The sequence below is a fragment of the Cryptosporangium sp. NPDC048952 genome (genome assembly GCF_043197895.1).
Taxonomy (GTDB): Bacteria; Actinomycetota; Actinomycetes; order Mycobacteriales; family Cryptosporangiaceae; genus Cryptosporangium.
The window spans coordinates 141,629-303,183 of sequence record NZ_JBICTY010000003.1; the positions used below are offsets into that span (position 1 = coordinate 141,629).

Below are 161,555 nucleotides of genomic sequence, written 5' to 3' on the forward strand. Positions count from 1 at the left end.
CCCGGGGTGTTCATCCGGTCGATGGCGTCCCGCGGGCACCTGGGTGGCCTCGCCTGGGGCACGCCGCAGGCGATCCGTGTGCTCGACGGCGCCGGGTTCGACGTCGTGCTCGTCGAGACGGTGGGCGTCGGCCAGGCCGAGGTGGAGATCGCGTCCCTCGCCGACACCACGATCGTGCTGCTCGCTCCCGGCATGGGGGACGGCATCCAGGCTGCGAAGGCCGGCATCCTCGAGGTAGCGGACGTGTACGTCGTCAACAAAGCCGACCGCGAGGGGGCGGAAACGACGGTCCGCGACCTGCGCGGCGCGCTCGGCCTGGCCGGTACGTACGGACCGGACGACTGGCACCCCCCGATCGTGAAGACCGTGGCCGCACGCAACGAGGGCGTCGACGACGTCCTCGCGGCGATCGACGCCCACCGCGCGTGGCTGGAACGCACCGACGGCCTGCACGCCCGCCGCCGGGCCCGGGCCGCCCGCGAGATCGAAGCCATCGCGGTGGCCACCCTCCGCGAACGCATCGGCGCCGTCAGCGGCAGCACGGACCTCGCCGACCAGGTGGCCACCGGAAAGCTCGACCCGTTCTCGGCCGCCGATCAACTGATCGGAAGTGAGCGGCGCACGAGGGGCGGGAGGCCGTAGCGTACGGGCATGGCTCGGTCACCGGGCGCCGATCTCCCGGCGGACTTCCCCCTCCCGGTTTCCGCCGTCGCGCGCGAGCGACGGCGTGACCTCGTGCGCCGCTGGTGGCGCTCGCGGGGGCACCAGCGCAACCTGCGGTACTGGATCCTCTTCCGCGGGTTACCGGTGCTGGCGGGGCTGGTGGTGCTCTACGTCGTCACCGGTTTGGTCGTCGGCTGGCGGGACGCGTACGACGTGAGCCTCGGCATCGAATCCCCGGCCGAGACGAAAGCGCCGGTGCTCGCCTGGTTCCTGTCGGTGGCCGGCTGGCTGGTGATGCCGGGCGTCGCGGGTGCGGTCGCCGGTTACGTCGTGAGCGACTCGATCGCGTCGCGCCGCTCACGCCCGCTCGACGAGCAGTTCCCGCAGATCTCCAAGGACGAACTCCGCGACATCCTGCGGGAACTGGGCGATGAGTGAGCTGATCCCGCTCCTGGCGGAACTGTCCGGCGTCGAGGGAACGCGCCGCAGCTTCGTGCCGACCCCGAACGGCTGGCCCGGGGTGCCCACCGAATTCGTCCCGACGTTCGTCGGAATCCACGAGATCGGCTGGCGCACGGCCCAGGCGCACTGGGAGATCGTGGTCGCCCGGGTGCTCGACACCGACATCGTGAAGCCCAATGTGTCCGGAGAACTCGCGATACGTCGAGCGGTTCGCGCATCCGCGCTACTCTTGAACAAGATGGCGCGCCAGGGACGGTGTCCCATCTGCCCGCAGCCCGCGATGGTGAGCTCCCACTGAGGAGGCCCCATGACTGAGATTCCCCTGGGGGGCAATCCTCCGCGAGGGAGCTTCCGCGAGCTGAGCCGCGAGCTGTTCGACTCGGCGTTTCCCGAGGCCCGGCAGGGTTGGGTCGACCAACAGGTTGCCACGATGGTGGTCGAGGTGGGTACTGCCCTCGACGTCCGGCTCCTTCCGTCCGACGCCGATCTGCGTGCCGGTCGGCTCGAGGGGGTCGACCTGCGAGGGGCCGATCTGCGTGACGCCGAGCTCGAGAAGGCCGAGCTGACCGGCGTCGATCTGCGGAAAGCCTGTCTGGCGCGAGCTGATCTGCGCGGGGCCACGCTCCGGAGCGCGAACCTCCGGTCCGCCAATCTGCGGTCCGCCCGCCTCGCCGACGCCGATCTCGTCCGCGCCCAGCTGCGGCGCACCGATCTGGTGGCGGCCGACCTCGCCGGTGCGGATCTGCGTGAGGTCGATGCGGGCATGGCGCACCTCGTCGGTGCCGACGCCGACTCCGCGCGGTTCGACGGCGCGCAACTGCCGGGGATCGACGCCTCCACGGCGACGTTCCGCGGCGCCCAGTTCGTCGACGCGAATCTGCGCCGTGCCGTCCTCGACGACGCGGTGTTCGCGGGAGCGGTGCTGCGTGGCGCCGATCTCACCGGCGCGAACCTGGTGGGTGCGGTGCTCACCGGGGCCGATCTCACAAACGCCGACCTGTCCGCGGTCCTCTGGTCCGACGAGACCCAGTGGCCCGGCGCGCTCGCGGAGAGCATCAGGCAGCGCTCCGAGGAGATCGCGCCCGGCACGTATCGCGTGGGTCCGGTGCGTACCCAGCTGAGGACCGCCTAACCCACTCGTCTACACTTTGTAGTCGTGCTGACCAACACCACCACGTTTCGCTTCTTCCGCCTGGCGGCGTTCGCCGAAGCCGTTTCCTGGACCGGCCTGTTGATCGGCATGGTCTTCAAGTACCTGATCGTGGAGAACGAGATCGGCGTCAAGATCTTCGGCCCGATCCACGGCGCGCTGTTCATCCTCTACCTGGTGTCCGTGCTGCTCACACGCCCGGTGGCCGGCTGGAGTGCCCGCGCGACGCTCGTCGGGCTGCTCGCTTCGATCCCGCCGTTCGGCACCCTGTTCTTCGAGCGCTGGGCAGTGAAGAAGGCGACCGATCGCACGTTGGAGCCCGCAGGCGTCTGAGAACCGTCGCCGGGGTGGAAGACTAGAACTCATGCGACAGCCGAATCCCCGCATGACGGCAGCCTCGCTGGCAGGCGCCGTCGACCTCTCCGCATTGCGCTCCAGTTCGCCCGCGGCTGCGCCGGCCGGTGGCGAAGCGACGCCCGCGCCGACCACCGACTCGCCGTACGTCATCGACGTCGACGAGGCGACGTTCCAGAACGAGATCCTCCAGCGGTCCCTGCAGACGCCGGTGGTCATCGACTTCTGGGCCGAATGGTGTCAGCCCTGCAAGCAGCTCTCACCGGTGCTCGAGAAGCTCGCGGTCGAAGCCGAAGGCGCCTGGATCCTCGCCAAGATCGACATCGACGCCAACCCGCGTCTGGCGCAGGCGTTCCGCGTCCAGAGCATTCCGTTCGTGATGGCGATCGTGAACGGGCAGCCGGTCGACGCGTTCGCCGGCGTCCAGCCGGAGGCGACGCTCCGGCAGTGGCTCGCCGCGGTCGTGAAGGCCGCCGGGGGCGAAGTCGAGCTCCCCGCCGACCCACGCCTGAACGACGCCGACGACAAGCTCCAGGCGGGCGACCTCGACGGCGCCGAGGCGGCGTACAAGGCGATGCTGGCCGAGACGCCCAACGACCCGAATGCCACCAGCGGCCTCGCCCAGATCGCGCTGATGCGGCGCCTGGAGGGCGTCACCGACGGCCGCGAGGTGCTGACCAAAGCCGAGGCCGCGCCCACCGACATCGACGCCCAGACCCTGGCCGCCGACGTCGAGTTCGTGTCCGGCCTGGCCGAGCAGGCGTTCGCCCGGCTCGTGGCGCTGGTGAAACGGACATTCGGTGACGACCGGAACCGGGTCCGTACCCACCTGCTCGAGTTGTTCGCGATCGCGCCGCCGGACGACCCGGTGGTCAACAAAGCGCGCCGTGACCTGACGAACGCGCTGTTCTGAGAACCGAGGGGGCCAGAAATGGCCCCCTCGTCGTTTGTGACCACCCACCTGCGGACCCGAACGGGATGCCGCCACGGGTTAGGGTGGCCGCGGGCACCGCTGCGTAACCGGGCGTCACCGTTCCGCGTGCGCACGAGCGGTGGAACCGCAGTGTCGCGGCCAACCGGAGGAGCGTAAATGGAGCGGCGTGCGCTGTCCGCCCGGCAAACGGAGGACTCGGGCTTGGAGCCAATCGTCGACCCGCAGCTGGGCCTGACCGGAAGCATTCCGGCCGGCGACCTGTTGGCCTCGGTGGACGAGGTCGAGAACAACAAGGACGCGCTGATCGCGAAGGCGGGCGCAGGCATCGAGGACCCGTTCGTCGCGGCCGCGCTGCCGGTCTACTACCGGTACGTGCCGGCCGAGGAGCTGCTCAACCGGTCACCGGCCGACCTGGTGGGGGCCACGGCTTCGCACCGTGAATTGGCGGCCACGAGGAAGCCCGGCGAGCTGAACCTCCGCGTGCTCACGCCGAGCGGCCAGAGCGGCTGGTGCGGTGGCCACACCGTGATCGAGCTGGTCACCGACGACATGCCGTTCCTCGTCGACTCGGTCACCGCGGAGCTCGCCCGGCACGAGCTGGGCATCCACCTGCTCGTGCACCCGCAGATGGTCGTCGTCCGCGACGACGAGGGCACGCTGACCGACCTCCGCCCGTCCGGTGACCCCGACGCGCCAGTGGCCGGCGAGGTCGTCGAGTCGTGGATGCACATCGAGATCGACCGTCGCTCGCACCGCGGCGCCGAGGAGGCCCTGCGCACCGACCTCGCGCGGGTGCTCGCCGACGTCCGGGCCGCGGTCAGCGACTGGGACGAGATGCGCGCCCGCGCGCTCACGATCGCCGACGGGCTCACCCACAAGGCGCTCCCGGTGCCCGACAAGGACGTCACCGACGCCCGTGAGCTGCTGCGCTGGCTGGCCGACGAGAACTTCACGTTCCTCGGTTACCGCGAGTACCGCCTGGTGCCGGACGGCGCCGACGACGATCGCGCGCTGGCGGCGGTCGAGGGCACGGGCCTGGGCATCCTCCGGGACGCCGCGAACCGCGAGCGGCGGCTGGCCGACATGCCGGTCGAGGTGCGCGACAAGATCCTCGAGAAGCGCCTCCTGATCATCACGAAGGCGAACTCGCGCTCGACCGTGCACCGTCCGGCCTACCTCGACTACGTCGGCTTCAAGACGTTCGACGCCGACGGCAACGTCACCGGCGAACGCCGGTTCCTCGGCCTGTTCTCCTCGGCGGCCTACCTGGACAGCGTCCGTTCGCTGCCGGTGATCTCCCGCAAGGTCGACGAGGTGCTGGCCCGCTCCGGGCTCTCGCGCAGCAGCCACTCCGGTAAGGACCTGCTGCAGATCCTCGAGACCTACCCCCGCGACGAGCTGTTCCAGATCGCCACCAGCGAGCTGTTCAACACGGTCATGGCCGTGCTGCGGCTGGGCGGGCGGCGTCGGCTGCGGCTGTTCGTCCGGCGCGACGCGTACGGCCGGTTCATCTCGTGCGTGGTCTACCTGCCGCGTGACCGGTACACGACGCAGAACCGCCTGCGCATGCAGGACATCCTGATGGACGCCCTGCACGGTGTCGGCGTCGACTACACGACCCGCGTCACGGAGTCGGTGCTCGCCCGGGTGAAGTTCGTCGTCCGCACCGACCCGAACACGTCGGTCGGCTCGATCGACGTCGACCTGCTGCAGCAGCGGCTGGCCGACGCCACCCGCAGCTGGGACGACGAGTTCGCCACCGAGATCCGCCGGGAGATCGGCGAGGAGCAGGCCACCCGCCTGCTGCGCCGCTACGGCACCGCGTTCAACGCGGCCTACCAGGCCGAGCACACGCCCGCCGAGGCCGTCGAGGACCTGTCCCGCATCGAGGTGCTCGAGGAGGACGGCGACCTCGGCGTCAGCCTCTACCGCTCCGCCGACCGCGGCCTGCGGTTCACCGTGTACCGCCTGGGCGACGCGATGGCGCTCTCCGACGTGCTGCCGGTGCTGCACTCGCTCGGCGTCGAGGTGGTGGACGAGCGCCCGTACCGGGTGCAGCGCACCGACGACAAGCCCACCTGGGTGTACGACTTCGGGCTGCGGTTGCGCAGCGGCTCGGACGCGCCGCACATGATCGGGCGCGCGATCACCGAGTCCGGCCCGTTCTCGGCGCCCGGCCCCGTCGACATCCGCCGCGTGCACTCCGCGATGGAGAACGCGTTCGCGGCCTGCTGGCGCGGTGAGTGCGAGGTGGACGGGTTCAACGCGCTCGTCGTCTCGGCCGGCCTGGCCTGGGACGAGGTCGTCGTCCTGCGTGCGTACGCGAAGTACCTGCGGCAGGCGGGCAGCCGCTGGTCGCAGGAGTACGTCGAGCGGGTGCTCGCCGAGCACCCGACGGTCGCCCGCCAGCTCGTCGACCTCTTCACGGCCCGTTTCGACCCGAACTTCCGGGGCGACGCGGAGGCGCGCAGCGCGGCCGCGGACACGCTCACCACCACGCTCACCGAGGCACTCGACGCGGTGCAGAGCCTGGACGCCGACCGCATCCTGCGCAGCGTCCTGACGCTGATCACCGCGACGCTGCGCACGAACCACTTCCAGCGCGGCCGCACCGGTCGGCACAAGCCGTACCTGAGCTTCAAGATCGACCCGCGGGCCGTGCCCGACCTGCCGGCCCCGCGGCCGGCGTTCGAGATCTTCGTGTACTCGCCGCGCGTCGAGGGTGTGCACCTGCGGTTCGGCGCGGTCGCCCGCGGCGGACTGCGCTGGTCCGACCGTCGCGAGGACTTCCGCACCGAGATCCTCGGCCTGGTCAAGGCGCAGATGGTCAAGAACACCGTCATCGTGCCGGTGGGCTCCAAGGGCGGGTTCGTGGTGAAGAACCCGCCGCTGGGCGGGGACCGCGACGCCCTGATGGCCGAGGGCATCGAGTGCTACCGCACGTTCATCCGCGGCCTGCTCGACCTCACCGACAACCTGCGCGACGGCAGGACCGTGGTGCCGCCGCCGGACGTCGTCCGGCACGACGGTGACGACTCCTATCTGGTCGTCGCCGCCGACAAGGGCACCGCGACGTTCTCCGACATCGCCAACGAGGTGGCCGCCGAGTACGGCTTCTGGCTCGGTGACGCGTTCGCGTCCGGCGGATCGGTCGGCTACGACCACAAGGCGATGGGCATCACCGCCCGCGGCGCCTGGGAGTCGGTGAAGCGGCACTTCCGCGAGCTCGGCCTCGACACCCAGGCCGAAGAGTTCACGGTGGTGGGCGTCGGCGACATGTCCGGCGACGTGTTCGGCAACGGCATGCTGCTCTCCGAGCACATCCGGCTGGTGGCCGCGTTCGACCACCGCCACATCTTCATCGACCCGAACCCGGATGCCGCGGTCGGTTTCGCCGAGCGGCGGCGTCTGTTCGAACTGCCGCGCTCGAGCTGGGCCGACTACTCCGCCGAGCTGATCTCCGCCGGCGGCGGCGTGTTCCCGCGCACGGCCAAGTCGATCGACGTCACGCCGGAGATCCGTGCGGCGCTCGGCCTTCCCGCGACCGCGGAACGGCTCAGCCCGTCCGAGCTGATGAAGGCGATCCTGCTCGCGCCCGTCGATCTGCTCTGGAACGGCGGCATCGGGACGTACGTCAAGGCGTCGGACGAGACGCACGCCGACGCCGGGGACAAGTCGAACGACTCCCTGCGCGTCGACGGCAGGCAGCTGCGCGTGCGGGTCGTGGGGGAGGGCGGCAACCTCGGTCTCACCCAGCGCGGCCGGATCGAGTACGCGTTGAAGGGCGGCCGCGTCAACACCGACGCGATCGACAACTCGGCCGGCGTCGACACGTCCGACCATGAGGTCAACATCAAGATCCTGCTCGACCAGGCGGTGCACGCGGGCGATCTGAACACCGTAGACCGCAACGCGCTGCTGGCCGAGATGACCGACGAGGTCGCCCACCTCGTGCTCGACGACAACTACAGCCAGAACGAAGCCCTCTCCCTGGCCCGGCACCTCGCACCGCGCCTGTTCGGCGTTCACCGCCGACTCATGTCGGAGCTCGAGCGCAGCGGTCGGCTCGACCGGGCCCTGGAGTTCCTGCCCGACGACGAGACCGCTGCCACCCGGGAGTCGCTCTCGTCGCCGGAGCTGTCGGTGCTGCTGGCCTACGTGAAGATCACGCTGGCCGACGACATCCTCGCCAGCGGAGTGCCGGACGACCCGTGGTGCCGCCCGATCCTGCGCGACTACTTTCCGACCCCGCTGCGGGAGAAGTTCGCGCAGTACACCGAGAAGCACCCACTGCGCCGCGAGATCATCACGACCGCAGTGGTCAACGAGGTCGTCAACCACGGCGGTATCTCGTTCGTCTACCGCGCGATGGAGGAGACCGGCGCGAGCCAGGCCGACGTGGTCCGCGCGTACGCGGTGATCCGGGACGTGTTCGGCCTCGACAAGCTCTGGGACGCGGCGAACGACCTGGACGCGAGCGTGCCGGCCACCGCGCAGACCGCGGTGATGGTGCAGGCCCGGCGCGTGCTCGACCGCGGCGTCCGCTGGCTGCTGCAGAGCCGCAGCGGCGCGATCGACGTCGAGGCCGACATCGAGCGGCTGCGGCCGGGGATGGCCGAGCTGACCCAGGAGATGGGCGGGCTCATGCTCGGCCGGGAGGCGGAGCGGTATCACAGCTTTGCGTCCGAGCTGGAGGGCGAAGGTGTGCCGACCGGCCTGGCCGATCGGGTCACCGCGACGCTCTACGGGTTCGGCCTGCTCGACGTCGTCGAACTGGCGCGCCACACGGAGCTGTCCCGCCGCGAGGTCGCGACGCTGTACTACACGCTCTCCGAGCGGTTCCGGATCGACGAGATGCTCGACCGCATCTCGGCGCTGCCCCGGGCGGACCGCTGGCAGGCGCTGGCGCGGCTGGCGCTGCGCTACGACCTCTACAGCACGCTCGACAGCCTGACGCGTGAGGTGCTGCGCCGGGTGCCGGGCGACGTGCCGGCCGAGGAGCGGGTGAGCCGCTGGGCGAATGCGAACGCCGACAACATCAGCCGGGCGCTGACAACACTGGGTCTCCTCGCGGAGGACGCACCGTCGGACCTGGCGACGCTCACCGTGGTGCTGCGCCAGATCCGGACGGTCGTCCGCGCGTCCGCTGCGCACCAGGAATGAAGAAGCGCCTCGCCGTGGTCGCGGCGGTTCTGGCACTGACGGCGTGCGGGACGCCGGCCCCGGTCGTGGTCTCGGCCTCGACCGTCCGGGTCGGCTTCCTGCACTCGTTCACCGGATCGAACGCGGTCAGCGAGGCCGGGCTCATCAACGCCGAAAAGATGGCGATCGAGGAGATCAACGCCGCCGGTGGCGTCCGGGTGGACGGCCAGGAGAAGAAGATCGACTCGATCGTCAACGACAGTGGGTCGAATCCGGAGCGCTTCGTCAAGAAGGCCCGGGACCTGCTGAAATGGAACCACGTGCCGGTCGTCTTCGGCGGCTGGACCTCGGCGAACCGCAAGGCCGTCCTGCCGATGTTCGCGGAGCACGACGCGCTGCTGGTCTACCCCGCGCCGCACGAGGGGCTAGAGGACTCCCCGAACGTTCTCTACACCGGCGCGACGGCGAACCAGCAGGTCGTCCCGGCGCTGGACTACCTGAAGTCGCGGGGCGCGAAGCGGATCTATCTGATCGGCAGCGACGACGTCTTCCCGCGGACGGCGGGCAAGCAGATCAAGAGCTACGCCGCCGCGAACGGCCTGACGATCGTGGGCGAGCGGTACCGGGAGCTCGGCAGTACCGACTTCGCCACGATCGGGCAGATGATCACGGCCACCAGAGCGGACGCCGTCGTGAACACGCTGGTCGGTGACAGCAACGGGGCGTTCTTCGCCGCGCTCGACCGGGCCGGGGTCTCCGCCCGGCTACCGGTGCTCTCGCTCTCGGTCACCGAGGAGGAGGTGCGGACGATCGGTCCGGACCACCTCGCGGGCTCCCTGGTGGCCAGGACCTACCTCCAGACCACGGGCGGCGCCACGAACGAGAAGTTCGTCCAGGCCTACAAAGCCAAGTACGGCGACGACAAGGTGACGTCCGACGCGATGGAGGCCGCGTACGTCGGCGTCCACCTGTGGGCGAAGGCCGTCTCGAAGGCGGGCTCGACCGCCCCGGAGGACGTGGACGCGGCGCTCGACGGCCTGACGTTCGACGCACCGGAGGGGCGGGTGCGTGTCGACGGCGCGACCAACCACCTCTCCAAGACCGCGCGCATCGGCGTGATCTCGGCCGACGGCCTGATCGACGAGATCCGCAACTCGGGTCGGCCGATCGCCCCCGATCCGTTCCTGAAGTCGTACGACTGGTGGAAGGCCTAGGAAAGCTTCCAGAGCTTGACGGTCTTGTCCGCGCTGGCGGTGGCGAGCTGCGTGCCGTCGGGGCTGAACGCCATCGTGAAGATCGTGTCCTTGTGGTCGGTGGCGACCAGGCCGATCGGGGCGCCGGTGCGCGGGTCCCACAGCCCGAGTGCGACGTCACCGCCGGCCGAGACGAGCAGCGACCCGTCCGGGCTGAACGCCACCGAGGTCACCTTCGCGGTGTGACCGTTGATCGGACCGCCGATCGGACGGTGCGTCTCGACGTCCCACAGCCGCACCGTGGTGTCGCGCCCGCCGCTGGCGACCCGCCTGCCGTCCGGGCTGAACGCGACGGTCAGCACCTCGTCGGTGTGGCCCGACAGCGGCTTGCCGAGCTGAGCGCCGGTGGCGACGCTCCAGAGCCGGACCGTGCGGTCCTCGCCGGCGGTGGCCAGCGTCTTGCCGTCGGGGCTGAACGCCAGCCACACCACCGGTCCGGTGTGCCCGACGAGCGGCTTGCCGACCTGCTTGCGCGTCGCCGGGTCCCACAGGCGCACGGTGCGGTCCCCGCTCGCCGACGCCACCCGCCGGCCGTCGGGGGAGACCGCCACCGCGTTCACCTGGTCGGTGTGGCCGGTCAGTGGCTGGCCCGTGCGTCGGCCGGTGGCGGGGTCCCACAGCTGCACGGTGTGGTCACCGTTGCCGGACGCCAGCACCCGGCCGTCGGAACTGGCCGCAAGGCCCAGCACGGCGTCGTGCTGGCCCGGTCGGGCCGGGCCGGCGGCCTTGCCGGTGCGCAGGTCCCAGTACCGCACCGAGCGGTCGTTCCCGGCCGAGACCAGCCGGTCGTGGGTGGCGTCGTAGACCAGCCCGTACACCGAGTCGGTGTGCCCGGCGAACGTGCGGACCAGCGTGGCGTTCGTGGCGACGTCCGGCGACGGGCTCGGGGCCGTCGTCGGCGACTGCGCGACCTGGACGTCGTCGCGGTCGGAGATCAGCGCGCCGACGTAACCAGCGGTCAGCACCAGCGCGACGACGAGCGTCGCGACGGCAGCCACCTGCCAGATCCGGGTCCGCCGCTTCTTGCCGACGACGACGGTGGGCGGCTCCGGGGGAGATGCCGCGACGACCTCGGTGACCGGCTCCGGCGGCGTCGGTTCGTCGAGCAGCAGTGCCGGATCGATCCGCAGCGGCACCCCCGACGCGGCGATCCAGCCCGGACCGAAGTCTTCCCGGGCCGCCCGTGCCAGGTCGACGGCGAACTGGTGCGCGGACGCGTGGCGGTCGGCAGGGTCCTTGGCCAGCGCACGGAAGGCCACGGCCGCGATCCGCGGGGGAGTGTCGGCCAGCGGGGCCGGTGGGATCTCGAGCTGGTGCCGCACGATCTCGGCGAGCGACAGGTCGGGGCCGAACGGTGCCCGGCCCGACAGCGTCCGGTAGAACGTGGCGCCCAGCGAGTACACGTCGGTGCGCGGGCCCACCGGCGCGCCGCGGAACTGCTCCGGCGCCATGTAGAGCGGCGTGCCGAGCAGGCCGCTGGTGGGCATCGCGGTGCCCTCCATGACCTTCGCGATGCCGAAGTCGGCGAGCTTCGGGGCGCCGGCGGCGGTGAAGAGCACGTTGTCGGGCTTGATGTCCCGGTGGGCGACGCCACGGTCGTGCACGGCCTGCAGCCCGTCGGCGAGCGCCAGCGCCCAGGCGCAGGCCTCGCGGGGGTTCACGGTGGTGCGCAGACGCTGGGTGAGCGTGCCGCCGGACAGGTACTCCATGACGAGCAGGTGGAGCGAGCCGTCCTCGGCGTACTCGAACACCCGGACCAGGTGGGGATGGTCGAGCTCGGTCATCACCTGCGCCTCGGCGAGGAACCGGCGGCTCAGCTCGAGTTCGTCCGCCTCCGGGGTGACGATGACCTTCACGGCTCTGGTCGTGTCGAGGCGTCGGTGGCGGGCCGTGAACACCAGCCCGAAACCCCCGCGCCCGATCTGGCCGCCGATCTCGTATCCCGGTAAGACCCGCTGGATCTCCGTGCGGTCGATCAGCATGGGCGTCATTCTGCCGACCGCGTCTACACACGAGGATCAGACGGTGTGTAGACGCGGCCCTTACAGCAGCTCCTCGTCTTCCTCAGGGAAGTAGTAGTAGAGCGTGACGTGCGGACGGTTGGCTCCGGCCTCGAGGTCGTAGTGCAGCAACACGTCCATCACGCCGATTGGGCCATCGGTCTCCATCTCCTCGATGGTCGCCGCGGCCGCCCGTAGCAGGTCCGGTATCCGGTCCTGGCCCGGACCCTCGGGCAAGGCGATATTGACATGACGGCACTGGAAGCCGTGGTGGATCCGATCGTGTGGCATCGTCTGTGATCATGCCGTGTAGGTAGGGGATGCGTGCAACCGGCTCACCCGAACTAGTCTTCCTCGCCGACCGCTTCGCGGCCAGGGTTTCGGCCTGCCGCCGCGCCTGGTCCGCTCTCCGCAGCCGCGCCGGACACCGGCTCGGTGTGCACGCGCGTGTCGACCGGCGGGCTGACCAGTGCGTTCGTCTCCGGAACCGGCAGTGGCTCGGCGGCGGCGCCGGTGGGACGCAGCCAGATGACGCCCAGCGGCGGCAGCGTGACGGTCGCCGACGCCGGCTCGCCGTGCCACGGCGTGTCCGCCGCCTCGACGGAACCCAGGTTGCCGACGCCGGAACCGCCGTAGACGTCGCCGTCGGTGTTGATGACCTCTTCCCACGTGCCGGCCCGGGGTAGCCCGATCCGGTAGTCGTGGTGCGGGTGGCCCGCGAAGTTGGCGACGCAGGCCAGCGCCGAACCGTCCGCGCCGTAGCGCAGGAACGAGAAGACGTTGCCGGACGCGTCGTTCGCGTCGATCCAGGAGAACCCGGCCGGATCCACGTCCTGCGTGTACAGGGCGGGGGTGTCCTTGTAGACCCGGTTGAGGTCGCCCACGAGCTTCTGGACGCCCGCGTGGTCGCTGTTGTCGAGCAGCCACCAATCCAGCGACCGGTCCTGCGACCACTCCGACTCCTGGGCCAGCTCGCCGCCCATGAACAGCAGCTGCTTGCCGGGGTGCGCCCACATGTAGGCGTAGAGCGCCCGCAGCTGGGCGAGCTTGCGCCACCGGTCGCCGGGCATCTTGCCGTAGAGCGACCCCTTGCCGTGCACCACCTCGTCGTGCGAGAGCGGCAGCACGAAGTTCTCGCTCCACGCGTACACCAGCGAGAACGTCATCTGGTGGTGGTGGAAGCTGCGGTGCACCGGGTCACGGCTCAGGTACTCGAGCGTGTCGTGCATCCAGCCCATGTTCCACTTGAAGCCGAAGCCCAGTCCGCCGACGTGCGTCGGGCGGCTGACGCCGGGCCAGGACGTGGACTCCTCGGCCACCATCATCGTGCCGGGGTGGTACCGGTAGACGGTGGCGTTGAGCTCCTGCAGGAACTTCACCGAGTCGAGGTTCTCGCGGCCGCCGTACTGGTTCGGCAGCCACTCGCCTTCCTTGCGCGAGTAGTCCAGGTAGAGCATCGAGGCGACCGCGTCCACGCGCAGGCCGTCGACGTGGAACTCCTCGAGCCAGAACAGCGCGTTGGCCACGAGGAAGTTGCGCACCTCGTTGCGGCCGACGTCGAACACGTACGTGCCCCAGTCGGGGTGCTCGCCGCGGCGCGGGTCGGCCGGCTCGTAGAGCGGCGTCCCGTCGAAGCGGGCCAGCGCGAACGCGTCCTTCGGGAAGTGGGCGGGCACCCAGTCGACGAGGACGCCGATCCCGGCGGCGTGCAACCGGTCGACGAGGTAGCGGAAGTCGTCCGGGACGCCGAAGCGCGAGGTAGGCGCGTAGAACCCGGTGACCTGGTAGCCCCAGGAGCCGCCGAACGGGTGCTCGGCGACCGGCAGGAACTCGACGTGGGTGAAGCCGGTCGACGTCACGTACTCGACCAGCTCGTCGGCGAGCTGACGGTAGGACAGGCCCTGCTTCCACGAGCCGAGGTGCACCTCGTAGATGCTGACCGGCTTGGCGTGCCAGCCGCCCTTGTCGCGCTCGGCGACCCAGTCGGAGTCGCTCCACTCGAACGACGACTCGGTGACGACGCTCGCGGTGGCCGGCGGCACCTCGGTGGCGAATGCCAGCGGGTCGGCCTTCTCGCGCCAGTGCCCGTCGGGGCCGAGGATCTGGTACTTGTACCGCGCTCCGACGCCCACGTCGGGCACGAACAGCTCCCAGACGCCGCTGGAGCCCATCGAACGCATCGGCAGCGCCCGGCCGTCCCAGAACGTGAAGTCGCCGGTGACCCGGACGCCACGCGCATTGGGTGCCCAGACCGCGAAGCTCACGCCGATGACCGGGCCGCCGGGCGTCGCGTAGTGCTGCACGTGGGCGCCCAGGACGTCCCACAGGCGCTCGTGGCGGCCCTCACCGATCAGGTGCAGGTCGACCTCGCCGAGCGTCGGCAGCCAGCGGTAGGGGTCGTCGACGAGGTGCGCGCCGTGGCCGGGGCCGTGCTCGTATTTCACCTCGAGCCGGTAGTCGGTGGGCTGCTCCGCGAAGTCGATGGCGAACACTCCGCCGTCGTGGATGCGGGTCATCTCCCGGCGTTCGTCGCCGGAGACCAGCGTGACGACAGCGGCCTCCGGCCGCAGCGTCCGCACCACCCAGCGGCCGTCCTCCAGGCGGTGGACGCCGAGGATCCCGTGCGGGTTGTGGTGTTCGCCGCGGATCAGTTGATCCAGCTCGGTACGGCTCACGGACAGCTCGGGGTGGATGCTCATGGCCCCTTGGTTTCCCGGGTTGGTGGTCAGGTAGTCGCGAGCCGGGCGATCGAACGGAGGGGGATGTCGACCCAGCTCGGGCGGTTGTCGTACTCGTAGGCCACCTCGTAGACGGCCTTGTCCAGCTCCAGCGCGCGCAGCAGCACCGGGTTGGCCTCCGGGTCGGCGAGCGTGACGCCGTCCTTGGAGTAGCCCTCGATGAACGCGGCCCGGTTGCGGTCGGCCCACTCGACGACGCGGGCGTCGACGACCGGGGCGATCTCCTCGGCCTCGACGTGGCCGACCAGCAGGTGGTGGGCTGCGTAATCGAACGAGCGGAGCATGCCGGCGACGTCACGCAGCGGTGACATCCTGGCCACCCGCTCCGGCAGCGGCCGGGCCGGCTCACCTTCGAAGTCGATCAGCACCCAGCCGGTCAGCGTGCGCAGCACCTGGCCCAGGTGCAGGTCGCCGTGGATGCGCTGGACGATGACCGGTTCGCCGTGGCTGGCCACCTCCGCGAACACCCGGCGGATGCCGGGCTCGAACGGCGCCAGCCCGCTCACCCGGCGCAGCACGGCGTCGAGGCGGGCGTTCATCCCGGCGACGACGCTGTCGAGCCGGTCGACCGGCACGACCTCCGTGCCGAGCGCGTTGACGAGGTCGGCGTGCACGGCGGCGACGGCCTGGCCGAGCCGGCACGCCTCGGTGGAGAAGTCGCTGCCGAGCTCCTCCAGCGGGGTCTCGGGCTCGTTGATCAGGTCGCGTACGGACGCGGTGGCCATCGCCCAGCCGTCCGCGCAGTTCGCGAAGAACTTCTGCAGCAGCCCGTAGGTGACCGGAGCGTCCTGCAGGTCGCCCTCGATCGCGCCGTAGAGGTCGGCGATGTGCGCGCTGCCGACGCTGCGCAGTGCCCGGTGCAGCTCGAGGTCGGGGCTGACGCCCCGGTCGAGCTTCCGGAACAGCTTCATGATGTATTCGTCGCCGAAGACGACCGACGTGTTGCTCTGCTCGGCCGAGATCGGACGGCTGGCCAGGTCGGTGTCGATCGCGACGTCGGGCTCGTGGCGGAAGTGCACGCCTTCCCGGTCGGCGTCCGCGGCGATCAGGTCGCGGATCTGCCCGGTCAGCTCGGAGTCGTGCGCCGCGTCGTAGGCGGTGAGGCCGGGCTCGACGTCGCCGATGCGGGCGTGTTCGAGCCGCTCCGGCAGCTCGGCGCGGAGGCCGACGAGCAGCTGGTACCGCTCGACCCGCCCACCGGACGCCACGCCCACGACGACGTGCTCCAGACGCGCGGCGGTGCCCTCGTACCAGAGCGCCGCGGAAACCACGCGGACGTCGTCGATCTGGCTCTGCTTGTCACCGAACCACCGCTGTTTCGGCAGCCACGAAGAGAGCAGGCCGGTGAGCGCCTCCGCGTGCGTGACCATCGTTGTCATGCGACTCCTCCCGGTAAAGCAGCACGCGTGCGGCAGTGTTCGGCGTCGGGCCGGACCCCACCGACCCGACGCCGTCGTGCGCTAGTTAACTCAGCCGCGCTCTTCGTGCGGGGTGAGCTGGAACCAATAGAACCCATGGCCGGGCAGCGTGAGCAGATACGGCAACTCGCCGATCGGCGGGAAGTGCACCCGTCCGGTGAGCTCCACCGGCGTGCAGCCGCGGAACCGCCCGAGGTCGAGCTCGACCGGCTGGGGGAACCGCGACAGGTTGTTTACGCATATCACGATGTCGTGTTCCCCATCGGGGCCCACGTATTCACGAACATAAGCCAGCACCGTCGGGTTCGATCCGCCGAGGTCGGTGAACGATCCGAGCGGGAACGACTGGTGCTGCTGGCGGATCTCGATCATCCGCCGGGTCCAGTGCAGCAGCGACGCGCTGGCGCCCAACTGGGCCTCGACGTTGGTGACCTGGTAGCCGTAGATCGGGTCCATGATCACCGGCAGGTAGATCCGGCCCGGGTCGCAGACCGAGAAGCCCGCGTTGCGGTCCGGCGTCCACTGCATCGGCGTGCGGACGCCGTCGCGGTCACCGAGCCAGATGTTGTCGCCCATCCCGATCTCGTCGCCGTAGTACAGCACCGGCGAACCGGGCAGCGACAGCAGCATCGCGGTGAACAGCTCGATCTGGTTGCGGTCGTTGTCGAGCAGCGGGGCGAGCCGCCGCCGGATGCCGACGTTCGCCCGCATCCGCGGGTCCTTGGCGTACTCGGTGTACATGTAGTCGCGCTCTTCGTCGGTGACCATCTCGAGCGTCAGCTCGTCGTGGTTCCGCAGGAAGATGCCCCACTGCGCGCCCTCGGGGATGTCCGGCGTCTGGGCCAGGATCTCCGAGATCGGGAAGCGGGACTGGCGGCGCACCGCCATGAAGATGCGCGGCATCAGCGGGAAGTGGAACGCCATGTGGCACTCGTCGCCGCCGACGGACGGGTCACCGAAATACTCGACGACGTCGGCCGGCCACTGGTTGGCCTCGGCCAGCAGCACGCGCCCCGGGTACTCGTCCTCGACGGTCTTGCGGCACCGCTTGAGGAACTCGTGGGTGCGCGGCAGGTTCTCGCAGTTCGTGCCCTCCTCCTCGAAGAGGTAGGGCACGGCGTCCAGGCGGAAGCCGTCGATGCCGAGATCCAGCCAGAACCGCAGGACGTCGAGCATGGCCTCCTGGACGGCCTCGTTCTCGAAGTTCAGGTCGGGCTGGTGGCTGAAGAACCGGTGCCAGTAGAACTGCCCGCGCACCGGGTCGTACGTCCAGTTCGACGACTCGGTGTCGATGAAGATGATCCGCGCGTCGGCGTACTTGGAGTCGTCGTCGCTCCACACGTAGAAGTCGCCGTAGGGACCCTCGGGGTCCCGGCGCGACTCCTGGAACCACAGGTGCTGGTCGGACGTGTGGTTCATGACCAGGTCGGTGATCACCCGGATGCCGCGCTTGTGCGCCTCGTCGAGGAGCGTCACGAAGTTCTCGACGGTGCCGAACTCCGGCAGCACGGCCCGGAAGTCGCTGATGTCGTAACCACCGTCACGCAGCGGCGAGTCGTAGAACGGCGGCAGCCAGATGCAGTCGATGCCGAGCCAGGCCAGGTAGTCCAGCTTGGCCGTCAGACCGTCGAGGTCGCCGGTTCCGTCGCCGTCCGAGTCGGAGAACGCACGCACGAGCGCTTCGTAGAAGACGGCGCGCTTGTACCAGTCCGGGTCGAGCGGCAGTTGCCGCGCGTGCTTGAAGCTCTCGGACTGGGGTTCGACGAGGTGCCCGTCAGAAGTGTGCGGGTGCGCCGCAGCGGTCTCGACGGACCGGTCCGGCGTGTGGGCCCGCAGTCTGGGCGGGTGAGGCAGTGAGATGGTCATGTGCGCCCTCAGGACGTCTGGCGGTGGATCGAGAACACGTGCGCGACCTGCTGGTACGGGTCGAGGCGGACGGCGTTGTGCTGTCCCCAATCGAAACTTGCCCCGGTGAGCTCATCGACTACCCGGAATCGGTCATGCCAGTCGAGCCCGAGTTCCGGCATGTCGAGCGCTGTGTTGCCCCAGTGGGTGTTGTGCGGATCGAGCGTGCACACCACGAGGACGGTGTCGTCCCCATCCTGCTTGGAGAAGCAGATCAGCGACTCGTTGTCGATGTGGTGGAACCGGAGGTTCGTGAGGCGGTGCAGCGCGGGGTGGGCGCGGCGCAACTCGTTGAGCTTGCCCAGGAACGGCGCAAGCGTACGCCCCTCCGCTTCCGCCTGCTTCCAGTCCCGAGGACGGAGCTGGTACTTCTCCGAGTCCAGGTACTCCTCGGAACCAGGGCGCACCGCCACGTGCTCGTAGAGCTCGTAACCGGAGTAGACGCCCCAGGTCGGCGACATCATGCTCGCGAGTACGGCGCGGATCGCGAACATCGCCGGACCGCCGTACTGCAGTGACGCGTGCAGGATGTCGGGGGTGTTCACGAAGAAGTTCGGCCGCATGTAGTGGCCGGCCTCGACCAGCTCACGGCCGTACTGCTCGATCTCCCACTTCTCCGTACGCCAGGTGAAGTACGTGTACGACTGGGTGAAGCCGATCTTCGCCAGGTGGTGCATCATCGCCGGACGGGTGAACGCCTCGGCGAGGAACAGCACGTCCGGGTGGACCTTCTTGACCTCCCAGATCAGCCAGTGCCAGAAGTCGGTCGGCTTGGTGTGGGGGTTGTCGACCCGGAAGATCTTCACGCCGTGCGAGACCCAGAGCAGCACGACGCGGAGCATCTCCGCGTAGCTGCCGTTCCGGTCGTTGTCGAAGTTTAGCGGGTAGATGTCCTGGTACTTCTTCGGCGGGTTCTCCGCGTAGGCGATCGTCCCGTCGGGCAGCGTCGTGAACCACTCCGGGTGGGCGGTGACCCACGGGTGGTCCGGCGCGCACTGCAGCGCGAGGTCGAGCGCGATCTCCATGCCGAGCTCGCGGGTGCGGGCGACGAACGCGTCGAAGTCCTCGAACGTGCCCAGCTGCGGGTGGATCGCGTCGTGCCCGCCCTCGGCCGCACCGATGGCCCACGGTGAGCCGACGTCGTCCGGGCCGGGCGTCAGCGTGTTGTTCGGGCCCTTGCGGTTGACCCGGCCGATCGGGTGGATCGGCGGCAGGTAGACGACGTCGAAGTTCATGTCGGCGATCGCCGGCAGGCGGCGGGCCGCGGTGCGGAACGTGCCGTGCGTCGGCGGGCCGACGGCGTCGGACCCGGCCTCGGGGACGACAGCGCCCTCCGAGCGGGGGAAGAACTCGTACCAGGCGCCGTACAGCGCGCGCTCGCGGTCGACCCAGACGGAAAAGGCGGGGGAGCGGGTCACCAGGTCCCGGACCGGACGCTCCCGCATCACCTCCGCGAGCGACAGTCCGGGCTCGACCCGCTCGGCCAGCGGCTTGGTGGTGTCGCGCAGCGCCGCGGCGGCCTCGAACAGCTCGTCACGCCGCTGGCGCGGAGCGAACCGGCCGGCCTTCAGCAGCAACCGGGCACCGGTCTCCAGGTCGTTGGCGAGCTCCACCGCGGACTGCCCGGCGGCGATCTTCACCTCGACGGCGTGGTGCCACGTCTCGTAGGGGTCGCCCCAGGCCTCGACGACGAACGTCCAGCGGCCGGGACTGTCCGGAACCACCGACGCGTGCCACCGATCGTTCTCGCCCCTGACCATCGGGGTGAACGGTGTTCGCCGCCCGTCGGGGGCGGTCCACACCACGTTCGCCCCGACCGCGTCGTGGCCCTCGCGGAAGACCGTGGCGGAGACGGGCATGAGTTCACCCACGACGGCGCGGGCTGGATACAAACCAGCGGCGACGACGGGGGTGATGTCTTCGATCGCGAAGCGTCCGGTCATCAAGGCCTACCGTATCGAGTCAGAGGGACGGTCGCGGTTTCGGTGGGGCTACTTCCGGCGTGACCCGACCGAGGGTCCCCTGTGCACGATGCCCTGGAGTCCCGAAGGAGGTATAGCCGCCCCGAGAAGAAAATACTTGCGGGACACGGAGGCAATGTTCTCGCCCGTGACACGGGAACCGACCCCGGCGTCTGTAGGGTGCGGGCCGTGAGAGCCCTACGTCGTTTTACCGTGCGGGCAAAGCTGCCCGAACCACTGGCCCCGCTGGGCGAACTCGTGATGAACCTGCGGTGGTCGTGGAATCCGCCCACGGTCGACCTCTTCGCCTCCGTGGATCCGAAGCTCTGGGAGCAGGTCAGGCAGGATCCGGTGCGGCTGCTGGGTGAGGTCTCCGGCCAGCGCCTGGAGTCCCTGGCTGCCGACGGCGACTTCCTGGCGCGTCTCAACGACGCCCACGCCGACCTCCAGCGCTATCTGAACGAGCCCCGCTGGTACCAGGAGCGGGCGCGGGAGGGAGCCGACTCCGGCAACCCGTTGCCGACCTCGATCGCGTACTTCTCGCCCGAGTTCGGCATCACCGAAGTGCTGCCGCAGTACTCCGGCGGTCTCGGGATCCTGGCCGGTGACCACCTCAAAGCCGCGAGCGACCTCGGCGCGCCCATCGTCGGCGTCGGCCTACTGTATCGATCCGGATACTTCAGTCAGTCGCTCACCGCGGACGGCTGGCAGGCCGAGCACTACCCGCCGCTGGACCCGCACGGCCTGCCGCTGCAGCGGCTCGCCGACGCCGACCGGTTGCCGCTGCGCGTCTCGGTGAACCTGCCCGAGCACCGGGTGCTGCACGCCCACGTCTGGAAGGCCCAGGTCGGCCGCGTCCCGCTGCTGCTGCTGGACTCCGACATCGAGGACAACGGCCCGGCCGAGCGGCACGTCACCGACCGCCTCTACGGCGGCGGCGCCGACCACCGGCTGCTGCAGGAGATCCTGCTCGGCGTCGGCGGTGTCCGGGCGCTGCGCGCCTACGCCGCGCTGACCGGTGAGCCCGCTCCCGAGGTCTTCCACACCAACGAGGGCCACGCCGGCTTCCTCGGCGTGGAGCGCATCCGCGAGCTCGTCCAGAGCTCCGGGCTGACGTTCGACCAGGCGCTGCACGCCGTGCGCGCGGGCACCGTCTTCACCACCCACACCCCGGTTCCGGCGGGCATCGACCGTTTCTCCCGCGACCTGATCGCGCACGTGTTCGGCGCCGGCGTGCTCGCCGACGCGCCCGGCATCCCGATCGACCGGCTGCTCGCGCTCGGCGCCGAGGACGACCCGGGCGTGTTCAACATGGCCCACATGGGCCTGCGCCTGGGCCAGCGCGCGAACGGCGTCAGCAAGCTCCACGGCATCGTCAGCCGGGAGATGTTCAACAACCTGTGGTCCGGCTTCGAGTCGAACGAGGTGCCGATCACCTCGGTCACCAACGGGGTCCACGCCCCGACGTGGGTGGCGCGGGAGACCGCGGAGCTCGGCACCGGCCGGATCGACGACGACCTCTGGGCGTCGATCGGCCAGGCGCCGAGCAAGGACATCTGGAGCACCCGGCGGACGCTCCGCGCGAAGCTGGTCGGCGAGGTCCGCCGGCGGCTGCGCGAGTCGTCGCTGCGCCGAGGGCACACGGACGCCGAGCTCGGCTGGATCGAACAGGTCTTCGATCCGGACGTCCTGACGATCGGCTTCGCCCGCCGGGTGCCGTCGTACAAGCGGCTCACGCTGATGCTGCGTGACCCCGACCGGCTCCGCTCGCTGCTGCTGGACTCCGACCGCCCCGTGCAGTTCGTCATCGCCGGCAAGAGCCACCCGGCCGACGAGGGCGGCAAGATGCTCATCCAGCAGATGGTGCGGTTCACCGACGACCCGGCCGTCCGCAACCGGATCGTGTTCCTGCCCGACTACGACATCGGCATGGCCCGGTACCTGTACTGGGGCTGCGACGTCTGGCTGAACAACCCGCTGCGCCCGCTGGAGGCGTGCGGCACGTCCGGCATGAAGGCGTCGCTCAACGGCGGTCTCAACCTGTCCATCCGGGACGGCTGGTGGGACGAGATGTTCGACGGCGAGAACGGCTGGGCGATCCCCACCGCCGACGGCGTCATCGACCCCGACCGGCGCGACGACCTGGAGGCGGCGGCGTTCTACGACCTGCTGTCCACCCACGTCCGGACGCTGTTCTACGACCGCGGCGACGACGGCCTGCCGACACGCTGGCTGGAGATGGTGCGGCACACGCTCAGCTCGCTCGGCCCGAAGCTCACCGCCGAGCGGATGGTCGCCGAGTACGTCGAGCGTCTCTACGCGCCGGCGGCACGCAGCTCGGCCCGGGTGCTCGCGAACGACTTCGCGGGTGCGCGGGAGCTGGCCGAGTGGCGTGGGCGGATCGCCGACCACTGGAACGGCGTCAAGGTCGCGCACGTGGAGTCGTCGGGCATCGGCGACACGCCCGAGCTCGGCGCGTCGGTGAACATCCGGGCCGAGGTGAATCTCGGTGGGCTCTCGCCCGACGCGGTGTCGGTGCAGGCGTGCTACGGCACCGTCGATCTGGACGACGTGCTCCACGACGTCCACACCGTCGGCATGCGTGCGCTGGGCAATGGCGGTGACACCTACCGGTACGAGGCCGACATCCCGCTGGAGCAGGCGGGCCCGTTCGGCTACACCGTGCGGGTACTCCCGGCCCACGAGTTGCTGACGGATCCGGTGGAGCTGGGGCTAGTGACGACCGCCTAGTGCGTGCGTCGAAGGTTCAGACCGGCGGAGGCGGGATGCTGGCCTTCGATGTACGCACTACATCAGTTCTGGCTCATAATTCACGCATGGCGATAGCAGGCGGTACCGAGCGGTCTGCCGCGGGCTCCACCGAGTCCGCGGCAGACGGGCGGGGTCTGTCCGGCCTCGAGGACGAGCTGCGGGTCGTCCACACGCGAATCGACCAGGTCAAAGGGCGGATGCGCTCCGCGATCGACGTCTTCGGGCTGCTCGGCTTCGGACTCGCGTTCGTCGGCCTGATCGTCGTCGCCGGTCTCGCGGCGGTGTCGTTCTCGTCCGGCGACTCCGGGGTCGGCATGCTCTTCAGCGCGCTCACCGTCGTCGCGCTGCCCATCGTCGGGATCGCGGCCTGGCACGCGTTCAGCGCGCTGTGGGATCTCAACAGCGAGCTGACCGTGCTGCGCAAGCGCGAGGCGACGATCTTCGGCGAGCTGGAACACGTCAGCAGCCCGGCACCGGCCCGCGCGGCCGACGACACGCTCGTCGACGCCGGCCCGCCCAGCGGCCTCGGTGGCTTCGGCGGCGGCCTCGGCCGGGGTCCCCGCCGCGTCGGGCTGCGGGAACCTCCGGCGGGCAACACCTCCGACGGCTACCGCGAAATCACCACCGAGAACCGCGGCCTGTTCGGGCGTACCACAGCGCTGTGGTTACTCGTCGGGGGCGGAATCCTGTTCCTGATCTTCATCCTCGGCGTCGCGCTGGGCACCGCGTCGACCAGCTAGTCAAGCGCCCGGCGCACGGGTCCACCGAGTCCGCTCGGCGATGGTGCCGACTCGCGCGCCAGGGACTAGACGGCGCGCAGGAGCACCGTCGACCAGGCCGAGAGCGGGCGCGACGCGCCGCCGTCGAGTGTCTCGCCACCGTCCGGCAGGTCGGGCCGGGCCGTGTCGAACACGACCTGGTACCGCTCGGCCCACGGGCGGCCCGGTAGCCGCACTTCCAGATCGCCGTACGCGGCGTGGATCCACAGCAGGTACGAGTCGTCGACGATGCGCTCGCCGCGCATGGTCCGATTCCGGATCTGGTCGCCGTTGAGGAACATGCCGAGCGTCCGGGCGTCGTGACGGTTCCAGTCGTCCGGCCCCATCAGACCGCCGTCCGGCCGGAACCACGCCAGGTCGCTGACCGGGTTCTCGACGTCGTTCGGCGTGCCGACGAAGAACGAGCGCTGCCGGAACACCGGTGCTTTCGCCCGCAGCTCCAAGAGCCGCGAGGTGAACCCCAGTAGGCTCTCCGCCTCCGGATCGAGCTTCCAGTCCATCCAGGAAATCTCGTTGTCCTGGCAGTACGCGTTGTTGTTGCCGCCCTGCGTCCGGCGCAGCTCGTCGCCCGCCGTGAGCATCGGCACCCCTGCGGACAGCACCAGCGTGGCCAGCGCGTTGCGGATCTGCCGGTTGCGCAGCGCGACCACCGCGCCGTCGTCGGTCTCGCCCTCGACGCCGCAGTTCCAGGACCGGTTGTCGTCGGTGCCGTCCCGGTTCTGCTCTTTGTTCGCCTCGTTGTGCTTGTGGTTGTAGGTGAACAGGTCGCGCATCGTGAAGCCGTCGTGCGCGGTGATGAAGTTGATCGACGCGAACGGGCGGCGGCCGTCGTCCTGGTACAGGTCCGAGGAGCCGGAGAGCCGGTAGCCCAGCTCGCCGAGGCCACCGGCGCCGCGCCACAGGTCGCGGACGGCGTCGCGGTAGCGCCCGTTCCACTCCGTCCACAGCGGCGGGAAGTTGCCCACCTGGTAACCACCGGCGCCGATGTCCCACGGCTCGGCGATGAGCTTGAGCTGGTTGATCACCGGGTCCTGGTGGATCACCGACATGAACGACGACAGCTGATCGACGTCGTGCATGGACCGGGCCAGCGCCGACGCGAGGTCGAAGCGGAAACCGTCGACGCCCATGTCCAGCGCCCAGTAGCGCAGCGAGTCCATCAGCATCTGCAGCATCGCGGGCTGCCGGGCGTCGAGCGTGTTGCCGCAGCCGGTGTAGTCGACGTACCGGCTGCCGTCCTCCTGCGCGAGCCGGTAGTACCCCCGGTTGTCGATGCCGCGGAAGCTGAGCGTCGGGCCGTCCCCACCGCCCTCGGCGGTGTGGTTGTAGACGACGTCGAGGATGACCTCGATACCGGCGGCGTGCAGCGCGGCCACCATGTCGCGGAACTCCTCGACCTGGCCGCCGGCGTCACCGCGGGAGGAGAACCGGGAGTCCGGGGCGAAGTAGCCGAGGGTGTTGTAACCCCAGTAGTTCGGCAGGCCGCGGGCGGCGATCGTCGGCTCGGTGACCATGTGGTGCACCGGCAGCAGTTCGACGGACGTGACCCCGAGCTTCAGCAGGTGGTCGATGACCGCCGGATGGGCCAGGCCGGAGTACGTGCCGCGCAGGTGCTGGGGCACCTCGGGGTGGCGCATCGTGAAGCCGCGGACGTGCAGCTCGTAGATGACGGTGTCCTCCCAGGGCACCCGTGGCCGGGTGTGGGAGAGGCCGATCGTGCGGGCCAGCACCACCGAGCGCAGCGTGTGCGGCGCGGAGTCGCGCGGGTCGGGCCCGCCGCGGGAGGCGTCACCGACGTGGCCGTAGAGCGACTGGTCGTAGTCGACCTGGCCGGAGTAGGCCCGCGCGTACGGGTCCATCAGCAGCTTGGCCGGGTTGAACCGGTGACCGGCGAACGGGTTCCAGGGGCCATAGACGCGGAACCCGTAGCGCTGGCCGGGACCGACGCCGGGCACGTACCCGTGCCAGACGTGATAGGTGCTCTCCTCGAGCAGCAGCCGCCGCTCGTTTCCCGCCTCGTCGAACAGACACAGATCGACGCCGACCGCGTGCGGACTCCACAGCGAGAAGTTGACGCCGTCGCCGTCCCACGTCGCCCCCAGCGGGAACGGGTGACCTGGCCAGGGCCCGTCGGTATCGACGTTCATGTGCACAGGTTAGGGGTTGAGTAGGGAAAACCGTACCGAGACCTCCCGAGATGTGTCCCAGCGCCTGGTTCTGCTGGGTACCACGCGGCGCGTCGGGACGGGGGAGGACGTCCGAGGTTGGCCCGGGTGTTGTTGGATGGGCGTGTGTCTGACGCTTCCCGTCCCTCCGCTGTCGGCCGCGCGAGCGTGCCTTCCGTTTCGCCGGTGTTCTCCGTGACCCGAGGCGTCTCCGTGGTGCCGGAGTCGGCGCTGCCGTCACGCCCGCCGGCCGAGGCGGCCGCGAAGCCGGCCGCGCAGGCGCCGAAGCCGGCCGCGCCGGCGCCGCGTACCTATCCGGAGCTCGACCCCGACGCGGTGCTCGACCTCGCTGGAGTGACCGTCACGCGGTCCGGGAACGACCTGCTCCGCGAGATCACCTGGAAGGTCCGCGAAGACGAGCGCTGGGTGGTGCTCGGCCCGAACGGCGCCGGCAAGACCACGCTGCTCTCGGTCGCCGCCGCGCGCCTGCACCCGACCCGTGGCCGGGTCGGCATCCTCGGTGAGCAGCTCGGCAGGGTGGACGTCTTCGAGCTGCGCCCGCGGATCGGCCTCTCGTCCGCGTCGCTGGCCGAGCGCATCCCGTCCGAGGAGACGGTGGCCGACGTCGTCGTCACGGCCGCGTACGCGGTGGTCGGCCGCTTCACCGAGCAGTACGACGGTCTGGACGCCGCACGCGGCCGGGCGCTGCTCGCGCAGTTCGGCGTCGAGCACCTGGCACCCCGGCTCTACGGCACGCTGAGCGAGGGCGAGCGCAAGCGCGTCCAGATCGCGCGGGCGCTGATGACCGACCCCGAGGTGCTGATGCTCGACGAGCCGGCCGCGGGTCTCGACCTCGGTGGCCGCGAGGACCTCGTCCGGCGCCTGTCCATCCTGGCCAGTGACCCGGTCGCGCCGGCGCTGGTGCTGGTCACGCACCACGTCGAGGAGATCCCGCCGGGCATCACGCACGCGCTGCTGTTGCGCCAGGGCGAGGTGGTGGCGGCCGGGCCGCTCGACGAGGCCCTCACCGCGGAGACGCTGTCGAGCACGTTCGGGCTGGCCCTTCGTCTGGATCGGACGGCCGACCGGTACGCTGCTCGCGCTCTGTAATCGGGGTTGTCTCTGACCGGTATGTGACAGAACCTGCGGGCCGGTTCCTGCGTGACCCCCTTACAGTGGACACCGGGAGATCTTCGGGGAGCGAACACCCATGGGCCGGCACGACCAGATGGTCCTCGACATCGGCGAGGACGTCGACGGGTACCGCGTCGAGTCGTTCATCGCCCGTGGTGGGATGGCGGTCGTCTACAAGGCACGCGATCGACGCCTCGGGCGTCCCGTCGCGCTGAAGCTGATCGCGCCCGAGTTAGCGGCCGACACGACGTTCCGGGCGCGGTTCACCCGGGAAAGCGAGCTCGCGGCCTCGCTCGACCACCCGAACGTGCTGCCGATCTACCAGGCCGGTGAGCTCGACGGCATGCTGTGGACGGCGATGCGCTTCGTCGACGGCGAGGATCTGGACACCGCGTTGGGGCGGCGGGGGCGTCTGTCGCCGGACGAGACGATCACGATCTTCACGGCCGTGGGTGCGGCGCTGGACGCCGCCCACGCCCGCCAGCTGGTCCACCGTGACGTGAAGCCGGGCAACATCCTGCTGACCGGTCAGGACGGCGCCGACGGCGACATGAACCTGGCCGCGCGGCACATTTACCTCACCGACTTCGGGCTCACCAAGCGCAGCGCCGACGTCACCGGTCTCACCACCGCAGGGCAGTTCCTCGGCACGATCGCGTACGTCGCTCCCGAGCAGATCGCGAGTCAGGCGGTCGACCACCGGGCCGACGTGTACTCGCTGGGGTGCGTGCTCTACCACGTGCTGTCGGGGACGGCGCCGTTCGCGCGGGACGACTACGTGGCGATGCTGTGGGCGCACATCAGTTCGCCGCCGCCGGTGTTGTCGGAGGTGCTGGAGGACGTGCCGCCGGCGGTGGACGCGGTGATCCAGTCGGCGATGGCGAAGGAGCCGAGTGCGCGGCCGGAGAGCTGCGGCGCACTGGTCGGCCAGCTGCGGGACGCGTTCGGCCTGGCCGCCCAGATCCCGTTCCGGCTCGCGGAGCGCCCGGGCAAGGTGGCCGGGGTCCACGACCGCTTCGTGGCCGACCCCGCCGACGACACCCCCACCGTCGTCAAACCCACCTCCGACCCCGCCACCTCGCCTCCCGCGGCCCCGCCCGCGGCAGCGGACACCGGTGCACCCCGCTCCACAACGCCTCCGGCCGACTCCCCGGCGGCCCCGGCCGCCGACGCGGAGAAGGAGGGGGTGCCCAGCTTGGAGGAGGCGTTGGCGTTACGGCCGGTGTCGGCCGAGCCGGTGGCGGTGGGGCGGGCGGAGCCCACGGTGATCGAGGGGCCGTCCGGGGCGCGGGCGGAGGCGATCGCGCAGCGGGACTCGCCGCCGACGCTGGTGAGCCACCGCCGCGACCCCGAGCCGCCGGCCGCGCCGGACCGCCCCCGTCGGGTTGCGCTCGTCGCCGGCCTGGTGGCGCTCGTGGTGCTCGCCGTCGGTGCCGGCTTCTGGCTGTTCCGCCCGGACGCCGAGGAGCAGCCCGTCACCGCGACGGTCCCGAGCCAGGAGCCGTCCGCGCCCCCGGCCCCCAGCACGCCGGCGAGCGTCGGGCAGCCGAAGATCCTCGTCACCGTGAAGGTGGGCAACGGTCCCCAGGGCATCGCGTTCTCGCGCGACGGACGTCGCGTCTACATCGCGAACAGCAACGAACGCTCGGTGTCGGTCGTCGACAACGAGGACCACCGCGTGGTCAAGAAGATCCCGACGCCGAACCAACCGCAGTACGTCGCGGCGAGCCCCACCCGCGACCTGCTCTACGTCTCGACGCACAACGACAACGGCGGCGGCAACGCGATCGTGGTCCTCGATGCCGAGAAATCCACAGTGGTCACGAGCATCCCGGTCGAAGAGGCCGTCGACTCGCACCCGTACGCGCTCGCCGTGTCGCCGGACGGCAAGTGGATCTACGTCCCGGACCACGACCGCGAGGTCGTGCTCGTCATCGACGCCACGACGAACAAGCTGGCAACCAAACTGGCCGTGGCCCCCCGGCCGCACTCGGTGGCGTTCGCCGGGAGCACCGCGTACGTGGCCAACCACGAGTCGAACAAAGTGACTGTCGTCGACACCGGTAAAACCTCGGTGGCGGCCACGATTCCGGTCGGCGCGGCACCGCACAGCGTGGCGGCGAGCCCCGACCGCACCCGCGTCTACACCGCCAACTACGACGACGGCACGACGTCGGTGATCGACACGAAGTCGAAGAAGAAGATCGGCGCGGACGCCAAGGTCGGCACGAACCCGCGCTGCGTCGCGGTCTCCGCCGACGGCAAACACGCCTACTTCGCGGCGACCGGCGACGACACGCTCACCGTGCTCGACACGACGACGATGAAGCAGACGGCGTCGATCAAGCTCGGCGCCGATCCCTACGTCGTCGCGGTCTCGCCGGACGGACGCACCGGCTACGTGACCAACCGGGAGTCCGACACCGTGACCGTGCTCTCGCTCACGGCCTGAGCCCCGGGCGAACTACCCGCCGGTAGGCTGCGGCGAACGGCGTCGTCGAAGGGTGGTCGGAGCGGATGACCGGTGAGTTCGTGAACCTCGAGGTGGCGGAGGGCGTCGGCACGATCCTGCTCTCGCGTCCGAAGATGAACGCGCTCAACACCCAGGTGCAGGGGGAGCTGCGAGCGGCCGCGGAGGAGGCGACAGCCCGGGACGACGTCCGGGCGGTGGTGCTCTACGGCGGGGCGAAGGTGTTCGCGGCCGGGGCGGACATCAAGGAGTTCGCCGAGACCAGTTACACCCAGATGGTGTCGCGGGCCGAGGCGCTGACCGGGTCGCTGAACGCGGTCGCGCGGATCCCGAAGCCGGTCATCGCCGCCGTCACCGGCTTCGCGCTCGGCGGTGGGTGCGAGCTCGCGCTGACCGCGGACTTCCGGGTGGCCGGGGAGAACGCGAAGCTGGGCCAGCCGGAGATCCTGCTCGGGATCATTCCCGGTGCGGGCGGCACGCAGCGGTTGACGCGTCTGATCGGGCCGTCGAAGGCGAAGGACCTGATCTACTCCGGCCGGTTCGTGGACGCCGCGGAGGCGTTCGCGATCGGGCTCGTCGACAAGGTCGTCGCGCCCGAGGACGTGTACACGGCGTCGGTGGAGTGGGCGAAGACGTTCGCGAACGGACCGGCGTACGCGCTGCGGGCGGCGAAGGCCGCGATCGACGGTGGCCTCGACGTCGATCTGGAGACCGGGCTGCGGTTGGAGAGTCAGCTGTTCGCGGGTCTGTTCGCGACGGAGGACAAGCGGATCGGCATGGAGTCGTTCCTGGCCAATGGGCCCGGCAAGGCCGAGTTCACGGGGTCCTGAATCACCGTCGTTTTTCTGACCCCCGGCCCGCGGGTTCACCGGTGTCGCCTACCCTGGCGGCGCCGGGCGTGTACGCGCGGTACCGGTGGAGGAGAGCGGGATGACCTACCCTCAGGATCCGCAAGGGTGGCAGCAGCCAGGCGGCTACGACCCCAACGGCGGCTACGGCGACCCCTACGCGCCGCAGCCGACGAGCGGCAATCCGCCGCAGCCGACTCCGTTACCCCCGGGCCACCCGGGCACCCCCACCCCCGGCTACCCGGGCTCCCCAGCACCGGGCTACCCCGGTTCTCCGGGTTATCCGGGCGCTCCCACCTCGGGTTATCCGGGTGCTCCGACGTCGGGATACCCGGGCGCGCCGACTTCCGGGTACCCGGGTGCCCCGACTTCCGGGTATCCGGGTGCGCCTACCTCGGGGTATCCGCAGGGTGCGCCGACCTCGGGGTATCCGGCCGCGGGCTACCAGGCGCCGGGGTACGGCGGTTATCCGCCGGTGCCGCCGCCGAAGAAGAGCCGTACCGGCCTGATCCTCGGCATCGTGGCCGGTGTCGTCGTGCTGATGGTCATCGTCGGCTCGATCGGCGCGTGGGCGCTCTTCTCCGGCGACGACCCGGACCCGATCGCGTCCTCGTCCCCGTCGGCCCCGCCGTCCCCGACGGCATCCCCCTCGCCGACCGACCCGGCACAACTCGCCCAGTTCAAGGACCCCGACCTGCGTGAGTTCGCCCGCCGCGCCGCGGGTGAGGCCGACCGCTGCGAGGTGATCACCTCGACGATCCCGGCCGGCAACAACGCGGCCGAGGCGCTGAAGTGCATCTACGGAGCCAACTACCAGGTCTACTTCCTGCGCTACAAGACGCTCGCCGACCGCGACTCGTACGCCCAGTCCGCCCGCACCGGCTTCTCCGACGACTCGCTCGTCGTCGACGGCGACACGTTCTGGACCGACGACCAGCAGGTGCGCCAGGGCAACTTCATCACCGGTCACAACACCAGCGACAGCGGCCGATACGTCTTCTGGGACGTGCCGGGCAAGCCGGTGTCCGGCGAGGTCTACACCACCGGCACCGACGCGGCGGCGACCGAGAAGTTCTGGCGCACGATCCGCTGACGCCCGCTGTTACCGGCGAGTACGGTCCCCGTATGACTGAAACCGGTACGGAGTTGGAGGGCCACGGCGGCGACCTCGCCCTGGCGGCGTTGCGGGCCCGTGGCGTCAGCGCGATGTTCACGCTCTCCGGCGGCCACGTCTTCCCGCTCTACGACGCGGCGCACACCACCGGCTTCCCGCTGATCGACGTCCGGCACGAGCAGAGTGCGGTATTCGCGGCCGAGGCGACAGCGAAGCTCACCCGCCGCCCCGGCCTCGCGGTGCTGACCGCGGGCCCCGGCGTCACGAACGGCGTCTCGGGGGTCACGTCGGCGAAGTTCAACGGCTCGCCGGTCGTCGTCCTCGGGGGCCGCGCGCCGCAGATGCGCTGGGGCGCCGGCTCGCTGCAGGAATTCGACCACGTGCCGGTGCTGGCTCCGGTCACGAAGCACGCGGCGACGGTCACCGACATCAACGCGCTCGCCGCGGACGTCGGCGCGGCGGCCGACCTGGCGCTGACTCCGCACCGCGGTCCGGTGTTCCTCGACCTGCCGATGGACGTCGTCTTCGACCGGGCGACGTCCCGGATCGAGCCACCGGCGGTGCCCGCACTGCTCGAAGCCGATCCCGCCGAGGTCGCCCGCGCGGCGACGCTCATCGCGTCCGCCGAGCGGCCGGTGCTGGTCGCCGGCTCCGACGTCTACGCGGGCTCGGCCGAGCTCGCGCTGGTCGCGGCGGCCGAGGCACTGCGTGTCCCGGTGATCAGCAACGGTCAGGGGCGCGGCTGCATCCCGGCAGACCACCCGCTGGCGTTCGCCCGGGCCCGTGGCGCGGCGTTCACGTCCGCCGACGTCGTCGTCGTGGTCGGGACGCCGCTGGATTTCCGGCTCGGGTTCGGCACGTTCGGCGACGCGCAGGTCGTGCACGTCGTCGACTCGCCGACGCAGCGCGCCGGCCACGTCGCTACGGCCGCTGCCCCCGTCGGCGATCTCGCCGCGATTCTCACCGCGTTCGCGGACCACACCGGGCCGCGGACCGACCACGAGGACTGGATCACGTCGCTCCGCGACCTCGAGGACGCCGCGCGGCACCGGGACCTCGACGTGCTGACGGCCGAGACCGATCCGATCAAGCCCGCCCGCATTTACGGCGAGCTGCGGAACGTACTCGCGCGCGACGCTGTCGTGATCTGCGACGGTGGCGACTTCGTCTCGTACGGCGGTCGGTACCTCGACTCGTACACGCCGGGGTGCTGGCTCGACCCGGGGCCCTACGGGTGCCTCGGCACCGGCGCCGGGTACGCGATCGGGGCCCGGGTGGCGCGGCCGGACGCCCAGGTGTGCGTGCTGTTCGGCGACGGTGCGGCCGGATTCTCGCTGATGGACGTCGAGTCGCTGGTGCGGCAGAAGTTGCCGGTCGTGATGGTCGTCGGCAACAACGGGGTGTGGGGGTTGGAGAAGCACCCGATGCAGGCGGTGTACGGGTACGACGTGGCCGCCGATCTTCAGCCGGGGCTCCGGTACGACGACGTGGTACGCGCGCTCGGGGGCGCCGGTGAGACCGTCCAGAAGCCCGGTGACTTGGGCCCCGCCCTCCGGCGTGCCTTCGACGCCGGCGTCCCGTACCTGGTCAACGTCCTCACCGACCCGACGGATGCCTACCCGAGGTCGTCCAACCTCGCGTAGCGAAAAGTTTTTACGGCTCGGTGTCGTAGGGCGGCGGTGCGCTTCGTGGAGAGGGTGATGGCACCCTACGAACGGAGCGCACGGTGAAGCTCAGCGTCAATATGTTCATGACCCTCGACGGGGTCGTCCAGGGCCCCGGCGCGCCCGACGAGGACACGTCCGGGGGCTTCACGCGGGGCGGCTGGGTGGCGTCGCACTTCGACGACGCCCTCGGCCGGTTCGTCGACGGGTACTTCCAGCAGGCCGAGGCCCTGCTCTACGGCCGCCTGACCTACCAGATCATGGCCGCGTTCTGGCCCCAGGTCACCGACACCGACGACGGCGTCGCGGTGCCGCTCAACACCCTCCCGAAGTACGTCGTCTCGAACACGCTCACCGAAGCCACCTGGAACAACTCGTCGATCATCAGCGGCGACTTCCTGGCCGCGATCCGTGACCTGAAGAAGCAGCCGGGCAAGGAACTGCAGCTCCACGGCTGCGCCCAACTGGCTCGCACGCTGCACGACGCCGGCTTGATCGACGTCTACCGCATCATGGTCTTTCCGGTAGTCGTCGGTGACGGCAAGCGACTGTTCGCAGCCCAAGGGCCCGCGACCGGATTCCGCACGGTGAGCTCCGAAACCACGTCCACAGGGGTCACTGCGCTGACGCTGGAGCCGGTACCGTACGCCACCGCCGGGTTCACCGTGGTGGACGGCAAAGAACAGATCAAGGAGCAGTGAACACGATGTCGGAGTACATGCTTTCGGTCCATCACACCGGCGGATACCCCGAGGTGGACCCCGCGGAGATGCAGGCGCAGTTCGCCGCCGTCGACGCGTTCAACAAGGAGCTCACCGGCGCGGGGAACTGGGTGTTCGGCGGCGGCCTCATGCCGCGCGACACCGCGACGATGGTCGACGGCACCGGCGCGGAGACCGTGCTCGTCGACGGGCCCTACGCGGAGACCAAGGAGGTGCTCGGCGGGTTCTGGGTGATCACCGCCGAGAACCTCGACGAGGCCCTGAACTGGGCCTCGAAGGCCTCGAAGGCCTGTGCCGCCCCCGTCGAGGTCCGTCCGTTCCAGGGCGAATGACGGTCGCAGACGCAGACGTCGACCGGATCGTCCGGGAAGAGTACGGGCGCGTCGTCGCCACGCTCGTCCGGCGGTTCGGCGACGTCGATCTGGCCGAGGAAGCGACCGGCGAGGCGCTCCTGGTCGCCGTGCAGAACTGGCGCCGTGACGGGCTACCGCCGAATCCCGGCGGCTGGCTCGTCACGACGGCGGGCAACCGGGCGATCGACCGGATCCGGCGCGAGTCGGTCCGCGACGCCCGGCAGAAGGAGGCGCTCGTGCTGACGCCGGAATCCACCGATCCGCTCGGCGCCGTCGACGACGACCGGCTGCGCTTGATCTTCATGTGCTGCCATCCGGCGCTGGCCGTCGAGGCCCGGGTCGCGCTCACGCTCCGGCTGGTCGCCGGGCTCTCGATGGCCGAGATCGCCAGCGCGTTCGTCACTCCGGAGACGACGATGGCGCAGCGGCTCACCCGGGCGAAGCGCAAGATCAAGGCCGCGCGCATCCCGTTCGGCGTGCCGTTCGCGCACGACCTCCCGGCGCGCGTGAGCTCCGTGGCCGCCGTCATCTACCTGGTCTTCAACCAGGGCTACTTCGCCACCACCGGCGACGTCCCGCTGCGCGAGGAGCTCTGCGACGAGGCGATCCGGCTCGCCCGGCTGCTGCGGCGGCTGCTCCCGGACGAGCCGGAGGTCACGGGCCTGCTCGCGCTGCTCCTGCTCACCGACGCGCGGCGCCCGGCCCGGTTCGACGACGGGACGCTCGTTCCGCTCGCCGAGCAGGACCGCAGTCGGTGGTCACGGCCGCTGATCGCCGAGGGCCACGAGCTGGTCCGCGAGTGCCTGCGTCGGCAGCGGCCGGGTTACTACCAGATCCTGGCCGCGATCAACGCCGTGCACACCGACGGGGAGGCGACCGACTGGCGTCAGGTGCTCGCGCTCTACGACCAGCTGATGATCGTCGCGCCGTCGCCGGTCGTGGCCCTCAACCGGGCGGTCGCGCTCGCCGAGGTCGAGCACCCGGCGGCGGCACTGGCCGAGGTGGACGCGCTCGACCTGGTGCCGTACCACGCCTGGCACGCCACCCGGGCCGACCTGCTGCGACGCCTGGACCGGCCGGTCGAGGCCGCCGGTGCGTACGAGGCCGCGATCGCGCTGGCGGACAACCCCGCCGAGCGGGAGTTCCTGCGCGGGCGGATGGGAACGCTTGACTGACTCCGGATGCGGCCGATGGAGCTTCCGTGGAAGCTTTCAGCCCGGCCGTGGCCGGCTGAGCCGTGCAGTACGTCCGGAACGCGGCCGAGCAGATCGTCGTGCTGGCCGTGCTCGCGGTGCTGCGGTTCTTCGATCTGGCCGGGCCGGCGCCGTTCTGGGTCTTCGTGTTGCTGCTCGGCGCGGGCGGGGTGCTGCAGCAGCCCCCCGTCCAGCGCCGGTTGGCCGGTGACGCCCCCGGAGGCCGCCTCTGGTTCCGGGTCGCCTCGCGCATCGCGTTCAACACCACGCTGATCTACGCGATCGGCTGGGGCGCGATGCTGGCGGTCGCGCACCTGGGGCTGCTGTCGCGGTTCGTCCGGCAGGACGGAGCGCGGGCTTGGCGGCCGCTGGCGGTGTGCAGCGCGGTGTCGCTGCTGCTCGGGCAGGTCGCGATCGCGCTCGGCTTGTTCAGCTACCTGCCGCAGCCCGAGGTGCACGGCGTCGCGACGCTGATCGCGTTGGGCATCTTCAGCACCAGCGCGGTGCTCGGTGAGGCCGTGCAGCGCAGGGAGCAGGCCGAGTCGGCGCTCCGGCAGAGCGAGGAACTGTTCCGGACGATGGTGCAGGACGGCGCCGATGTCATCACGTTGACCGAGGCCGACGGCTCGGTTCGCTTCGTGAGCCCGAACGCCGAACGCATTCTCGGCCGGAGCGCGGAGAGCCTGCTCGGCGACGCGTACTGGAAAATCCTCCACCCCGACGACCTGGAGGCGTCTCGGGCCTTCGTCCAGGAACTGGTGGACACGCCCGGCGCCGAGCAGACGATCGAAGTGCGCATCCTGCGCGCCGACGGCGTCTGGCGTTGGCACGAGGTGGTGCTCCGCAACCTGTTCGAGCACCAGGGCGTCGGGGCGCTGCTGGGGCACCACCGGGACGTCCACGACCGCCGGACCACCCACGACCAGGTCGCGCACGCGGCCACCCACGACGCGCTGACCGGCGTGCTCAACAGCGCCGCGTTCCAGCTGTCCCTGGAACGTGCCCTGGCCGACGGGGCGACCGGCGGCTACCCCGTCGGTGTGCTCTTCCTCGACCTGGACGGTTTCAAGCAGGTCAACGACGCCCTCGGCCACGCCGCCGGGGACGAGACGCTGCGCCTGGTGGGCAGGGCCCTGACCGGGTGCTGCCGGGACCGCGACGTGGTGGGCCGCATCGGTGGCGACGAGTTCGCCGTCCTGCTCAACGGTGTCGCCGGAAGCGCGCAGGCCGAAGAACTCGCGGCGTCGGTCATCGCACGTGTCGACGACGAGCAGGCCGCCGACCGTCCGCGGGTGGGCTGCAGCGTCGGCATCGCGATCGCCGCGCCGGGAACGTCGGACGTCCAGGCGCTGCTGCGCCAGGCGGACGCGGCGATGTACGTGTCGAAGCGCCGCGGACGCAACGGGTACGAGGTCGCCGGCCTAGGAACCGGCAGCGCACCGGGCGGCGCGGCCCTGCATCGTTGAGCGCTCGGCGGAGTTCTGGGTCTTGGCCGCCGCCCGCAGGAAGTGCTCGCGCGCCTCCTCGTGCGCACCGGCCCGGCAGAGCAGGTCACCGGCCACGGCGTCGAGCAGGTAGTAGTCACGCATGCCCGGCACGTCGAAGAGCGGACGCACGATCTCCAGGCCGGCTTCCGGGCCGAACGCCTTCGCGGCGGCCACGCTGCGGTTGAGCTCGACGACCGGTGACGGGGTGATCCGGGCCAGGCCGTCGTAGAGCGCGGTGATCAGCTCCCAGTCGGTGTCCTCCGGCCGGGCGGCCCGGGCGTGACAAGCCGCGATCGCCGCCTGCAACGCGTAGGGGCCGACGGTGCCGCCCAGCCGCTCGATCCGGTCGAGGTTGCCCAGGCCGCGACGGATCAGCAGCCGGTCCCACCGGGTGCGGTCCTGGTCTTCGAGCAGGATCGGCTCGCCGGTCGGCGTCTCCCGCGCACGCAGCCGCGACGCCTGTAGCTCGATCAGCGCGAGCAGCCCCAGCGTCTCGGTGTCGCTCGGCGTCAGCGCGGCGAGCATCCGCCCCAGCCGCAGGGCCTCCGCGCACAGATCGCCGCGGATCCATCGGTTTCCGGACGTGGCCGTGTAGCCGGAGTTGAAGAGCAGATAAACGACCTCGCGTACCGCGTCGAGACGTGGCTTTCGGTCTTCGGGCAGTTCCAGCCGCACCTTCGCGGCGGCGAGCGTCTTTTTCGCCCGGACGATCCGCTGCGCGATCGTCGGGGCGGGCGTGAAGAAGGCGCGGGCGACGTCCTCGGTGCTCAGGCCGCAGACCAGTTTGAGCGTGAGGGCGGAGCGGGCGTCGGGGGAGAGGATGGGATGGCAGGCCATGAAGATCAGGCCGAGGAGGTCGTCGGCGAGGTCGCCGTCCTCGTTGATCTCCACGGTGCGGGGTTCGCTCGCGGCGACGAGCAGGTACTTCCCGCGCTGCGTGTCCCGTCGACGTATACGGTCCACTGCCAGGTACTTCGCCGTGGTGTGCAGCCAGGCCGCAGGATTGTCGGGGACGCCCTCGTCGCGCCACTTCTCGACCGCTGCGACGAACACGTCGGCGGCGAGTTCCTCCGCGGTGTCGAGGTCACCGACCAGGCGCATCAGCCGGGCGATCACCCGCGGCGACTCCATTTTCCAGAGCGCCGCGATCTGATCGCCCGGCTCCGCGTTCACTGCAGGTCTTCGTACTCGACGACCTTGCGGATGTCGATCCGCTCGACGCCGGCCAGCAGCGCGAACTTGCGGGAGTGCTCGATGGCCTCGGCGAGCGAGTCGACCTCGACGATCGCGAACCCGCCGATCAGCTCCTTGGCCTCGGCGAACGGGCCGTCGATGACCCGGACGTCACCGTCGTTGATCTCCAGACGGGCGCCGTTGCGGCTCGACGAGACTCCCTCGCCGGACAGCAGGACGCCGGACATGGCCATCTCCTGCATGTATTCGCCGATCGCGGCCTGCTCTTCGGGCGTCGGAGGAACTCCGTCCTCCATCGCCTGCGTCTGGTAGTGCATGAGCATGTAACGCACGGGTTGCTCCTAGGCGTTCGTGTAGACGAGGTGCACCACTCCGGTGCCGAACGTCGTCGACGACAGCAGCTTCAGCGGGACGCTATCGCCGTCGGCGAACAGCTTCTGTCCCTTTCCGACGACGATCGGGTGCACGAGCAGGTGGAGCTCGTCGACCAGCGAGTGCTGCAGCAGCCACTGCACGAGCCCCGCGCTGCCGGTGATGCCGAGGCGGTTGTCGGCCTTGAGCTTCGTCAGCTCGGCCGCGACAGCCTTCTCGTCACCGCTGACGATCGTCGAGTTCTCCCACGTGGCCTCGGTCAGCGTGTTCGAGACGACGTACTTGCGCGCGCTGTTCATCTGCGCGGTCATCGGGTCGTTCGCGTCGGCCTGGGGCCAGTACTCGGCGAAGCCGTCGTAGGTGCGGCGGCCGAGCAGCATCGCGTCGTTGTCCATCAAAGCGCCGACCGCGGCGCCCATCTCGTCGTCGAAGTACGGGAAGTGCCAGCTTTCGGGTGCCTCGATGACGCCGTCGAGGGAGATGAACTGGCCGGTCTTGATGTAACCCATGGGAAGCTCCTCGTTCGGGTTTTCGGTCTCTCACCCGGTACGCCGAACGACGGCAACGGATCTCGACACGTCCCCCGAACTTTTTCAGAGATTTTCTTTTTGCTGGTCAGGAGCCTTGCATGGCCGCGCAAGCCAGGCCGAGGGGAGGGGCGCCGAGCGCGAGCAGCCTCTCGTGGAAGTCGCGTCCCCGGCCGCCGAGACCTCGTAGGACGAGCTTTCCCCACGTGTAGCGGCCGTAGGTCGGGTCGTACGTTCCCCGGCGGGCCTCGGACACCGCGGCCGGACCGGCCAGGAACGCGTGCTCGGTGAAACGGTGGGTTGCCTCGTCGACGGTCATCGCGCCGCTGTGCAGACCGATCGCGCAGAGCAGGCGCACGACCCGCACGAGCGCCTCCAGCGCGACGCCGGCCTGGAACCGCGGATCGCCCTCGCGGAAACCCTCCTCGAGCGCGAGCTCCTCGACGTAGTGCGCCCAGCCCTCGACGAACGCGCTCGAGAGCAGCAGGCGGCGGACGTCGGAGTCGAGGCGGCGCAGCGCACGGCCGTGGGTGTAGTGGCCGGGAGCAACCTCGTGGACTGTGATCGCGGGCAGGCTCGACCGGTTGAAGACTTTCAGCCAGTCTTCCTGCTCCGGGGCCGGCCAGGTCGGGTCCGGGGGCGTCACGTGGTACCAGGACGGGGCGTCGCGTTCGTAGGGCGCGGCCCAGTCCATCATGGCCAGCGCCCACTGCCGGGACTCCGGCGCCGGCCCGACCAGGCACTCGCCGTCCGTGTCGGGCATCAACCCCGACGCGTTGCTCCAGGCGATCACCTCGTGCGTCAGCGCCTGGGCTTCGGCGAGGACGCCGGTGGCGTCGGGATGGTCCGCGAGCAGTTCCGCGACGGTGCCGGCCGTGGGTTGGCCCGGTGCGATGCGCGCGCAGGCGTCGTCGAGCAGCGCGCGCATGCGCGCCAGTTCCCGCTCGCCGTCGTCGGCGAGCGCGTTCAGGTCGACGTCGAGCGCCTCGGCGGTTCCGAGCAACGCCGCGAGCCCGCGGGATCCGAGCTCGACGGGGGCGTCGGTCTTCTTTCGTAGATGCTCGACGAACCGGGCGTGCGCTGCGAGGGGGACGGCGTGCTTCTCCGGGTCCAGGCCTGCGGCGAGGCCGATCGCGCCGCCGAGGCAGGCGTCGGCGACGTCCGGCGGCACGGCGTCGAGCGCGGCGATGCTGGCGTCGATCGCGTCGGGCCAGGCCGCGAGGTGCCGGGCCTTCGCGGCGGCCCGTTCGTCGGCCGGGGCGTAGTCGCGGTCGTAGCAGGCCAGGTCGAGGTTGCTGATGTGCAGCAGCGGGTTGCGGCGGTGCAGCGAGAGGTCCGCGTACGCAACCCGGGCACGGTTCTCGAACGCGACGACATGGGCCTCGTCGTGCGGGTCGTCGTAGGTGGGGCCGTTGCCGACCCGGCTCAGCGCTGCGGCGATCGCACCGGGGGAGAGGTCCTGGGCGATGCCGTCGTACTCGTGCCGTCCGGATCCCTCGCGGGTGCCGGCGACGTCCAGGTCCGCAAGGGCACGCAGCCGGGCGTCCATCTACTGGGCGATCGCGATGGCGAACAGGTCGAGGCTGGTGTCGACGTCGTCCTCGGTGAACGTGAAGTCCCGGTGGGTCACCCGGGCGATCTCGCGCCGTAGCGTCGGGTGCCAGGTGGCGGGCGGGGACGCGGCCTGCGCGGCGACGAGGTCGAGCCGGCGGAGCCGACGTCGGTGGCGGACGCCGTAGAGGCGGTCGATGCGGAAGTGGGGTTCGACGAGCTCGGTGAGTTCGCGGGCGCCGCCCGGACGGGTGGGCGTGCTCACGATCAGCGTGCCGGCGGGGCGGAGCACCCGCGCGCACTCGGCGACGTCGGGAAGGTTCTGCAGGCTGACGACCGCGTCGATGCCGTGGTCGGGCAGGTCCCGGTCGACGATCACCTCGCGCGCGACCCGGGCCAGGATGTCGGCGCCGTAGCCCTCGCCCGCGAGGTCGAGCACCGTGGCTCCCCGCACCCACGGGCGGGCCGCCAGATACGCGACTTCGTGCCGCCGAAACCAGTAGTTGTCCACAGCCCTGCCGGCCCTAGAAAGCGTCAACTCCACCGCGCGGACATTAGTGCACGGCCTGCGGCGCTCGGGAGTGAGCGGCGCCATGCTGACTGATGTCCTCAGTCGTGGTGATATGGCTAACAGGCTCCGTCGTGAACGGCGGATGCAGGGGATTCTACCGGTGGGTAACATCAAGAGTGACTGTTTTACCCGGCGTGCGCGCGGACGCACGAGTCTGAGGACGATCCGAGCAGGAGGTCTGAACAGACCCATGAACATCGTCGTACTGGTCAAGCAGGTTCCGGACTCCGGTACCGAACGGTCGCTGCGCGCAGACGACAAGACCGTGGAACGCGACTCCGCCAACCTCGTCATCAACGAGATGGACGAGTACGCGATCGAAGAGGCGCTCAAGGTCAAGGAAGCCGTCGGCGGCACGGTCACCATCCTGACGATGGGTCCGGACAAGGCCACCGAGTCGATCCGCAAGGCACTCTCGATGGGCCCCGACGGCGCGGTGCACGTCAACGACGCCGCGCTGCACGGATCGGACTCCCTCGCCACCTCCAAGGTGCTCGCGAAGGCTCTGTCCGGCCTGGAGTGGGACCTGGTCATCGCCGGTGCGGAGTCCACGGACGGCCGCGCCGCCGCGATGGCGTCGATGCTGTCCGAGCGTCTCGGCGTCGCCGGCCTCACCGGCGCCCGCAAGCTCACCGTCGACGGCACCACGCTCACGATCGAGCGTCAGCTGGAGGACGGTTACCAGGTCGTCGAGGCGCAGACCCCGGCGATCGTCAGCGTCTGGGACACGATCAACGAGCCGCGGTACCCGTCCTTCAAGGGCATCATGGCCGCGAAGAAGAAGCCGGTCGACACCAAGTCCCTCGCGGACCTGGGCGTGGACGCGTCCGAGGTCGGCCTCGGTGCCGCCACCTCCAAGGTCGTCGACGCCGCTCCCCGTCCGCCGCGTGCCGCCGGTGAGAAGGTCGCCGACGAGGGCGACGCCGGGCAGAAGCTCGTCGCGTACCTGGCCGCCGAGAAGATCGTCTGAGGAGGACCCAACTCATGGCAGAAGTTCTGGTTCTCGTCGAGCACGTCGACGGGGCGGTCAAGAAGATCTCGCTCGAGCTGCTCACCGCCGCCCGCCAGCTGGGCGAGCCGTCGGCGGTCGTGGTCGGTACGCCGGGCACCGCTGCCGGCTACGCGGACACGCTGAAGGAGTACGGCGCCGCGAAGATCTACGCGGCCGAGTCCGACGACGTGCTGACGTACCTGGTGGCGCCCAAGGCGTCGATCCTGGCATCGCTCGCGGCCTCGTCGTCCCCGGCGGCGATCCTGATCGCGGCCACCGCGGAGGGCAAGGAGATCGCCGGCCGGCTGGCCGTCAGGCTCGAGTCCGGGCTGCTGTACGACGTCGTGGACCTGGCTTCGGACGGTGTCGCGACGCAGGCGATCTTCGCCGGTCAGTGGATCGTGAAGTCGCAGGTCACGTCCGGGACGCCGATCCTCGTGCTCAAGGGTGGCGCGGTGGACGCGGCCGCTGCTCCGGCCGCCGGGGAATTGGTGTCGGTGGACGTCTCGCTGGACGAGGCCGCGACCAAGGCGAAGATTCTCGACCGGGTCGTGGAGTCGAGCGGCTCGCGCCCGGAGCTGACCGACGCGAACATCGTCGTGTCGGGTGGCCGGGGCGTCGGTTCGGCCGACAACTTCAAGGTCGTCGAGGACCTGGCCGACTCGCTGGGTGCCGCGGTCGGCGCCTCGCGTGCGGCGGTCGACTCCGGGTTCTACCCGCACCAGTTCCAGGTGGGGCAGACCGGCAAGACGGTGTCGCCGCAGCTGTACGTCGCGCTGGGTATCTCCGGTGCGATCCAGCACCGGGCCGGCATGCAGACCTCGAAGACGATCGTCGCGGTCAACAAGGACGCCGAGGCGCCGATCTTCGAGCTCGCCGACTTCGGCGTCGTCGGAGACCTGTTCTCGGTGGCCCCGCAGGCCGCCGAAGAGGTACGCAAGCGCAAGGGCTGAGAGCTTTTTCGAACGGCCGGGCACCCCTGGGTGCCCGGCCGTTCGCAGATCTCCGGGCAGGATTCGTCGCGGCGGCGGTCGGGCTCGCATTCGTCGTCTTCGAGGGCTTGTCGAGTGATCGTGCGAACAGTTCGGAAAACTCGTCGTTTCCACGCCGTAACGTTCACAGGGTGACCGACTCGATCTCCGACACTCGCACCGAGCCGGCCGCAGCCGAGGGTGTCTTCGGCAAGACCTACCGCGCGACGAGCGTCGGTCTCCTCCTGATCGTCTCGATCGTGGCTTTCGAGGCGATGTCGGTCGTCACGGCGATGCCGATCGTCGTGGAGTCGCTTGACGGCATGGCGTACTACGCGTGGCCGTTCTCCGCGTTCATGGTCGCGAACCTGCTCGGCATGGTGCTGGCCGGTGAGCTCTCCGACAAGCTCGGCCCGACCAAGCCGATGCTGGTCGGTCTGGTGGCGTTCGCGCTGGGCCTGCTCGTCGCCGGCACCGCGACGACGATGGCGCAGCTGGTCGTCGGCCGGGTGGTGCAGGGCCTCGGCGGCGGGATCCTGATCGTCGTCATGTACGTGCTGATCGGCGTCCGGTACCCGCCCTCGCTGCACCCGAGGGTGTTCGGGCTGACCGCGATCGGCTGGGTGATGCCGGGGCTGATCGGGCCGGTGGTCGCGGGCACGCTGGCCGAGCAGGCGCACTGGCGGCTGGTCTTCCTGGGTCTGTTACCGCTCGTGATCCTCGGCACGCTGCTGATCGTCCCGGGCCTGCGCGGTGTGTCGGCTCCGGCGCCGCAGGGGCCGGCGGCGGTTTCCAACACGTACCGCGGTGGCACGGCGGCCCGCTGGCCGTTCGCCCTCCTCGCCGGTATCGGCGTCGTGCTGCTGCAGTTGGCCGGCGAGCGCCTCGACGTCATCGCGATCCCCGTCGCGGTGGTCGGTCTGGTAGCAGTCGTCCTGGCCGTGCGCCGCCTCCTGCCGGTCGGCACGGCCTCCGCCGCTTCGGGGCTGCCGTCGGTGGTGCTGATGCGCGGCCTGGCCGCGGGCTCGTTCTTCGCGATCGACACCTTGGTGCCGCTGACGCTCAGCTCGGTGCACGGCTGGAGCGCGGTCGCCGCAGGCCTCCCGCTCACGTTCGGCGCGCTGGGCTGGTCCGGTGCGTCCTGGGCGCAGGGGCGCTACCCCGACCTGCCGCGGTCGGTGGCCGTCGGCGCCGGGATGGTGGCCGTCGGCATCGCGTGCGCGTCGATGGCGTTCGTGGCCTGGGTGCCGGGCAGCGCGTGGGTGGCGTTCCCGGCGTGGATCTTCGGCGGCGTCGGGATGGGCCTGGTCATGCCGTCGCTTGCGGTGCTCCTGCTGGAGAACTCCACCGACGCCGACCGTGGCCGCAACAGCGCGAGCCTACAGATTTCCGACGCCCTGACCAGTTCGCTGACGATCGGCTTCGGCGGGGTGCTGGTGGCCGCCGCGACCGCTGGCACGTTCGGCATGTCGACGGCGATCGGCGCGATCGACGTCGCGATGGTGGGCATCGCCGTCGTCGGCGTTTTGGTCGCACCCCGCCTCCGCCGCCGCGCCGCGCAGTGAGCGTCGCGCCCGATAGGCTGAACGCCGTCATGGTGTACCTCGATCACGCGGCGACAACGCCGATGCTGCCGGAGGCGGTTGCCGCGCTCACCGGTGCGCTGGGCGCTGTCGGCAACCCGTCCTCGCTGCACGCGGCGGGCCGTCGAGCCCGCCGTGCGGTCGAGGAGGCTCGGGAGCGGTTGGCGGCCGCCCTGGGTGCGCGCCCGTCCGAGGTGTTGTTCACCGGCGGCGGCACCGAGAGTGACAACCTGGCCGTCAAGGGCATCTTCTGGGCCCGCCGGGACGCGGATCCGCGCCGCACTGTCGTGCTCACGTCCGCGGTGGAGCACCACGCGGTGCTCGACGCCGTCGAGTGGCTGGCCCAGCGCGAGGGCGCCACCGTCGAACTGCTCGCGGTGGACGACGCCGGTTGCGTGGCGCCGTCCGTGCTGGCCGAGGCACTGGAGCGGCACGGCGACACCGTTGCGCTGGTCAGCGTCATGTGGGCGAACAACGAGGTCGGCACTGTACAGCCGATCACCGAGCTGGCCGCGCTGTGCCGGGCGGCGGGAGTGCCGTTCCACAGCGACGCGGTGCAGGCGGTCGGGCAGGTGCCGGTGGACTTCGCCGCCTCCGGCGTGGACGCGATGACGCTCACCGGGCACAAAGTCGGTGGGCCGCTCGGCGTCGGGGCACTGCTGCTCGGGCGGGACGTGCCGTGCGTGCCGCTGCTGCACGGCGGGGGCCAGGAGCGCGACGTGCGCTCCGGCACGCTCGATACGCCGGCGATCGTCGCATTCTCGGTGGCGGTGGAGACCGCGGTGAAGGCGCAGGAGTCGTACGCGACGCGGGTGGCGTCGCTGCGGAACGAGCTCGTGTCCCGGTTGCTCGAGGAAGTTCCGGATGCTGTGTTGAACGGACCGACGGCCGGGGCTTCGCGGTTGCCGGGTAACGCGCACTTCTCGTTCCCCGGCTGCGAGGGTGACGCGCTGCTGATGCTGCTGGACGCTCGTGGCATCGAGTGCTCGACCGGGTCGGCGTGCTCGGCCGGGGTGGCGCAGCCCAGTCACGTGCTCGTGGCAATGGGGTCCGGGGTGGAGCGGGCGCGTGGGTCGCTGCGGTTCTCGCTCGGTCACACGTCGACGACCGCGGACGTGGACGCGCTGGTGAGCGCGATCGGTGGCGTCGTGGAGCGAGCCCGTCGCGCCGGGGCGGTGCGCAAGGCGTGATCCTCCCGGAAGGGTTGTTCGCTTCCGGCTGAGTGCGTCTATCTCTTATTCGAGATACCGTTCTCGGTATGAGCGAGGAGTTGCCCCGGCTGCCGGGGTTCCGGGAAGCGGCGCTGCGGCGTCGGCGCGAGACCGTGGGGGCGCTCGCTGACCATCGGCGTGCCGCCGGGCTCTCGCAGACCGAGATCGCGGCGCGCATGGGTACCTCGCAGTCGACTGTCGCCCGTCTCGAAGCCGGTGACGTCGATCCGCGCATGTCGACGCTCGAGCGCTACGCCGAAGCCCTGGGCGGCCGCCTCGACGTCTCCCTCCACTTCGACCCGGCCCCCGCCATCCCCCCGGGCCTCCCACTCCTCCGCCCCGCCTACGCCCCGGGCAGCCCCCTGGCCCCGCCCGGCCCGGCAGCGCCCCTCGCGCCGGCGGCAGCGATGCCCGGCAGCCCGGTCGCGCCCCTCGCGCCGGCGGCAGCGATGCCCGGCGGCCCCGGCGCGCCGTTCTTGCCGGCTGCGCAGGTCTCGCCGGCCCACGGGCCTGGTGGTGCGGCGCCGGAGGGGGAGGACCCCGCGCCGGGTTCGCCTGCCTCAGAGCGTCCATATGCAGCACCGTTGCCCCCGCCAGGGGGCGACCGACCCGCACGTCCTACTCAACGACGGTGGTGATCCGTATGTCCTCCGCAACCTGGTTCCCTCCCGAACGCCCGGAGTGGCGTCCCCCGAACTGGCAGCCGCCGCAGCCGGTACAGCCGCCCCAGCCCGAGCAGCCGAGGCCCGTCTGGTCCCCGACGCCCCCGCCGCAGCCCCCCGCGGAGGACGTCCGCGAACTCTGGGAGGACCGGCTCCTCGACCAGCGCATCGTGCAGGTCAACGGCCGGCTCGACAACGACGCCGCGAACCGGGTCGCGAGCCGCCTCCTGCTGCTCGACTCCCGCAACCAGCACCCGATCAACCTCCGTCTGAACAGCGGAAACGCCGACCTCACAGCGGTCTGGACACTCGTGGACACGCTGGACGCGCTCGTCGTCCCGGTACACGCGCTCGTGGTCGGCGAACTCGGCGGCGGAAGCCTGGCGCTGCTCACCGCTGTCGCCGAGCGGTACGCCCACCCGCACGCCCGCTTCCGCCTCGCGGACCCGTCGCTACCGAGCATCACCGGCACGGCTGGGGAACTCGCCGGCGAGGCCGCGGCCAACACCAAGCTGGTCGAGTCGTTCCACGCCAGGCTCGCCGAACTCACCGGCAAGCCACTGGACGAGGTGACCGACGACTTCCGCCGGGGCCGGTTCCTCACCGCCGACGACGCCCTGGAGTACGGCCTGATCACCGACATCCGCCCCCGGACCGTACGGCCCGAATAGCGCCGTCGCGCCCCGGTAGGCTCGTACCGAGCAACCAACTCGGAGGAGCGGTACCGATGCGTGTCCTGGCGGCGATGTCGGGCGGAGTCGACTCCGCGGTGGCGGCTGCCCGCGCGGTGGAGGCCGGGCACGACGTCACCGGCGTCCACCTGGCCCTGTCGCAGTCCCCGCAGCAGCACCGCCTCGGGTCCCGGGGCTGCTGCACGGTCGAGGATTCCCGCGACGCCGCCCGGGCGGCCGACGTCATCGGCATCCCGTTCTACGTCTGGGCGATGGCCGACGAGTTCAGCCGTGACGTCGTCGACGACTTCGTAGCGGAGTACGCGGCCGGCCGCACGCCGAACCCCTGCCTGCGCTGCAACGAGAAGATCAAGTTCGAGGCCGTGCTCGACCGGGCGCTCGCGCTCGGCTTCGACGCGGTCGTCACCGGCCACCACGCACGGTTGACCGGTCTCGAGCTGCGCCGCTCGGTCGACATCGGCAAGGACCAGTCGTACGTCCTCGCGGTGCTGCGGCCCGACCAGCTCGCCCACGCGATGTTCCCGCTGGGCGACTCGACGAAGGCGGACGTCCGGCTCGAGGCCGCGCGCCGGGGGCTCGGTGTCGCGGAGAAGCCCGATTCGCACGACATCTGCTTCATTCCGGACGGTGACACCGCCGGTTTCCTGCGGAAGTCGCTCGGAGAGGCGCCCGGAGACATCGTCGACGCGGCCACCGGCGAGGTGCTGGGCAGCCATGACGGTGCGTACGCGTACACGATCGGCCAGCGGCGCGGTCTCAAGCTCGGGCGGCCCGCCGCCGACGGCAAGCCCCGGTACGTCCTCGACATCTCGCCGGTCGAGAACACGGTGCGGGTCGGTCCCGCGGAGGCGCTCGACGTCGACGAGGTCGTCGGGGTGCGCCCGGTCTGGACGAACGGCGTCCGCACGGAGGCGTTCGAGTGCGTCGCGCAACTGCGTGCACACGGCCAGGTGTTCCCGGCCACCGCGATCCCGGACGGGGAAAGCGACCGCTGGGTCGTTCGGCTCCACGTACCCGCGCGGGGCGTCGCGGCGGGCCAGGCAGTCGTGCTCTACGACGATGACGTCGTGATCGGTTCGGCCACGATCGACGTCGCCCGGAAGGCTGTCGCCACCCCGGCTTGACCGGTTCCGAAGCTCACAGGAATCACTCAGCGATTCCACGGGTGCGCATCAGGCGCGCCGTCGATCGTCGAGGCATCCCCTGATTCCTGCGCCTTTCGGAGATGCCATGACGGCCACGCTGTCCCGCCCGGACGTCGAATATCGTCCTGACCCCGTTCGGCCACCGGGCCGATTGCGTCGGTTAGTCCGTGGGTCGGAAACGGCGCCTGCTTGGCACCGGCCGTCGTTGTTCGCGCTGTTGCTGGGCACCGCGGTGCTCTATCTCTGGAACCTCTCGGCGTCCGGGTACGCGAACGATTTCTACGCCGCGGCGGTGCAGGCCGGCACGCAGAGCTGGAAAGCGCTGTTGTTCGGCTCGTTGGACAGCGCGAACTACATCACTGTCGACAAGCCGCCCGCCGCGCTGTGGGTGATGAGCCTCTCGGGGCGCCTGTTCGGCTTCAACAGCTGGAGCATGCTCGCGCCCCAAGCCCTGATGGGCGTCGCCGCCGTCGGGCTGCTGTTCGCCGCCGTGAAGCGGTGGTTCGGCCACGCGGCCGGGCTCTTCGCCGGTGCGGCGCTCGCGCTCACGCCGGTCGCCGTTCTCATGTTCCGCTTCAACAATCCCGACGCTCTGCTGACGCTGTTGTTGGTGGCTGGCGGGTATTTCGTGGTGAGGGCGGTGGAGTCCGGCCGGACGGGCTGGCTGGTGCTCGCCGGATCCGCGCTGGGTTTCGGCTTCCTCACGAAGATGCTCCAGGCGTTCCTGGTGTTGCCGGCGTTCGCGTTGGTGTACCTGGTGGCGGGGGCGCCGCGACTGCGCCGGCGGATCGGGCAGTTGCTGCTCGCGGGGGTGGCGCTGGTGGCGTCGGCGGGCTGGTGGATCGCGCTGGTCGAGCTGTGGCCGGCGTCGTCGCGTCCGTACATCGGTGGGTCGGATGGCAACAGCGCGCTCGAGTTGGCGCTCGGATACAACGGGCTGAGTCGATTGACCGGTGGCTCAGGTAATGGCGGCGCTGGTTTCAGTGGGACCGCTGGGGTGTTCCGGCTGTTCAACGAGAACATGGGTGGCCAGATTTCGTGGTTGCTGCCTGCTGCGCTGATCGCCCTGGTCGTGGGGTTGGTGTGGACGGCGCGGCGGCCGCGTACCGACCGCACCCGGGCCGGGTTGATCCTCTGGGGCGGCTGGATGGTCGTCACCGGGCTGGTGCTCTCGTTCATGGAGGGCACGGTGCACGAGTACTACACGGTCGCGTTGGCGCCGGGTGTGGTCGGGACGATTGCGATCACCGGACAGCTGCTGTGGCACGAGCGCCGGGCGATCGTGGCGCGGATCGCGCTCGCGGCGATGATCGCGGCGACCGGGGTGTGGAGCTATGTCCTGCTCGACCGGACGTCGGACTGGTACGCGCCGCTGCGGTACGTCGTGGTGATTGGTGCGGTGGTTGCGGCGATCGCGCTGGTAGTTGGTGGGCGCTGGAAGAAGCTCGCTACGGTCGCAGTGCTCGTGGGTGTGCTGACCGGGCTCGCCGGCAGCGGTGCCTACGCCGTGCAGACCGCGGCCACCGCCCACTCCGGCAGCACCCCCACCGCCGGTCCGGTCTCGACGGCGACGATGGGCGGCCCGGGTGGCGGCGGAGGCAACCGCGGCGGCACTCCGCCGTCGGGCACCCTGCCGTCCGGCGGCGCGGGTGGCCCCGGCTCGACGTCGTCTGGCAGTTCGACGTCGTCTGGCGGCTCGACGTCGTCTGGCGGCTCGACGTCGTCTGGCGGCTCGACGTCGACGGGCGGGTCGGCTTCGGGCGGGGCGTCGAGCGGTAGCTCGGCGGCGGGGAGCCGGGCTGGGGGTGGCAGCGGTGCTACGAGCGCGGAGTTGACCGCGTTGTTGGCGAAGTCGGACGCGACCTGGGCCGCGGCGGTCGGAACCTCGCAGTCCGCGGCCTCGCTGGAGCTGAGCACCGGCAAGGCGGTCATGTCGATCGGCGGCTGGAGCGGTAGCGACCAATCCACGACCCTCGCGCAGTTCCAGGCCCTGGTGAAGGCCGGCAAGATCGGCTACTACATCGCGACCGGCCAGGGCGGCGGCGGCATGGGCGGCGGAGGCACCGACTCCGTCCTGAGCCAGATCGCGACCTGGGTCGAAGCGAACTACACCGCCACGACGGTGGGCAGCACCACGGTGTACGACCTCACCACCTGATCACGACGCACCCGCTGATCACGACGTACCTGCTGGCCGCGGTTTCCACACCGCGGCCAGCAGGCCGTACCGCTCGGTGTCGTCCCCGGCGTCTTCGAGCCCATCGATCAGTTCCTCGATCGCAGCCGTGACCTCCCGAGCCTGCTCCGCTGTGAGCCGCACGGTCCGCAACCGCCCCCCGATCTCCTCCCCAGCGGCGAGATCGTCCGCCACCGCGCGCACCATGACCGGCGTTGCCTCCGGGTTGTTGAACGTCAACCGCCGCGCCGCCCGCTGGTAGTAGTGCTCGGTTCCGCCCCGAACCGTCCGACTCTCCGCGATCTCCACCAGATGCGCCGTGTACAGCACGTCCATGTGATGGGCGATGTTCCCCTTGCGCTGATCGAGCGCCCGCGCGAGCTGGCTGATCGTCGCCGGCTTCTGCCCGATCGCCATCAGGAGCCGATGCCGCAGCGGATGCCCCAGTGCCTTGTACTGGGCCGGGTCGGAAATCTCCATCCGCTCTTCCATGCCCCAAGAGTCAAGAACTCTTGACGCTTTGTCAAGTGCGCTGCTTCACTGTGGACATGCGACAGGACGAGATCTCCACCGTGGTCCAGCAGGTCGTCGACCTGACCATCGCTCACTACGTCTTCCCGGACGTCGGGCCGCAGGTCCGGGACGTGCTCACGGCGGCGCTGTCCGCCGGCCGGTACCCCGACGGCATCGAGGCGGCGGAGCTCGCGACGCTCGTCACCGAGGATCTGCAGACGATCAACGGCGACAAGCATTTACGCCTGCTCCACAGCGAGGAGCCGCTACCGGAGCGGCTCGAGGAGCCGGCCGTCCAGCTCGCGGCGATGGCGGGCTGGGCGCGCAGCGTCGGCGGCGGCATCGGGCGCGTCGAGCGGCTCGACGGCAACATCGGCTACATCGACGTGGCGCCGGTGCTGTTCCCTCCGACGTTGAGCGGCAACGCCATCGCCGCGGCAATGACGCTGGTCGAGGGGTCGTCGGCGCTGGTCGTCGACCTGAGGCGCTGCCGCGGCGGTGATCCGGAAGCGACCACGGTCTTCCTCAGCTACCTGTTCGATCCGGAACCGATCCACGTCAACGGCGTCTACTACCGGGCCGACGACACCGTGCAGCAGTACTGGACGCAGTCGTACACGGCCGGTCCGCGCTACGGCTCGGAGCGGCCGGTGGCCGTGCTGACCAGCGCCGGTACGTTCTCCGGCGGCGAGGAACTGGCCTTCGACCTCCAGGAGCTGAAGCGCGCGACGCTCTTCGGCGAGGTCACCCGGGGCGGGGCCAACCCCCGGAAGGGGTACACCGCGCACCCGCATCTGGAGGCGACGATTCCGGTCGGCCGGTCGGTGAGTCCGCGTACCGGCGAGAACTGGGAGGGCGTCGGCGTGCAGCCCGACGTCGAGGTGGCGGCGGAGGCGGCGCTGGGCCGCGCGCTGGAGCACCTGCGGGCCGCCTCGTGATGCGGCTGGCCGAGATCGACGCGATAGTGGCCCGGACCCTCGAGTCACTCGACCAGTACGTGTTCCCGGACGTGGGCGAACGGGCCGCCGAGGCCGTGCGGACGGCGCGGCACCGCTACGTCGACGGCCTCGAGCCGGAGGAACTGGCGAAGCTCGTCACCGAGGATCTGCAGTCGATCAACGGCGACAAGCACCTGCGCCTGCAGTTCACCGCGGACGAGTTGCCGCTGTCCACGGGGGAGAAGGCCACCGACGACGCGGCGGAGTACGCGGCTGAGGCGCTGGAGGCGGCGCGCGGAGCCGGTGGCGTTCCGAAGGTCGAGCGGCTCGACGGGAACCTGGCCTGCATCGAGATCGAGACGCTGTGGCCGCCGGTGATCGCCGGCCCGGCGATGGCCGCGGCGATGACGCTCGCCGACGGCGCGGACGGTCTCGTGCTGGATCTGCGCCGGTGCCGGGGCGGGTCGCCGTACATGGTCGCGTTCGTCTGCAGCTACCTCTTCGGGCCCGACCCGGTGCACCTCAACGACATCTACTTCCGGGAGTCCGACGAGACGAAACAGTTCTGGACGCAGTCGCACGTGCCGGGGCCGTGGCTGGGCACCGAACTCCCGGTAGCCGTCCTGATCAGCAGCTTCACGTTTTCCGGCGGCGAGGAGCTCGCCTGGGACCTCAAGGAGCTCGACCGCGCGACGCTGATCGGCGAGACCACGCGGGGCGGCGCGCATCCGGTCGACCGGATCCAGATCCATCCGCACCTGCGGGTGACGATCCCGGTGGCGCGGTCGGTCAGCCCGCGCACCGGCGGCAACTGGGAGGGCGTCGGCGTCGTGCCCCACATCGAGGTGCCGGCCGACCAGGCGCTCGCTCGCGCCGTGGAGCACCTGCTCGCATAAGGTTTCCACGTGGATTATCCGTGGTCTGAAGGCGCGGCGACCGGTGTCGGGTCGATGCCGGGCACCGACGTGATCGAAAGTGTCCGCACGGTGCTGGGCGAGCTGCCCGACCTGCCGCACCTACACGAGCTGCCGGGACGGGGTCCGGGCTCGGACCTGATCGGCCGCGGGGCGTCGTTCCTGGTGGAGTTGCCGGTCGATCTGCAGCCGTCCGGGTGGCGGCTCGTCGATCGGCCCGGCCGCGACCTGCGTCGCGCGCTCGACCTGTTGGAACGCGATCTCGACACGCTCACCGAGCACGCCGAGGGCTACTCCGGGCTGCTGAAGGTCCAGGCCGCGGGGGTGTGGACGCTGGCAGCGTCGCTCGAGCTGCACAACGGGGTGGCGGCGGTGTCCGATCCGGGGGCCGTGCGCGATCTGGCCGAGTCGCTGCTCGACGGGCTGCTCGCGCACCTGGCCGATGTCCGGCGGCGGGTGCCGGGGGCGTCGCTGCTGCTGCAGCTCGACGAGCCGACGTTGCCCGCGGTGCTGTCCGGGCGCATCAAGACCCCGAGCGGGTACGGGATGGTGCGGCGCCCGGAGGAATCGACAGTCGAGTCGATGCTGGCGACGCTGGTGGAGAAGGTCGGCGTGCCGGTGGTGTTCCACTGCTGTGCGTCGGACGTGCCGTGGGGTTTGTTCCGGCGGGCCGGAGCCGTGGCGGTCTCGGCGGATCTGACGCTGCTCGGGCCCGCAGACGGGTGGAACGCGCGGACCATCGACACGATCGGCGAGGAACTCGACGCCGGGCTCGGGTTGTTCGCAGGCGTGGTGCGCGCAGTGGCGGCGCCCGCCGGGTCGAGCGCGGGGAACACCGCTGATCAGCGCGTTGCCGCTCGCGCGCGAGCACGAGAATTGTCGGACCCGGCCGCTAGCGTGGTCGGAGTACGGACGTTGTGGCAGCGGCTCGGCTTCGATCCGGCGTCGCTGGCGAAGCAGGTGGTCGTGACGCCCACCTGCGGGCTGGCCGGTGCCACCGACGATCGTGCGCGAGCTGTGCTGACACAGGTCCGCGAAGCCGGTCGCAGCCTGGTCAGGGATCCGGAGGTATGAGCGTGGAAGAGACCGCCGCACCGTCCGCTGAGTTGGCTGATCCGGCTCCGCCAGAGACACGGAAGCAGCACGACGCGCTGGCCGAGGAGATCCTGGGCCACCAGTTCGCGTACTACGTTTCCGACGCGCCCACGGTCTCCGACGCCGACTACGACCGCATGATGCGTGAGCTCGAGGCCATCGAGGAGGCGCACCCCGGCCTGCGGACGCCGGAGTCGCCGACGCAGCGGGTCGGCGGCACGTTCTCCACCGACTTCACCGCTGTCGATCACCTCGAGCGGATGCTCAGCCTCGACAACGCGTTCAGCGCGGAGGAGCTCACCGAGTGGGCCGAGCGGGTCCACCGCGAGGTCGGCACCGAGATCCACTACCTCTGCGAGCTGAAGATCGACGGGCTCGCGATCAACCTTCTCTACGAGAACGGCCGCCTGACCCGGGCGCTGACCCGCGGCAACGGCGTCACCGGCGAGGACGTGACGCTCAACGTCCGCACGATCGCCGACGTACCCACAGTGCTCTCCGACGACGGCGGGCACGACGTCCCGGCGCTGGTCGAGGTCCGCGGCGAGATCTTCTTCCCGGTCGAGGCGTTCGGCGACCTGAACGCGAGCCTGGTCGAGGCCGGCAAGGCGCCGTTCGCCAACCCCCGCAACGCGGCTGCGGGCTCGCTGCGTCAGAAGGACCCGCGGGTCACCGCGTCCCGGCCCCTACGGATGCTCGTGCACGGCATCGGCGCCCGCGAAGGCTTCACGCTCACCCGGCAGTCACACGCCTACGACCGGCTCAAGGCCTGGGGCCTGCCGGTGTCTTCGCACTACAAGGTGCTCGACACGCTCGACGAGGTGCGCGCGTACATCGCGAACTTCGGCGAGAACCGGCACTCGGTCGAGCACGAGATCGACGGCGTCGTCGTCAAGGTCGACGAGGTCAACGCGCAGCGCCGCCTCGGGTCGACGTCCCGGGCACCGCGCTGGGCGATCGCGTTCAAGTACCCGCCGGAAGAGGTGAACACCAAGCTCCTCGACATCCGCGTCAACGTGGGTCGCACCGGCCGGGTCACCCCGTACGGCGTGATGGAGCCGGTGCTCGTGTCCGGGTCCACGGTCGAGATGGCGACGCTGCACAACGCGAACGAGGTCAAGCGCAAGGGCGTCCTGATCGGCGACACGGTCGTGCTGCGCAAAGCCGGTGACGTGATCCCGGAGATCGTCGGCCCGGTCGTCGACCTGCGCGACGGCACCGAGCGCGAGTTCGTCATGCCGACGCACTGCCCCGAGTGCGGCACCGAGCTGCGGCCGATGAAGGAAGCCGACGTCGACATCCGGTGCCCGAACTCGCGGTCCTGTCCCGCGCAGCTGCGGGAGCGGATCTTCTTCCTGGCCAGCCGGTCCGCGCTCGACATCGAGGCGCTCGGGTACGAGGCGGCCATCGCGCTGACCCACCCGGATGCGCCGGAGGCCCCGCCGATCGCCGACGAGGGCGACCTGTTCGCGCTCACGCCCGACGCCCTCGCGGACGTCGCGATCAAGCGCGTGAACAAGAAGACCGGTGACGAGGAGCTCGTCTCGTTCTTCTACACGAAGGGCACGCCGAAGGTGCCGTCGGTGCCCACCAAGAACACCGAGCGGTTGTTCGCCGAGATCGCGGCGGCGAAGGAGCGTCCGCTCTGGCGCGTACTGGTCGCGCTGTCGATCCGGCACGTGGGGCCCACCGCCGCGCAGGCGCTGGCCCGGTCGTTCCGCTCGATCGACCGCATCGCCGAGGCGAGCGCGGAGGAACTGGTCACCGCCGAGGGCGTCGGTCCGACGATCGCCACCGCGGTGCACGAGTGGTTCGCCGTCGAGTGGCACCGCGAGATCGTCGAGAAGTGGCGCGCGGCCGGTGTGCGGCTCGAGGAGGAGGCGGTCGAGGAGGGGCCCCGCCCGCTCGAGGGGGTCAGTGTGGTGGTCACCGGGTCGCTGGAGGACTTCAGCCGTGACTCGGCGAAGGAGGAGATCCAGAACCGCGGCGGCAAGGTGTCGGGCTCGGTGTCGAAGAAGACCGGGTTCGTGGTCGTGGGGGAGTCCCCGGGTTCCAAGCACGACAAGGCCGTCCAGCTCAAGGTGCCGGTACTCGACGAGGCCGGCTTCAAGATCCTGCTATCCGAAGGCCCCGAAGCCGCCCGGTCGGTAGCCACAATCGGCGACCCAACCGCCACCCCGGAGTCCGCGGAGGCCCCGGAGTCCGCGGCCGGGTCCGACGCCTAGGGCGCGATCGGGTGCCGAGGGGGTAGCGCTAGGTCTACCCCCGGCTCGGTACGGGGCTCCACTGTGTTCGCGGTGGCTACCCGGCAGAGTGGTGGCATGACGCGAAACGGGGAGCCGGGGCGATGGGGGCGGCCGCTGGCGGCTGCTTGCGCGGCGGCGGCGGTCCTGATCGGACTGGTGCTGGCGGCGTCCGCGGTGCTCGGTGGGGCCGGCGGTGTGCCGGTCGCATGGGTGCTGCTGTGCTGCGTGCCGGGCGCGGGGTTCGAGGGTGCGCTGCTCCGCACGACTCCGCGTCACCGTGCCGTGCTGGTCGTCACGGTGGTCGCGGCGCTGGTCGCGGGTGCGGTCGTGTGGTCGGGCGGTGCGGCGCTGCTCGCTGCGGTCACGGCGCTGACGTACGTTCCGGTCGTGATCGCGAACGTTCTGCCCAGCCGCGGGGTCCGCGCGCCCGCCGCCGTGTTCCGCGTGCTGGTCGCGGTCGGCCTCCTCGGCGTCATGCCGGCCACGGACACCGCAGCTCCCGCGTTCTGGAGCGTCGCAGCCGCCGCCACCGCGACCGCCCTCACGATCCACGCGCTACACCGCCAGTCGTCCCCCCGCCCCACCCCGCTCACCCTCCGCCCCTGACCCGCCCGAGCGGTCGCCTTCGGGCGGGCCAGGACGCGCCCGAACGGGACCGCTCGAGCGGCGCGCCCACATCCGACGCCCGCGCCGTAAGCGGTCGCGTTCCGGCCGGCCGGGGCACGCCCGAAGGGGACCGCTTCAGCGGGGTGGAACACGTGGCGGACGGGATCAGGCGGTTACGCCTCCGTCCAGGACCAGGTCGTGACCCACCGTGAAGCCGGCGTCGTCCGAGGCCAGGTACAGCACGGCCGCGGCGACCTCCGCCGGTGACCCGGCGCGTCGCAGCGGCACCACCCCGGCCAGGCGTGCGTCCCGGTCGGCGATCGTCTCGCCCGGCCCGAGCGACATCGGCGTATCGATCGGCCCGGGACTGACCGCGTTGACCCGGATGTTGTCGCCGACGTACTCCAGCGCCGCCGTACGCGTCAGCACGCTCACCCCGGCTTTCGCCGCCGCGTACGCCCCGAACCCCTCCCGGCGCGAGTGCGCACCGATGTTCGACGCGACGTTCACGATCGCGCCTCCACCGTGCGCCCGCATGTGCGTGACCTCGTGCTTCAACGCGAGCCACAACCCGGTGAGGTTGGTGGAGACCACCTCCGACCAGTCGTCCTCACTCAACTCGGCCAGCGGCGCGATCCGCCCCAGCAGCCCGGCGTTGTTCACCGCGACGTGCAAGCCACCGTGCCGCTCCACGGTGGCCGCGACCGCCGCGCGCACGTCGTCGCCCGAGGAAACATCAGCCACGACGGCGGAGGCCTTGCCGCCGGCTGCACTGACCTCCTCCACTGTCGCGTCGAGCGCCGCAGCCCGGCGTCCCGCCACGACGACCGTGGCCCCCTCGCGCCCGAACGCGATCGCCGTGGCGCGCCCGATGCCCGAGCTTCCGCCGGTGACCAACACGACCTTGTCGGTGAACCGCATCGTTTCCTCTTTCGACGGTGAGAGTGCGTGCGCGCTCATCATGCCGATTCTGTAACGAGCGGTCTAGAACCTTTCCCGAGATCACCGCCCAGCGTCACGACCCGGTCCGCCTCGGCCGCGAGCCGCAGATCGTGCGTGATCAGCACGGTCGTACGGCCGGCCATCAGCCGCCGCAACGGCCCGAGCAGCCGACGGACAGCAGCGGCGTCCAGGCCGGTCGTGGGTTCGTCCAGCACGAGCACCGGCGCATCCCGCACCAGCGCACGAGCGATCGCGACCCGCTGCCGCTGGCCACCGGACAGAAAGCGGCCACGGTCGCCGAGCACGGTGTCGTACCCGTCGGGCAGGCGCCGGACGAATGCGTCGGCGTCCGCGGCCACCGCGGCGGCCACGATCTCCGCGTCGGTCACGCCCGGGCGTCCGAACGCGATGTTCTCCCGCACGGTGCCGTGCAGGATCGTCGTCTCCTGGGGGAGCAGCGTGACGTTGTCCCGCAGCGCGTCGAGCGAGAGATCGCGCAGGTCGACGCCGTCGAGCAGCAGCCGACCCGACGCGGGGTCGGCGTAGCGCAGCAGCAGTTTCGTGAGCGTCGACTTGCCGGCGCCGCTCGGGCCGACCACGGCGACCGTGCGGCCCGCCGGGACGTGCAGCGACAGGCCCCGCAGAGCATCGCGCGTGGCACCCGGGTACCGGTAGCCGACGCTACAGAGCTCGAGGTCGCCGCGAACAGCGCCGAGACGCCGGGCACCATCGGTGACCTCCGGCGCGGTGTCGAGCAGCTCGGTGACGCGCTCGCCGGCCGCGCGGGCGGAGGCCAGGCTGAGCGCGAGATGCCCGAGGCTCTGCACCGGCGGATACAGGTAGCTGATGAGCCCGGCGAACGTCAGCAGGCCACCCAGCGTGAGCCGACCGGCGCCGATCTCCCAGGCGCCGACGCCGACGATCGCCAGCACGCACAACGTCTCGACGACGCTGACCAGCGGACCGTACGCACCGGACAGCCGGGCCTGCGCGATCCGGATCCGGGCCCAGCGACCGCCCGCGGACGCGACCCGGCCGGTGACCAGGTCCTCACGGTTGTACGCCTGCACCAGCGCGACAGCGGACACGCTCTCCTCGACGACGGCAGTGACCGCGCCGTTGGTGCGGCGCTCGTCGTCGGCGACGGCACCGATCCGTCGGGAGAAGCGGCGTGCCGCGAACCAGAGCACCGGCGCCGCTGCGAACGTCAGCAGCGCGAGTTCCCAGCGCAGGATCAGGGCGGCCACGCCGAACGACACGACGCCGAGCACTGACGAGACCGCTCGCACCGGCCCCGACCCGACGATCTCCTCGACTTCCTCGACGTCGTCGGTGAGGCGGGCGATCAGATCGCCGTGTTCCATCCGGTCGATCGTGCCGGGGGAGAGGCGGACGACGTGTCCGAACACGTGGTCGCGCAGCCGGGCGACGAACCCTTCCGCGGCCGACGCCGAGAGCCAACTCCCGACGAACTGGGCGGCGCCGCCGAGGATCGCGGCGCCGAGCCAGAACAGTGCGAGCGGAATCAGCGCCGCGAGTATTCCGGTCGTGAGTACGTCGTCGGTGATTCGACCGAAAACCCAGACGCCGGCGAGTTCGCAGCCGGTGGTCACCAGAGCCGATACGGTGACGCCGATCAATTTCCATTTGTCGACGCGCATGAGTGGCCAGTAGCGCCGGAACAATTTCATAAGCATTTTCGGTCCGAGGGTTGGGTGCCCCGCGCCGCCCGGGGTGGCGGCGCGGGGACGCTCAGGTCAGTCGCAGTCGCGCTGCGAGGAAGCCTGCTGCTCGGTGCGACGCTTCTTCTTGCGGTCGGCCTTCGGCGCGGGGGTGGTAACCGGCTTGGCGGTGGGGGTGGGGAGCGCACGGAAGCTCATGGGAAGAATTCCTTTCGGTTTCTCTTGTTCGTCGCTTTCTTGTGGCGACACGACGAACAATAGGGTTCCGAAATTCAGCGGAAGCTGTCCCTGATGTAAGAAATGGATCAGTCGTCGGTGTTGCGGCGCATTCGCTTGGTCTGCGAGCGCCGGGCCTTTTCGCTCAGGCGGCGCTCGACCGATCCGCGGCTCGGACGCGTGGGGCGGCGCGGCCGCGGCGGTGGCGCGATCGCCTCGGCCAGCAGCGCGGCGAGGCGCTCCTCCGCGGCGAGGCGGTTGCGGTACTGCGAGCGGTGCTCGGATGCGGCGACCGTGACGACCCCGTCGACGAGACGCCCGGCCAGCCGCTCGCGCGCACGGTCCTTGAGCACGGGGCTGAGCGCGGAGCTGTTCTCCAGGTCCCACGAGAGCTCGACGCGGGAGTCCGCGGTGTTGACCGACTGCCCACCGGGCCCGCTGGACCGGGAGAAACGCCAGTAGAGCTCGGCCTCCGGAACGACGACCGAGCCACGGATCTTCAACGGCCCCGGCACATCCACAGCCTCCCACGCCCCACCGACGCCTTTTCGTGGGCGGCCCGCCGCCCTCGACGGGCTCCAGGTTCGAGCACTCGCGCCTGGCGGCACTCGACAAGCTCATGGCGAGCTAGGTTGGGCGCATGCGCGTAGTCATCGCTGGTGGGCACGGGAAGATTGCTCTGCGGCTCGAGCGGCTGCTGAGTGCGGACGGTGACCAGCCGGTCGCGCTCATCAGGAACCCCGATCACGTGGCCGACGTCGAGGCGGCAGGCGCGGAAGCCGTCGTCCTCGACCTGGAGAAGGCCTCGGTGGACGAAGTGGCCGCCGTGGTGCGCGGCGCCGACGCTGTCGTGTTCGCCGCCGGCGCGGGCCCGGGAAGCGGCGCCGCGCGCAAGGACACCGTGGACCGTGGCGCCGCGGCCCTGCTCGCCGACGCCGCAGAGGCCGCTGGCGTCGACCGGTACCTGATGGTGTCGGCGATCGCCGTCGACAAGGAGCCGCCGCCCGGCACCGACGAGGTCTACGCCGCTTACTCGCGCGCGAAGAAGGCCGCCGACGACGACCTGCGTGCCCGCAAGCTGGCCTGGACGATCATCCGGCCCGGCGCCCTCACCGACGATCCCGGCACCGGCCGCGTGGCGCTCGACGTCGAGGTGGAGCGGGGTAGCGTCCCCCGCGACGACGTCGCCGAGGTGCTGCTGGCCGCGCTGCGCCGGCCGTTCACCGCCGGTCTCACGCTCGAACTGGTCGAGGGTACGGTCCCGATCGTTCCGGCCCTCACCGACGCGGCCGGTGACCGCGCCTGACGCGCCCGTAACGCGGTGTGAGCCGTACCGGCCCGCGCCGTAGGATGCACCGAAGCTCAATGCTCGACATACGAAAAGCTCGAAGTACGAAATGCTCGACATACGAGGGGAAGCATTCGCATGCCCGCCATCTCCCGCGAGGAGGTAGCGCACCTCGCCCGGCTCGCCCGGCTCGCGGTCAGCGACGACGAGTTGGACGTGTTCGCGGGTCAGCTCGACGTGATTCTCGGCGCGGTCGCCCGCGTCGGTGAGGTCGCCGCCGACGACATCCCGCCGACCAGCCACGCGGTGCCGCTCACGAACGTGCTCCGGCCCGACGAGGTCCGCCCGTCCATCGACCGGGAGATGGTGCTGCTCGCCGCCCCCGCGGCCGAGGACGGCCGGTTCCGCGTTCCGCGCATCCTGACCGAGGAGGAGTGAGGGTGCCCGACACGGATCTCACGCGTCTCACCGCCACCGACCTCGCCGCGAAGATCGCGGCCGGTGACCTCTCCGCGGTCGAGGTAGCCAACGCCCACCTCGACCGGATCCGCGCCGTCGACGGTGACGTCAACGCGTTCCTCACGATCGACGAGGACGGCGCGATCGCCTGCGCCGAGTCCGTCGACGACAAGCGCGCGAACGGCGAGCCGCTCAGCCCGCTCGCCGGCGTCCCGCTGGCGCTCAAGGACGTGGTCGTCACCCGCGGCCTGCAGACCACCTCCGGATCGAAGATCCTCGAGGGCTGGATCCCGCCCTACGACGCGACGATCACGCGCAAGATGCGCGAGGCCGGCATCGTCATCCTGGGCAAGGTCAACATGGACGAGTTCGCGATGGGATCGTCCACCGAGAACTCCGCGTTCGGCCCCACCTCCAACCCCTGGGACCTCACCCGCACGCCGGGCGGCTCGTCCGGTGGCTCCAGCGCCGCGGTCGCCGCGTTCGAGGCGCCGCTCGCGATCGGCACCGACACCGGTGGCTCGATCCGTCAGCCGGCCGCCGTCACCGGCATCGTCGGGCACAAGCCGACGTACGGCGGCGTCTCGCGGTACGGCCTGATCGCGTTCTCCTCGTCGCTCGACCAGGCCGGTCCGTTCGGCCGCACGGTGCTCGACACCGCGTTGCTGCACGAGGTCATCGCCGGGTACGACCCGTGCGACTCCACCAGCCTCGACGTCCCGGTCCCGCCGGTCGTCACCGCTGCCCGCGAAGGCGCGCACGGTGATCTGTCGGGGCTCACCGTCGGCGTGGTCAAGGAGCTCGGCGGCGAGGGCTACGAGCCCGGCGTGGAGGCCGCGGCCAAGAACGCCTACGCCAAGCTCGAGGAGATGGGCGCCAAGGTCGTCGAGGTCTCCTGCCCGAACTTCGGCTACGCGCTGGCGGCCTACTACCTGATCGCGCCCAGCGAGGCGTCGTCCAACCTGGCCCGCTTCGACGCGGTCCGCTACGGCCTGCGGGTCGGTGACGACGGCATCCACAGCCTCGAAGAGGTCATGTCGCTGACCCGGGAAGCCGGGTTCGGGCCCGAGGTCAAGCGTCGCATCATGATCGGTACGTACGCTCTGAGCTCGGGCTACTACGACGCCTACTACGGCCAGGCGCAGAAGGTCCGCACGCTGATCAGCCGCGACTTCGCCGCCGCGTTCGAGACCTGCGACGTGCTGGTCAGCCCGCCGACGCCGACGACGGCGTTCAAGCTGGGCGAGCGCGTCAACGACCCGATGGCCATGTACGCGGCCGACCTGTGCACGCTGCCCGCCTCGCTGGCCGGCATTCCGGCCATCTCCGTTCCCGCTGGTGTGGCGAAGGCCCCGGGAGCGGGCAACGACCTGCCGGTGGGCCTGCAGATCATGGCCCCGGCCCTGGCCGACGACCGCTGCTACCGGGTGGCCGCCGCGGTCGAGGCGTCGCTGGGTGTGCTCGCCGACCGCGCTCCCGCGCTGGAGGGATCCAAGTGACGGTAGACGTCCTCGAGCGCTACGAGCCGGTCATCGGGCTCGAGACGCACGTCGAGCTGGGCACGAAGACCAAGATGTGGTGCGGCTGCGCCACCGAGTTCGGCGCTGAGCCGAACACGCAGGTCTGCCCGGTGTGCCTGGGGCTGCCGGGCTCGCTGCCGGTCGTCAACGCGGCGGCGGTGGAGGCGACGATCCGCATCGGACTCGCGCTCAACTGCTCGATCGCGACGTGGTGCCGGTTCGCGCGGAAGAACTACTTCTACCCCGACATGCCGAAGAACTACCAGATCAGCCAGTACGACGAGCCGATCTGCGTGGACGGTTACCTCGACGTCGAGGTGGACGGCGAGATCATCCGGATCGAGATCGAGCGCGTCCACATGGAGGAGGACACCGGGAAGACGCTGCACGTCGGCGGCTCCACCGGTCGGATCCACGGGGCCACGCACTCGCTCGTCGACTACAACCGGGCGGGCATTCCGCTGGTCGAGATCGTCACGAAGCCGATCCCGGGCACCGGAGAGCGTGCTCCCGAGGTCGCGCGGGCGTACGTCACCGCGCTGCGTGACGTCATCCGCGGTCTCGACGTTTCCGACGTCCGGATGGAGCAGGGGTCGATGCGGTGCGACGTCAACACGTCGCTGAACCGGCACGGTCAGCCCTGGGGTACGCGGACCGAGACGAAGAACGTCAACTCGCTGCGCTCGGTGGAGCGGGCGGTGCGCTCGGAGATGATCCGCCAGGCCGCGGTGCTCGACGCCGGCGGCTCGATCAAGCAGGAGACGCGCCACTTCCACGAGGACACCGGGGAGACGACGTCCGGGCGGAGCAAGGAGGAGGCCACCGACTACCGGTACTTCCCCGAGCCCGACCTGGTGCCGATCGCGCCCGATCCGGCGTGGGTCGAGGAGCTGCGCAAGACGCTTCCCGAGCCGCCCGCCGAGCGTCGCAAGCGTATTCAGCAGGCGTGGGGGGTTTCCGACCACGACTGGGCGTCGGTGGTGAACGCCGGAGCGGTGGAGCTCATCGAGAGCACGATCGCGGCCGGTGCGTCCCCGGAGGCGGCCCGCAAGTGGTGGATGGGTGAGCTCGCCCGTCGGGCGAACGAGACCGGCACCGAGCTGGAAGCGTTGCCGATCACCCCGGAGCAGGTCGCGGGCGTTCAAGCTCTGGTCGACGCCGGGCGCATCAACGACAAGCTCGCGCGCCAGGTGCTCGACGGGGTGCTCGCGGGAGAGGGAACGCCGGAACAGGTCGTCGCGGAACGGGGCCTGGAGGTCGTGAGTGACACCGGGGCGCTCGGGACGGCGGTGGACGAGGCTATTGCCGCGAACCCTGACGTCGCGGAGAAGATTCGCAGCGGGAAGGTCGCGGCTGCGGGCGCGCTCGTCGGTGCGGTCATGAAGGCCACCAAGGGCCAGGCCGATGCAAAAACCGTCCGCGAGCTGATCCTGGAGCGCCTCGGCGCCTCCTAGCTCGGTGAGCCGTGCACACTTTGGGGCCCTATAGGGCCCCAAAGTGTGCAGCGCTCAGCCGGCTAGGGCGTTCAGGGCTCGGTCTACGTCGGACTGCTGGGTGTAGAGGTGGCAACTGAAGCGGACTGCGCCGGCTCGGATGGCGGTGCGGATGCCGGCGGCGCGGAGGCGCTCCTGGCCGTCGGTGTCCATGGGCACCGACACGATCGCCGAGTCGCCGGGCGGCAACCCGAGCCCGGCGCGCAGCGAGTTCGCCAGCCCGACGTCGTGCGCGTGCACCTCGTGCATGTCCAGGTCGGCCAGGAGCCCCAGCGACGTGGCCGTCCCCACCCACGAGAACCACGCCGGCGACGTGTCGAACCGCCGAGCGTCGGACGCCAACCGCAGCGGCAGCCCGTAGATCGACGCCCAGATGTCGGCCCCGGCGTACCAGTTCGCCGCGTGGGGCGTCAGCGACTCCAACCGGTCGGGCCGCACGACCATGAAGGCGCTGCCCCGCGGTGACAACAGCCACTTGTACGCGCCACACACTGCGTAATCCACCCATGAGAGATCCAGCGGCAGCCACCCCGTGGCCTGGGTGGTGTCCAGCAGCACCGGTGCACCGGTAGCGCGCAACGCGTCCAGGTCCACCAGCGCACCATCCGCCGACTGCACCATCGACACCGCGACCAGCGAAGTCGTCTCCCGCACGGACGACGCCAACGACGCCAACGGCACCGAGCGGAGCGTCACCCCGGGCTGCGCCGCGAACGGGAACAGCAGCGAGGTGAAGTCGTCATCGGCGACCAGCACCTCGGACCCCGCCGGCAGCGACGCCGCGACCAACCCCACCAGCGGCGACACCGTCGATCCCGCCGCCACCGACGACGCCGGCACTCCGGCGAGACGAGCGAACGACTCCCGCGCACCCACCACCGAAACGTCGAAGTCACCGGCGGTGGCCCGCCCCACCGACCACGCGTCGATCGCGGCGCGTACCGCTTCGACAGTGACGCGCGGGGGAGCTCCGAGGCTCGCGGTGTTGAAGAAGCCCGGGTCGGGCGTGAACTGGTCACGGACGGCATCGAGGCTCAAAACGCTGGTAGTCACGAAATCGACGCTAACCCGCGAAGCGCCCGCCCGACCGTGCCATTACTGCGCGGACTGGCCTGGGAACCGTGCCGCCCACTCCTCGAGCGGTAGCTCCGCGCCCTACAAGCCGCCTGCGGCGGGATGAGCCCGACCGTGCTCACCACCCGCCTCGCGAACCGGCACCACCCCCACCGCGTGACCAGATGGAGCTACCGGGACGGCGAGACAGTCCTGGTGGCTAACGTCCGGCCGTCGGCGACCCCGTCGCGCTGAGCGACGGCGCCGGTGACGGGATCACCGGTTGCGTGTTCGGCGCAGAGGGGGACACGCTCACGGTGCCGCTCGGCGTCGCCGTGACCGTCGCCGTGGCGTTCCGCTCGCCGATGATCACCCGTCGCAGCTCCACCTGCGACTGCCCCGACCCGCTCACCGTGATCTCGTCGTACGCCTTGAGCGTGCCGTCCTGCGTGAAGTAGAGGACGGTCATCTCGAACGACTTCGGCGTGTCACCCTGGAGCCCGCGCAGCCCGGCCGCGCCGGTGGACCCCTCGATCATCAGCAGCGTGTCCTTGTCGAGTGCCTCCACTTTCCGCTCGTGGGTGTGCCCGGCCAGGATCAGCGGCCCGCGCTCCTCGAGCGGCTCGGCGGCGGCCGGCTCGTGGATCATCATCACGTCGACCGACTTCTCGTTCTCACGATTCCAGCGCTGCACGGTCTCCGCGAGGGCCTCACCGGACCGCGCCTCGACGTCCTTGCCGGCATTGTCGTCGCCGGTCGTCTTGTCGGGGGTGAAGCGGCTGCTGCCGGCACCGGCGACCACGAGGCCGGCCACCTCGCGCACGGTGTCGTCGAGAACGACCGCGTTCGGGTTGGAGCCGACCGCTCGTGCGACGTCAGCCGAGTCGTGGTTTCCGCGGATGAACACGTACGGCACCTTCAGCGCGGCGATGTTGCTCGCGTACAGGTTGGCCTCTGCGGCGCTGCCCCAGTCGGTGAGATCACCGGTGTCGAACACCGCGTTCACCTGGAACTGGTTGCCGATCGTGCCGATGACCTGCCACGCGGTGGGGTTGTTGTGCAGGTCGCTGACGTGCATCACGCGGATCGTGTTGGGGTCGGGCTGGTAGGTCGGCAGCGTCGAGACGGCCTCGTAGACCTTGCTCATGTTGGTGAGGATCTGCACGAGTTGGCCGCGGTACTGCCCGTAGTTGTCGTAAATCGAGCGGGCGTCACCGATGAGCGCGGGGATGTTGGTGAGCAGCCCCTCGTAGCGCGGCTGGCTCAGGCTGCTCGGCTTGAGCGTCGCGGCTGCGATGCCCCCGCTGCCGGCCAGCAGCACGAGCGCCATTCCGCCGGTGAGCGCCGTTCGTCGGACGTCGCGGAAGGCAATGGCGCCGAGCAGGACCGCCCCGAGCAACCCCGCACCGACCGCGCGCAGCGCGAGCGTTTCCACCGCCGAGCGGACGTCACCGGTGGTGAGGTCCGTGGCTTCCTCGATGCGTGCCGGGTCGGCGATCAGCTGCCGGGTCTCCGACTCGTTCAGCCCGTCGACCCGCGCGACCAGCCGGATCGGGCCGCTGTGGCTCTGGATCGAGATCGCGCCCAGCGGTGGGATGCGCAGCTGGGAGCCGCCGGTCAGCGACGGCTGCGCGGCCAGCTGCATCTGGAACGGCCCGATCTCGACCTCGGCGCGACCGCCGATCTGCAGCCCGATCGTCGTGCCGACCAGCGCGATGAGGAACGCCACCACCCCGGTACGCAGCCACTTCGGCCCGCGCAGCCGCTTCAGCCGCGCCAACCGGTGCCTACCGTGCGCAGGCGGTTCCGGGTCCGCTACTGCTTCCTGGTCCGACGTCATACGCGCGCCGTGGTCGGGCGCGGTCTCGTCGGAGTCGTCGGAGTTGCCGGTCGGAATCGAATCAGAACCCACGAAGTATTCTCTTTACCGGAATCGGGTGTCGGCTAACGCGCTACAACACGTCCACGCCGCTGGAGCCGGGCGGGATGATCCGCAGGATCCGGTCGTCGTCCACGGTGGGGTTGCCGCGACCGTCCCGATTGGACGTCGCGACCCACACCGAACCGTCGGGGGCGGACACCACCGTCCGCAGGCGACCGTACCGGCTCTGCAGCATCGGCCTCGGCGTGCCGTCGACAGTGCCCTTCTCCGCGTCGATCGTCACGACCCAGAGTCGTTCGCCCTTCAGCGCGGCGACCAGCAGATTGGACCCGACGACGACCGCGCCGCTGGGCGAGGCCACATCGGGCTTCCACGTCACGAGCGGTTTCGTGAACCGCTTGTCGGTGCTCATGCCCTCCACCGTGGGCCAGCCGTAGTTGCCGCCCTTGGTGATGACGTTGACCTCGTCCCACTGGTTCTGGCCGAACTCGGTCGCCCAGAGTCGCTTCTTCGCGTCCCAGGTGAGGCCCTGCACGTTGCGGTGCCCGCGCGACCACACGAGCGAGTTCGGGTAGGGGTTGCCCGGCGCGGGCCTCCCGGCGCCGGTCATCCGGAGGATCTTCCCGCCGAGGCTCTTGAGGTCCTGCGCGCGTCCGCGCTCCGACGCGTCGCCCGTGCCCGCGTACAGGTAGCCGTCGGGGCCGAACGCGAGCCGGCCGCCGTTGTGGATGCCGGACACCGGGATGCCGGTGACGATCGGCTGCGGCTGCTGTCCGAGCACCAGCGACGCGATGCGGTTGTCGGTACGCGTCGTGTAGTAGATGAAGACGGTCTTGTCGGTCGCGTACTTGGGCGAGACCGCGATGCCGAGCAGGCCGCCCTCACCGCCGGAGTAGGCGTCCTGGATGGTCTGGACAGGCGTCGCCCGGCCGCCGGGCGTGATCGACAGGATCCGCCGGGTGTCGCGTTCGGTGACGAGCGCGTTCCCGTCGGGGAGGAACGCCAGCCCCCACGGCACCTGGAGATTCTTCACCAGGACCTGGACGCCGACCCCGTCGTCCTCCGCCGAGCCACCGGGAGCCGTGGGCGACGCGCTGGGCGTCGGCAGGTTCGGCGATTCGCCGCTCTCCGTCTCGTCGGGAGCGCCGAGTGAGCATCCGGCCAGCGCCAGTACCAGGGTCGTCGCAGCGGCGACCAGCGGACGCAAGGCTCCGGACATGGCACGAGCCTAACCGGCCACCCCCAGCGGCGTCGGTCACGCCTCGGCCACGAACCCCTGTGCATCGCGTCGCCGACGGCGCGTGGTCAGACGTCGGCCGAAGGCTTCGTGAGGTCGACCGAGGCGATCAGCCGGGGGAGCGTCGCGGGGGTGACGGCGGGTAGCCGGAGGGTGCCGCCGTCGACCAGCTGGACCGAGACGCGGCCGCGGGAGGACAGGAAACCCTCGATCTCGTCCCAGCGCAGCGTGCGGCTGCCGAACGCGCGGCGGATCGTGAGGTGCTCCGCGTCGACGTCGACGCCCGTGCGGATCACCCACCACAGCGCCACCAGCGGCACCACCATCACCGGCGTGTACCACCAGCTCTGACCGGCGATCGTGAACGCCCCGATCGCCATCAGCAGGATCGCGGCGACCGTGGCGAAACTCTGCCGGAACCGGACGCGGATCGGCTTGGCCGGGGTCTGGGTGCTCACCCCTCCAGTGTCGCAGGTCGCGCCCCCGCGAGGCGGCGTAGGCTCGTGGCACCGCGTCGCCGCCCCAGTCCCGGGCGCCGTGCTCCCGCCGCTACCGCGGCTACGGATCCTGGCCGCCACCGCGGTCCCCGGCCACGGGACGCTCCCACGGCGGTCGGCCGGCCCGCGCCGGCTGCCGCTTACCCGCGCCTTCCTGCTCGAAGGCCCAGCCGAGGAAGCCGAATGACCCACCCACTCAAGCCCCGCAGCACCGACGTGACCGACGGTCTCGAGAAGGCCGCTGCCCGCGGCATGCTCCGTGCCGTCGGGATGAAGGACGAGGACTTCGCCAAGCCGCAGATCGGCGTCGCGTCCTCGTGGAACGAGATCACGCCGTGCAACCTCTCGCTCGACCGGCTCGCGAAGGCCTCCAAGGAGGGTGTCCGCACCGCTGGCGGCTTCCCGATGGAGTTCGGCACGATCTCGGTGTCCGACGGCATCTCGATGGGCCACGTCGGCATGCACTACTCGCTGGTCAGCCGCGAGATCATCGCCGACTCGGTCGAGGTCGTCATGCAGGCCGAGCGTCTGGACGGCAGCGTCCTGCTGGCCGGCTGCGACAAGTCGCTGCCCGGCATGCTGATGGCCGCCGCGCGCCTCGACCTGGCGTCGGTGTTCCTGTACGCCGGTTCCACGCTGCCGGGCAAGATCGACGGGCGCACGGTCACCGTCATCGACGCGTTCGAGGCGGTCGGGGCGTGCGCCCGCGGGCTCATCAGCCGCGAGGAGGTCGACCGGGTCGAGCGCGCGATCTGTCCGGGCGAGGGTGCCTGCGGCGGTATGTACACGGCGAACACGATGGCCAGCGCGGCTGAGGCGCTGGGCATGTCGCTCCCGGGCTCAGCCGCGCCGCCGGCGCCCGACCGTCGCCGTGACGGCTACGCGGTGAAGTCCGGCGAGGCCGTGATCAACCTGATCAAGAACGGCATCACCGCGCGCCAGATCATGACCCGCGAGGCGTTCGAGAACGCGATCACGCTGGTGCAGGCGCTGGGTGGCTCCACCAACGCGGTGCTGCACCTGATGGCGATCGCGCACGAGGCGAAGGTCGACATCACGCTCGAGGACTTCAACGAGATCGGCCGCCGCACCCCGCACCTGGCCGACGTGAAGCCGTTCGGTCAGTACGTGATGACCGACGTCGACGAGATCGGCGGTGTGCCGGTCGTCATGAAGGCGCTGCTCGACGCCGGGCTGCTGCACGGCGACTGCCTGACCGTGACCGGCAAGACGCTGGCCGAGAACCTCGCCGACATCGCGCCGCCGGACCCGGACGGCAAGATCATCCACGCGGTGCAGAACCCGATCCACCCGGTCGGTGGCATCACCGTGCTGCGCGGGTCGTTGGCGCCGGACGGGGCCGTGCTCAAGTCCGCAGGCATCGAATACGACGTGTTCGAGGGCACCGCGCGGGTGTTCGAGGGCGAGCAGGCAGCGATGGACGCGGTCACCCACAACACGCTGAACAAGGGCGACGTGATCGTGATCCGCAACGAGGGCCCGAAGGGTGGGCCCGGGATGCGCGAGATGCTGGCGGTGACCGGCGCGATCAAGGGTGCTGGGCTCGGCAAGGACGTGCTGCTGCTCACCGACGGCCGGTTCTCCGGCGGTACGACCGGGCCGTGCATCGGTCACGTGGCGCCGGAGGCGGCGCACGGTGGGCCGATCGCGCTGGTGCGCGAGGGCGACCGGATCCGGCTCGACCTCAACGCCCAGACGCTGGACCTGCTGGTCGACGAGGCCGAGATCGAGCGTCGTCGCCAGGAGTGGAAGCCGCTCCCGCCCACCTACGAGACCGGCGTCCTCTCCAAGTACGCCAAGCTGGTCGGCTCCGCCGCCACCGGCGCCGTCTGCAGCTGAGTCGTCGCTCTGTGGTCCCGTGCCGACGTGCGGGACCACAGAGTGGGATGGGTTTGACGTCGGATGGGAAGCGGCCTAGCGTGGACGACGTGCGATCCACCCAGATTCTCGTACTCAGCTAGCGCGTCGACACCGCACCACGTCGACGCGCTCACCCCCCGTGCCGCAGGCACGAGGGGTTTTTTGTTGCCCGAGAACTCGAGACCGCGTCACCGCTACACGAAGAGGCCAATGCCATGAACGCACCAGCCACCCCACCGGCCAACGAATCGGTCACGGGTGCCCAGTCGCTCGTCCGCTCCCTCGAGGCGGTCGGCGCCGAGGTGGTCTTCGGCATCCCGGGCGGCACGATTCTTCCGACGTACGACCCGCTGTACGACACCCCGGGCGTCCGGCACATCCTGGTCCGGCACGAGCAGGGCGCCGGCCACGCGGCCGAGGGGTACGCGCAGGCCACCGGCAAGGTCGGCGTCTGCATGGCGACGTCCGGCCCGGGCGCGACGAACCTGGTGACGCCGATCGCCGACGCGTACATGGACTCCGTGCCGCTGGTCGCGATCACCGGTCAGGTCAGCACCCCGATGATCGGCACGGACGCGTTCCAGGAAGCCGACATCTGCGGCATCACGCTGCCGATCACGAAGCACAACTTCCTGGTCAAGCACCCGGAGGAGATCCCGCAGACGATCGCCGAGGCGTTCCACCTGGCGAGCACCGGCCGCCCCGGCCCCGTGCTGGTCGACGTGCCGAAGGACGTCCAACAGGCGATGACGCGGTTCGAGTGGCCGCCGCAGCTGAACCTGCCCGGCTACCGCCCGACGATCCACCCGCACGGCAAGCAGGTCCGCGAGGCCGCCCGGCTGCTCACCTCGTCGAAGCGCCCGGTGCTCTACGTCGGCGGTGGCGTGTTGAAGGCCCACGCGGCCGGGGAGCTGAAGGTACTGGCCGAACTGTCCGGCGCACCGGTCATCACGACGCTGATGGCCCGCGGCGCGTTCCCCGACAGCCACCCGCAGCACCTGGGCATGCCCGGCATGCACGGAACCGTCGCCGCGGTGACGTCGCTGCAGAAGGCCGACCTGATCGTCGCGCTGGGCGCCCGCTTCGACGACCGCGTGACCGGCAACCTCGACAGCTTCGCCCCGTACGCGACGATCGTCCACGCCGACATCGACCCGGCCGAGATCAGCAAGAACCGCACCGCTGACGTGCCGATCGTCGGTGACGCCCGCGAGGTGATCGCCGAGCTGGTCGTCGCGCTGCAGGCCGAGCACCAGGCCGGGCACCGCGCGGACCTGGACCCCTGGTGGGCCCTGCTGAACAAGACCCGCGAGACCTATCCGCTGGGCTACGACGAACACCCCGATGGCACGCTGGCACCCCAGTACGTCATCGAGCGGCTGGGGAAGATCTCCGGACCGGAGACGATCTACGCCGCGGGCGTGGGCCAGCACCAGATGTGGGCCAGCCAGTTCATCTCGTACGAGAACCCGTACACCTGGCTGAACTCCGGCGGCGCCGGGACGATGGGATACGCCGTCCCCGCCGCCATGGGCGCCAAGGTCGGTAAGCCCGACACCACCGTGTGGGCGATCGACGGCGACGGCTGTTTCCAGATGACCAATCAGGAACTGGCCACCTGCGCCCTGGAGGGCATCCCGATCAAGGTCGCCGTCATCAACAACGGCAACCTCGGCATGGTGCGGCAGTGGCAGACGCTGTTCTACGACAAGCGCTACTCGAACACCGACCTGAAGACCCACAAGCAGCGCGTGCCCGACTTCGTGAAGCTGGCCGACGCGCTGGGTTGCGTCGGGTTGCGCTGCGAAACCGCCGGTGACGTCGACGCCACGATCGAGAAGGCGATGGAGATCGACGACCAGCCGGTCGTCATCGACTTCGTGGTCGGCAAGGACGCGATGGTGTGGCCGATGGTCGCGGCCGGCGCCAGCAACGACGACATCCAGGCCGCCCGTGACGTCCGCCCCGTCTGGGGCGAGGACCAGACCTGATCGAGAGAGACGACGACAATGAGCAAGCACACCCTGTCGGTGCTGGTCGAGAACAAGCCGGGTGTCCTCGCCCGGGTGTCCGGCCTGTTCAGCCGTCGCGGGTTCAACATCCACTCGCTCGCGGTCGGGCCTACCGAGCACCCCGACATCTCCCGGATGACCGTGGTCGTCACCGTGGAGGGCCTCGCGCTCGAGCAGGTCACCAAGCAGCTGAACAAGCTGGTCAACGTCATCAAGATCGTCGAGCTCGACTCGTCGGTGTCGGTCCAGCGCGAGCTGATGCTCTGCAAGGTCCGCACCGACCCGCAAACGCGATCGCACGTGCTCGAAACCGTCGAGCTGTTCCGTGCGCACGTGGTGGACGTCTCCACCGACTCCATCACGGTCGAGGCGACCGGCACGGCCGAGAAGCTCGAGGCTCTCGTCCGCGTGTTGGAGCCGTACGGCATCAAGGAACTGGTGCAGTCCGGCATGGTTGCGATCGGGCGGGGACCCCGGTCGATCGCGGCGCCCGCAGTCGCATTGCGTAGCGTCAGCGCTTGATTTTATTAACAACGGAAGGACGAAGTACTAGTCATGGCCTCTGAAAACCTCCGCGCCGAGCTCTTCTACGACGACGACGCGGACCTGTCGATCATCCAGGGCCGCAAGGTCGCCGTGCTCGGCTACGGCAGCCAGGGGCACGCCCACGCCCTGAGCCTGCGTGACTCCGGCGTCGACGTGCGCGTCGGCCTGCCGGAGGGCTCGAAGAGCCGTCCGAAGGCGGAGGAGGCCGGCCTGCGTGTCGTCACCCCGGCCGAGGCCAGCGCCGAGGCCGACGTGATCATGGTGCTCGCGCCCGACACCGCGCAGCGCACGATCTACGCGAACGACATCGCCCCGAACCTCAAGGACGGCGACGCGCTGCTGTTCGGGCACGGCCTGAACATCCGGTACGAGCTGATCAAGCCCCCGGCCGGCGTCGACGTCGCGCTGATCGCGCCGAAGGGTCCGGGTCACCTGGTCCGTCGTCAGTTCGTGGACGGCAAGGGCGTTCCGGTGCTGGTCGCCGTCGAGCAGGACGCGTCGGGCAACGCCCTGGCGCTCGCGCTGTCCTACGCCAAGGGCATCGGCGGTACCCGCGCCGGCGCGATCAAGACCACGTTCACCGAGGAGACCGAGACCGATCTGTTCGGTGAGCAGGCCGTCCTCTGCGGTGGCGTCGAGGAGCTGGTCAAGGCCGGGTTCTCGACGCTGACCCAGGCCGGCTACCAGCCGGAGGTCGCGTACTTCGAGTGCCTGCACGAGCTGAAGCTGATCGTCGACCTCATGTACGAGGGCGGCATCGCGCGGATGAACTACTCGGTCAGCGACACCGCCGAGTACGGCGGCTACGTCTCCGGCCCGCGCGTCGTCACCGACGAGACGAAGAAGGCCATGAAGCAGATCCTCACCGAGATCCAGGACGGGACGTTCGCCCGCAACTGGATCGCCGAGGACGAGAACGGCCGGGCCAACTTCCTCAAGCTCCGCGAGGAGAACGCCGCGGACCCGATCGAGGTCACCGGCGCGAAGCTCCGCGGCCTGATGTCCTGGGTCGACCGCCCCATCACCGAAACGGCCTGAGTGGGCGGCCCGCCCAGGGCAACGCCGTCAGGCGAGCGCGAACCCTCGAGTATGCAGCTATACGCGGCGGATTCGCGCTCGACTGCCAGCGTTGCCCTGGGCGGGCTCCAGGTTCGAACACTCGCGCCTAGCGGCGCTCGACGCGCAAGCCTTTGCGCCTGGCGGCGCTCGGCACACGCGTAAGAGGGTGCGGGCTTACGCCCGCACATGCGTAAGAGGGTGCGGGCTTACGCCCGCACCCCTTCGGCGTTGCGGGCTCGGTGGAGAACGACGAGGGTGACGCCACCGATCGCGGTGAGGGCGATCGCGGCGGCGCCGGTGGGGTCGAGGATGCCGTCGGCGCCGCGGGTGAGCGCGCCCACCGCGGGCCAACCCGCGATCACGACAGTGCAGAGGCCTGCCGTCATCAGGCGGCGGGGCTGCTCGTCCTCGCCGTAGAACGCGTGCTTCCACGCGGAACGGGCACCCACCGCGGCGATCGCCGCGAGCAGCAGGACGCCGAAGACGACGATGCCGAGCGCGACACCGTCGCCCCATGTTCCGGGCGGGGAGCCGGTGAAAGCCGGCAGCACGAACGCGACCGCCACCCCGACCCAGCCGATCGACAGCGCGGCGCCGAGCAGCCCGGCGGTCGCCCACCCGCGGTTCGTGGTCTCGCGTCGCATGCTGTCCTGGGTCACCTTTCGATTGTGCCTGCCGCACCCGTCGAACCCTCGCGTTTGGCCCGGTGCGTTGAACCCCTGTGACTGCACTGACGTCTGTTCCACGTGCGCTGGTGACCGTCGTCACGAAGCGCCGGGAGGCCGGTCCCGACACCTACTATCGGGGTCGCGCGCAGTGACGCAACGATGCCCGGAGGTACGTGACGTGCCACAGCCTGTCGTCCTCGTCGCCGAGGAACTCGCACCGTCCGCGCTCGACGTTCTCGCCCGGGACTTCGAAGTCCGCCACGTGGACGGCGCCGACAGAGCGGCACTGATCCCGGCGCTTGCCGACGCGGACGCGATCCTCGTCCGCAGCGCCACCCAGGTCGACGCGGCCGCGCTGGCCGCGGCGCCGCGGCTGAAGGTCGTCGCCCGCGCCGGCGTCGGTCTGGACAACGTCGACGTACCGGCCGCGACCGCCCGCGGAGTCATGGTCGTCAATGCGCCGACGTCGAACATCGTCTCGGCCGCCGAGCAGGCGATCGCGCTGCTGCTGGCCAGCGCGCGCAACACCGCTCCGGCCCACGCCGCGCTGCGCAACGGGGAGTGGAAGCGGTCGCGGTACACCGGCGTCGAGATCGCGGACAAGACGATCGGCGTCGTCGGGCTCGGCCGGATCGGCGTGTTGTTCGCCCAGCGCATGGCCGCGTTCGGCACCCGCCTGATCGCCTACGACCCGTACGTGCAGCCGACGCGAGCAGCGCAGATCGGTGTCCGGCTGGTGAGCCTGGAGGAGCTGCTCGCCGAGAGCGACTTCATCTCGATCCACCTGCCCAAGACCGCGGAGACGCTCGGCCTGATCGGCGAGAAGGAGCTGCGTCTCGTCAAGCCGTCGGTGCGCATCGTGAACGCCGCACGGGGTGGGCTGGTCGACGAGCAGGCCCTGTACGCGGCCCTGAAAGAAGGCCGGGTCGCCGGCGCCGGCCTGGACGTCTACGCGACCGAGCCCTGCACCGACTCCCCGCTCTTCGGCCTGGAGAACGTCGTCGCGACCCCGCACCTCGGTGCGTCCACCGTGGAAGCCCAGGACAAGGCGGGGCTCGCGGTCGCGCGGAGCGTCCGCCTGGCGTTGCACGGCGAGTTCGTCCCGGACGCGGTGAACGTGCAGGCGGGGGGCGTGGTCGCGGAGGAGGTGCGGCCGTCGCTGCCGCTGGCCGAGAAGCTGGGGCGCGTGTTCACCGCTCTCGCCAGCGGTCTCGCCCAGTCGATCACCGTGGACGTGCGTGGTGACATCGCCGAGTACGACGTCAGCGTGCTGGAGCTGGCCGCGCTCAAGGGGGTGTTCGCGGACATCGTCGAGGAGTCGGTGACGTTCGTGAACGCGCCCCTGCTGGCCAAGGAACGCGGTGTCGAGGTGGGGCTCACCACGTCGGAGGAGAGCGCGGAGTACCGCAACCTCGTGACGGTGTCGGGCGTGCTGGCCGACGGGCGGACGCTCGCGGTGTCGGGGACGCTGTCCGGCCCGCGCGGCGCGCAGAAGATCACGAACATCGACGCGTTCGACATCGACCTCGTGCCCAACGGGAACCTGCTCTTCCTGGAGTACACGGACCGTCCGGGGGTGGTCGGGACGCTCGGCGTGCTGCTCGGCGACGCCGGCGTCAACATCGCGGGGATGCAGGTGGCGCGGGCTCTCGGCGGGAACGCGTCGCTGATGGCGCTCGCCGTCGACCAGGCGGTCCCGGCCGATCTCCTGCAGCGACTCGCCGCGGCGATAGGGGCACACGCTGCGAATACGGTGGACCTGTCCGGAGTCTGAGACGTCAATACCGAGCCTTGGGAAACCTCCGCTAGGGTGAAGCCATGAGCACGAACCTCGCGGTGATCGGCGGAGACGGGATCGGGCCCGAGGTGGTGGCCGAGGGGCTGAAAGTGCTCAGCGCCGTGCTCCCCGGCGTGAGCACCACCGAATACGACCTCGGTGCGCGCCGCTACCACGCGACCGGGGAGGTTCTGCCCGAGTCGGTGCAGGACGAGCTGTCCCGCCACGACGCGATCCTGCTGGGCGCGGTCGGCGACCCGGGGGTGCCGCCGGGCGTCCTCGAGCGGGGCCTGCTGCTCAAGCTGCGGTTCGCGTTCGACCATTTCGTGAACCTGCGCCCGGCGCGGCTCTACGAGGGCGTCTCGAGCCCGCTGGCCGGTCTGAAGCCCGGCGACATCGACTTCGTCGTGGTCCGTGAGGGCACCGAGGGTCTCTACGTCGGCGCCGGTGGTGTGCTCGCCAAGGGCACGCCGCGCGAGGTCGCGACCGAGGAGAGCCTGAACTCCCGCAGCGGCGTCGAGCGCGTGATCCGTGACGCGTACACCCGCGCGCAGGGTCGCTCGCGCCGCCACCTGACGCTCGTCCACAAGCAGAACGTGCTGGTCAACGCCGGGAACCTGTGGTCGCGGACGTTTGCCGAGGTCGGCAAGGAGTTCCCCGACGTCGCCACCGACTACCAGCACGTCGACGCCGCGAGCATGTTCTTCGTGACGAACCCGCAGCGCTTCGACGTCGTCGTCACCGACAACCTGTTCGGCGACATCCTCACCGACATCGCGGCTGCGATCAGCGGTGGCATCGGGCTGGCCGCGAGCGGCAACATCAACCCGACGAAGGAATTCCCGTCGATGTTCGAGCCGGTGCACGGTTCCGCGCCCGACATCACGGGCAAGGGCATCGCTGACCCGACGGCCACGATCCTGTCGGTCGCGCTCCTGCTCGAGCACCTGGGCCACGCCGACGAGGCCGCCCGCGTGGAGAGCGCCGTCGCCGACGACCTGGCCGCGCGTGAGCCCGGTGCTCCCGTACGCACCTCCGAGGTAGGCGACCGGATCGCCTCGCGGGTGAGTTAGGCCTTTTCGTACGACACAGGCCCGGTTGCCGCGAGAAGCGGCAACCGGGCCTTCGTCGTTCCCTACGAACACCACCGCCTGAACGGGCGGTAAATTCGGGTCGGGCCCCCTTCGTGGTCGGCCGAACCCCAGCGATGCGGAAGGACCGCCATGAGCAGCACCCTGGATTTCGAGATCGTCCCGGCCACGAACCCGCGTACCGATGACGAGCGCGCCGCGCTGATGGTCGACCCCGGCTTCGGCCGGATCTTCACCGACCACATGGTGACGATCAAGTACGCCGAGGGTAAGGGCTGGTACGACGCCCGCCTCGAGCCCTACGGCCCGATCAGCCTCGACCCGGCGACGTCCGCGCTGCACTACGGCCAGGAGATCTTCGAGGGTCTCAAGGTCTACCGCCACCCCGACGGTGCCCTCGGGCTGTTCCGGCCGGAGCAGAACGCGCGCCGGTTCAACCGCTCGGCCGCGCGCCTGGCGATGCCGGAGATCCCCGAAGAGCTGTTCCTCGAGTCGATCCGGCTTCTCGTCGCGCAAGACGAGCAGTGGGTGCCCAGCGCTCCCGAGACCAGCCTCTACCTGCGGCCGTTCATGTTCGCGACCGATCCCTACCTGGGTGTCCGCCCAGCGCTCGAGTATCTGTTCGTGCTGATCGCGTCCCCGGTCGGCGCGTACTTCCCGCGCGGTGTGCAGCCGGTCAGCGTCTGGCTGTCCACGGACTACACCCGCGCCGCCCCCGGCGGCACCGGTGAGGCGAAGTGCGCCGGCAACTACGCCGCGAGCCTGGTCGCGCAGGCCCAGGCCGCTGCGCAGGGCTGTGACCAGGTGGTCTGGCTCGACGCGATCGAGCACAAGTACATCGAGGAGATGGGCGGGATGAACCTGTACTTCATCCTGGACGGGACGACCCTCGTCACGCCCGAGCTCAACGGGTCGCTGCTGCCGGGCGTCACCCGGGACAGCATTTTGCAGTTGGCCGGCGAACTCGGCCTGAACACCGAGGTGCGGCGAATCTCGACCGACGAATGGCGCGAGACCGCGGCGAACGGCCGGATGTCCGAGGCGTTCGCGTGCGGTACCGCGGCGGTGATCACCCCGGTCGGCACCGTGAAGGGCACCGACGGCGAGTTCCAGGTCGCCGACGGCGGTCCCGGCGAGGTCACGATGAAGCTGCGCGGTGCGCTGCTCGACCTCCAGCACGGCCGCACCGAAGACACGCACGGCTGGATCACCCGCCTGTAAAGGTTGGCCCGTGCGGTCTACTCTGCGCGCATGAGCGACACCCCAGCCTCCGCGCTGGTCGAGGCGATCGCGGCTCGACCGGCGGACGAACGTTCCGACGAGCTGATCAAGATCCTGGTCGACACGTTCCATCCGCTGATCGAGGCCGCGCCCGCCGCTTTCCGGACGAAGTTCCGGAAGATGGCCGCGGACCCGTTCGCGTTCTACCGCGGCAGCGCGTGCATCTTCTACGCCGACGTCACCGATTCCCGGATCGACATCGAGGACCCCTGGACGGACGAACGGACGCGTCGCGTCTGGATCCAGGGTGACCTGCACTGCCAGAACTTCGGCACGTACATGGACTCGTCCGGCGTGCTGGTGTTCGACGTCAACGACTACGACGAGGCCTACGTCGGTCACTACACCTGGGATCTGCAGCGTCTGGCGGCCAGCCTCGCGTTGCTGGGTTTTGGAAAGGCGCTGTCCGACTCCACGATCGAGCGGATGATCCGCACGGTGTCCAGGGCCTATCTGCGCACCGTGCGGCGGTTCTCCGAGCACGCGGGCGACGAGGAGTTCCGGCTCACGCTCGACAGCGCCACCGGCGTGCTGCGCGACGTCCTGCTCGACTCGCGGATGCAGACGCGGATCGCGTTGCTGCAGCGCACGACGACGATCCGCGAGGCCGACCGGGTGTTCCGGGAGGGGCCGGGCGTCCGGCTGCTGTCGTCGTCCGAACGAGACGCGGTCGAGGCGGCGTTCCGGAAGTACCTGGAGACGATTCCGGAGGGCAAGCGCAAGGACATCGCGAGCTATGTCGTGAAGGACGTCGTGGGCCGGTCCGGGTTCGGGATCGGGTCGGCGGGGTTGCCCGCGTACAACCTGCTCGTCGAAGGCGCGACGCAGGCGCTGGAGAACGACGTCGTGCTGTCGATGAAGCAGGGCAACGTCGCCGCGCCGAGCCGCGTGATCACCGACCCCGACATCAAGGGGTACTTCCAGCACCACGGGCACCGCACCGTGGTGTCGCAGCGGGCGCTGCAGGCGCACGCCGACCCGTGGCTCGGATGGACCGAGATCGACGGGGTGGGGCAAGTCGTGCAGGAGCTCTCGCCGTACGAGAACGACATCGACTGGTCGGACGTCAACGAGCCGGACGAGATCATTCCGCTGCTCGACCAGCTGGGGCAGGCGGTCGCGAAGGTGCACTGCGTGTCGGACGCCGACAGCGAGCAGAGCCTGGTGAAGTTCCAGACCGAGGACGCGATCGTGGCCGCGGTCGGTGACCGCGACGAGGAGTTCGCCGCCGATCTGGTGTCGTTCGGCCTCGGCTACGCGCGCCAGGTCCGCGACGACCACCGCCACTTCGTCGACGCGTTCCGCAACGGCCGCATCCCAGGCGTGGACGGAGGCTGACGATCCCCGCCCCACCGTCCCGAGCGCCCGACCCGGGCCGCGCCCGGCCGGCCGGCGACCCGGGCGCGGCTCCGGCGGACACGGAGCCGTCCGGCGCGGACGCCGCGCTCGCGCGGACGCTGTTCCGGCCTGTTCGGGACGGGAACCCGTTCGAGGTGACGGTGGAGCGGCTGGCTACTGCCATTCGGCTCGGGGCGGTGGCTGAGCGGCTTCCGCCGGAGCGGGAGCTGGCGGGAATGCTCGGCGTCAGCCGGATGACGCTCCGGGACGCGCTGGCCGCGCTCGCCGACGCGGGGTTCGTGACCTCGCGCCGGGGCCGCGGGGGCGGAACGTTCGTGTGTCATCGTCCACCCCGCGACGGGGACGCCCAGGCGGTGGCCCGCTCGATGGGGGAGGCGCTGGTCCACGCGCTGGACTACCGCCGCATCATCGAGCCGGGCGCCGCCGCGCTCGCCGCGTCCACCGCACTGTCCGAGGCCGCGCACGACCACCTGCGGGCGTGCCTCACCGAAGTCACCGAGACCACCGACGACGGGTTCCGGCGCCGCGCCGACTCCCGGCTCCACCTCGCGATCGCGAGCGTCACCGGCAACGAACCGTTGATCGCGGCGGTCGCCGACGTGCAGTCGCGCATCAACGGCCTCCTGGAACTGATCCCCGTCCTCCGCACCAACATCACCCACTCCGACGCCCAACACGCCGACATCGTCGCCGCGATCGCCGCCGGCGACCCGGACCGCGCCACCAAGGTGATGCGCGATCACTGCGACGCCACCGCCGCCCTCCTCCGCGGGTTCCTGCGCTGAGGCGTGCACGCTTTGGTGGCGTATGAGCCCCCAAGGCGTGCACGCCTCCCACGGCCGCTCGCGTTGCGTCGATGTAAAGGTCTGAACGTGGACCATTGCGCAGACGGCACACAAGTCCTACGTTGCGCAGCAACGACCGAAATCCGGAGGTGGGCATGGCGGGCCGACTGGACCTCGAACAGCTCCGCATCGAGATCGCGGACGGAAACATCGACACCGTGGTCCTCGGCTTCACCGACATGCAGGGGCGCCTGCAGGGCAAGCGCCTCGACGCGGGCTACTTCCTGAGCGACGTGCTCGGCCACGCCGCGGAGGGGTGCAACTACCTGCTCGCCGTCGACGTCGACATGAACACCGTCGACGGGTACGCGATGAGTTCGTGGTCGACGGGCTACGGCGACTTCGTGCTCCAGCCCGACCTCTCCACGCTGCACCGCATCCCGTGGCACCCCGGCAGCGTCGGACTGCTGGCCGACCTGGAGTGGCTCGACGGGACGCCGGTCGTGGCGTCGCCGCGGCAGATCCTCGGTAAGCAGGCCGACCGCCTCGCCGAGCGCGGCTGGAAGGCGTACGCGGGCACCGAACTCGAGTTCGTCGTGTTCAAGGACTCCTACGAGCAGGCCTGGAACGCCGGCTACCGGAACCTGACCCCGGCGAACCAGTACAACGTCGACTACTCGCTGCTCGGCACCGCGCGCATCGAGCCGTTACTGCGCCGGATCCGGCTCGCGATGACCGGCGCCGGGCTCACCGTGGAGTCGGCGAAGGGCGAGTGCAACCCCGGTCAGCACGAGATCGCGTTCAAGTACGACGAGGTCACGGCGGCGTGCGACCACCACGTGATCTACAAGAACGGCGCGAAGGAGATCGCGGCACAGGAGAACGTCAGCCTGACGTTCATGGCGAAGGTGAACGAGCGCGAGGGCAACTCGTGCCACATCCACCTGTCGTTGCGTGGTCTCGACGGTTCACCCGTCTTCGCCGACGACGACGTGCTGTTCCAGCGGTTCCTGGCCGGCCAGCTGAAGTACATGCGTGAGCTGACGCTGATGTTCGCGCCGAACGTCAACTCGTACAAGCGGTACGCGGACGGGTCGTTCGCGCCCACGGCGGTCGCGTGGGGACACGACAACCGGACGTGTTCGCTGCGGGTGGTCGGGCACGGGCACGGGCTGCGGTTCGAGAACCGGGTGCCCGGTGCGGACGTGAACCCGTACCTGGCGTCGGCTGCGATCATCGCGGCTGGGCTTGCCGGGGTCGAGGAGGAGTTGGAGCTCGAGCCGGAGCTGGTCGGGAACGCGTACACGTCCGACGCTCCGCGTGTTCCGAAGACCCTGCGTGACGCCCGTTCGCTCTTCGCCGGGTCCGCGCTGGCCCGTTCGGCTTTCGGCGACGACGTGGTCGACCACTACCTCAACGCCGCGGACGTCGAACTGGCCGCGTTCGACGCCGCGGTCACCGACTGGGAGCTGCGCCGCGGCTTCGAGCGTCTCTAGGAGCGTTTGTTTGAGCACGAATACTGTGGATGCGGTGGGCGCGCACGACGTGATCAACCCCGCCACGGCCGAGACGATCGCGACCGTGCAACTGGCCTCCGAGGAGGAGACGGACGAGGCCGTCGCGCGGGCACGGGCTGCCTGGCCGGCGTGGCGGGACGTGGCCCCGGCCGACCGCGCCCGGCTGTTGCGCCGGTTCGCGGCGGTCGTCGACGAGCACATCGAGGAACTGGCGCAGCTGGAAGTGCGCAACGCCGGTCACCCGATCGGCTCGGCGCGGTGGGAGGCCGGAAACGTCCGGGACGTCCTGGAGTACTACTCCGGTGCGCCCGAGCGGAACTTCGGCAAGCAGATCCCGGTGGCCGGCGGCATCAACGTGACGTTCGCCGAACCGCTGGGTGTGGTGGGCATCATCGTGCCGTGGAACTTCCCGATGCCGATCGCCGGCTGGGGGTTCGCGCCGGCGCTGGCGGCCGGGAACACGGTCGTGCTGAAGCCCGCGGAGCTGACGCCGCTGACCGCGGTTCGCCTGGGGCAGTTGGCGTTGGACGCAGGCATTCCGGAGGGCGTGTTCACCGTCCTGCCCGGCGCGGGGCGGGTGGTGGGGGAGCGGCTGATCTCGCACCCCGACGTCGCGAAGATCGTCTTCACCGGGTCGACGGCGGTGGGGCAGCACGTGATGGCTCGCTGTTCGGAAACCGTCAAGCGGGTCACGCTCGAACTCGGCGGGAAGTCCGCGAACATCGTGTTCGCCGATGCGGACCTGGAACGTGCTGCCGCTGCGGCACCGGGCGGGGTGTTCGACAACGCGGGGCAGGATTGCTGCGCGCGGTCGCGGATCCTGGTGCAGCGGTCGGTGTTCGACGAGTTCCTCTCGCTCCTGGAACCCGCAGTGCGGAACTTCCGGGTCGGCGACCCGTTCGACGCGGCGACCGACATGGGCCCGCTGGTCAGCGCGGCGCAGCTCGTCCGCGTCTCGGGTTACGTGGCCGAGGCCTCGGTGGCGTTCGCGGGCTCGGCGCCCTCCGGCCCGGGCTTCTGGTTCCCGCCGACCGTGGTGCTGCCGTCGGACCCCTCCGACCGGATCGTGACCGACGAGGTGTTCGGTCCCGTCGTCGCAGTGCTTCCTTTCGACGACGAAGCCGACGCCGTGCGGATCGCGAACGACACGCTCTACGGGCTGTCGGGCTCGATCTGGACGCGGGACGTCGGCCGTGCGCTGCGGGTCGCGCGCGGGGTCGAGGCGGGCAACCTGAGCGTCAACTCGAACTCCTCGGTGCGCTACTCGACGCCGTTCGGCGGCTTCAAGCGCTCCGGCCTGGGGCGGGAACTCGGCCCGGACGCGCTGTCCGCGTTCACCGAGGTCAAGAACGTGTTCATCTCGACGGAGGCATGAATGGAACGGCTGGCTGACCGGGTGGCGATCGTCACCGGCGGGGGGAGCGGTATCGGGCTGGCGACCGTGCGGCGGTTCGCGTCCGAAGGGGCGCGGGTCGTGGTCGCCGACGTGGATTCCGATGCCGGCAAAGCGGCAGCTGACGAGGTCGGCGGGATCTTCGTGCGCACCGATGTGACCTCTGAGACCGAGGTTGCCGCGATGGTCGCCGCGGCGGTGGACACCTACGGACGCCTGGACATCGCGTTCAACAACGCCGGCATCTCGCCGCCGGACGACGACTCGATCCTGTCGACCGGGCTCGACGCCTGGCGCCGGGTGCAGGACGTGAACCTGACGTCGGTGTACCTGTGCTGCAAGGCGCAGATTCCGGTGATGCAGCGGCAGGGCAAGGGTTCGATCATCAATACGGCGTCGTTCGTGGCTCGGATGGGGGCCGCTACGTCGCAGATTTCGTACACCGCCTCGAAGGGTGGGGTATTGGCGATGTCGCGGGAGCTCGGCGTGCAGTTCGCGCGCGAAGGGATCCGGGTGAACGCGCTGTCGCCCGGGCCGGTGGACACCCCGCTCCTGCGGGAACTGTTCGCGTCGGACCCGGAGCGGGCGGCGCGGCGCATGGTGCACATCCCGATGGGCCGCTTCGCCGACGCGACCGAGATCGCGGCCGCCGTAGCCTTCCTGGCCTCCGACGATTCCTCGTTCATCACCGCGTCGGAGTTCCTGGTGGACGGCGGCATCAGCGGCGCCTACGTGACCCCCCTCTAGGGATACAAACGGTCGACATCGATGGTCATCGGAAACGGCCGCTCGAGCGTGAGCTTCACCCGCTCGACGGCCCTATCCAGGTAGAGACCGCGCTCGGGGTCCGGCTCGAAGGCATGCACGACCGGCGTGCCATGATCTTCCTCGATTCGCCAGTAGTGCGGGATGCCTGCGCGGGCGTACTTGGCATGCTTCACAACCCGATCGCGGTGCTCGGACTCGGGCGACACGATCTCTACGGCGAGCGCGACCTCGATCGGCCAGAACCAAGTGCGTGCGGGGACTATCCCAGCGAACGAAGTGCCCGAAGGCGGGGACCCGACGCCATGACCGTGGTACTCGTTCCACCGAGTGTGTCAAGCGTCGGGTCCCCGGGGTCAGGAGCTGCGTTGGTAGGCGCGGAAGGCGCCTACCGCGGCGACGGCGAGCACGAGCGCGAGTGCCGCCAGTTGAGCCGCGTCACGGGCCACCAGGGCCCAGTCCGGGGACGCGGACAGGGCCTCGCGGCTGCCGGACGCCGCCCAGTCGAGCGGGTTCCACTTCGACGCGGTCGCCACCCACGACGGCATCAACTCCGGTGCCATCAACACCGACGACAGGAACGACAGCGGCAGGGTGAGGAACTGCGACAGTCCGATCAGTGCTTCCTGCGAGCGCAACAGCACCGCCAGGGCGTCGGACAAGGCAGTGAACGCGGCGGCGAGCAGGACGGAAAGCCCGAGTGCGACCGGAACCCCCACCCAGCTCCCCGGGAACCGGACCCCGGCGAGCCAGCCCGCGCCGAACACCAGCGTGCCCAGGATCAGCACGCTGATGCCCTGGTGGACGATCGACGCGGTGACTATCGCGCCGCGGCGGGTGGGTGAGCTGAGCGTGCGGTCCATGACACCGCGGTCGATGTCCTGCACGAACGTGGTGCCGGCCCAGTTCGCGCTGAGCATCGCGGTCATCGCCACGATGCCCGGCGTGAGGAACTCCAGGTAGGAGCCGGAGAAGCCCGGCAGCTGCCCGATGGCCTTGAACACACTGCCGAACAGCAACAGCCACAGCAGCGGCTGCACGAGCGAGAACGCCAGATAGACGGGCTGCCGCCCGAGCGTCCGCAACGACCGCGCGGTGAGCAACCCGGTCTGACTGATCGCGAGCGTCATGCCGCCACCGCCGTTTCGCTCGCGGAAGCCTGGTACGCGCGTCCGGCGTAGCGGAGGTAGACGTCGTCCAGGGATGCGCGGGAGAGGCCCACGGCGTCCACCGGGATGCCCTCCCGGTCGAGTTCGGAGAGCGCTCGCGGCAGGACGCCGGCGGCGTCCTCGGCCTGGGCGCGCAGGCGCAGCCCGTCGCGTCGCACGTGGACGACTCCCGGCAACGACTCCAAGAGCTTCCCGGCGCGGGCGCCGTCGTCGACCGAGCGCAGGTCGACCTGCACCGTGTCACCACCGAGCTCCGCCTTCAGCGACGCCGGCGACCCGGACACCACGACCCGCCCCCGATCGACGATCACCAGCTGATCGGCCATCTGATCCGCCTCTTCGAGGTAGTGCGTGGTCAGCACGACGGTGAGCCCACTGCTGCGCACGAGCCCCAGCACCGTGCCCCACAGTTGCGTGCGTGCCTCGGGATCCAACCCGGTGGTCGGCTCGTCCAGGTAGAGCACCGACGGCTCGTGCACCAACCCCATCGCGACGTCGAGCTTGCGCTGCATGCCGCCGGACCACGTACGAGCGAGCCGATCCGCGGAAGAAGTCAGATCGAACGCGTCTAGCAGGTTCGCGGCCCGCGCGTGAGCGGCCCGCGACTTGACCCCTCGCATCCGCGCCGTGAGCACGAGATTCTCGCGTCCCGTAGCCATCGGATCGAACCCCGGACGCTGGGACACGTACCCGATCGCCGCCCGCACCGCGGCGGGCTGCCGCAGCACGTCGAACCCCGCGACGGACGCGGTCCCGCCATCCGGCCGCGACAGCGTGCTCAGGATCTTGACGGTGGTGGACTTGCCGGCCCCGTTCGGCCCCAGCAGCGCGAACACGCTGCCGGCAGCGACGGAAAAGCCGACGCCCTTCAGTGCGGTGACGCGTCCGTAGGACTTCGTGAGCCCGGACGCGCTGATGACAGACATGGATAACCCTTCATGGGTCGACGGCCGAGCCCAGGGAGGCGGCGACGGTACCCTGAAGGTGCGACCTGGGGTCCGCGTCCGCTCCGGCGGGCTCGACTCGAGGGAATTGGGGGATGGCCCTCGAAGTGGCGCGCCAACGCCGGTTCGGGGGCCGTTCGTCAGTCGGCTGGTTTCACCTCCGACGGACCGTCGTAGACGACCGGAAACTCCTGCTGGAGTTTCGCCTCCACCTCGTCCGGCGACAGCCCGGACGAGCGCAGTTCATGGATGCGACGCCAGCCGTCGATCCCGGTCAGTGAACCGTCCTCGATGTCACGCAGGACATCGGTGACGAACCGGATCTCGGCGTCGCGCAGCGCCATCTCGTACTCGTTCTCCAGCATGAACACGCGCGGGAAGTTCCCCAGCGCCTGCTGGATCGCGGCGGCCTTCGTGGCTTCCATCGTCAGCGTGTTCAGCCGCAGCCGGAGCAGGCGGACGACGTCGTCGACCGGCAATGCCCCGATCAGCGACAGCCCGGCCTCGAACTGGGTGAACTCCTTCACCGGGCGGCTCACGAGCTCGCTGAGCCAATCCTCGGCCTCGCGGTTGCCGGCCTCGGTGATCGCGTACACGGTGCGTTCGGGGCGGCGGCCCTCGCGCGTGGTCTCCTGCGCCTCGATCAACCCGTGGCGCTGCAGCGACTCGATCACCGAGTAGAGCGACCCGTAGTTGAGCTTGATGCTGTCGTCCTTGCGCCGCTCGCGCAGCGTCGCGGACATCTCGTACGGATGCATCGGCCGTTCCTGGAGCAGCGTCAGGGCAGCGAGAGCCAACGGATTGGACACCCGTCGCCGCGCCATGCCTACCCCCGCTCTCGAATACTCGAACCAGAGTACTCGACCAGGGCTACGAAGAGACGGGAGTCCTCGAGAAGTTCCGGATGCCACTGCACGCCGATCGCGAACCGCTGCGTCGGGTCCTCGACGGCCTCGATGACTCCGTCCTCGGCCCGCGCCGTGACGACCAGCGATCCGGGATCGTCCACGGCCTGGTGGTGGTGCGCGTTCACCTTCAGCTCCGCGTCGCCGAGGATGTCGGCGAGCAGACCGCCGACCGGCGTCACCGGGTGCCAGTTGAAGACGCCGAGGACGTCGCGGTGGACGCCGAGCGGTAAGTCCTGCACCAGCGTTCCGCCGCGCGCCACGGCCATCAGCTGCGCGCCGCGGCACACGCCGAGCAGCGGCAGGTCCCGGGCGAACGACCCGCGGATGAGCGTCAGTTCACCGGCGTCCCGAGCTACCTGCGGCGGATCGGTCGAGGGATGCGGCACTGCCCCGTACAACGCCGGATCGACGTCCACACCCCCGGAGACGATCAGCCCGTCCACCGCGTCGAGCACGTCGTCGTCGACCGAATCCGGTGGGAGCAGCACCGCGCGGCCGCCGGCCGCCTGCACCGCCTCGACGTAGCCGTAGGGAACGAGAGATGCGCGGAAGTCCCACACGCCCCAGCGGGCGTGCTCGACGTAGGACGTGATGCCGATCAACGGACGACGAGCCACGGGGCCCCTTCCAGTATGTGGACGCAGGAGCGAGTCGGGCTCCCGCGACCGACCCGCGTGTGTAACTATCGACGCATGACCGGGTTCTGCATTACCAGCTAGCGCGCCAGCACGCACCACGCCGGCGCGCAGACCTCCCACGAGTGGGGGGTCTTTTTTGTTGTCCAAGAACCCGCTGATGAGAGGCCTTCGCCATGCTGGACGACACCTTCCACGTCTTCGACACCACACTCCGGGACGGGGGCCAGCGCGAGGGCATTTCGTACTCGGCCACCGACAAGCTCGCGGTGGCGCGTCTCCTCGACGAGGTCGGCGTCGGGTTCATCGAGGGCGGCTGGCCGGGGGCGCTGCCGACCGACACGGAGTTCTTCGCCCGGGCGGTCACCGAGCTCGACCTGAAGCACGCCCAGCTCGTGGCCTTCGGATCGACGCGGCGAGCAGGCCAGAAAGTGCAGGACGACGCCCAGGTCGCGGCGCTGCTCGCCGCGCAGACCCCGGTCGTCTGCCTGGTCGCCAAGTCCGACGTCCGGCACGTGACCGACGCGCTGCGCACCACGTTCGAGGAGAACCTCGCGATGGTGCGCGACACGGTCGCGTACCTCGCCGGCGAGGGCCGCCGGGTGTTCGTCGACTGCGAGCACTTCTTCGACGGCTACGCGCACGACCGCGACTACGGCGTCCGGGTGCTGGAAGCAGCGTTCGGGGCCGGCGCCGACGTGGGCGTGCTGTGCGACACCAACGGCGGCATGCTGCCGATGGGCGTCGGACGGGTGGTGTCCGAGGTGATCGCGCGCACCGGCTTCCGCGTCGGCATGCACGCGCAGGACGACACCGCGTGCGCGGTCGCGAACACGCTGGCCGCTGTCGAGGCCGGTGCCACCCACGTGCAGGGCACCGCGAACGGCTACGGCGAGCGCGCCGGCAACGCGGACCTGTTCGCGGTCATCGGTGGGCTCGTGACCAAGATGGACCGCCAGGTAGTGCCGACAGAGTGCCTGCCGGAGCTCGTCCGGGTCTCGCACGCGATCGCCGAGATCGCGAACATCGCGCCCGATACGCACCAGCCGTACGTCGGCGCGAGCGCGTTCGCGCACAAGGCAGGTCTGCACGCCAGCGCGATCAAGGTGGCGCCGGAGCTCTACAACCACATGGAGCCCTCGGCCGTCGGCAACGACATGCGCATCCTGGTCACCGAGATGGCCGGCCGTGCGTCGATCGAGTTGAAGGCGCGGGAGCTGGGCATCGACCTCACCGGCGAGCCCGAGGCCGTGGGCCGGGTCGTCACCCGGGTCAAGGAGCTGGAGGCGTCCGGCTCGTCGTTCGAAGCCGCGGACGCGTCGTTCGAACTGCTCGTCCGGTCGGAGCTGGAGGGTGAGGCGGCGCCGCTGTTCTTCCGTCTGGAGTCCTACCGGGTACTGGCCGAGCGTCGCGACGAAGGTTTCGTCGTCAGCGAAGCGACGGTGAAGGTGCACGTCGACGGCGAGCGGGTGATCGCCACCGCCGAGGGCAACGGCCCGGTCAGCGCGCTCGACCGCGCCCTGCGCCAGGCGCTGACCCGGTTCTACCCGTCGCTGGCCGACCTCGAGCTCGCCGACTACAAGGTCCGCATCCTCGACGGTCGCTACGGCACCGACGCGGTCACCCGCGTGCTGATCGACACCACCGACCACAAGAACGAATGGACGACGGTCGGCGTGCACGAGAACGTCATCGAGGCGTCCTGCCGGGCACTGATCGACGCGATCGAGTACGGCGTGCGCCGGAGTCAGGCCGTCGTCAAGGCTTGAAGTAGCCGTGCGCGGAGCACACCGCCGCGCTCGGCGAAGCCGCGCTGGGTGGCCGCGTACTCGGCGCGGCCCTCGGGGGTCTCGATGCGCACCGGCTCGTAGCCGAGCGCCGCGAAGTCGTACGGGCTGGCGCGCATGTCGAGCACGCGGACGTCGCGCGCCAGCCGGAAGCAGTCGAGGATCAGGTCCGCGGACGTGAGCGGGGCCAGCTTGTACGCCCACTTGTAGAGGTCCATCGTGGCGTGCAGGCAGCCCGGCTGCTCGTTCTGCACCTGGGTGTCCCGGGTGGGCTGGAGGACGTTCAACGGTCGGGCCGACGGGGTGAAGAACCGGAACGCGTCGAAGTGGCTGCAGCGCACCCCGCGTTCCTGCACCACCGCGTCAGTGCCGGCGGCCCCGAGCCGGAGTGGCCAGTCGTGGCGGGTCTCCGGCGACCGGTACACCATCGCCCACTCGTGCAGCCCGAAGCAGCCCAGCTGCGCGGGGCGCGTCGCCGTCGCGGCGAGCAGGTCACGCACCCACCGCGCGGTGTCGCCCCGCCGTTCGAGGAACGCGTCCAGATCGAAAGGCTCCATGCCTTCCAGATCGACGCCGACACCGGGGAACCAGCGGCGCAGTTGCCCGGGCCGGTACGAGTAGTACTCGAACAGGAAATCCTCGACCGGGTGCTTGATGCCCCGCCGCCGTCGCTCCAGGTGCGGCGCGAGGAGCGCGTCCACCGCTGCGGCGTGCGAGGAGGCGCGCGCCTCCCATTCGCTGCGCGCCATCACCTCCATGCCTTCAGCGTAGCCTCGCCGACCCGCGGGGCCCGGGGCGTCAGCGTCAGCCGCCCGACGGCGGCGCGGTGCTGTCGCGGACGACGAGACTCGTCGCCAGCTCGATGCTGGCCGAGTCCGGCGTCTCACCGGCGATGAGCCGCAGCAGCGTCCGCACGGCCGTGGCGCCCATCTCGTGCAGCGGCTGCCGCACGGTGGTGAGCGCCGGTGCCGTCCAGGACGCGAAGTTCAGGTCGTCGAACCCGACGACGCTCAGGTCGCCGGGTACGTGCCGGCCGAACTGGCGCGCGGCCTCGTAGACGCCCATCGCGTGCATGTCGCTGCCGGCGAAGATCGCGGTCGGCGGGTCCTCCTCCGCGAGCAGCGACTGCGCGGCCCGCAGCCCACCGTCATGGTAGAAGTTCCCGTACCGCAGCACGCCGAGCGGGATCGGTAGGCCCGCCGCCTCGTGCGCGGCCCGGTACCCGGCGATCCGCGCCCGGGTGCAGGCCAGCTGCTCCGGCCCGCCGATCATCCCGATCCGCCGGTGGCCCATGCCGATGAGGTGCTCGGTCGCGGCGTACCCGCCGGCGAAGTTCGTCGCGCCCACCGAGGCCACGTCCGGCGGCGGCTGGCTCACCCCGTCGATGACGACGATCGGCGTCCCGTGCCGGCGCAGCTGTTCGCGCTGGGCCGGGTCGAGGTCGGAGAGCACGAGGATCGCGCCCTGCGAACCGCGGGCGAGCAGCGAGTCCAGCCAGCGGCGGGTGAGCGCGGCCCGGCTGTGCACGGCGCTCACGACGAGCCCCAGCCCCGCCGACTCCGCCACCTCCTCCACGCCGGTCAGGATCTCCAGGCCCCAGGCGCTGTCGAGGTTGTTGATCACCAGGTCGACGAGGTCGCCGTGGCCGCGGTGGTGCGCGGCGCGGCGCTTGCGGTACCCGCGTTCGTCGAGCAGTCGTTGGACGCGGCGCCGGGTGTCGTCGGCGACGTCGCTGTGGCCGTTGAGAACTTTCGAAACCGTCGACACCGAAACGTCGGCGGAACGGGCGATCTGCGCGATCGTCGTGCGTCCTGGCATGGGCGGAGCTTAGGGCCGAAAATTTTCGAAACCATGGCAACGTTACCGGATCGTGATTTGCGATTGCGTTGACCATGAGAGCGCTTCCCCCTACCTTCCGTGCACCTCATACCGCTCGAAACCTTTCGAACCCAATGACGTGGTGAAGGACGGGTGCTTCAGATGCGCCGACGTGCGCTTTTCAGCCGAACCGCAATTGCTCTCGGGACTGCCGCCGTACTCGCCTTAACCGGTTGCGGTAGCTCCGGACCCGGCTCCACGCCCGGGAAGATGCAGGTCTGGTCCCTGCAGGACGCCGGCCTCAACCCGGTCGTCAAGGCCTCGGTCGACCGCTACAACAAGGACGGCGAAGCCAAGGCCACGCTGGCCACGTACATCAACGACGCCTACAAGCAGAAGATCCAGGTCGCGATGGGATCGCCCAACGCGCCGGACGTCTTCTACAACTGGGGCGGCGGAAACCTCGCGCAGTTCGTCAAGGCCGGGCAGGTCGCCCCGCTCGACGACGCGCTGGCGAAGAAGCCGGAAGTGGTCGACACGTTCCTGCCGGCCGTCCTGGAGACCGCGAAGATCGACGGCAAGCAGTACGGCCTGCCGATGACCGGTACCCAGCCGGTGATCTTCTTCTACAACAAGGCCGTGTTCGCCGCGGCCGGTGCGCAGCCGCCGAAGACGTACGACGAGTTCTTGAAGCTGGTCGACACCTTCAAGTCCAAGAAGGTCACGCCGATCGCGCTGCCCGGCTCGCAGGGCTGGACCGAGCTGATGTACGCCGAGTACTTCCTCGACCGCATCGGCGGCCCGGAGAAGTGGGACGCGATCGCGAAGAACGGCGGCGCGGCGTGGAAGGACCCCGCTGTCGTCGAGGCGCTGCAGTACTGCCAGGACCTGGCCAAGAAGGGCGCCTTCGGCACGAACTTCGCGTCGATCAACTACGACAACGCCGGTGCCGGAAAGCTGCTCGCGACCGGCAAGTCCGCGATGTTCCTGATGGGCACGTGGGAGTACCCGACCCAGCTGACCAACAACCCGGCCTTCGCCAAGAAGGACCTCGGCTGGTTCCAGTTCCCGTCCATCCCCGGTGGCAAGGGTGAGCCCGGCAACCTGGTCGGTAACCCGAGCAACTACTTCTCGGTGACCGCTGCGTCGAAGAACAAGGACGCGGCGATCGACTACCTCACCTCGACGGTGGCGTCCGACGCCTACATCGACGACCTGATCAAGAGCGGCGCGGTGCCCGCCACCAAGGGTGCGGAGGCCAAGCTCGCCGGCAAGCCGAACGCGGAGTTCAACACCGACATCTTCAAGATGGTGTCGACGGCGCCGTCGTTCGCGCAGTCCTGGGACCAGGCGATCGCTCCGGACCTCGCGAAGCGGCTGCTGGCCAACCTGCAGAAGCTGTTCCTGCAGAAGATGACCCCCCAGGCCTTCGCCGACGACATGGCTTCGGCGCAGTGACCACCGTTTCACAGCGGGAGCGGCCCGGATTCGTCTGGGCCGCCCCTGCGGCGGTTTTCTTCGCACTGTTCGGCATCGTCCCGATCGCCGTAGTGGTGTACCTGAGCTTCACGAAGTGGAACGGGCTGGGCACGCCGCAGTGGACCGGGGCCGACAACTGGTCCGCGCTGCTGAAAGACCACGATTTCCCGCCGGCGGTTCGCACGACGTTCTTCCTCACTGTCGGCTCCTGGCTCGTGCAGACCCCGCTCGCGCTGCTGATCGGCGTCTGGTCGGCCGGCCAGCAGCGGTTCCGGGCCGTCCTGTCGACGGTGTTCTTCCTGCCGCTGCTGCTCTCGACGGCCGCGATCGCGCTGGTCTTCGTCTCGCTGCTCGACCCGAACTTCGGGCTGGCGGCGTTGTGGGGCAAGTACCTCGCCACCCCCGACGGCAACTTCCTCGGTGACTCCACCCGGGCGCTGCCGACGATCGTCTTCGTCGTGGCCTGGCAGTTCGTGCCGTTCCACACGCTGCTCTACCAGGCCGCGACCCGGCAGATCCCGGCGATGCTCTACGAAGCCGCCGAACTCGACGGCGCCGGTCGGGTGCGTCAGTTCTTCTCGATCACCCTGCCGCAGCTGCGCAACACGGTCGTCGCGTCGTCGGTGATGATGCTGGTCGGCTCCGTGACGGTCTTCGAGTCGGTCCTGCTGCTGACCAACGGCGGGCCCGGCGGCGCGACGAAGGTGCTGCCGCTGCACATGTACCAGGAGGGCTTCATCGCCTTCGACATGGGTTACGCGAGCGTTCTCGCCGTGCTGCTGGTGATCGTCGGCACCGTGCTCTCGGTCGTCGTCGTGCGGTCGACCGGCTACCACCGGATGACGAGTGATCGGGAGGGCCTGTGAGCGCCGAAGTTCTCACCCGGCCGGAGACGCAGACCCGGGCCGTGCCCCCGAAGCGGCCCCGGAAGCGGCGCAACGCCAACGTCCCCGCCGGCGTCGCCGCGCTGATCTGGCTCCTGATCGTCGCGGTACCGATCTACTTCATCGTCGTCACGAGCCTCCGCACCCAGGAGGCCTACGTCTCCGACGGGCCGCTGGACCTGCCCGCGTCACCGACGCTGAAGAACTACCAGAACGTCATCGACCTCGGGTTCGGCACGTTCCTGCTCAACAGCCTGATCGTCGCGGCCGGAACCGTGGTGCTGGTGCTGGTGCTCGCACTGCCCACCGCGTACGCGATCGTGCGTGGCCGCAGCCGGTGGGTGCGCTACGCTTTCACGCTGTTCCTGACCGGGCTCGCGATTCCGGCCCAGGCCGTGATCATCCCGATCTTCCTGCTGATCACGCGCCTGCACCTGTACGACAGCCTCACCGCGATCATCCTGCCGACGGCGGCGTTCACGATGCCGATGGCCGTGCTCGTGCTCACCAGCGCGTTGCGTGACGTGCCGAACGAGCTCTACGAGGCGATGACCGTCGACGGGGCCGGCCAGGCGTTGATCTTCCGCCGGCTCGTCGTGCCGCTGTCGCGGCCGGCGCTGGCCAGCATCGGTATCTTCGCGGGCCTCAACGCGTGGAACGGCATCCTGTTCCCGCTCGTCCTGACCCAGAGCTCCGAGCAGCGGGTGCTCCCGCTGGGGCTGTGGAACTTCCAGAGCCAGTACGGCACCGACGTGCCCGGCCTGCTCGCCGCGGTGGTGCTCTCCGCGCTGCCCGTGCTGGCGCTCTACCTGTTCGGACGACGTCAACTGCTCAGCGGCCTCGCGGCCGGGTTCGGCAAATAAGGGGTTCTTCCATGGCGATCGAAGTCCAGGCACCACCCACCGTGATCCAGAACCCCGTACTCACCGGGTTCCACCCCGACCCGTCGATCCTCCGCGTCGGCGAGGACTACTACCTGGCGACGTCCACGTTCGAGTGGTTCCCCGGCGTCACCCTGCACCACTCCCGCGACCTCGTGCACTGGCGGTCGCTCGGCGGCGCGCTCACCAGCGAGAAGTACCTCCAGATGCGGGGCGTCCGGGACTCGGGTGGGGTGTGGGCCCCGTGCCTGTCCTACGCCGACGGGCTGTTCTACCTCGTCTACTCGAACGTCGGCACGTACGGCGGCGGGTTCTGGGACACCCCGAACTACGTCGTCACCGCGACGGACGTCGCGGGGCCGTGGTCGGATCCGGTGCGGCTGCACGGGCTCGGGTTCGACGCGTCGATGTTCCACGACGAAGGCCGCAGCTGGATGCTCAGCATGTCCGCGGACTTCCGTCCCGGGCGGGAGACGTTCTCCGGCATCGTGCTCCAGGAGTACGACCGGTCGGCCGGGAAGCTGGTCGGCGAGCCGGTCACGATCTTCACCGGGACGCAGGCCGGGCTGACCGAGGCGCCGCACCTCTACCGGCGCGACGGCTGGTACTACCTGGTCACGGCCGAGGGCGGCACGTTCTGGAAGCACCAGGTGACGATCGCGCGCTCGCGGGACATCGAGGGGCCGTACGAGGTCGACCCCGAGGGCCCCACGTTGACGTCGTGGCCGGACCCGTCGCTGACGCTGCAGAAGGCCGGGCACGGCTCGCTCGTCGCGACGCCGGACGACGAGTGGTTCATCGCGCACCTGGTCGGCCGGCCGTTGACCGAGCGGGGCCGCTGCGTGCTCGGCCGCGAGACCGCCATCCAGCGGGTGGAGTGGAGCGCCGACGGGTGGCCGCGGGTCGCGGGCGCGCGGCCGGCCGACCAGGTGGCCGCTCCGGCGCTCGAGCCGCACCGGTGGCCGTCGGTGCCGGAGCGGGACGACTTCGACGAGCCGGAGCTGCGGCCGGAGTGGAGCACGCTGCGCCGGCCGCCGTCGCCGGAGTGGCTCAGCCTCACCGAGCGGCCCGGTTACCTGCGGCTCTACGGCGGGGAGTCGCCGGCGTCGCTGCGGGACCCGAGCCTGGTCGCCCGCCGCGTGCAGCACGTGTCGAGCACGTTCGAGGCCCAGGTCAGCGCGCAGCCGACGACCTACCGGCACATGGCCGGCATCGTCGCGTACTACAACACGCTCAACTGGCTGTACGCCCGGCTGACCTGGCACGAGGCGCACGGGCCGTGCGTCGACGTGCTGGCGTCGAACCGCGGGCGGCTGCTGAACGCCGGGGCGCCGGTGCCGGTGGCCGATCCGTCGGCGGGGGTGACGCTGCGGGCCGCGCTGGCCGGGTCCTCGCTGAAGTTCGGCTACCAGTTGCCGGGGGAGGACGTCCAGTGGTGGCCGGAGACGCACGACGCGAGCGTGCTCTCCGACGAGTACGCGCTCGAGCTCATCGACGCGAACGAGAAGATCCAGGGCTTCACCGGAGCGTTCTTCGGGCTCTGGGCGCAGGACCTGACCGGCGGCCAACTCCCCGCCGATTTCGGGTACGCAATTTACCAACCGCGCTGACGCACGCGGCGCGGTAGCCGTGTGGCCGGTGCCCGGCCACACGGGGGCATCGGCCCCGACTCCTTGGCGGTGAGTCGGGGCCGGTGCGGCGTTAGGGTTGGCGCACCAGACGACCCTCGAACCAGGAGTTCAATCGTGCGCATCGCGCTCTTCGCTCACCCCGGCGGCCGAGCTTTCGGCGCTGTGGAAGGGCCGGCCGGAAGTGACGATCCGGAAGTGCTGACGATCGCCGAGCTCGAAGGGGTGCCGTTCAGCGGCATCCGCTACACCGGTGAGCGCTGGACGCTCGCCGACGTGGAACTCCTCCCGCCGATCCTGCCCAGCAAGGTGGTCGGTGTCGGCCGCAACTACGCCGCGCACGCGTCCGAACTGGGCAACGAGGTGCCGAGCGCACCCCTGCTGTTCCTCAAGCCGCCGACCGCGATCATCGGCCCCGGCGCCCCGATCCGCCTGCCGATCGACTCCAAGCAGGTCGAGCACGAGGCCGAGCTCGCGATCGTGATCGGCGGCCGCGGCGCCCGTCAGGTCTCCCGCGAGGACGCGATGAAGTCGGTCTTCGGCTTCACCTGCGCCAACGACGTCACCGCGCGCGACCAGCAGCGCAACGACGTCCAGTTCACCCGCGCCAAGGGCTACGACTCGTTCTGCCCGCTCGGCCCGTGGATCGAGACCGACCTGAACTGGGCCGACGTCGGCGTCCAGGCCCTCGTCGGCAACGACGTCAAGCAGGACGGCCGCACCAAGGACATGATCTTCGACGTCCCGACGCTGGTCTCCTACGTCTCGCACGTGATGACGCTGCTGCCCGGCGACGTGATCCTCACCGGCACCCCGGCGGGCGTCGGGCCGATCGTCGCGGGCGACTCGGTGAGCGTCCGCATCGAGGGCCTGGGCACCCTCACCAACCCCGTCGCCAACCGCGCGTGAAAGGAACACACGTGACCCGCGATCCGTCCGTACGGGTGCGGTTCTGTCCGTCGCCCACCGGCAACCCGCACGTCGGCCTCGTCCGCACCTGCCTGTTCAACTGGGCGTTCGCTCGGCACCACGGCGGGACGTTCGTGTTCCGCATCGAGGACACCGACGCCGCCCGCGACTCGCAGGAGTCCTACCAGCAGCTGCTGGACTCGCTGCGCTGGCTGGGCCTGGACTGGGACGAGGGCCCCGAGGTCGGCGGCGACCACGGCCCGTACCGGCAGTCCGAGCGCCGGGAGATCTACCTCGACGTCGTGTCGAAGCTGCGTGAAGCCGGCTATCTCTACGAGTCGTTCTCGAGCGGCGAGGAGATCGAGGCCCGGCACCGCGCCGCCGGCCGCGACCCGAAGCTCGGCTACGACAACTACGACCGCACGATGTCCGACGCTGCGAAGGACGAACTCCGGGCGGCCGGACGCGTACCGGTGCTGCGCTTCATGATGCCCGACGACTCGATCGGCTGGACCGACCTGGTGCGCGGCGACGTCACGTTCGCCCCGGGCACCGTGCCGGACTACGTCGTCGTGCGCGGCAACGGCGACCCGCTGTACCCGCTGGTCAACCCGGTCGACGACGCGCTGATGCGGATCACCCACGTGCTCCGCGGCGAGGACCTGCTGCCGAGCACGCCCCGCCAGATCGCGCTGTACCGCGCGCTGATCGACGTCGGTGTGGCCGAGCGGGTGCCCGAGTTCGGTCACCTGCCCTACGTCATGGGGGAGGGCAACAAGAAGCTCTCCAAGCGTGACCCGCAGGCCAACCTGCTGCACTACCGCGAGCAGGGCTACCTGCCCGAAGGGCTGCTCAACTACCTGGCGCTGCTCGGCTGGTCGATCGCCGAGGACCGGGACATCTTCACGCTGCACGAGATGGCCGAGGCGTTCGACGTCACCCGCGTGAGCCCGAACCCCGCCCGCTTCGACGCCAAGAAGTGCGAGGCGATCAACGGCGCCCACCTGCGTCTGCTGGCTCCGGACGACTTCGCGTCGCGGCTGGTGCCCTACCTCGCGGGCGCCGGTCTGATCGCGCCCGAGCCGACGGCTTCCGAGCAGGAACTTCTCGTCGCGGCTGCGCCGCTGATCCAGGAGCGGATGCCGGTCCTCGGTCAGGCTCCCGGCATGCTCGGGTTCCTGTTCGTGAAAGACATCACTGTCGACGCCGACGTGCAGGCGAAGGTGCTCGGCGCCGACGCCGGCCCGGTTCTGGACGCGACGATCGAGGCGCTCGACGGGCTCGATTCGTGGGCTGCGGAAGGCATCGAGGGCGCGCTGAAGGGCGCCCTGGTGGACGGGCTCGGGATCAAGCCGCGGAAGGCGTTCGCGCCGGTCCGGGCCGCTGTCACCGGCCGGACGGTGTCGCCGCCGCTGTACGAGTCGATGGAGTTGCTGGGGCGTGAGCGGTCGCTGGCGCGGCTGCGGGCGGCCCGGGAGCTGGTTCCCGCCTGAGACGACTGGCTTGGATACACGAGCTGGGGAGGCGGGTCGGGGGCCGATTTGGGACCGGCCCGCACTCTCGGCTAGAGTTACCGACGTTGCGAGCGGATGACCGCCAAGCAGACGCAAGCAATGCAGCGCTCAGAAGTACATAGCTTTCTTGGGGTATGGGGTAATTGGCAGCCCGACGGTTTCTGGTTCCGTTAGTCTAGGTTCGAGTCCTGGTACCCCAGCTCAACAGCGTTCGGTTCGTCCCGAACGTTGTCCTAGGGCCCCGTCGTCTAGCGGCCTAGGACGCCGCCCTCTCAAGGCGGTAGCGCCGGTTCGAATCCGGTCGGGGCTACAAGATAAGACCCGCTCGCACTCGTGCGAGCGGGTCTTTTGTCTGTGCCCAGGGGCGGCGGCGTGTCGATACGTAACACGCCGTCCAGGTTGGTCCCTCTTCATCACAAGCATGGTTTTGACTCCCTCTAAGCCCGCGAACACCACCTGTGTCCCATTCATCCTGTTAAATGACCCGTGAGCCGGTCGACCCGATTGTGGACAGGTAGGTGTTGATATGAAGCCCAGGTTCCGCCGCCTCGCGTATGCGGGAGCAGCGACCGTGGGAGCAGCCGTGACGGCGTTCGTCCTTGCGGGGGGACCCACCACCGCGAGTGCCGAGCAGTGCGGGAACGCGGTCACCCAGCCGCTCGCCGTCGAATGCGTGTCGGATACGCAGGGGGGTGCGGCGCTGGCGGGGCAGCCGGGCGCCCGCGTCGCGGCGGCGACGCCGAACGAGGCCAGCCCGCCGGCCGACGAGAACGAGGGTGGCGCGGTGCAGCCGGGCTCGTCGACCGGCCCCGAGGTGCCGGAGACGCCGGGCGAGGAGTCGGGTAACCAGCCGGTGCAGCCGCAGGCCTCGACGCCGCCCGAAGTGCCGGAGACCACGCCGCCGGCCGAGGAGACGCCTCCTGGGCAGCCGCAGGTGCCGGGCGAGGGCACGACGCCGCCGCCCTCGGTGGAGACCACGCCTCCCGGTCAGCCGCAGCAGCCCGAGTCCGGCCAGAACCAGCCGGAACTGCCGGTGACCGGCCGCGACGACGGCCCGAAGATCGCCGGCCTCGGCGCCGGCATCCTCGCCGCCGGCGCAGCCCTGGTAGCCGCCTCGCGCCGCCGCCGCAGCTAGCGGCAAACGACGAAGGCCCCGAGCAAAGCTCGGGGCCTTCGTCGTGAGTGTGCAGCGCCAAGCGGTGCACGCTCCGTGCCCGTATAGGGGCCCACAGCGTGCAGCGCCTAGAGGCCGGACAAGCGCTGGCCCGCCCGGATCACCTGGACGGCGTGGCGTTCGCCGGGGCGGCGGCCCAGGCGCTCGATGGGGCCGGAAATCGAGATCGCGGCGATCACGCGGCCCTGCCGGTCCCGCACCGGCGCCGAGACCGACGCGACCCCGGGCTCCCGCTCGGCCACGCTCGACGCCCATCCCCGCCGCCGCACCTCGGCGAGCGTCCGCCCGCTGAACCGGCACCGGGGCAGCAGCGGCAGCACCGACTCCGGCGGCTCCCACGCCAGCAGCACCTGCGCGCCCGACCCCGCCGTGATCGGCAGCCCGGTGCCCACCGGCACGGTGTCCCGCAGCCCACTCGACCGCTCCGCAGCGGCCACACAGATCCGCTCGTCCGCCCGGCGCAGATAGAGCTGCGCGCTCTCGCCCGTGGCGTCACGCAACTGCGCGAGCACCGGCGCGGAAGCGGTCAACAGCGCGTCGGGCGCCGCGTTCGCGAGTTCGGCCAGCCTCGGCCCCGGTCGCCAGCGCCCGGCCTCGTCGCGGACGAGCAACCGGTGCGCCTCCAGTGCCTGCGCGAGCCGGTGCGCCGTGGCCCTCGGCAAGCCGGAACGCTCCACGAGCTCGGCCAGGCTGGCGCCGTCGACCGTGGCTTCGAGGATTGCCACGGCCTTGTCGAGTACCCCGACACCGCTGATAGTCTGTCCCACAAGACGAAACTACCATCCCACATCGCAGGAAGTCATGAGGTTGGGAGCCTGACATGGGCCGAACGCTCGCGGAGAAAGTCTGGGACGCACACGTAGTGCGTTCGCAGCCGGGTGAACCGGATCTGCTCTACATCGATCTGCACCTCGTACACGAGGTCACCAGCCCGCAGGCGTTCGAGGGACTTCGCCTCGCCGGGCGGCCGGTACGCCGTCCCGATCTCACGATCGCGACCGAGGACCACAACGTCCCCACCGTCGACATCGACAAGCCGATCGCCGACCCGGTGAGCCGCACGCAGGTCGAGACGCTGCGCAAGAACTGCGCCGAGTTCGGCGTCCGCCTGCACCCGATGGGCGACGCCAGCCAGGGCATCGTGCACGTCATCGGTCCGCAGCTGGGGCTCACCCAGCCGGGCATGACGGTGGTCTGCGGCGACAGTCACACGTCCACGCACGGCGCGTTCGGCGCGCTGGCGTTCGGCATCGGCACCAGCGAGGTCGAGCACGTGCTCGCCACCCAGACGCTGCCGCTGAAGCCGTTCAAGACGATGGCGATCAACGTCCGCGGAAGCCTGGGCGAGGGCGTCACGCCGAAGGACATCATCCTGGCGGTCATCGCCAAGATCGGCACCGGCGGTGGCCAGGGCTACGTCCTGGAGTACCGGGGCGAGGCGATCCGGGCGCTCTCCATGGAGGGCCGGATGACGATCTGCAACATGTCGATCGAGGCGGGCGCCCGCGCCGGCATGATCGCGCCGGACGAGACCACGTTCGCGTACCTGCGGGGGCGTGACCACGCGCCGGAGAACCAGGACTGGGACACCGCGGTCGAGTACTGGAAGTCGCTGCCCACCGACGAGGACGCGACGTTCGACGTCGAGGTCGAGATCGACGCGGACGCGCTGACGCCGTTCGTCACCTGGGGCACGAACCCGGGCCAGGGCCTCCCGCTGGGCGAGAGCGTCCCCGACCCGGCGTCGTTCACCGACCCGGGCGCCCGCACCGCCGCCGAGCGCGCGCTGGAGTACATGGGCCTCACCGCCGGTACGCCGTTGCGTGACATCGCTGTCGACACGGTCTTCCTCGGTTCCTGCACCAACGGCCGGATCGAGGACCTGCGTGCCGCCGCCGCGGTGCTCGACGGGCGGCAGGTCGCCAACGGCGTCCGCATGCTCGTCGTGCCGGGTTCGATGCAGGTCAAGCAGCAGGCAGAGGCCGAAGGCCTCGACAAGGTCTTCAGCGAGGCGGGCGCCGAGTGGCGTCAGGCGGGCTGCTCGATGTGCCTGGGCATGAACCCCGACACGCTCTCGCCCGGTGAGCGCTCGGCTTCCACCTCGAACCGCAACTTCGAGGGACGCCAGGGCAAGGGCGGCCGCACGCACCTGGTTTCGCCGTTGGTGGCCGCCGCGACCGCGATCACCGGCCACCTGGCGGCACCGGCCGATCTGCCGCCCGTCGAGACCGCAGCTGTGGGGAGCTGACAAATCATGGAGCAATTCACGACGCACACCGGGCGCGCAGTTCCACTGCGCCGATCCAACGTCGACACGGATCAGATCATCCCGGCGGTGTATCTCAAGCGGGTCACCCGCACCGGTTTCGAGGACGGACTCTTCTCGGCCTGGCGCAGCGATCCCGAGTTCGTGCTCAATCAGCCCGAATACGCCAACAACACGATCCTGGTCGCCGGGCCCGAGTTCGGAACCGGTTCCTCGCGCGAACATGCGGTCTGGGCGTTGATGGACTACGGCTTCAAGGTCGTCATCTCGCCCCGGTTCGCGGATATCTTCCGCGGTAACTCGCTCAAGGCCGGCCTACTCACGGTTGTTCTCCCGGAAGAGACCGTCGAGTCGCTCTGGAAGGTGATCGAGGCCGATCCGACCAGCGAGGTCACCGTGGATCTGCGGACTCGTCAGGTGCGCTTCTCAGACCGTGTCGAGGAATTCGAGTTCGACGACTACAGCCGTTGGCGCCTGCTCGAAGGCCTCGATGACATCGGTCTGACACTCCGCCACGCGGATGCCGTCGACGAGTTCGAGAAGCAGCGTCCGAGCTGGTTGCCGCGCACCCTCTCGACCGTGCAGTAAGCCGTACCGTCGGCTCGAACCGGCCGGAATCCGTTGCCAGCAACGGATTCCGGCCGCTTCTTTTTTCGGCGGTACACGGCGCTTCTCACGCTCAAATCGGGCCTTCAACGGGTGAAACCGTTACGACACAACGAAATTCGTCCCTCAATGGTCATTGTGCATTCTCGAAAGCGGGCCTAACGTTCGCGCCGAGGCGTCCGGCCTGCGCGCATTCGTACCTGGATGCGCACTTCGAGGGGGAACTAGTGAACAAGACCGAACTGATCGAGGCACTCGTGCAGCGGCTCGGTGACAAACGCGCCGCTACCGAGGCTCTCGACGGAGTGCTCGAGGAGATCCAGCGGGCCGTCGCTCGCGGCGAGCGCGTCGGCATCACCGGCTTCGGCACTTTTGAGAAGCGCACCCGCAACGCGCGCACCGCGCGCAACCCGCGCACCGGTGAGACCGTGAAGGTGAAGAAGTCGTTCGCCCCGGCGTTCAAGGCGGGGCAGGGCTTCAAGGATGTCGTGACCGGCACCAAGAAGCTGGCGAAGGCTCCGGTGGCGTCGACCGCGGCGGTGTCCGGGTCCACGTCCGCTCCGGTCGCGGCTGCGACCCGCACCACCGGTACGACGGCCCGCGCCACGACGACCGCGTCCCGCAACGGTGCCGCCCGTCCGGCGTCGGCTCGTGCGGCGTCCGCCCGCTCGGTCAACGGCACGCCGACGCGTGCGACGAAGAGCACCGCGAGCGCCACCAAGTCCACCGCGTCGCGCGCCACGGCGACGAAGGCTCCGGCGAAGGCGGCGGCGAAGGCCACTGCGGCCAAGTCCACCGCGTCGCGCGCCACCGCGACGAAGGCTCCGGCGAAGACCGCGGCGAAGGCCACTGCGGCCAAGTCCACCGCGTCGCGCACCACCGCGACGAAGGCGACTCCGGCCAAGACCGCCGCCAAGGCCACCACGGCGACGAAGACCGCCGCCACGAAGGCCGCGACGACGAAGGCCACCACCCGGGTGGCGGCCACCAAGGCGACCGCGGCGAAGACCGCCGCCACCAAGGCCACGGCCAAGACCGCTCCGGCCAAGGCCACCGCCAAGGCGTCTCCCGCGAAGGCCACGAAGTCGGCTGCCACCAAGACGACTCCGGCCAAGACGGCTGCCACCAAGACGGCCGCCGCCACGGCGACCAAGGCTCCGGCCAAGACCGCGACCGCCAAGGCTGCCCCGGCGAAGGCGGCCACCGCGTCGAAGTCGGCGGGCAAGAAGGCCAAGCCGGCCGGCAAGAAGAAGAAGTAGGAACTGTTCGACCGGGTTGCCGGCCGCGGGACCAACGAGACGTCGCGGGGAAGCGACGTTCTCCCAGGCCCCGCGGCCGGCCCCGGCGGTTAGGGGTTGCTCCCGGGGCGGATCGTCGGCAGGTAGTCGGCCTGCACCAGCCGCTCACCCGAGAAGTGCAGCACCCACGCACTGCCCTTGCGGCTCCGCACCGAACCGCGCCGATGGGCCACCGGATTGCTGTCGACGATCGCGTCGTCGGCCTCGGCCAACTCGGTGATGACGCCGGGGATCAGACCACCCTGGCTGCACACCGCCGAGACGTCGCCCTCCGCGGCGAGCGCCCGGAACCGCGCGACGACGGCGTCCGGATCGTCGAACGACTCCTCGTCGAACGCCGTCTCGGAAGTGACCTTCAGCCCGAGCGCCGACGCCAGCGGTTCGATCGTCTGCTGGCACCGCAGCTTCGTCGCCGACAGCACGCGCTCCGGGCGGAACCACGGCAGCAGATCCGCCAGCCACACTGCCTGCGCCTGCCCGCTGGGCTCCAGCGGACGATCGGCGTCGGGTCCGGTCCAGGTGTTCTTGTTCCCCGCCTTCGCGTGCCGGACGAGCAGCACGGTCGCGGTGATCTCCGGCAGCGCGGCGAACGTGCGGATCACGCCGGCGTCGTGCCCGTGCGTCATTCGCGTGGCCGCCTCCTCGGGCGGGAGCCAGGCCAGGCCGTCGACCTCTTCGTTGCGCGTGAACTCGCCTTCGGCGGCACGCATCGCCCAGTAGTCGACGGTCTTGGGCACCAGGCCCGGTGCGTCGGTGGTGCGGTGGCGACCGCGCGGCTCGACCAGGTAGGACGTCGACGGCAGGCGCGGGCCCACCACCGGCTGGAGGCCGGTCTCCTCGATCACCTCGCGGCAGGCGGCGGCCAGCACGTGTTCGCCCAGGTCGAGCTTGCCCTTGGGCAGCGACCAGTCGTCGTAGCGCGGCCGGTGGACGACGGCGAGCTCGACGCCGTCCACACCCTGCCGCCAGACGACGCCGCCGGCCGCGCGAACCGTCGCGTCGTCGTCGCTCATCCCCGTAGCCAGCCCGTCAGTTTCGGCCGATCGGTGCGCTCCCACACCGGCGCGAACCGTTCGCGCGACGCGTGCACCGCGGCCCGTTCCCGCTCGTACAGCCGCCCGCAGGTGATGACCAGTTCGGTGTCGTCGGAGTGGGCGAGCGCGATGTCCCGCCACTCGTCGGCCGCGATCGCCGCGTCCTGGTGCTCACCGAGTACCTCCTGCACCTCGGCGCAGGCCTTGGCCAGCCGGGTGGCCGGTGCACCGATCACCGGCGCGACGGCCTCGGACGCGTACCGCGAGCGCTTGGCGCGGATACGGGAGGCGTGCCAGGTGTCGTCCGGGTCCTCGAGCGTCAGCTTGCCCGCCTTCCGCGCCAGCTTGTCCCACACCGTCTCGACCATGGCGGGGAGCACCCAGACGGCTCGCTGGTCGGCGAGGTCGACGGTCTCCGGCGTGCGCACGGTCTCGATCAGCAGGTCCAGCAGGGCGGGGTAACGGTCCGAGCTCAAAGCGGCGTCCAGGTTTTTCAGCGCCTGCCGCTGCCGGTCGCCGAGGATCGAATCGATCCGGGTGACGACCGCGGGGTCCAGTGGCGCGAGTGGATCGGTGTCAGCGGTCGACCGTAGCCGGGCGCGGAGCACTTCGGCGTCCCGGGGGCCGCCGAGCGCCGCCGCCAGCCACCGCAGCTCCGCGTCGATCGGCGCTACCCACTCGTCGTCCACCAGCGGGCCGAACGTCCGCAGATCGCTGCGCAACCGCCGGCAGCAGACGCGGGCCTGGTGCACCGCGTCCTTCTCGTCGCGGCGGACCCGCACGTCGAAGTCGAGCAGCCGGCGCGCCGAACGACGCAGCACGAACGCGATCGCGTCCGCCGCCGACGAGTTCTCGTTGACCTCGCCCGCGACCGGGACGTCCGGCGGTGCGATGGCCCGGCGGCCGAGCGCACGCACCAGCTTCGGCGTCGTCGCTCCGGCGGCTGCACCTGCCTCCACCAGCACGGTCGACGCGGCGGCCATCGCCTTGTCGGCCTTCTTCCCGTCAGACTTCCGCTCGACCTCGATCTCGCGGAAACTCGTCCGGACGCCGGACCCGTCGGCCAGCAGCCCACGGCCCTCCGACACCTCGACGGTGTCGTCGACCAGTTCGGCCAGCGTGCTGTCCCCGGTGCGGATCAGGTACCGGTCACGGTCCGTGCGCAGCGTCGCCACCGCGACCAGCGGCGCGGTCCGCACCCACGCGGTGACCAGCGCGGTCAGCTCGAGCGGGGGAGTGTCGGCCGGGCCGTCGACAGCGATCTCCTCGCGGACGGTCGCCCCGGCCGCCGTGGCCCCCCGGGGAAGTTTCAAATGCCACGGCGGGCCGTCCTCGCCCGTGCGGTGCCGCAGCGTGATGCCGAGCCGGGCCAGCCGCAGGTCGGCGGTGTCGTAGTAGACCGCGGTCAGCACCTGGCGACCCTGGGCCTCGACCCGATCGCCCACCCCGGACAGGTCCGGGAGGGCGAACTTGCCATGGACGCCGAACTTCAGTTCTTCTTCGCGCAACAGGTGTCCCGCTTCCTCAGCCGATGATCCGGGTCAAAAGCGTTTCCTGGACGTCACGCAGCGGGCGGTCGGGGGACCCCTGCCGACGCGTCCACCCGCCGTCCGGTCCGAGCTCGAACGCGGACGCCGACGCGGCCAGCGAGGTGTCGAGCGTCGACCGGAGCGTGCGGCGCGCCTGCTCGTCGGTCACCCGGACCATGGCCTCGACGCGGCGGTCGAGGTTGCGGTGCATCATGTCGGCCGAGCCGATCCAGAACTCCTCGGCCTCCGTGCCGGGAGCCCCGTTGCCGAACCGGAGCACCCGCGAGTGCTCCAGGAACCGGCCGAGGATCGAGCGCACCCGGATGTTCTCCGAGAGCCCGGGGACGCCCGGCCGCAGCGCGCAGATGCCACGGATGATCAGGTCGACGCGGACACCGGCGCGCGAGGCCCGGTACAGCGCGTCGATGATGCCCTCGTCGACGATCGAGTTGGCCTTGAGCTGTATCAGGCCGGGGCGACCGGCCTTCACGTGTTCGATCTCGCGGTCGAGGCGCTCGACGATGCCGCGGCGGACGCCGTACGGCGCCACCATCAGCGTCCGGTAGTCGGTCTGGCGCGAGTACCCGGTGAGGACGTTGAACAGGTCGGTCAGGTCACGGCCCACGTCGGGGTCGGCAGTGAACAGGCCCAGGTCCTCGTAGAGGCGCGCGGTCTTCGGGTTGTAGTTGCCGGTGCCGATGTGCGCGTAGCGGCGAATGCGGCCGTTCTCGTTGCGCACGACCAGCGACGTCTTGCAGTGCGTCTTCAGGCCCACCAGGCCGTAGACGACGTGGCAGCCCGCACGCTCCAGCGCCTTCGCCCAGGAGATGTTGGCCTGCTCGTCGAAGCGCGCCTTGATCTCGACCAGGACGACGACCTGCTTGCCGGCGCTGGCCGCGTCGATCAGCGCGTCGACGATCGGCGAGTCACCGGAGGTGCGGTAGAGCGTCTGCTTGATCGCCAGCACGTTCGGGTCGACGGCGGCCTGCTCGATGAAGCGCTGCACGCTCGTCGCGAACGAGTGGTACGGGTGGTGCACCAGCACGTCGCCCTCGCGCAGCGTCGCGAACACGCTGCGCGGCGTCTCGCCCTCGGAGAACCGCGGGTGGGTGGCGGGCACGAACGGCTCGTACTTGAGCTCCGGTCGGTCGACGGCCGCCAGCGCGAACAGCCCGGAGAGGTCGAGGATCCCCGGGACGCGCAGGACGTCCTGCTCGGCCACGTCGAGCTCGCGGACGAGCAGTTCGAGCACGTGCTCGCTGACGTTCGCCGCCACCTCGAGCCGAACGACCGGCCCGAACCGGCGGCGGGCCAGTTCGCGCTCGAGGGCCTGCAGGAGGTCCTCGTCGCGGTCCTCCTCGACCTCCAGGTCGGCGTTGCGGGTGACGCGGAACAGGTGGTGCTCGACGACCTGCATGCCGGGGAAGAGCTGGCTCAGGTGGACCGCGATGAGGTCCTCGACCGGGAGGAAACCGCCCTCCACGGCGACGAACCGCGGCACGTTGTCGGGCACCTTGACGCGGGCGAAGCGCTCCGAGCCCTGGCCGCTCTCCGGGTCGCGGACCACCACCGCGAGGTTGAGCGAGAGGCCGCTGATGTACGGGAACGGGTGCGCGGGGTCGACGGCCAGCGGGGTGAGGACCGGGAAGATCAGCTCGCGGAAGAACCGGTGCAGGCGGTGCTGCTCGTCGTCGGAGAGCTCGGCCCAGTGCAGGATCTTGACGCCGGTGGCTTCCAGCGCGGGCTGGACGTCATCGGAGAAGCAGCGGGCGTGGCGTTCGACCAGCTCAGCGCCGCGCTGGGCGATCAGCGCGAGCTGGTCGCCGGTGGAGAGACCGTCCACCGAGCGGACGGAGAGGCCGGTGGAGCGGCGGCGCTTCAGGCCCGCGACCCGGACCATGTAGAACTCGTCGAGGTTCGACGCGAAGATCGCGAGGAACTTGGCGCGCTCGAGCAGCGGCACCGTGACGTCCTCGGCGAGCGCGAGCACGCGGGCGTTGAAGTCGAGCCACGAGAGCTCGCGGTTGAGGAACCGCCCCTCCGGGAGCGGCTGGTCCTCCAGCGGGACGTCGTCCTCCTCGAGCTGTTCGACCTCTTCGATCAGCTCCTCGGTGGAGACCGGAGCCGCTTCACCGGCGGCGTCGGCCACCGGGATGCCGAGCTCGTCCACCTCGTCGCTGTCGTCGACCGACTCCACGCCCGCCGTGGTCGCAGCCCCGGCGACCGCCGCCGCGTCCGCCGCATCCGCCGAGGTGACGGCGTCGACCTCCGCCGTGGTCCCAGCGCCGGCGTCCGCCGAGGCCGCGGTGGCGGGGGGCTCGGGCTGGCCCTCCGCTGCGGCGTCCGCGACCTTCGGGTCCACCGGGGCGACCGGGGTCGTCGGCGTCCGGAGCGGGCCGTCCTCCACCGGTGCCTCGACGGGTTCCACGACGGCGGTGGAGCCGTTGCGCTCGGCAGCGCTCACCGGGGCACCCACGGTGGCGTCCTCCGGTTTGACGTTGCCCCGGGTACGGCCGATGAATCGGCCGCTTGCATCCCGGGTGCGGATGGCTCGTTCAGTGCTGCCACCGGTGTTCGCGGTGCTGTCAGTCGTGGCGCTCACGGTCCCATCCTTCCCGCCGTCGGGTAGTTCCTGTCCAGAAATCCTGATCTGACGTCACATGCACAACGTGCGAACGTGAGTCAGCCGAGGCTGGTGAACGTGACGATCGTTACCAGCGAGACCGCGCCCGACGCGTCCCGTTCCAGCCGGACGCGCTGACCGGGCCGCAACAACCGGAGCCCACCGGCGGCGAACGCTGCCGCGTCGAACGGGACGTCGCTGCCGTCGTCGAGCAGGACGCTGCCCTCGTGCGTCTCCGGAGCAAAGAGCCTCACGGTGCCCTGGACGCTCGTCACGCAGTTCACTCTAGGCCCCGGCCTGCGGAATTCAGCAGGCGCAGCGCATCGGATCGAAGAGCGCGGCCGTCCGCGGCCCGAGCCCGAGCGATCGGGCCGCGTCGAGGTCGGTCGCGGTGTCCACGTCCTGCCGGAGCGAAATCCCGACCTCCCCGGTTGCCGCCAGGTCCACCGCGCCGCCGCGGGCGTGCAGCAGCGCCGACCCCGGTCCGTAGTCGGGCTCCAGCGGCACGCCCCGGGGCGCGGCGAGCAGCGTGGTGCCGGTCCCGGCGACGTCGGGCACGAACCCGCGGGCACCCAGCCGCTCGACGGCACGCAGCACGACGTCGAGCTGTGTGCTTTTCAAGGCGGGAAGGTCCGCACCCAGCGTGGCCGTACCGCGGCCGCCGCGCCCGTCCGCGCCGCTGAGCAGGGCAGCCATCGCCGCACCGTGCCGCAGCGCGGGGTTGAGACCCGAGCGCGGCGCGTCGGGAACGCAGACCGCTCCGAGCGCGCTCAGCGCCGCGACCGCGACGCGGTCGTCGGTCACCACCACGACGCGGTCGACGGCCGGCGTGGCCAGCACGGCCGCGACGGTGTCCAGGGCCATCGCGAGGGCGACGTCGGCGTGCCAGTCGTCGGGCTCGTCCGGCGGGTCGAGCGCACCCAGCGGATCCGGACCGCTGGCGGTGTAGGTGAACAGCGCGGCGGACGCGGGCAGCGTCGCGCGCAGCCGGCTCTTCGCCTGCCCCAGCCGCTTGACCGGCGTAACGATCGACCATCCCGTCACGTCTCTATCCTCACACTGTTCAAGCGCGTTTCTTCCACCCAGCGGCGTAGGGTGAGGTTTCCTGCAGGTTGGGGCCCGCCGGACCCCCGTACGGCGAGGAGGCGGCACCGCGGTGCGCCGGGGATTCTGGCTTCGGTTCGCAGAGTTCATCCTGCGTCCGCTGTTGAACGTTTTCACCAAGCGGACCTGGCGCGGATGGGAGAACGTTCCCGTCAGCGGGCCGGCGATCTTCGTCGCGAACCACACCTCGATGGCGGATCCGCTCGTCATCGCGCACTTCCTCTACGACCGTCCCCGCGAGATGCGGGTGCTGGTGAAGTCGAGCTTGTTCTCCGTTCCGCTGGTCGGCACCGTGCTGCGGTCGTCCGGTCAGATTCCGGTCCACCGGGCCACCCGCACCGCGGGGGACGCGCTACGCACCGCCGCGGCCCGTATCCGCGCGGGGGAAGCCCCGCTCATCTACCCGGAGGGCACCGTTACCCGCGACCCCGATCTCTGGCCCATGCAGGGCAAAACCGGAGCCGCCCGGCTGTTCCTCGACACCGGTGCGCCGGTGATCCCGATCGTGCAGTGGGGTGCGCACAACCTGCACGACTACCGCACCGGCAAGGTGCGCCTGCGTCCGCGCACGCCGGTCACGGTGTCGGCGGGGGCGCCCATCGATCTGTCTGCCTTCGTCGGTTCGCCGCCCACCGGCGTGGTCCTCAAAGAGATGACCGACGTGATCATGCGGCGGCTGCGCGACGACCTGGCCGAACTCCGCGGCGAGCCGGCGCCGACCGGCCCGCTCCACGTGTCCGACGAGAAACCGCGAGGGCTGGCGTCGTGAGTGGTTCTGACACCGTGCGCGCCGCGGTACTGGGTGCGGGTTCGTGGGGCACGGCGTACGCCAAGGTGCTGGCCGACGCGGGGTGCGAGGTCGTGCTCTGGGCTCGCCGCCCCGAGCTGGCCGAGGCGATCAACGCCCGGCGCGAGAACGGCGACTACCTGCCGGGCGTCCGCCTGCCCGACCGGTTGAGCGCCACCGCCGACCACGACCGGGCGCTCGACGGCGCCGACCTGGTGATCCTCGCGGTGCCGTCGCAGACGATGCGCGCGAACCTGGAGCGGTGGGCCGACGCGCTGGGCGGCGACGCAACGCTGGTCAGCCTCGCGAAGGGCGTCGAGCTCGGCACGCACAAGCGGATGACCGAGGTGATCGTCGAGGTCACCGGTGTCCCGGCCGACCGGGTCGCGGTCGTGTCGGGGCCGAACCTGGCCAAGGAGATCGCGTCCGAGCAGCCGGCCGCCACCGTGGTCGCCGCCACCGACCCGGCGCGGGCCGAGCTCCTGCAGCGTGCTTCCACCACGTCCTACCTGCGGGTCTACACGAACACCGACGTCGTGGGCGTCGAGCTGGGCGGGGCGGTCAAGAACGTGATCGCGCTGGCTTGCGGCATGGCCGAGGGCATGGGCTTCGGCGACAACACCAAAGCCTCACTGATGACGCGGGGCCTGGCCGAGACCGCGCGGCTGGGCGTGGCGCTGGGCGCCGACCCGATGACGTTCGCGGGGCTGGCCGGCATCGGTGACCTGGTCGCCACGTGCACGTCGCCGCTGTCGCGGAACCGGACGTTCGGCGAGCGGCTGGGCCGGGGCGAGACGCTCGAGCAGGCGATCGCGCACATCCGGCAGACCGCCGAGGGCGTGAAGTCGTGCCTGTCGATCCTCGAGCTCGCCGCCGTCGCGGGCATCGAGATGCCGATCACCGAGCAGGTCGTGCAGGTGTGCCACGAGGGCATCGCGCCGAGCGTCGCGATGAAGTACCTGATGCGGCGGGAGCCGAAGCCGGAGCACCGCTCGTGACCGGCGACGGCACCACCGCGTCGCACGCGGGGGAGCGACCCCCGGTTCCCGGCGAGCCGCACCGACCGGGCCCCGTGCTCTCGTCGGTGTTCCACCTGCCGGGCGCCTCCGACTCCTACGGCCGCACCGACAACCCCACCTTCCGTGACCTCGAGCGGGCGCTGGGTGAGCTGGAGGGTGGCGGGGTCTACGTCACGTCGTTCTCCTCGGGGATGGCGGCGATCTCGGCGGTCCTGTTCGGAACGCTGAAGGCCGGCGACACGGTCGTGATCCCGTCCGACGGCTACTACGCGACCCGTCCGCTGGCCGCCGACCGGTTGGCCGCGTTCGGCGTCACCGTGCGTGAGGCGCCGACCACGGGCCCGTACGACCTCGAGGGCGCGAAGTTGGTGCTGCTGGAGACGCCCAGCAACCCCGGCATGGACGTGTGCGACCTCGCCGCCGTCTGCGCCGAGGCCCACGCGGCGGGTGCGCTCGTCGCGGTCGACAACACCACGGCGACGCCACTGGGTCAGCGTCCGCTCGACCTCGGTGCCGACTTCGTCGTGGCCAGCGACACCAAGGCGCTCTCCGGGCACGGTGACCTGCTGATCGGCCACGTCAGCACCCGGGACGAGGCCCTGGCCGCGACCGTGCGTCAGTGGCGCACCTGGACGGGTGCGATTCCTGGTCCGTTCGAGGCCTGGCTGGCGCTGCGGTCGCTGGCGACGCTGGATCTGCGCTTGGAACGGCAGGCGGCGAACGCGCTGGCGGTGGCGTCGTTCCTGACGACCCGCCCCGAGGTGATCTCCGTGCGCTACCCCGGGCTGCCGAACGACCCCGCCTACCCCGTGGCCAGCAAGCAGATGCGCCGGTTCGGCGGCGTGCTGTCCGCGGTGCTCCCGGACGCGGCGTTCGTCCAGCGGATGCTGTCGATGTCACGCCTGGCGTCGGCGGTGACGAGCTTCGGGGACGTGCGCACGGGTATCGACCGACGGGCGCAGTGGGGCGGCGACGTCGTTCCGGAAGGGTTTGTCCGGATCTCTTGTGGAATCGAAGATCCCGAGGACCTGGTGGCGGACCTCACCGCCGCCCTCGGCGGATAACGCGGGGTAGGCCAGGAGGACTGAATTCCGACTTCAGGGCGGGCGGGCGGGGGGTGTAGGGCCGGATGTAGGGTCTGGCCCGTGACGAGCGATCCCACCCCCGGGTCGAAGAGACTCCGCGTCGCCGTGATCTTCGGCGGACGCAGCACCGAGCACGCCATCTCCTGTGTCAGCGGGGGCGCCGTGCTGGCGGGCCTCGACCGGGACGAGTTCGACGTGATCCCGGTGGGCATCACGGCGGAAGGGCGCTGGGTCCTCGCGCCCGACGACCCGGCGCTGCTGCGTGCCGTCGGCCGTGAGCTGCCGACGGTCAAGGACGGCACCGAGGTGGTCCTGCCTGGCGACCCGACCCGCGGCGGACTGGTGGTCTCGTCACCGGCCGAGGGCGTGGGCGCGCTGGAAGGTGTGGACGTCGTCTTCCCGGTGCTGCACGGCCCCTACGGCGAGGACGGCACGATCCAGGGCCTGCTCGAGATGGCGGGGCTGCCCTACGTCGGGTCGGGGGTGTTCGCCTCGGCCGCGGCGATGGACAAGGAGTACACGAAGAAGCTGCTCGCGGCCGAGGGGCTCGCGGTCGGTGACTACGTGGTGCTGCGGGACGGCGCGACGCTGTCGTTCGAGCAGCGCGAGCACCTCGGTCTGCCGGTGTTCGTGAAGCCGGCGCGTGCCGGGTCGAGCATCGGCATCACCCGCGTCACCGACTGGTCGCAGTTCGACCAGGCCGTGGAGATGGCCCGTGCCGTCGACCCGAAGGTGCTGGTCGAGGCCGCCGTCGTGGGCCGCGAGGTCGAGTGCGGCGTGCTGGAAGGTGAGCACGGCGGCGCGCCGGAGGCGTCGCTGCCGGCGGAGATCCGCCTGGTCAGCCCCGACCACGACTGGTACGACTTCGAGGCCAAGTACCTCGACGACGCGTGCGAGTTCGACATCCCCGCTGTTCTTCCCGAGGGCGTCTCCGAGCGGCTGCGCGAGGCGGCCGGCCGGGCGTTCACCGCGCTGGGCTGCGCCGGCCTGGCCCGCGTCGACTTCTTCGTGACGCCCGACGGCGGGTTGGTCGTCAACGAGGTCAACACGATGCCGGGCTTCACCCCGATCTCGATGTTCCCCCGCATGTGGGCGGCCACCGGGCTGCCTTTCGACGAGCTGGTCGGGCGGTTGGTGCGCACCGCGGTCGCCCGTGGCTCCGGTCTGCGCTGACCGCCGGGCGCCCGCCGACCGGCGGGCGCCGCTTCCGGCGTCAGCCCGCGGCCGGCACCGAGTCGAGGATCGGCTTCGACAGCGGCCGCAGCAGCGAGCCGGGGCGTCCGACGTTGTAGGGCGCCGGAAGCCGCACGTCCACCGCGGTGCTCAGGTTGAGCGCTCGCAGGAACGTCACCTCGTCGCCTTCGGTGACCAGCCAGGACACCCCGTCGACGGCGAGCACCTGACCGGTGCTGCCGGCCGTGGTCGCGGGCGGGCCGACGCCGCAGCGCAGCACGATCGCCGGGTCACCCCAGGCCGCCGCGCGCTCGGACGCGGACGGCGGCTCCACCGGCCGGCTGTCGTGCTCGTCGAGCGTCACCGGCAGGTTCGCCAGCAGCGCACGGCAGACGGTCTCGGTCTTGGCGTCGATCGTCGACGGCTTGTTGTTGACCGACAGGTCGACGGCGACCGGTCCGGTCTCCGGGGCCTTCGGATCGTCGTCGGCGAACCCGCCGGCCCACCAGAACCAGCCGAGGCCGACCAGTACCGCGAGCGGGACCGCCACCAGCGTCGCGGTGATCGAGGCGCGGATGCGCTCGGTCCTGGTCGCCGCTCGCGGCTCGGGGGTCATGGTTTCCGTGGGCACTGTGGGCACGGTCAGAGGTGGACGACCGAGCAGGTCAGCGTCCGGGTGATGCCCGTGACGCTCTGCACCTTGCTGACTACCAGCGAGCCGAGCTCGTCGACGGTCTCGGCCTGGGTGAGCACGATGACGTCGTACGGACCGGTCACCGCGTCGACCTGGACGACGCCGGGAAGGTCGCTGACCGTAGCGGCAACATCCCGGGCCTTGCCGACCTCGGTCTGGATGAGGATGTATGCCTGGACCACGGACACGCTCCCTGTAACGCCATTCGACACCGTCCGTACCGGAACGACGGATGGTAGGACGGATGCACGCTACCGCAGGCCGTGGCAGCTCAGAGCGGGGGCAGGGGAGGAGAGAGCGGCGTGACGGTGTCGGACATCGGGGAGCTCGGTCTGCTGGAGCGGGTGTTCCCGCGGCTGCCGCAGAGTCGGGACACGGTGGTGGGGCCCGGCGACGACGCGGCGCTGCTGACCGTCCAGGGCGGTCGCGTGGTCGCCACTACCGACATGCTGGTCGAGGGCCGCCACTTCCGGCAGGACTGGTCGAGCCCAAGTGACATCGGCCGGAAGGCGGCCGCGCAGAACCTCGCCGACGTCGCCGCGATGGGCGGCGTGGGCACCGCGCTGCTGATCGCGCTCGCGCTGCCCGCTGACACCGAACTGAGCTGGGTGGAGGCGTTCTACGACGGCCTGCGTGCGGAGTGCGAGCCGGTCGGCGCCGGTGTGATCGGTGGTGACCTGGTGCGCTCCGAACACGGCATCACGATCGCGGTGACCGCGCTGGGATCGATGGGGGGCCGCGAGCCGGTCACCCGCGCCGGGGCGAAGCCGGGTGACGTCGTGGCGATCGCCGGACGGGTCGGCTGGTCGGCCGCCGGGCTGGCGGTGCTCTCGCGCGGTTTCCGGACGCCCAGGGCCCTCGTCGACGCCCACCGCTTCCCGTCGGTGCCCTACGCGGCCGGTCCGGTCGCCGCCGGGCTGGGCGCCACGGCGATGACCGACGTGTCCGACGGCCTCGTCGCGGATCTGCGGTCGATCGCCGTCGCCAGCGGCGTCTCGATCGAGATCACCACCGACGTGCTCGAGGTGACCCCGCAGATGCGTGACGCGGCCGCTGCGTTGGGTGTCGATCCGGTGCGTTGGCTCCTGGATGGGGGCGAGGACCACGCATTGCTCGCAACTTTTCCGGCTGGAATCGAAATTCCTGAGCCGTGGCTGACGCTCGGCCGGGTGGTGCGGGGTCGCGGCGTCTACGTCAACGGGCAACCCAGCGATGACCAGGGATTCGACCACTTCCGCTGACCCCAGGGTGAGCTTCGTCTCAGGCAACCGCTATGGTCGCCGATGGGTGATTTGGGCCGAATGGCCGTAGCGGCTTCAGGGCGGCGTGCGCCGGTTCCGGCGTTTCGTCCACCCGTTCGGAGGCTAACCCGCCTCCAGCGAGCCGATACCTCCAGCGGGTCGACGTAGTGACGAGGGGCAGGGCGGATTTGTGAAGGCGACCGAGACCTCTCTTGTTTCCGACCCCCCACTCGTCCTCGACGGGCGGTACGAAATCGAAGAGCGTCTCGGCGGCGGTGGAGCCTCGGACGTCTACCGGGCGAAGGATCTCCGGCTCGGCCGCTCGGTCGCGGTGAAGATGTTCCGCACCCGCGCCGGCGCCCACTCCGACCGGCGATGCGGTGACGAAGCCCGCTTGCTGGCCGCGCTGAACCACACCGGACTCGTCGCGCTCTACGACGTCGGCTGGCACGACGACCGCGAGTACCTGGTCATGCAGCTGGTGGAAGGCCGCACGCTGGGTCGCCGCATCGCGGCCGGTGCGTTGCCGCCGCGGGACGTCGTCCGGGTGGGTGCGGTGCTCTCCGACGTCCTGCACCACGTGCACGCCCGGGGCATCGTCCACCGTGACGTGAAGCCGTCCAACGTCCTCTGTGCCGACGAGGGCTCGGTGTTCCTCGCGGATTTCGGCATCTCCCATCCCACCGGCGCGGAGGAGACCGACTGCTCGGGCGTGGTGGTCGGAACAGCTCCGTACCTGGCGCCCGAGCAGGTACAGGGCGGACGGGTCGGGCCACCCTGCGACGTGTACGCCCTCGGCCTGGTGCTGCTGGAGTGCCTCACCGGCAAGCGTGAGTACCCGGGTGGGCAGCTGGAGGCCGCGATGGCCCGGCTGCACCGCGAGCCGGTGGTTCCCGATCACACGCCCGCGCCGCTGGGACGGCTGATCCGCTCGATGACCGCGCTCGACCCGAGCCGGCGCCCGACCGCACTGCAGTGCCGGAAGCTGCTGGCCGTGCACGACCCGCAGATGGCCGCGTCGATCGAACGTCCGGCGTTCATGATGGCACCGGCTGCGCCGGACTCCTCGGAGCTGCCCACCGCTGAGGTCGTCGTCGCGTCCGTGTCCGAAGAGATCGTGATCGACGACGTCGAGCAGCCTGACGAGGACGTCGAGACCGGGCAGCTGGAGGAATCGGCAGCGTACCGACGCGGTACCGGTGCGCACCGCCGTCGGCGCGGACCCGGCCTCTGGTCGCCGCGGAGCCGTACCGCCGCGACGGAGGCCCGCGCGAGCTGACTGTGGCACCGTGGAGGACGTGACTTCTGCTGCCACTGGGGTCGCACTGCGACCGTCCGCGTACGACTCACCCGAAGCCATTCCGCTGATCGCCGCGCTCCAGGACGAGTACCGGGTGCGTTACGGCGGCCCCGACGAGACGCCGGTCGATCCCGCCGAGTTCGCGCCCCCGCGAGGGCGGTTCGTCGTCGCCTGGCTCGGTGACGAGCCGGTCGGCTGCGGTGGCTGGCGCGACGACGCCGCCGATCCGGGGCGCACCGCGGAGGTCAAGCGCATGTTCGTCTCGGGCGCGGCCCGGCGTCGCGGCGTCGCGCGGTTACTCCTGGCCGAGTTGGAGCAGTCGGCGGCGGCCGCGGGGTACGCGCGGATGATCCTGGAGTCCGGGGACCAGCAGCCGGAAGCGACGGCGCTGTACGGGGCAGCGGGATACGTGCCGACGGCGCCGTTCGGGCTGTACGCCGACGCGGACGGCTCGATCCACCTGGAGAAGGACCTGACACGACGATGACGCGCGGCCCACTGGGCCACGCGTCATCGGTACAGCTGGGTGCGTCGGGGCGTCAGCCCCGGACGACCTTGCCGGCCTTGATGCAGGAGGTGCAGACCTGCTTGCGCACGGTCGTGCCGCCACCCGCCGGGACCCGAACGGTCTGGATGTTCGGGTTCCACCGGCGGTGGGTGCGCCGGTGGGAGTGCGAGACCGACATGCCGAAGCCCGGCCCCTTGCCACAGACGTCGCACACGCTCGCCACGGAAACACTCCTGCACTAGATGGTCACGATGCCGCCGCGCTGCGGTGAGCACGGGGATACGCCCGCGAAATCGCGGGACACCGGAACAGCCTACCTACTCGGTTGAGCGGCGCCAAACCGGCCGGGGTCGCCGGGGGTCCGGCTGCCCTGATGGGCCACCATACGAAGGCGAGACCAACCCCGGAGGGTGCTGCGTGCGCGACCGCCTCGACGCCGACTCGGTGCGGCGCTGGTGCATCGGCACGCTGGCGGCGCTGCGCCGCAACCGCCAGGAGATCGACGCCCTCAACGTCTTCCCGGTGGCCGACTCCGACACCGGCACGAACCTCGTCCTGACCCTCCAGGCCGCCGTCGAGACGCTGGACGGCGACACCGCACGGGACGTGTGGGGCGCGATGGCGCGGGGAGCCCTGCTGGGCGCACGGGGCAACTCCGGGATGATCCTGTCGCAGCTGCTGGCCGGTGCCGCCGACGCGCTGCCGGTCGGCACACCGGTGCGGGGACGCGCGCTCGCGGCGGCGCTGGAGGCGGCGGTCGCCGCCGGGTACGCGGCGGTCGTCGAGCCGGTCGAGGGCACGGTGCTGTCGGTGGCGGGTGCCGCCGCGCGGGGCGCGGTGGCCGCTGACTCCGACGACCTCGCCGCTGTCAGTTCCGCCGCGCTGCGCGCGGCCCGGCTCGCGCTGGAGGACACCCCCGCGCAACTCGCGGCGCTCGGCCTGCCCGACGTGGTCGACGCCGGTGGGCGCGGCCTGGTCGTGATGCTCGACGTGCTGGACGCGGTGGTGCGGGGTGCGGCGATCGACTACTCGAGCCCGCCCGCCCACGGGCCACTGCCGGTCACCGGGAAGCAGGAGGGGTGGGAGGTCCAGTACCTCCTGGACGTGGCCGGTGACGCCGACGTGCTGATCGCGGGCCTGCGGTCGCGGCTGGCCGCGGTGGGGGATTCGGTGGTCGTGGCCTGCGCGGACCCCCGGGCCGGGGTCTGGACCGTGCACGTGCACGCCGACGACATCGGGGCCGCGCTGGAGGCCGGGCTGCTCGCCGGGCGCCCGCACCGGGTCGTCGTCACGCCGCTGATGGTCGATCCGGACAAAACCGTCCAACCTTCGAGTCCAGCGTACGACCGGGTCGTGGTGGCGATCGTCCCCGGTGCGGGGCTCGCGCAGTTGTTCGCGGCGGCCGGGGCGGTGCCCGTGGCGGACGTCGACGCGCTGGTGGACACGGTGGAGCGCACCGGGGCGTCCGAGGTGGTGCTGCTGCCGAACGACGGGGCGCACGCCGCCGCGGCTGCGGCCGCCGCGAGGGCGGCCGGTCCGGGGCGGACCGTTTCGGTGCTGCACACCCGCTCGCCGGTGCAGGGCATCGCGGCGCTGGCGGTGGCCGCCGCCGGTCGGCCGTTCCGGGACGACGTCGTCGCGATGGCGGAGGCGGCGGCCGCGACCCGGTCGGCGGAGGTGGTGGTCGCCGATCGGGCGGGGCTGACGGTCGTCGGTCCGTGCGACGTCGGTGACGTTCTCGCGCTGGTCGACGGCGACGTCGTGGCGATCGGTGCGGACGTGGCCGGCGTGGCACGCGACCTGCTGGATCGCCTCCTCAACGCCGGCGGCGAGCTGGTCACGCTGGTAACCGGCGCCGAAGCACCCCCCGGGCTCGGCGACGCGCTGAACGCCCACCTGCACACCCGCTGGCCGTTCTGCGAGGTGCATCTCCTGGATGGTGGCCAGCCCCGCTCCGCCCTGCTGATCGGCGTCGAGTAGCCCGCGCCCCCACCCGGGCGCCCACATCCACCCCGCGCCCCGCGGGGTGGATTTGTCGTAGGAGGGTGGTAGGAGTTGAGCGCCCGGGCCCGTCCGTCGCCCGGGGCGACCGACAGCCGGAGAGGTGACCCCTCGGTGCAGCCCACCCTCGCTTCGCCGTTGCGCGACGCGGTCGGAGACAAGACCGCGAAGGCGCTGATCGAGAAGCTCGACCTGCACACGGTCGGCGACCTGCTGCACCACTACCCCCGCCGGTACGCCGAACGCGGTGAGGTCTCCGACCTGGGTGCCCTCGAGATCGGCGAGCACGTCACGGTGGCCGCCAAGATCGACAAGATCACCGTGCGCCCGATGCGCCAGAAACCCCGCAGCAAGATGCTCGAGGTCACCGTCACCGACGGCCGCCGTTACCTGCAGCTGACGTTCTTCAACCAGGCCTGGCGCGAACGCCAGCTGACGATCGGCCGCTGGGGCCTGTTCTCCGGCAAGGTCGGCCAGTTCCGCGACAAGCTGCAGCTCAACCAGCCCGACTACCAGCTCCTCGCCGAGCCCGGCGAACTCGCCGACAGCCAGGGCAGCGACGTGCTGGCCGAGTTCGCCAACGCGCTGATACCGGTCTACCCGGCCGCGGCGAACGTGCCCACCTGGACGATCGCCCGCGCGGTCCGCGCCACGCTCGACATCCTCGCCGACGTCGACGACCCGATGCCGGAGGCCATCCGGCGCCGGCGTCACCTGCCCGACCTGGACGGCGCGTTGCGCGCGATCCACCAACCGGCGTCCAAGGAAGACCTCTACCGGGCGAAGTACCGCCTCAAGTGGGATGAAGCGTTCGGGTTGCAGGCCACACTGGCCCAGCGCCGCCTGGCCGCCGCCGCGCGTCCGGCCACGGCCCGGCCCCCGCGCCTCGGTGGTCTGCTCGAGGCGTTCGACGCCGCGCTGCCGTTCGCACTCACCGAGGGCCAGGCCCGCATCGGCGACGAGATCGCCGACGACCTGGCCGCCGAACACCCCATGCACCGGCTGCTCCAGGGCGAGGTCGGCTCCGGGAAGACGGTCGTGGCGATCCGGGCGATGCTCCAGATCGTCGATTCCGGAGGCCAGGCCGCCCTGCTCGCGCCCACCGAGGTGCTGGCCGCGCAGCACGCCCGCTCGATCAGGGCGATGCTCGGCCCGATGGCCCGCGCCGGCGAGCTCGACGCCGCCGAGACCGCCACCCGGGTGGCGCTGCTCACCGGTTCGCTGGCCGCGGCCCCCCGCCGGGCCGCGCTCGCGGAGGCCGCCGACGGCTCCGCCGGGATCGTCGTCGGCACGCACGCGCTGCTCTCCGAGGGCGTCGAGTTCGCCGACCTCGGTCTGGTCGTCGTCGACGAGCAGCACCGGTTCGGCGTCGAGCAGCGGGACGCGCTGCGCGCCAAGGGCGGCGAGACGCCACCGCACGTGCTGGTCATGACCGCGACACCGATCCCGCGCACGGTCGCGATGACGGTCTTCGGTGACCTGGAGACTTCGGCGCTCACCCAGCTGCCCAGCGGTCGGTCGCCGATCGCCACCTCGGTGGTGCCGGTCGCGGAGAAGCCGGGATGGCTGGCGCGCGCCTGGCAGCGGGTGAACGAGGAGGTCGCGGCCGGCCACCAGGCGTACATCGTCTGCCCGCGCATCGGGGAGGCGACGGCCGAGGAGGAAGACGAGCTCGACGGCGCCGACGACCCGAACCTCGAGCCGCCGCCCGAGGACGAGGGAACCGCGAAGCGGCCGCCGCTCGCGGTGCTCGAAGTGGCGCCGAAGCTCGCCGAGGGTCCGCTGACCGATCTGCGGATCGGCATCCTGCACGGCAAGCTGCCGCCCGACGAGAAGGACGCGGTGATGAGCGATTTCGCCGCGCACCGGCTCGACGTCCTGGTGGCCACCACCGTCATCGAGGTCGGCGTCGACGTCCCGAACTCCACCGCGATGGTGATCATGGACGCCGACCGTTTCGGCGTCAGCCAGCTGCACCAGCTGCGCGGACGCGTCGGCCGGGGGAGCGCGGCCGGGCTGTGCCTCCTGGTCACCGACGCCCCGGCCGGTACGAAGGCCCGCGAGCGCCTGGACGCGGTGGCGAGCACCACCGACGGTTTCGAGCTGGCCCAGCTCGACCTCGAACAGCGCCGGGAAGGCGATGTCCTCGGCGTCGCGCAGTCCGGACGCCGCTCGCGGCTCAAGCTGCTCTCGCTGATCCAGGACGAGGACGTGATCAAGGACGCCCGCACCGAGGCCACCACGCTGGTCAGCGAGGACCCGGAGCTGCGCGCCCACCCGGGCCTCGCCGCGGCCGTCGACGCCCTGGTCGACCCCGACGCAGCCGACTACCTCGAGAAGACATGACCGAGCGCTTGCGCGAGGTCCGGCGAGCAGAGTCCGCCTCGGGTCATGACGGCGCCGACCGTAGGGAGGCGCCGTCATGACCCGGATCGTGGCGGGCGCGGCCGGGGGGCGTCGGATCGACGTCCCGCCGGGGCGGGGTACCCGGCCGACGTCGGACCGGGCGCGGGAGGCGATGTTCAGCGCGGTGCAGGCGGCGCTCGGGCTGGAGGGCGCCGCGGTCCTCGACCTGTACGCCGGATCCGGCGCGGTCGGGTTCGAGGCGCTGTCGCGGGGAGCCGCCCACGCGGTGCTCGTCGAGTCCGATCCGAAGGCCGTGCGGACGCTCCGCGCGAACGCCGCGGCGCTGAAACTGCCCGGTGCGGAGATCTGGTCCGGCCCGGTCGAGCGGTTCGCCGCTGCACCCGCTACGCGCCAATTCGACCTGGTTTTCGCGGATCCGCCCTATGCGCTGTCCGCAGCGGCGCTGACCAGCGTGCTCACCGATCTCGAAACCTCTGGTTGGCTCGGTTCAGACGCGCTGGTCATCGTCGAGCGCGCCACCCGCGACGAGGCCTGGGTGTGGTCGAAACCACTGGTCGCGGTGCGTGAGCGCCGTTACGGCGAGGGAACGCTTTGGTACGGTCGCCGTTCGTGAGACGCGCTGTGTGTCCTGGATCTTTCGACCCGGTGACGAATGGTCATCTCGACATCATCGGACGGGCGAGTCGCCTCTACGACGAGGTCGTGGCGGCGGTTCTGATCAATCCGCGCAAGGCCGGTCTGTTCACGGTGGACGAGCGCATCGAGTTGCTCGAGGAGGTGACCGCCTCCTACGGCAACGTCCGCGTGGACACGTTCAGCGGCCTGCTCGTCGACTACTGCAAGGCCAACGACATCCCGGTCGTCGTCAAGGGCCTGCGAGCGGTCAGCGACTTCGACTACGAACTGCAGCAGGCCCAGATGAACCACGGCTTGGCAGGTGTGGAAACCCTGTTCATGGCTACCAACCCGTTGTTCTCGTTCCTGTCTTCCAGCCTGATCAAAGAGGTCGCCAAGTACGGTGGCGACGTGTCCGCACACGTACCGGAAGCGGTACGACGTCGTCTGGTCGATCGGCTCGATACTCAGCCCTAAAGGCCACGACATGCCTCCGAGGTCGCCGGGGTATGCCGGAAGCGGCAGGATGACGACACCTTCGAGCTACCGAACCGGAGCCGTGTTGTGGACCCACTCGACAGAATCGACGAGATCAGTGCGTTCGTGGAGTCCGCGCGCTCGATGCCCATGTCGTCGAACGCGATCGTCAATCGCAACGAACTGCTCGGGATGCTCGACGAGCTCCGCGCCGACCTCCCGACCGAGATCCGGCGCGCGCAGGCGTTGCTGGACGAGCGCGACAAGGTGATCGCGGCCGGCCAGCGGGAGGCCGACCGCATCGTCGGCGAGGGTGAGGTCGAACACCAGCGGCTGGTGTCGGTGGCGGAGGTCACGGTCTCCGCCGAACACGAGGCCGCGCGTATCGTCGGGGAGGCCCGCGCGGAGGCGCAGCGCCTGCGTGACGAGGTGGAGGAGTACGTCGACACCACGCTCGCCAACTTCGAACAGATGCTCAACCGCACCCTGGCGACGGTGGAGCGGGGCCGTGACAAGATGCGCGCCCTCTCCGAGATCGGCGGCTTCGACACCACCGCTGAGGAGCGCCCGCTCCCGTTCTGAACCAGAAGCAGTACGCTTGTACGTCGGGCCTTCAGCCGAGCCCGATTCGATTCTGGCCGTCGTACTCAGGTAGAGTTCCCCGACGGCCTCACCAGCGCCGAAAGATCATCATGCCCGAGAACAGGAAGACGCAGGAGCGCCTCGACCACCGGAAGCCCCTCGTGTTCGATACACGCGAGGTCGGTCGCCGGCCAGGATCGATGAAGCGCCTACGCCGCCCCGTCCCCGTGCCGGAAGATCTCGCGTTGGACCTGGTCCGGGTCCCGGTAGGGGCCACGCTCGATCTCGACATCAGGCTCGAGTCGGTACTGGAAGGCGTTCTCGTCTCCACCACCGTCTCGGTTCCGCTCGAGGGGGAGTGCGGTCGCTGCCTCGAACCGTTCCAGGACACCGTCGACGTGGACATCCAGGAGCTGTACGCCTACCCGGACAGCGAAACGGACGAAACGACCGACGAGGACGAGGTCAGCCGGTTGCAGGGAGATTTTCTCGACCTGGAGCCGGCGCTGCGGGACGCGGTGGTGCTCGCACTGCCGACCAACCCGCTGTGCCGCGACGATTGCCCCGGCCTGTGCCCCGACTGCGGGGTGCACTGGGACGATCTGCCGCCCGAGCACTCGCACGACGTAGCTGACCCCCGGTGGGCCGCGCTGCAGTCGCTGCAGGACCCGGGCAACGGCAGCCAGCCGAAGTAACCCATCGAAGAATTCAGGAGCTAGAGCCGTGGCCGTTCCGAAGCGGAAGATGTCGCGCAGCAACACCCGCTCGCGCCGCGCCCAGTGGAAGACCACCGTGGTCAACACGCAGCCCTGCGACCGTTGCCGGTCGCCGAAGCTGCCGCACGCGGCGTGCTCGAACTGCGGCTACTACAACGGCCGTCAGGTCGTCGCGGTCTGAGCCCGAGGAGACGCACAGCCGGTAACCCGGCGCACGTCTCCGCCGCGGCGTCTCCGGACGCCGCGGCGACGTACGCCCGGGCTGCTGTCGTGCGTCCGGTCCGGGTCGCGCTGGACCTCCTCGGGGGCGATCGTGCTCCCGACGCTGTCGTCAACGGTGCACTCGCCGCGCTTTCCACGGATCCAGAGCTCCACCTGGTTCTCGCGGGGCCGGTCGGGTTGCGCCCCCGGTGGGCAGCCGTCGCCGATCGGGTGACGTTGCTGCCCACCGACGAGAGCGTCGGGATGGCGGACGCTCCGGTCCGCGCCGTCCGCACCAGCCGCACTTCGGTGCGGCTGGCGGTCGAAGCGGTCCGGCACGGTGCTGCCGAGGCGGTGGTCAGCGTCGGCTCCACCGGCGCCGTCGTGGCCGCTGCCGTCACCGAACTGGGCAAGCTGTCCGGGTTTCGTCGCCCGGCGCTGGCCGCGGTGCTGCCCGCGCTCGCGCATCCGGTCGTTCTCGTCGACGTCGGCGCGCACGCCGGTGCGTCCGACGCCGATCTGGTCCGGCACGGGCGTCTCGGCTCCGCGTTCGCGCGGACGGTCCTCGGCCTCGACCGGCCCCGGGTGGGGCTGCTGTCGATCGGTACCGAGCCCGGCAAGGGCGATCCGCTCCGCAAGAGGGCCGATCGTGGCCTGACCGGGAGCGGCCTGAACTACATCGGTCTGGTCGAGGGGTACGACGTGCCGCTCGGCGGCCGCGCCGACGTCGTCGTCACCGACGGCTTCACCGGCAACGTGGTGCTCAAGACGCTGGAAGGGTCGTTGGCGCTCGCGGGCGCGGTCCCCGCGGCCGAGCAGCGCGGGCCTTCCCGCCGCGCCGCCACACTCTTGGGCGTCGCGGGAACCGTCGTCATCGGGCACGGTGCGGCGTCGCCTGCCGACGTCGCCGACTGCATCGCATTGGCAGCCGCCGCGGTTCGCGAGAACCACCTGGCAGTGCTCCGCGCGATGCTCGAGAACTCGGATCCGGTCACGGACTACGACGACGGGGTCCCCATCGAGGCCGCGCCGGCCCCCGTCGGCCAGGCACACAACCGCTTGCAGGCACGAATGGCCGCCGTTGTCGCGGCCCCCGGAGAGAAGGCACGGCGATGAGGGAGCGACCCCCCGCAGCGCTGCTGGAGGAAGCGATCGGCGTCGATCTGGACGCGGACCTGCTCACCCGCGCGCTGACCCATCGGTCGTACGCGTACGAGAACGGCGGACTGCCGACCAACGAGCGGCTGGAGTTCCTCGGCGACGCCGTCCTCGGCCTGGTCATCACGTCGTCGCTGTACCTGAGCTATCCGGACCTGCCCGAGGGGCAGCTGGCGAAGCTGCGCGCCTCCGTGGTGAACATGCGCGCGCTCGCGGGTGTCGCCCGCGACCTTGGCCCGGGTGGGCTCGGCGCGCATCTCCTGCTCGGCAAGGGCGAGGAGGCCACCGGCGGCCGGAACAAGGCGAGCATCCTGGCGGACACGCTGGAGGCGCTGCTCGGCTCGGTCTACCTGGAGCACGGTCTGGAGACCGCGGCCAAGGTCATCCACCGCTTGTTCGACGATCTGATGCTGGACGTCGCCCAGCGCGGTGCCGGGTTGGACTGGAAGACCAGCCTGCAGGAGTTGACCGCCAGCAACGCGTTCGGTGTGCCGGAGTACCGCGTCACCGAGGCGGGTCCGGACCACGCGAAGACGTTCACCGCCACCGCTGTCGTCGGCGGCGAGGAGCTGGGTAGCGGCGAGGGCCGCAGCAAGAAGGAAGCGGAGCAGAAGGCCGCGGAGCTGGCCTGGCGCACGCTGCGCAACCGGATCGACGCCGGTGCGACCCCGGGCGCGGCCTCGCCGGCGAGCGCGGTGACGCCGAAGATCGTCGACCCGGGTGCAGCAGACACCAAAGATGCCTGAACTTCCCGAGGTCGAGGTCGTTCGCGGTGGGCTGGAACGGTGGGTGCTCGACCGTCCGATCGAGTCGGTCGAGGTGTACAACCCCCGCGCGATCCGTCGGCACACCGCCGGCCCGCTGCACTTCGCCGAGGTACTGACCGGCCGGAGGCTGCTCGCCGCCCACCGGCGCGGCAAGTACCTCTGGTTGCCCACCGACGGCGGCGACGCCCTGATCGGCCACCTCGGCATGAGCGGCCAGCTGCTGGTGCAGCCCGCCGAGTCACCGGACGAGACGCATCTGCGGGTGCGGCTGCGGTTCGCCGGCTACGAACGCGAGCTGCGTTTCGTCGATCAGCGCACGTTCGGTGGTCTGTCGGTCGAGCCGTTGCCCGCGCCCGGCAGCGACCGGGAGAACGTGCCGCCGAGCATCGCGCACATCGCCCGTGATCCGCTCGACCCGCTGTTCGACGCGACCGCGTTCGCGACCGCGCTACGACGCAAGCGGACCGGCGTCAAACGAGCGCTGTTGGACCAGACGTTGATCTCCGGCGTGGGGAACATCTACGCGGACGAGGCGCTGTGGCGGGCGCAGCTGCACTACGCGCGCCCGACCGAGACCCTGACCACCCCGCAGGTCCAGCGGCTGCTCAGCGGCGCGCAGGACGTCATGCGCGAGGCGCTGGTGCAGGGCGGTACCTCGTTCGACGCGCTGTACGTGAACGTCAACGGGGAAAGTGGTTACTTCGACCGGTCGCTGGCCGCGTACGGGCAGGAGGACCGGCCGTGTCCGCGGTGCGGGACGGCGATCCGCCGGGACGCGTTCATGAACCGGTCGTCGTACAGCTGCCCGAAGTGCCAGCCGAAGCCTCGCCGCGCGCGGTGGTAATCGGGGTATATGTCGCATTACGTGCGAAAATGCCCGCATGAGCACGATCCTGATCGCGGACGACGACCGTGACATCCTCGACCTGGTCGCCTTCAAGCTCAGCGCGGCCGGGCACGAGCTGATCACGGCGACCGACGGTGCCACCGCGCTCACCGAGGCCCGGCGTTCGGTGCCGGACATCGTCGTCCTCGACGTTTCGATGCCCGGGATGTCCGGGCTGGACGTGTGCCGTGAACTCCGCGCCGAACCGATGACCAGCAGCGTCCCGGTCATCCTGCTCACTGCCCGCGGCCAGGAGTCCGATGTCGAGGCCGGCTTCGACGTCGGCGCCGACGACTACATCCTGAAGCCCTTCAGCCCGAGGGAGCTCCAGAATCGGATCACCGCCATGCTCGGCAGATCAATGCGCGGAGCGCAGTAGGTATGAACCTGGAGCCCGCTCAGGGCGGCGCTGCCAGTCGAGCGCGAAGCCGCCGCGTATAACTGAATACTCCAGGGTTCGCGCTCGCCTGGCAGCGCCGTTCTGAGCGGGCCGCTCACTCCGCGCCGAACATCTGAGTCCAGTACACGGTGCCGCCGGAGTCGATGGCGCGGCCGATGCCGATGGCCTTCGACGAGCAGTTGAGGATGTTCGCGCGGTGGCCCTCGCTGTTCATCCAGGCGTCCATCACGGCTTCGGCCGTCTTCTGGCCCTGCGCGATGTTCTCACCGGTCGGAACCTCGTAGCCGGATTCCTTGGCCCGGTCCCACGGAGAAGCGCCGTCCGGCGTGTTGTGGGAGAAGTATCCGCGGGCGATCATGTCCTGGCTGTGCAGCAGCGCTGCCGACGTGAGCTTCGCGTCGGCGTGCACCGGGTCGCACCCGGCCTGGGCGCGGGCGCTGTTGACCAGCGCGACGACCTCTTCGGTCTCGTTCGCCGCCGAGAGCGTCGACGGGGCTTCCTCGCCGCCGTCCTCGGCTTCGGTCGAGTCGGACGCTTCGCTGCTCGGCGCCTCCGACTCGGGTTCTTCGCTGGCCGGTAACGGCGACTCGGACTTCGCGTCGGGGGCCGCCGCGGCGGGCCGCTTCGAACGGCTCGCGGTCTCACCGCTGGACGAACCCGCCTCGGTGCTCGCGGCCTCGACGGGTTCACTCTCCGTCGTGTCGACCGAAACCGGAGCACCGCTCGCGGTCTCCAGCGTGTCGGCGCCGGCGCGCCCGAGATAGAAGGGGAGCCACGCTCCTACGGCGACCGACGCGAGCACCACGAGGGTCAGAACGCTCCGGGTGCTGAACCCGGCACGCTGACGCGTCCTGCCGCGTCCCCCGGCGGATCGCCACGGGGCCGGACCGACTTTGTCGGCCTGCCGGTGGCGGGGTCGGTAACTGCTCCGTTGGTGCTCCATCGGCGGCAACATTAGGAACGCGTGAGACCGCCACACCAGACCCACGCCGCAACCACAAGGTCGGTTTAATGCGCGGTTACAGTTGGCAGCCGTGAACCAGGGTGAACCCGCCGAGGGTGGCGTACCTCGTCAAGTGACCCCTAGGGAAGCTCGTCAACCCCTAGACGCACCGTCGCCGGATCCGGTTCGACTGACCGCCTGGGTTCGTGGGCGGGTCCAGGGCGTCGGTTTCCGATGGTGGACGCGGAGCCGCGCGCTGGAGCTCGGTCTGGTCGGCTGGGCGAGGAACTCGTCGGACGGGCGGGTCGAGGTGGTCGCCGAGGGCCCCGAGGAGCACTGTGATGCACTCCTCAATCTCCTGCGCGGAGAAGGCACTCCGGGACATGTCGATCACGTCACTGAGCGGTTCAGTCGTGCGAAGGGCGGACTGTCGGGTTTTCGCGAGCGCTGACGTGGGTATGGGCGAATGTGGCGGAGCCCATCCCCACGCCTGGCGTGACCTTGGACGCCTGACCCCGTAAGCTGTTTGCGGACCATTTCGGTGGACTGCGTGACCAGGGGTTAACGGCCGCCCTTCACGCACCGGCCCTGCGATGCCCCTGCCTGAACGTTCGGGCAGGTATCGCGCCAGGGGTCGGTGTTTCGCGCGTCTGCGGGTCACCATAAACACGGCGTTCGAACGCCCATACGAGGAGACACCAATGGCGAAGGCCCTCTTCGGCCACGTCGGCAACGTTGCTGACGGTCGACTGCGCGACGAGGTAGTACGGCTGCGCGGGACGGTACGGACGTTGGAGTTCGAGGTGGCTCGACTCCGCGCCGAGAACGACCGGCTCGTGGCCGAACTTTCCGACCGCGATTCGGAGCTGAGCCGGGTGGCTGAGCTGGAGCACCAGCCCGTCTGAGGCACCCGGGTCGATGACCGGGCCGCCGCACCGGCCCGCTCCGACACGGCCCCGTCTGCGCGGATCGTTGCTGGTGGGGAAGGTATGGTCTGATGACACCTTCCCCCACCCAGGCAGAGTCCCGTGCATCTGAAGAGCCTCACGCTGAGGGGCTTCAAGTCCTTCGCGTCGTCGACAACACTGCGGTTCGAACCGGGCATCACCTGCGTCGTGGGGCCCAACGGGTCGGGCAAGTCGAACGTCGTCGACGGCATTTCGTGGGTTCTGGGTGAGCAGGGCGCCAAGGCGCTGCGCGGCGGCAAGATGGAAGACGTCATCTTCGCCGGAACGGCGGGACGTGCACCGCTCGGTCGCGCGGAAGTAACTCTGACGATCGACAACCACGATGGTGCGTTGCCGATCGAGTACGCCGAGGTTTCGATCACTCGGCGGTTGTTCCGTACCGGAGACTCCGAGTACGAGATCAACGGTGATCCGTGCCGTCTTCTCGATATCCAAGAACTCCTGTCGGATTCGGGTATCGGGCGCGAGATGCACGTCATCGTCGGCCAGGGCCAACTCGACAGCGTTCTGCAGTCGCGCCCGGAGGACCGCCGCGGGTTCATCGAGGAAGCCGCCGGTGTCCTGAAGCACCGCAAGCGCAAAGAAAAAGCGCTTCGCAAACTCGACGCCATGCAGGCGAACCTCACGCGGCTCACGGACCTCACGACTGAGTTGCGTCGCCAGCTCAAGCCGCTGGGGCGACAGGCCGAAGTGGCCCGCCGTGCGGCCGGCGTTCAGTCGGCGCTGCGCGATTCGCGTCTCCGCCTGCTCGCCGACGATCTGGTGACGCTGCGTACCGCGCTGGAGCAGGACGTCGCCGACGAGGCCGCGATCCGCACCCGCCGGGCACAGGTCGACACCGAGCTCGAGGCGTCCCGGGCCCGCGAAGCCCAGCTGGACACCGAGATGGCGGCCGACGCTCCGGTGCTGGCAAAGGCCCAGGACACCTGGTACCGGCTTTCCGCGCTGCAGGAACGTCTGCGCGGTCTGGCGCAACTCGCCGACGAGCGGCTGCGCTACCTCTCCGCCGAGACGGAGGACAGTCGCCCCAGCCGTGACCCGGAAGCCCTCGAGCGCGAGGCCGCTGTGGTCCGTGAGCAGCACGAGGCGCTGACCGAGGCGCTCGAGGCCGATCAGGACCGGCTGGCCGAGGCCACCGAGGCGCGTGCCGAATACGAGCGGCGCGCCTACGACGCCGAGCGCGCCCACGTGGCCGCTATGAAAGCCGTGGCCGACCGTCGCGAAGGTCTGGCGCGGCTCACCGGTCAGGTCAACGCGCTGCGTACCCGCGCCACCGCCGCCGAGGACGAGATCGCCCGGCTCTCCGCGTCGCTGGGTGAGGCCCGTGCCCGCGCCGACGAGGCGCAGGGGGAGCTGGAGGTCGCCCAGGAGGCCGCCGAAGGTCTCGACGAGGGCGACACCGACCTGTTCGCCCGGCACGCCGCGGCCCGCGAGGAGCTCGAGGCGGCCGAGGCGCGGGTCCGTGAGTTGACCCAGACCGAGCGGGTCGCCGAGCGCGAGGCGTCCGAGTGGAAGGCGCGCCAGGAGGCGCTGGCGCTCGGCCTGTCGCAAAAGGACGGCGCCGGCGCGTTGCTGGCCGCCGGCGACCAGGTGCCGGGGCTGCTCGGGAGCGTCGCCGGGCTGCTCTCGGTCGAGGCCGGCTACGAGGCCGCGCTCGCCGCGGCGCTCGGCGGCCTGGCCGACGCCGTCGCGGTGGCGTCCATCGACACCGCCGCCGACGCGATCAGCTGGCTCCGCTCCGCCGACGCGGGCCGAGCCACCCTCTTCGTAGCCGACGGGGGCGGGTCGGCCTACGGGCCCGGCGACGGCGCCGATGGGCCGTGGCCGAATGTGCCGGACGGGGTTCGGTGGGCGGTCGACCTGGTGAAGGTCGGGGACGATCTGCGGCCGGCCGTCCGGCGCGCGTTGCACCAGGTCGCGTTCGTGCCTTCGGTCGACGCCGCTCGCGCGCTGGTGTCCCGCGAACCGAGCATCCGGGCGATCACCCCCGAGGGCGACGTCATCGGGACGACCGAAGCGGGCGGTGGCGCTGCCAAGGCCCCGAGCACGCTCGAGATCCAGGCCGCCGTCGACGACGCCCGCGACCGCCGCGCCGAGGCCGAACGCCGCGGCGAACGGCTCCGGGCGCAGCTCGAAGCAGCCCGCGCCGAGGTCGACACCCGCAAGGAAACCGTGCGGGTCGTCGCCGCCGCGCAGAAGGAAGCCGAAGGTGCCCGGCACCAGGCTTCCCGCCGCATCGCCGAACTCGCCGCAGCGGCCCGCTCGGCCCGCGGCGAGGCCGACCGCCTCGCGCAGGGCCGCCAGCGCGCCGAGGAGGCCCGCGACAAGGACCTGGAGGGCCTCGCGGCGCTCGAGGAGCGTCTCGTAACCGCCGAGGAGACGCCGCTGGACGACGAGCCGTCCACCGACGAGCGCGACGAGTTCAACGCGCTCGCCAGCCAGGCCCGCCAGAACGAGATGGAGGTGCGGCTCGCCGTCCGCACCGCCGAGGAACGGGTGCGCTCGCTGGCCGGCCGCGCCGAGTCACTGGAGCGCGCAGCGGCCTCCGAGCGCGCGGCCCGGGCCCGCGCCGAAGCGGCCCGCCTCGCCCGCGCCCGCGGAGCCGCGGTGGCGCGGGCGGTCTCGTCCGGTGCCCGCCTGGCGCTGACCCGCATCGAAACGTCGCTGATCGCGGCCGCCGACGAACGCGACGCCGTCGCCGAGGCCCGCGTCGCACGCGAGGCGGAGCTCACCGGCGTCCGCGCCCGGGTCCGCGAGCTGGCCGGCGAGATGGACCGGCTCACCGACGCGATGCACCGCGACGAGGTCGCCCGCGCCGAACAGCGGATGCGCATCGAACGGCTCGAGTCGAAGGCCTCCGACGACTTCGCGATCGACGTCGAGACGCTGACCACCGAGTACGGGCCGCAGATGCCCGTACCGCCGACGCAGGCGGAGATCGCCGAGGCGGAGAAGAACGGCGAACCGGCGCCGCCCGCGCTGCCGTACCACCGGCCCACGCAGGAGAAGCGGGCCGCGAAGGCCGAGCGCGACCTGCAGCTGCTGGGCAAGGTCAACCCATTGGCGCTGGAGGAGTTCGCGGCGCTGGAGGAGCGGTTCAAGTTCCTCTCGACGCAGCTCGAGGACCTGAAGGACACCCGGCGCGACCTGCTGGTGGTCGTCAAGGAGGTCGACGACCGCATCCTCGAGGTGTTCAAGAGCGCGTTCGAGGACACCCAGCGCGAGTTCGAGATCGTGTTCCGCACGCTGTTCCCCGGCGGGGAGGGGCGGATCTTCCTCACCGACCCGGACGATCTGCTGACCACCGGCATCGAGGTGGAGGCGCGGCCGCCGGGCAAGAAGGTCAAGCGGTTGTCGCTGCTGTCGGGTGGGGAGCGGTCGCTGACTGCGGTGGCGCTGCTGGTGGCGATCTTCCGGGCGCGGCCCTCGCCGTTCTACGTCATGGACGAGGTCGAGGCGGCGCTGGACGACACCAACCTCGGGCGTCTGATCACGCTCCTGGAGCAGCTGCAGGAGTCCAGCCAGCTGATCATCATCACGCACCAGAAGCGCACGATGGAGATCGCTGACGCACTGTACGGCGTCAGCATGCGCGGCGACGGCATCACCCAGGTGATCAGCCAGCGCCTGAAAACTGTGCCTGCCTGAAAGCGGCGGTAACCGCTTAGCGTGCCGCGCGGTAGTAGTACCCGTCCTCGTAGCAGTAGTAGTCGGTGCCGGCCGAGCCGGACTCCTCGTAGGTTTCGGTCCCGTAGCTCATCGTCCTGCTCCTTCCGGCTGGTCCCGGGTGGTGCGCCCGGCGTGCACCAAGAATGACCCCGCCGTCGGGCGGGGTCGTTCCGCTGCCCGACGGCCAAACCGTTCGCCCGCGAACGCCCCACAGGCAGTAGGGGGCGCGGCTAGGAGATTTGGGCTCGGGCTGGGAAGGGGGCCACCGGGTCGGCGGTGGTGTTGTCGCGCCAGGAGAGGGGGGTCTGGTTCACGGTGGCCAGCCGGGGCGCGCTGCCCGGCGTCCGGAGCGCCCGCTCGAGGCTGAACCGGGCGACCCGCCCGTCGATCACGAGCGTGCCCAGCTCGTTGCCGTAGAACGGCCCAGCGAGCCGCTCCCACCGCACCGGCGACTTGGGCACCTTCGCCCACCGCGCGAGCGGCCGCGCAATAGCGGCCGCGGTCCGACTCCACCCCACGGTGAACCCGATCTTGATCGCCCCCGGCACCGTCTGGTGCACCGGCGACACGACGAGCTGATACACCGGCACCGACCCGGGCGGATCGAACGACGCCTTCGCGACGTACGCGTGGTGCACGTCCCCCGACAACACACTGATGCTCGCCGGCTTCGGCCCCCGCTCACCCCGCGACACCGCCGCGAGCATCTTCCCGAGCCGCTCGAACGAGTCGGCGAACGCAGCCCAGTGCTCCAGATCGGCCGCCCGACGCACCAACTCACCGAACTTCGCCAGCCGCGGCCCCCGCGACCCCGCACACAACGCTTCGTTCCAGTTCTCCACGTGGTGGATCGCCCACGGCAACAACCACGGCAACGACGACGCGATGAGCAGGTGGTCGTAGTCCCCGTCGAGCTGTTCGGCGAGCCAGTCGAACTCGGCGTCGCTGATCATCGTGCGCTCGGTCTCGGTGAGCACGCGCCCGCACCGCGTGTCCACGACCAGCACGCGGGTGCGTCCGTAGTCGATCTTGTAGCTCCACCGCATACCGGCGGCGTCCTGGTCGCCGTCCACCTCGGCGTCCGAGGTCGCGGCCAGCCGCTCCAGCAACGGTCCGGCGTCAACCCCGGCGTCACCGGCCGCGCGAACGGCCAGCCACATCGAGTCGGTCGCCAGATCGTCGGGGGAGAGATTCCCTAAATGCTGGTACACCCAGTAACTGGTGAGCCCACCGATGATGCGCGAACGCCACCACGACGTCCGCTCGATGTCGCGCCGCCACTCGTACGAGGTGTTCCAGTCGTCACGCACGTCGTGGTCGTCGAAAATCATCGCGCTCGGCACGTTGGCCAGCAGCCAGCGGATGTCGGGATCGGTCCACGACTCGTGGTACAGCACCGTGTACTCCTCGAAGTCCGCCACTTCGAGGAACGGCGGCACGTCGATCGGCCGCCGGTCGCGGATGAATTCCTGCGTCTTGGGTGACGTGTTGTCGGCGTACACCTGGTCGCCGAGCAGCAGGACGGCGTCGGGCCACCGGTTGGGTTCCTCGGTGGCCATCCGCTGCGCGTACGTGTCCAGCGCGTCCGGCTCGTACCCGAGCTGTTCGAGCGCACTGGGCGTGGCGTGCCGGCACGAACCGAAGATCAGCCGTTGCGGCCGGTCGGGGTCCAGCGTCCGCAGCACGGACGGCGGGTACACCGACTCCTTCTCCGGCCACACCACCGCGTCGTCGAGTCTCACCTCGTACGCGTGCTGGGAGCCCGGCTCCAGGTCGTCGATCACGACGAGCGCGTAGTGGTGCCCGTGGACGCTGAACGTCCTGGCGGTACGGCCCAGCACGTCCACCTCGCAGGGGACGTCGGTTTCCACCCACAGGGTCACGCTGGTTTCGGTGACGTGCCGGAGGAGTGGGCCCAGTACGAGCTCAGCCATCTCTGCCAATCCTGTCGTCGGTGCAGCGTGCAGGCTCTGTCATTCCCCGCTAGTCCATCATTCCGAACGTGTCCGTGCGTATTCCCTGTGGAGCCACGACGCCGCGGGAAGCACGGGTCTGACAGGATTCGTGTCATGGAGTACCTGATCCTCGGAGCGATCCTGCTCGTCGTGCTCATCGGCGCGGGTGTGGGACTGGTCGTTCCCCGCCGCCGTGGCCGGATCGATCTGCCGCCGGTGACCCCGGGCCAGGTCGCCGACGAGGTCACCGACGAGGCGCGGGGCGGCACCGACACGCTGGCTCCACCACCACCGGTCGAAGAGGCTCCGGTGGTCGTCGAGCCGACGGCGCCCGCCCTCGACGTGCCGGAACCCACGGCCGGGCGGCTGGTGCGCCTGCGGTCCCGTCTCTCCCGCTCGCAGAACGCGCTCGGTCGCGGTCTGCTGACGCTGCTCTCCCGCGATCATCTCGACGACGACGACTGGGAAGAGATCGAGGACGCGCTGATCACCGCCGACGTCGGGGTGACCGCCACCACCGAGATCGTCGAGCGGCTGCGCGAACGCACCCGGGTCCTGGGCACGCGCACTCCCGACGATCTGCGGAAGCTTCTCGCCGAGGAACTCGTCGCCGCGATCGGCGCCGATGTCGACCGGTCGCTGCGCACGCTGCCGCACGACGACCGCCCCGCCGTCGTCCTGATGGTCGGCGTCAACGGCGTCGGGAAGACGACGACCTGCGGAAAGGTCGCACGGGTTCTGGTCGCCGACGGACGCACCGTACTGCTCGGCGCAGCCGACACGTTCCGTGCCGCAGCGGCAGACCAACTGCAGACCTGGGGCGAGCGGGTCGGCGCCGAAACCGTGCGGGGCCCGGAAGGAGCCGACCCCGCTTCGGTGGCGTTCGACGCGGTTCGGCAGGGAATAGCGTCGAAGGTCGATACCGTGCTGGTGGACACCGCTGGCCGGTTGCAGAACAAGGTGGGTCTCATGGATGAGCTCGGCAAGGTCAAGCGGGTGATCGAGAAGAACGGGCCGGTCGACGAGACCCTGCTCGTCCTCGACGCCACGACCGGTCAGAACGGCCTGTTGCAGGCCCGGGTGTTCACCCAGGTCGTCGACGTCACCGGGGTGGTGCTCACCAAGCTCGACGGCACCGCCAAGGGCGGCATCGTGATCGCCGTCCAGCGTGAGCTCGGCATCCCGGTGAAGCTGATCGGCCTCGGAGAGGGCCCGGACGACCTGGCTCCGTTCGAGCCGGCGGCGTTCGTCGATGCGCTCCTCGGCGAGGCAGCGTGACCCAACAGGAGATCCCGCTCGAGGGCGGAAGCGTCAGCACGGTCGTCCGGGTCGGAGACACCGTCCGCCGGACGGCCGGCCCGTGGACGCCTGCCGTGCACGCGCTGCTGCGTCACCTCGAGGCCGTGGGGTTCACCGGCGCACCCCGCGCGTTCGGCATCGACGAGAAGGGGCGCGAGGTTCTCTCGTACCTCGACGGCGAGACCGGGGAGTATCCACTCAAGCCGCACTGGACCACCGACGAGGCGCTGGTCACCGTGGCCACCATGCTGCGGCTGTTCCACGACGCCCAGGCCGGTTTCGTGCCGCCGCCCGGCACGCGGTGGCGCTCGTTCGGGCCTCCGCCGCCCGACACCGAGGTGATCTGCCACCACGACGCGGCGCCGCACAACGTCGTCTGGCGGCCCGACGGCACGCTGGCGATGATCGACTTCGACCTGTCGTCGCCCGGGGCGCGCATCTACGACGTGGCGTACTCGGCGTGGACGTGGGTGCCGCTCTTCTCCGACCGGGACTCGCGCACGCTCGGCTGGCGGCACCCTGATCGGCCGCGGCGCCTCCGCCTGTTCGCCGACGCCTACGGATTGACGCCGCGCGACCGGGCCCGGTTGGTGCGCACGATTCGTACGCGGATCGTCGATCACATCGAGGGAATTCGGCGCATGGCCGAGGCGGGGGAACCGGCGTTCGTGCGTATCGTGCAGAAAGGTCATCTCAAGCGCCCGGTGCGCGACCTCCGTTTGATCGACCACGAGCGGCACCTCCTGGAGCACGCTCTTCGGTAGGTGGGCGGCGGGCTCCAGGTTCAGGCACTCGCGCCTGGCGGCGCCTCGACACGCAGTGCGCGCGCCTAGCTGCGCTTGAAGGGCCAAGGGCGGCGGCGGACGCTTTGAGTCGGCTTCTCGTGGGCGGCTAGTTCCTCGGCTCCTAGCGGAGGGAGCTCGCCGGTGTCGCGGAGGTGTTGGGCGAAGGCCAGGCCGTCGGCGTGGGAGCCGGCCGGTGCACGGCCGGTGGCCCACTGCACGAACCGTGGCGTGAACGCCGTGCCCAGCGAGCCGGCCAGCAGCGGCCACGCCCTCGCCACCTCCCCGGCCCGCTTGCGCAGCAACGCCCGCCGCGTGGCATCCACCCGCCCTACGTCGAAGCCCGGCGGCAACGCCCCACCCGCGACGAGCGCCGCCACCAGTTCCGCCTGCGCCGCAGCCAGTTCCGCCACCCCCGCCGCCACCTCGGCGGCGCCCTCCTGCGCCTGCGCGCCCTGCGCGGGGGGCGCGGGACGGGGGGTCATCGGGGGGCCGTCGCGCGGGTGGCTGCCGTCACGGCGGTGGTGATGGCGGCTAGTTCGGTGTGCAGGACCGCGGAGGGGGGATAGTCGCCGTCTCGTTCCAGGAGCCAGCCGGCCGGTGTGGCCCGTTCGGCGAGGACGGTCACCAGGTCGAGCACCGGCTGGGGCACGGCGTCCGTGTGGGTGTCGTGGTAGAGGCCCTCGTGCTCACGCCCGCCCGCGACGTGCACGTACGCAACCCGGTCGAGCGGCAATCGGTCGAGCAGCGCGATCGGATCCTCCCCGCGGTTCCGTGCGTTCGCGTACACGTTCGCGACGTCGAGCAGCAGCATCGCGCCGGTGCGGTCGAGCACCGCGTTGAGGAAATCCGCTTCGTCGTACTCGTCGTCCGGCCAGTCGAACAGCGCGGCGATCGGTTCCAGCGCGAGCGGCACCCCGCCGAGTCCGTCGACAGTGCGCGCGTAGTTCGCCGTCAGCGCGTCCACCGCAGCCCGGGTGCGCGGCACCGGCAGCAGGTGCCCGGCCTCCACGTCCCCGGCACGCACGAATGCGATGTGCTCGCTGACCAGCGGCGCTTCGAGCAACGCCGCACACTCCGCGAGGTGCCGCACCCGCTCCGGCGTAACCGGCTCGGCACCGCCGAGCGAGAGCCGCACCCCGTGCGGCACCAGCGTCACCCCACGCTCGCGAAGCGTCGCCAGCGGACCGGACAGCGGCACGTGCGTGTGGACGCCCTCCGCGACGACCTCGCAGAACCGCAGATCGGGCAGCTCGGCAACCACCCCCGCAATCTCCGGCCGCCACCCGATCCCGACCCCCAACTCAGGCAGCACGCTCATCCGCCGCACCCGCCACCGCCGCCGCAGCTCGAGCCGCTGCTGCAGCTGGAGCCGGAGCTGCAGGACGACGAGCTGCTGCACGACGACGACGTGGAGGAGCCGCTGTCACCGCCCCCGGACGACGCGGCTGCCTGGCGTCGCAGCTCCGCCTCGGCGGCGAACGCCGGGTCGGCGGCGTAGAGCGACGCCACCCCGAACAGCGCGACACCCATCGCCGCGCCACCCGCGCCGTACGCCCCCCATGACGGGCTGTACTCGGGCTTGAGGTGATCGTTGCGCGCGATCTCCTGGTGGAGCGCACGCTTGCCCGCCCCGGTCTGGGTCGGCGCACCCCGCACGGCGAACGCGATCTGAATGACGACCAGCGCGATCAACAGCACCGTGAGGTAACCGACCGGCCGGTTGTTCTCGACACCGGTCCACCACCGCGCCGCTCCCACCGCGATCACGGCCAGCGGCAGCAGCCCCAGCAGGCGATAGAGCGTGCGCTGAACGTCGTCCAGCACCAGCCCGTCGCGCTGCAGGCCCTTGCGCACATCGGCGAGTGCCGCCTTCACCCGGCGGTCGGCCGCGATCTGGTACACGTGCCGCTGGCGGTCGGTGATGGTGCGGTACACCGCGTTCTCCACCGGGTGCAGACCCTTCGCAGTGGCACCGTTGGCCTTGACGCCACCACCGGACGCCGCGGTGACCAGGTGCCGCGAGCGCAGCCCGGCGATCGCGGACTGCACGACCAGCAGCGGACCCCCGGCGAGTAACGCCAGCGCGAACGGGTCGGACTGCGGCAGCAGGTTCTCCGTGGCCGGGCCACGGGCGACCCCGCGACGCAGCAGGATCGTCAACCAGATCACCACACCGGCGAGCACGACGTACCCGATCAGGAACGTCTGGCCAGGAATGCCCCAAGTGTCACCAGGGGCAGCGATAACGCGCATCGGGCACCTCCTCGTCCATCCTGGGTCCGAGAATCGCAGGCCCCACCGACAATCCGCTCGTCCGTGTCGCCGGAACGACACCAGCGTCAATCGATGCCGAAGAATCCCCGCCCCGACTGCCACCGTCCGGCGAGGCGCGCGGACACGGGGGTGAAGCGGCGCCGGGCCGGTGCGCCGCGCACCACGGACACGCCCGGCCGGTCTTCCGGGACGTCGCTGGTGGCCCCGGTACGTAACAGGACGTCGGCCAGCCCCGAGCGCGTGGCCACGAGTAGGAGCGTGTCGCCGGCCACCACGGCCGCCTCCGGATCCGGGTTCCATTTGAGCGTCCGCCAGCGTTCGCCGTCCCGGACGTGCCCGAACACCCGCACCCGGCCGGCCTGCTCCAGCTCGCCCAGCGGCTTGCCTTCCGCCGGGCTGCCGGCGCCGACCGGCGCCTCGGCGACCAGCAGCACGTTACGGCCGTGCCCGATCGCGGCCTTGACCTCACGGCCGAGGATCGCGGCGAGGAACACCGGCGCGGCCGCCGCCGAGACCGACAGCGAGACGGCCTGCGGCAACGCTCCGGTGATGCGATCGGACAGGTCCTGGTCGAACAGCCGGAGGACGATCCGCAGGTTCTGGTCCATCGCCCAGACCGCGAGCCCCACCTCGACGTTCGCCACGTCGTCGTCGGTGGCGGCGACGACGCTCCGGGCCCGGTCCGCCCGCGCCGCGCGCAGGGTGTGCTCGTCGCTGGCGTCGCCCCGCAGCACGGGGACGCCCAGCCGGCGGGCGACGGCCGCCACCGCGGCGTCCGGATCCGTGTCGATGCCCACGACGGGGATGTCGGCCGCCCGCAGCTGCTCCACCATGCGGAGGCCGACAGTGCCCAGCCCGCACACGACGACGTGGTCCGACGTGCGGCCCACCGACGGGCCGAGCGCCCCGGAGAGTCGGCTGCCCAGCAGGTCGTCGACCGCGAACGCGGTGATCAGCGCGATCAGCACGACACCGGCCAGCATCGACCCGGCGACGAACAGCGTCACCGCGGCGCCGGCTCGCTCGATGCCGTCGGGTGCGCCGGTCGTCAGCGTCGAGACCATGCCGTACAGCGAGTCGAGCCAGCTCAACCCCAGGTCTTCCCGGAGCACGACCGAACCGACCCCGACCAGCACCGACAGGCCGGCGAGCGTCCAGCGAAGGCGCGCGCTGGCCCAGCGGGTGACCCCACCGGGCCAGCGCATCCGCCGTCGACGACGAGTCGGCGTGGGAACCGGCACCGCCGGTTCGCCGAGCACCAGCTCCGCGTCCGGGGCTCCGCGGGCGGGGAGCAGCACCGCGCCGTCCGGGGTACCCGCGTCGGTCCGGGCGAGGACGACGATCGGATGGCCGGCGATCGTCGACGGCGGCCCGGCGTTGAGCGTCTTGCCGCCGATCTCGATCAGCTGCTGACCGTCGCCGAGCGCGGCGTCCACGAACGACGGCGCGGCGATCAGCGACGAGGACAGCACCGTGCAGTCGCGGCCGAACAGTTCCTCGACCCGGGCCGCGAGTTTCTCATCGAACATTCGGATCACCAGCCGGATGCCGGGCTGCAGCTCACGGGCGGCCAGCGCGGCGTGGAGGTTCGCGACGTCGTCGTCGGTGAGCAGTACCAGCGCGGACGCCGTCCCGACCCCGGCGGCCTCGAGCACCGTCTTGTCCCGGCCGGACCCGGTCCGGATCGTGGCGCCGGACCGTCGGAGGTGCGACACGAACGGGCCGTTCAGATCCGGAACGACGACCGTCACCCAGCCGGACGCTCCACCGGACGGAGGGTCCCCGGCCGCCGGCCGACGCTGGACCCGCGCCGCGGTCCGCCGACTGATGCTCCCGGTGTCGACGTCCTCCAGTTTCGCGAGTTCCTCGACCAGCCGAGCGGCCAGCGCGTCGGACCCGACGAGGACGATCGGCGGGTGTGAGCGGGCTAACGCCGGCTGGCTCATCGAGGCGTCCTCTAGGGGGGAACAGTGGGCGTCATGCCCGGGATGGTACGGATTTCTGCAGGTCAGCGTGCCGCGAGGTGAAATCCGCGGAGGGAAGAGTTAACTGCGAAGAAACAGAGCGTCACGAGCCAGAAACTCCTTCGAACGGCCGTCGAAACGTCGTCGCAGCACGCTGGCCCCGACGCACGGCGAAGGGTTACCCGGCCCTGGTGCCCTGCGGTGACCCCCACATCTTTGTTCCTCGGAAGGAGGGGCATGGAAATCAACTCCGGCGATACCGCTTGGATTCTCGCCAGCAGCGCCCTCGTCTTGCTCATGACTCCGGGTCTCGCGCTTTTCTACGGCGGCATGACCCGGGCCAAGAGCGTGCTCAACATGATGATGATGAGCTTCGGCGCGCTCGGGCTCGTTTCCGTCCTGTGGATGCTCTACGGCTACTCGCTCGCCTTCGATGACGACGCTTTCGGCGGCCTCGTCGGCGGCCTGGGCAAGATCGGCCTGAAGGGCACGCTCACCGGGGTCTCCGGCACCCTGCCCGAGACTGTCTTCGCCTCCTTCCAGCTGATGTTCGCGGTGATCACCGTCGCGCTGGTCTCCGGTGCGATCGCGGACCGCGCGAAGTTCGGCGCGTGGATGGTCTTCGCCGGGGTCTGGGCCACGCTGGTCTACTTCCCGGTCGCCCACTGGGTGTTCGCGTTCGACACCGACACCACCAAGGGTGGCTGGATCGCCAACCAGCTCGGCGCGCTCGACTTCGCCGGTGGAACCGCGGTCCACATCAACGCCGGTGCGGCCGGCCTGGCGCTCGCGCTGGTGCTCGGCAAGCGCAAGGGCTGGCCGCGCGAGAGCTTCAAGCCCCACAACCTGCCGCTGGTCCTGCTCGGCGCCGGCATGCTGTGGTTCGGCTGGTTCGGCTTCAACGCCGGTTCGGCCGTCGCCGCCAACAACACCGCGGGTATCGCGTTCATCAACACGCAGGTCGCCACCGCTGCCGCGGTGCTGTCCTGGCTGGTCGTGGAGAAGGTCCGCGACAAGCACGCCACCACGCTGGGTGGGGCGTCGGGTGCGGTCGCCGGTCTGGTCGCCATCACCCCCGCCTGTGGCTCGATCAACCCGCTCGGTGCGCTGATCGTCGGCCTGCTGGCCGGTGCGGTCTGTGCCCTCGCCGTCGGTCTCAAGTACCGCCTGGGCTTCGACGACTCGCTCGACGTCGTCGGTGTGCACCTGGTCGGCGGTCTGGCCGGCTCGCTGCTGATCGGTCTGCTCGCCACCGACACCGTCGTGGCTGACACCAACGGCCTCTTCTACGGCGGCGGCCTCGGACTGCTCGGTAAGCAGTTCGTCGCCTCCTTCGCGGTGCTGGCCTACTCCTTCATCCTCACGTACATCATCGGCTTCATCATCAACAAGACGATGGGCTTCCGGGTGGACGAGGAGGCGGAGATCACGGGCATCGACACCGCGGTCCACGCCGAGTCGGCGTACGACTTCGTGTCGGGCAGCAGCATCCGCTCGGGCGCGGTCGGGGGTCCGGCTCCGGCTGGTATCAACGACCAGAGCGTCCGCGAAGCGGCTCCGGCCGGTAAGGAGTAGAGCCCGATGGCCAAGCTGGTCACCGCAGTCATCAAGCCTTTCAAGCTGGAGGACGTCAAGGGCGCCCTCTCCGCGCTGGGCATCGCCGGCCTCACGGTCTCCGAGGTCCAGGGATACGGACGGCAGAAGGGCCACACAGAGGTCTACCGTGGCGCCGAGTACCAGGTCGACTTCGTGCCGAAGGTGCGCATCGAGGTCCTGGTCGACGACATCGACGCCGCCAAGGTCGTGGACGCACTGGTCGCGGCCGCCCGCACCGGGAAGATCGGTGACGGCAAGGTGTGGGTCACCTCGATCGACGAGGTGATCCGGGTCCGTACCGGCGAGCGCGGACTCGATGCCCTCTGACCGGCACCTCGGAGGCAACCTGAACGGACCGGCCGGGTCGCACGACGACCCGGCCGGCCGGCAGGCTCCGTGGGGGGCGGCCGGTCCGCCCTCTCGCGCCCAGCTCTCCGACACGCTCGACCGCTGGCTGGCGGGCTTGTTGCCGCCGGTCGCGGGGGTAGCCCTGGTCGCCGTCGGCAGCCTGGGCCGCCGCGAGGTCGTCGCCCACAGCGACGTCGATCTCGTCCTTCTCCACACCGGACACCCGCGGATCTCCGAGATCGCCGAGTCGGTCTGGTACCCGATCTGGGACTCACCGGTCGGTCTCGACCACGCGGTCCGCACCGTCGACGAGGCGGTTTCGGTGGCTCGCAGCGACGTCAAGGCGGCGCTGGGTCTGCTCGATGCCAGGTACGTGGCGGGGGACCGTGCACTGGCCGACGAGCTCGCCGCCGCCGTCCGCGCCGCGTGGCGGGCCAGCCCGGCCGGTTGGCTGGGGGAGCTGCGCGACCTCACCGAGGCGCGCTGGCGCACGGCCGGTGAGCTGGCGTTCCTCCTCGAACCCGACCTGAAGGAAGCCCGCGGCGGCATCCGGGACGCGGTCACGCTCCGCGCGCTGGCCTACGCCCAGCTCGTGGACGCCCCCAGGGGAAGCGTCCGCGACGCCTACCGGCTGCTGCTGGACACCCGCGATGCGCTGCACCGCTCGGCCGACCGGGCGCTCGACCGGCTGTTGTTGGCCGAACAGGACGCCGTCTCCGCCGCGTTGAACTACACCGATGCCGACGCCCTGCTGCACGCCGTCGCTGACGCGGCGCGCACTGTCGCCTACGCCAGTGACACGGCCTGGCGGCAGGTCGACGGGCTACTGAGCAAGCGGCGGCGGTGGCCGATCCGGCGTCGCAACACGGTCAACCGGCGTCCGCTCGCGGACGGCGTCGTCGAGCAGAACGGCGAGGTCGTGCTGGCCCGGGGCGTCGATCCGGCGCTGGACGTCGTGCTGCCGCTGCGGTTCGCCGCGGCATCGGCGATCGCGAACATCCCGCCGGCGCGCTCGGCGCTGGAACGGCTCGCGGTGGCGGCTCCACCGCTGCCCGACGTGTGGCCGGAAACCGCGCTGCAGGCGCTGGTCGCACTCCTCGGCGCCGGTGAGCCGGCGATCAACGTCTGGGAGGCGTGCGACCGGCACGGCATGGTCGAGAAGTGGCTGCCCGAGTGGGGCCGGGTCCGCTCGCTGCCGCAGCGCAACGCGTTGCACCGCTACACCGTCGACCGGCACCTGGTGGCCGCGGCGGTCGCGGCAGCGCCGCTGGCCCGGCGGGTCGCCCGCCCGGACCTGCTGCTGATCGGCGCCCTGCTGCACGACATCGGCAAGGGCCTCCCGGGGGACCACTCCGAGGTCGGCGCCGAAATCGCCGGCGGCATCGCGGTGCGGCTCGGGCTGTCGACGGAGGACACCGACCGGCTGGTGCGGCTGGTGCGCTACCACCTGCTGCTGCCCGACACCGCGACCCGGCGGGACCTGGACGACCCGGCGACGCTCGAGGTCGTGGCCGACGCGGTCGGGCACGACGGCGTGCTGCTCGACGTGCTGCACGCACTCACCGAGTCGGACGCCTCGGCGACCGGCCCGGCCGCGTGGAGCAGCTGGAAAGCCGGGCTGGTCAGTGACCTGGTAAAGCGCGTACACGTACTCATCGGGCAGGGGGCGGCGCCGGTGGCGCGTCCGCGCCCGGCGGAAGTGTTCGCAGCGGCTGAGCCCCGCCCCGGCCCGGACGAATGCACCGTGACCGTCCACGGCGACGAGGTCGCAGTAGTCGGCGGTGTCGACGTCCGACACCTGCTCAGCCGCACCGCCGGCATCTGCGCCCTGCACCGCCTCGACGTCTACGCGGCCGACGCGGGCACGTTCGACGGCCACCCCGTCGTCGTCGTGCGCGCAGCGCCGCGGTTCGGGCGGCTGCCGGATCCCGCCCTGCTCGCCGCCGACCTGCGTCGGGCCGTGGCCGGGAACTACGACGTCTCGGGCGCGCTGGCCAAGCGCGAGGCCGAGGCCCGCGAGGGTCGTGACGCGGCACCGCCGCAGGTCAGCTGGCTCCCGGACGCGTCGACCGAGGCAACGGTGCTCGAACTGCGCGCTGAGGATCGACGCGGGCTGCTCCACGACGTCACGGCAGCGCTGGAGGAGTCCGGCGCGATCGTGCGCGGCGCGCGGGTCAGCACGTTCGGCTCCGCCGTGGTGGACGCGTTCTACCTGATCGGGAGCGACCTGGCACGCGACGAGATCGGCAAAGCGGTGCTGACGGCGGCGGTCAGCTAGCGCGGAACGTCCGGCGGTACGCGCCGGGGGAGGTGCCGACCGACGTCGCGAAATGCGAACGCAGCGACGCGGTCGTCCCGAACCCGGCCCGGTGGGCGATCCGATCGACCGACAGGTCGGTCTCCTCGAGCAGGTGCCGGGCCCGCTCGATCCGGTGCGCGGTGAGCCACGTGCCCGGTGCCTGCCCGGTCTCCTGGCGGAACCGCCGGGTGAACGTCCGCACGCTCATCCCGGCGTGTGCGGCCATCTTCGCCAGGTCGAGCGGCTCGTCCAGGTGCTCCAGCGCCCACGCCCGGGTCGGCCCGGTCGAGGCGTCGGAGACCGCGGGCATCGGCCGCTCGACGAACTGCGCCTGCCCACCGTCGCGCCACGGCGGCGCCACGCACCTCCGGGCAGCCCGGTTCGCGACCTCGCTGCCCTGGTCCCGCCGGACCAGGTGCAGGCACAGGTCGATCCCGGCGGCCACCCCCGCGGAACTCGCGATGATCCCTTCGTCGATGAACAACACGTCCGGGTCGAGCGTCACCTGCGGGTACCGCGCCCGGAACGGTTCCGCCCACAACCAGTGGGTGGTGGCCCGCCTGCCGTCCAGCAGGCCGGTCGCGGCCAGAACAAAAGCTCCGGTACAGATCGACGCCACCCGCGCGCCGCGCGAGGCGGCTGCCCGGAGTGCATCCAGTACCTCGGCGGGGAACTGGCGCGACCCGGCGGTCGCACCGCGGATGCCGGGGATGAGCACGGTGTCCGCCGTCTCGAGCTCCTCGAGCCCGTATCTGGGCTGGATCGCGTACCCGGCCGTCGTCTCCACCGGTGCCGTTCCGGGTGAGCACACGTGGACGCTGTAGAGCTTCTCGCCGTCGCGCTCGGCGGCGCCGAACACCTGACCCGGAATACCGACGTCGAACGGCACCGCGTCGTCGAGCGCGAGCACGGCGATCCGGTGGCGCCCGGAGTCACTGAAGGCCATGGCCGAATTCTTGCACATGGTGTCCTTCGGGCCACTGGTTCGCGCCGGAGGCGTCAGCGAAGCTGGTTGCCGTGGTCAACACTGCTGTGCCGTCCAAGCGGCGGCTCCATCGCGCCTGGCTCGTCGCCGGCGTCGCGTTCATCGCGCTGGTCGGCGCCGCCGCGTTCCGCGCCGCGCCGAGCGTCCTGATCCTGCCGTTGCAGGAGGAGTTCGGCTGGTCGACGGCCGACATCTCGCTCGCCGTCACCGTGAACCTGGTGCTCTTCGGCCTCACGGCCCCGTTCGCGGCCGCGCTGATCCAGAAGATCGGCTTGCGCTGGGTCACCACGGCCGCGCTGCTGCTGGTGGCGATCGGTGCGGCCGCCACCGTCGGGATGACGTCGCGCTGGCAGCTCGTGCTCTGCTGGGGTGTCCTGGTCGGGCTCGGCACCGGCTCGATGGCGCTGGTGTTCGCCGCGTCGGTGGCCGACCGCTGGTTCGTCGCCCGCCGCGGCCTGGTGGTCGGCGTCCTCACCGCCGGCAGCGCCACCGGCCAGCTGATCTTCCTGCCGCCGGTGGCCGCGCTGGCCGACTCCCAGGGCTGGCGCGCCGCGTCGCTGGCCGTCGCAGCGTGTGCCCTCGCGGTGGTGCCGCTCGTCATCTTCTTCCTGCGTGACCAGCCGGAGGACGTCGGGCTGACCCGGTACGGCAGCGACGAACCGAGCCCCGCGCGGCCGTCCGGTGGAGCTGCGCGGTCCGCGTTCAGTGGCCTCGCGCTCGGCGTCCGCAGCGGTACGTTCTGGCTTCTGGTGGGTGGGTTCGCGATCTGCGGAGCGTCGTCCAACGGGTTGGTGGGAACCCACCTCGTACCGGCGGCGCACGACCACGGCCTGCCCACGACGGCGGCGGCGAGCCTGCTGGCGGTGATCGGGATCTTCGACATCGTCGGGACGATCGCGTCGGGCTGGCTGACCGACCGCTACGACCCGCGGCTGCTCCTGCTGGCCTACTACGGGCTGCGCGGTGCGTCGTTGCTGCTGCTGCCCGCGTTGCTGCCGTCGCTCGGGCACGGCGTGGGGCCGACGATGCTGCTGTTCATCGTGTTCTACGGGTTGGACTGGGTGGCCACCGTGCCGCCGACCGTCGCGCTCTGCCGGCAGGCGTTCGGTGACCGCGCGCCCGTCGTCTTCGGCTGGGTGTTCGCGTCCCACCAGCTCGGAGCCGCCCTGATGGCGACCGGAGCGGGCTGGATCCGCGACACGTTCGGCACCTACACACCCGCCTGGTACGCGGCCGGAGCGCTGTGCCTTCTCGCCGCGACCCTGTCGGTCGGCGTCGGTCGTGGTAGTCGTGCGGCTACGCTCAAGGGGACTGTGCCTTCACTGGCCGCCGCTAGTTGACCCTCGTGAGGACCGATGTTCGACACGCTTTCCGACCGGCTCTCCGCCGTCTTCACTTCGCTCCGGTCGAAGGGGCGGCTCACCGATGCCGACCTCGACAAGTCCATGCGGGAAATCCGGGTGGCGCTGCTCGAGGCGGACGTCGCGCTTCCGGTCGTGAAGGCGTTCATCCAGTCGGTCAAGAACCGGGCCCGCGGGTCCGAGGTGCACCAGGCGCTCAACCCGGCGCAGCAGATCATCAAGATCGTCAACGAGGAGCTCATCGGCATCCTCGGCGGGGAGACCCGTCGGCTGCGGTACGCCAAGAACCCGCCGACGGTCATCCTGCTCGCGGGTCTGCAGGGTGCCGGTAAGACGACGCTCGCCGGAAAGCTGACGCTCTGGCTGCGCAAACAGGGGCACACGCCGCTGCTGGTCGCCGCCGACCTCCAGCGCCCGAACGCGGTGCAGCAGCTGCAGGTGGTCGGGCAGCGTGCCGAGGTCGAGGTGTACGCGCCGGAGCCCGGCAGCGGCGTCGGTGACCCGGTGAAGGTCGCCCGGGACTCGATCGAGTTCGCCAAGCGGCAGCAGCACGACATCGTCGTGGTCGACACCGCGGGTCGCCTCGGTATCGACGCCGACATGATGGCGCAGGCCGTCGCGATCCGCGACGCGGTCAACCCCGACGAGATCCTGTTCGTCGTCGACGCGATGGTCGGTCAGGACGCGGTCAACACCGCCCAGGCGTTCAAGGACGGCGTCGGGTTCGACGGCGTCGTGCTGACCAAGCTGGACGGTGACGCCCGCGGTGGTGCCGCGCTCTCGGTGCGGCACATCACCGGCGAGCCGATCATGTTCGCGTCGTCCGGTGAGAAGCTCGAGGACTTCGACGTCTTCCACCCCGACCGGATGGCCTCGCGCATCCTCGGCATGGGCGACGTGCTGACGCTCATCGAGCAGGCCGAGACGGTCTTCGACGCCGAGCAGCAGCAGCGCATGACCGACAAGATGCTCGGCGAGGGTGACTTCACGCTCGACGACTTCCTCGAGCAGATGCTCGCGGTCAAGAAGATGGGTCCGATCCAGAACGTGCTCGGGATGCTGCCCGGCATGAACCAGATGAAGGGCCAGCTCGACCAGCTCGACGACAAGCACTTCGACCGCATCACCGCGGTGATCCGGTCGATGACGCCGCTCGAGCGCCAGGACCCGAAGCTGATCAACGGGTCGCGGCGGCTGCGGATCGCGAACGGGTCCGGCACCACGGTGACCGACGTGAACCAGCTGGTGGAGCGGTTCTTCGAGGCGCGCAAGATGATGCGCCAGATGTCGAGCCAGTTCGGGTTCGGCGGCGGGGGCGCGCGTCGGGGCTCTTCCAAGAAGGGCAAGGGCAAGAAGGGGCGCAAGGGCGGGGGCGGTGGCGGTGGTCGGCCGCGTCAGCAGCTCCCCGGGGGGATGCCCGCGTTGCCGCCGGGATTCCCCGGGGCGGCGCCGCCGGCGGCCGAGCCGCAGCAGCAGCCCGACGGGCTGCCGGGTGGGTTCGAGATGCCGAAGATCGACTTCTCGAAGCTGCCGAAGAAGTAGGCCTTGGCCACGCTGGTCGTCGACGGCGCGAACGTCGTCGGCTCGGTGCCGGACGGGTGGTGGAAGGATCGTCGCGGAGCCGCCGAGCGCCTCCGCGACGCACTCGCGCCGGTGGCCGGCTCCGGGCTGCCCGGCGTCGTGCCCGGGCCGGTGCGCGTCGTGCTCGTCGTGGAGGGCGCGGCCCGCGGGGTGACCGGCGTCCCCGGAGTCGAGGTCGTGTCCGCCCCGGGCTCCGGCGACGACACGATCGTGTCCGTCACCGCCGGGGCGGAACCCCCGGTGGTGGTGGTCACCGCCGACCGCGCTCTCCGCGCACGGGTCCGCGCGGTCGGCGCCGAGGCCGTGGGTCCCTCGTCAATTCCACGACGCTAAGCGCCGCGCCGCGGGGGCGCGGGGGCGGAGCCCCCCGGGGGCGGCCCCCTTTCCGCCCGCCCGCCGGAGGCGGCGGGCAGAATCGCCCTCGTGGCACTTCATCTGCGGGGCGTGGTACTGCCGGACGACGTCGAGCGGGACGTCTGGATCGTCGGGGACCGGTTGACGTTCGAGCCGGTCGCGGACGCGAAGACCGTGGCGGACGGTGGCTTCCTGCTACCGGGGCTCGTCGACGCGCACTGCCACCCGGGCATCGCACCGGGGGGTGCGGTCACCGAGGTCGCCGAAGCCAAGCGACTCGCGCTGATCGACCGCGACGCCGGCGTGCTCACGATCCGCGACGCGGGCTCACCCCTGGACTACCGCGAACTCGACGACGACCCCGACATGCCGCGCCTCATCCGCGCCGGACGTCACCTCGCGCCGCACCGCCGCTACATGCCGGGCCTCGCGATCGAGTGTGAGCCGTCCGAACTGGCAGCGGCCGCCGCCGTCCAGGCCAAGGCGGGCAACGGCTGGATCAAGCTCGTCGGCGACTGGATCGACCGCGGCGCGGGCGACCTCGGCCCCACCTACGACGATGCCACGCTCGCCGCAGCAGTCGCGGCTGCCCACGACGCGGGCGCCCGCGTCGCGGTGCACACCTTCAGCGAGGACGCCCTGCCGGGACTGATCGCGGCCGGGGTCGACTCGATCGAGCACGGCACCGGCCTCTCGCTCGACCTGGTCGACACGATGGCGCGGAACCGCATCGCGCTGGTGCCCACGATGACGAACATCCTGACGTTCGGCACGATCGCCGACCAGGCCCAGCCGAAGTTCCCCGGCTACGCCGACCACATGCGGCGCCTGCAGGCCGGCTTCCCCGACGTCGTGCGCGCCGCGTACGAGGCGGGCGTGCCGATCTACGTGGGGACCGACGCCGGTGGGGGCGTGGACCACGGGCTCGCCGCGGGGGAGATGCTCCTGCTCGCCGACGCCGGAATGGCGCCCATCGACGTCCTCGCCGCCGGCTCCTGGGGCGCCCGCCAGTGGCTCGGCCTCCCCACCATCGAGGAAGGCGCCCTCGCCGACCTCACCGTCTACCCCGAAGATCCCCGCGCCGACCTCCGCGTGCTCCGAGCCCCGTCCCGCATCGTGCTCCGAGGCCGAGTCATCGCCTGATCGCGCGGCCGGTGCGCCGGTTACTCGGTCACGGTCCGTGGGCGACACGCCCTAGGATGTGTGCCCATGGCTAAGGCTCCCGTGCTCACCCCTCAGGCTGAGGACTTTCCCCGTTGGTACCAGGACGTGATCGCGAAGGCCGAACTGGCCGACAACGGGCCGGTCCGCGGCACGATGGTGATCCGACCGACCGGGTACGCGCTGTGGGAGCGGATGCAGCGCGAGATGGACGACCGGATCAAGGTCGCCGGTGCGCAGAACGCGTACTTCCCGCTGTTCATCCCGGAGTCCTACCTCCGCAAGGAGGCCGAGCACGTCGAGGGCTTCAGCCCCGAGCTCGCCGTCGTCACGCACGCGGGCGGCAAGCAGCTCGAGGAGCCGGTCGTGGTGCGCCCCACGTCCGAGACGATCATCAACGCGTCGTTCTCCAAGTGGGTGCAGTCGTACCGCGACCTGCCGCTGCTCGTGAACGCCTGGGCGAACGTCGTGCGCTGGGAGATGCGCCCGCGGGTGTTCCTGCGCACCACCGAGTTCCTCTGGCAGGAGGGCCACACCTGCCACGCCACGCAGGAGGACGCCCGCTCCTACGCCCGGCAGATCCTGCACGAGGCCTACGAGGACTTCATGGTCAACGTGATGGCGATGCCGGTCGTCGTCGGCCGCAAGACCGCCAAGGAACGCTTCGCGGGCGCGATCAACACGCTCACGCTCGAAGGCATGATGCGCGACGGCAAGGCCCTGCAGATGGGCACCAGCCACGAGCTCGGCCAGAACTTCGCCAAGGCGTTCGACGTGCAGTACCTCTCCGCCGAGGGCCAGCGCGAGTACGTCTGGCAGACGTCCTGGGGCACGTCCACCCGCATGGTCGGTGGCCTGATCATGGGCCACGGCGACGACAACGGGCTGCGGCTGCCGCCCCGCCTGGCGCCCACTCAGGTCGTCGTCATGGTCGTGAAGGACGGCGAGGGAGTCGGGGAGTCGGCCGCGAAGCTCGTCGCGGAGTTGCGCGGAGCGGGCGTGCGTGTGGTCCTGGACGACCGCACCGACACGCCGTTCGGGCGCCGCGCGGTCGACGCCGAGCTCAAGGGCGTTCCCGTGCGGATTGAGATCGGGCCGCGCGACCTGGCTGAGGGCAACGTGACGGTCGTTCGACGGATCCCGGGGTCGAAGACCCCGACGGCGCTCGGCAGCGTCGCCACGGCGGTCTCCACCGCGCTGGTGGAAGACCAGCAGGCGCTGTACGACGAGGCGCTCGCCCGCCGGGAGTCTCGCACGACGGATGTGAGCACGGTCGAGGACGCCGCTGCGGCGGCTGCCACCGGCTGGGCGCGGATCCCGTGGTCGGCCCTGATCGACGGGGGCGAGAACCGGCTGGCTCAGGACGCGATCACGGTCCGGTGCCTGATCCGGCCCGACGGGTCGGTGCCGGAGTCCGACGACGAGCCGGGCGTGCTCGCGATCGTGGGCCGGTCCTACTGATGTTCTTCGAACGTGGCCGAACCGCACTGGTCCGGCACTGCCGCGGTGGAATCGTGCAGGGTGTCCGGCCGTGCGTCGTGGTCGACGACGGGCCGGACGGCACGTTGCTCTGGCTGCCCAAGGACACCCCGATGCGGATCTCGTTGTTCGCCGACGACCGGCCGGTGCGGGACGTGCCGCTCGCGGAGCGGTTCACCCGGGAGTGGCACACCGGGCCGGGCGTCTGGACCGGTACCAGCGCGCTGGAGTGGATCCCACCGGGCGCGTCCTGGCACACCGTGTACTGGTTCTTCGACGGCGCGGGCCGGTTCCGCAACTGGTACGTGAACGTGGAGACCCCGCCGGTGCGGTGGAGGCACGGTTTCGACTCCGACGATCTGGAGCTCGACGTCGTCATCGCACCGGACCGGTCGTGCGTGCTCAAGGACGAGGACGAGCTCGAAGCGGCGGTCGAGGCCGGCGACATCCCGACGCGGGTGGCCGACCGCACCCGGCTGGAGGCGGCGAAGGCGATCGACGCCGCTACCGCGGGCCGGCCGCCGTTCGACGGCTGGCTGACCGACTTCCGCCCGGACCCGTCCTGGGTGGCTCCGACGCTGCTCCCGGAGTGGGAGAACCCGGTCGTTTCGATCTCCGCCGAGATGCTCCTGAGCCGATTCGGCTCATCGCCGGCGGATCTGGCAGAATAGGCGGCTGAACTGACCACCGTGTGGGCCCTCTATCCCACCCACGGTGTTCGGTCCGCCGGGTCGGCGCACCATACGTCCCCACGTGGCGTCGGCGGCCCACTTCGTACCGAAACCCAGGAGCATCCACACCAGTGGCCACCAAGATCAAGTTGCTGCGTCTCGGCAAGATTCGCGCGCCGCACTACCGCATCGTCGTCGCCGACGCCCGCACCAAGCGTGACGGCCGTGTCATCGAGACGATCGGCAAGTACCACCCCAAGGAAGACCCGAGCTTCATCGAGGTCGACGGCGAGCGGGCGCAGTACTGGCTCGGCGTCGGCGCCCAGCCCACCGAGGCCGTCGCCGCGATCCTGCGGGTCACCGGCGACTGGCAGAAGCACAAGGGCGAGCCGGCTCCGCCGCCCATGAAGGTCGCGGCTCCCAAGCGCGACAAGAAGGAGCTCTTCAACGAGGTCGCGCGCGCCTCCGCCGACGGTGCGCCGGTCGCTGACGCGACCACCCCGAAGAAGAAGGCCGCGAAGAAGGCCGACGCCGACGACGCCACGGCCGCGTCGGAGTCCTGACGTGGTCTTGCCCGCAGCGCTGGAACACCTCGTCCGCGGCATCGTCGACAACCCGGACGACGTCCGGGTCGATCTGGTGCACGGTCGCCGCGGCAAGGTGCTCGAGGTTCGGGTCCACCCGGAGGATCTCGGCAAGGTGATCGGCCGGGGTGGCCGCACCGCGAAGGCCCTGCGCCAGGTCGTCACCGGTATCGGTGGCCGCGGCGTCCGGGTCGACGTGGTCGAAACCGACGCGCGCTGACACCATGCAGCTCGTAGTGGGGCGGATCGGGCGTGCCCACGGCATCCGTGGGGACGTCCTGGTCGAGGTACGCACGGACGAGCCCGATGAGCGGTTCGCGGCGGGGTCGGTGCTGGTCACCGACCCTGCCGACGCCGGTCCGCTCACGGTTGCCGACGCCCGCTGGCACTCCGGCAAGCTCGTCGTCCGCTTCGCGGACGTCCAGGACCGGAACGATGCGGAGAAGCTCCGCGGTCTGCTGCTCGTCGTCGATTCCGACGATCTGGCGCCGTCCGACGATCCCGACGAGTTCCACGACTACGAGCTCGTGGGGCTGGCCGTGGTCGGCACTGACGGGGCGTCGTTCGGATCGGTGGTCGACGTGGTGCACTCCGCCGCGGGCGAGCTCCTGGTCTTCAAATACCAGGGCGCCGAGCGGCTGGTGCCGTTCGTCCGGGAGTTCGTGCCGACCGTCGACGTGCCGGGTGGCCGGGTCGTCATCGATCCGCCGGAGGGGCTGTTCGACCTGTGAAGATCGACGTGGTTTCGATCTTCCCGGGTTATCTGGCCCCGCTGCGGGAGTCGCTGATCGGCAAGGCCGTCGACCGGGGCGTCATCGAGCTCGGTGTGCACGACCTGCGGCAGTGGACGTACGACGTCCACCGCACGGTGGACGACTCGCCGTACGGCGGCGGGCCGGGGATGCTGATGCGTCCGGAGCCGTGGGGTCAGGCGTTGGACACGCTGGCGCCGGTGGGCGCGGCGCAGCCGCGCCTGGTGGTGCCGACGCCGGCCGGGCGGCCGTTCACGCAGGCGCTCGCGCACGAACTGGCGGCCGAACCGTGGCTGATGTTCGCGTGCGGACGCTACGAGGGCATCGACTCGCGGGTGGTGTCGTACGCCGCGGACCGGATGGTGGTCGACGAGGTCAGCCTCGGCGACTACGTGCTGGCCGGCGGCGAGGTGGCCGTGCTCGTGATCGTGGAGGCCGTCGGTCGGCTGTTGCCGGGCGTCCTCGGGAACGTGGCCTCGCACGAGCAGGACTCGTTCTCCGACGGTTTGCTCGAGGGGCCGGCGTACACGCGTCCGGAGGTCTGGCGGGACCGTCCGGTGCCCGACGTACTGCTCTCCGGGCACCACGCGGCGATCGCGCGGTGGCGGCGGGACGAATCGCTGCGGCGTACGGCTGCCCGGCGTCCGGAGTTGCTGTCGTCGGTTCTGCTGGACAAAGCGGACCTTGCGGTGCTCGACGAGGCCGGGTTTCCGGTTCGCTCGAAAGATGTGGCACAGTAGGAGAGTTGCCGCTGACGGCTGAGCCGTTTCAGCGTGCCTGAGTTTCTTCACCGTCTACGGTTCCCGCCTCGCGGGCGCGTGCAGGCGGTCCGACGACGAGGAAAGTGAAGACCGCGATGAACACCCTGGATGAACTGGACGCCGCTAGCCTGCGTTCCGACATCCCGGCCTTCCGGCCCGGCGACACCCTGAAGGTGCACGTCCGGGTCGTCGAGGGCAACCGGTCCCGCATCCAGGTCTTCCAGGGTGCGGTCATCCGTCGGCAGGGCACCGGCTCGCGCGAGACCTTCACGGTCCGCAAGGTGAGCTTCGGTGTCGGCGTCGAGCGGACGTTCCCGGTGCACACTCCGGTGATCGAGAAGATCGAGGTCGTGACCCGCGGTGACGTGCGTCGCGCCAAGCTCTACTACCTCCGTGGTCTGCGCGGCAAGGCCGCCAAGATCAAGGAGAAGCGCGAGACCACGGCCGGCTGAGTCGGCTGAGACTTACGCTTAGCGCGTGACAGCACCCGAGAGGTTCGGTCGCTCCGATCCTGGAGCGTCCGAACCGACGGGTCTCGACGAGTTGGCGCGCCGTCGGCTCGGACGTCGGCCACGTGCTGATCCGGCGTATCCGCCTGCTTCACCACTGGACGGCTCGGGCTCGCTCATTCTGCCCGGCCGTCCTTTGCCGTCCGCGCGGCCGCCCGCCGATCCCGTCCGCGACAGCGGCGAACTTTACGACGGTTCGGGCCGTGATTCCGGTGTGGCACGAATGGGCGGCGTGGAGCAGGTACCGGTCGATCGGCATGGTCGGCCTGTTCGGGGGCGGTTGCTTCCGACCGAGGGAGAGCCACGTCCCCGCCCCGCCGATCCCCGCTCCGGCTCGCGCCGCCCCGCCGATTCGCGCTCCAACGATCCCCGCTCGGCCGACCCCCGGTCCGTACATCCGCGGTCGGTGGACCCGCGCTCGGCCGACCCGCGCTCGGTGGATCCCCGCGCGGTGGACCCGCGCTCAGTCGATCCCCGCGCGGCGGACCCGCGCTCGGTCGATCCCCGGGCGGCGCACCCGCGTTCAGTCGATCCGCGTTCGGCGGATCCTCGGGCAGCCGGTCCTGCGTACGGCGAGCCGCGGTACGAGGAATCTCGGTACGGCGATCCGCGGTACGGCGACGCGGGTCACGTCGATCAGCGATACGCGGATCAGGCGTACGCGGATCCTCGGTCTCCGGAGCCGCAGCGGTACCCGGAGGAACAGCGGTATGCCGCGGAGCCGGAGCCGCAGCGGTACGTCGAGGAGCAGCGGTACGCGGCGGAAGAGGACTCCGCGTACTACCGGAAGACGTACGGCAGCAGCCGGACCTCGAGCGCGGCAGCCTCGGCCGGCCGGCACCGAGCGGGCGCCCGCCCCTACGCCCGCAGCACCAGTAGCGGCCGCCGCCGCACCCTCCCGCTCTGGCAGGAGATCCCACTCCTCCTCATCATCGCGTTCGTCCTCGCCACCGTGATCAAGACCTTCGTCGTCCAGGCGTTCTACATCCCCTCCGGGTCAATGGAGAACACCCTGCTGGTCAGCGACCGCGTCCTGGTCAACAAGTTCGTCTACGACACGCGCGAACCCCGCCGCGGCGAGGTCGTCGTCTTCCGCGGCACCGACTCCTGGGTGCCGGAGAACGGCGTCCCGCAGAACACCGGCACGCTCGCCACCGCGGGCCGGATGCTCGGCGGACTCATCGGCGCCGCCCCACCCGACGAGAAGGACTTCGTCAAACGCGTGATCGGCACCGGCGGCGACGTCGTGCAGTGCTGCGACAAGGACGGTCGCGTCGAGGTCAACGGCATGCCGCTCGTCGAGCCGTACATCTTCGAGGACGACCCGATCAACGAGCGCCCGTTCGGGCCGGTCACGGTGCCCGCGGGCCGCCTGTTCATGATGGGCGACCACCGATCGAGGTCCGCCGACTCCCGCGTGTACCTGAGCGACCAATGGCGCGGCACGATCCCGGTGGATGCGGTGATCGGTCAGGCCTACGCGACGGCTTGGCCGGCGTCGAGATGGGGCTTGTTGCAGGAGCCGGACACGTTCAGCAACGTACCGACTGCACTGGGTGAGAAACCCCACACCGTGGCGCGCCCGGCCGGAGCGACAGCGCTCCTGGTGCTTCCCGTCCTGTTCGGGCCCTTCGGGTTGCTCTGGTCTCGTACGCCCCTCGGGTGGCTGTTGCGCCCAGATTCGCGCCGACGCCGTAGGCTGCGCTGGTGATGCCCGAGACCTCCCGTCGGAAACAGCGATCCTTCTGGGTCGAGCTCCCGATCCTCCTCCTCGTAGCGGTCATCGTCGCCGTACTGGTTCGGACGTTTCTGGTACAGACGTTCTATATCCCGTCCGGCTCGATGGAGACCACGCTCCTCATCAATGACCGCGTTCTGGTCAACAAAATGGTTTACCGCTTCCGGGAGCCACGCCGGGGCGAAGTAGTCGTCTTCGTGCCGCCGAAGCAGTGGGACGCCGGCCCGGCCAAGGACGACTACATCAAGCGTGTGGTCGGTGTCGGTGGCGACAAGATCGTCTGCTGCGATTCCTCCGGGCGGATCACGATCAACGGCAAGGTGCTGCAGGAGGATTACCTCTTCGAGGACGACGTCCCGTCCGCGCAGCCGTTCGACGTCTCCGTGCCGACCGGTCGGCTGTTCGTGCTGGGCGACCACCGGTCCTCGTCCGCGGACTCACGGTTCCACACGGATTACCAGTCCGGCACGATTCCCGTCGATGCCGTCGTCGGTCGAGCATTTGTGATCTTCTGGCCGTTCAGTCATGTGGGGACGCTTTCGGTGCCAAAGGGGTATGAGGCGATCCCGGCGCCGTCTGGTGGCTGACGCCTCCTGGGAGTTGCCGCTCGCCGCAGGTGACGAGGAGCCGCCCGGTGCGCCACCGCGTCCGTGGCGGCTCTCCGGCCGGCTGCTGGTCCTCGACCCGATCGACCGGTTGCTGCTGATCCGGGCGCGGGATCCGGAGTATCCGGAGCTCGGGGAGTGGTGGGAGGTTCCGGGCGGCGGTGTCGACCCGGGCGAGGACACGGTTGCGGCCGCTCTGCGCGAGGTGCGTGAGGAGACGGGTGTGGCGATCGAGACCTCGGCCGTGGTTCCCACTGCGGTGTGGTGGTCGGAGGTCACGTATCTGTGGCTCGGGCGGCGGCGGTGGTCGCGGCAGGCGATCCACCTGGCTCGTCCCCCGGTGACACCGGAAAAGGTCGCCGACCTCGCCTACACGCCCGACGAAGGTGCGACGTTCCTCGGTGCCGACTGGATACCGGTCGCGGGCCTGAACGAGCTTCCCCGGACATTTCCTGACGGAATAGCTCAGACGCTGCCTCGTCTGCTGGCGGGCGACGTCGTCGACACGGGCTTCGCGGTCTGGTGCTGACTCCTCGCCGCACGGAAGCGCGGACAGCGGATACGCTCGGCTACCGATGACTGAAGTGAGTGCACGGCGGGCCGCCCGGGTTCTGGTACTCGACGGCAGCACGGTGCTGTTGTTCCGCTGCAGCAGCGCACACCGGCCGGAAGACGGGCCCTGGTGGATCAGTCCGGGTGGTGGCCTGGAGTCGGACGAGGACGTGCGTTCCGGTGCGGTGCGTGAGCTCGCCGAGGAAACCGGTCTGGTCGTGGCCCCCACCGATTTCGAGGGGCCGGTCTTCGAGGAAGTCGTCGAGTACCCGACGGCGACCGGGACCCAGCGTCAGACGCAGCAGTACTTCGTACTGCGCCGCGGCGGGTTCGAGATCGACCGACAGGCCCAGACCGAGTGGGAACGGCAGTTCATGGGCGAGGCACGGTGGTGGAGCAGCGCCGAACTGCGCGCGGCGACCGAAACGGTCTACCCTCCGAACCTCGCCGATCTGCTCGACGACCTCGTGAAGGAGGCGTGACGTGCTCGTCCCCCCGCGCGCGGTGGTCCGCCGCGACGCTGGTCTCTACGCGCTCGAACGTACGCTGCGCCGGCGCGGTTTCGCCCGTGTCGCCGGTGCCGACGAGGCGGGGCGCGGTGCGTGCGCCGGCCCGCTCGTGGTCGCGGCCGCCGTGCTGCCGGCCAGTGCACGCGGCGAGGTGCCCGGCCTGGCCGACTCCAAGCTGCTCACCCCGGCGGCCCGCGATCGGGTCTACGACGAGGTGCTCGAGCGCGCCGAGTCGTACTCGGTGGTGATCGTGCCGGCGGCAGAGGTGGACGCCCGGGGGCTGCACCGCAGCAACGTGGACGCGATGCGCCGGGCGCTCGAGCAGCTGACCGTGCGCCCGGACTACATGCTCACCGACGGGTTCGGTGTCGCCGGTCTGGGGCTGCCCGGGCTGGCGGTCTGGAAGGGCGACCGGGTGGCGGCGTGCATCGCGGCCGCCTCGGTTCTGGCGAAGGTCACCAGGGACCGGATCATGACGTCCCTGCACGAGACCTATCCGAGTTACGACTTCGCACAGCACAAGGGATATGTGACCGCGGCGCACGCCGAGGCTCTGGCCGTTCACGGTCCGTGCCCGGAGCACCGGATGTCGTACGCGAACGTCGCGGCGGCGGCTGGTGCGGCTCGAAAGCCGAACACAGTGG

146 protein-coding genes and 2 tRNA genes (1 of these 148 cut by a window edge) are annotated in these 161,555 nt (G+C 70.6%); 103 read left to right on the forward strand and 45 right to left on the reverse strand.

Features of this window, described 5'->3' with window-relative positions; translation table 11 throughout:
- The 8 genes from meaB to ACGFY5_RS16760 all read left to right on the forward strand — a co-directional run.
- Nucleotides 1-642 carry the 3' portion of a methylmalonyl Co-A mutase-associated GTPase MeaB gene (gene meaB, locus ACGFY5_RS16725; RefSeq protein WP_392720719.1) on the forward strand. It extends 327 nt beyond the left edge of the window, so the window shows 642 of its 969 coding nt (coding positions 328-969); its start codon lies off the left edge, out of view; it ends in the stop codon at nt 640-642.
- Between the two features lie 9 nt (nt 643-651).
- The gene (locus ACGFY5_RS16730; protein ID WP_392720720.1) at nt 652-1,101 is read left to right on the forward strand and encodes a DUF6313 family protein; all 450 of its coding nucleotides are present in this window, start codon (nt 652-654) and stop codon (nt 1,099-1,101) included.
- Complete coding sequence (locus ACGFY5_RS16735; RefSeq protein ID WP_392720722.1) at nt 1,094-1,423, forward strand: DUF6313 family protein; 330 nt, start codon at nt 1,094-1,096, stop codon at nt 1,421-1,423. The genes ACGFY5_RS16730 and ACGFY5_RS16735 overlap by 8 nt, the downstream gene beginning before the upstream one ends.
- Nucleotides 1,424-1,432: 9 nt before the next feature.
- Nucleotides 1,433-2,257, forward strand: a complete 825-nt coding sequence (locus ACGFY5_RS16740; RefSeq protein ID WP_392720724.1) for a pentapeptide repeat-containing protein — start codon at nt 1,433-1,435, stop codon at nt 2,255-2,257.
- 24 nt (nt 2,258-2,281) lie between these two features.
- Nucleotides 2,282-2,608: a DUF3817 domain-containing protein gene (locus ACGFY5_RS16745; RefSeq protein WP_392720725.1), complete on the forward strand. Its 327-nt coding sequence runs from the start codon at nt 2,282-2,284 to the stop codon at nt 2,606-2,608.
- A 31-nt stretch (nt 2,609-2,639) separates the two neighbouring features.
- The gene (locus tag ACGFY5_RS16750; RefSeq protein ID WP_392720726.1) at nt 2,640-3,542 is read left to right on the forward strand and encodes a tetratricopeptide repeat protein; all 903 of its coding nucleotides are present in this window, start codon (nt 2,640-2,642) and stop codon (nt 3,540-3,542) included.
- A 177-nt stretch (nt 3,543-3,719) separates the two neighbouring features.
- Nucleotides 3,720-8,726 (forward strand): NAD-glutamate dehydrogenase, encoded by a 5,007-nt coding sequence (locus ACGFY5_RS16755; RefSeq protein WP_392720728.1) that lies wholly within the window; start codon nt 3,720-3,722, stop codon nt 8,724-8,726.
- The gene (locus tag ACGFY5_RS16760) at nt 8,723-9,919 is read left to right on the forward strand and encodes an urea ABC transporter substrate-binding protein (RefSeq protein ID WP_392720730.1); all 1,197 of its coding nucleotides are present in this window, start codon (nt 8,723-8,725) and stop codon (nt 9,917-9,919) included. Before ACGFY5_RS16755 ends, ACGFY5_RS16760 begins: the two co-directional genes overlap by 4 nt.
- Here the strand turns inward: ACGFY5_RS16760 and ACGFY5_RS16765 are convergent.
- From ACGFY5_RS16765 to ACGFY5_RS16790, 6 genes are all read right to left on the reverse strand, one after another.
- Complete coding sequence (locus tag ACGFY5_RS16765; RefSeq protein WP_392720731.1) at nt 9,916-11,940, reverse strand: WD40 repeat domain-containing serine/threonine protein kinase; 2,025 nt, start codon at nt 11,938-11,940, stop codon at nt 9,916-9,918. The two genes, ACGFY5_RS16760 and ACGFY5_RS16765, sit on opposite strands and share 4 nt — an antisense overlap.
- Before the next feature lie 60 nt (nt 11,941-12,000).
- A complete protein-coding gene (locus ACGFY5_RS16770; protein WP_051571295.1) occupies nt 12,001-12,249 on the reverse strand; it encodes a hypothetical protein in 249 nt (82 codons plus the stop codon).
- Nucleotides 12,250-12,302: 53 nt separating this feature from the next.
- Nucleotides 12,303-14,657: a 1,4-alpha-glucan branching protein GlgB gene (gene glgB / locus ACGFY5_RS16775; RefSeq protein WP_392720733.1), complete on the reverse strand. Its 2,355-nt coding sequence runs from the start codon at nt 14,655-14,657 to the stop codon at nt 12,303-12,305.
- A 26-nt stretch (nt 14,658-14,683) separates the two neighbouring features.
- Nucleotides 14,684-16,075 (reverse strand): aminoglycoside phosphotransferase, encoded by a 1,392-nt coding sequence (locus ACGFY5_RS16780; protein WP_392720735.1) that lies wholly within the window; start codon nt 16,073-16,075, stop codon nt 14,684-14,686.
- Between the two features lie 90 nt (nt 16,076-16,165).
- Nucleotides 16,166-17,980, reverse strand: coding sequence for a maltose alpha-D-glucosyltransferase (treS, locus tag ACGFY5_RS16785; RefSeq protein WP_392720736.1), 1,815 nt, complete (start codon nt 17,978-17,980; stop codon nt 16,166-16,168).
- An 8-nt stretch (nt 17,981-17,988) separates the two neighbouring features.
- On the reverse strand, nt 17,989-19,962 hold the full coding sequence (locus ACGFY5_RS16790) for an alpha-1,4-glucan--maltose-1-phosphate maltosyltransferase (protein ID WP_392720738.1): 1,974 nt from the start codon (nt 19,960-19,962) through the stop codon (nt 17,989-17,991).
- A 207-nt stretch (nt 19,963-20,169) separates the two neighbouring features.
- Here ACGFY5_RS16790 and glgP point away from each other — a divergent pair, with 207 nt between their 5' ends.
- Together glgP and ACGFY5_RS16800 are read left to right on the forward strand one after the other, a co-directional pair.
- Nucleotides 20,170-22,731, forward strand: a complete 2,562-nt coding sequence (gene glgP, locus ACGFY5_RS16795; protein WP_392720740.1) for an alpha-glucan family phosphorylase — start codon at nt 20,170-20,172, stop codon at nt 22,729-22,731.
- Nucleotides 22,732-22,817: 86 nt separating this feature from the next.
- Nucleotides 22,818-23,492: a hypothetical protein gene (locus ACGFY5_RS16800; RefSeq protein ID WP_392720741.1), complete on the forward strand. Its 675-nt coding sequence runs from the start codon at nt 22,818-22,820 to the stop codon at nt 23,490-23,492.
- Nucleotides 23,493-23,557: 65 nt separating this feature from the next.
- On the opposite strand, the gene glgX is transcribed toward ACGFY5_RS16800, so the two are convergent.
- Nucleotides 23,558-25,678 carry a glycogen debranching protein GlgX gene (gene glgX, locus ACGFY5_RS16805; protein ID WP_392720742.1) on the reverse strand — a complete coding sequence of 707 codons (2,121 nt, stop codon included), beginning with the start codon at nt 25,676-25,678 and terminating at the stop codon, nt 23,558-23,560.
- 249 nt (nt 25,679-25,927) lie between these two features.
- Between glgX and ACGFY5_RS16810 the strand changes: the two genes are divergently transcribed.
- The 9 genes from ACGFY5_RS16810 (at nt 25,928) to ACGFY5_RS16850 (ending at nt 36,660) form a co-directional block, all read left to right on the forward strand.
- Complete coding sequence (locus ACGFY5_RS16810; RefSeq protein WP_392722487.1) at nt 25,928-26,806, forward strand: ABC transporter ATP-binding protein; 879 nt, start codon at nt 25,928-25,930, stop codon at nt 26,804-26,806.
- 100 nt (nt 26,807-26,906) lie between these two features.
- Nucleotides 26,907-29,282, forward strand: coding sequence for a protein kinase (locus tag ACGFY5_RS16815; protein WP_392720744.1), 2,376 nt, complete (start codon nt 26,907-26,909; stop codon nt 29,280-29,282).
- A 65-nt stretch (nt 29,283-29,347) separates the two neighbouring features.
- A complete protein-coding gene (locus ACGFY5_RS16820) occupies nt 29,348-30,130 on the forward strand; it encodes an enoyl-CoA hydratase/isomerase family protein (protein ID WP_392720745.1) in 783 nt (260 codons plus the stop codon).
- Between the two features lie 100 nt (nt 30,131-30,230).
- Nucleotides 30,231-31,241: a hypothetical protein gene (locus ACGFY5_RS16825; protein WP_392720746.1), complete on the forward strand. Its 1,011-nt coding sequence runs from the start codon at nt 30,231-30,233 to the stop codon at nt 31,239-31,241.
- A 32-nt stretch (nt 31,242-31,273) separates the two neighbouring features.
- Nucleotides 31,274-32,905, forward strand: a complete 1,632-nt coding sequence (locus tag ACGFY5_RS16830; protein WP_392720748.1) for an acetolactate synthase — start codon at nt 31,274-31,276, stop codon at nt 32,903-32,905.
- 83 nt (nt 32,906-32,988) lie between these two features.
- Nucleotides 32,989-33,627, forward strand: a complete 639-nt coding sequence (locus tag ACGFY5_RS16835; RefSeq protein WP_392720750.1) for a dihydrofolate reductase family protein — start codon at nt 32,989-32,991, stop codon at nt 33,625-33,627.
- Nucleotides 33,628-33,632: 5 nt separating this feature from the next.
- Nucleotides 33,633-33,980 carry a YciI family protein gene (locus ACGFY5_RS16840; RefSeq protein ID WP_392722488.1) on the forward strand — a complete coding sequence of 116 codons (348 nt, stop codon included), beginning with the start codon at nt 33,633-33,635 and terminating at the stop codon, nt 33,978-33,980.
- Entirely contained in the window at nt 33,977-35,176 is a 1,200-nt protein-coding gene (locus ACGFY5_RS16845) for an RNA polymerase sigma factor (protein ID WP_392720751.1), read from the forward strand. Before ACGFY5_RS16840 ends, ACGFY5_RS16845 begins: the two co-directional genes overlap by 4 nt.
- Nucleotides 35,177-35,238: 62 nt before the next feature.
- The gene (locus ACGFY5_RS16850) at nt 35,239-36,660 is read left to right on the forward strand and encodes a diguanylate cyclase domain-containing protein (RefSeq protein WP_392720752.1); all 1,422 of its coding nucleotides are present in this window, start codon (nt 35,239-35,241) and stop codon (nt 36,658-36,660) included.
- Here the strand turns inward: ACGFY5_RS16850 and ACGFY5_RS16855 are convergent.
- The 5 genes from ACGFY5_RS16855 to ACGFY5_RS16875 form a co-directional block, all read right to left on the reverse strand.
- Nucleotides 36,616-37,812, reverse strand: a complete 1,197-nt coding sequence (locus ACGFY5_RS16855; protein ID WP_392722490.1) for an RNA polymerase sigma factor — start codon at nt 37,810-37,812, stop codon at nt 36,616-36,618. The two genes, ACGFY5_RS16850 and ACGFY5_RS16855, sit on opposite strands and share 45 nt — an antisense overlap.
- Before the next feature lie 38 nt (nt 37,813-37,850).
- Nucleotides 37,851-38,198: a YciI family protein gene (locus ACGFY5_RS16860; protein WP_392722492.1), complete on the reverse strand. Its 348-nt coding sequence runs from the start codon at nt 38,196-38,198 to the stop codon at nt 37,851-37,853.
- 18 nt (nt 38,199-38,216) lie between these two features.
- On the reverse strand, nt 38,217-38,756 hold the full coding sequence (locus ACGFY5_RS16865; RefSeq protein WP_392720754.1) for a dihydrofolate reductase family protein: 540 nt from the start codon (nt 38,754-38,756) through the stop codon (nt 38,217-38,219).
- Nucleotides 38,757-38,862: 106 nt separating this feature from the next.
- Nucleotides 38,863-40,323 carry a DUF885 family protein gene (locus tag ACGFY5_RS16870; protein WP_392720756.1) on the reverse strand — a complete coding sequence of 487 codons (1,461 nt, stop codon included), beginning with the start codon at nt 40,321-40,323 and terminating at the stop codon, nt 38,863-38,865.
- Nucleotides 40,324-40,869, reverse strand: a complete 546-nt coding sequence (locus ACGFY5_RS16875) for a class I SAM-dependent methyltransferase (RefSeq protein ID WP_392720758.1) — start codon at nt 40,867-40,869, stop codon at nt 40,324-40,326.
- Nucleotides 40,870-41,086: 217 nt separating this feature from the next.
- Between ACGFY5_RS16875 and ACGFY5_RS16880 the strand changes: the two genes are divergently transcribed.
- The 8 genes from ACGFY5_RS16880 (at nt 41,087) to ACGFY5_RS16915 (ending at nt 50,309) form a co-directional block, all read left to right on the forward strand.
- Entirely contained in the window at nt 41,087-41,866 is a 780-nt protein-coding gene (locus ACGFY5_RS16880; protein WP_392720759.1) for an electron transfer flavoprotein subunit beta/FixA family protein, read from the forward strand.
- Between the two features lie 14 nt (nt 41,867-41,880).
- A complete protein-coding gene (locus ACGFY5_RS16885) occupies nt 41,881-42,840 on the forward strand; it encodes an electron transfer flavoprotein subunit alpha/FixB family protein (protein ID WP_392720761.1) in 960 nt (319 codons plus the stop codon).
- A 170-nt stretch (nt 42,841-43,010) separates the two neighbouring features.
- Nucleotides 43,011-44,423, forward strand: coding sequence for an MFS transporter (locus ACGFY5_RS16890; RefSeq protein ID WP_392720763.1), 1,413 nt, complete (start codon nt 43,011-43,013; stop codon nt 44,421-44,423).
- Nucleotides 44,424-44,452: 29 nt separating this feature from the next.
- Nucleotides 44,453-45,631, forward strand: a complete 1,179-nt coding sequence (locus tag ACGFY5_RS16895) for a cysteine desulfurase family protein (RefSeq protein ID WP_392720765.1) — start codon at nt 44,453-44,455, stop codon at nt 45,629-45,631.
- Nucleotides 45,632-45,699: 68 nt separating this feature from the next.
- Complete coding sequence (locus tag ACGFY5_RS16900; RefSeq protein ID WP_392720766.1) at nt 45,700-46,290, forward strand: helix-turn-helix domain-containing protein; 591 nt, start codon at nt 45,700-45,702, stop codon at nt 46,288-46,290.
- A gap of 5 nt (nt 46,291-46,295) precedes the next feature.
- A complete protein-coding gene (locus tag ACGFY5_RS16905) occupies nt 46,296-46,985 on the forward strand; it encodes an ATP-dependent Clp protease proteolytic subunit (RefSeq protein ID WP_392720768.1) in 690 nt (229 codons plus the stop codon).
- A gap of 56 nt (nt 46,986-47,041) precedes the next feature.
- The gene (gene mnmA, locus ACGFY5_RS16910) at nt 47,042-48,130 is read left to right on the forward strand and encodes a tRNA 2-thiouridine(34) synthase MnmA (protein ID WP_392720769.1); all 1,089 of its coding nucleotides are present in this window, start codon (nt 47,042-47,044) and stop codon (nt 48,128-48,130) included.
- Nucleotides 48,131-48,236: 106 nt separating this feature from the next.
- Nucleotides 48,237-50,309 carry an ArnT family glycosyltransferase gene (locus ACGFY5_RS16915; protein WP_392720771.1) on the forward strand — a complete coding sequence of 691 codons (2,073 nt, stop codon included), beginning with the start codon at nt 48,237-48,239 and terminating at the stop codon, nt 50,307-50,309.
- An 18-nt stretch (nt 50,310-50,327) separates the two neighbouring features.
- Here ACGFY5_RS16915 and ACGFY5_RS16920 read toward each other — a convergent pair whose 3' ends face one another.
- On the reverse strand, nt 50,328-50,819 hold the full coding sequence (locus ACGFY5_RS16920) for an ArsR/SmtB family transcription factor (RefSeq protein WP_392720773.1): 492 nt from the start codon (nt 50,817-50,819) through the stop codon (nt 50,328-50,330).
- A gap of 56 nt (nt 50,820-50,875) precedes the next feature.
- On the opposite strand from ACGFY5_RS16920, the gene ACGFY5_RS16925 reads away from it, so the two are divergent.
- The 5 genes from ACGFY5_RS16925 (at nt 50,876) to ACGFY5_RS16945 (ending at nt 56,639) form a co-directional block, all read left to right on the forward strand.
- Nucleotides 50,876-51,778, forward strand: a complete 903-nt coding sequence (locus ACGFY5_RS16925; RefSeq protein ID WP_392720775.1) for a S41 family peptidase — start codon at nt 50,876-50,878, stop codon at nt 51,776-51,778.
- Nucleotides 51,778-52,674 carry a S41 family peptidase gene (locus ACGFY5_RS16930; protein ID WP_392722493.1) on the forward strand — a complete coding sequence of 299 codons (897 nt, stop codon included), beginning with the start codon at nt 51,778-51,780 and terminating at the stop codon, nt 52,672-52,674. The genes ACGFY5_RS16925 and ACGFY5_RS16930 overlap by 1 nt, the downstream gene beginning before the upstream one ends.
- Before the next feature lie 54 nt (nt 52,675-52,728).
- On the forward strand, nt 52,729-53,766 hold the full coding sequence (locus ACGFY5_RS16935) for a methionine synthase (RefSeq protein WP_392722494.1): 1,038 nt from the start codon (nt 52,729-52,731) through the stop codon (nt 53,764-53,766).
- Entirely contained in the window at nt 53,763-56,012 is a 2,250-nt protein-coding gene (gene ligA, locus ACGFY5_RS16940) for an NAD-dependent DNA ligase LigA (RefSeq protein WP_392720776.1), read from the forward strand. The genes ACGFY5_RS16935 and ligA overlap by 4 nt, the downstream gene beginning before the upstream one ends.
- 96 nt (nt 56,013-56,108) lie before the next feature.
- A complete protein-coding gene (locus ACGFY5_RS16945; RefSeq protein WP_392720778.1) occupies nt 56,109-56,639 on the forward strand; it encodes a hypothetical protein in 531 nt (176 codons plus the stop codon).
- A gap of 165 nt (nt 56,640-56,804) precedes the next feature.
- Here ACGFY5_RS16945 and ACGFY5_RS16950 read toward each other — a convergent pair whose 3' ends face one another.
- From ACGFY5_RS16950 to arfB, 4 genes are all read right to left on the reverse strand, one after another.
- Entirely contained in the window at nt 56,805-57,599 is a 795-nt protein-coding gene (locus ACGFY5_RS16950) for an SDR family NAD(P)-dependent oxidoreductase (protein WP_392720781.1), read from the reverse strand.
- Nucleotides 57,599-59,242: an ABC transporter ATP-binding protein gene (locus ACGFY5_RS16955; protein ID WP_392720783.1), complete on the reverse strand. Its 1,644-nt coding sequence runs from the start codon at nt 59,240-59,242 to the stop codon at nt 57,599-57,601. Before ACGFY5_RS16955 ends, ACGFY5_RS16950 begins: the two co-directional genes overlap by 1 nt.
- Nucleotides 59,243-59,338: 96 nt before the next feature.
- Entirely contained in the window at nt 59,339-59,461 is a 123-nt protein-coding gene (locus tag ACGFY5_RS16960; protein WP_392720786.1) for a hypothetical protein, read from the reverse strand.
- A 107-nt stretch (nt 59,462-59,568) separates the two neighbouring features.
- Nucleotides 59,569-59,994, reverse strand: a complete 426-nt coding sequence (gene arfB, locus ACGFY5_RS16965) for an alternative ribosome rescue aminoacyl-tRNA hydrolase ArfB (protein WP_392720787.1) — start codon at nt 59,992-59,994, stop codon at nt 59,569-59,571.
- Between the two features lie 125 nt (nt 59,995-60,119).
- Here arfB and ACGFY5_RS16970 point away from each other — a divergent pair, with 125 nt between their 5' ends.
- The 4 genes from ACGFY5_RS16970 to gatB all read left to right on the forward strand — a co-directional run bounded on the left by ACGFY5_RS16970 (nt 60,120) and on the right by gatB (nt 64,200).
- Nucleotides 60,120-60,785, forward strand: coding sequence for an SDR family oxidoreductase (locus ACGFY5_RS16970; protein WP_392720789.1), 666 nt, complete (start codon nt 60,120-60,122; stop codon nt 60,783-60,785).
- Between the two features lie 120 nt (nt 60,786-60,905).
- Entirely contained in the window at nt 60,906-61,205 is a 300-nt protein-coding gene (gatC, locus tag ACGFY5_RS16975) for an Asp-tRNA(Asn)/Glu-tRNA(Gln) amidotransferase subunit GatC (protein ID WP_392720792.1), read from the forward strand.
- Nucleotides 61,206-61,207: 2 nt separating this feature from the next.
- Nucleotides 61,208-62,725: an Asp-tRNA(Asn)/Glu-tRNA(Gln) amidotransferase subunit GatA gene (gatA, locus tag ACGFY5_RS16980; protein ID WP_392720794.1), complete on the forward strand. Its 1,518-nt coding sequence runs from the start codon at nt 61,208-61,210 to the stop codon at nt 62,723-62,725.
- Nucleotides 62,722-64,200: an Asp-tRNA(Asn)/Glu-tRNA(Gln) amidotransferase subunit GatB gene (gene gatB, locus ACGFY5_RS16985; protein WP_392720795.1), complete on the forward strand. Its 1,479-nt coding sequence runs from the start codon at nt 62,722-62,724 to the stop codon at nt 64,198-64,200. The genes gatA and gatB overlap by 4 nt, the downstream gene beginning before the upstream one ends.
- A 54-nt stretch (nt 64,201-64,254) precedes the next feature.
- Here the strand turns inward: gatB and ACGFY5_RS16990 are convergent, their stop codons facing one another.
- The 4 genes from ACGFY5_RS16990 to ACGFY5_RS17005 form a co-directional block, all read right to left on the reverse strand.
- On the reverse strand, nt 64,255-65,292 hold the full coding sequence (locus tag ACGFY5_RS16990; protein WP_392720796.1) for an aminotransferase class V-fold PLP-dependent enzyme: 1,038 nt from the start codon (nt 65,290-65,292) through the stop codon (nt 64,255-64,257).
- 220 nt (nt 65,293-65,512) lie between these two features.
- Nucleotides 65,513-67,204 (reverse strand): metallophosphoesterase, encoded by a 1,692-nt coding sequence (locus ACGFY5_RS16995; protein ID WP_392720797.1) that lies wholly within the window; start codon nt 67,202-67,204, stop codon nt 65,513-65,515.
- 40 nt (nt 67,205-67,244) lie between these two features.
- Entirely contained in the window at nt 67,245-68,393 is a 1,149-nt protein-coding gene (locus tag ACGFY5_RS17000; protein ID WP_392720800.1) for a PQQ-dependent sugar dehydrogenase, read from the reverse strand.
- Between the two features lie 86 nt (nt 68,394-68,479).
- The gene (locus ACGFY5_RS17005) at nt 68,480-68,869 is read right to left on the reverse strand and encodes a PH domain-containing protein (protein WP_392720802.1); all 390 of its coding nucleotides are present in this window, start codon (nt 68,867-68,869) and stop codon (nt 68,480-68,482) included.
- Nucleotides 68,870-69,091: 222 nt separating this feature from the next.
- Here ACGFY5_RS17005 and ilvD point away from each other — a divergent pair, with 222 nt between their 5' ends.
- The 4 genes from ilvD (at nt 69,092) to ilvC (ending at nt 74,385) form a co-directional block, all read left to right on the forward strand.
- On the forward strand, nt 69,092-70,768 hold the full coding sequence (gene ilvD, locus ACGFY5_RS17010; RefSeq protein ID WP_392720804.1) for a dihydroxy-acid dehydratase: 1,677 nt from the start codon (nt 69,092-69,094) through the stop codon (nt 70,766-70,768).
- Nucleotides 70,769-71,004: 236 nt separating this feature from the next.
- Nucleotides 71,005-72,780: an acetolactate synthase large subunit gene (locus ACGFY5_RS17015; protein WP_392720807.1), complete on the forward strand. Its 1,776-nt coding sequence runs from the start codon at nt 71,005-71,007 to the stop codon at nt 72,778-72,780.
- An 18-nt stretch (nt 72,781-72,798) separates the two neighbouring features.
- Nucleotides 72,799-73,323, forward strand: coding sequence for an acetolactate synthase small subunit (gene ilvN, locus ACGFY5_RS17020; RefSeq protein WP_392720809.1), 525 nt, complete (start codon nt 72,799-72,801; stop codon nt 73,321-73,323).
- A gap of 33 nt (nt 73,324-73,356) precedes the next feature.
- Nucleotides 73,357-74,385, forward strand: coding sequence for a ketol-acid reductoisomerase (gene ilvC / locus ACGFY5_RS17025; RefSeq protein WP_392720812.1), 1,029 nt, complete (start codon nt 73,357-73,359; stop codon nt 74,383-74,385).
- 227 nt (nt 74,386-74,612) lie between these two features.
- Here ilvC and ACGFY5_RS17030 read toward each other — a convergent pair whose 3' ends face one another.
- Complete coding sequence (locus tag ACGFY5_RS17030) at nt 74,613-75,065, reverse strand: hypothetical protein (RefSeq protein ID WP_392720814.1); 453 nt, start codon at nt 75,063-75,065, stop codon at nt 74,613-74,615.
- Between the two features lie 187 nt (nt 75,066-75,252).
- Here ACGFY5_RS17030 and serA point away from each other — a divergent pair, with 187 nt between their 5' ends.
- The 8 genes from serA to ACGFY5_RS17070 all read left to right on the forward strand — a co-directional run bounded on the left by serA (nt 75,253) and on the right by ACGFY5_RS17070 (nt 85,024).
- Nucleotides 75,253-76,848, forward strand: coding sequence for a phosphoglycerate dehydrogenase (serA, locus tag ACGFY5_RS17035; RefSeq protein WP_392720817.1), 1,596 nt, complete (start codon nt 75,253-75,255; stop codon nt 76,846-76,848).
- Nucleotides 76,849-76,892: 44 nt separating this feature from the next.
- Nucleotides 76,893-77,924 carry a 3-isopropylmalate dehydrogenase gene (locus ACGFY5_RS17040; protein WP_392720820.1) on the forward strand — a complete coding sequence of 344 codons (1,032 nt, stop codon included), beginning with the start codon at nt 76,893-76,895 and terminating at the stop codon, nt 77,922-77,924.
- A gap of 150 nt (nt 77,925-78,074) precedes the next feature.
- Entirely contained in the window at nt 78,075-79,163 is a 1,089-nt protein-coding gene (locus ACGFY5_RS17045) for a branched-chain amino acid aminotransferase (RefSeq protein WP_392720821.1), read from the forward strand.
- A 30-nt stretch (nt 79,164-79,193) separates the two neighbouring features.
- Nucleotides 79,194-80,561, forward strand: coding sequence for a DUF2252 domain-containing protein (locus ACGFY5_RS17050; protein WP_392720823.1), 1,368 nt, complete (start codon nt 79,194-79,196; stop codon nt 80,559-80,561).
- Nucleotides 80,562-80,680: 119 nt separating this feature from the next.
- The gene (locus ACGFY5_RS17055) at nt 80,681-81,367 is read left to right on the forward strand and encodes a FadR/GntR family transcriptional regulator (protein WP_392722496.1); all 687 of its coding nucleotides are present in this window, start codon (nt 80,681-80,683) and stop codon (nt 81,365-81,367) included.
- A 155-nt stretch (nt 81,368-81,522) separates the two neighbouring features.
- Complete coding sequence (locus ACGFY5_RS17060; protein ID WP_392720825.1) at nt 81,523-82,863, forward strand: glutamine synthetase family protein; 1,341 nt, start codon at nt 81,523-81,525, stop codon at nt 82,861-82,863.
- Nucleotides 82,864-82,873: 10 nt separating this feature from the next.
- Entirely contained in the window at nt 82,874-84,259 is a 1,386-nt protein-coding gene (locus tag ACGFY5_RS17065) for an aldehyde dehydrogenase family protein (protein WP_392720828.1), read from the forward strand.
- Nucleotides 84,260-85,024, forward strand: a complete 765-nt coding sequence (locus ACGFY5_RS17070; RefSeq protein ID WP_392720830.1) for a 3-oxoacyl-ACP reductase — start codon at nt 84,260-84,262, stop codon at nt 85,022-85,024.
- Here ACGFY5_RS17070 and ACGFY5_RS17075 read toward each other — a convergent pair.
- The 5 genes from ACGFY5_RS17075 to ACGFY5_RS17095 all read right to left on the reverse strand — a co-directional run bounded on the left by ACGFY5_RS17075 (nt 85,021) and on the right by ACGFY5_RS17095 (nt 88,680).
- A complete protein-coding gene (locus tag ACGFY5_RS17075) occupies nt 85,021-85,251 on the reverse strand; it encodes a Uma2 family endonuclease (RefSeq protein ID WP_392720833.1) in 231 nt (76 codons plus the stop codon). The two genes, ACGFY5_RS17070 and ACGFY5_RS17075, sit on opposite strands and share 4 nt — an antisense overlap.
- Before the next feature lie 147 nt (nt 85,252-85,398).
- Nucleotides 85,399-86,172 carry an ABC transporter permease gene (locus ACGFY5_RS17080; protein WP_392720836.1) on the reverse strand — a complete coding sequence of 258 codons (774 nt, stop codon included), beginning with the start codon at nt 86,170-86,172 and terminating at the stop codon, nt 85,399-85,401.
- The gene (locus ACGFY5_RS17085; protein ID WP_392720838.1) at nt 86,169-87,137 is read right to left on the reverse strand and encodes an ATP-binding cassette domain-containing protein; all 969 of its coding nucleotides are present in this window, start codon (nt 87,135-87,137) and stop codon (nt 86,169-86,171) included. The genes ACGFY5_RS17080 and ACGFY5_RS17085 overlap by 4 nt, the downstream gene beginning before the upstream one ends.
- Before the next feature lie 158 nt (nt 87,138-87,295).
- Nucleotides 87,296-87,979, reverse strand: coding sequence for a PadR family transcriptional regulator (locus tag ACGFY5_RS17090; protein WP_392720840.1), 684 nt, complete (start codon nt 87,977-87,979; stop codon nt 87,296-87,298).
- A 2-nt stretch (nt 87,980-87,981) separates the two neighbouring features.
- The gene (locus ACGFY5_RS17095; protein ID WP_392720843.1) at nt 87,982-88,680 is read right to left on the reverse strand and encodes a gamma-glutamyl-gamma-aminobutyrate hydrolase family protein; all 699 of its coding nucleotides are present in this window, start codon (nt 88,678-88,680) and stop codon (nt 87,982-87,984) included.
- A gap of 194 nt (nt 88,681-88,874) precedes the next feature.
- Between ACGFY5_RS17095 and cimA the strand changes: the two genes are divergently transcribed.
- Nucleotides 88,875-90,467, forward strand: a complete 1,593-nt coding sequence (gene cimA, locus ACGFY5_RS17100) for a citramalate synthase (RefSeq protein ID WP_392720845.1) — start codon at nt 88,875-88,877, stop codon at nt 90,465-90,467.
- Here cimA and ACGFY5_RS17105 read toward each other — a convergent pair.
- A complete protein-coding gene (locus ACGFY5_RS17105; protein ID WP_392720848.1) occupies nt 90,446-91,243 on the reverse strand; it encodes a 3-methyladenine DNA glycosylase in 798 nt (265 codons plus the stop codon). The two genes, cimA and ACGFY5_RS17105, sit on opposite strands and share 22 nt — an antisense overlap.
- Nucleotides 91,244-91,289: 46 nt before the next feature.
- Nucleotides 91,290-92,303 carry a LacI family DNA-binding transcriptional regulator gene (locus tag ACGFY5_RS17110; protein ID WP_392720849.1) on the reverse strand — a complete coding sequence of 338 codons (1,014 nt, stop codon included), beginning with the start codon at nt 92,301-92,303 and terminating at the stop codon, nt 91,290-91,292.
- A gap of 270 nt (nt 92,304-92,573) precedes the next feature.
- Here ACGFY5_RS17110 and ACGFY5_RS17115 point away from each other — a divergent pair, with 270 nt between their 5' ends.
- The 9 genes from ACGFY5_RS17115 to ACGFY5_RS17155 all read left to right on the forward strand — a co-directional run bounded on the left by ACGFY5_RS17115 (nt 92,574) and on the right by ACGFY5_RS17155 (nt 100,733).
- A complete protein-coding gene (locus ACGFY5_RS17115) occupies nt 92,574-93,761 on the forward strand; it encodes an extracellular solute-binding protein (RefSeq protein ID WP_392720852.1) in 1,188 nt (395 codons plus the stop codon).
- Nucleotides 93,758-94,648, forward strand: coding sequence for a carbohydrate ABC transporter permease (locus tag ACGFY5_RS17120; protein ID WP_392720854.1), 891 nt, complete (start codon nt 93,758-93,760; stop codon nt 94,646-94,648). The genes ACGFY5_RS17115 and ACGFY5_RS17120 overlap by 4 nt, the downstream gene beginning before the upstream one ends.
- On the forward strand, nt 94,645-95,529 hold the full coding sequence (locus ACGFY5_RS17125; RefSeq protein ID WP_392720856.1) for a carbohydrate ABC transporter permease: 885 nt from the start codon (nt 94,645-94,647) through the stop codon (nt 95,527-95,529). The genes ACGFY5_RS17120 and ACGFY5_RS17125 overlap by 4 nt, the downstream gene beginning before the upstream one ends.
- 11 nt (nt 95,530-95,540) lie before the next feature.
- Nucleotides 95,541-97,157 (forward strand): glycoside hydrolase family 43 protein, encoded by a 1,617-nt coding sequence (locus tag ACGFY5_RS17130; protein ID WP_392720858.1) that lies wholly within the window; start codon nt 95,541-95,543, stop codon nt 97,155-97,157.
- Nucleotides 97,158-97,292: 135 nt separating this feature from the next.
- Complete coding sequence (locus tag ACGFY5_RS17135; protein ID WP_392720860.1) at nt 97,293-98,084, forward strand: fumarylacetoacetate hydrolase family protein; 792 nt, start codon at nt 97,293-97,295, stop codon at nt 98,082-98,084.
- A gap of 11 nt (nt 98,085-98,095) precedes the next feature.
- Nucleotides 98,096-99,577: a glutamate--tRNA ligase gene (gene gltX, locus ACGFY5_RS17140; RefSeq protein ID WP_392720862.1), complete on the forward strand. Its 1,482-nt coding sequence runs from the start codon at nt 98,096-98,098 to the stop codon at nt 99,575-99,577.
- Between the two features lie 149 nt (nt 99,578-99,726).
- Nucleotides 99,727-99,798, forward strand: a tRNA-Gln gene (locus ACGFY5_RS17145).
- A 37-nt stretch (nt 99,799-99,835) separates the two neighbouring features.
- A tRNA-Glu gene (locus ACGFY5_RS17150) sits at nt 99,836-99,908 on the forward strand.
- Between the two features lie 216 nt (nt 99,909-100,124).
- Entirely contained in the window at nt 100,125-100,733 is a 609-nt protein-coding gene (locus ACGFY5_RS17155; protein WP_392720865.1) for an LPXTG cell wall anchor domain-containing protein, read from the forward strand.
- Nucleotides 100,734-100,840: 107 nt separating this feature from the next.
- Here the strand turns inward: ACGFY5_RS17155 and ACGFY5_RS17160 are convergent, their stop codons facing one another.
- Entirely contained in the window at nt 100,841-101,527 is a 687-nt protein-coding gene (locus tag ACGFY5_RS17160) for an IclR family transcriptional regulator (RefSeq protein WP_035868722.1), read from the reverse strand.
- Between the two features lie 65 nt (nt 101,528-101,592).
- On the opposite strand from ACGFY5_RS17160, the gene leuC reads away from it, so the two are divergent.
- The 3 genes from leuC (at nt 101,593) to ACGFY5_RS17175 (ending at nt 104,903) form a co-directional block, all read left to right on the forward strand.
- Complete coding sequence (gene leuC, locus ACGFY5_RS17165) at nt 101,593-103,020, forward strand: 3-isopropylmalate dehydratase large subunit (RefSeq protein WP_392720866.1); 1,428 nt, start codon at nt 101,593-101,595, stop codon at nt 103,018-103,020.
- A 6-nt stretch (nt 103,021-103,026) separates the two neighbouring features.
- Nucleotides 103,027-103,626, forward strand: a complete 600-nt coding sequence (gene leuD / locus ACGFY5_RS17170; protein WP_392720868.1) for a 3-isopropylmalate dehydratase small subunit — start codon at nt 103,027-103,029, stop codon at nt 103,624-103,626.
- A gap of 245 nt (nt 103,627-103,871) precedes the next feature.
- Nucleotides 103,872-104,903 carry an HU family DNA-binding protein gene (locus ACGFY5_RS17175; protein WP_392720870.1) on the forward strand — a complete coding sequence of 344 codons (1,032 nt, stop codon included), beginning with the start codon at nt 103,872-103,874 and terminating at the stop codon, nt 104,901-104,903.
- Between the two features lie 89 nt (nt 104,904-104,992).
- Here the strand turns inward: ACGFY5_RS17175 and ACGFY5_RS17180 are convergent, their stop codons facing one another.
- From ACGFY5_RS17180 to ACGFY5_RS17200, 5 genes are all read right to left on the reverse strand, one after another.
- Nucleotides 104,993-105,955 carry an NUDIX domain-containing protein gene (locus tag ACGFY5_RS17180; RefSeq protein WP_392720873.1) on the reverse strand — a complete coding sequence of 321 codons (963 nt, stop codon included), beginning with the start codon at nt 105,953-105,955 and terminating at the stop codon, nt 104,993-104,995.
- The gene (locus tag ACGFY5_RS17185) at nt 105,952-107,484 is read right to left on the reverse strand and encodes a CHAD domain-containing protein (RefSeq protein ID WP_392720874.1); all 1,533 of its coding nucleotides are present in this window, start codon (nt 107,482-107,484) and stop codon (nt 105,952-105,954) included. Before ACGFY5_RS17185 ends, ACGFY5_RS17180 begins: the two co-directional genes overlap by 4 nt.
- A 16-nt stretch (nt 107,485-107,500) precedes the next feature.
- Nucleotides 107,501-109,867 carry an RNA degradosome polyphosphate kinase gene (locus tag ACGFY5_RS17190; RefSeq protein WP_392722497.1) on the reverse strand — a complete coding sequence of 789 codons (2,367 nt, stop codon included), beginning with the start codon at nt 109,865-109,867 and terminating at the stop codon, nt 107,501-107,503.
- Between the two features lie 320 nt (nt 109,868-110,187).
- On the reverse strand, nt 110,188-110,403 hold the full coding sequence (locus ACGFY5_RS17195; protein WP_392720875.1) for a hypothetical protein: 216 nt from the start codon (nt 110,401-110,403) through the stop codon (nt 110,188-110,190).
- Between the two features lie 31 nt (nt 110,404-110,434).
- Entirely contained in the window at nt 110,435-111,172 is a 738-nt protein-coding gene (locus ACGFY5_RS17200) for a 2-phospho-L-lactate guanylyltransferase (RefSeq protein ID WP_392720877.1), read from the reverse strand.
- Between the two features lie 112 nt (nt 111,173-111,284).
- Between ACGFY5_RS17200 and ACGFY5_RS17205 the strand changes: the two genes are divergently transcribed.
- The 4 genes from ACGFY5_RS17205 (at nt 111,285) to ACGFY5_RS17220 (ending at nt 115,296) form a co-directional block, all read left to right on the forward strand.
- Nucleotides 111,285-112,001: a lysophospholipid acyltransferase family protein gene (locus ACGFY5_RS17205; RefSeq protein WP_392720879.1), complete on the forward strand. Its 717-nt coding sequence runs from the start codon at nt 111,285-111,287 to the stop codon at nt 111,999-112,001.
- Complete coding sequence (locus tag ACGFY5_RS17210; protein WP_392720880.1) at nt 111,998-113,017, forward strand: NAD(P)H-dependent glycerol-3-phosphate dehydrogenase; 1,020 nt, start codon at nt 111,998-112,000, stop codon at nt 113,015-113,017. Before ACGFY5_RS17205 ends, ACGFY5_RS17210 begins: the two co-directional genes overlap by 4 nt.
- On the forward strand, nt 113,014-114,102 hold the full coding sequence (locus tag ACGFY5_RS17215; protein ID WP_392720881.1) for a cystathionine gamma-lyase: 1,089 nt from the start codon (nt 113,014-113,016) through the stop codon (nt 114,100-114,102). Before ACGFY5_RS17210 ends, ACGFY5_RS17215 begins: the two co-directional genes overlap by 4 nt.
- Nucleotides 114,103-114,183: 81 nt before the next feature.
- Nucleotides 114,184-115,296, forward strand: a complete 1,113-nt coding sequence (locus ACGFY5_RS17220) for a D-alanine--D-alanine ligase family protein (protein WP_392720884.1) — start codon at nt 114,184-114,186, stop codon at nt 115,294-115,296.
- 40 nt (nt 115,297-115,336) lie between these two features.
- Here ACGFY5_RS17220 and ACGFY5_RS17225 read toward each other — a convergent pair whose 3' ends face one another.
- Both ACGFY5_RS17225 and ACGFY5_RS17230 read right to left on the reverse strand, forming a co-directional pair.
- A complete protein-coding gene (locus ACGFY5_RS17225; RefSeq protein ID WP_392720886.1) occupies nt 115,337-115,927 on the reverse strand; it encodes a DUF3515 family protein in 591 nt (196 codons plus the stop codon).
- An 11-nt stretch (nt 115,928-115,938) separates the two neighbouring features.
- Complete coding sequence (locus ACGFY5_RS17230) at nt 115,939-116,172, reverse strand: Lrp/AsnC family transcriptional regulator (RefSeq protein ID WP_035868703.1); 234 nt, start codon at nt 116,170-116,172, stop codon at nt 115,939-115,941.
- A 120-nt stretch (nt 116,173-116,292) separates the two neighbouring features.
- Between ACGFY5_RS17230 and ACGFY5_RS17235 the strand changes: the two genes are divergently transcribed.
- From ACGFY5_RS17235 to ACGFY5_RS17245, 3 genes are all read left to right on the forward strand, one after another.
- Nucleotides 116,293-117,231 (forward strand): thiamine-phosphate kinase, encoded by a 939-nt coding sequence (locus tag ACGFY5_RS17235; protein ID WP_392720888.1) that lies wholly within the window; start codon nt 116,293-116,295, stop codon nt 117,229-117,231.
- A 190-nt stretch (nt 117,232-117,421) separates the two neighbouring features.
- On the forward strand, nt 117,422-118,510 hold the full coding sequence (locus tag ACGFY5_RS17240) for a serine/threonine-protein kinase (protein WP_392720890.1): 1,089 nt from the start codon (nt 117,422-117,424) through the stop codon (nt 118,508-118,510).
- A 19-nt stretch (nt 118,511-118,529) separates the two neighbouring features.
- On the forward strand, nt 118,530-119,018 hold the full coding sequence (locus ACGFY5_RS17245; protein WP_392720893.1) for a GNAT family N-acetyltransferase: 489 nt from the start codon (nt 118,530-118,532) through the stop codon (nt 119,016-119,018).
- Nucleotides 119,019-119,070: 52 nt separating this feature from the next.
- Here the strand turns inward: ACGFY5_RS17245 and rpmB are convergent, their stop codons facing one another.
- On the reverse strand, nt 119,071-119,262 hold the full coding sequence (rpmB, locus tag ACGFY5_RS17250) for a 50S ribosomal protein L28 (protein WP_035857150.1): 192 nt from the start codon (nt 119,260-119,262) through the stop codon (nt 119,071-119,073).
- A 194-nt stretch (nt 119,263-119,456) separates the two neighbouring features.
- Here rpmB and ACGFY5_RS17255 point away from each other — a divergent pair, with 194 nt between their 5' ends.
- The 11 genes from ACGFY5_RS17255 to ACGFY5_RS17305 all read left to right on the forward strand — a co-directional run bounded on the left by ACGFY5_RS17255 (nt 119,457) and on the right by ACGFY5_RS17305 (nt 129,188).
- A complete protein-coding gene (locus tag ACGFY5_RS17255; RefSeq protein ID WP_392720895.1) occupies nt 119,457-121,019 on the forward strand; it encodes a DAK2 domain-containing protein in 1,563 nt (520 codons plus the stop codon).
- 135 nt (nt 121,020-121,154) lie between these two features.
- On the forward strand, nt 121,155-123,386 hold the full coding sequence (gene recG, locus ACGFY5_RS17260) for an ATP-dependent DNA helicase RecG (RefSeq protein ID WP_392720897.1): 2,232 nt from the start codon (nt 121,155-121,157) through the stop codon (nt 123,384-123,386).
- Nucleotides 123,387-123,462: 76 nt separating this feature from the next.
- On the forward strand, nt 123,463-124,020 hold the full coding sequence (gene rsmD, locus ACGFY5_RS17265; RefSeq protein WP_392720899.1) for a 16S rRNA (guanine(966)-N(2))-methyltransferase RsmD: 558 nt from the start codon (nt 123,463-123,465) through the stop codon (nt 124,018-124,020).
- Entirely contained in the window at nt 124,017-124,499 is a 483-nt protein-coding gene (coaD, locus tag ACGFY5_RS17270; protein WP_392720901.1) for a pantetheine-phosphate adenylyltransferase, read from the forward strand. Before rsmD ends, coaD begins: the two co-directional genes overlap by 4 nt.
- Before the next feature lie 87 nt (nt 124,500-124,586).
- Nucleotides 124,587-125,081 carry a hypothetical protein gene (locus ACGFY5_RS17275; RefSeq protein ID WP_344654125.1) on the forward strand — a complete coding sequence of 165 codons (495 nt, stop codon included), beginning with the start codon at nt 124,587-124,589 and terminating at the stop codon, nt 125,079-125,081.
- Nucleotides 125,082-125,191: 110 nt separating this feature from the next.
- Nucleotides 125,192-125,776, forward strand: coding sequence for a YceD family protein (locus ACGFY5_RS17280; RefSeq protein ID WP_392720903.1), 585 nt, complete (start codon nt 125,192-125,194; stop codon nt 125,774-125,776).
- Between the two features lie 28 nt (nt 125,777-125,804).
- Nucleotides 125,805-125,978 (forward strand): 50S ribosomal protein L32, encoded by a 174-nt coding sequence (rpmF, locus tag ACGFY5_RS17285; RefSeq protein ID WP_035857142.1) that lies wholly within the window; start codon nt 125,805-125,807, stop codon nt 125,976-125,978.
- An 89-nt stretch (nt 125,979-126,067) separates the two neighbouring features.
- Nucleotides 126,068-127,114, forward strand: a complete 1,047-nt coding sequence (locus ACGFY5_RS17290) for a phosphate acyltransferase PlsX (RefSeq protein WP_392720905.1) — start codon at nt 126,068-126,070, stop codon at nt 127,112-127,114.
- Nucleotides 127,111-127,902 carry a ribonuclease III gene (gene rnc / locus ACGFY5_RS17295; protein ID WP_392720907.1) on the forward strand — a complete coding sequence of 264 codons (792 nt, stop codon included), beginning with the start codon at nt 127,111-127,113 and terminating at the stop codon, nt 127,900-127,902. Before ACGFY5_RS17290 ends, rnc begins: the two co-directional genes overlap by 4 nt.
- A complete protein-coding gene (gene mutM, locus ACGFY5_RS17300) occupies nt 127,895-128,767 on the forward strand; it encodes a bifunctional DNA-formamidopyrimidine glycosylase/DNA-(apurinic or apyrimidinic site) lyase (protein ID WP_392720909.1) in 873 nt (290 codons plus the stop codon). The genes rnc and mutM overlap by 8 nt, the downstream gene beginning before the upstream one ends.
- Before the next feature lie 37 nt (nt 128,768-128,804).
- Nucleotides 128,805-129,188, forward strand: coding sequence for a response regulator transcription factor (locus tag ACGFY5_RS17305; RefSeq protein ID WP_392720911.1), 384 nt, complete (start codon nt 128,805-128,807; stop codon nt 129,186-129,188).
- 115 nt (nt 129,189-129,303) lie between these two features.
- Here the strand turns inward: ACGFY5_RS17305 and ACGFY5_RS17310 are convergent, their stop codons facing one another.
- Nucleotides 129,304-130,152 carry a CAP domain-containing protein gene (locus ACGFY5_RS17310; protein ID WP_392720912.1) on the reverse strand — a complete coding sequence of 283 codons (849 nt, stop codon included), beginning with the start codon at nt 130,150-130,152 and terminating at the stop codon, nt 129,304-129,306.
- A gap of 133 nt (nt 130,153-130,285) precedes the next feature.
- On the opposite strand from ACGFY5_RS17310, the gene ACGFY5_RS17315 reads away from it, so the two are divergent.
- From ACGFY5_RS17315 to smc, 3 genes are all read left to right on the forward strand, one after another.
- Nucleotides 130,286-130,603 carry an acylphosphatase gene (locus tag ACGFY5_RS17315; protein WP_392720913.1) on the forward strand — a complete coding sequence of 106 codons (318 nt, stop codon included), beginning with the start codon at nt 130,286-130,288 and terminating at the stop codon, nt 130,601-130,603.
- Nucleotides 130,604-130,853: 250 nt separating this feature from the next.
- A complete protein-coding gene (locus tag ACGFY5_RS17320) occupies nt 130,854-131,057 on the forward strand; it encodes a hypothetical protein (protein WP_035857136.1) in 204 nt (67 codons plus the stop codon).
- 123 nt (nt 131,058-131,180) lie between these two features.
- Nucleotides 131,181-134,768 (forward strand): chromosome segregation protein SMC, encoded by a 3,588-nt coding sequence (smc, locus tag ACGFY5_RS17325; protein WP_392720915.1) that lies wholly within the window; start codon nt 131,181-131,183, stop codon nt 134,766-134,768.
- Between the two features lie 251 nt (nt 134,769-135,019).
- Here smc and ACGFY5_RS17330 read toward each other — a convergent pair whose 3' ends face one another.
- Nucleotides 135,020-136,723, reverse strand: a complete 1,704-nt coding sequence (locus ACGFY5_RS17330; protein WP_392720917.1) for an alkaline phosphatase D family protein — start codon at nt 136,721-136,723, stop codon at nt 135,020-135,022.
- A 135-nt stretch (nt 136,724-136,858) separates the two neighbouring features.
- Between ACGFY5_RS17330 and ftsY the strand changes: the two genes are divergently transcribed.
- A complete protein-coding gene (gene ftsY, locus ACGFY5_RS17335) occupies nt 136,859-138,022 on the forward strand; it encodes a signal recognition particle-docking protein FtsY (protein ID WP_392720919.1) in 1,164 nt (387 codons plus the stop codon).
- Nucleotides 138,019-138,807, forward strand: a complete 789-nt coding sequence (locus ACGFY5_RS17340; protein ID WP_035857132.1) for an aminoglycoside phosphotransferase family protein — start codon at nt 138,019-138,021, stop codon at nt 138,805-138,807. Before ftsY ends, ACGFY5_RS17340 begins: the two co-directional genes overlap by 4 nt.
- A 65-nt stretch (nt 138,808-138,872) precedes the next feature.
- Here ACGFY5_RS17340 and ACGFY5_RS17345 read toward each other — a convergent pair whose 3' ends face one another.
- From ACGFY5_RS17345 to ACGFY5_RS17360, 4 genes are all read right to left on the reverse strand, one after another.
- Nucleotides 138,873-139,310, reverse strand: a complete 438-nt coding sequence (locus ACGFY5_RS17345) for a hypothetical protein (protein ID WP_392720921.1) — start codon at nt 139,308-139,310, stop codon at nt 138,873-138,875.
- On the reverse strand, nt 139,307-140,140 hold the full coding sequence (locus ACGFY5_RS17350; protein ID WP_392722498.1) for a DUF692 domain-containing protein: 834 nt from the start codon (nt 140,138-140,140) through the stop codon (nt 139,307-139,309). The genes ACGFY5_RS17345 and ACGFY5_RS17350 overlap by 4 nt, the downstream gene beginning before the upstream one ends.
- A 2-nt stretch (nt 140,141-140,142) precedes the next feature.
- Nucleotides 140,143-141,081, reverse strand: coding sequence for a TIGR04222 domain-containing membrane protein (locus tag ACGFY5_RS17355; protein ID WP_392720923.1), 939 nt, complete (start codon nt 141,079-141,081; stop codon nt 140,143-140,145).
- A gap of 86 nt (nt 141,082-141,167) precedes the next feature.
- Nucleotides 141,168-143,048: an NAD-binding protein gene (locus ACGFY5_RS17360; RefSeq protein WP_392720924.1), complete on the reverse strand. Its 1,881-nt coding sequence runs from the start codon at nt 143,046-143,048 to the stop codon at nt 141,168-141,170.
- A 255-nt stretch (nt 143,049-143,303) separates the two neighbouring features.
- Here ACGFY5_RS17360 and ACGFY5_RS17365 point away from each other — a divergent pair, with 255 nt between their 5' ends.
- The 3 genes from ACGFY5_RS17365 to ACGFY5_RS17375 are packed head-to-tail and all read left to right on the forward strand — an operon-like array spanning nt 143,304 to nt 147,288.
- Entirely contained in the window at nt 143,304-144,641 is a 1,338-nt protein-coding gene (locus tag ACGFY5_RS17365; RefSeq protein WP_392720925.1) for an ammonium transporter, read from the forward strand.
- A 6-nt stretch (nt 144,642-144,647) separates the two neighbouring features.
- Nucleotides 144,648-144,989: a P-II family nitrogen regulator gene (locus tag ACGFY5_RS17370; protein ID WP_392720927.1), complete on the forward strand. Its 342-nt coding sequence runs from the start codon at nt 144,648-144,650 to the stop codon at nt 144,987-144,989.
- On the forward strand, nt 144,979-147,288 hold the full coding sequence (locus ACGFY5_RS17375; RefSeq protein WP_392720928.1) for a [protein-PII] uridylyltransferase: 2,310 nt from the start codon (nt 144,979-144,981) through the stop codon (nt 147,286-147,288). The genes ACGFY5_RS17370 and ACGFY5_RS17375 overlap by 11 nt, the downstream gene beginning before the upstream one ends.
- Here ACGFY5_RS17375 and ACGFY5_RS17380 read toward each other — a convergent pair.
- Complete coding sequence (locus ACGFY5_RS17380; protein ID WP_392720930.1) at nt 147,281-148,255, reverse strand: GlxA family transcriptional regulator; 975 nt, start codon at nt 148,253-148,255, stop codon at nt 147,281-147,283. The genes ACGFY5_RS17375 and ACGFY5_RS17380 overlap by 8 nt on opposite strands.
- Before the next feature lie 62 nt (nt 148,256-148,317).
- Here ACGFY5_RS17380 and ACGFY5_RS17385 point away from each other — a divergent pair, with 62 nt between their 5' ends.
- The 16 genes from ACGFY5_RS17385 to ACGFY5_RS17460 all read left to right on the forward strand — a co-directional run.
- Entirely contained in the window at nt 148,318-149,634 is a 1,317-nt protein-coding gene (locus ACGFY5_RS17385) for an MFS transporter (protein WP_392722499.1), read from the forward strand.
- Between the two features lie 15 nt (nt 149,635-149,649).
- Nucleotides 149,650-151,197 (forward strand): signal recognition particle protein, encoded by a 1,548-nt coding sequence (gene ffh / locus ACGFY5_RS17390; RefSeq protein ID WP_392720931.1) that lies wholly within the window; start codon nt 149,650-149,652, stop codon nt 151,195-151,197.
- 3 nt (nt 151,198-151,200) lie between these two features.
- Nucleotides 151,201-151,569: an NTP pyrophosphohydrolase gene (locus ACGFY5_RS17395; protein WP_392720933.1), complete on the forward strand. Its 369-nt coding sequence runs from the start codon at nt 151,201-151,203 to the stop codon at nt 151,567-151,569.
- A 90-nt stretch (nt 151,570-151,659) separates the two neighbouring features.
- Nucleotides 151,660-152,733 carry an amidohydrolase family protein gene (locus ACGFY5_RS17400; protein WP_392720935.1) on the forward strand — a complete coding sequence of 358 codons (1,074 nt, stop codon included), beginning with the start codon at nt 151,660-151,662 and terminating at the stop codon, nt 152,731-152,733.
- 66 nt (nt 152,734-152,799) lie between these two features.
- Nucleotides 152,800-154,212 (forward strand): proline--tRNA ligase, encoded by a 1,413-nt coding sequence (gene proS / locus ACGFY5_RS17405; protein WP_392720937.1) that lies wholly within the window; start codon nt 152,800-152,802, stop codon nt 154,210-154,212.
- Nucleotides 154,212-154,901 carry a DUF402 domain-containing protein gene (locus ACGFY5_RS17410; RefSeq protein ID WP_392720939.1) on the forward strand — a complete coding sequence of 230 codons (690 nt, stop codon included), beginning with the start codon at nt 154,212-154,214 and terminating at the stop codon, nt 154,899-154,901. Before proS ends, ACGFY5_RS17410 begins: the two co-directional genes overlap by 1 nt.
- Nucleotides 154,902-155,032: 131 nt before the next feature.
- Nucleotides 155,033-155,464: a 30S ribosomal protein S16 gene (gene rpsP, locus ACGFY5_RS17415; RefSeq protein ID WP_392720941.1), complete on the forward strand. Its 432-nt coding sequence runs from the start codon at nt 155,033-155,035 to the stop codon at nt 155,462-155,464.
- 1 nt (nt 155,465) lies between these two features.
- The gene (locus tag ACGFY5_RS17420; protein ID WP_392720943.1) at nt 155,466-155,705 is read left to right on the forward strand and encodes an RNA-binding protein; all 240 of its coding nucleotides are present in this window, start codon (nt 155,466-155,468) and stop codon (nt 155,703-155,705) included.
- Between the two features lie 4 nt (nt 155,706-155,709).
- Complete coding sequence (gene rimM, locus ACGFY5_RS17425) at nt 155,710-156,216, forward strand: ribosome maturation factor RimM (protein ID WP_392720945.1); 507 nt, start codon at nt 155,710-155,712, stop codon at nt 156,214-156,216.
- Nucleotides 156,213-156,977 (forward strand): tRNA (guanosine(37)-N1)-methyltransferase TrmD, encoded by a 765-nt coding sequence (gene trmD / locus ACGFY5_RS17430; RefSeq protein ID WP_392720946.1) that lies wholly within the window; start codon nt 156,213-156,215, stop codon nt 156,975-156,977. The genes rimM and trmD overlap by 4 nt, the downstream gene beginning before the upstream one ends.
- Nucleotides 156,978-157,093: 116 nt before the next feature.
- Nucleotides 157,094-157,450, forward strand: coding sequence for a 50S ribosomal protein L19 (rplS, locus tag ACGFY5_RS17435; protein ID WP_035868675.1), 357 nt, complete (start codon nt 157,094-157,096; stop codon nt 157,448-157,450).
- A 508-nt stretch (nt 157,451-157,958) separates the two neighbouring features.
- Nucleotides 157,959-159,218, forward strand: a complete 1,260-nt coding sequence (gene lepB, locus ACGFY5_RS17440; RefSeq protein ID WP_392720947.1) for a signal peptidase I — start codon at nt 157,959-157,961, stop codon at nt 159,216-159,218.
- Complete coding sequence (lepB, locus tag ACGFY5_RS17445) at nt 159,215-159,832, forward strand: signal peptidase I (RefSeq protein WP_392720949.1); 618 nt, start codon at nt 159,215-159,217, stop codon at nt 159,830-159,832. The genes lepB (ACGFY5_RS17440) and lepB (ACGFY5_RS17445) overlap by 4 nt, the downstream gene beginning before the upstream one ends.
- Entirely contained in the window at nt 159,825-160,379 is a 555-nt protein-coding gene (locus tag ACGFY5_RS17450) for an NUDIX domain-containing protein (RefSeq protein WP_392720950.1), read from the forward strand. Before lepB (ACGFY5_RS17445) ends, ACGFY5_RS17450 begins: the two co-directional genes overlap by 8 nt.
- Nucleotides 160,380-160,425: 46 nt before the next feature.
- On the forward strand, nt 160,426-160,884 hold the full coding sequence (locus tag ACGFY5_RS17455) for an NUDIX hydrolase (RefSeq protein WP_392720952.1): 459 nt from the start codon (nt 160,426-160,428) through the stop codon (nt 160,882-160,884).
- Nucleotide 160,885: 1 nt separating this feature from the next.
- The coding region (locus tag ACGFY5_RS17460; RefSeq protein ID WP_392720953.1) for a ribonuclease HII at nt 160,886-161,555 on the forward strand (670 nt) is incomplete at its 3' end.

Coding starts and splice junctions, on each gene's coding strand:
- rsmD (WP_392720899.1), top strand. CDS start 123,463: ATGACCCGGATCGTGGCGGGCGCGGCCGGGGGGCGTCGGATCGACGTC.
- ACGFY5_RS17090 (WP_392720840.1), bottom strand. CDS start 87,979: ATGGCGCGGCGACGGGTGTCCAATCCGTTGGCTCTCGCTGCCCTGACG.
- ACGFY5_RS17455 (WP_392720952.1), top strand. CDS start 160,426: ATGACTGAAGTGAGTGCACGGCGGGCCGCCCGGGTTCTGGTACTCGAC.
- ffh (WP_392720931.1), top strand. CDS start 149,650: ATGTTCGACACGCTTTCCGACCGGCTCTCCGCCGTCTTCACTTCGCTC.
- ACGFY5_RS17360 (WP_392720924.1), bottom strand. CDS start 143,048: ATGAGCCAGCCGGCGTTAGCCCGCTCACACCCGCCGATCGTCCTCGTC.
- ACGFY5_RS16935 (WP_392722494.1), top strand. CDS start 52,729: ATGCCGGGCACCGACGTGATCGAAAGTGTCCGCACGGTGCTGGGCGAG.
- ACGFY5_RS17130 (WP_392720858.1), top strand. CDS start 95,541: ATGGCGATCGAAGTCCAGGCACCACCCACCGTGATCCAGAACCCCGTA.
- ACGFY5_RS16790 (WP_392720738.1), bottom strand. CDS start 19,962: ATGACCGGACGCTTCGCGATCGAAGACATCACCCCCGTCGTCGCCGCT.
- ACGFY5_RS17330 (WP_392720917.1), bottom strand. CDS start 136,723: ATGGCTGAGCTCGTACTGGGCCCACTCCTCCGGCACGTCACCGAAACC.
- mutM (WP_392720909.1), top strand. CDS start 127,895: ATGCCTGAACTTCCCGAGGTCGAGGTCGTTCGCGGTGGGCTGGAACGG.
- ACGFY5_RS16925 (WP_392720775.1), top strand. CDS start 50,876: ATGCGACAGGACGAGATCTCCACCGTGGTCCAGCAGGTCGTCGACCTG.
- ACGFY5_RS17320 (WP_035857136.1), top strand. CDS start 130,854: ATGGCGAAGGCCCTCTTCGGCCACGTCGGCAACGTTGCTGACGGTCGA.
- ACGFY5_RS16880 (WP_392720759.1), top strand. CDS start 41,087: ATGAACATCGTCGTACTGGTCAAGCAGGTTCCGGACTCCGGTACCGAA.
- leuD (WP_392720868.1), top strand. CDS start 103,027: ATGGAGCAATTCACGACGCACACCGGGCGCGCAGTTCCACTGCGCCGA.
- ACGFY5_RS17370 (WP_392720927.1), top strand. CDS start 144,648: ATGGCCAAGCTGGTCACCGCAGTCATCAAGCCTTTCAAGCTGGAGGAC.
- ACGFY5_RS16855 (WP_392722490.1), bottom strand. CDS start 37,812: ATGGAGTCGCCGCGGGTGATCGCCCGGCTGATGCGCCTGGTCGGTGAC.
- rnc (WP_392720907.1), top strand. CDS start 127,111: ATGAGGGAGCGACCCCCCGCAGCGCTGCTGGAGGAAGCGATCGGCGTC.
- ACGFY5_RS17070 (WP_392720830.1), top strand. CDS start 84,260: ATGGAACGGCTGGCTGACCGGGTGGCGATCGTCACCGGCGGGGGGAGC.
- leuC (WP_392720866.1), top strand. CDS start 101,593: ATGGGCCGAACGCTCGCGGAGAAAGTCTGGGACGCACACGTAGTGCGT.
- ACGFY5_RS17060 (WP_392720825.1), top strand. CDS start 81,523: ATGGCGGGCCGACTGGACCTCGAACAGCTCCGCATCGAGATCGCGGAC.
- cimA (WP_392720845.1), top strand. CDS start 88,875: ATGCTGGACGACACCTTCCACGTCTTCGACACCACACTCCGGGACGGG.
- ACGFY5_RS17355 (WP_392720923.1), bottom strand. CDS start 141,081: ATGCGCGTTATCGCTGCCCCTGGTGACACTTGGGGCATTCCTGGCCAG.
- ACGFY5_RS16950 (WP_392720781.1), bottom strand. CDS start 57,599: ATGAGCGCGCACGCACTCTCACCGTCGAAAGAGGAAACGATGCGGTTC.
- ACGFY5_RS16780 (WP_392720735.1), bottom strand. CDS start 16,075: ATGACAACGATGGTCACGCACGCGGAGGCGCTCACCGGCCTGCTCTCT.
- ftsY (WP_392720919.1), top strand. CDS start 136,859: ATGGAGTACCTGATCCTCGGAGCGATCCTGCTCGTCGTGCTCATCGGC.
- ACGFY5_RS16770 (WP_051571295.1), bottom strand. CDS start 12,249: ATGCCACACGATCGGATCCACCACGGCTTCCAGTGCCGTCATGTCAAT.
- ACGFY5_RS17305 (WP_392720911.1), top strand. CDS start 128,805: ATGAGCACGATCCTGATCGCGGACGACGACCGTGACATCCTCGACCTG.
- ACGFY5_RS16970 (WP_392720789.1), top strand. CDS start 60,120: ATGCGCGTAGTCATCGCTGGTGGGCACGGGAAGATTGCTCTGCGGCTC.
- ACGFY5_RS17000 (WP_392720800.1), bottom strand. CDS start 68,393: ATGTCCGGAGCCTTGCGTCCGCTGGTCGCCGCTGCGACGACCCTGGTA.
- ACGFY5_RS17040 (WP_392720820.1), top strand. CDS start 76,893: ATGAGCACGAACCTCGCGGTGATCGGCGGAGACGGGATCGGGCCCGAG.
- ACGFY5_RS16905 (WP_392720768.1), top strand. CDS start 46,296: ATGTCCTCCGCAACCTGGTTCCCTCCCGAACGCCCGGAGTGGCGTCCC.
- ACGFY5_RS16760 (WP_392720730.1), top strand. CDS start 8,723: ATGAAGAAGCGCCTCGCCGTGGTCGCGGCGGTTCTGGCACTGACGGCG.
- ACGFY5_RS16815 (WP_392720744.1), top strand. CDS start 26,907: ATGGGCCGGCACGACCAGATGGTCCTCGACATCGGCGAGGACGTCGAC.
- ACGFY5_RS17365 (WP_392720925.1), top strand. CDS start 143,304: ATGGAAATCAACTCCGGCGATACCGCTTGGATTCTCGCCAGCAGCGCC.
- treS (WP_392720736.1), bottom strand. CDS start 17,980: ATGACCATCTCACTGCCTCACCCGCCCAGACTGCGGGCCCACACGCCG.
- ACGFY5_RS17050 (WP_392720823.1), top strand. CDS start 79,194: ATGAGCGACACCCCAGCCTCCGCGCTGGTCGAGGCGATCGCGGCTCGA.
- ACGFY5_RS16920 (WP_392720773.1), bottom strand. CDS start 50,819: ATGGAAGAGCGGATGGAGATTTCCGACCCGGCCCAGTACAAGGCACTG.
- ACGFY5_RS16900 (WP_392720766.1), top strand. CDS start 45,700: ATGAGCGAGGAGTTGCCCCGGCTGCCGGGGTTCCGGGAAGCGGCGCTG.
- ACGFY5_RS17280 (WP_392720903.1), top strand. CDS start 125,192: ATGCCCGAGAACAGGAAGACGCAGGAGCGCCTCGACCACCGGAAGCCC.
- ACGFY5_RS16865 (WP_392720754.1), bottom strand. CDS start 38,756: ATGGGTTACATCAAGACCGGCCAGTTCATCTCCCTCGACGGCGTCATC.
- ACGFY5_RS16895 (WP_392720765.1), top strand. CDS start 44,453: ATGGTGTACCTCGATCACGCGGCGACAACGCCGATGCTGCCGGAGGCG.
- ACGFY5_RS16955 (WP_392720783.1), bottom strand. CDS start 59,242: ATGCGCGTCGACAAATGGAAATTGATCGGCGTCACCGTATCGGCTCTG.
- ACGFY5_RS17080 (WP_392720836.1), bottom strand. CDS start 86,172: ATGACGCTCGCGATCAGTCAGACCGGGTTGCTCACCGCGCGGTCGTTG.
- ACGFY5_RS17375 (WP_392720928.1), top strand. CDS start 144,979: ATGCCCTCTGACCGGCACCTCGGAGGCAACCTGAACGGACCGGCCGGG.
- ACGFY5_RS17115 (WP_392720852.1), top strand. CDS start 92,574: ATGCAGGTCTGGTCCCTGCAGGACGCCGGCCTCAACCCGGTCGTCAAG.
- mnmA (WP_392720769.1), top strand. CDS start 47,042: ATGCGTGTCCTGGCGGCGATGTCGGGCGGAGTCGACTCCGCGGTGGCG.
- ACGFY5_RS16930 (WP_392722493.1), top strand. CDS start 51,778: ATGCGGCTGGCCGAGATCGACGCGATAGTGGCCCGGACCCTCGAGTCA.
- ACGFY5_RS17345 (WP_392720921.1), bottom strand. CDS start 139,310: ATGACCCCCCGTCCCGCGCCCCCCGCGCAGGGCGCGCAGGCGCAGGAG.
- proS (WP_392720937.1), top strand. CDS start 152,800: ATGGCTAAGGCTCCCGTGCTCACCCCTCAGGCTGAGGACTTTCCCCGT.
- ACGFY5_RS16830 (WP_392720748.1), top strand. CDS start 31,274: ATGACTGAAACCGGTACGGAGTTGGAGGGCCACGGCGGCGACCTCGCC.
- ACGFY5_RS17155 (WP_392720865.1), top strand. CDS start 100,125: ATGAAGCCCAGGTTCCGCCGCCTCGCGTATGCGGGAGCAGCGACCGTG.
- ligA (WP_392720776.1), top strand. CDS start 53,763: ATGAGCGTGGAAGAGACCGCCGCACCGTCCGCTGAGTTGGCTGATCCG.
- ilvC (WP_392720812.1), top strand. CDS start 73,357: ATGGCCTCTGAAAACCTCCGCGCCGAGCTCTTCTACGACGACGACGCG.
- glgX (WP_392720742.1), bottom strand. CDS start 25,678: ATGAACGTCGATACCGACGGGCCCTGGCCAGGTCACCCGTTCCCGCTG.
- ACGFY5_RS16870 (WP_392720756.1), bottom strand. CDS start 40,323: ATGGACGCCCGGCTGCGTGCCCTTGCGGACCTGGACGTCGCCGGCACC.
- ACGFY5_RS17380 (WP_392720930.1), bottom strand. CDS start 148,255: ATGGCCTTCAGTGACTCCGGGCGCCACCGGATCGCCGTGCTCGCGCTC.
- gatC (WP_392720792.1), top strand. CDS start 60,906: ATGCCCGCCATCTCCCGCGAGGAGGTAGCGCACCTCGCCCGGCTCGCC.
- ACGFY5_RS17410 (WP_392720939.1), top strand. CDS start 154,212: ATGTTCTTCGAACGTGGCCGAACCGCACTGGTCCGGCACTGCCGCGGT.
- ACGFY5_RS16845 (WP_392720751.1), top strand. CDS start 33,977: ATGACGGTCGCAGACGCAGACGTCGACCGGATCGTCCGGGAAGAGTAC.
- ACGFY5_RS16945 (WP_392720778.1), top strand. CDS start 56,109: ATGACGCGAAACGGGGAGCCGGGGCGATGGGGGCGGCCGCTGGCGGCT.
- ilvD (WP_392720804.1), top strand. CDS start 69,092: ATGACCCACCCACTCAAGCCCCGCAGCACCGACGTGACCGACGGTCTC.
- ACGFY5_RS16740 (WP_392720724.1), top strand. CDS start 1,433: ATGACTGAGATTCCCCTGGGGGGCAATCCTCCGCGAGGGAGCTTCCGC.
- ACGFY5_RS16825 (WP_392720746.1), top strand. CDS start 30,231: ATGACCTACCCTCAGGATCCGCAAGGGTGGCAGCAGCCAGGCGGCTAC.
- ACGFY5_RS16915 (WP_392720771.1), top strand. CDS start 48,237: ATGACGGCCACGCTGTCCCGCCCGGACGTCGAATATCGTCCTGACCCC.
- rplS (WP_035868675.1), top strand. CDS start 157,094: ATGAACACCCTGGATGAACTGGACGCCGCTAGCCTGCGTTCCGACATC.
- ACGFY5_RS17180 (WP_392720873.1), bottom strand. CDS start 105,955: ATGAGCGACGACGACGCGACGGTTCGCGCGGCCGGCGGCGTCGTCTGG.
- ACGFY5_RS16755 (WP_392720728.1), top strand. CDS start 3,720: ATGGAGCGGCGTGCGCTGTCCGCCCGGCAAACGGAGGACTCGGGCTTG.
- rimM (WP_392720945.1), top strand. CDS start 155,710: ATGCAGCTCGTAGTGGGGCGGATCGGGCGTGCCCACGGCATCCGTGGG.
- ACGFY5_RS16885 (WP_392720761.1), top strand. CDS start 41,881: ATGGCAGAAGTTCTGGTTCTCGTCGAGCACGTCGACGGGGCGGTCAAG.
- ilvN (WP_392720809.1), top strand. CDS start 72,799: ATGAGCAAGCACACCCTGTCGGTGCTGGTCGAGAACAAGCCGGGTGTC.
- ACGFY5_RS17045 (WP_392720821.1), top strand. CDS start 78,075: ATGAGCAGCACCCTGGATTTCGAGATCGTCCCGGCCACGAACCCGCGT.
- ACGFY5_RS16960 (WP_392720786.1), bottom strand. CDS start 59,461: ATGAGCTTCCGTGCGCTCCCCACCCCCACCGCCAAGCCGGTTACCACC.
- ACGFY5_RS16730 (WP_392720720.1), top strand. CDS start 652: ATGGCTCGGTCACCGGGCGCCGATCTCCCGGCGGACTTCCCCCTCCCG.
- ACGFY5_RS16820 (WP_392720745.1), top strand. CDS start 29,348: ATGACCGGTGAGTTCGTGAACCTCGAGGTGGCGGAGGGCGTCGGCACG.
- ACGFY5_RS16840 (WP_392722488.1), top strand. CDS start 33,633: ATGTCGGAGTACATGCTTTCGGTCCATCACACCGGCGGATACCCCGAG.
- ACGFY5_RS16800 (WP_392720741.1), top strand. CDS start 22,818: ATGGCGATAGCAGGCGGTACCGAGCGGTCTGCCGCGGGCTCCACCGAG.
- ACGFY5_RS16735 (WP_392720722.1), top strand. CDS start 1,094: ATGAGTGAGCTGATCCCGCTCCTGGCGGAACTGTCCGGCGTCGAGGGA.
- ACGFY5_RS16860 (WP_392722492.1), bottom strand. CDS start 38,198: ATGCTCATGCACTACCAGACGCAGGCGATGGAGGACGGAGTTCCTCCG.
- ACGFY5_RS17105 (WP_392720848.1), bottom strand. CDS start 91,243: ATGGAGGTGATGGCGCGCAGCGAATGGGAGGCGCGCGCCTCCTCGCAC.
- ACGFY5_RS17015 (WP_392720807.1), top strand. CDS start 71,005: ATGAACGCACCAGCCACCCCACCGGCCAACGAATCGGTCACGGGTGCC.
- ACGFY5_RS16765 (WP_392720731.1), bottom strand. CDS start 11,940: ATGCTGATCGACCGCACGGAGATCCAGCGGGTCTTACCGGGATACGAG.
- ACGFY5_RS16750 (WP_392720726.1), top strand. CDS start 2,640: ATGCGACAGCCGAATCCCCGCATGACGGCAGCCTCGCTGGCAGGCGCC.
- ACGFY5_RS17310 (WP_392720912.1), bottom strand. CDS start 130,152: ATGGAGCACCAACGGAGCAGTTACCGACCCCGCCACCGGCAGGCCGAC.
- glgB (WP_392720733.1), bottom strand. CDS start 14,657: ATGAGCATCCACCCCGAGCTGTCCGTGAGCCGTACCGAGCTGGATCAA.
- ACGFY5_RS17110 (WP_392720849.1), bottom strand. CDS start 92,303: ATGCCAGGACGCACGACGATCGCGCAGATCGCCCGTTCCGCCGACGTT.
- ACGFY5_RS17085 (WP_392720838.1), bottom strand. CDS start 87,137: ATGTCTGTCATCAGCGCGTCCGGGCTCACGAAGTCCTACGGACGCGTC.